Consider the following 225,577-nt stretch of genomic DNA (forward strand, 5'->3'; position numbering starts at 1 on the left):
AGCGATCAGCATCGCAGTTGCTGGCTCACACGTTGGCCGATGATTGCTTCGTCGCGACTGGTATTTCAGCAGCCTGTTAGGCGTCAGCCACAATGGATGAACAACTTCCACCTCCCCGATTTTCGCAACGGGCGCTGGGAATGCACTTTTTCCATTGCATGCGTAATAGAGAGCACTGGAAAGACAATCTTCTAAATTAGCGCCAATGAGAATTTTAGTCGCCCCAATCTCCAAAGCAGCGGCCTCCAAGACCTTTCTGACTCCGTAAACCCCTAGCACCTCAAGGTCGTCTCCCGGGAAGGTTTTCTCGAATGCAGTGACCCAGTCTTTTTCAGAATCACGAAATCCGATCGCGGACGCTGTCTCTTGAGGTGTGAAAAATCTGATGTCCAAGCCATGTGCTCCGCAGATGGCTTGAGCCCTCTCTTTGCCCCTGTCCCAATCAGGTATGCCAAGCATCATCACCGGACGGATGTTTTCGACAGGCACAACTTCAGACCTAACCAAGGCACCAAGAAGGGCGTTGCTATCTCCCCCACCGCTTACTCCTACAATCAGGATTTCGTCGGGCTGGATGCCGCAATCCAAAAGCGCTTGCTTTACGTTTGCGTCAACGATCGAAACACATTCCTCTGGAGTAAGGAAAACGCCCTTGACCTCTGCTTTACCCACTCCGTCAACCGCTTCCACCTGCATCCACGTGGATGCGCCGGCGCGGGGAGTGGGCATTGATCGGCGACCCAGCATTGCTCTGTAGTCGATGTTCCGATTGGGAACAATCATGAATTCCGCAGCACTGCCATAGCTTGATAACGGGGAAAAAGGATCAACAAACAGTTGATATTCGTCGTCATGCGCAACTTTTACATATGTGCTCACCTGGCTTATCGGCAACCCAAACCTCTTGCAGATCGAGTCCACAGAATCGCTAGTCTCAAACTCCAAATAAAAGTCGCCATGGGCACTATGAAATAATATCTTCTCCATCTTAATCAGCTCCTTCCGATTAACGCAAAGACGGCAGGCGTTAGCCTGCCGTCCGATAAATCAACCGTAGAAAGTAGCACTCGACGGATTCAAATAGCGCTCCAAGCCGTAGCAGGAGACCTTGATCGAATCCTCATTGATTGTAGCGGTCTCAGGCTTGAAGTCCGAGACGGAGAAGCTTGAAGCATCCTGCTTAGAACGAAACGCCTGGATTTCACGATTTGCTTTTTTTTCAAGAGCATTCATGATTAACTCCTTGGTTTGTCGTGCTAAATGTGCCCAAAGGCACTCAATTGCCATCCCTTTCCGGATAGCACCAAGCGCGGCGCGCTTGACTCTTTGGTGGCGGTCACCAAGCTATTTTCGGCACTTATCTAGCGTCCACTTCATGGGCGCCTCAAAGTTAGCCAAATATATGAGCAGTTGAAGGGGCACATTTCCTTTGCGCGCTCGACACAGGATCTATCACTGTTGGAGATATATCTATCACCCCCTGCCTCTTTGCGTCAATCCTACCACTCAAAACGCCCGCTTTTTTTTTAAATCTTTGATCTTTGTCACAAGTGAACCGCCCCGGGAATCCCGGAGCCCCCTTGTTTGAGTCACGCCGACATGGCGGACTCATGGGAGTGGGAATAGTAGTGGGCCTCAGCCTCGGCCGGTGGGATATTCCCGATTGGCTCCAGCAATCGACGGTTGTTGAACCAGTCGACCCAGTTGAGCGTGGCGCACTCGACCTCCTCGCGCGTGCGCCAGGACGACGTGCGATGGATCACCTTGGCCTTGTAAAGGCCGTTGATGGTCTCGGCCAGCGCGTTGTCGTAGGAGTTCCCTACGCTGCCTACCGAGGGCTCCAGGCCGGCCTCCACGAGCCGCTCTGTGTAGCGGATCGACACGTACTGAACGCCTCGGTCGCTGTGATGGATCAGGCGATCCGGGCCGACCGGCTTGCGCGCGTAGAGCGCCTGCTCGAGCGCGTCGAGCACGAAGTCCGTCTGCATCGAGGACGACGCTTTCCAGCCCACGATGCGACGGGCGAAGACGTCGATGACGAAGGCGACATAGACCCATCCTTGCCACTTCGAGACGTAGGTGAAATCGCTGACCCACAGAGCGTTAGGCCGATCGGCCTTAAATCGCCGTTTCACATGATCCAGCAGGCACGGTGCCTTCGGGTCGCTCACCGTCGTACGCACGGTCTTGCCTCGCATGACGCCGCGCAAGCCTTGCCGCTTCATCAAGCGCTGCACAGTGCAGCGCGCCACTTCGAACTGTTCACGTCGCAGTTGCCGCCAGACCTTGCGCACACCGTAGACCTTGAAGTTGTCGTCCCACACGCGCTGGACTTGCGCCGCCAACGCCTCGTCGGTCTTCGCGCGTGCACAGCGCAACTGCGGATCGGCCCTCCTGACCGCGTGCACGTGGTAGGTCGATGGGGAGATCAGCAGCACTCTGCAGATCGGCTCGACCCCATGGACATCACGCTGCTAATCGATGGACTGCTTCATCGCTTGAAGGGGCGGTCGAGCTCCGCCTGCGCAAAATAGGCCGACGCCTTGCGTAGGATCTCGTTGACCTGACGCAACTCGCGAACCTCGCGCTCAAGCGCCTTGATGCGCTCTTTCTCGGTGCTCGTCATCCCCTCGCGCTTGCCAACGTCGCGCTCGTGCTGCCTCACCCAACCCCGTAGCGTCTCGGCTGTGCAGCCCACCTTGGCCGACACCGATACCATCGCCGCCCATTGCGAGTCGTACTCGCCCTGGTGCTCCTGGACCATCTTCACCGACCGTTCCCGGATCTCCGGGGAGAACTTGCTTGCTCTGCTCATGGCTCCATCTTCTCAAGTAATGGAGCCTCCGGGATTCCCGGGGCGGTTCACAGGGGAAATCTGACGTGCGATTGCGGTACGGCCTGAGTCGCAGTGACTGCAAACCAAAGACCTATCATCAGCCGTCCGGCACCCACGAAGCAGCTACTGGATCTTGGACAAATCCAGGAACACCGTCTGTGCAGCTGGAAGATCCTTCGTCGGAGTGCAGCGAATGCGCATTGGCCGACCCGCTCTTGTCCAATGCCCAGCTCTGACTTGGTCGAGTAAAGCGCCAACGTGCAGATCTTCTATCAACGCTATCCAGAGCGCCAGCATCAACCGGTTGACATGTCACGCAGCGCGTAGCAGTCTCCTCGGCAAGGAGCGTAGAAACTCCTCGAACAGCGGTACCCACCTCCGTCAAACCGGTGGGTTTTTTGTGCCTGCAGCTTCTTGCGGGGGGCAACCGACGCGATGCCTGCGTCGGGAGGGCGGCTAATACAACACCCTCCGGGGAAATACGCCCGCCGACTGTTCGCGGTTTCTAACCTCCCGACATCCCGTCGCCACCCGGCGGCGGGGCCTGTTCGTCAAGGAGGGCTTGCCATGCGTCGATCCATGTCCCGCCCCACCTCAGCGCGCAAGCGCGCCACGGTGCCACCGCCCACCGAGATCGGCTGGCACTCGCTCGACCCCTCGATCACGCCGCGGCGCTACCTGGAGCGCACCCCTATCCCCGAGCCCCGCCACGATCCCAGCAAGCCGCGCCGCCAAGGCCACCCGCGTGCCCCGCAACGCTGCACCGTCGGCTACGGCTACTACCCCGCCAGCGACCAACGCATCCCCACGCTACGCCTACGCGGCCGCTGGCTGGAACAACTGGGCTTTGCCATCGGCAGCAAGCTGCACATCCGCATGCGCGATGGCGAGCTGGTCGTCAGCCTAGCACCCGCCGACTGAGCCGGTGTGCCGCGCACGCGCAGCATGCACGTGCGTGCCCGCATCGAGTGCAACGCGCATGTCGTACACCGTGCGCGCTCCCGCTCACCGCGCCGAGGAGGACACAGATGGACCACCCAGCCGTCGTCTTGCATCTCACGCTGGACCAACGCGACCAGCTCGACCGCCTGCTACGCAGCCTCATCGCTCATGGCGACGTGATCGCCATGAGCAAACCGGAGTGCCTGGAGGTGCAGACGCTGCCAACGTTGGGACAAGCCATCTTCGATGCCGCCCATGCCGTGCGCGAGATGTTTGAGCAGCGGGTGGAGCAAAGGCCGGGCAGGTCGTATCTGCACGCCGAAGATGGCGGTTAGGTTGGTTTGGACCTACTAATGGGTCACTTGCTTTCGCATGACGGCATCTTGAAATCTCAGCGGCTTGCTTCGTTACGCCGCACGTCGTCGAACGTAACGCGATGTCCCTGCAAAGATGCGGCATGGCACATGGCCATGGGCCGCCGCACTGCTGCGAAGGCCGTGCAATTCACAGGCTTGCAGTGATTGACGGCCGTCAACGCCTCGGCGAGGATCGTGTTACGCCGCGCTTAGGCGGCCCAATGATAGCCAGGCGGCTTGGAGGTTTCGATGGAGTTGATACTTCTATTGGGTGCGATGCTTGCTCTTGGCAATATCGTTGCATCGGTTGCAGTACTTCGCGTTTCGGTGCTCTCGCCATCACAACGCGTACTGCAACTTGCCCTCATCTGGCTTGTTCCAGTCATTGGCGCGGTCGTTTGTGCGGCGTTCGCTTCTTCTCAGACATTTGGCCCCACATCGTCCAGTACAATTGACCCGCTCTATCCATCATCCGATGGTGGCGCATCGGACGGCCAAGACATTGGGTCCTTTAGTTGCGACGGTGGTGACACTGGCGGCGCCGGGAGCAGTGACTAGTGGGGATGCCTGGCAATCCATTCAAGTCGAACCCGCTTCGCCGCGCGGTTTAATTAAAGTTTTAGGCAGCACAGAAGATTTTCATGGCAAAAAATAAGGACTATTGGTTTCCTGCCAAGACTTATGGATGGGGTTGGGGTCTTCCCACTGCTTGGCAAGGATGGCTTGCCTATGGCCTTGCAGCCGCCTTCATTGCTGCCGGCGCCTTCATCTTTTCACCAGTCGGTCGCCCGCTCGCTTTCCAAATCTACACGTGGACCGTCGTTCTGCTCCTTGTGGCCGTGTGTTGGATCAAGGGTGAGCCGCCGAGCTGGCGCTGGGGCAAGTAGGGGTGCCGCCTAACAATTCATTCAAGCCGAACCTGCCTCGCGAATCGGCTTAATTCAAGTATTAGGCCGCTTTGCACATGCCCACCCATCCGAAATCATCAAAGACATCAGTGGCGGATCGCGCTCTTCGGCTATTCGCTGTACTACTCCTCTTCTTCGGTGTTTCAGGCACCCTTACTTGGTGGCATCACACCAGAATGCTCTCGTCCTGCGCCACTTCTGCCTCCATCGCAAGAGATCCGGTCGCGTGTCATTCTGACCTTTGGCTGTTCGGCACATCCTGGGCCGGGCTTGCCACTTTTTTGTTTACGCTCTTTGGCGTCTGCTTGCTCTTTTCATGGGGATGGTCCTTGACGCGCCGCAAGCGAAGCTAAAGCCTTAAAATGTATCCAATCGCTCAGCGCTCCAATCTGCCACTCACGCATTACCGCCAAGGAAAGCATGTTCTCCATCTTCAAGAAGAAAGCCGCCCCGTTACTGATCGTTCGAGCCGATGGGCGAGAGTTGTGTCGCGTTAGCCAGAGCGATGTCCCGTGTGAGATCAAGCCAGCCGCGTGGTTGAAGGCCAATAGCGTCCTGGAGTTTGCCGACTCGGCGGGAGAGGTGCATCGGCATGAACTTGGTGCTGCGACGGGGTGGTTCCACTTTTCCGTTCGTGTGCATCCCAACCTCGGGTGCCAGGCAGACTGTGTCATTTCGAAGACCGAGCAGCTCGATCCAGACGCGTTTGCGAATGGCCAAGCATCCGGGATCAGGTTTCAGCCGTTCTTCCTGCCGGGCGCCAGCGTCAGCAGTTCCGCACTTGCAGGCAAGGGGCTTTTTGCAAGGGGTCTGCACTTCAGCGGATTAGTCACCGGCGGCAACGTGCTGCTTTCTTGTGAATGCGACCACTGCAAACGTTCGTTCCTGATCCGCTCCTATCACGCGGGTTTTAGCAACGCGGGATACTTCTACTCGGGGTCCGGCAAGTACACCATCACCGTCGATAGCCATCTGCCTGGCAGCCCTGCAGCGCTGTCCGAGCCGGATGCCGAAGCGCTTGATGTGCTGGAAGACGCATTACCGTTGGCACCGGATGGGTCCCGCTACGCCTACCTCAATCCTTTTCGCTGCCCCCATTGTTCCGAGCCTTACATCGATTTTGAGGCGAACCCGGGGCTGAGGGCGAGCGAGTACTACGGGAATTACTTCGAGGGTTCGACGCTGTTGCGCTACGTCCCTGAGCCTGTTTAGCGTCAGTGGACTGAGCGATGGCTAGAAGGTCGATTGTTGTCACTGCGACCGATCGGCGTGCCTGCTGAGATGGTGGCCTGTTGCGCTAAGATTCGGCTGATGAACGCTAAATTTTTTCTAATTGCACTCCTGCTCAGCTCCTCTGCATCGGCGCAGGGTGTTTCGCCGGCCACGACACGTGAGGTTGGTCAGCTTTTCAAAGTCCTTGCGCAATCCAACTGCGAATTTTCGCGTAATGGGTCGTGGTATGCGGCGCCGAAAGCCAGTGAACACTTGCAGCGCAAGTACGACTACTTGCAGAAGAAGGGGCTGGTGACGTCTACCGAATCCTTCATCGAGCTTGCTGCCACCAAGAGCAGCATGTCGGGCACGCCGTATCAGGTGCGTTGCGGCAACGCTGCGCCGGTATCCAGCCAATCCTGGTTCACTGGCAAGCTGCGGGAGCTGCGTAACTAATACGCCAGCGTCGATCAGGCAACGCGCAGCCTGTGCATTACATCAGCGCTGCCATCGCGCGCCTCCGCCACAAACGCACTCACTGCATCCTCTAGCTGCGCGGCATGGTCGCCCATGGCGCGTGCGGCGGCGCTGGCGTCCTGCATGCGGGTGACGCCGTCGCGCATGTCGGCGTCTACGCCGGCGAGGGTGTGATGCACCTGCGCGATGCTGCCGGCTTCCTGTTGCGAGGCGACGGCGATCCTGCTGAGCGTGCTGCTGACCTGGCCGATGGTGGCGACGATGTGCTGCATGCCTTCGCCGGCGTGGCGCACCTGCTGCACGCCGGCCTGCATATGCGTGACCGATTCGCCGATCAGCGTCTTGATCTGGCTGGCGGCGGTGGACGAGCGCAATGCCAGCGCGCGCACTTCGCCGGCGACCACGGCAAAGCCGCGGCCTTCTTCGCCGGCGCGTGCGGCTTCGACGGCGGCATTCAGGGCCAGGATATTGGTCTGGAAGGCGATGCCGTCGATGACCGAGACGATGTCCTGGATGCGGCGCGAGGCCTGTTCCATCTGCTGCATGGTGCCCATCGCCTGGTGCATGGTGTCGCCGCCGCTGCGTGCGGCCTCGGAAGCGGCGGCAGTGAGCTTGTCGGCGTCGGCCGCCTGCGCGGTGTGCTCCTGCATGGTGCCGAGCACGGCCTGCATCTGGGTGGCGGTGCGGCCCAGGGTGGCCGACTGCCGCTGCACCTGCTGCTCCAATGCATCGTTGCGGGTCAGGATGTGGCCGGCGGCGTGATTGATCGCGGTGCTGGAGCTACGAATCTGCGTGATGATGCGCGCCAACTCGTCGGCGGTGGCGTTGGCGTTGCGCTTCATCTGCTCGAACACGCCTTCGCAGTGGCGGTCGATGCGCTGGGTCAGATCGCCACGTGACATCGCCGCCAGCATGCGGCGCATGTCCTGCAGACTGTCGTCGGTGATGGCCAGGAACTGGTTGACGCCCTCGGCCAGCTGGCCGAGTGTGCCGCTCCTAGCATTTCCCCGCAGACGGGCACTGAGCTCGCCACGCGCAGCCTGCGCAATGACCGTGGCAAGTTGCTCCTCCAGCGCCAGGTCCTGGGTGCGGTCCTGCCACTCCACCACCACGCCCAGCGAGGCGCCGTCGTCATCGCGGACCGGGGTGATGTTTTCCTGCAGTTGCAACGCCGCCAGCGCGCGCGTTTTGCTGCTGCCTGCGTCATGCCCCAGCTGCACCGCATCGGCCAGTGCGGTGTGCAGCACATGCGCATCGACCTGCGCGCTCAGTTGCTGGAACGACTGATTGCGATAGATGGCAGCGCCCTGCCCGTCGACGATGGCCACCGCCATTGCCGATGCATCCAGCGCCAGGCGGATACGGCGATTTTCCAGCAGCAGCTGCTGCTGTTGGGCGAGGCGCTCTTCCACCTGCACGCTCATGCGCACCAGCGCCTGCGCCAGCGAGCCGCTGCGGAAGGGCTGCTGCAGGATGGCCGGCGGCAAGGTGGCGCCGGTGGCCAGGGTGTCGGCCAGTTCGGCCAGCGCTTCGGCCTCGTGGTCGAGGGCATCGACCTGACGGCGCAGCTGGATGGCCATCACACAGACGAAGGCGGTTTCGACGATCACGTAGCCGGCATGCAGCACCACGATGCCGAAGCCGCTGCCGACGGTGAACGCCTGCACCGGCAGGCCGCGCGATTGCAGCCAGTAGAACGCCAGGTGATGCACGGCGATGGCGCCTGCGGCGACCACCACCGGCAGCCAGTCGCGGTAGTACAGCAGCAGCGCCAGGATCACGAACACGCCAAAGTGCATTTCCACCAGGCCATGCGCCTGCTGGATGGTGGCCGCGACCAGGGCCATCAGCACCAGCGCGTTGGTGATGCGGGTCAGGCGCGTGCCGGGGTTGGCCTGCACTTGCCAGGCCATCAGCAACAGGCTGGGCAGCGTGACCGCCAGAGACGTGGTCCATTGACCCTGGTACCAGGCCAGGCCCAGCGAGCCGACGCTCTGCAGCACGGCCAGCCACAGAAACAGCCGGTCGGCCTTGATCGCCAGGCGGCTGGCGTAGGTGGAGGTCGGCGGTGCCGATGCGAGCAGTTCCATCATGACAGCGACTCCACGGCACAGGGACAAGGGGACACCAGCGCGGCACCCGGGGTGCGCGCCAGGACATCGGGTAACCAGCGCGACCAATCCGCCGCGCCGGCCGTGCCGCACACCGCGCCGCCGTCTGCGGGGCCGGCGTAGCGCGGTTGGCCGTCGGCGCCGAGCAGCCACACGGCATAGCCGCTGCCACGCAGCGCAGGGGTGTCGAGCATGCGCACCTGGCCGCCACGCGCACGTACCGCGTTGCTGAGCACGGCCCAGGCGCGATCGGCGGCCGGGTCGGTGCAGGCGCAGGCACCTGCGACGCCGATCAGCATCGGCGCCCGCTGCGCGGCCGGCAGGCTGGCCTGGACCTGCGCCCATGCACTGGCGACGTCATTGGCTTGCGCGTGGGGCGTGGTCCAGGCCACGGCGATCCAGCCGCACCACAGCGCGAGCAGGGCAGCGCCCAGGGTGCGTCGCGTTGAGGCGGACAGGGTGCCGAAGACGGGCATGGCGCAGCGGATTCGCGAGATAAGGTGAGCCCCTTATCGGATACCGGTGCATACGCTTGAGCCGGCTTGCGATTGAAATTAGCGATGGCAGCGATAGCATGCGTCAGGCCCGTTACGCCGCAAGGGTTTGCAGGCGACACGCGTCGTGCTTGCGCTGGCGGACGTTTATCCGGCGAGGGATTTTGTGAGTACGCGTTCACAGATCGACGGCGTGTCTGCCGCGTTCGTGGCAGGCCGTGGTGGCTGTGATGTCGTCACTCTGGAGTCGGGTCCAGGTGCCAGGGCGTGCCCTCGACAGCGGCGATGCATGGCGAGTCCGCCACTGAGCCGCCTACGCTTCCGGGCCCGAGTATCGATGCCTCGACAGAGCACGCCTGGCAGACGTGGAATCCATCCACCCGCTGCGCCTAGTGCAAGCGCGTAGGCGGTCAACCAACGCGCCGAGGCGCCCACCTGGCAGGTCAGCGCCGTCAGCTCGCTTGCCGATGCTGCAGGCCGGCGCTTACGCCATTGCTTCGTCGGCATCCAGCGCAACCGCCGGCTGCTGGGCATGATCGAAGCGTTCGCGTGCGGAGCGGATGGCCGCATGGTTCTCGCCTGCCCAGTTGAGCAGCTGCGAGATCGGGCCGAGCAGCGCCACGCCGAGCTTGGACAAGGCATATTCCACGCTGGGCGGCTTGGTCGCGTAGACCTTGCGGGTGATCATGCCGTTGCGCTCGAGGTTGCGCAGGGTCTGGGTCAGCATGCGCTTGGAGATGTCCGGCACGGCGCGCTGGATGGCGCTGAAGCGGGAGGGGCCGGGGATCAGCGTCAGCAGGATCAGCATGGTCCATTTGTCGCCGATCTGATCGAGCACGTCGCGCACCGGGCACTTGGTGGCGTCGAACGGCATGCCTTGCAGGGACGGCGGCGGCGGAAACAGAGCAATCGCGTTCACTGGGATATCTCACGGTAACCAGGGGGTGGAAAACTGCCTCCTTGCGGAGGTTCGAACGGCCCTGACAATAGGTGCGCGGACCAAGAGTCTAGATAGTAGACCACACCTCTTATCAATACCTACTGGAGTTCACCATGGCACACACCTCTCCCCTGATCCTCGTCACCGGCGCCAGCGGGCAGCTGGGCGCATTGGTGGTCGAAGCACTGCTGGCGCGTGTCCCGGCCGCTCGGATCGTAGCAACGGCCCGCGATACTGCGTCACTCGCACAGTTCGCAAAACGCGACATCACCGTGCGTCGCGCCGACTACGCGGACCCGCAGAGCCTGGATCAGGCCTTCGCAGGCGTGGGCCGGGTGCTGCTGGTGTCGTCCAATGCGGTGGGCGAACGCGTGCCGCAGCACCGCAACGTGATCGAAGCCGCCAAGCGTGCCGGCGTGGAGTTACTGGCCTATACGAGCGTGCTGCATGCCGATACCAGCACGCTGGCACTGGCACCCGAGCATGTGGCTACCGAGGCGCTGCTGCGCGAGAGCGGCGTGCCGCACGTGCTGCTGCGCAATGGCTGGTACACCGAGAACTACACCGGCTCGATCGCGGCCGAGGTGGCGCATGGCGCGGTGATCGGCAGCGCCGGCGAGGGCAGGATCAGTGCGGCCACGCGTGCCGACTATGCCGAGGCCGCCGCAGCGGTGCTGGCCGCCGACACGCCGCAGGCCGGCAAGGTCTACGAACTTGCCGGCGATACTGCCTTCACGATGGCCGAGTATGCCGCCGAGGTGGCGCAGCAGTCGGGCAAGCCGGTGGCCTATCACGACCTGCCCGAAGCCGACTACGCGGCGGCCTTGGTGCAGATCGGCCTGCCGGCTGCATTCGCACAGGTGCTGGCGCAGTGCTCGGCATCCTCGCGCGGCGGCAGCCTGTTCGACGACAGCCACACGCTGAGCCAGCTGATCGGCCGCCCGACCACCGCGCTGCGCGATGCGGTGGCGGCGGCCTTGCAGGCGACACCGGCCGGCTGAGCCGAGCCGAGCCCTGGCACGGTGCTGCTCGACAGCCCGCAGCAGCATCGGCCCGGCGCTACGCCGCGCGGTGCGTGACCCGGCAAAGGCGGGCATGACCCCGCCTTTGCCATGTTTCTGAGTCATCGTCCCTTGCCCACGCGTTGGCGACGACGACAGCACGCCATGGCCGTGCCAAGCACGCGCTTCGGCCTTTGCGTTGGCAGCTGCTCCTGGCGGCACCATCTGCCCATGGCACCGCAGGTCCGATGGCCGGCGGCAGCAACCAAAGCGTCACATCCGCGCCTGATGCCCGCGCCGCGCACCGCTGGGCCCGCCTTCTGCACGTCGCACAACTGACACGCGCCAGACACGCAGCTGACACAGCGTTGCGCTGTGCGGGGCCGCCGATGTCACCAAACTGACATCAAATCTAAATATAACTGCACGCATTGCCGCACCGTCAGGACGACCGGGCGCCTGGTGGGCGTGCCGGCGCCGTGTTCGCCGCCCGCCGGGCAGCGCCGGCCTGACGCTGCCGCCGACCCGTTTCCCTTGCACGAGCCGGACCAATGAAAAAACGCAATCTCGCCACTGTCCTGTGCGCCCTCAGCGCGACCGCCAGCGGCAGCACGCTGGCCGCCGAGCTGGAGCTGTACGTCGACCGCAAGACCAAGCAGATCTTCGCCGAGCCGGCCCCAGGCCGCGACAAGCTGGGCAAGTTCGTGCAGGTGGACGAGAACGGCAAGCTGCCGGCGTCGGCAATGCCTGCCGCACCGGCCTTGCCGCCCGCCCCTGCGGCAGCGGCGCCTGCCGACACCGCCATCGCCCAGGCCGCACCTGCACCGGTACCGGCTGCGGCACCGGCCAAGGCTAGCGAGGCCGGCAAGAAGTGGTACGACAAGCTGAGCCTGCGCGGCTACACGCAGATCCGCTACAACCAGGGCATCGGCGGCGACGCGCAGGATCTGCGCGCACCCGGCGACCGCTTTATCGGCAACGACCAGAGCCTGGGCATCCGGCGTGCGCGCCTGGTGCTGAGCGGCGATCTCAACGAGCACGTGTCGCTGTACTTCCAGCCGGACTTTGCGAGCACGCCGACCGGTTCGACCACCTCCAACTTCGCGCAGCTGCGCGATGCGTATGCCGACATCTACTTCGACAAGAAGCGCGAGTACCGCGTGCGCGTGGGCCAGTCGAAGATGCCGTACGGCTGGGAGAACCTGCAATCCAGCCAGAACCGTCTCACCCTGGACCGCGCCGACGCGCTCAACTCTGGCCTGCGCGACGAACGCGATATCGGTGCGGTGTTCTACTACAGCCCCACCGTGGCCAAGGGCCGCTTCCAGGATCTGGTCAAGTCGGGCCTGAAGGGCTCGGGCGACTACGGCGTGATCGGTGCCGGCGTGTACAACGGCCAGGGCGCCAACCGCGCCGAGCGCAACGACAGCATGCATGCGGTGGTGCACGCCACCTACCCGTTCAAGTTCGCCAACGGCCAGTACCTGGAAGTGGGTGCCGATGCCTACAGCGGCCGCTTCGTGCCGACCGCGGCGGCAGTCAACATCGGTGGCCGCAGCTTCACCCCGGCCATCACCGACCCGAACGGCTACACCGACCAACGCGTGGCCGCGCACATCATTTATTACCCGCAGCCGTTCGGCCTGCAGGCCGAGTGGACGGTGGGCCGCGGCCCGGAGCTGGATGTCGCACAGCGGCGCATCCGCACCCGTTCGCTGAGCGGCGGCTACGTGCAGGCGATGTACAAGCACGATGGCAGCTACGGCACCTTGCTGCCGTACCTGAAGTGGCAGACCTACCGCGGCGGCTCCAAGTTCGACACCAATGCACCGCGCATGCGCCTGGACGAGGTGGAAGCCGGCGTCGAGTGGCAGCCGATGGATGCGCTGGAACTGGTGTTCGCCTATTCGAAGATGAAGCGCACCGACGTCACCACCGCGCCGTATCCGGTGGTGGAAGGCGACTTGCTGCGGCTGCAGTTGCAGGTCAATTACTGAGCCCTGCACCGTGATGGAAGACCAACAAGCCCCCGCATGCGGGGGCTTGTTGGTGGTTGCGTCGCTAGCCTTGGTGGCCGCTTGCGTCGGCAGGATGGCGCTAGCCGCGGCCCTGTTGCTTTGGCCGCCGACCCAGCGCCGGCACCGGCGCGCTAGCGGGCTGCCAGTTCTGCGCGAATGATGTCTGCGCCTGCGCTGAGGGCCTTGAGCTTGCCTCTTGCAACATCCCGGGCCAGAGGCGCCATTCCGCAGTTGGTGGACGGGTAGAGCTTGTCGGCATCGACGAAGCGCAACGCCTTGCGCAGCGTATCGGCCACTTCTTCCGGTGTTTCGATCGTATTGCTCGCCACATCGATGGCCCCGACCATCACCTTCTTGCCGCGTACCAGTTCGATCAGGTCGATCGGCACGTGCGAGTTGTGGCACTCCAGCGAGATGATGTCGAGCGTGGATGTCTGCAGCTTGGGAAACGACTCTTCGTACTGACGCCACTCCGACCCCAGGGTCTGCTTCCAGTCGGTATTGGCCTTGATGCCGTAGCCGTAGCAGATGTGGACGGCGGTCTCGCACTTGAGCCCTTCGACCGCACGCTCGAGGGTGGCAACACCCCAGTCGTTGACCTCGTCGAAGAAGACATTGAAGGCCGGCTCGTCGAACTGGATGATGTCCACGCCGGCCGCTTCAAGCTCCCTGGCTTCCTGGTTGAGGATGACGGCAAATTCCCACGCCAGCTTTTCGCGGCTTTTGTAGTGCGCGTCAAAGAGGGTGTCGATCATCGTCATGGGGCCGGGCAGCGCCCATTTGATCGGCTGGCGGGTCTGCTGGCGCAGGAACCTGGCATCGTCCACAAACACCGGCCTGGGGCGGCTCACCGGGCCAACGACGGTGGGGACGCTGGCGTCATAGCGATTGCGGATCCTGACAGTCTCGCGCTTTTCGAAATCCACGCCGCTGAGGTGTTCGATGAAGGTAGTGACGAAATGCTGGCGGGTCTGCTCGCCGTCGCTGACGATATCGATGCCGGCGTGCTGCTGTTCCTGCAGCGACAGGCGCAATGCATCCTGCTTGCCTTCGATCAGTTCCTCGTCCTGCAGCTTCCAGGGCGACCAGAGTTTCTCCGGCTGTGCGAGCCAGGACGGCTTGGGCAGGCTGCCGGCGGTGGAGGTAGGGAGCAGCTTTTTCATGATGAGTGGTGTCTTGCGTTCTTGTTGATCAGACAGCGTGGTGAGAAACCCACTGCGCGAGAATCTTGCCGTAGGGCCTGATGAAGTGCTCCTCGGTGAATTTGCCCTGTGTCACCGCGAGCTGGCTGCGCTCTTCCCGGTCGTAGACGATCTGGGTAGAGGAATAATCCTGATGCTTCAGGCTCGGCTGGTAGACGGCCCCCGCCGCGGAATTGGCGTTGTAGATTTCCGGGCGGTAAATCTTCTGGAACGTCTCCATGGTGCTGATGGTGCCGATCAGCTCCAGATTGGTGTAGTCGTTGAGCAGGTCGCCGAAGAAGTAAAAAGCCAGCGGGGCGACACTGTTGGGAGGCATGAAATAGCGCACCTGCAGGCCCATCTTTTCGAAGTAGCGATCGGTCAGGGAAAACTCGTCCTGCCGGTATTCGATGCCGAGCACGGGGTGCCGGTTGCCGGTTCGGTGATAGACCCTGCTGCTGGAGACGCTGATGCAGATGACCGGCGGCTTGGCAAAACGCGCCGTATAGGCGTCCGAGTCCACGAAGTGCTTGAACAGCTTTCCGTGCAGGCTGCCGAAATCATTCGGGATGCTGAAGCCGGATGCGTCCTGATTGTGCGCCGGCAGCAGCACGCTGAAATCGTAGTCGCGCACGTAGGAGGAAAAATTGTTCCCTGCAATGCCATCGATGCGCGCGCCACTCGTCTTGTCGAGGATGCTGGGTTTCAATATCTCGATCAGCGGAAATGCATCGCCGCTTTCGTTCTCGCCGATGTTCATCTCGACAGAGATGATGTCCAGCTCCACCGCGTAGCGGTCGCGGGTGGGGTTATCCCAATGCGCCAGGTCGTTGCAGCGGTTGTTGATCATCGCAAGCGTGTTGCGCAGGTTTTCCTGCCGACGCTGCCCCCTGGCCAGGTTGGCAAAGTTCGTCGTGTTGCGCGTATTGGCCGCGGGACGATAGTCCTCGTCAAACCGCTGACGTTTGATGCTGAAGGTGAATTCTTGAGTCATTGCAAGCTGACGCCTTGTTTCCGAAATTGATTACGAGCGCAGGTCTGGGCGCAGGGGTGGATTCCTGCTGGATGGATGCCGGGACTTTGGATCTGCGGACAGTTGCCAACCGATCCTGTAGCCGGCGCGCCGTGTTGACCCGCCGAGCAACCGTGACCGGGTGGCCTCAGGCCGCGGCCACGTTTTCTGCGGCGATGGCACCTGCCTGCCGCGTCAATCCGATCAGCGGCAATGCCCGTTGCACCGCCAGCCTGGCCCGCTCGGCCAGGGCTTCGTTGTGCACGCGGTAGTCCAGGAAGTCGCGGTCGGTGGCATAGACGCCCAGCGGCAACGTGCGTGCCTGGAAGAAGCTGAAAAGTGGCCGCAACTGATGGTCGATCACCAGCGCATGGCGCTCGCTGCCGCCGGTGGCCGCCAACAGCACCGGGGTGTCGATCAAGGCATCCTGGTGGATGAAGTCAAAGAAGTGCTTGAACAGCCCGGTGTAGGAGCCGCGATAGACCGGCGTGGTCACCACCACCACGTCCGCCTGCTCCACGGCGGCGAGTTCCTGCTCCACCGTCGCCGGCAGCTGCGAGCGCCAGACCGCACCGGCGAACTGTGGCGCCAACGCCCCGAGTTCGACCAGATGTTGCTCGCACGGCACGGCAGCGGCGATCAGCGCCAGCAGGTGTTCGGCCAGGGCGACGGCCTTGGAGGGGCGCTGCAGCCCGCCGGAGACCGCGACGACGCGGAGGGGGTGTGGCACGTTGACAGTCATGCGGGTTGACCTGAAACGACGAACCCCGATGCTAGGGCTCGCATTCAATGAAGTAAAATGGTGTTATTTCAACAATCCATGAATTCGGATCATCTGAATGCTTGAGCGCATCCATCTCACCATCGTCCAGCAGGTCGAGCAGCAGGGCTCGCTGACCGCCGCCGCCGGCGTGCTGAACCTGACCCAGTCGGCGCTGAGCCACAGCATGAAGAAGCTGGAGCAACAGCTGGGCACCGACGTGTGGCTGCGCGAGGGACGCAACCTGCGCCTGACCCAGGCCGGCCAGTACCTGCTGGCGGTGGCGAACCGGGTACTGCCGCAGCTGGACCTGGCCGAGGAGCGCCTGGGCCAGTTCGCGCAGGGCGAACGCGGTGCGCTGCGTATCGGCATGGAATGCCATCCCTGCTACCAGTGGCTGCTCAAGCTGGTGGCGCCCTATCTGGCCACCTGGCCGGATGTGGATGTGGACGTCAAGCAGAAGTTCCAGTTCGGCGGTATCGGCGCGCTGTTCGGCTACGAGATCGATCTGCTGGTCACGCCCGACCCGCTGTACAAGCCCGGGCTGCGGTTCGAGCCGGTGTTCGACTACGAGCAGGTGCTGGTCGTGGCCAAGGGCCATGCGCTGGCGTCGGCCGCCTACGTCAAGCCCCAGCAGCTCACACGCGAGGTGCTCATCAGCTATCCGGTGGACCTCGAGCGCCTGGACATCTACAGCCAGTTCCTGCTGCCGGCCGGTGTCACGCCCAGGCGCCACAAGGCCATCGAAACCACCGACATCATGATGCAGATGGTGGCCAGTGGCCGCGGCGTGGCCGCCATGCCACGCTGGCTGGTGGAGGAATACGCCGCCAGGATGGACGTGGTGCCGGTGCGGCTGGGTGCGCGCGGCATCGCCAAGCAGATCTTCCTGGGCGCACGCGAGGCCGATATCGCCGTCGACTACCTGCGTGCCTTCATCGAACTGGCCCGCCAGCCTGCCAATGGCACCGCCACGACATCCGGAGCCCACTGATGGATACCACCGCAACCCGCACGCCACTCCCACTGCCTGCCGGCCACGACAAGGTGTTGCTGCATTCCTGCTGCGCGCCGTGCTCCGGCGAGGTGATGGAGGCCATGCTGGCGTCCGGCGTCGACTACACCATCTTCTTCTACAACCCCAACATTCATCCGCGCAAGGAATACGAGCTGCGCAAGGACGAGAACATCCGCTTTGCCGAGCAGTGCGGCGTGCCCTTCGTCGATGCCGACTACGATCGGGACAACTGGTTCGAGCGGGCCCGCGGGATGGAGAACGAACCCGAGCGCGGCGTGCGTTGCACCATGTGCTTTGACATGCGCTTTGAACGCACCGCGCTGTATGCGCACGAGCACGGCTTTCCGGTGATCACCAGCTCCCTGGGCATCTCGCGCTGGAAGAACATGCAGCAGATCAACGACTGCGGCGTGCGCGCTGCGGCCAGGTATCCGGGCTTGATGTACTGGGACTACAACTGGCGCAAGGGCGGCGGTTCCTCGCGCATGGTCGAGATCAGCAAGCGCGAGAACTTCTATCAGCAGGAATACTGCGGCTGCGTCTACTCGCTGCGCGACACCAATCGGCACCGCGTGGAAAGCGGGCGCAGTCGCATACAACTGGGCGTGAAATTCTACGGCGATGCGGAACAGGACGATTGAGCGCAAGCGGGTCTTGGGGCGCGGCCGGGATCTCGATGTGCTCTTGGCCCCTGCCCGCTCGATCGGGGCTGACGCAGCGGCGCAGCCACTCACCACCACAGGACGGCAACACCCTTGATCGATCCGGACACGCCCAGCCTCGCCGGCACCCTCACCGAGGCCTATTCGCTGGAGGTCAGCGCAAAGCACATTGCCGGGCTGGCTGCAGCGGCGCCCCGGATCACGCGTGGCGCAACCATTGCCATCCCCTACTTGCCCAACCAGGACGACGATGCGCGGCTAGCGGCAGCACGGATGGTGCGCGCACTCGACTTTCAGCCGATGCCGCACCTGTCCGCGCGCCGTATCGCCTCGCGCGAGCAGCTGCACGCCTTCGTCAGCCGCGCCGTCGATGACGCCGGCGTCGAGTGCTGCCTGGTGATTGCGGGCGATCCGCCTGCTCCGCTCGGGCCGTTTCCGGACAGCTTGTCGCTGATCGATACCGGGATCTTTGAGCGCTCCGGCATCCGGACCATCGCTGTGGCGGGGCATCCGGAAGGGCATCCAAGCATGCCTGCAGCCGATCGATGGGAGGTGCTGCAGCGCAAGTGTCGCAGCATCGCCGAGCGCGGCATGGCGCCGCTGATCGTCACCCAGTTCGCGTTCGATGCCGACATCGTGCTGACGTGGTTGCAGGCGCTGCGCGCGCGCGGCATTGCACATCCCGTGCGTGTGGGCGTACCCGGTCCTGCCGGCGTGGCGGTGCTCGCACGCTATGCCGCCAGCTGCGGTGTCGGCGCATGCGCATCGATGCTGTCAAAGTACGGCATCTCGCTCGGCAAGCTGTTGGGCACCGCCGGGCCGGATCGTTTTGTGGAACGGCTGGCCACTGGCCTGACTGATGCGCACGGCGAGGTCCGCATGCACTTCTATCCCTTCGGTGGCATCGCCCAGACTGTCGCCTGGGTAGAGCAATACCGCACCCTTACCGCGCGCGTTCAGGCGGACTGACACTCGCCGAACCCTGCGCTGCACAGCGACCGCAGACCTTTGGCTTTCATCAAGCAATGCGTCGTGGACCTCGACATATCCACGACCGCGATCACAGTCTCTACTTCTTACTTCTGGCGTTTTGTTCGCTGCGCGTGAGGTGCTGCAGCGCACAGCAGACCTGTCACACGTGCGCGGTATAACCATCGGCGAATCGCGGCGAGGGGGCGCTGCATCCGATGCCGTTGCCATGCGCGGCGGCATCGCTTCTGCAACGTTCAAGGAGAGATGTCGCCATGCCGAAGCCGTCGCTGTTGTCCCTGCTGTGCACCCTGTCGCTGGTCTCCACGCCGCTTGCCGCGGCCGAGCTGCAGCCCAAACAACTGGCTGGCCCACCGGAGGAGTTCGCGCAGATGCGCGCGCCCGATCCGGCCGAGTCGGCGATCCTGTCCAAGAGCGCCTTGCTGCCGGTGGAGTTGACGCCGGCCGGCAAGTCCGCACGCTGGCAAGGCACCTTGCCGGTGGAAAACGGCCATCTGCGTTTCATGGTGCTGGCCGGCGACCAGCCGTGGGAGGCGGCGGTGACTGCACCACGTGTTGCCGGCGCACGTGCCGCTGCTGTTACACCGCAACTGCAGGCACAACGCACACTGCTGGGCAGCGCCGAGAGCGGCAGCAGCGGCATGCGTTACGCGGTGGAATCCGCGCAGAACGGCAACTGGGCGCTGACGCTGCAATCGGCGGCACCGGTGGCGCAACGCGGGTATGTGCTGATGGAAGGCGATGCGCGCACGCAGCTGGCCTCGTACCCGCGCCATCGTCGGCAGCAGGTCGGCCAGTCGCTGACGCTCAACGCCTTGCTCAGCGGCAACGATGCAGCCGGCGCGAGCTTGCTGGCCGCGCAGGCGGGGCAGATCGAGACAGCGAGCCTGCGTGTGATCGACCCGCAAGGCGGCATCCGCACACTGCCGATGGCCGATGACGGGCAGCACGACGATGGTGCTGCCGGCGATGGCGTGTATGGCGGCACGTTCCAACCGACGGCCGAAGGCACCTGGATCGCACAGGTGATCGTGCATGGTCGCGACCAGGCCGGGCAGCCGTTCGTGCGCACCAGCGAGCATGTGTTGCCGGTGCTGGATACCTCCCTGCGTCTGCTCGGCAACGCGCTCAGCGCACGCGCTGCCGACGGCACCCGGCTCAGCATTGCCTTGCCGGTCGCCGCGCGCGGCAAGGCACCATCGCATTACCGCGTGTTAGGCCAGGTCTGGGGCACCGATGCCAAGGGCAAGGACGTGCCGGTGGCGTGGATCGGCGGCATGCTGACGCCGCAGCAAGGCCAGCTGCCGTTGAGCCTGGACGAACGCTGGGTCGCGCGTGCCGGCGCGCGTGCGCCGTTCACGCTGCGCGGGCTGCGCATCGAAGACCCGGACCATTACATCCCGCTGGTACAGTCCGACACGCTGCCGTTGCAGCTGCCCGCGTTGCGCCGCGCCAGCATCGCGCGCTCTGCCGCTGCGATTGACGAAAGCATGCGCATGGGGCCACGTCCGACGACGCTGGCCCGTGCCACTGCGATGGCGCAACCGCAGGCCGCGGGGTCACAACTGGTGCTGGTGCATGGTTATTGCTCCAACGGCGTGTGGCCGCAGGCGCAGTTCACCAATGCATCCTCTTTCCTTGATGCCAAACAGAACCGCAGCAACGACCAGTTCGCACAGCGGTTGGCGCAGTTCGCCAGTCAGTGGTCCTCGTTCGCGACGGTGGCGCACAGCCAGGGCGGCATGGCCGCGCTGCATCTGTACACCTACTACTGGAGCGGGCTGGATAACGCCACAGGTGGGCGGGTGATGCAGTCGGTCGGCACGCCGTACCAGGGCACCAATCTGTCCGGCATTCTGGCGGCGGTGGGCTCGTGGTTCGGCGTGGGTTGCGGCACCAATACCGACATGACCTACGACGGCGCCAAAGCCTGGTTGGCCGGTATTCCAGCCGATGCGCGCGCCAAGGTCAATTACTACACGACCTCGTTCGCCAAGACCAACTGGTACACCAACGACTACTGCAACGCGGCCTCGGACCTGGTACTGAACGACCCGGAAGATGGCACCGTGGAGCAGGTCAACGCGCAGCTGCCGGGCGGCGTCAATCGCGGCCACACCACCGGGCAATGCCACACCACCGGCATGCGCGACCCGGCGCAGTATCTGGATGCCAGCCGCAATGCGGTGATGAACGCCAACGCGGCGAAGTGATGCGGTTTCAGCAATGTGCAATGCGATGGCCGGCGTCTGCGTCGGCCATCGCAGCATGCGTGGGAACACCGATCTATGGGTTGTAGTCAACGCGGCGAAAAACTGCTGCGTTCACCGATAGGTGGTGCAGCGCGATGTCCTTATCGCTTGCGGGACACTTGGCGGCATGAAGGTGGTCGAACGTGCGTACACGTCGGTCGCAGAGCGGATGACCTGTGGCTTGGCTGCAAGGTCCTTGCCCGCCCGCCATCACAGGACACGCCGACGTACGTCTTTGTACGACATCGAGGCTCGGATCGCGCCTTAGCGACGCTGCGGTTCGAAGTCTTGGTTGCCCTATGGGTCGTGTCTCAATGCATTTGGACAGCGCGGATAGATCAGGTGTAGAGCTGCTGATCTGCGGCTTGGCTGCAAGGTCCTTGCCCGCCCACTATCGCAGGACACGCCGCAAGTACGTCCGTGTAGGCTCTGGCGCGGCATCCATGCCGCTCAAGGTCCCGCGACGGTGAGCGGACAAGCACCCGTCGAGATGGTCGGTGTGCATGGTTGCGAGCGGCGCATGACGGGCGCTGGTCGGATCACCGTGTGTTCGATTAACCCCTCACCATTTTCCCGTCGCAAGGCGAGCAGCAGACGGGCTTTCAACACGCAAGCTACAAACGTCTCATCTGCTACGGCAAGCCGAGTAGCAAGCTCTCAAGAAAGCCGCCGACCAACTCTCTGGTGCAGTGTCCTCGCCGCTTGCGGGACCCTTGGCGGCATGGATGCCGCCAAGGAGCCTCCACGGACGGATTCACGGCGTGTCCCGCAAGCGGTGAGGGCATCGCACGCTCGACTCACCTAGCTTTTGATTCAAGACTCGGAGCGCGCCTTAACGACGCTAAGGCTCGAAGACTTGGTTGCTTTATGCGTGGTGTCGCGATGCACGCGGACCATGCGGATAGATCAGGCGCAGAGCAGACGATCCACGGCTTGGCTGCAAGGCCCTTGCCCGCCCACCATCGCAGGACACGCCGCAAGTACGTCCGTGTAGGCTCTGGCGCGGCATCCATGCCGCTCAAGGTCCCGCGACGGTGGGCGGGCAAGGTCCCGTCAGGATGGTCGGTGTGCATGGTTGCGAGCTGTGCGCACCGCGTGGCTGTCTGATGAGATGCGATCTGGTCCGCTCCTTTGACCTTGGCAGTTTCACTGCCGTTGCGGATATGGCGGATGCCCTTGCGCATCCGTGCAGGGCTACTGTTGCGCAAGCGGTTGCGATTGCGCATCGGCGCCGCCGCCGAGCACCTTGTACAAGGTCACCCGGTTGCTCGCTTCGGTCAGCCGCAGGCTGATCAAGGTCTGCTGTGCGCTGTAGAGCGAGCGCTGCGCGTCCAGCGCCACCAGATAGCTGTCCACGCCATTGCGGTAGCGCGCATCCGACAGGGTGAAACCGCGTTGTGCCGCGTCCACCAGGGCGCGCTGCGCGTCCATGCGTTCGTCCAGCTGGGTGCGTTCGGCCAGCGCGTCGGCCACTTCGCTGAAGGCGGTCTGGATGGCCAGTTCGTATTGGGCGATGGTGATGTCCTTCTGCAGCTTGGCCACGTCCAGTTCGGCCTTCAGGGCGCCGGCGCGGAAGATCGGCAGGCTCACGCTGGGGGTGAACGACCAGGTGTGGTCGCCATCGAACAGGCTGGACAAGGCATCGCTGCCGCGCCCGACATTGCCGGTCAGCGAGATGGTGGGGAAGAACGCCGCACGCGCCGCGCCGATGTCGGCATTGGCGGCCTTGAGCGTGTGCTCGGCCGACAATACGTCCGGGCGCTGCAACAGCACGCGCGATTCCAGCTGCGCCGGCAACGGCGCCAGCGCCACGCCGGTCTCGATCGCATCGGCAGCCGGCAATAACGCCGCCGGTACCGGCGCGCCCACGACCAGATTCAAGGCATTGCGCGACTGCGCCAGCTGGGTGGTGAAGCTGGCCACGTCGGCGCGCGCGCTTTCCACACTGGTCTGGATCTGCGCCAGATCCAGACCGGAGACGATGCCATTGTCGTGCTGCAATTCGGTCAGGCGCAGCGTCTTGCGCTGGCTCTCCAGGGTCTGCTGGGCAAGTGCCAGCCGCTGCTGATCGGCGGCCACGGTGAGCCAGTCGCTGGCCACTTCGGCCACCAGGCTCAGGCGGGTGCTGCGCTGGGTCTGCTCGCTGGCCAGATAGGTCTCCAGCGCTTCATCCTTGAGGCTGTGGATGCGCCCGAACAGGTCCAACTCCCAACTGCTGATCCCCACCTGCCCGGTGGCGCTGCGGATGATCTGCGGCGCACCGGTGAAACTGGTCGCGGCCGCAGCACGTTGCGCGGTGTGCGACACGGTGGCGTCCACTGCGGGAAACAGGTCCGCACGCTGGATGCGGTACTGCGCGCGTGCCTGCTCGATGGTGAGCACGGCCACGCGCAGGTCGCGGTTGTTGTCCAGCGCCAGTGCGACCACCTGTTGCAGACGCGCATCGACCAGCACCTGCCGCCAGTCCAGTCCAGCCGCAGCGATAGTGCTGCCATCGGCACTGCCGCCGTGGGGCGCGCTGCCGGTGTCGCCGACCACGCCGGGCACCGGTGCGTCCGGGCGCGCATACCGCGGCGCCATGCTGACGCAGCCGCTCAATGCGATGGCGCAGGCCACTGCCAGACCAAGGGTTGTCGTGCGCATCATGGAGTCACCTCGGAGGTGGAAACGGCGGTGGGGTGCGCGGCAGCCTTGCCGGGAAACAGGCTGCGCACCATCACGTAGAACAACGGCACGAAGAAGATGCCCAGCACGGTGGAGGCCAGCGTGCCGCCCAACACGCCGGTGCCCAGCGAATGGCGTCCGCCGGAGCCGGCGCCGCTGCTGATCACCATCGGCAGCACGCCGAGCATGAAGGCCAGCGAGGTCATCAGGATCGGGCGCAGGCGCATGCGTGCGGCATGCAGGGTGGCCTCGATCAAGGGCTGGCCCTTCTCTTCCAGCTCCTTGGCAAATTCCACGATCAGGATGCCGTTCTTGGCAGCCAGGCCCATCGTTGCCAGCAGGCCGACCTGGAAGTAGATGTCGTTGGACAGCCCGCGCATCCAGGTCGCCAGCAGCGCGCCGACGATGCCCACCGGCACCGCCAGCATCACCGAGATCGGAATCGACCAGCTCTCGTACAACGCGGCCAGGCACAGGAACACGAACACCAGCGACACCGCATACAACATCCAGGTCTGGGTGCCGGCCGCCTGTTCCTGATACGACATGCCCGACCAGGCGTAGCCCACGCCCTTGCCCATGCTGTCCACTTCGCCGGCGACCGCGGTCATCGCATCGCCCGAGCTGATGCCGGATGCAGCGCTGCCGGTGATCTCCATCGATTCGCTGCCGTTGAAGCGGGTCAACACCTGCGGTGCATAGGCCCAGGCGCTGCTGGCGAATGCCGAGAACGGCACCATGGCGGCGTCGCTGTTGCGCACGTACCAGCGGTCGATATCGCCGGGCAGCATGCGCGCGGACGCTTCGCCCTGCACGTATACGCGCTTGACCCGGTTGTTGTTGAGGAAGTCGTTGACGTAACGCCCGCCCATCACCGTGGAGAGCGTGGTGTTGATGTCGGCTGCGGCAACGCCCAGGGCGCCGGCCTTGGCATCGTTGATCTGCACGCGATAGGTCGGCGCATCGTCCAGGCCATTGAAGCGCACTGCCGTCAGGCTCTGATTGCCGTTGGCCAGCTGCAGCAACTGCTTGCGCGCTTCCACCAGCGCCTCGTGGCCGTTGCCGGCAGCATCCTGCAGCTGCAGGGTGAAACCGGAACTGGTGCCCAAGCCATTGATTGCCGGCGGCGTCAATGCGAACACCTGTGCGTCGGGCAGCGTCATCATCATCGCGCCGGTGATGCGCTGGGCCACCTCCTGCGCCGAGCCCTCGCGGTCGGCCCAATCCTTCAGGCGGATAAAGCCCATGCCCGAGTTCTGGCTGCTGCCGGCCAGGCTGAAACCGGAGATGGTCATGATGCCCTGCACTTCCGGCTGCTTGAGGATGAACGCGGTGGCCTGGTCGATCGACTGCTGGGTGCGTTGCTGGGTGGCACCGGCCGGCGCGCTGAACATCACCATCAGCATGCCCTGGTCTTCTTCGGGCAGGAACGCACTGGGCAGACGCCAGAACAGCAGGCCAAGTACCACCAGCAGCAGCGCATAGACCAGCGAGCCGAGCTTGCGATGGCCGACGATGCGCTCCACGCCACGCCCGTAGCCCTCGGTGCCGCGATCGAAACGCGTGTTGAACCAGCCGAAGAACCTGCCCAGCACGCCCTTGCGCGAGACATGGCCGCCCTTGTCGATGGGCTTGAGCAAGGTGGCGCACAGCGCCGGGCTCAGGGTCAACGCGACCACCAGCGACAGGATCATCGCCGCGGCAATGGTCACCGAGAACTGCCGATAGATCTCGCCGGTAGCACCACCGAAGAAAGCCATCGGCAGAAACACCGCCGTGAGCACCAGCGCGATGCCGACCAGGGCACCGGTGATCTGGCCCATCGAGGTATGCGTGGCCTCGCGCGGCGACATGCCCTGCTCGGCCATCAGCCGCTCGACGTTTTCCACCACCACGATCGCATCGTCCACCAGCAGGCCGATCGCCAGCACCATGGCGAACATGGTCAGCGTGTTGATCGAAAAGCCCAGCAGCGACAACACCCCGAAGGTGCCCATCAGCACCACCGGCACCGCGATCACCGGTACCAGCGTGGCACGCCAGTTCTGCAGGAACAGGTACATCACCACGACCACCAGCACGATCGCTTCGATCAGGGTCTTGACCACTTCCTCGATGGAGATACGCACGAACGGCGTGGTGTCGTAGGCGACCTCGTACTTCAGGCCAGCCGGAAAATACGGCTTGAGCGCATCCAGCTTGGCTTCCACCAGCTTGGCCGCGTCCAGCGCATTGGCGCCGGTCGCCAGCTGCAGGCCCATGCCCGAGGCGGCCTTGCCGTTGAACTTGGAACTGGAGCCGTAGGATTCCGAGCCCAGCTCCACCCGCGCGACATCGCGCAGGTACACGGTGGCGCCGCCGGCGTCGGACTTGAGCACGATGTTCTCGAACTGCGCCGGTGTGCGCAGCTTGCTGCGCGAGGTCACCGTGGCATTCAACTGCTGGCCCTGCAGCGCCGGCAATGCACCCAGCGCGCCCGACGAGACATCGGCGTTCTGCGCGGCGATCGCGCTGCTGACATCCGAGGGCATCAATGCGTAGGTGTGCAGTTTCTCCGGATCCAGCCACACCCGCATCGCGTACTCGGCACCGAACACGTTGACGCTGCCGATGCCGTTGAGGCGGCTGATCGGGTCCTGCAACGAGGACACCATGTAGTCGCCGATGTCGGTGCTGTCCATGCTGCCGTCTTCGGAAGTGAAGGCCAGCACCATGAACATGCTGCCGCTGGCCGACTTGGTGACGGTCACGCCGTTGGTCTTGACCTCGTCGGGCAGCAGCGCCTCGCCTTGCGACACCTTGTTCTGCACCTGCACCTGCGCGGTATCCGGGTCGGTGCCGGACTCGAAGGTCAGCGTGAGTTGCGCAGTGCCCGCCGAGCTGCTGCTGGAGGACATGTAGAGCAGATTGTCCAGGCCTGTCATCTGCTGTTCGAGGATCTGGGTGACCGAGTTCTGCACGGTCTCTGCGGAGGCGCCGGTATAGGTCGCACTGACCGTCACCGAGGGCGGTGCGATGTCCGGGTATTGCTCCAGCGGCAGCGAGAAGATCGAGATCGCGCCGGCCAGCGTGATGACGATGGCGATGACCCACGCAAAGATGGGGCGGTCGATGAAGAAACGAGCCATGGGAGTTCCTCAGTCGGCCTTGGGCGTGGCGCTGGCCGGCGCTGCAGGCGTCGACGTGGCCGCACGCGCAGCGGCAGCGGGTGCGCCCGGTGCGACTGCAGCAGCTGCATTCGGCGCTGCCGCTGGGGTAGCTGTGGTGGCGCTCACCTCGTGCGCCTTCACCGGCATGCCGACCTGGATCTTCTGCAGGCCCTGCACGATCACGCTCTCGCCCGCAGACAGGCCTTCGCTGACCACCCAGCGATCGCCTACCGCATCGCCGGTCTTGAGCACGCGCTGCGCCACCTTGCCATCGGCGCCGACCACCATCGCCACCGCCTCGCCCTTGCTGTTGCGGGTGACGGCCTGTTGCGGCACCAGGATCGCCTGCTCGTTGACCGCCATCGACAGCACCGCCTTGACGTACATGCCGGGCAGCAGCAGATGGTCAGGGTTCGGAATCACCGCACGCAGTTTCACCGTGCCGGTGGTGGCATCCACCGCGGTATCCACCACTTCCAGCGTGCCGGTGCGCGCGTAGGCAGTGCCGTCTTCCAGCAACAGTTTGACCTCGGCCTTGCCATCGACGGCCTTGAGCTGGCCGGCATCGAGCTTGCGCCGCAGCTGCAGCAGCTGCGCGCTGGACTGGCTGACATCCACATAGATCGGATCGAGCTGATTGATGGTGGTGAGCACATCGGTCTGGTCGGCGGTGACCAGCGCACCCGGGGTGAAGCTCGAAGTGCCGATACGGCCGCTGATCGGCGCGGTGATGCGGGTGAAATCCAGATTGAGCTTTGCGGTCTGCAACGCCGCCCTGGCCGCGGTGACTGCGGCTTCGTTCTGGCGCAAGGTGGCGGTGGCGTCGTCGCCGTCCTGCTGGCTGACCGCATCCAGCTTGACCAGCGTCTGATACCGCTGCGCCTTGGGCCTGGCCGACAGCACCGCCGCTTCGGCCTGCGCCAGTTCGCCTTGCGCGGACGCGTAGGCGGCCTGGAACGGCGCCGGCTCGATCTGGTACAGCACCTGCCCGGCCTGCACCTGCTCGCCTTCGGTAAACAGCCGCTTGCGCAGGATGCCGCCCACTTGCGGGCGCACCTGCGCGCTTTGATAGGCCACGGTGCGCCCGGGCAGCGTCTGGTCCAGCGCCAGGCGCTGCACGTCCACGCGTTGCACGCCCACTTCCACTTGCCGCTGCTGCGGCGCTTGCGCAGGCGAACACGCCGCCAGCGCGACGGAGATCATGGCGGCCAGCAGCCACTGACGCGGCACCACGGCAGAACGGAAGGAAGCAACGCAACGCATACGGCGCACTCGGGAGTGATCGGAGGATGCGCACGCTACGCTGCGAATATGGAGCAAATTTGAAGATTTGCATCGGCAGACAGCAGGCGCTTGCTTTCGGGGTTTAATGAAGTCCCAATACGGTTGTGCACGACACGCACTGCATCGGCAGCTGCAGTCGCCGCTGCTGCAACCTGCCATGCCTGCAGCAAGCGCACCTGCGTGCCTGACCTCATTCGCAACAAGGTTGTCCCAGCCTCGATGAAACTCGGAATCACCGCCAAACTCTTCCTCGCCATCCTCACCGCCTGCATTGCAGTGCTGCTGATCAATGGCCTGGCCGGGCAGCTGTTGCTCAGGAAGCAGTTTCTCGACTATCTCAGCGAGCAGGGCATCGAGCGGATGCTGGAAGTATTGCCGCGCGTGCAGGCCGACTACGCCAAGCACGGCGACTGGAACTTCATCCGCGACAATCCCGATGCCTGGTTCGTGCTGATGCGCCCGGAGCTGCCGCAGAACCTGCCGCCACGCGCACCACCGATCTCCGATCAGACCGGCGCGGTGTTTCGTTTCGCGCTGCTGGATCGCGACTACCGGGTGATCATCGGCAACCCCGACGTCAGCCGCACCGACACGCTGCGCCCAGTGGTGGTGAACGGGCAGACGGTGGGCTGGATGGGCATGCTGCCCTTCGAGAAGGTGCTGACCGCCAACGACGCGCGCTTCTACCAGGCCCAGCAACGTCTGTGGTGGACTGTCGGCGCGGCGTCCATCGTGGTGGCCGCGCTGTTCGGCTGGCTGCTGTCGCGCACCTTGCTGCGGCGCGTGCGCAGCCTGACCGCGGCAATCCATCGCCTGGCGGCCGGCGACTACGGCACGCGACTGGAGGCGCGTATGCGCGATGAGCTCGACCAGCTCGCGCGCGACTTCAACCAGTTGGCGCAGGCACTGGACAACAACGAACGCGCGCGTCGCGATTTCATGGCCGATGTCTCGCACGAGTTGCGCACGCCGCTGGCGGTGCTGCGCGCCGAGCTGGAAGCGCTGCAGGACGGCATCCGGCCGATGACGCGCGAATCGCTGACCTCGTTGCACCAGGAAGTCGGCCAGCTCGGCAAGCTGATCGAGGATCTCTACGACCTGTCGCTCACCGATGTCGGCGCGCTGGCCTACCGGCGCGCGCCGATCGATCTGAGCGTGGTGCTGCAGTCCACGTTGGCCGGCATGCACACGCGCATTGCCGCAGCCGGGCTTACGCTGCAGGCCCACGGCATCACTGCGCCGCTGCATGTCGACGGCGACGAGCGTCGGCTGCAGCAGCTGCTGTCCAACCTGCTGGAAAATGCCTTGCGCTACACCGATGCCGGCGGCCAGTTGCGGGTGCAGTGCGCACGGCGCGCGCACCTGGTGGAGATCGTGATCGAAGACAGCGCGCCCGGCGTGCCGGCAGACAAGCTCGATCGCCTGTTCGAGCGCTTCTATCGCGTGGAAGGCTCGCGCAATCGCGCCAGCGGCGGCAGCGGGCTGGGCCTGGCGATCTGCCGCAATATCGTCGGCGCGCACGACGGCGAGATCCACGCCACCGCTTCGCCCCTGGGCGGCCTGCGCGTGACGCTGCGGCTGCCGACCCTGGAGGCCTGATGGACGACACCGCCACCACCGCAGCACCGCACGCGCACGTGCTGATCGTCGAAGACGAACCGCGCCTGGCCGCGGTGCTGGGCGAGTATCTGCATGCGGCCGGCTATTCGCATCATTGGGTGGCCGATGGTGCGCAGGCGATTGCCGCGTTTCGCGCGCAGTCGCCGGATCTGGTCCTGCTGGACCTGATGCTGCCCAATCGCGATGGCATGGAGATCTGCCGCGAGCTGCGCAGCCTCGGCGCGGTGCCGGTGATCATGGTGACGGCGCGCGCCGAAGAGATCGACCGCCTGCTCGGGCTGGAGATCGGTGCCGACGACTACATCTGCAAGCCGTTCAGCCCGCGCGAGGTGATTGCACGGGTGCGTGCGGTGCTGCGCCGCCACCGGCACGATCCCAACGCGGTGCCCACGCATGGATTGCTGATCGATGAGGCCGCCTGCCGCGCCAGCGTGGCCGGGCGCGACCTGGACCTGACCCAGGTCGAATTCCGCCTGCTGCGCACGCTGTGCGCAGCGCCGGGGCGCGTCTATTCGCGCGAACAGTTGATGGACCACGTGTATGTGGACCACCGCATCGTCACCGACCGCACCGTGGACAGCCACATCAAGAACCTGCGCCGCAAGCTGGCCGAGGTGGGCGGCGAAGAATGGGTGCGCTCGGTGTACGGCGTGGGCTATCGCTTCGAGTATCTAGCCACCGAAGCGTAATCAATATCCTCCCCTCGTAGGAGCGTGCCTGCGCGCAACGCACTCCCGACACTCCAGCAACCACAGGCGCGATCCCCAACACTCACACCTTCAACCAACGCGTCGACATCGCCACGCCCACCATCAGCACCGCAACAGCGAGCAAGGCGCCGACCAGGCCGATGCCATGCGCGGCGAAACCGATCAGCGCCGGCCCGGCCAGGATGCCGGCATAGCCCAGTGTGGTGACCGCAGTGATGGCAATGCTTTCCGGCATGCGCGTCTGGTTGCCGGCCAACGAGAACAGGGCCGGCACGATATTGGCGCAGCCCAGGCCGACCAATACGTAACCGGCCAACGAGGCCTGCCATGGGCTCACCAGCGTGAGCACGCAGAAGCCCGCGCTGGCCAGCAGCGCGCCCACCACGATCGAGCGGATGCGCCCCAGGCGCTCCACCACCGCATCGCCCAGCAGGCGCGTCACCGTCATGGTCAATGCAAACACCACATAGCCCACGCCGGCGGTGCTCGGGGCGACCTGGTGCACATCGGCCAGGAACACCGAGCTCCAGTCCAGAATGGTGCCTTCGGCCAGGAAGACCACAAACGCCAGGATGCCGATGAACAACACGATGCCCCTGGGCAGCGCGAGCAACGGCCCCTGTTGCGCCACGCGCTCGGTCCGCCAGTGGCGTACCGCCAGCGCGGCGACAAGCAGCATGGCGATCACTCCGGCAACTGCCGCGCTCGACGGGGAGAGCTGCGCCGACAGCAGCAAGGTCATCGCGCCGGCACCGACGAAACCGCCGATGCTGAAAAACGCATGGAATCCCGACATCATCGCGCGCCCGGCATCGCGCTCGACCACCACCGCCTGCATGTTCATCGCGCAATCCATGGCGCCCACGCCGGCGCCGAACACGAACAGCACCGCGCCCAGCAACCACGGATCGGCGACCACCGCCAGCAACGGCAGGCTGAGGCAGATCAGCGCCGACGTCACCGCCATGACCGCACGGAAACCGAAGCGCGCCGAGACGGCGCCGGCCAGCGGCATCGCCAGGAACGAGCCTGCTCCCAGGCACAGCAGGATCAGGCCAAGCGCGCCATCGTCCACGCCGGTCCTGGCCTTGGCGAATGGCACCAGCACCGCCCAGACCGCGGCAGCAAAGCCGGGAATGAAGAACGCCGCGCGGGTGGCGTGCTGTTGCGCGCGAGCGCTGGAGCCGGGGATTAGCGACATGCAAACAATTCCAGAAGGAAGCGGCAAGGAGAGTGCAACGGTGGCACCAGTCCCGCGCGCTCGCTGGCCGGACCTGGCCCGACCACGACTCCATTGCGCGTGCTGCAACCGTCCGTGGGGATATGCAACGGTGCTAGCGAAACACCACCGTGCGATGGCCATTGAGCACGATGCGGTGCTCGACATGGCGACGCACCGCACGCGCAAGCACCAGCGATTCGGTATCGCTGCCCAGCCGCACCAGATCGCGCGGCGTCATCGCGTGATCCACGCGCGCCACGTCCTGTTCGATGATCGGGCCTTCGTCCAGATCTTCGGTGACGTAATGCGCAGTGGCACCGATGATCTTGACCCCGCGTGCGTGCGCCTGGTGATACGGCTGCGCGCCCTTGAAGCTGGGCAGGAAGCTGTGATGGATATTGATCGCCCGCCCCGCCAATGCGCGGCACAACGCGGGCGAAAGAATCTGCATGTAGCGCGCCAGCACCACCAGATCGATCTGCAGCGCCTCGACCAGCGCAAGCAACTGCGCTTCCTGCGCGGCGCGCGTGTCGGCGCTCACCGGCAGATGGTGGAAGGCGATGCCATAGGAGGCGGCCAGCGGCGCGAAGTCGGCGTGGTTGGACACCACCGCCGCGATATCCACCGGCAATTGCCGGCTATGCATGCGGAACAGCAGATCGTTGAGGCAATGCCCCTGCTTGCTCACCAGCACCAGCAGCCGCGCGCGGCGGCGCGCATCGTGCAGCTGCCAGTCCATCTGGAATTCATCGGCCAGCTGCGCAAAGCGGCGTTCCAGCCCGGCAATGTCGGTGCCCGGCGGTTTGTCGAAGTGCACGCGCAGGAAGAAGCGGCCACTTTCGTCGTCGCCGAACTGCTGTGCGTCGAGGATGTTGCAGGCCAGATCGAACAGCAGCCCGGTCACGCGATAGACGATGCCGGTGCGGTCGGGGCAGGACAGGGTGAGGATGTAGTCGGAGCGCATCGGCACAATGATAGCCAATGCGCCCGGCTGCGGGCGCAGTGCTTGCGCCCGTAACTTTCCGCTGCGACTCAGCGCGGCGGCAGGCGCAGCATCAGCCGCCGATTGATCTCGTCCAGTTGCGCCATCGATGCCTCCACCGAGGTCTCCATCGCTTCCTGGGTGGTGATGTGCGCACGCAGATGCGCCGGGTCGGCCAGCTCGCCACGCACCAGAAACACGTTCTCGCCCACCTCGCCGACATGCCGGCTGAGCACCACGTAATCCACCTGGTCGAAGCCATGTTGCTTGGCCAGCGGCAGCAGGCGCGCGGCCATGCGGACACTGGCCTCGTCGGTGGGTTTGTTCAACTCGGCATCGAGCGCGGCCACCGCTTCGCGGATCTGCGCGAACAGATAGTGGTCCGGATGCTCGGGGTGGTCCGGGCCCACCGGGCCCTGGTCGACGACCGGTACGGCGGTCATCGTGTACCACCGGCGCAGGTCAGTGCGCGCGGTGTGCGCTCGATCGAACCGAGCGTGATATGCAGGTGTCGCATCGCATCCTCCCTGGAGCGGCGGCTGTCACGAGCCGGCATTTTAGAAGGTCTGCTGCATGTTGAGGTGAGCAAGAGGTGGACCGTGTTGCTATGAAGCGAAGCGGCCTGAGAGTGGGGAGCAGATGGAGCCGACGGCGTGCGAAATCTGCTGCACGTGGCGTCGCCTCGCCCCCTCACCCCAACCCCTGCTCCGCGCCCCGGCCCGCGCCAGCCGCGCGGGCACTCCGAGGCACGCGCGCCAGTGACGCGCAAGCCGTGCCGCCCCGCCGGGACGGGAGAGCGGCTAGCTCCGCTTTGCGGAGGCGGCGATCAGGCCTGCCCGGCCCGCCGCGCCGATACCTCTGCCAGCACCGCCCAGTCGGCGTTGCCGTCGCCATGCGCGATGGCCTCGTCCAGCCCGGCGCGCAACAACTCGCCCAGCGGCATCGGTACCTGCTTGTCGGCGCCGGCCTGGATCGCCAGATCCACATCCTTGCGGCCCAGGGTGGCGGTGAAGCCGGCGGGCAGGTATTCGCGCTGCATGATCAGGCGGCCGTAGCCCTGGTACGCGGGCGCGGCGAACAAGGTGCTGGTGAGCATGCCCAGGAACTGGGTGGCGTCCACGCCGTGGCCGCGTGCCAGCGTGCTGGCTTCGGCCATGGCGCCGATCGCGCTGGCCAGGCAGAAGTTGGCCGCCAGCTTGACCGCATTGGCCTGCTCGGGGGTGTGGCCGATCTCCCAGGTGCGTTGACCGAGCACATCGAACATTGGCTGCACGCGCGCCAGCGCCGCCTCGTCGCCGGCGGCCAGAATGTTGAGCTTGCCGGCTTCGGCCACATCGACCCGGCCGAGTACCGGTGCGGCCACGTAGGCCACGCCGCGCTCGGCATGCAGGGCGGTCAGCTCGTGCGCCAGTGCCACCGAGATGGTGGCCATGTTGACGTGCACGCTGCCGGCCGGCAGCGCGTCCAGCACGCCTTGCTCCAGCACGGTGGCACGCACCGCGTTGTCGTCGGCCAGCATCGAAAACAGCAACGGGCCGTGCGCGGCGTCGCGCGGTGCATCCACCACCGTGGCACCTGTATCGCGCAGCGACTGCGCGCGCTCCGGCGAGCGATTCCACACACGCAGTTCGAAACCGCCGCGCAGCAGGTTGTGCGCCATCGGCAGGCCCATCGTCCCCAAGCCCAGAAATCCTATCGGCATGCGTTGTCCTTGTTCGTTATGACGTCTATCGGATGGATCAGCTGGCGAATACGCCACGCGCATCGCGTGGCTCGCAGCGCAGGTATTGCGGCGAGGGCGTGACCGATGCGCCCAGTGCGGCAGCGGCATGCCACGGCCAGCGCGGGTCGTACAGGATGCCGCGCGCCAGCGCGATCGCGTCGGCCTGGCCGTCCTGCAGGATCGCCTCGGCCTGCGCCGGCTCGGTGATCAGGCCCACACCGATCACCGGCGTGTTGACCTGCACCTTGATCTGCTGCGCAAACGGGATCTGATAGCCCGCCTGCACCGGAATCTGCTGGCGCGGATCCAGCCCGCCGCTGGAGACATGGATGTAGTGCGCACCGCGCGCATCCAGCGCCTTGGACAAGGCGATGCTCTGCTCGAGATCCCAGCCGCCCTCCACCCAATCGGTGGCAGAGATGCGCACGCCGATGGCGAGCTTGTCCGACACCGCCGCGCGCACTGCGTCGAAGATGCGCAGCGTCAGCCGCATGCGGTTTTCCAGCGAACCGCCATACGCATCGCTGCGCTGATTGCTCAGCGGCGACAGGAACTGATGCATCAGATAGCCATGCGCGGCATGCAGCTCGATCAGCGCCAGGCCCAGGCGTTCGGCGCGCCGTGCTGCATCGACAAAGGCCTGCACCACCGCATCGATGCCGGCCTGGTCCAGTGCCTGCGGCAACGGCTGACCGTCACGGAACGCCAGCGCCGATGCGGACACGGTCTGCCAGCCATGCGCGTGATCCGGCGCGATGGCCTCGCCGCCGTTCCACGGCAGATCGGTGGAGGCCTTGCGCCCGGCGTGCGCCAGTTGGATGCCGATCGGCATCGGCGACCACCGCCGGACCGAGTCCAGCACCTCGCCCAGCGCCTGCTCGGTGGCATCGTCGTACAAGCCGAGGTCGGCGTAGGAGATGCGCCCCTGTTGCTGCACCGCGGCCGCTTCCAGGATCAGCAGGCCGGCACCGGATTGCGACAAGGTGCCCAGATGGATGCGGTGCCAATCGCTGGCGCGGCCGTCCTGTGCGGAGTACTGGCACATCGGGGCGATGACGATCCGGTTGGCGAGCGCAAGCGGACCGAAGCGGATGGGGGAGAACAGCTGGCTCAAGGGGGCATCCACAGATGACACGGGGATGCCCATTGCACTGCGCCACGCGCGTGGGCACAACCGCTGCGATGGATCACTGCGTCATGCCGAACGCGCACTGGCGTCGTTGACGCTGCGTGCACGCAGTGGATCGAACGGGGTGTGCAGGAACGCCAGCGCCTGCGCGCACGACTGTTCGACCTTCAGGCTGAGCAGCTCGTCCGCGCGGGTGCGCCCGAAGTTGAGCGCGGCGATCGGCAGGCCGTTGCGTGCAGCGGTCTGCACGAAACGAAAACCCGAATACACCATCAGCGACGAGCCCACCACCAGCACCGCATCGGCCGCCTGCAGATGCGCAAATGCGCGCTCCACGCGCTCGCGCGGCACGTTCTCGCCAAAGAACACCACATCCGGCTTCAGCACACCGCCGCACACCGGGCACGGCGGCACCACAAAACTGTCGAAGGCCACATCGTCCAGGTCCGCATCGCCATCGGGCGCCTGCGCGGCGTCCAGGTCGGCCCAGCCGGGGTTGGCGTGCTCGAGCAGCAGCTGGAATTCGGTACGGGGCATGCGCCGCTCGCAACCCATGCAGCGCACCACATCGAGCCGGCCATGCAGATCGATCACCGCCTCACTGCCGGCGGCCTGATGCAGGCGGTCCACGTTTTGCGTCAGCAGCAGTTCCAGCTGGCCGCGCGCTTCCAGTGTGGCCAATGCGTGATGGGTGGCATTGGGTTGCGCCAGCCCGAAGCGCGGCCAGCCGACCAGGCTGCGCGCCCAATACCGCTGCCGCGTGGACAGCTCGCCCATGAAGGCCTGGAACGTCACCGGTTGCGGACGCTTCCAGCCGCCTTGCAGATCGCGGTAATCGGGAATGCCCGAATCGGTGCTGCAACCGGCGCCGGTGAGCACGAACAGGCGGCGATGGCGTTGCACGAAATCGCTGAGCATCGAATCGGACATGCATGTACCACCTTGACCTTGGCAACGCGGCGGATCATCGCATGCATGCCGGCATCGCACTGCGTGCTGCGGACTGGACCGCATTGAAAGCGCCCGGGAAACTGGCTACTGTCGGGCTGCCGCGCAAACGAAACCGTGTCGCGCGCGGCGCAGCATGCGCACCACCTGCGCGACGCACCGCACCGGGACTCCGACATTCATCTGTTCTTCGCATTGTGAGCAACGCCCGCCGCCCGGACGCTCCGCCGCCTGTCGCGTATGCGCCCTTGCGCGTGGCGTTGCTGGAAGACGACGACGTGCTGCGCGAGCGGGTGTTGTTGCCAGGATTGCAACGCCACGGTTTCGAAGTGATTGCGTTACGCACCATCCGGGCATTGCTTGCGCTATTGCGCAGCGCAAGCGTGGAGTTAATCGTGCTCGACATTGGCCTGCCCGATGGCGACGGTTTTGGCTTGACCCGGCAGTTGCAGGCGATGCGCCCGGCATTGGGCATCGTGATCCTGAGCGGGCGCGGCGATCAACCCGACCGGCTACGCGGGCTGAGCCAGGGCGCCGATGCGTACCTGGTCAAGCCGGTGGAGATCGAGATGCTGGCTGCCACGCTGTTCAGCGTGGCGCGGCGTCTGCCGCGAGGGGCGGCAGACGCACCGAGCGTACCCGCGACTGCCGCGCCCGATGCCTGGCAGCTGCAGGACGACGGCTGGTGCCTGTTCGCGCCAGATGGCAGCGCCGTGCCGTTGACCGGCTCGGAACGATTGGTGCTGCAGTGCCTGTGGCAGTCGTCCGGGCGGCTGGTGAGCCGCAGCGCGCTGCTGACCGCGCTGGGCGGCAGCCTGGGCATCGAGATCGATCCGCACCGGCTGGATGCATTGCTGCATCGGCTGCGCCACAAGGTGCTGGAGCGCAGCGGCACCGCATTGCCGCTGACCTCCGTGCGCGGCGCCGGCTACCTGCTCATGCCGCAGGTGCGGGCACCAACGGCAGGCTCATGACGAACTGCGTGCCTGCGCCCGGCACACTGTCCACACTCAGCAAGCCGCCGGCCTGCAGCACAAGTTCGTGCGCCACTGCCAGGCCCAGACCGGTGCCCTTGCCGACCGGCTTGGTGGTGAAGAACGGCTCGAATACCTGCGCCAATACCTCGGCCGGCATGCCGTGGCCGGTATCGACCAAGGCAATGCGGACCATCGTGTGCTGCCGCGACACCCGTACGCTGAAATTGCCGCCATCGGGCATCGCATCACGTGCATTGGCGGCGAAGTTGAGCATGACCAGGTCGAACTGGCTGCGGTCCAGACAGACCGGCACCGGCGCTGCGCAGGTGTCCACCTGCAGTCGCACGTGCGCGCCGAGCAGGTGCGCCAGCATGGGGGCGATCGCCTGCACCGCCTGCGCCGCATCGAAGTGCGTTGGCACTGCCAGATCGCGTCGGCTGAAGCTGAGCAGCTTGCCGCTGATGGTGCTGCCGCGCTGCGCGGCCAGGGCAATGCCTTCCAGCGCCTCGGCCATCGCCACGGCATCGCGCGGCGGGTCGAAGTCCAGTTCGTGCAGGCGATGGCGCTGCTCGGCGTATCCCAGGATCGCGCCGAGGATGTTGTTGAAGTCGTGCGACACGCCACTGGCCAGCTGGCCCACCGATTCGATTTTCTGCAGATGCAGCACGCGCTGCTGCGCCTGCTCGCGCTCGCGGATTTCCACCTGTAGGCGCGCCGCGGTACGCCGCGCACGGTGCAGGCTTTCGCGCAGCGCCGCCACGCTGCGATCCAGCACCAGGGTGACCATCAGATAGCTCATCGCCAGCGACGGCAGATTCTGGAACGGGCTGCGCCCGTCCTGCGGATTGCGTCCCCACGGGCTGGCCATGCCCAGCAGAAACACCAGGGCGATGCACGCATAGACGCTCCACAGCGCGCGCCGCCCGATCACCAATGCCGCCAGGGTCAGCAGCAGCAGCGGGAACGGGTCGAAGGCCTGCAATTGATAACCGAATGCCACATTGGCGATTACCGCCGAGCACAGCACCACCGTGATGAACATGCCGATCGCCGGTTTCACTGCGCCCTGGCGGATGCGCCAGATGCCGTACCAGGCCGCGAGGGCGATCGCCGCGTCGGTGCCCAGGTCCACCGCCAACTGCACGGTCGTCATCTGCAGTCTGGCGTTGAGCAGGATGTACAGCTTGTTGAGCGGGATCTCCAGGCCCAGATACAACAGCAACAGTTGCAGCGCAGGTGCATTGCGGCGATCCACCGGGTCGCGTACCGGCACCCGGCGCAACCAAACCGCTGCGCTACGCCAGCAGCGTTGCAGCCAACTCAGTGACCGCATTTGTGAAAGGCATCGCACCGGCACTGGCATGGCGGTGAGTCTAGCGTGAAACGGGCGTGAGTCTTCGCGCATTGATCGGCGAAAACCCGGCTGACTTAATCGCGGGTAAATTCCCCACCGCCGTCACCGACGGCACCAGCCCAGGTGTTTCGCATGTCTACGCTCCGTCCGTTACCGGCACCATGTCTGTCCGGCGCCGCCCCCATCGTTGCGCAATTGTCTTACAGCCTGTTGACCGCCGGCCTGTTGCTGGCGCTGGCCAGTTCGGCGGCGTTTGCGCAGACGACGCCGACCGCCGCAACAGCGGCAGTGTCCGCAGCGCCGACCGATGCCAGCACCGTGAGCGAACCGGTCGAATCGAATGACGCCACTGACCCCAACGACAATGTGACGCCGCTGTCCGCGCAGGCGGCCGAGTATTACTTCCAGGCCGAAGGGCTCAACGATGGCAGCGACAGCGCCGTGGCCGCCGGAACGCGCGCAGTGGCGGTCGGTCCGCGTGCGGACGCCAGCGGCGGTTGGGCGGTGGCCGTCGGCCATCACAGCACCGCCTCGGCGGACGCGGCCATCGCCATGGGCGACGGTGCGCTGGCAAGCGGTACCTCGTCGATCGCGATCGGCGGCAGTTTCTTCGGCAGCGGCTTCGGCGATGCGCAGGGCGCCACCAGCACCGGCTTCGGCTCGCTGGCGGTGGGCACCTTTGCCCAATCCAGCGGAGCTTCCGCCGCCGCGCTTGGCTGGGCCTCCAGTGCCGGCGGCGACAGTGCCGTGGCGGTCGGGGCTTCGGCCGATGCCAATGCCCAATACGCCACCGCGCTGGGCAGCTCCTCGCGCGCCGAGGCCGAGCAATCGCTGGCCGCCGGTTACGCCGCCACCGCCAGCGGCGTCGGTGCAATCAGCCAGGGCGGTTTCAGCACCGCGTCCGGCTTCTTCGGCATCGCCATCGGTTACGGCGCCGGCGCTACCGGCGATGGCGGGATCGCCATCGGCGATGCTGCGTCGGCGGCCGGCCAGCAGAGCGTGGCCATCGGCGCCAGCAATGCCAACATCCCCGCGCAGGCCAATGGCATCGGCAGCACCACCGTTGGCGCGGGCGCCTGGTCGCTGGCCGACTACGGCACCGCGTTGGGCTTCGACAGCCATGCCGATGCCGAACTGAGTATCGCCATCGGTGCCCACGCCATCGCCACCAGCCTGAGTAGCGTGTCGATCGGCGACAGCGCGTTTGCCGACGGCGACTACGCGCTGGCGCTGGGCTCGATCGCCAGCGCCAACGGCAGCGGTGCGGTCGCACTGGGCAGCGGCGCCACCGCGTTGGGTGAAAACACACTGGCTGTGGGCTTCAACGCCTCGGCGCCGGCATCCAACAGTGTTGCGCTGGGTGCGGGTTCCTCGGCCGAGCGCGCCGACAGCGTGGCGTTCGGCAGTGAAGGCGCCGAGCGTCAGTTGACCCATGTGGCGGCCGGCACCGCTGCCACCGATGCGGTCAACGTTTCGCAACTGCAGAGCATCGCCACTGCGCTTGGCGCCGGCTCGGTACTCGACAACGGCGTCCTGGTCGGCGGCACGTATCTGATTCAGGGCACCAGCTACGCCAGCGTCGGTGCGGCGATGACCGCCCTGGATCAGGCACTGAACGGCCTGGACAGCGGCGGCGCCAACAGCGGCACGGTCGCGGTGGGCGGCAGCGGCAGCGATGCGCAGATCGGCGCCGGTACCAACGCGGTGGCGATCGGCTCCAATGCGGTTGCCAATGGGGAAAACGGCATGGCCGTGGGCACCAGCGCACTGGCCTACGGCCCCAACGACACCGCGCTGGGCGCCAATGCCCGCGTCAATGCCGACGGCAGCACCGCCGTTGGCGCCAATACCAGCATCGCCGCCACCGCCACCAATGCGGTGGCGGTGGGCGAAAGTGCCAGCGTCGGCGCCGCCTCCGGCACCGCGATCGGCCAGGGTGCGGCGGTGAGCGCCGACAACGCCGTGGCGCTGGGCCGCAATGCGGTGGCCAACCGCGCCAACACGGTATCGGTGGGCAGTGCCGGTGCAGAGCGCCAGGTGGTCAATGTCGCCGCCGGCACGGCCGCCACCGACGCGGTCAACCTGCAACAGCTGCAGGCCGGCGACGCAGCGTCGGTGGCCACGGCCAACGCCTATACCGACAACCGCATCGACAGCTGGGACACCAACCTCGCCTCGTTGCGCAGCGACACCGACCGCCGCTTCCACAGCCTGGACCAGCGCATCGATCGCATGGGCGCGATCAGCGGTGCCTACGCGGGGATGGCAATGAACACCGCTGGCCTGTCCGGTGCCAACCGGGTGGGCGTCGGCGTCGGCTCGCAGGGCGGCGAAAGCGCGCTGGCGGTCGGTTATCAGCGTGCGCTGGGCAATCGCGCCAGCGTGTCCATCGGCGGAGCCTTCGCCGGCAACGAGAAGAGCGTGTCGGCCGGCGCCGGCTTCAGCTGGTAAGCCGCCTGCCCCCCTCGCCCGCCTGCTCCCCCCGCGTTTCTTCCAGAGACTTCTTCATGTCGAACCGTATCCCGCTCCTCGCACCGGCGCTGCTGTCCCTGTCGCTGGGCCTTGCGCTTCCCGCCGCCCACGCGCAATCGGCCTCCACGCCATTGTCGGTACTCTCCAGCGGCAGCCAATCGCGCTTTTACGATGGCCTGATCGTCACCTACCGCAACGGCAGCACCGAACGCCGCGATCCCCATGCTGCAGCCGCCAGACTGAGTATGGTCATGGCCGCGCCGGCCACCCGTACGCAGTGGTCCAGCCATTACCGCCAGAGCGCGCCCAGTTTGCAGCGGGTACGTCGGCTTGCCATCGGCGCCGATCTGGTGCGCCCCAACCGCCGCCTCAGCGATGCCCAGCTCGACAGCGTGATGCAGGCGCTGAAAGCCGATCCGTCGGTGGCGCACGTGGAACCGAACCTGCTGCTGCAGCCGATCCGCAGCACCGCCATGGCCACCGTTGCCGCAATCGCCACGCCGCCGAACGATCCGGGCTTCGAGGTGCAATGGCACCTGCGCGCGCCGGATGGTCATCTGGAAACGCTCGCACCGGACACCGCCAGCTACGCCAACCGCGGCGGCATCGATCTGCTGCCGGCCTGGCAGTACGGCGATGGCAGCGGCGTGGTGGTGGCGGTGATCGACACCGGCATCACCCAGCACCCGGATCTGGACCTGTCGCTGGCCGATGCCGGTTACGACTTCATCAGCAACGCCTTCATTTCCGGCCGTGCCAGCGATGGCCGCGTCGCCGGCGGCTGGGATACCGGCGACTGGACCAGCGACGACAAGTATCTGGAGAGCAACGGCGGTTGCGCACCGCCGGGGCAGCAGAGCGACAGCTCCTGGCACGGCACCCACGTGGCCGGCACCATCGCAATGCTGACCAACAACGCCCTGGGCATGGTGGGCATCGCGCCCCAGGCCAGGATCCTGCCGGTGCGCGCACTGGGTCATTGCGGCGGAACCACCGCCGATATCGCCGACGCCATCGTCTGGGCTTCCGGCGGCAGTGTGGCAGGCGTGCCGGACAATCCCAATCCGGCCGAAGTGATCAACATGAGCCTGGGCGGCCCTGGCATCTGCAGCAACGACACCATCACCGCGCAGGCGATCGCGGCCGCCATCGCGCGTGGCACCACCGTGGTGGTGGCCGCCGGCAACGACGGCATCGATGCCGGCGGCTCCACGCCGGCCAGTTGCCCCGGCGTGATCAACGTGGCGGCCACCGGCATCACCGGCAAGCGGGCGTTCTACTCCAGCTACGGCAACAGCGTGACCCTGGCCGGCCCGGGCGGCGGCGTGTACCCGGACGACGGCTCCAGCGGCACCGCCGTGCGCGCCGGGCTGATCTGGTCCAGCCTCAATCGCGGCACCCACGCGCCGGGCGAGCCTTCCTATGCCGGCTACTCCGGCACGTCGATGGCGGCACCGCACGTGGCCGGTGTCGCGGCATTGGCCATCAGCGCAGCGGTCGCCAACAACCAGCCGGTCCCGACACCGGCCAGGCTGCGCGAGATCCTGACCCAGACCTCGATCCCGTTCCCGGTCAAGCCAACGCTGCGCATCGGCGCCGGCATTCTCAATGCCAATGCCGCGGTCGCCCGCGCGGCCGGCGTCACCAGCGGTGGTGGCGAGCAACAGGCGGTGTTGCTCAGCCGCGGCGCGACCATCAGCGCCGTGAGCGCCACCGCTGGCGAAGGCCCGCTGTATCGCCTGGATGTGCCGGTCAATGCGCGCAATCTGCAGATCCGCACGCTCTCCGGCCGTGGTCAGGTCAAATTGTATGTGCGCACCACACGCGCACCCGGTGCCGACGGCAGCAATGCCGACTACAGCTCCACGCGACCTGGCACTACCCAGAGCGTCCAGCTGGCATTGCCGGCTACCGACAGCTACTTCATCCGCGTGGTCGGCGGCACCGGCGGTTACAGCAACCTGAGCATCATGGCGAACTACGCACTGTAGGCAGCGATGCTTGGTGTCGTTGTGTCGTTAGTCGCTTTGTCGTGTCGTACCAGATGCGACATGCGGCATGCTTTGCACAGCGGCGCGCCTGGATGCGGCGGTTTGCGGCACCCAGGCGCGCCGGCCCGATCGAGCGCCAACTGGCCGAGTTGGAGCGACGTGCGCGCTGCTGGCAACGTGGCGCGAGGGGCGGCGGAGACGACGCCTGCGCCCTCCCCTGCAATGCGGCGCAAGCACCGCAATCACGCTGCTCAGCCCGCATCGCCGCGCTCGCTCGGCGTGGTTTTGGCAGGCGGCGCGGCCACTCATCCCAGGCGACTCACACCTCTCACGCCTTTCTACCGCTCGCACCGCAGGCGCTGCCGTCGGCAACCTGCGCGAACCGGACTTTACGAATCCCGAATCCCGAATTCGCCAACCTGCCTGCCGAGCAGACGCGCATGCAACGCGCGGGGGTGTCCACGTCGGCCACGGTCACTACCCGATGATCGCGTCGGCCGCTCTGCATCACTCGCCGCGTGCAGGATGCGGCGCAAAGCGCCCGTACGGCCGCGTGTCGTCGGCGCGCTGGCGCAGCACGTAGGCCGCGGCGAAGGCGAGCGCCAGCAAGGTCAGGCACATGCCGACCAGCGCGCCCCAGCCACCGTGTTGCCAGAACCAGCCGCCAAGCGCGCCGATCACGCTGGAGCCGGCGTAATACGCCAGCAGATACAGCGATGCGGCGTGACTGCGGTGCGCACCGCCGAGCCGGCTCACCCACGCGCTGGCCGCCGAATGCGCAATGAAGAAGCCGATCGTCAGCAACACGATGCCGCCCACCACCAGCGCCAGCACATGCGCCAGGGTCAGCGCCACGCCGAGGACGCATAGCACGATGCCGGTGGTGACCACCGGGCCGCGCCCGAAACGGTCCGACGCCGCACCGGCCACCGACGAACTGACGATGCCGAACACATAGGCGCTGAAGATCATGCCGATCTGGCTCTGGCTCAGGCCGAATTCCGGCCCGCCCAGCCGGAAGCCGGCGTAGTTGTAGAGGCAGACGAACACGCCCATCAACAGGAACGGCAGCGCGAACAGGAACGGCAGGTTGCGGTCGCGCAGATGCCCGGCCCAGGCGCGCAGATGGAAGCGCAGGTTGATGCCGTGCCGGCGCACGAAGTTGCGCGACGGCGGCAGCAACCAGAAGAACGCCAGCGCGCACAGCAGGTCGAACACGCTCAACACCGCCAGTGCGGTGCGCCAGTCGTAGTGGTCGGTCAGCACGCTCATCACGATGCGCCCGCTCATGCCGCCGAAGGCATTGCCGGCCACATACAGGCCGGTGGCCGCGCCCATCTTGTTGGCCGGCAGTTCCTCGCCCAGGTACACCATCGCCACCGCCGGCACCCCGCCCAGCGCGATACCGGACAAGGTGCGCACCAGCACCAGCGCGCCCCAGTGCGGCAGGAAGGCGGCGATCAGGTTGAGCACCGCGGCCAGCGCGATCGACACGAACATCAACCCGCGCCGGCCCAGGTTCTCCGACACTGCGCCGGCGCAGAAGATCGCCAGGGCCAGCGCGCCGGTGGCCAGCGACAACGGCAGCGAGGCGGTGGCCGCATCCACGCCGAAGGCGCGCGCAAACTCCGGCAGCACCGGCTGCACGCTGTACAGCAGCGAGAAGGTGGCAAAGCCGGCCAGGAACAAGGCCAGGCGGATGCGGCCGCTGGCGGGCGCACCGGCGGCGGCTGCGTTGTCGGCAAGGCCGGTGGTGGCGCCCGGCAGGCTGCCGGTGCGGCGATCGGGAGAGGACACGGGCGCAGCATCGAGACGTGGGACGGCGAGTATTCGCCTGCGCCGACCCCCTGTCCAATATATGATTCTGGCAGTTGCCATATGCAGAACAGATAGCATGGAACTTCGCCACCTGCGCTACTTCCTGGCTGTCGCCGAGAAGGGCAACTTCACCCGCGCCGCAGCGCGGGTCGGCATCGGCCAGCCGCCGTTGAGCCAGCAGATCCAGGCGCTGGAGCGCGATCTGGGCACGCCGCTGTTTCGGCGCACCCATAGCGGCGCCGAGCTGACCCCGGCCGGCGAGGCCTTCCTGGTCGAGGTGCGCCGCGTGCTCGCCGATGTGGAGCGCGCCGCGGAAACCGCACGGCGGGTGGCGCGCGGCGAATCCGGCCGGCTGCGGCTGGGCTTCACCGCCTCGGCCGCGTTCAACCCGGTGGTGCCGCACCTGATCCGCGACTTTCGCCGGCAATGGCCGCAGGTCGAGCTGTTGCTGGAAGAAACCAACACTGCCGGACTGCTGCTGGCCCTGGCCGATGGCCGCCTGGACGCGGCCTTCGTGCGCTACGGCCTGAGCACGCCGCCCGACCTGCAACTGCTGCGCTTTGCCGACGAACCGATGAAGATCGCCGTACCCACCGCGCATCGCCTGGCCGCCCGCAACAGCGCACCACTGGCGGCGCTGGCGGGCGAGCCGTTCATCCTGTTCCCGCGCAGCTTCGGGTCCAGCCTGTACGACGAGATCCTCGCCGCCTGCCGGCAATCCGGGGTGACCCTGCGCATCACCCAGGAGGCGCCGCAGATGTCGTCCATCGTCAATCTGGTCGCCGCCGAACTGGGCGTGTCGGTCGTGCCCGCCTCCACCGCGCAGCTGCAGCTGCCCGGCGTGCGCTATCTGGATATCGAAGGCCAGATGCCGCTGGCCCGGCTGGCCCTGGCAGTCGCGCCCGGCGCCCTGGACACCGCGCCGCTGGTCCGGCATCTGTGGGCGCTGGCGGAAGTGCTGTGAGCCAGGCTGATCCTGAGCCGAGAACACCACGGTTGTTGTAGGAGCGCACTCGTGCGCGATGTGGCTCTCCCGGTAACGCCCTCGCGCACAAGTGCGCTCCTACCTGCCAACAGAAGGCCAGATGCCGCTGGCCCTGGCAGTTGCGCCGGGCGCCCTGTACATCGCGCCGCTGGTAAGGCTTCTGTGGTGCTGGCGGAAGTGCTGTGAGCCAGGCTGATCTCGAGCCGACAACACCACGGTTTTTGTAGGAGCGCACCCGTGCGCGATGTGGCTCTCCCGGTAACGCCCTCGCGCACAAGTGCGCTCCTACACCTGCCCAGGCGGAAAGATGTTGGATTGGGTTGCCTGCCACCAGCGATGGCGCTGGTTCTCTTGGGCCGAGATCTGATCAACACACCCTCAGCCACACCCGAAGCCATTGATCCTGTAGAAGCGCACATGCCCGCAATGCTGCTTGGGTGACGACATCATCGCGGCCAGGGCCTTCGCTGCAGACAGCATGCACGTTGCCGACGCGCGCAGGTGCCCTGCCGAATCCGGGCACACCATCCAGGCACACCGCTTGACCTCAACCGCGATTGAGGTCGTTCAATGCCTGCACCTTCCATCACCTGCGCCCGCCATGCATCTTCGCCATCTGTTGCTGCCCTGCCTGGACCCCGACCTCAGCCTGCGCTTCTATCGCGAGGTACTGCAGCTGCCGCAGCACGGCAACAGCATCCGCATCGGCTGGAGCAGCCTGGAATGCGTGCGGGCCAGCAGCCGGTGGGCAGCGTGCATCTGGCGTTCAACGTGGCGCCGTCGCGCTTCGACGCCGCTGCGCAATGGATCGGCGCACGCAGCAAGCTGCTTGCCGATCCACATGGCCGTCGGCAGTTTCAACTGGACGGCGTATGGCAGTCGCAATCGGTGTATTTCGCCGGCCCCGATGGCGCGGTACTCGAGTTGATCGCGCGTCGGGCGGTGCAGGATGTGGCCACCGGCGACGGCGCGTTCCACGGCGACGAGTTGCTGTGCGTGAGCGAGATCGGCTTACCCAGCAACGATGTCGCGGTGGTGACCAGCAGTGTCGCCCATCACTTCGGCGTGCGGCCGTTTGCGCCGGCGCTCGAGGGTTTTGCCGCGCTGGGCGACGATGATGGCCTATTGATCGTGGTCGATCAGGCGCGGCGCTGGTTTCCGCAGCAGCGGCAGCTGCCGTGGGCCAGCGGCGTGCGGGTCAGCGTGGATGCACCGCAACCGGGGCTGCGCTTGCGCGATGCGCAGGGCTGGGAGTTGCTGGCGGCGTGATCGCCCACGCCGCGCAGGTCATGCCGCCGCTGCAGGCGCGGGCAGACGGAAGAACGCGCGCGCCGCCGCGGTGCTGTTGGCCGCGGTCAGCGCCACGTCCTCGCCACGATCGCGCGCGAGTTCGTCGACGATATGCGACAGGAACATCGGCTCGTTGCGGCGGTCCTTGGGCATCGGCTTGAGCGTGCGCGGCAGCAGGTACGGCGCGTCGGTTTCGATCATCAAGCGGTTGGCCGGGATGTTGCGCACCAGCTCGCGCAGATGCAGGCCGCGGCGTTCGTCGCACAGCCAGCCGGTGATGCCGATGTAGTAATCGCGGTCCAGGTAGTCGAACAGTTCTTCGCGGCTGCCGGTGAAGCAATGCACCACCGCCGGGCCGAGGCGGCCATCGAAGCTGCGCATGATCGACAGGAAATCGTCGTGCGCCTCGCGCTGATGCAGGAACAGCGGCTTGCCGTTGTCGGCAGCCAGTTGCAGCTGGCGCTCGAAGGCCTTGTGCTGGGCCGGACGCGGGGCGAAATCGCGGAAATAATCCAGCCCGCATTCGCCCACCGCCACCACCTGCGGGTGCGCCTGCAGCGTGCGCATTTCGGCCTCGCATTCGGCGGTGAACTCCACTGCGTGGTGCGGGTGCACGCCGGCGGTGGCGTAGAGGAATCCGGGATGCTGCTGGGCCAGCTGCAAGGCCAGCGGCGAATGCTCGCGGCTGGCACCGGTGATCACCAATTGCGCAACGCCTGCCTCGCGTGCGCGTTGCAGCACGGCGTCGCGGTCGCGGTCGAAGGAGTCGTGGGTGAGGTTGGCGCCGATATCGATCAACTGCATGCTGCGGTGTCGTGTGGGGAGAGCCGGGCAAGTGTAACGAGTGGGGGTTGTGTGCGCTTCGCGCTTCGCGCTTCGCGTCCTTCTCCCGCCGGGAGAAGCTGGCGCGCAGCGCCGGATGCGGGTGCGAGCGGAGCCTCGCATGACCCACCACCCAATGTGGCGTCGCCCGGTCCCCTCACCCCAACCGCTCTCCCGCAGGAGAGGGGCTTTGCTCCCTTCTTCCAGGAGAGAGAGCGGTTCAACCCACCACCGGCACCACCATCGCATCGATCTTCGCCGCCAGCGCCTGGATCGTCAGCAGCGCCGAGCGCGACAGCTGCCGCTGCGGGGCCACGCACAGCGCCAGCGTCATCGGCTTGGTCAGGTGGCGGCGGAACGGCACGAACGCCAGACGGCCATCGGCCACATCCGGCGCGGCGTCCAGCCACGACATCAGGCCCACGCCGGCACCGGCGCGCACCAACCCGCGCAGCGTGCGCACATCGTTGCAGTGGGTCAGCCGCTTCACGTCGATGTGCTGGCGTTGGTACAGCACCTTGGCATGCTCGCCGACGATCAGCGGGGCGGCCGGCAGCAGCAGGCGGTGTTCCAGCGTTTCGCTCAGCTGCAGCTCGGTGCGGGTGCTGAGCGGGTGGCCGACCGGCATCGCAATCCCCAACGGGATGTCGGCAAAGGCGCGCACCTCCAGGTCCACACTGCTCACCGGGTCCAGCAGCAGGCCGATGTCCACATCGGCCGAGGTCACCATTTCCATCACCCGCTGGTTGCGCGCGGTGGACAGGTTGAAGGTGATGCCGGGGTACTCCTGCACCAGCGCCGCCACCGCCTCCGGCACCACGCCCTCGCTGAGCGCGTCGATCATGGCGATCTCCACATGCCCGCGGCGCAGCCCCTTGAGCTCGTCAAAGCGCTCCAGCGTGCGGGCGTAGGCTTTCTCCCAGCCGCGCACGTCCACCAGCAGCAGCTCGCCGGCGGCGGTCAGCCGCAGCCGGCCGGGCAGGCGCTCGAACAGCTGCGCACCCAGCTCTTCCTCGGCCTTGAGGATCTGCCGGTCGATCGCCGAGGCCGACACGTGCAGCACGTCGGAGGCCTTGCGGATGCTGCCGCAGCGGGCCACTTCGATGAAGTAACGGGTGAAGCGGGAAAAGGTCAGCATGCGGCGGGGCTCGGTTGGCGTTGCATTTTTTGCAATGGCTTGGCTGAAAATCGATGTTTGATAACACACCCCCGGCTTCCTAGAGTCAATCCGGCACCGCTCCCGCCCTACGCCAGAGACTGGACCCATGGATGTCGCCGTCCCCGCCCTGCCGCTGCACTGCACCTTCGAGGCCGCCGACTGGCAGCTCCTGGCCCAGCACTGGCACGCGGTGGCGCTGAGCAGCGAGGTCGGGCAGGCACCGTTCAAGGCCACCCTGCTGGACGAGCCGCTGGTGCTGTACCGGCTGGGCGAGGAACTGGTGGCCGCGCGCGACGTCTGCCCGCACCGCGGCGTGCCGCTGAGCATGGGCACCGCCGATGGCGGCGGCGTGGTCTGCGCCTACCACGGGCTGCGCTTCGGCTCGGGCGGGCGCTGCAACCACATCCCCGCCAGTCCCAGCCAGAACATCCCGGCCAAGATGCGCCTGCACACCTACGCGGTGGCCGAGCGCTACGGGTTGATCTGGGTGTGCCTGGCCAAACCGGCCGGCGTCAGCGCGGCCGAGGTGCAGATTCCGCCGATGCCCGGCTGGGACGAGGATGGCTTCCAGCAGATCGTCTGCCCGGCCTTCGACATCGGCGGCAGTGCCGCGCGCCAGTTGGAGGGCTTCATCGACGTGGCGCATTTCGCCTTCGTGCACACCGCCACCTTTGCCCAGCCGGACAAGCGCGAGGTGCCGGCCTACACCACCACCGAGACGCCGACCGGCTTCAATGCCGACTACCTGAGCTCGGTGGCCAATTATTCGGTGGACATGCCGCTGCCGGACGTGGACCCGGATTTCCAGTGGCTGCGCCATTTCGAGGTGCATCTGCCGTTCACCGCCACCCTCACCATCCACTTCCCGGTGCCGGGCAAGCGGCTGGTGATCATGAACGCGGCCAGCCCGGTGTCCAAGCACAAGACGCGCCTGCTGGTGCCGATCGCACGCAACTTCGATACCCATCTGCCGGTGGAGGACGTGCACGCCTTCAACCTGCGCGTGTTCGAGGAAGACCGCGCCATGGTCGAGGCGCAGCGCCCGGAATACCTGCCGCTGGACCCGCTGCTGGAAGTGCATATCCCGGCCGACCGCAGCTCCATCGCCTATCGCCGTGGCCTGCGCAGCCAGGGCTATAGCGACTTCTTCCTGCGCTGACCGCCGAGGAGCACGCCATGCAGTTGCACGAGGTCCGCGTCGCCGAGGTCTTCGACCAGGGCCATCGCCAGCGCGCGATCCGGCTGGAGCCGGTCGGCGCGGAATTGCCGGCCTTTGAGGCCGGCGCGCATGTGGACCTGCATCTGCCCGACGGCATGATCCGCCAGTACTCGATCGCCAGCGCACCGCATGTGCGCGACCACTACCTGCTGTGCGTGAAGCTGGCCGACGCCTCGCGCGGCGGCTCGCGGCATCTGTGCGAGCAACTGAGCACCGGCGACCGCCTGCGCATCTCCGCACCGCGCAACCTGTTTCCGCTGCATCCGGGCGACCGCCACGTGCTGCTGGCCGCCGGCATCGGCATCACCCCGCTGCTGTCGATGGCCGAAGCGCTGGAAGCGCGCGGCGAACCCTTCGTGCTGCACTACTACGCGCGCCGGCACGCCGACGTGGCGTTCGGGCAGCGCCTGCAGCAGGGCTTCGCGCATGGCCAGGTGCAGGTGCATCTGAGCGATGGCGGCGAGAGCCCGCGCGTGCATGTGCCCGAGGAATTGGGCCAGGCGCGTGCGCGCGACCAGCTGTACCTGTGCGGGCCGGCCGCCTTCATGGACCACTTCACGCTGCTTGCCAGGGCGCACGGCTGGACGGCGGAGCAGCTGCACCGCGAACACTTCGCCGCCGCCGAGCCCGGCATCGCCCACGCTGCCGACAGCGCCTTCGAAGTGGAGCTGGCCGCCAGCGGCCGCGTGGTGCAGGTGCCGGCCGACTGCAGCATCGCCAGTGCCCTGCTGGACGCCGGCATCGAGGTGCCGCTGTCCTGCGAGCAGGGCATGTGCGGCGCCTGCCTGACCGGCGTCCTGGCGGGCACCCCCGATCACCGCGACAGTGTGCTCAGCGATAGCGAACACGCGCAGAACCGGCAGATCACGCTGTGCTGTTCGCGTAGCCGCTCGCCGCGGCTGGTGCTGGATCTTTGAGGCGGCCTGGGTGTGGCGGATGCCTGTGCAGCGCTGCCGCGAGTGCGGCTATTCACCCATGCCGACGTTCCCGCCGATGCGATCGCTAGGCACCGCAGATGACGACGCGTTGTGCCGCCGATCGTCATGACCTGCACGCAGCCGCAGCACCTCACCCGTACATCGCGTACACGCTGCCGGAAGCGGCTTGGCCGCTGCAACGCGCTTGTTTGCGCTGCGCTGGTGTGCAGCGTCAGGCTTGGCATGCCGATGTGCGGGACGCTGCGGGAGATCCACAAGCGACGAAGAAAACCAGGTGCAGCGCTTGTCGATCCGCAGGCATTGCTGGTGGCGCGTCGCCTCATGCAGCACTAAGCCGCCTTGCAACCTCACCCAGGCGTCCACTCACCAACACGAGCTTCAGCACCAGCAAAAAACCACTCCAGTGCTGGCCGTCCACCACGCATGCAAGGCATGCTTCGCATCTACCGGCGTGATTGCGCCATTGCCGTTCTTTCCGAGCTTTCCATCGCATGTCCATCGTTCATCGCAGTCTGGTTGTGGCGCTATGCCTGCTGTTGCCCACCGCCGCCCAGGCACGCAGCCAAGCCACCCCTGCACAGCAACGCGAGCAGCAGGTGGCGCAGCTGCTGCGCACCGCCGCCGATCAGCCTGCGCAGCTGCGTGCCTGGCTGCAGGCGATGCCCAAGGGCGGCGACCTGCATAACCATCTGTCCGGCTCGGTGTATGCCGAGGACTACCTGCAGTGGGCCAGCGAGGATGGCGCCTGCGTGCAACTGGACGACCTGAGCCTGCGCGCGCCGCCGTGTGGCAACGGCCAGGAGCCGGCACGCGGCCTGGCAACGCGCAATGCCGCGCTGTATGGCCGGGTGGTGGATGCCTTGTCGATGCGCAAGTTCCTGCCCAGCCCGTCGCAACCCACCGGACACGGTCAGTTCTTCGGCACCTTCGGCAAGTTCGACGCGGTGGTACGCGCGCGCGTTGCCGACACCGTGGCCGCGGTGCTGGAGCAGGCCGCACGCGACCGTGTGCCCTATGTGGAAATCATCGCCAATCCGCCGCAGATGGACGAGGCGGCCAGACAGATGCAGTCCTTGCCCTGGAAGGGCGACGACGACGCGGCCAACCTGCGCGCCTTGCAGGATGCCTTGCCGCCGCTGGTGCAGGACGCACAACGCGCGCTTGCCGACACCGATGCCCAGGTGCGCCGCGTGCTGCACTGCGACCAGCCCGATGCGCGTCCCGGCTGCCAGGTCACCTACCGCTACGTGCCTTACGTGCTGCGCGTGTTGCCGCAGCCGATGGTGTTCGGGCAGATGGCGCTGGCGCATGCACTGATCGCCGCCGGCGGCAGCCGCGCGGTGGCGTTGAACATCGTCGCGCCCGAAGACAACCCGGTGGCGCTGGCCGATTACGCGCGGCACATGGCGATGTTCCGCTTCTTCGCCGCGCACTACCCCGACGTGCCGCTGTCCCTGCATGCCGGCGAGCTGGCCCTGGGCCTGGTGCCGCCGGCGCAACTGCGCTCGCATATCCGCCAGGCGGTGGACGCCGGTGCGCGCCGCATCGGTCATGGCGTGGATCTGCCTTATGAAGACGACGCCGACGGCCTGCTGCAGCGCATGCGCCGCCAGCAGGTCGCGGTGGAGATCAACCTCACCAGCAACGATGTGATCCTCGGCGTCAAAGGCGCCGCTCATCCGCTGGCGATGTATCTGCGCGCCGGTGTGCCGGTGGTGCTGTCCACCGACGATGCCGGCGTGTCGCGCGCGGACATGACCCACGAATATCAACGCGCGATGCAGGAACAAGGCATCGATTACCCCACGCTCAAGCAGCTCGCCCGCAATGGCCTCACCTATAGCTTCCTGCCGGGCATCAGCCTGTGGGATGCCGACGGTAACGCTGCGCAGGCCTGCGCCACCGCGTTGCAGCGCGAAACCGATGATGCTGCCTGTCGCGCATTCCGCCAGGGCAGCGAGAAGGCCCGGCTGCAATGGCAGCTGGAAACCGACCTGGCCCAGTACGAGCGCACGCTGCTGCAGGCAGGAGCGCGCCAGAGCGCGAACGGGCTTTACCGGTAACCCGCCGTCGCGCGCAGGCACGCTCCTACCAACGCCCTCGATCCATCGCCGCTGCAATGCCTTCAACCTTCCACGACAAAAGCGCAATGACCGACCCGCACGCCACCACATCCAGACGCCGCGTCATTCTCGAAGACGACATCGACGGCTTTACACCCGCGCAGCTGCTGCTGTTGCAGTCGCCCGAGGTCGAGGTGCTGGGCATCAGCGCGGTCAGCGGCAACATCTGGCGCGACGAAGTGCTGGCGCATAGCTGCCGCCTGCTGGAATTGGCCGGTCACCCCGACATCCCCGTGCTGCCCGGCCCGGTGCATCCGCTGCTCAACAGCGAACTGGCCACCGAGCGTTGGGAAGCGCTCTACGGCAAGCTGGTCTGGAAAGGTGCCTGGACCAGGCACTGGGTGGATGGCGACACCGTGCAAAGCGCGCCGCGTTATCACGCCCACGACGTGGTGCCCGACCTGCCGTTGGGCAATCCCAGCGTGGTGCGCGCGTCCGACGAGCCGGCCGCATTGTTCATGCTGCGCATGGTGCGCCAGTATCCGGGCGAGGTGAGCATCATTGCCACCGGCCCGTTGACCAATCTGGCGCTTGCGCAATCGCTGGATCCGGCCTTCGCCACGCTGGCACGCGAGCTGGTCTACATGGGCGGCAGCCTCAACCCGCGGCAGCAACGCAACAGCGTCAGCGCGCAGCAATTCGCACGCGAGTTCGTCAACTCGCCACGCCGCGAATTCAATATCCGCTGGGATCCGGAAGCGGCCAGCATCGTCATGCGCGCCCCCTGGCGCAAGATCACCATGGTGCCGGTGGACCCATCGACCGCGACCGAACTCACGCCCGACCTGCTGACGCGCATGAGCGCGGCCGACACCGGCATCGGCCATGCCTTGCGCCGCCGCGAACCGGGCTTTCCGATGTGGGACGAACTGGCCACCGCGGTGTGGCTGCGGCCCGAGCTGGCGACACGGACCGAGACGCTCTACGTCGACACCAACACCGCCTTCGATGCCGGCTACGGCGACATCCTGTCGTGGGCACCGGGGTACCAGCCGGGCCTGGGCGAGCAGGCACAGACCGTGGTGCACGCAGTGGATATCGAAGCATTCGAACAATTGCTGGTAGACCACCTCACCGCGCCGCAACCACCAGCAGTCGGCTTGCCGCTCCCCCTTCTCCCCTCGGGAGATGCTGCCCGAGGCGCGGATGAGGCTGCGGCATCCCAATCCCGACTCCCAACTAGCGAATCCCCGCTCCCAACCAGGTGACCCCATGCAACTCCCAGCGCAGTGGCAGGCCGGCATCGATCGCAATACCGAGGTCCTGCGTGGCCACGCGCAGCTGCTCGCCAGCTTCAACGCACCGCGCCCGGCCGCGCCGGACACCACCACGCCGCGCGGGCTGATCGCCTCCATCGTCAGCACCACCCGCAGCCAGCCCACCCTGGCCGCACGCCTTGCCACCCAGACGCTCACGCGCATCAACCAGGCCAACGACAGCCTGCGTGCGATCACCCGCCTGCTGCCCGCACGCGCCGCCGCCGATGCCGCGCGCGTGCAGGCCGCGCTGGCCGGAGGCAGCGACGGCGGTGCGTTGGCCGGCGTGCCGTTCGTGGTCAAGGATCTGTTCGACGTCGCCGGCCAGGTCACCACCGCTGGCGCCGTCATGCGCGCGCAGTGCGCGCCCGCCAGCCGCGATGCGGCCGTGGTGCAACGGCTGAGCGATGCCGGCGCGGTGCTGGTCGGCAACGCCAACATGGACGAATTCGCCTACGGCTTCGCCACCGTCAACGCGCACTACGGCACCACCGCCAACCCGCACGATCACCGCCATCTGGCCGGTGGCTCGTCGGGCGGCTCGGCCGCCGCGGTGGCCGCCGGGCTGGTGCCGTTCGCGCTGGGCTCGGACACCAACGGCTCCATCCGCGTCCCGGCCGCGCTATGCGGCGTGTATGGCCTGCGCCCCACGCACGGCGCGTTGCCGCTGGATGGCGTGTTCGGCTTCGTCGATGCGCTGGATGTGGTCGGCCCGTTCGCCAGCTCCATCGCCGACCTGCGCCGCGTCCATGAAGTCATGCTCGGTCGCCCATTGGCATCGTGCAATGCCGGCAGCCTGCGCATCGCCCGCCTGGGTGGCTGGTTCCAGCGCAACCTCGACCCCGAGCTGGATGCCGGCCTCGGCACATTGCTGACCGCCTGCAACAGCAGCACCCTCATCGAATTACCCGAAGCAGAACGCGCCCGCGCCGCCGCCTTCGTGCTCACCGCCGCCGAGGGCGGCCACCGCCATCGCGCCGGCCTGAGTACGCAGCCCGAGCGGTTCGACCCGGCCACCCGCGACCGCCTGCTCGCTGGCCTGCAGCTGCCCGCCAGCGCGGTGGCCGATGCGCACCGCTTCGCGCAGTGGTTTGGCGCCGCCATGCAGCGCCTCTGGGACGAGGTGGATGTGTTGATCGCCCCGGCCACACCCTGCGTGGCACCGCGCATCGACCAGGACACCATCCAGATCGACGGCCTGCCGGTGTCCGCGCGCGCCAACCTGGGGATCTTCACCCAGCCGCTCGGCCTGGCCGCCTGCCCGGTGCTGGCCGCGCCGTTGCCGCGCCCCGGTCGCTTGCCGTTGGGCGTGCAGCTGATTGCCGCACCCGGCCGCGAAGACCGCCTGTTCGCGCTCGCCGCGCAACTCGAACGCGACGGCCTGCTGGCCTTCAGCCCACCGGCGGAGGAGACACGCTGATGCTGCACACCTTGCGCGCACGCCGCGGCATGGTCGTGGCCCCGCACCATCTGGCCGCACAGACCGGGCACGATGTGCTGCGCGACGGCGGCAATGCCATTGAAGCCGCCGTCGCCACCGCCGCCTGCCTGGCCGTGGTCTACCCGCACATGACTGGTATCGGGGGCGACGGCTTCTGGCTGATCCACGACCCCGACGGCCGCGTGCACGCCATCGACGCCTGCGGCCGTGCCGCACAGGCTGCAACACTGGAGTTCTATCGCGGCCACAGCAGCATTCCGTGGCGCGGCCCGGGCGCGGCCAATACCGTCGCCGGCACCGTCTCCGGCTGGGCGCTTGCCCTGCAGCACGCAGGCGGCGGCCTGTCGCTGCAGCGCCTGTTGCAGGACGCCATCCACCACGCCAGCGCCGGCGTGCCGTTGACACTGGGCGGTGCACACATCGCCGCCAGCAAGGGGGCCGAACTGCGCGTGCAACCCGGTGCCTACGCGGACATCTTCGAACCCCACGGCACGCCGCTGCACGAAGGCGCACTGCTGTATCAGACGCAGCTCGCACATACCCTGCAACGGCTGGCCGACCACGGCCTGGACAGTTTCTATCGCGGCGCATTGGCCGACGACATCGCCGCCGACCTGCAGGCGCTCGGCAGCCCGCTGCGCGCGCACGATCTTGCTAGCCATCACGCCGACGCCAGCGTACCGCTCTCGGTCGCCATCCACGGTGCACGCCTCTACAACCACGCACCGCCCACGCAAGGCCTGGCTTCGCTGCTGATCCTTGCCTTGTTCGATCGCCTGCAGGTCGCACAGCCCGACAGCTATGCGCACCTCCACGGCCTGATCGAAGCCAGCAAACAGGCCTTCCTGATCCGCGACGCACACCTCGGCGACCCCGACTGGATGACGCTGGATGCACAGACGCTTCTCGATGACAGTGCCGCACTGGATGCGCTCGCCGCACGCATCGACATGCACAGCGCACTGCCCTGGCCGCAGCCCTCGCAGGCCGGCGACACCGTCTGGTTCGGCGCCATCGACGCGCACGGCCGCGCGGTCAGCTGCATCCAGTCCACCTATTTCGAATTCGGCTCCGGCCTGGTGCTGCCGCGCACCGGCATCACCTGGCAAAACCGCGGCTGCAGTTTCCGCGTCGCCCCCGACGGCTGGAACGCGCTCGCCCCGGGCCGTAAACCCTTCCACACCCTCAACCCGGCGCTGGCCACCTTCGACGATGGCCGCGTCATGGCCTACGGCACCATGGGTGGCGAAGGCCAGCCACAGACCCAGGCGGCGATCTTCTCCCGCTACGCGCGTTTCGGCGTGCCGCTGCAACAGGCCATCACCGCGCCACGCTGGCTGCTTGGCCGCACCTGGGGCGAAGACAGCACGTCACTCAAGCTGGAAGACCGCTTCGATCCGGCACTGGTGCAGGCACTGCGCGATGCCGGGCATGCGGTGGACCTGTTGCCCGCCTACAGCTCGGTGATGGGACACGCAGGCGCGCTGGTGCGCGAGGCCGATGGCGTGATCAGCGGAGCAAGCGATCCGCGATCCGATGGTGCGGTCGCTGGGTGGTGATGGTTGGGGCGTGATGATGCTTGCTGCGCCTGGGTGGTGACGGGCAGACATCCCTGCCCGCTAATCAAGCGATCGGGTCAGAGCGTGCTTGCACCCCAGTACCGGCTAGCGCGCAGGACCGAGACTCCAGCCAGTTGCAGGCCGACAAGGTGAACATGTCATAGACTCTGGGCATGCTCTCCAAGGCGACGATGGCGGACTCAACCACGCCGTTCACCGGACAGGACGTACCTGCTTTCTTGGGCATGCATGGCGATGGGTAAGCTACGTCGCCGTGCTTATTTCGACAGACGCATCAACCCTTCCACCAAGGAGAGCCACATGACAGAGCAAGAAGACAACCAACCCAGCCTGGAAGACGTCAAGCTGGCGTTCGACGGCCAGAGCCTGGACTGGTATCTGCAGAAGCTGGTCGCAACCGTCAACAGCTCGAACGTGCAGTTCGGCATCACGCTGTTTGTCGAGGGCATCATCGTGTCCGGCCATCTGGTCAGCGGCAAGCAGTACTTCGAGGCGTTTGCGCAGGAATTCTCTGCCGCCTATCCCGGCGATGCCGAGGAAAAAGAGGATATCCGTCGTGCGTTTGCCAGCCACGCCAGCATCTACGACACCGAGGACGATGCGCAAAGCAGCCGGCCGCCGCAGTTCATTCACCTGATCGACTCGCGTTGCTTCTCGCCCGGCGGCCAGCCCCTGCCCAGCAACCGTGGTGTGCTCTGGCGCGGCAAGGTCAATGCCGTGTCCGGCTTCACCCTTGGCTTGCTGTCGGCGGATTGAGCCTGACAAGTTCCGCGTTGGTGTGAGGTGCTCGTCATCTCACATCGGGTCAACGCGCTAGCGCAGCTGCGTCGCTGGAACATTGCCTCCGATAGCACGGCGGGCAATCCTAACGGGCAGAGTAATGCCGATATGGTGCGTAGCAGGTTTGCGTAAAGCGTGCACCGCAGTGTGGCGGCCAATGCAGCCACCTGCCAAGCAAGGCCGGAGCGCGTTTTACCAAGCATCATCTGCTTGCAAAGAACACTCCAACCCCAAGCTGATGCCAATGCCAATGCCAATGCCAATGCCAATGCCAGCGTGAACTAACACGCTGCATTGGCACACCACTTACTGCTTTGGCTTGTTGTCCGCATCGCGCGGCGGCGCGTTTTTCACGTAGCGGTCGAACCACTCCAGCATCTCGGCCACCACGTCTTCAGTGGATTCGAGCGCGGTATACCAATGCGGTTCGAACGGCAGCAGCACCAGCCGCGCGGTGCCGCCGTTGCCGCGGATCGCCTGGAACAACCGCGGTGCCTGTGTGGTTTCGGTACCGGGGTTGGCGTCGTCCATGCCATGCACGATCAACAACGGTTCGTTGATCTTGTCGGCGTGGAAGAACGCGGACGCCTGTGCGTAGACCTCCGGTGCGGCCCAGAACGAGCGGCGCTCGTTCTGGAAGCCGAAGGGCGTCAGCGTCTTGTTGTAGCTGCCGCTGGTGGCAGCGCCGGCGCGGAACAGATCGGTCTGTGCGAGCAGGTTGGCCGTCATCAGTGCCCCATGGCTATGCCCGGTGACACCAATCCGCTGGCGATCGACCACGCCCAGTTCCACCGCCTTGTCCACCGCAGCGGTGGCGTCGTCCACCAGTTGCTGCAGGTAGGTGTCGTAAGCGGTCTTGGGGTCGCCCACGATGGGGAAGGCGGCATCGTCGATGATCGCGTAGCCGGCAAGCAACAGCAGTTGGTAGTAGCGCAGGCGAGTGAAATCGCGCTCGCTGGCGCCGCTGACCTGGCCGGCCTTGGAGGGGTCGGCATAGTCGAGCGGGTAGGCATACAGGATCGCCGGCACACGCGTGCCGTCCTTGTAGCCGGGCGGCATGTACAGGGTGAACGACAGCTCCACGCCGTCCTTGCGCTTGTAGGTCACTAAGCGCTTCTTGATCTGCCGCACCAGCGGGGTCGGATCCGGGAAATGTGTGACCGGTGTGGCGGTGGAAGCAAGGACCGCCTCACCCGTCGCCGCCGTCGGCAGTGGCTGGCCCAGCGTGCGCAGATACACATTGGGCGGGTCGGTCAGCGACTGGTGCCAGGTCAGCAGGCGCGCCACATCGTCGCCGGCAAAACCGAAGAACACCTCGTCCACACTGGCATCGCTGCGGAACAGCCGCCGGGTCTTGCCACTGGCCAACTCGTAGCGATCCAGAAACGGTCGGTCGCCCGCCGGCGAAGCGCCCTGCCCGCTCAGGAACAACGCACCCTGCTCCTCGCGCAGTATGGCTTGGCCGTTGGATAGCGTACGCGTCTCCGGCACGCCGGGATCTGCGTACAGGTCGTCGGTGGACAGGTCGAACAACACCCGTCCGGCAGCGCCGGGGCGGTCGGCGTCCAACAAGGTAGTGCGACGCCAGTGGCGGTTTTCGTCGTACTCGTCCAACAGCGCTTGGCCGCCTGCGGCAAACCACGACAGGCCGGCATAACGCTGCTGCACCCGCGTCACTTCACGCGGCTTGGCGGCGAACGGTGCCGCCAGCGTCATCAACTTGTCGCGTGCCGGCACGCTGGTTTTCCAGTCGCCGCCATCCAGCGCCTCGGCCCAGACCAGCGTGGCCGGTTGGTTGGCACGCCAGGAATAGGCACGTGGGCCGACAGGCACACCTTGCACCGGCACCCGGTCGGCAACCGGCAGATCGGCCAGCACGCGCGCATTGCCATTGGCCAGATCCAGCACCGCCACGTCGTGGGCGAAACGCGCATAGGTGGTGACGTAGGAATACGGCTGCTTCAACCGCTCCACCAGCACGTGGCGACCATCGGGCGCACCATCCACATTGCTGTAGACCGCAGGCGAACCAAGCTTGCGCTGACTGCCGGTGGCCGCATCCACCGTGAGCAGCTGTGAGGTGGCGTAGTAGCTAAACAGGGCCTCGTCTTCAGGGCTGGAGAGCGTGTCGCGCGCCTCGTAGGTGCTGCTTTCGCCTTTGCCCTGAATGGTTTCCTTGACCTCGGGGCCGGGCGGCACCGCAGCCTTGCGCGGGGCGGCACCCAGGTCTTGCGGCACAGTCTTCAGCAGCAGCGTGTCGCTGCCGCCCAGCCATTGGATCTCGCCGCCCAGCACCGGGTTGAGTTGCACACCATCGATCTTTCGCACGTTGCCGGTGGCCACCTCGCCCACCCATAGCTCGACGCGGTCGGCTGCAGTGTTGTTGAAGGCAAAGCGGCGCCCGTCCGGCGACCAAACCGGCGACGCTGGACAGGCGCCGGCAGGCAAGCTCACGGCGGTCTGCTTGCCGCTTGCAAGATCCACCAGGCTGAAGCCTTGCAGACAGGAACGAATGCCATAGCCATTGGACATGTCGTGGCGGCTATGCGTACGCGGCTCCACACGCACGCCGGCCAGCTTCAGATACGGCTCGGCCACGCGCGCGATCGGCGGGTACTGCGTGCGCTGCACCAGCAACAAGGTCTTGCCGGTTGGGTCCAAACGCGGCGACGGATTGAGCGGCGCGCGTAACACGCTCAACAATGGTTCCGGTGGCTGCCGGTAACCGCCATCGGGCGTGCCGGCCATGGCAGACACCGGCAAAAGGCTGGCAAGCACCAGCAACCCGCTCCATCGGTACGCGGTCAGCATCTCGGCATTTCTCTGGGGGAATGACCGCGGCAACCTAGCACGTTCATGCACTCCCACTCCCACGCTCGCACGCAGCCCTGTCGCCGCGCCCGCAGTGTGGCCGTGCAGAGGCGCGAGTCACGCCGCTGGCTTGAGCGTACGCGACAGGAAATCGCGGATGTACTGCGCAATCTCGACCGCATGCGTTTCCAGCGCGAAGTGTCCGGCATCCAGCAGATGCACTTCGGCGTTCGGCAGGTCCTTGCGATAGGCCTGCGCACCGGGCGGGATGAAGGCGGGATCGTGCCTGCCCCACACCGCCAGCAGTGGCGGCTGATGGGTGCGGAAATACGCGTGGAAGCTGGGATAGGCTGCCACATTGCTGCGGTAGTCGAGAATCAGATCCAGCTGGATCTCTTCGGCATCCGGGCGGGCCATGTACGCGATGTCCAGGGTGTAGCCATCGGGCGACAGCCTGCTCGGGTCGGCACCGGTAGCGTACTGCCAGTCGCGAATGGTCTGCGGCGACAGCGAGTCACGGCAGGTGTCGCGGTTGGCTGCAGTTGGCTCACGCCAGTACGCCTGCCACGGACCCCACTGGTCGCTGAAACCCTCCAGATAGGCGTTGCCGTTCTGGCTGATGATGGCGCTCACCTTGTGCGGGTTTGCCGCAGCCAGGCGAAAGCCCACCGGCGCGCCGTAATCGAACACGTACACGCTGTAGCTGGCCAGTCCCAGTGCCTCGGTGAAGCCTTCGATGACTTTGTAAAGATTGTCGAACGTGTAGTAGAACTGCCCGCGCTTCGGCGCCTTGGTGTTGCCGAAGCCGGGCAGATCAGGCGCGATCAGGTGGTACTGGCTTGCCAGCAGCGGCATCAGATCGCGGAACATATGGCTGGCACTGGGGAAGCCGTGCAGCAGCAACAGCACCGGCGCATCTTTGCGCCCGGCCTGGCGATAGAACACCTCGATATCGCCGACCTGTTGCGTGTGGAAGCTGACGCGGAATGCGTCATCGTTCGGCATGGTGTCCTCTTTGAGTGCAATCGTGGTGCTGGAAAGGTCGGCAGCGTCGAGCGCACCGGCGCCCAGTGCGAATGCGGTGCCTATACACGATGCCCGCAGCAGGTTGCGGCGGCTGATATCTGTGCTGGCGTGAGCGATGTTGTCCGCGATGGGCACATCGGAATGCTCCATGGAAATCCCGGATCGACGAAGTGGCGGCCATGCTAGGTGCGCAGGCAGATGCCGGGAACCACCAGGGAGATCAATTCACCATTGCCGTTGCTGCAATGCTGCGCGCAGGTGCGCAACCGCATGCGATTGCCAGGCCGTGGTGTGTCGCGCAAGGTGCATCGGGAGGCTGTTACGCTGCTGCCACATCCATCTCTGAGACGCGCGTGGACCGCATTCAGGAAATGACGCTGTTTGCCGCATTGGCAGGGCAGGCAAACTTTGCCGGCGTTGCGCGGCGTCTTGGCATTTCCACCGCAACGGTCACCCGCACCGTCGCGCAGCTGGAAAGCCGCCTGGGCGTGCTGCTGGTCATGCGCAGCACGCGCAAGATGCGGCTTACCGTGGCCGGGCAGCAGTACGCCATCGACTGCCGGCGCCTGCTTGCCGATTTGGAGGATGTCGAAAACAGGGCGGCCGGCTTGCACGCACTTCCCAGCGGCTTGCTGACGGTGACGGCGCCGCAGATGTTCGGCGCACTGCATGTCACCCCGGTGGTGACGCGCTTTCTCAGCGAATATCCGTCGATGACCGCGCGCGCCATCCTGGTCGACCGCGTGCTGCCGCTACTGGACGAGGGCATCGATGTCGCCGTGCGCATTGGCGCGCTGCCGGACTCATCGCTGACCGCGATCCCGGTCGGCAGCGTGCGTCGCATGGTCTGCGCCTCGCCCGGCTACCTGGCAGCACACGGCACTCCGCAGCATCCGGACGATCTGCCGCAGCACGCCACCATCTCCACCGCACCGTCCGAGCGCCCACCCAAGTGGCCGTTCCGCATCGATGGGCGCGAGCATCTGGTCGATGTCGCCTCGCGGCTGAGCGTGACCTTGTTCAATGCCGCCATCATCGCCGCAGTACAGGGTTGGGGACTGACGCAGGTACCGGCTTACCAGATCCGCGAACACCTTCAGAGCGGCAAGCTCACCTGCATCCTCGACACGTTCGAAATTGCACCGGAGCCGGTGCACGTGGTCTACGTGGAAGGCCGTCGCAGCTCATCCAAGGTACGCACGTTTGTCGACTACTGCGTGGATGCCCTGCGCCAGGATCTGGATTTTCATCACCATCCCTCGCGGCTGTAAACGATCGCCCCGCCCTGCAACCAGTGACGAGGCCAGCAGCAACACGCTGGCACCGACAAAGGTGGCACCGATCGACACATGATCCAGCAGCACGCCGCCTGCGGCACCGCCCAGCATGATGGAAAGCTGGATTGCGGCAACCATCAGGCCGCCACCGCTTTCCGGTGCGTCCTTGACGCAACGGCTCAACCAGGTGGACCAGGCTACCGGCATCGCCGAGTTGAGCGTGCCCCAGGCAATCATCGCCACGGCCACGGCCCACACCAGGTGACCAGCCAGCAGCATGCTGATGGTCGCCACACCCAGCGCGACCGGCAGCACGCTGAGCAGGGTGAACAAGCGCTTCGGCACCAACGCGGTGGCGGCATAGGTACCGACGAATCCGGCCAGGCCCAGGCCGAGCAGCAGCAACGACAGTTGCGACACATCCACCTGCGCAACGGTTTCCAGAAACGGGCGAAAGTAGGTGAACGCAGAAAACGCACCGGCAAATCCGAGCATCACCGCCAGCATGGCGCGCGCCACATAGCGACGCTTCAACAAGGTGACGATGCCGCTCAGCGAAGTTGTGCCTTGCGCAGGCATCGATGGCAGGCTGCGCCATTGCCAGGCGATGGTCAGCGCAACCAACGGCAACATGCCCCAGAACACCCCGCGCCAGCCGACAACACATGGCGCCGGTTGAAGCGCGACGACAGCGGTGCGATCAGCAGGCTGGCGACCACCGCGAACAGGCCGGAGATCGAGATCGCCTGGCCGGCCATGCCGGCACTGGCGTGCAGATCGGCGGCGATCGGCGGCGATCGGCGTGAGCAGGCTGACCGGCATGAATTCGGAGGCGATCAGCAGCGCAACGCAGAGCGACATCGAGCCGACCGCGCTCCAGGTCTGGCGGGTTGCGACGGCTGCGGCGCGCGAGGATGGATCGGTAGCGAGCGAACTGGCTTGCATGTGGGGTCCTTGTGCGAAGTGGAATGCGAGACGAACGCCACGCCGCAAGCGCGCTGACGCCGCGCTCGATCGCGAACCTGGTGTTCGGAAGGGATGCGCTGCAGGCAGCGACGCACTGCATCGACCTGCCAGCGCAGCGACGCACGACGGGCGCAATGCAGCAACGGATGCTGCGGCTCGGGCGTGCGCGTGTCTGGATGTGCTGCAGCTTACGCAGGCCGTGAACAGCGATAAAGATGGCGGATGCGCACGGGCTTATGAAGCCCTCTCATCAACCACTTGCCTGCGTCGAGCGCCTCTGCCTGGCGCGGATCCTCAACCCTTGTAGCGCAACGCATCCACGACGAGGTTGAAGGCGGACGAGGAATGGCGGCGGCTGGGATAGAACGCGTGCAAGCCCGGCCAGGTCGGCGACCAGTCCTTCATCACCCAGCGCAGCCGTCCGGCCTTGATATGCGGGCGCGCCAGATCCTCCTGCACGAACGCAATACCGAAGCCGTCCACCGCCGCATCCAACGCTTCATAGGTGCCGTTGAAGGTCAGCTGGCCATCCACGCGCACGATGACTTCGCGGCCATCCTTTTCCAGCTCCCAGGCGTAGATGCCGCCGGCGGTTTTCATGCGCAGGTTGATGCAGCTGTGCGCGGTGAGATCCTGCGGCGTCTTGGGGATGGGCCGACCCGCGAAATAGGACGGCGCGGCGACGATGGCCATGCGCATGTCCGGTGCGATGCGCGCGGCGATCATGTCCTTTTCCACCTGGTCGCCCAGCCGCACACCCAGGTCGTAACGGTCGGCAACGATGTCGGTCAGGCCGTTGTCGACCACGATCTCGACCTTGATCTCCGGGTAGTCGCGCAGCAGCCTGGACAGCTTGGGCCACAGGATCGCGCGCGCAGCGTAGTCGGTGGCGGTGATGCGCACGGTGCCTGCGGGCGTGTCGCGCATTTCGCCAAGCGCAGACAGCGCCTCCTCGATTTCGGCAAAGCGCGGTGCCACCGTCTGGATCAGCCGCTCGCCGGCTTCGGTGGGGGCCACGCTGCGCGTGGTGCGGGTCAGCAGGCGCAGACCCAGCGTCGCTTCCAGCCCGCGAATGGTATGACTCAGCGCCGACTGCGAAACGCCCAGCTTGGCGGCAGCGCGGGTAAAGCTGCCCTCGCGAACGATGGCGATCAGCGCCAGCAGGTCCTTGAAGTTGTCGCGCGCCATTGGTGAATCTCTTTCATGGAATCCACATGACTGTAGCAGCCGGTGAAAAAGGAATCCCAAAGCCCCGCTCCTGCGGGAGAGGGGTTGGGTGAGGGTACGGCTGCTCAGCTATCTCGACGCTGCCGCACCCGCATCCGCCCTTCGGGCACCTTCTCCCGGAAGGAGAAGGAACGCCGGCCACAAGCTGCCCGTCGCATTTTTTGCAACGCTCGACCCTAAAAAAACCGCTTTGGGGTGACGGGACCGGTTCGTATAGTCGATTCGACGGCCGCCGCCTGCCGCGCAAGCACCTGATGCCATTGCTGCGGGGCGACCAACGTTGGCGATACCCGCCCCCTTTCCACACCGCCTGCGGAGGCTCCATGCATCAGTCCCTGTCGCATCGCGGTCCTGGCAGCTGCATTAAAACAACACCCCCGCACGGCACCCCATGCTGAGCGCGCAACCCAGCTCACCCGTCCACAGCTCGGGCGCACGCGCGGTCGCCCGCTGCGACGCATTGGGCCTGCCGCCCTACAGCGACACACCCGGCGGGCTGTTCCGCGCCTGGCTCAGCCCGGCGCATCGCGCCGCCGTCGCACAGGTGGGCGAATGGATGCGCCAGGCCGGCATGCAGGTGCGTCTGGACGCCGCGGCCAACCTGATCGGGCGCTACGAAGGCGCGCGTGCCGACGCACCGGCGCTGCTGATCGGCAGCCATCTGGACAGCGTGCGCGATGCCGGGCGCTATGACGGCCCGCTCGGCATCCTGCTCGGCATCGAATGCGTCGCCACGCTGCATGCCCAGGGCCGGCGCCTGCCGTTCGCGATCGAGGTGATCGCCTTCGGCGACGAGGAAGGGTCGCGCTTTCCTGCCTCGATGTTCTGCAGCCGCGCAGTCGCCGGCACGCTCGACCCCGCCACGCTGGCGGTCACCGACGCGGCCGGCACCGACGTGGCAAGCGCGCTGGCCGACTGGGATCTGGACATCGCGCACCTACAGCAAGCCGCACGCGCGCCCGGCAGCGTGCTGGCCTATCTGGAAACGCATATCGAACAAGGCCCGGTGCTGGAAGCCGAAGGCCTGCCGGTCGGCATCGTCACCGCGATCGCCGCGCAGCGGCGCTTTGCCCTGCGCTTCGACGGCCGCGCCGGCCACGCCGGCACCACCACCATGGCCTTGCGTCGCGATGCATTGAGCGCCGCTGCCGAGGCCTTGCTGGCCATCGAAGGGATTGCACGCGCCGGCAGCGACGACCTGGTCGCCACGGTCGGCAAGCTGCAGGTCGCACCCGGTGCCACCAACGTGGTGCCCGGCCGGGTGGACTGCACGCTGGACGTGCGCGCCGGCGACGATGCAACGCGCGATGCGGCAGTGCTGGAGATCGAACGCGCTCTGGCCTGTATCGGCAAAACCCGCAACATCGCCATCGCCATCGACCCGTTGCAGACGCTGGCCGCCAGCCCCTGCGCACCGGCACTGATGACCCGTCTGCAACACGCAGTCACCGCACAAGGCATCGTGCCGCGCCAGTTGGTGTCCGGCGCCGGCCACGATGCGATGGTGATGGCCGCGCTCTGCCCCACCGCGATGCTGTTCGTGCGTTGCGCCGGCGGCATCAGCCATCATCCGGACGAACACGTGGCCTCGGCCGATGCCGAGCTCGCACTGGCGGTCATGCGCCACTTCATCGAACACCTGGGAGATCCCCTTGTCACCTGATCTGCGTCACCTGCACACCTTCGGCGAGCTCGATCCCCCGCAACGGCTGTTGATGGGCCCGGGTCCGGTCAATGCGCATCCGCGCGTGCTGCGTGCGATGGCCGCCGATCTGCTCGGCCAGTTCGATCCGGAAATGACCACCTACATGAACGAGGTGATGGCGCTGTACCGGCCGCTGTTCGGCACCGAGAATCGCTGGACGTTTCTGGTCGACGGCACCGCACGCGCCGGCATCGAGGCGGCGCTGGTGTCGCTGGTCAGCCCGGGCGACCGCGTGCTGGTGATCAACTTCGGCCGCTTCGGCCTGCTGCTCACCGAGATCCTGGGCCGGCTCGGTGCCGACGTGCACACCGTGGATGCGCCCTGGGGCGAGGTGGTGCCGCTTGCTGCAATCGCCGAGGCGATCGAACGCGTGGCACCCAAATTGGTCGCTACCGTGCACGGCGACACCTCCACCACCATGGCCCAGCCGCTGGATGGCCTCGGCGCGCTGTGCCGCGCGGCCGGCGCGCTGAGTTACGTGGATGCCACCGCCACCATCGGCGGCATGCCCATCGCCAGCGATCGCTGGGACGTGGACGTGGTCACCGGCGGCCTGCAGAAATGCCTGGGCGGGCCGTCCGGCTCGGCGCCGATCACCGTCTCCGACGCGGCGGCCGAGGCGATCTTCGCGCGTCGCCATGTCGAGCGCGGCATCGTGCGCGAGGACATCGTCAACGGCAGCGGGCCGCGTATCGCTTCGAATTATTTCGATCTGGCGATGATCATGGATTACTGGTCGGACAAGCGCCTCAATCACCACACCGAAGCCACCACCATGTTGTACGGCGCCCGCGAATGCGCACGCGTGGCGCTGCAGGAAGGCCTGGACGCCCGCTTCGCCCGCCACGCCGCCGCAGGGCGTGCGGTCAGCGCCGGCATCCGCGCCTTGGGGCTGGAGGTGTTCGGCGACGATGCGCACCGCATGACCAATGTCACCGGCGTGGTGATTCCGCACGGCATCGACAGCGATGCGGTGCGCCGGCGCATGCGCGAGGATTTCGAGATCGAGATCGGCACCGCGTTCGGGCCGCTGCAGTGCAGGATCTGGCGCATCGGCGCGATGGGCTACAACGCGATGAAGCACAAGGTGCTGATCACCCTGGCCGCGCTGGAAGCGGTGCTGCGCGCCGAAGGCTACGCCTGCACACCAGGGCTGGCGGTGGAAGCCGCACTGGCGGCCTGGCACGCGGAGCCGCATGCATGAGCACAGCGCGCGACCTGGTCGGCTATGGCGCCACCCCGCCTGCGGCGCAGTGGCCCGGTGGCGCGCGCATCGCGGTGCAGTTCGTCATCAATTACGAAGAGGGCGCGGAAAACTGCGTGCTCAACGGCGATGCCGGCTCGGAGGCCTTCCTGTCGGAGATGGTCGGCACGCAAGCGCAGCCCGGCGCGCGCGCCATGGCGATGGAAAGCCTGTACGAATACGGCAGCCGTGCCGGCTTCTGGCGGCTGCATCGGTTGTTCACTGCGCGCAATGTGCCGGTGACCGTATTCGGCGTGGCGCAGGCACTGGCCTCCAATCCCGAAGCGGTCGCCGCGATGCAGGCCGCCGACTGGGAGATCGCCAGCCACGGCCTGCGCTGGATCGATTACCAGCATGTGGATGAAGCCACCGAGCGTGCGCATATCGCCGAAGCCATCGCCGTGCACACCCGCGCCACCGGCAGCCGCCCGCTGGGCTGGTACCAGGGCCGCACCAGCCCCAACACCGCGCGGCTGGTCGCCGAGGAAGGCGGCTTTGTCTACGACGCCGACAGCTACGCCGACGATGTGCCGTACTACGACCACCGGCACGGCCGTGCGCAGTTGATCGTGCCGTACACGCTGGACGCCAACGACATGAAATTCGTCGCCTACAACGGCTTTGCCGACGGCGAGCCGTTCTTCCGCTATCTGCGTGATGGCTTCGAGCAACTGCGCAGCGAAGGCGGGCGCATGCTGTCGGTCGGCCTGCACGGGCGCATCGTCGGCAAGCCGGCGCGCGCGGCGGCCCTGGCACGTTTCGTCGATCACGTGCTGGCCAGCGGCGATGCCTGGATTGCGCGCCGCATCGATATTGCGCGGCATTGGCTGCAGGTCCATCCGGCATGAGCATCGACACCGCCGACATCGACCTACCCGAGGTGATCACGCAAGTGACCGCCGCCTTCCATGCCTACGAACAGGCCCTGATGGACGACGACATCGCCGCAATGGATGCGTTGTTCCACCCCGCACCCAGCACGGTGCGCTACGGCGTGGGCGAGGTGCTGTACGGCATCGAGGCGATCCGCGCCTTCCGCATCGGCCGCGGCGGCTCGCCGCAACGCCAGCTTGTGCAGGTGCAGGTGCATGGCTTCGGCCACGACTTCGCCACCACACATGCGGAATTCGTTCGCGCCGGCAGCAGCGCGCGCGGCCGCCAGAGCCAGAGCTGGGTACGCTTTGCCGACGGCTGGAAAGTGGTGGCCGCGCATGTCTCGCTGCAGGGGACCCATGCATGAGCGTGATCGACGACGGCGTGCTGGACGATGCCGCCTTCGTGGCGCGCTATCGCGAGCTGTTCGAGCATTCGCCGTGGGTGGTGGAACGCGCTGCACGGCGGCGCCCGCTCGCCGATGTGTATCGCGGACTGATGCAGGTGGTGTTCGACGCGGCGCAGGAGGACCAGATTGCGTTGATCCGCGCCCATCCGGAGCTGGCCGGCAAGGCGGCGATCGACCGCACGCTCACCGCCGCGTCGGCGGCCGAGCAGGCCGCGGCCGGATTGGACAGGCTCAGCGAAGCCGAGTTCAAGCGTTTCCACGCGCTCAATCAGGCCTATCGCCACCGGTTCGGATTTCCGTTCGTGATCTGCGTGCGGCTGCACGACAAGGCCGGCATCCTGGCCGCACTGGAACGCCGGCTGGATGCATCGCGCAGCGAAGAACTGTCCACCGCCCTCGCCGAGATCGGCAAGATCGTTCACCTGCGCCTGGAGGCACTGCCATGAGCCTGGCCCAACTCGAACGCGAGCTCCACCACGACCTGCAACGCCTGGCCCACGGCGGCGATGCATGGACGCAGCCGCACGTGCATCCGGCCGGGCACGTGTATGACGTGGTGATCGTCGGCGCCGGCCAGAGCGGCCTGGGCGCGGCGTTCGCACTGCAACGCGAGCGCGTGCACAACGTGCTGGTCATCGATGAAAACGCCGCGGGGCAGGAAGGTCCGTGGGTGACCTATGCGCGCATGCAGACCCTGCGCACGCCCAAGCAGATCACCTCGATCGACCTGGGCGTGCCCTCGTTGACCTTCCGCGCCTGGTGGGAAGCCCAGCACGGCAGCGCCGGCTGGGACGCGCTGGACAAGATTCCACGCGGCGGCTGGATGGACTATCTGCGCTGGTACCGCGCGGTGCTGCGCCTGCCGGTGCGCAACGCCACCCAGCTGGCGCGCGTGGAGCCGGACGTGGCGCCGGGCATCCACCGCCTGCATCTGGCCATGGGCGCGCCGCTGCTCACGCGCAAGCTGATCCTGGCCACCGGCATCCAGGGCGGCGGCCAATGGATGGTGCCGGACTGGATCAGCCGCGCCCTGCCCGCAGAGCGCTACGCGCACACCTCCGGCCACATCGACTTCGCCGCGCTGGCCGGCAAGCGCGTGGGCATCCTGGGCGGCGGCGCCTCGGCATTCGACAATGCCTGTTTCGCGCTGGAGCAAGGCGTCGCCAGTGCGGAGGTGTTCGTGCGCCGCAGCGCATTGCCGCGCATCAATCCGTTCCGCCACATGGAACAGGCCGGCATCATTCCGCGCTTTCTCACGCTGCCGGATGCGGACAAATACCGGATGATGGCCAGCTTCTTCGCACACAACCAGCCGCCGACCAACGACACCTTCCAACGCGCCTGCGCGCATGCCGGCTTTGCGCTGCACCTGGGCGCGCCGTGGCTGGAGGTGGCCGAGCGCGATGGCCAAGTAGTGGTCCGTACGCCGCAGGGCGAGCATCGCTTCGACTTCCTCGCCGTTGCCACCGGCCTGGTCACCGACCCGCAGCTGCGCCCGGAACTGGCCGCGCTGTCCGGGCGCATCGCCTGCTGGGCCGACCGCTACCAGCCGCCGCCGGGCCAGGCCAATCCGGTATTGGATGCACATCCCTACCTGGGGCCGGGCTTCGAACTGCTGCCGCGCACGCCCGAGGATGCCGCGCTGCTGCATGGGGTGTTCGCCTTCAACTATTCGGCGCTGATCAACCACGGCCCGTCGGCGGCAGCGCTGTCCGGGCTCAAGGTCGCGCTGCCGCGGCTGGCCCGCGCGGTGGCCGATCAGCTGTTCCTGGACGACCGCCAGGCCATCGTCGACAGCTACCTGGCCTACGACCAGCCCGAATTCGTCGGCCAATGGCCGCAACCGACCCAGGCGGTGGCATGAGCACGCTGTCCACCCATGTGCTGGATACCGCCACCGGCCGCCCCGCCGCCGGCATCGCCTTGCGTCTGTTCGCCGACGCCGGCCTGCACTTTGCCGGGGTCACCAACCAGGACGGGCGTTGCCCCGAACTGGCCGCGCTCACGCTGCAACCCGGCCGCTACCGGCTGGAGTTCGAGGTGGCCGGCTATTGGCGTGCCACCGGCACCGCACTGCCGGACCCGCCATTCCTGGAGCAGATCCCGATCGCGTTCGGCATCGCCGACGACGGCCATTACCACGTGCCGCTGCTGCTCTCGCCGTACGGGTATTCCACCTACCGCGGCAGCTGAGCGGCAGCCGCTTCGGCAACGGACCGGCGGGGCATACGCCGCGTTGCGCATCGGCCCCGTAGAATGGCGCCTTTCCGGCGACAGGCCGGGGCCCCGGAATTGTCATGATCCACAACGATGTACTGCGCAGCATCCGCTACATGCTCGACCTCAGCGACGACAAGGTAGTGGAGATCACCCACCTGGCCGACCCGGAGTTCGCGCTCGACAAGCCGCAGGTACAGGCCTGGCTGAAGAAGGAGGACGAGCCCGGCTTCGAGCCCTGCACCGACGCGATGCTGGCGCGCTTCCTCGACGGCCTGGTGCTGCGTTTTCGCGGCCGTGACGAAAGCCAGCCGGTACGTCCGCTGGAAACCCGCGTCGGCAACAACCTGGTGCTGAAGAAACTGCGCGTGGCCTTCGAGCTGAAAGACGTGGACATGCACGCCATCTTCGCCAGCGCCGGCTTCCCGCTGTCCAAACCGGAACTGTCTGCGCTATTCCGCCAGCCCGGCCACAAGAATTTCCGCCCCTGCGGCGACCAGCTGCTGCGCGCTTTCCTCAAGGGCCTGACCGCCCGGATGCGCGAAGCGGGGTGACGACCTGATACCGAGGTCGGCCTGGTTTGGCCTGATCGTGCGACGACGCCGCGACTTGAATTCGCAGGTTTTTAGCGCAGTTTTCGTGTATCTCGAAGTGGCTGGATGGTGTCGATGGATCGATCGTGGAGCGGTCGATCTGTTGCTTGGCTGCAGGGCCCTTGCCCGCCCACCATCGCAGGACACGCCGTGAATCCGTCCATGGAGGCTCTTACGCGGCATCCATGCCGCGTAAGGTCCCGCGACGGTAGGCGGGCAAGGACCAAGCGCGATGGTCGGTGTGCTTGGTGCAAGCAATGCACGACGTGCGTTGTTCGGATTGTGGGAGCCCAGTGAGCCCCTCAATCGAAGCCGAGCAACAGGCAAGCGTTGAACAAGGCGATCTCAAACTCCTCGGCGTTCCAAAGCAAAAACGGGTTTTGACCCGGCCACCGACCAACGCTCTGGTGCGGTGTCCTCGTCGATTGCGGGACCGTGTGGCGGCATGGATGCCGCCACCAAGCCTCCACGGATGAATTCACGGCGTGTCCCGCGAGCGGTGAGGGCACCGCATGCTCGACCGACCAGGCGTTTGACCTAGCTGTTGACTGCAGCTAGGCGTGTGCCTGGCATCTTTGCTCGTGGTCTTGTATCACGCCGCAGCCGCCAGGCGCGGCCGGCGTGCATCCAGACGGAACACCGCTACCGCTTCGCTCAGTTCCACCGCCTGCTCTTCCATCGCTCGTGCTGCGGCGGAGGCCTCTTCCACCAGTGCGGCATTGCGCTGGGTGGTTTCGTCCATGTCGTTGACCGTGCGGGCGACCTGCTCGATGCCGGACGACTGCTCGCGCGATGCCGCGGAAATTTCCGCGATCAAGGTGGTGACCTGCTGCACCGACTGCACGATCTGCTGCATCGTCTGCCCGGCCTGATCCACGCGCGCGCTGCCACGCTCCACGCTGTCCACCGAGGCATCGATCAGGTGCTTGATCTCCTTGGCCGCGCCGGCCGAACGCTGCGCCAGCGCGCGCACTTCCGAGGCGACCACGGCGAAACCACGGCCCTGTTCGCCCGCCCGTGCGGCTTCCACCGCCGCGTTCAAGGCCAGGATGTTGGTCTGGAACGCGATGCCGTCGATGACGCTGATGATCTCGGCGATCTTCTTCGACGAGACCTCGATCTCGCCCATGGTGTCGACCACGCTGGCCACCATCTCGCCGCCGCGGCCGGCGATCTCCGCGGCCGCCTGCGCGCCGCGGCTGGCCTGCTGCGCGGTGTCGGCGTTCTGGCGCACGGTGGAGGTGAGTTCTTCCATCGAGGCGGCGGTTTCTTCCAGGTTGGCGGCCTGCTGTTCGGTGCGCTGCGCCAGGTCGTTGTTGCCGGCGGCAATCTCCGCCGAGGCGGTGCGGATGGTCTGCGCGGCCAGGGTGATGTCGCCGACGATATCGGTCAGGCGCTGCACGGTGGCGTTGGCATCGTCGCGCATGCGCGCGAACACGCCTTGCTGGTTGCCGTGCATGCGCGCGGTCAGGTCGCCATCGGCAATCGCCTTGAGCAGTTGCGACAGCTCGGCCAGGTTCTGGTCCACGTTCTGCATCAGGCCGTTGACGCCGCTGACCATGGCGCGGAATTCGAACTGGTAGGCCTCTGCATTTCCGCGCGTGGCGAAGTCGCCGGCCGCAGCTGCGTCGACCAGGCCACGGATTTCGCCGTTGATCGCCGCCAGGTTGCGCTTGGTGGTGTCCATCGCCTCGGTGATCTGCGCCTTCTCGCCCGGCAGGCGCGGCATGTCCACCGACATGTCGCCCACCGCGTAATGCTGCATCACCTGCAGCATGTTGCCGATCAGACCGACCTGTGCGCCGATCAGGCCATTGGTGTCGTCGACCATGCGGCCGTACGCGCCCGGGAAGGCCTGCGCATCCATGCGGTAACTCATCTGCCCGGCTTCGTGGCGCTGCGCCATGTCGGCCTGCGCGGTAGAGACATCGCTGAGCGTGTTGACCACCTGGCCCATGGCCTGGCCGAGCAGACCGATTTCATCGCGATTGCTGACCGCCGCACGCGCCGACAGATCGCCGGCTGCCACCTGGCGCGCCGCGCGTGCGACGTGTTCGATCGGGCGCACGATCGAGCGACGGATCCACCAGCCCAGCACCGCCACCAGGCACAACGCCGCCACGATGGTGGCCACCGCCGACAGCACCAGCTTGTGCTGCGCCGATTGCGAGCCTGCCAGCACCGCCGCATCGACCAGGGTCTTGCTGCGCGTCACCAGCGCTTCCAGCGTCTGGCTGGGCGCGCGGTCCTGGCCCTTGACCAGCTGATCGCCCACCTGGGTGTCGTAGCCGGCCTCGGCAAACTTGTCCAGCGCCGCTTCGTAATTGCTCTGCAAGATCAGATGCGCCTTGGCAAAGTCCTGCGCCAGGGTGCGCGCCTGCGGGTCCTGGGTTGCCGTGGCCAGCGCCTCGGTGCTGGCCTGCACCTTCTTGCCCTGCTCGCGGAAGGCAGTCAGATGCATGTCCAACTGCGCCGGATCGCGCCCGCGGATCAGCACGTTCTTCCATTCCTGCACCTGCAAGCGGAAATCGCGGGTGATCTCTTCGCTGCTGGAGGCCTGCGCCACCTCCGGCGGCACCTTGCCCGACAGACTCAGCCACGCCGTGCCCAGACCGCCGAGGGCGCACAGCAGGATGACCGACAGACCCAGCGCGAGCGCGCCGAGCAGCTTGCTTTGCAGGCTGACGAATTTCGGGGTGACAGCAGACATGGTGCATCCAGATCGTGGATTACATCGGTTGTCGACATGTGTCTTACCGATCTGAAGCAGCGCCGGCCGCCGGAATCATCGCTTGAATGCCCGAAGAGGTGAGCACTTCCGGATTCCCTGACAGGCTTCACCCGACGGCCAACCATCGCGCCATCTGTGGCGGCCCCGTATCCTTCCCGCGCATGACCGAGCCTGCTTTTCCGATCGCCCCACTGCTGCCGCAGCTCCGCGACAGCCTGGCCGCCCATCCGCGGCTGGTGCTGGAAGCCCCGCCCGGGGCCGGCAAGACCACCCAGGTACCGCTGGCCTTGCTGGACGCATCCTGGCTGGCCGGTCGCAAGATCGTGATGCTCGAGCCGCGTCGCGTCGCCGCCCGCAGCGCCGCGGTGTTCATGGCGCGCCAGCTGGGCGAGCCGGTCGGCGAGACCGTGGGCTACCGCATCCGCTTCGAGAACAGGACCTCCGCACGTACCCGCATCGAGGTCGTCACCGAGGGCATCCTGACCCGGCTGATCCAGGACGACCCGATGCTGGAGCACGTCGGCGCGCTGCTGTTCGACGAATTCCACGAGCGCCATCTGGCCGGCGACCTCGGCCTGGCGCTGGCGCTGGACGTGCAGGCGCAGGTGCGCGAGGACCTGCGCATCGTGGCGATGTCGGCCACGCTGGATGGCGAGCGCCTGGCCGGCTTTCTCGACGCACCGCGCCTGAGCAGCGCCGGGCGCAGTTTCCCGGTGGAGATCGCGCATTTTCCCGCGCGCCGCGACGAAGCGCTGGAGCCGCAGACCCGGCGCGCGGTGGAACACGCCTTGGCCACACATCCGGGCGATGTGCTGGTGTTCCTGCCCGGCCAACGCGAGATCGCACGCGTGCACGGCGCGCTGCAGGACGTGCTGGACCCGGCCGTGCAGGTGCTGCCGCTGCATGGCGAGCTGTCGGTGGAAGCGCAAAGCCGGGTGCTGCAGCCCGACCCGTCAGGGCACCGCCGCGTGGTGCTGGCGACCAACGTCGCCGAGTCTTCGGTGACCCTGCCCGGCGTGCGCGTGGTCATCGACAGCGGGCTGGCGCGCGAGCCGCATTACGATCCCAACAGCGGTTTCTCGCGGCTGGACATCGCCACCATTGCGCAGGCCTCGGCCGACCAGCGTGCCGGCCGCGCCGGGCGTGTGGCCAGTGGCTGGGCATACCGGCTATGGCCGCAATCGCAACGGCTGGAACCCCAGCGGCGCGCCGAGATCACCCACGTGGAGCTGGCCGGTCTGGCGCTGGAACTGGCGGCCTGGGGCAGCGCCGCACTGCGTTTCGTCGATGCCCCGCCGGCCGGCGCGCTGGCTGCCGCGCACGAGTTGCTGCAGCGACTGGGCGCGCTCACCGACGGCGGCGGCATCACCGCGCTGGGTCGGCGCATGCTCGCGCTGGGTACGCATCCGCGCCTGGCCGCGATGCTGGCGCAGGCCGGCGATGCGGCCCGCGTGGCGCTGGCCTGCGACCTGGCCGCCTTGCTGGAAGCGCGCGACCCGCTGCGTCAGGGCGGCGATGGACTGGCCGCGCGCTGGCGCGCACTGGCCGCCTTCCGGCAAGGCCGCAGCGCGCACGATGCCAACCGCGGCGGCCTGGCCGCGATCGACAGCGCCGCCAAGCAATGGCGACGCCGGCTGCGCTGCGACAGCGCCCCGCCCGCCAGCGTGGAAGCGCATGCACTCGGCGACCTGCTCTCGCACGCCTTCCCCGACCGCATTGCCGCGCGCCATACCAACGACCCGCTGCGCTACCTGCTTGCCAACGGCCGCAGCGCGCGCCTGTTCGACCACAGCGACCTGCGCGGCGAACCCTGGCTGGTCGCCAGCGAACTGCGTTACGAAGCCAAGGACGCGTTATTGCTACGCGCCGCGCCGGTGGACGAAGGCTATCTGCGCCACAGCGTGCCGGAGCGCTTCGTGCAGCAGGATCTGGTGCAGTGGGATGCGGACAAGCGCGCCCTGGTGGCGCGCCGGCAATCCAGCTTCGACCGCATCGTGCTCGACAGCCGCCCGGCCGGCCGCGTCGATCCGGCGCAGGCCGCCGACGCATTGACCGAGGCAGTGCGTCAATTGGGCCTGGATGCCTTGCCCTGGACCGACGGCCTGCGCCAATGGCGCGCACGCCTGCAGTCGTTACGCGCCTGGATGCCCGAGCTTGCGCTGCCCGACCTGTCAGACACCGCGTTGCTGGAGACACTGGACACTTGGCTGCGCCCGGCCTTCGCCGGCAAGACCCGCCTGGATGCGCTGGACGAGGCCACACTGGGCGAAGCGCTCAAGGCCGCCCTGCCGTGGGACCGCCGCCAGCTGATCGATCGCCACGCGCCCACCCGCATCGGCGTGCCCTCGGGCATGGAACGGCAGATCGTCTACGCCCTCGACCACGCCGAGCAGCCGTTGCCGCCGGTGCTGGCGGTCAAGTTGCAGGAACTGTTCGGCCTGGCCGACACCCCGCGCGTCGCCGACGGTCGCATCCCGCTGACCCTGCATCTGCTCTCGCCAGGTGGGCGCCCGTTGCAGGTCACGCAGGATTTGAAAAGCTTCTGGGTCACCACATACCCGGATGTCAGGAAGGAGATGAAGGGACGGTATCCCAGACATCCGTGGCCGGAAGATCCATGGTCCGCAACTGCAACCCATCGGGCAAAACCGCGCGGCACCTGATATGAGCCCCTCTCCCCTCGGGAGAGGGGTTGGGGTTAGGGTACGGGGAGAAGCCCATGCGCTGCTCAAGCGCACGTGGCTTCGGCCGTACCCTCATCCGCCCCTGTGGGGTACCTTCTCCCGGCCTGAGAAGGGAGTCGACGTCGACACCGGCCAGGTCGGGCTTCTGCCGCATCCAGTTAACTACCGAATCCAGGTAAGCACCGATCACAGCATCGCCCCGCATCGTTACTTAACCGCAACCCAAACAAGCCCTAGCACCGCTAACACCGTCTATACGCAGCAGCCCACACACTGCGGCCCACGTACTCAGAAAGGAAACGCCTCCAATGAGCAAGCTGACTGTGATCACCGAACGCGCCCTGGAGCGTGCCCTGGAACTGGCTGGCAATGCTGGCGACCACCTGCGTCATGCCGCGTCCAACGCTGGTGACCAGGCCCGTAATGCAGGCAGCAGCCTGCGTCATTTCGGCCCCGGCGCCAGCGAGTGGCTGAAGACCGGCGCTGCATTGGGTGCCGTGCGCACCGGCGGCAAGGTCGTCGGCAAAGTGGTCAAGCGCAATCCGGCCGTCACCGTGGCTGCTGCCGTCGCCGGCCTGGGCCTGATCGGCTATGCCGTCTATCGCAAGCGCCAGCGTGACCAGCAGGTCCTCGGCGGTAACGTGCACCGCCTGGATCGCGAAAACGCCAGCAATGCCAGCGCACGTCGCGCGGCCTACCAGCGCCGCGGTGCAGTGACGCCGAGCGACGGCATCGAATAAGCCGCCCTTCCAGGCACGAACAAAAACGCCACGGCCCTGCGCCGTGGCGTTTTTGTTTGTGGATGACATCGGCGTGACCATCACATCGCTAAGTCATCGACACTCACGTGGTCGAAGAATGCGACACACCATGTGCGGGTCAGGACCATCACCGACCACGTGAATCGCGTTGCCTGTCCGCACTCGCGCCCCTCTCATCACGCATGTCCTGAAGCATCGCGGGTCGACCCATCGTTGAAGTGGATCGGCCATCCAGACACGCAACCGTTGCATCCTTCCTGCGTTACCAATCCAGTGGGTAATGCTGCATGGGCGGTGCAGTAAAGCGACCGGTATACCGAATGCGTCAACTCAGCGTCGCGTACGGTGAAGCGACCGTCGTACCGGATGCATCACGCTCAGCGTCGCGTCCTGCTCGGACGCGCGGCCTGCGTCTGTTCGAGGCGCCACTGGCCGGGCGCAAGCGCATCCAATGTCCAGTCGCCGATTGCCACGCGGATCAGACGCAAGGTCGGCAGACCCACCGCGGCGGTCATGCGCCGCACCTGCCGATTGCGGCCTTCGGTGATCTGCAGTTCCAGCCAGGCATCGGGCACGGTCTTGCGCACGCGCACCGGCGGATCGCGCGGCCACAGTGCCGGTACGGGATCGAGCCTGCGCAGCTTGGCCGGACGGGTCGGACCGTCGTTGAGCAGCACGCCATCGCGCAAGGCCTGCAGCTGCGCAGGTGCAGGCTCGCCTTCCACCTGCACCCAGTAGGTCTTGGGTTGCTTGTGGCGCGGGTCGGTCAAACGATGCGCCAATGCGCCATCGTCGGTCAGCAGCAACAGACCTTCGCTGTCGTGATCCAGACGGCCGGCTGCGTAGACGTCGGCCGGCAGGCCGAATTCGGCCAGCGTGCGTTTGGGCGGCTGCGAGCGGTCGCTGAATTGCGACAGCACGCCATAGGGTTTGTTCAACAACACCAACATGCCAGTCCTGTTGCGCAAGATCGTTGCAGGACACGCAGGTGGCGCGCGGTGTCATGCAGTGAATTGAAGAGGTCGCGCCACGAGCGACGGGGGATGCGCTGCATCTGCCTTTGACGGCGTCGAACGTCAGTGCCGCGAGCATCGCTTCACCCGCGGTCCTGCATCGCTGGCGTGTTTGGGGCAAATATCCCGGCGCCGGTGTGGCCGGCCGTCATGGCATTGCCCGCCCCTGTCCGTGCGGCCACGCGCCCGGTCGCGTCGTCATTGCACGCCGCGCGTCATCCCGGCAGCGACGCGATGCGGCCAGCTGCCAACGACCCGCATGCCGCCGCCCGATGCGTCGGCATGCAGGCGACGCCTCACTGCTTGACGAACTTCAAGGTCATGCGGTCGCTCTCGCCGATCGCCTTGTACTTGGCATCGTCGGCCTTGTCGTGGCTGTTGCTCGGCGGCAAGGTCCACACGCCACCGGGATAGTCCTTGGTGTCGCGCGGATTGGCGTTGACCTCGCTCTTGCCGGCCAGCTTGAACCCGGCCGCTTCGGCCATGGCAATCAACTGCGCCTGGCCGACATAGCCGCTCTTGTCGTCGGCCGGCACGTCGGCCTTGGCACGGTGCTCGACCACGCCAAGCACACCGCCGGGCTTGAGCACCTTGTAGAAGCCGGCAAACATCGCCTCGGCATTGCCGGCCATGCGCCAGTTGTGCACGTTGCGGAAGGTCAGCACCAGATCGGCCGAATTGTCCACGCCGAACGAGGGCGTCTTGGGCACATAGGAGACGAACGACGGCTTGCCGTACACCTGCGGCTTGGCGGCAAACTTCTTCTCCAGCTCGTCGCGCCCGCGCTGCGCCGAATCGCGGCCACGGCCTTCCGGCACCGCCGCCGGGTCGACCACTGCCGCCACGTACTTGCCCTTGTCGCGCAGGTAGGGCGCCAGGATCTCCGAGTACCAGCCGCCGCCCGGCGTGATTTCGATGACGGTCTGGGTCGGCTTGATGCCGAAGAACGCCAGCGTCTGGCCCGGATGACGGTAGACATCGCGCTGCACGTAGACACGATCGCGCCAGTTGCCGTCGATGGCTTTCTGCAGCGCCGCGTCGGGCGCCGGCAGGCTGGCGCTATCGGCCGGTTTCATTGCCATTGCCAGTGGCGCGCTCATCGCCACTGCCATCCCCACCACACATGCACACACCAGCTTGTTGCGGATCATCGCAGCGCCCTTTGCGGGAAAAAGTAGCGCGAGCCTAGCATGCGGCCGGAAGCCTGCCATGTGCATGGATCCAGGCGCCGCATGACGCGCCGCACCAGGCTGGAAGCGACATGTTCAAATGATGTGAGTCGATGAGGGCGATCGGCGGAACGCAGAATCCACGCAGGTGTCACACGCAACATCGACACGCATGACTATGCTGTCGGCAGTTCGAATCAGGAGCATCCGTGATGACCCATTCCCGCGCGTTAGGCCGCTCCGGCCTGCAGGTTCAACCGATCGTGTTCGGTGGCAATGTGTTTGGCTGGAGCGCCGACGAGGCGACCTCGTTTGCGTTGCTCGATGCCTTCGTCGATGCCGGTTTCAATCTGGTCGACACCGCCGATGCGTACTCCGGCTGGGTGCCGGGCAACCGCGGTGGCGAGTCGGAAACCATCATCGGGCGCTGGCTCGCACGCAGCGGCAAACGCGACAAGGTGTTGATCGCCACCAAGGTGGCCAAATGGAGCGAGCATCCGGGCCTGTCGCCGGAGAATATCGCCGCTGCCGTGGACGATTCGCTGCGCCGTCTGCAGACTGATGTGATCGATCTGTACCAGGCGCACGAAGACGACGCATCGATTCCGCTGGAAGCCACGCTGGCCGCGTTCGGCCGCTTGATCGAACAGGGCAAGGTGCGCGCGATCGGCGCGTCCAACTACAGCGCCGCACGCCTGCGCGATGCCCTGGATGTTTCCGAGCAGTACAAGCTGCCACGTTACGAAAGCCTGCAACCGGAATACAACCTCTACGATCGCGCCGGCTACGAAGCCGAGCTGGAGCCGCTGGTACGCGAACGCGAGCTCGGTGTGATCAGCTATTACTCGCTGGCCAGCGGCTTTCTGACCGGCAAATACCGCAGCAGCGACGACGCCGGCAAGAGCAGCGCACGCGGCGCCTCGGTGGTCAAGCAATACGTCAATCCGCGCGGTCTGCGCATCCTGCAGGCACTGGACGATCTGGCGGTCACCCACAGCGCGACGCCGGCCCAGATCGCATTGGCCTGGTTGATCGCACGCCCGGGCCTGACTGCACCGATCGTCAGTGCCACCAGCGTGGCCCAGTTGCACGATGTGCTGGCCGCCGCGCAGCTGTCGCTGAGCGCCGATCAGATTGCACAGCTCGATGCCGCAAGCGCCCCCGAGCCGGCCGACGCAGCCTGACGCATCGGCTTGCAGCACGCACGCAGTCAACCACGCGCGTCTTTCCGCGCGCAGCCGCCATCGCGGCTGCGCTCCCCCGGTCGCGTACGCGCGGCCCTTTCCGCAAGGAATCCCCCATGACATCGATCACCAATCGCCGCATCGTGCTGGCCTCGCGCCCGCACGGAGAGCCGAGCGCCGACAATTTCCGTATTGAAGAAGTCGCCTTGCCGCCCACCGGGCACGAGCAGATCCTGGTGCGCAACCGCTTCCTGTCGCTGGACCCGTACATGCGCGGGCGCATGGACGAAGGCCCGTCCTATGCCGCACCGGTGGAGATCGACGCGGTGATGGAAGGCGGCACCGTCGGCGAAGTGCTCGAATCGCACCATACCGGCTATCAGCCTGGCGACCTGCTGGTGCTGCCCGGCGGCTGGCAGAGCCATAGCCTGCTCACGCCCACCACGCCGCTGCGCAAGCTGCCCAAGGACGATGCCCTGCCGCTCAGCACCGCGCTCGGCGTGTACGGCATGCCCGGCTTCACCGCCTATGCCGGCCTGCACGAAATCGGCAAGCCGCAGGCCGGCGAGACCCTGGTCGTGGCGGCAGCCAGCGGGCCGGTCGGCGCCACCGTGGCCCAGCTGGCGCGTCTGCAGGGCTTGCGCGTGGTGGCCATCGCCGGTGGCGAGGAAAAGGTGCGGTACCTGCGCGAGGTATTGCGCGTTGATGTGGCACTGGACCACCGCGCCGACGACTTTGCCGAGCAACTGCGCGCTGCCACGCCGGACGGGATCGACATCTATTTCGAGAACGTCGGCGGCAAGGTCTTCGACGCGGTACTGCCGCAATTGAACGACTTCGCGCGCATCCCGGTATGTGGCGTGATCGCCACCTACAACAGTCGCGGCCAGGCCTCGCCGGGGCCGGATCGGCTGCCGGAGTTCATGGGCCAGGTGCTGCGCAAGCGGCTGACCGTGCGCGGTTTCATCCAGCACGACTTCATCCGCCTGATGCCCGCCTTCCTGCGTGAGATGGGCCAGTGGCTGCGCGAGGGCCAGATCCAGTACCGCGAGCACGTCCTGCACGGCCTGGACAGCGCCCCACAGGGCCTGATCAGCCTGCTGCGCGGCGAAAACTTCGGCAAGGCGGTCGTCGCCCTCGACTAGCTCGACTCGCAGCGCCGAATACGCTCCCCGCTTTTACGATTCCCCATTCCCCATTCCCAATTACCAAAGGAACACAATGACAGTCCCCGCATTCGGCCTCGGTACCTTCCGTCTCAAGGACCAGGTCGTCATCGACTCGGTGCGCAACGCGCTGGAGTTGGGTTACCGCGCCATCGATACCGCACAGATCTACGACAACGAACAGCAGGTCGGCCAGGCCATTGCCGCATCCGGGCTGCCGCGCGACCAGCTGTATCTGACCACCAAGATCTGGGTCGACAAGTTCGAGCGCAGCGCCTTGCTGCCCAGCCTGCAGGAAAGCCTGCGCAAACTGGGCACCGACGATGTCGATCTGACCCTGATCCACTGGCCCTCGCCAAAGGATCAGGTGCCGATGCGCGAGTATCTGGAAGCCTTGAACGAGGCCCGTCAGCAGGGCCTGACGCGTGCGATCGGTGTATCCAACTTCACCATCGCGCTGACCAGGCAGGCCATCGAGATCCTGGGCGCCGATGCCATCGCCACCAATCAGATCGAGGTGCATCCGTACCTGCAGAACCGCAGCCTGATCGCGTTCCTGCGTGAGCAAGGCATCCATGTCACCTCGTACATGACGCTGGCGGTGGGCGAGGTGCTGAAGGACCCGGTGATCCAGGCGATCGCCGCACGCCACGACGCCACCCCGGCGCAGGTCACCCTGGCCTGGGCACTGCAGCAGGGGTATTCGGTGATTCCGTCCTCGACCAAGCGGGACAATCTGGAGAGCAATCTCAAGGCGCAGACGCTGCGGCTGAGCGAGCAGGACATGGCCGAAATCGCCGCACTGGACCGCGGGCAGCGGCTGGCCAACCCGAAGGCCATCGCACCCGACTGGGATTGAGGTCCCGGCTGCCACGGGTCGGCACTGTCCGGCCCGTGGCGCAATCACCGCGACGACCGCTCGTCGTCGCGTGCTGGTTGCACGCGGCAGGCGCTGCTACGGTGCCGGACACAGGGGGTAGTCTCGGCAACGGAGTCCTACCCATGCACAGCGCATCCGTCTTGACCCGCCGCAGCGTCGATCTCGACACGGAGATCGCCTACTGGCGCGATGTCCACGCCGAAGGCCATCTGGGTGGTTACGCCTTCGCCGATTACGCCCGGCTACTCACGCTTGGCTACGACATCTATCTGTCCTATCCGCGCGCGACCGAGGCGCAGCTGTATCGCGTGCTGCAGGACGGCTATTACCACTATCAACCGCTGCTGTCGGTGCCCTGGGACCAGGCGCGCTGGATCGTGCGGCATGCGTGGCGGCATTTGGAAGAGGCCGCCGTTCGGCATTGAAACAAGCATTCTGAAAAAGAATTGGCCACTCGGACGACCGCGCAGCCCTTGCGGCTGCCCGGTACTGTCAGCTCACTGTCCCAGCGCCATCGCCTGGCGGTCGATGCGGTGCTTGTCGGCCAGTGCCTGCATGCCCTGCAGGGTGGCGGCGATCAGGCTGGCATAGCGCAGCCGCCACAGCGTGGCGCGGTCGTTGTCGTCGTGCGCATTGCCCAGGCCATCGAGCACCTGCGGCAGGCGGCGGTCGGCCAGCGCGGAGGCGGCCAGATAGGGCTTCTCGGGTGCGATCACATCCACCGGCGCGCGCCAGTCGTTGGCGACCTGCTGGGAAATACCCGCCAGGTGCGAGAGCTGGTGCATGCCGATCAGCGTCTCGTGCAGCATCTCGCGGCACGCCCACTGCCACAGGGCCACCTTCTCCGATGGGTCCTTGGCAATCTCGGTGAGTGCCAGATCAACCTTTTCGATGCGTGAGTCGAGCATTGCTGAGCTCCGATGCTGCTGCGCAACATAATTCACACCATACACCGTGAGAATCAAGTGAGCCAAACGTTTGCAGGATGTCGGCGCGCCGATGCTCGACCCGGTTCACGCTTTGCACCGTCGAGGCCAGGACGCCGCTACGGCACCCTGACTTCCTGCCCATGGCCAGGCGTGCAGCCGCGCGCCATGCTGCCGCATCACCACTCCCGAGCATCCGCCATGCGCGTCCGCACCTTCCTGGCCCCGCTCCTGCTGCTGGCGGCCTGTAGCGCACAGGCCGCGACCGCCAGGCCGCAGGTGTCCGCACAGCAATGCGACGTCAGCACCTCCTACGATGTGCTGGCCGACAGCGGCGGCATCTGGCTGCGTCGCAAGCAAGGCGTGCCGCGCGAGATTTTCTTCCACGGTGGCGAACTCAACATCGATCGCCAACCGCAAGCGGTCAGCGCTGCCGACGCGCAACGCCTGCGCGAACTCGAGCAGGGCGCCCGCGCACTGATGCCGGCCGTGACCGCCATTGCCCGCTCGGTGGTCGACATCAGCTTCGACGCACTGGCCGGCGTGGTGCAGATGCTGACCGACAGCACGCGCCAGGAGCGCAAGGTGGAGCGACTGCGCGGCACCGCACTCGCGCAGGTCGATGCCACGCTGGGGCGCGGGCGCTGGGAACAGGCGCTGTTCGACGAACGTTTCGAAGCCAGTGTCGAACGCGCTGCCGACGACCTGGCCGGCAGCCTGACCCGCAGCGTGATGTGGACGGTGATGACCGGACGCGCTGCGCAGCTGGAGCGACGCGGCGAGCAACTGGATGCGCGCATGGAGGAGCAGATGCAGGCACGCAGCCAGGCGCTGGAAGCACAGGCACAGACGCTGTGCACGCAGGCGCAGGCGCTGTATGGGGTGCAGCAGGCGCTGGAATATCGCTTCCAGGGCCAGCCGCTGCAGATGCTGGAACTCCACACGCATCAGCAGAAAGACGACGCCGATGCGCCGGTATCCAACAGCGTTGTGGCGACGGCCACGCGGTGACGGCGCCGATGCAGCGCAGGCGAACTTGCACGCTTTACGGCAGTCCAACGAGTCGCTTCGGCCGGATGGCTGCCGCGACTGCGTACGACACCCATGCATGCATGAATGCAGGCATTGCGTAGCAGCCGATGGCGCACTGATCACCTTTCCAAGACCGCTGGTTCAGAGCCCCTCATCGCGCACTGGTTGATGCCATCTCGCCGCATGGGATCGCACGGCGGCAGGCCTGGCTGTGTCGGCTCGGTCGTCGCCGTATCAGGCGAGCAGCCATTGCCGCAGTGCATCCGACACCGCCTGCGGCTGTTCCAGCGGCGACAGATGGCCACACGCAGGCACTTGCACCAAGCGCGCCTGCACTGCGAGTGCGGCCATTTCCTCGTGCAATGCCGGCGGGGTGATCGCATCGTCCTTGCCGCACAGCACCAGCAGCGGGCCGGCATAGGCGCGCAGCAGCGCGCGGCCGTCTTCCCGCTCCAGCCGGTTCTGCCGCAGGAACACCTCCACGCCCAGGCGCTGGGTCATGCCACGTACCCGCTCCAGCAAGGCCTCGTCCTGCCAGCGCGAGGGATGCACGTAGTGCCGCAGCAGCCGTTCGCCGAATCCGTGGAAGGCACTGGCGCCACGCACGCTCGCTTCCTGCGCGCGCCGTTGCGCCGCACGCTCGGGCGAATCGGCACGTGCGGAGGTATCCAGCAAGGCCAGCCGCGCCACGCGCTCCGGCGCGATACGCAGGATTTCCTGCGCGACATAGCCACCCAAGGAAAACCCTGCCAGTGCAAACCGCGGCGGCATCTGCGCCAGCAGCTGTGTCGCCAGCGCGCGCATGCTCTCGCCCTGGGTGATGTCGCCGACCACGCAGTCGGCAAGCTCGGCCAGGGCCACGCGCTGCGCCTGCCACAACTGCGCATCGTTGAGCAGACCGGGGAGCAGCAACAAGGTGGGACGCGTTGCGCTCATGCGCAGCAAAGTCCGATCGGGATCGCAGAAGCAGGCACTGTCATCGCAACAGTGTGCCGCGCGGTGACGCGCATCGCCAGCGCGTGCATGTGCGCCTGGACGCGGGTGCATCGACTCGTTGGCGTGTCTTGCGTCCATGCCAGGTCGCGCTGGCACCGCGACGCCGGCTGCCTGTGTTCTTCAGGGCAGCGCTGCTGCAACAAGAAACGGCCCGACGCAGGCGCCGGGCCGTTCCTGACTCCACCACGTGTGACGCATGGTGGTGCTGGCGTGGATCAGGCCAGGGTCAGGGTGACATCGATGTTGCCGCGGGTCGCGTTGGAGTACGGGCAGACCTGGTGGGCCTTGTCGACCAACGTCTGCAGTTCGGCCTGGTCCATGCCCGGCACTGCGATGCGCAGCTCCACGGCAATGCCGAAGCCGCCCGGAATCTGGCCGATGCCGACGCTGCTGTCGATGCTCACTTCGCCCGGCAGCTTCAGCTTGTCCTGCGCCGCGACAGCCTTCATCGCGCCGATGAAGCAGGCTGCGTAGCCGGCAGCGAACAGCTGCTCCGGGTTGGTACCGTCGCCGCCGGCGCCGCCCAGCTCGCGCGGGGTGGACAGCTTGGCGTCCAGCGCCTTGTCGGAAGACACGGCGCGGCCTTCGCGGCCACCGGTGGCAGTGGCGTGGGCGGTGTAGAGGACTTTTTCAGGTGAGGCCATTGTGGTTCTCCAGAATGAGCGCTGTCAGCGCGTGATGTAGCTGAGTAGTTGACGATTAAATCGTGTACGACATGTTAGAAAGTGTGGGTGATGCAAAACCCGCTCACCCCGTGCCGAGGTTTGAGCGCAGCGTTTCAAGCTGCTGCTTGAATCGACGCAATTCGTCCAACGAACACGCCGAGGCGCACAACACCTGCTCCGGCACCGCCCCGGCCTTGGCGCGCAGTGCGCGGCCGGTATCGGTCAGCGCAATGATCACCTGACGCTCGTCGCTGGCGGCGCGCGTGCGGGTGACCAGCCTGGCAGCCTGCAGCCGCTTGAGCAGCGGGGTCAGCGTGGCCGAGTCCAGGTACAGGCGCTCGCCGATTTCCGACACGCTGCGGCCATCGGTTTCCCACAGCACCAGCAGCACCAGATATTGCGGATAGGTCAGGTCCAGCGTCTTCAGCAGCCCGCGGTAGAGCTTGTGCATCGCCAGGTTGGCCGAATACAGCGCAAAGCACAGCTGGTTGTCGAGCTGCAGCAGCGCGTTGGTCCGGGCGTCAGTGGCTGTGGCGGTGTCCATGGCCGCAAATTACATAGCGCACGATTTAATTGCAAGCGATTTATTGATCTGTTGTGCAACCAGGCACCACCGCCAAACTGGCCCAGGCCGCCGTCCTGATCGGTCACAACGATCTTGTGCAATCCGGGGCCGGGCCGCGTCTGCATGTCTAGGCCCGATGTGCGGTCGCCAGATACTCGGCGCTCTGCATCTCGATCAGGCGCGAGGCGGTGCGCTCGAAGGCGCCGGCCAGGCGCTGGCCGCTATACAACGCGGGCGGGGCGTCCTGTGCGGTGCAGACCAGGTTGACGTGGCGGTCGTACAGCTCGTCGATCAGATTGACGAAGCGACGTGCGGCGTCCTCGTTCATGCGATCGAAGTGCGGGATGCCGCCCAGCAACACGGTGGTGAATTCGCGCGCGATCTCGATGTAATCGCCCGGGCCACGCGGGCCCTCGCACAGCGCGGCGAAATCGAACCAGGCGATGCTCTTGCCGCGCGCGCGCACGGCAATCTTGCGCGCCTCGATTTCGATGTTGCCACTGCGCGGCTCGGAATTTCCGCTCAGCTCGCCCCAGCGCTGCGTCAGCCACGCATCGGCCTGCGCATCCAGGGGCGCGCGATACACCGGTGAGCGCGTCAGCGCGCGCATGCGGTAATCCTCGGTGCCTTCGGCATAGAGTTCCACGCAGAATTTCTGCAGCAGACCGATCGCCGGCATGAAGCTGTCGCGCTGCAGGCCATTGGCGTAGAGGTTTTCCGGTGCGGTGTTGGAGGTGGTCACCAGGGTCACGCCTTCGGCGAACAGGCGTTCCAGCAGACGCGCCAGCAACATCGCATCGCCGATGTCGGTGACGAAGAATTCGTCCAGCACCAGCACGCGCAAATTTTCGCGCCACTGCTGCGCGATCTTGGCCAACGGATCGCTTTGCCCGGCATGCTCGCGCAGTTGCTCGTGCACCCCGCGCATGAAGCGATGGAAGTGCGTGCGGTACTTCTGCTTGATCGGCAACCCGTCGTAGAACAGGTCGACCAGGAAGGTCTTGCCGCGCCCCACTCCACCCCAGAAATACAGGCCGCGCACCGGCTCGGGCTTTTTCCAGAACGCCGACAGCCGGTCCAGCCAGCCGTCCTGCGCGCTGTCCACCAATGCCTCGTGGATACGATCCAGCTCGGCCAGGGCCGCTTGCTGCGCGGGGTCGGCGCGCCAGTCGCCGCGTTGTACGCCGGCGGCGTAGCGCTGCGACGGGGTCATCTCACTCATCGTGTTCTCCGCGGGCCGGCTGCTGCCTTGCCCGCTCAACGGCGCATCGCCGGCCGATACGCATGGGCCCTGCCGCGGTCAGACGGCCGCCGGCAACCAGCGCCGGACACCATGCTGGATCGCACCGCGCAGGTCGATCAATTTGCGGTGGAAGAAGTGGCTGGTGTCGGGCATGCGTACCAGCTCGGGCTGCTGCTCCAGGGTCTCCAGCCAGTCATACACCGCCTGCGGGTCGACGATTTCGTCGGCATCGCCCTGCACCACCAGCCACTGTGCCGGCGGCTGCACATCGCTGAAATCCCAGCGCCCGGCCGGCGGCGCGATCGAGATCAGCACCTGCGGTTCGAGCGAGCCGGCGGCGCGCAGCGATACATACGCCCCGAAGCTGAAACCGGCCAGCCACAGCGTGTCGCCCGGGCGCTGGCTGCGCACCCATGCGGCGACCGCACGCAGATCGTCCTGCTCGCCTTCGCCATGATCGAACGCACCGGCCGAGTTGCCGACACTGCGGAAATTGAAGCGCACCACGGTGATCCCCAACTCGCGCAGCGCGCGCGCAGCCATGGTGACGACCTTGTTGTGCATGCTGCCGCCCTCGGTGGAGAGCGGGTGGCAGACGATGGCGGTGACCGGTTGCACGGCAACGTCCGGCTCGGGAAGATCGACCGCGACATCGAGCGGGCCGACCCGCCCATCCAACGTCAGTGCAGCCGATTCGGTGGGGAATAAGGGATTGGACATACCGTCATAATAGCCGCCCCGCCGGCCGCGTTCATCGCCCTGCCTGCACACTTCGTTGCGTTGCCCATGCATTTTCTGCTGTTTGCCGTCGTTTGCAGTGTCCTGGTGTCGGTGGTTCTCAAGTTGCTGCCGCGCTATCGCCTGGACGCTGCGCAGGCGATCACCTGGAACTACGCCACCGCCGCGCTGCTGGCGTGGCTGACCCTGCATCCGTCACTGGACACGCTGCGCGCGCCGACCACGCCCTGGCTGGCACTGTTTGCATTGGCGGTGGCGCTGCCGTCGATCTTCATGCTGCTGGCACGCGCGGTCGCCACCGCAGGCATCGTCCGTACCGATATTGCCCAACGCCTGTCGCTCCTGCTCTCGCTGGCGGCGGCGTTCACGCTCTTTGGTGAACCGGTCAATGGCTGGAAGCTGGCGGGACTGGGTCTGGGTCTGCTGGCCATCGTCTGCATCCTGCAACGGCCACGTCAGGCCGCCGGTGCGGATTCAGCGCCGGCCTCGATCGGCTGGCCATGGCTGGCAGGCGTGTGGCTGGGCTTTGCCCTGATCGATCTGTTGCTCAAGCACATCGCACAGGCCGGTACGCCGTCGCTGACGTCGTTGACGCTGTGCTTTGCGCTGGCAGGTGTGCTGATGCTTGGCCTGCAAGTCGTTCGCCGGGGCGGTGTCGCGCGCCTGAGCTTTCGCAACCTGCTCGCCGGCGTGCTCCTGGGCGCGCTCAATTTCGGCAACATCCTGTGTTACGTGCGCGCCCATCAGCTGCTGCCGCATAGCCCGGCCACCGTCTTTGCCAGCATGAACCTGGGCGTGGTCATCCTGGGAGCACTCGTCGGCAAGCTGGCATTTGGCGAGCGCATCGGCCGACGCGGCTGGGTGGGGCTGTTGCTGGCGGCGCCGGCAATCGCAGCGATCGCCTGGGGCATGCGCTCGGGCTGATGGAGGCATTCGGCCGGCGCGACGCCGGTTCGCAACTCGCCTTGAGGGGGATGCAGCGCTGGCTATCATGCGTGCAGACGACCCACGGGAGTGTGTGATGCGCCTGAGTCAGTTGTTTAACAGCCGTCATCGCGTCGCCCCGGAACCGCACGGCGCCAATCCGACCAAGACGACGCCGTTGATTCCAGGCGCATCGTCGCAGCACCCGCTCTCTCAGGCTCCAAAGTCAACAACAGCACAGGGCGCGTCGAAATCCCATCGCGGCATGCTCGCCTCGGCGCGTAAATCGCTGGCATCGTTACGCAAGCAGTTGCCGTTGACGTGCATGGGCTCTTCTCCAACGCTTGAAACAGTGGAAAGCCCACCGCCGGCAGCCGTGACGCCCGATCGCACGCAGCCACTGCACGGAACGCAGGCCCGCGTCGATCAGCGTCGGCAGCCACCGGTGCCCAATGCAACGGATCATGAGCGGGCGCAGCGACCGCAACCGCAACCGCAACAGACCCCGCCCACAAGACAGTCGATGTCGGTTCCGCCCAAGCCAGCGCGTGCGCAGCAACTGCACGGCCCGCAACGCCCCGTCGATCGGAGAATGCAACCGCCCGTTCCCGAAAGAATGCGCCGTGACGAGGGCCAGCCGCCGCAGCACGGCAAGCCGGCATCGCCCTCGGCGCCGATCACGCCCGCGCAATCGTCGCTGCCCTTCCCACGTCCCCAGCCCGGACGGCAGCCCTCGTTGCGCCGCCTGGATCTGCAACTGGAAGAGATCACCAGGCAGTGCAGCGATATTCAAAAGCAGCTGTTCATGGAGGACCGCGAGGCAACTCCGCAGGAGCAACACCTGCTCAAGACACGTGCAGCCCTGATCGCATGGCGCAAAGAGGTCCGCGATAGTCAGCTCGAGGCACTGCTGGTCGCACTGGCACCGATGGAAGACATCTGCGCACCGCGCACCACGAGCAGCGGCCTGGCCATGGTGCAGATGGACGCCATGCAGCACAACCGGCGCGAAGTGCTCAAGGCACGGCGTAAATCCGTCGACAGAGCCGCCCTGGCCAGAAACTACGCACGCGCGCAGCGGCGCCTGGAGTCATTGAAGCAAGGCGACGCACCCAAGGACCAGATACGGCGCCTGCAACGCATGATGCAGGGCTACCAGAACATGCTTGCGTTGGAACAGATCGTCAGAAGCACCGACGACCAGCTGGAAAGGTTGGGAGCGCCGCGCCTGATGTCCGGCATCCCCACCACCGCCGAACAGCGTCGACAGTCTTTCGAAAAAGAAAGGGATGCCCATCAAGAGGCAATCGACAACGGCTACTATTGAAGATCCTGGCCGCGCAGCTTGCAGGTGCACGCCGCGCGGCAGCCACTGGGAAGCATGCGACGCCGCCCAGTGCGGCGCATCCGCACGCCGCACTGAAGGATACAAGCCTGCTTCCGATTGCATCCGGAACCAAGGGCGAACGGATGTCGACAGCGTGATGCAGTCCGCGATCAACGCTGCCAGTGCGGAAACGGATCGTCCAGCAGTTGCCATTGCGCCGGGCCCTGGCGCAGTTCGTGATCGCTGAGCAGGCAGGCATCCAGCGCAGCGCGCGTGCGCGGCGCATCCATGTCCACGCCGATCACCGCCAGCTCCTGGCGACGGTCGCCCCACAGTGGGTGCCACAGCCGCTGCATCGCGGCGTATTCGCTGGCATCGCCAACCTCGTGCAGTTGCGGCAGCGGCGCGGTCCAGCATTGCGTCTGCTGACGCTGCCAGCCGATATCGGTATACGGCAATGGCGTGATGCTGGTCTGCAGCGGCTCGCCGATGGCATGCGCATCCACGCGGTGGCGTGCGGCAAACCAGAAGCCCGCTGCGTTTGTCTGGGTCGCGCCACCCACGCTGGACAATTCGCCGACCCAATCCATGCGGCTGGCCAACCAGAAAAATCCCTTGCTGCGAATCACCTGCGGCAGCCCGCCTTGCACCATCCGCGCAAAACGCTGCGGATGAAACGGCCGGCGTGCACGATAGACGAAGCTGCTGATGCCGTATTCCTCGGTTTCCGGCGTGTGCTGGCCGCGCAGTTCCTGCATCCAGCCCGGCGCCAGCTGCGCACGGGTGAAGTCGAAGCGGCCGGTGTCGAGCACCTGGCGCAGCGGCACCTCGCCATGCACCGCGTCCACGATCGCCGCCTCGCGGTTGAGCGCACGCAGCACCGCGCGCAGGCGTTGCAGCTGCTGTGCATCGATCTGATCGCACTTGCTGATCACCAGCACGTCGGCGAATTCCACCTGTTCGCCCAGCAACTGCACCAGCCCGCGGCTATCGTCCGGGCCGGCCTGCTGGCCGAGTTCGGCCAGCGTGGCGGCCGAGCCGAAGTCCTGCAGGAAGCGGCTGCCGTCCACCACCGTCACCATGGTGTCGAGACGGGCGATATCGGCCAGGCTGAAGCCGTCGGTATCGCGCACCGCGAAGGTGGCCGCCACCGGCATCGGCTCGGCGATGCCGGTCGATTCGATCAGCAAATAGTCGTAGCGCTTCTGTTCGGCCAGCTTGCGTACCTCCTGCAGCAGATCGTCGCGCAGCGTGCAGCAGATGCAGCCGTTGCTGAATTCCACCAGCGTCTCTTCGGTGCGCCGCAAAGCCGCGCCGCCCTCGCGCAGCAGCTGCGCGTCGATGTTGACCTCGCTCATGTCGTTGACGATCACCGCCACGCGCAGGCCATCGCGGTTATGCAGGATGCGGTTGAGCAGGGTGGTCTTGCCGGCGCCGAGAAAGCCGGACAACACGGTGACGGGCAGGCGTGAATCGCGCTTGGGGGACAGGGACATCCTGAGGGCCTGGCTGGAATGGAAGTGTTACTATATAACACCAGCTCGACAGAACACCCCCGATGCGCGTTACCGCTTCCGTGCTGGACAACTCGGCCATCGCCTTATCCAGCCTGTGCCTGCTGCACTGTCTGGCGCTGCCATTGCTGGCCGCTGCACTGCCGCTGCTGGGTGCCTGGAGCCGGGCCGAATGGGTGCATGTGGTGTTCGCCACGGCTGCCGTGCCGCTGAGCGGCTACGCGCTGTGGAGCAGCCATCGCCGGCATGCGCTGCCCGCGCCGGTGTGGGGGCTGGCGGTCTTCGGCCTGGCCGGCCTGGTGCTGGGCGCCAGCGGGGTTGCCGGCGGCAGTTGGGAAACCCCGATCACGGTGACCGGCAGCCTGCTGCTGGCCAGCACGCACCTGCTCAACCTGCGGCTGCGCCGCCGTGGCGGGACGTGCGCCAGCTAGCGCGCTATAGCGAAAAGCCCAGCAGCACCGGGTCGTGGTCGGAACTGCGCCACGGGCCGGGCAGGTTGCGCTTGGCATAGCCGGCATCGTCCATGACATCGGCGTTGATATGCCATTCCACCGCGCCGCGCAGTTGCTTGGCCATCGCCGGGCTGAGCAGGGCGTGGTCCAGCCGCCCGCTCATGCCATCGTAGACGTAGCTGTAGGGCTGCTTCACGCCGGCCACCGCAAAGGCGTCCTGCCAGCCGCTGGCGCGCAGGCTGCGCATCGGCGTTTCCATCGCGTAGGCGTTGAAATCGCCCAGCAATACGGCCAGCTTGGTCTGCGCGCCGGTGGGGTCGGTCTGCAGCCACTGGTGCAGGCGCTTGGCCGATTCGGTGCGGGTGGCGTTCCAGCAGGCCTGGCCGTCGCGCTGGTCGGCATCGGCGCCGCTGGCGCTGCCGCAACCCTTGGACTTGAAGTGATTGGCGACCACCACGAAGGTTGCCCCGCGGGTGCTGCGAAACGCCTGCGCCAGCGGCACCCGGCTGTGGCTGTCGAACGGCCCGCCGGTCAGCGTGGCCGGCTTGCCGACCGGCGTGACCTGCGAACTGCGGTACACGATGCCGACCCGGATCGCGTCATCGCCCGGGCCGCTGCCGGTGTCGATGAACTGCCAGTCCTTGTCCTTGTCGGCCGCGTTGAGCGCGGCGACCAGTTGCGCCACCGCCGCATCGGCGCCATTGCCGTCGTTTTCCAGCTCCATCAACGCGGCCACATCGGCGCGCAACGGCACGATGGTGGACACCAGCTTGGTCAGCTGCGCCTGGAACTGCTCCTGCGTGCGCGCACCGCGCTTGGTCGGAAAGCCACCGCCGCGGCCATTGCCGTTGAAGAAGTTCTCCAGATTGAACGAGGCGATACGCAGATCGCCGCCCACCTGCGGCGCCACCGCGGTCGGCATGGCCGGCAGCGTCAACGGACTCAGCACCTGGATGCGGTAGTTGCCGTCGTAGCGCTGGTCGACGATGCCGTCGACCGACTTGAGCAGGCTGCCACTGCGCAGTACCGGATCGGCTGGCAGATAGGCCACCGTCTTGGGGCTGCGGCCGTTGCGCGCGTCGTCCAGCAACACCTGACGACGGGCATTGTCGGCCTGCACCTGCGCGAAGGCCGGGGTGCCGGCGGCGGCCACTTCGCTGGGCTGCCACAAGCGCCCGCCGAACGCGGCGATCAACTCGCCATAGGTGTCCAGACGATCGCTGCCGTTGAGCGTCAGCGCAGCGATGCGCACGTGCTCGCCCTCCAGCGCTTCCCAGTTGGCCGGCGGCCCGCTGAGCATGCGCACCGGCACCGGCTGGCCGCTGGCCAGTCGCTCGGTGCTGCTGGCATCCACCGTGGTCAGGCTCGCCTCGCCGCCTGCCGACACCTCGCGCACGGTGCCGACGATGCGCACGCGGTCGCCCACCGCCACCTCGGCATTGCCGGCACCGGTGACGAACAGACCATGCGAGCGCCGCGGCTCGAAGCCGGGTTGCTGCACGAACAGCCCGGCCAGACCGGCACGCGTATCGGCGGTGACGATGCCCTCCACGTCGACCACACGGCCGTCGTAGGGGCTACGGGTGTCTTCGCCCTGCACGTCGGCGATCGACAGACGTTGCGGCGCGCCCTCGGCGGCACTGCCCAGCAGTGGCGCCAACAGACCGATCACACCGAGCACAACCAGCGAGCAACGCGACATCGACGCACTCCAGACAGACGTAGACCACATGCAAGCGCCGCTCCGAAGGCGGCGCGTGAGAACCGCGACAGGCTAGCAAAACGTTGCGAGTGGCGACCAGCTGCTGCGTGGGTTGAGTGGTCGATCTACAGGTGCCGGCAGTTGCGGGCATCCCCAAAACAATTGCGCTGGCGTGGGTGACCAAGGCTGACGTTGTCGTGCAAGCACGTCGTGCAGCGAGTGCAAATGCTCGCGCAATGGCTGCCGCCCTACAAAAGCAAAGCGTGCTCCAGCGCGCGCAAGCCTCGCGATTGACCAGTCGACGCACCCGCGCACGGCAGGCGCTGCAACTTGGCCGCACCACGACCGCTTGTGTCAGTCGCTTGTTGCGAACGCTTGCTGCTGCTTCAGGCGCTTACTTCAGATTGCTCAGCATCCAGTCGACCGTGGCCCGCACCTGCTCTTCGGTCAACGCCGGGTTGCCGCCCTTGGGCGGCATGATGCCGCCATCCGGGCCGGTGTAGCCCTCGATCGCGTGCTTGTACAAGGTGTCCTTGCCCTGGGCGATGCGCGCGTCCCAATGCGCATGGTCCAGCGTCGGCGCCTTGCCGACGCCGGTGGTGTGGCAGGCGGTGCACAGGTTGTCGAAGATGGTCTTGCCATCGGTGCTGCCGCCGTAGGCAGACTGCGAGGCGGCCTTGGCCAGCGCAGCCGCCTGGGCTGCGGCCTGTGCGGACGCGCCGGTGGTGCCGGCATAGACCGCACCGGCCGGGGCAATGCGTTGCTGCACGCGTTTGGCCGCGGTAGGCGAGACTTCGTCGGGAATGGCGCGTTGCAAATAGGCTGCCAGGGCAATCAGGCCCAGGGTGATCACCACCAGTAGTCCGATCACCATCGAGAATTTCTTCAGGAACTCGAGGTCGTAATTCCGCACGCGCTCACCCCTGGCTGTTGGTCGAAGACCTCTGCTAGCGCCGGAGTATAGAGCACAGTTCGCGCCCGTCTGGCCACTGTGCATGACAGTGATTGCAGCGGTGTGCGCTGCGCCCTGGCGCGCTATGGGTCTTGCAGGCACGCCGGTCTGCACAGCCCGATGAATTGCCGCAATGCCGCATGAGACGTTGGTCTCGCTTGAGGGAATTGCGTATCATTCCCATCAATCCACGGTGACGCGGTTCTCGCCTCGCCCGGTCCCGCTTACGAGGAGTCGCCGCGATGAAGTCCTTCCTGCTGTCCTGCCTGGCCTTGGCCAGCATCAGTCTGTCTGCCCAGGCCCACGAGATCTGGATCGAACGCGACGGCAGCGGCCCGGTGCGCATCTACTTCGGCGAGCCGGCGCAGGAGGCCCTGGATCACGGCGAGGACGAGATCAAGCGTGTGGTCAAGCCGACCGTGTTCGGCAATGCCGGCAAGGCCGGCGCCCTGCAGCGCGGCAGCGAATTCCTCACCGCGCCGTTGTCCGGCACCGGCGATGCCTGGCTGAGCGACGACAGCGTGTTCGAGCCGTGGAAGGGCGAGGCCGGCGGCTTCGAGACCGTGAGCTACTACGCACGTGCCGGGCGCGCCACGCCCTCGGCCAAGCTCTATTTCGAACTGGTGCCCACCGCCGCCGACAGCAGCACGCTGACCGTGCTCTATCGCAACAAGCCGCTGCCCAAGGTCGAGGTGACGGTGATCGACCCGCAGAAGTGGCAGAAGACGCTGACCTCCGACGCCAAGGGCCAGGTGACCCTGCCCAAGCTGCGCGCCGGCCGGCACATCCTGGTCGCCACCAACAAGGAGCCGGTGCAGCGTGAGATCGCCGGCAAGCAGGTGTCGATGATCCATCACATCAGCACGTTGACCTTCCTGGCCGAGTAAGTCGGCCGCACGCCTGGCCGATCCGATGTCTACAGTACCGTCCCTGCCGCTTCCCTGGTTCAGGCGTCCCTGGCTGGGCGTGCTTGGGCGCACGCTGGCGGCGATGTTTGGCGGCTATGCGCTCGCCAGCGCCACCAATCTGTTGCTGGCGCTGGTCCTGCCGATGCCACGCAGCGAGGCGGTGTTGACCAGCATGCTGGTCGGCATCGTGGTGTGCGCATGCGCGCCGCTATGGGCTTTCGCCACCGCCAGCGTGTGGCGCGCCTGGGCCGGCATCGCGGTGCCGGCGGCGCTGATGTTCGCACTGGCCGCATGGCTGCAACGGGGCGTGGCATGAAGCAGGGATTCCGCCAGTCGATGGCGTGGCTGCACACCTGGACCGGGCTGCTGGTCGGCTGGGTGCTGCTGTTGATCTTCATGGGCGGCACGGCGAGTTATTACCGCGACGAAATCAGCCGCTGGATGCGCCCGGAATTGCCTACCACCACGGTGAGCAACGCAACCGCGCTGCGTAGTGCCGAGCAGTATCTGCAGACGCATGCAGCCGATGCGCAGAGCTGGAACATCACCTTGCCGGACACGCGCAATCCGGTAGTCAGCATGTACTGGCAAAACCCTGCGCCAGCCGATGGTAAACCGGCCAGCCGCCGGCAGATGTACGGCAACGCCATCATCGACCCGGCCACCGGCAAGGAGATCGCCGCACGCGACACCCTGGGCGGCGAATTCTTCTACCGGCTGCATTTCGATCTGCATTATCTGCCGGTGATGTGGTCGCGCTATATCGTCGGTTTCTGCGCGATGTTCATGCTGGTGGCGATCATCAGCGGCGTGATCACCCACAAGAAGATCTTCAAGGATTTCTTCACCTTTCGCCCGGGCAAGGGCCTGCGCTCGTGGCTGGATTTCCACAATGTCAGCGCGGTGACCGCGTTGCCGTACCACGCGATGATCACCTACACCGGCATCGTGACCTTGATGTTCATGTACCTGCCGTGGGGCATCAAGGCGCAGTACTCCGACAACGAAATGCGTTTCTACGAAGAATCCGCCAACCGGGTCGCCGATACGCGAAGCGCCTCCGGCACGCCGGCGCGCATGCTGCCGCTGGAACAATTCGTGGCGCGTGCGCGCAGCGACTGGCGCGGCGGTGAGGTGGGCAATGTGGCGGTGTCGCTTCCCAACGACGCGCATGCGGCGGTCGGCGTCACCCAGCGCGCTGGCAATCTCTCCACCGATGCGCCATCCATCCTGTTCGATGCAATCAATGGGCAGCGCCTGCAGCGCAGCGGGCCGCCGGGCGGTGCCAGCCAGACGCGTGGGGTGATGGTGGGCCTGCATATCGCCCACTTCGCCGGGCCGTGGATGCGCGCGCTGTTCTTCGGCTCCGGCTTGCTCGGTTGCCTGATGGTGGCCAGCGGCGTGGTGATGTGGGCAGTGAAGGAACGCCCCAAACACCTGAAGGCCGGGCGCATCGGCTTTGGGCTGCGGTTGGTGGATGCGCTCAACATCGGCACGGTCGCCGGCCTGCCGATCGCCTTTGCCAGTTTCTTCTGGGCCAACCGCTTGTTGCCGGTGAGCCTGGAGGGGCGCGCGGCGATGGAGGCCAATCTGTTCTTCGTCGCATGGGCCACTGCATTGCTGGCCGCATTCGTGTGGCCTCGGCGCGCGATGTGGAGCTGGCAGCTGTATCTGGGTGCGGCCTTGTTCGCGTTGGTGCCGGTGGTCAATGCAATCACCACCGATGTGCATCTGGGCGTGACGTTGCCGGCCGGGCAATGGACGCTGGCCGGGGTCGATCTGGTCTGCCTGTTCCTTGGCGTATCCCTCGGGATCGCGGGATGGCGCCTGCAACACTGGAAGGCGCCGCAACCGGCATCGGCACGACGCGCGCGCGCCACTGCCGCCGCGCCTGCGCAAGGTAGTGTGCCAATGCAGGAGAGCGCATGAGCGTGTGGCTGTTGCTGGCGCTGAATTTTTCCGGATTCGCCGCGCTGTGCCTGGCGATGGACAAGCATCAGCAGGAAGTGCGTGGCCGCACGCTGGGCGCCGCACGTTCGCGGCAACTGCGCGTGCTGGGTTGGCTGCTGTTGCTGCTCACCTTCGGCCTGGCGGTACACGCGCAAGGCTGGGGCATCGGCCCGGTGTTGTGGCTGGGCACATTGACCGGCGCTGCCGCGCTGCTGTCGCTGTGGCTGCTGCCGTATCGGCGTGGGTTGATTCTGCCCACGGCCGTGGCCGCGCCGGTGCTGGCAGGTGCGCTGCAGCTGTTGCTGGGTTGAAGGGCCTCGCTACGCCTCGATCGGCGGATCGCCCCAGCTACGCCCGTCGCGCGGCAGGCGGCCATCGTCGAGCACGTGCAGCACGTGTTCGGGCTGCAGCATGTCCACAAACAGCACCACGTTGATGCCCTCCGGCAACGCCATGCTGGGAAAGATTACGCCCGGTATCTCCGCCTCGCGCAGCATGTCGCCGAGCACCCAGCTCACCGGTTCGATCTTGTTGACCAGGGCCTTGCGCCAATCCTCGGTCCAATCGGCCCAGAGCGGATCCGAGCTTGCATCGAGCAGGCGCAGATCGGCCAACGCCGGCAGCTCGGCGGCGTAACTGACCAGGGTCAATGGCGGCAGGAACAGCGCGGCCTGCGCGTATTCGGCGGCAGCGGTTTCCAGCTGCAGCGATAGATACAGCGCCGGCTGCCCGAAACGATTGAAACGCCCGCCCGAGCGTGCCGCACCGGCGCCGCTCAGCGGTTCGGCGGCCCAGCGCGGGGTGAAGGCGCGATACAGCGTGCAGTGCGCCGGGGCGCTCAGCTTCAACCGGCGGCCCCCGAGGCCACGGTGCGCAGATAGGTCAGCGCATCGTCGGTACGGCCCTGTTTGACCACTTCCAGCAAGGTGGCGAATTCGAACGCGGGGATCGGGGTGTTCTTGAGGTGAAACACCACCTGGCGTTCGTCCGGCTGGACCTGCGTCATCGCCACCAGCAGGCGCGACAGGTTGCGTAGCAAGTCCTGCACGCGCGGGCTTTCCGGATGCACGCGCAGGCTGTTGCGATGCACGCCGGCCAGCTCGGCCAGCTCCTGCTGCGACAGATCCAGCAGGCCGGCCATGGCCGTGGGCGACAGGATGGTGCGATCGGGCACGCGCAGGCGTTCGGTCAGGGCCAGGGGATTGAGAACGGCGACCATCGCACGACTCCAGCAGGACGAGTGCACAGTATATGCACAGTCATGACCAATCATACAGCCCAGTTAGACGCTCAGTCAGTGCACTGTCAGCCGGTCGGCTGGTGCGCTCCCACCGCGCGCAGGCAGAACCCGCAGATCGCCTCGACCAGTTGCTCGCCCTGCTGCGGGTCGCCACGACTGGGGGCGATCGGCCCCACCAGCGCCTCGGTGAAGGCGCCGACGATGCAGGCCGCCGCCGCGTCCAGCGACTGCTGCGGGAACTCGCCGGCCGCCACGCCTTCGGCAAGCAGCTGGCGGAACACTTCGCCGAACAAGCGTCGGCCACGGATGCGCTCGGCATCCACTTCGCTTTCCACCGGCTCGGCGATGAAGGCATATGCCAACGCCGGGCCGGCCAACGCGCGCCGCACAAAGGTGGCGATCGCATTGCGCAGGCGCTCGGCAGCGCTGGCCTGGGTGGTGGTGATGGCGCGCAGGATGGTCATCTCGCGCTGCACTGCCGCGTTGAGAACTTCCACGAAAAGCTCGGCCTTGGACGGGAAGTGGCGGTAAATCTGCCCGGTGGACACGCCGGCGGCAGCGGCGACGGCGGTCACCGGCGCATTGCGGTAGCCGCCTTCGGCGATCAGGGCGCGGGCCGCGTGCAGGATGCGTTCGCGATTGCCGGCCAGGCGTTCTTCCATCAGGGCGGAGCGTCGATAAGCCATGGTGTGATTCTGGGTTCAATAGTTGAATTTTAGTTCACTTTTTCACTGCGGACCGCTAGGCTGCGTACAAACGCCGTGCGGCCTGCCCGCTCCCACCCGGCACATCCCGATCCCTGCGGAGTCGCTCCATGCACGTGCCGTCCCTGAATTTTGCGCTTGGCGAAGACATCGATCTGCTGCGCGAAAGCGTGGCGGCCTTCGCCAGCCACCATATTGCCCCGCTCGCCGCTACGGCCGACCAGGACAATGTCTTCCCTGCCCAGCTGTGGCGCCTGTTCGGTGAGCAAGGCCTGCTCGGGCTGACCGTGGAAGAAGAGTACGGCGGCAGCGGCATGGGCTACCTGGCGCATGTGGTGGCGATGGAAGAGATCTCGCGGGCCGGCGGGGCCATCGGCCTGTCGTACGGCGCGCATTCCAACCTGTGCCTCAACCAGCTGCGCAAGAACGCAACACCGGAACAGAAGCAGCGTTACCTGCCCAGACTGTGCACCGGCGAGCATGTCGGCGCGCTGGCGATGAGCGAGGCCGGCTCCGGCTCGGATGTGGTGTCGATGAAGCTGCGTGCCGATGCGCGCGGCGATCGCTATGTGCTCAACGGCAGCAAGATGTGGATCACCAACGGCCCGGACGCCGATGTGCTGGTGGTGTACGCCAAGACCGACCCGGATGCCGGCGCACGCGGCATCACCGCCTTCATCGTCGAGAAGGGCATGCCGGGATTCTCCACTGCGCAGAAACTCGACAAGCTGGGCATGCGCGGCTCCAACACCTGCGAGCTGGTGTTCACCGATTGCGAAGTGCCGGCCGAGAACGTGCTGGGCACGCTCAACGGCGGCGTGCGCGTGCTGATGTCCGGGCTGGATTTCGAACGTGTGGTGCTGGCCGGCGGCCCGTTGGGCTTGATGGCCGCGGCGATGGACGTGGTGCTGCCGTACGTGCACGAGCGCAAGCAGTTCGGCGCGCCGATCGGCACCTTCCAGTTGATGCAGGCCAAGCTGGCCGACATGTACGTGGGGCTCAACGCCTGCCGCGCGTACGTCTATGCGGTGGCGCGCGCCTGCGATGCCGGGCTGACCACGCGCCAGGATGCGGCCGGCGCGATTCTCTACGCGGCCGAAAAAGCCACCTGGCTCACCGGCCAGGCGATCCAGGTGCTGGGCGGCAACGGCTACATCAACGACTACCCCACCGGGCGCCTGTGGCGCGATGCCAAGCTGTACGAAATCGGCGCGGGTACCTCGGAGATCCGACGCATGTTGATCGGCCGCGAGCTGTTCGAACGCACCGCCTGACGGAGCCACCATGAGCGCGATCACCAGCCAGCTGCAGGTCAGCGGCGAGAGCTTCCAACAAAACGCTGCAGCGATGCGCACCGTGGTCGAGGATCTGCGCCGCACGCTGGCGCAGACCGCGCTGGGCGGCAGTGAGGCTGCGCGTGCCAAGCACAGCGCACGCGGCAAGCTGCTGGTACGCGAGCGCATCGATGCCTTGCTGGATCCGGGCAGCGCCTTGCTGGAAATCGCGCCGTTGGCCGCGCACGGCATGTACGACAATCAGGTGCCATGCGCCGGTGTGGTGGCCGGCATCGGACGCGTGTCCGGGGTGGAATGCGTGATCGTGGCCAACGATGCCACCGTCAAGGGCGGCACCTATTACCCGATGACGGTGAAGAAGCATCTGCGCGCGCAGGAAATCGCGCAGCAGAACCGCTTGCCGTGCATCTACCTGGTCGATTCCGGCGGCGCGTTCCTGCCGCTGCAGGATGAAGTGTTTCCCGACCGCGATCACTTCGGGCGCATCTTCTACAACCAGGCCAACCTCTCGGCCAACGGCATCCCGCAGATCGCCTGCGTCATGGGCTCGTGCACCGCCGGCGGTGCCTACGTGCCGGCGATGAGCGATGAAACGGTGATCGTGCGCGAGCAGGGCACGATCTTTCTCGGTGGCCCACCCCTGGTCAAGGCGGCCACCGGCGAAGAGGTCAGTGCCGAAGAACTCGGCGGTGCGGATGTGCATACGCGCATCTCCGGCGTGGCCGACCACTTTGCCGACAACGACCTGCAGGCCCTGGCACGCGTGCGCGCCATCATCGCGCAGCTCAACTGGCGCAAGCCGGCTGCATCGCTGGCGCTGCAGGCACCGCTGCCGCCGCGTTACGCCGCCGACGAACTATATGGCGTGATTCCCGCCGATACGCGCAAGCCCTTCGATGTGCGCGAGGTGATCGCCCGCATCGTCGACGACTCGCAGCTGGACGAATTCAAGCCGCGCTACGGCAGCACCCTGGTCACCGGCTTTGCGCATGTGCATGGCTATCCGGTGGGCATCATCGCCAACAACGGCATCCTGTTTTCCGAGTCCGCGCTCAAGGGCGCGCACTTCATCGAGCTGTGCACGCAACGTGGCATTCCGCTGGTGTTCCTGCAGAACATCACCGGCTTCATGGTCGGGCGCAAGTACGAACATGGCGGCATCGCCAAGGACGGTGCCAAGCTGGTGATGGCGGTGGCCTGCGCCAAGGTGCCCAAGTTCACCGTGGTGGTCGGCGGCTCGTTCGGTGCCGGTAACTACGGCATGTGCGGCCGCGCCTACTCGCCGAACTTCCTGTGGATGTGGCCGAATGCGCGCATCGGCGTGATGGGCGGCGAGCAGGCTGCCAGCGTCTTGGCCACGGTGCGCCGCGACGGTATCGAAGCCAAGGGTGGCGCCTGGTCGGACGAAGAGGAAGCTGCGTTCAAGGCGCCGATCCGTGCGCAGTTCGAGCAGCAGGGGCATCCGTATTACGCCAGCGCACGCCTGTGGGACGACGGCATCATCGACCCGGCCGATACCCGTCGCGTGCTGGGGCTGGGACTGTCGGCCGCATTGAATGCACCAATCGAGACGACACGCTTTGGCGTGTTCCGGATGTGAGGTGGTGATGCCCGTTTGCACGTGCTGCGCTTCACTGTCTTGCAGTGCACACGCACCTGCAAGCAGGCTGTTGCGTGTTGTCTGGAGCATTGCATGAGGACGCTCGCGTTGCCTGCTTCGAGCAGCGAATCGCATCGGGGCACAGTGGTGTCAGCTGCCATCGCACCGTGTACCGCGCAATCCATGCATCCGTATCTTCATCGCAGTGCCCGCCACCATGGCGGCATGCAGAGAACTTCGTCATGACCCAGCGCGAACTCACCACCACAGCAAGGCCGCCCTACTTCGACAAGATCCTGATCGCCAATCGCGGCGAGATCGCCTGTCGCGTCATCGCCACCTGTCGCAAGCTCGGCATCGCGACCGTGGCGGTGTATTCCGATGCCGACCGCGGCGCGCGGCATGTGCGGCTGGCCGATGAAGCGATCCATATCGGCGCCGCACCGGCGCAGCAGAGTTATCTGCGTGGCGATGCGATCCTGGAAGCGGCACGCGCAAGCGGGGCGCAGGCGATCCACCCCGGCTATGGCTTCCTGTCCGAAAACGCCACGTTTGCCGATGCCTGCGCGCAGGCCGGCATCGTGTTCATCGGCCCACCGGCGGCAGCCATCCGCGCGATGGGCGACAAGAGTGCAGCCAAGGCGCTGATGCAGCGCGCCGGCGTGCCACTGACACCTGGCTACCACGGCAACGACCAGGCACCGGCCTTCCTACGTGCGCAGGCCGATGCGATCGGCTATCCGGTGCTGATCAAGGCCAGCGCCGGCGGCGGCGGCAAGGGCATGCGCCGGGTGGATGCCAGCGCGGCATTCGAAGAGGCATTGGCCAGCTGCCAGCGCGAGGCGCAGTCGGCCTTCGGCAATGCGCAGGTGCTGGTGGAAAAGTACGTCGAGCGCCCGCGCCATATCGAGATTCAGGTATTTGGCGATACCCGGGGCGAGGTCGTCCATCTGTTCGAGCGCGATTGTTCGGTGCAGCGCCGGCATCAGAAAGTGCTGGAGGAAGCGCCTGCTCCCGGCATGAGCGAACAACGCCGCGCCGCAATGGGCAAGGCCGCCGTGGATGCCGCGCGCGCCGTGGGTTATGTCGGCGCCGGCACGGTGGAATTCATCGCCGGCCCGGATGGCGATTTCTATTTCATGGAAATGAACACCCGCCTGCAGGTCGAGCACCCGGTGACCGAGTTGATCACCGGCACCGATCTGGTCGAGTGGCAATTGCGTGTCGCAGCGGGCGAGCCGTTGCCGCTGCGTCAGCAGGACCTGCGCATCCATGGCCACGCGCTGGAAGCGCGCCTGTACGCCGAAGATGCCGAACGCGGCTTTCTGCCGTCGACCGGCACGCTGCGGCAGCTGCAGTTTCCCGCACCCGGCGCGCATGTGCGGATCGATGCCGGCGTGGAGCAGGGCGACAGCATCAGTCCGTACTACGACCCGATGATTGCCAAGCTGATCGTGTGGGATGTGGATCGCCCCGCTGCGCTGGCACGCATGCGCGAGGCGCTGGCGCAATTCCATGCGGTGGGTGTCATCACCAACAGCGCGTTTCTCGCGCGCCTGATCGGCACGGTGTCGTTTGCGTCTGCCGATCTGGATACCGCGCTGATCGAACGCGAGCAGGCCGTGTTGTTTGCCGAGGCGGTCAGTCCGGCCAACGCCTGGTGGTGCCTGGCGGCGGCGTTGATCGCCGCAACATTGCCGAAGGCGGCCGCCGATCCGGCCGACCCGTTTTCGCCATGGCAACACACCGATGGCTGGCGCATCGGCGCGCATGCGGCGCACACCCTGACGCTGGAGGCCGCAGGCGAACGCCGCCAGTTCGGCGTGCGCCCGCTTGGCGATGGCTGGCAGGTCACGGTTGCGGGCGACACCCGCACACTGCGCTACCACCTGCAGGACGATGCACTGCGCGTGGAAATGGATGGCCGGCAGTGGCGCATGCAGGTCCTGCGCGACGGCGATACCCTGACATTGCGCGATGCCACGCAGCGCGCGACATTCCGCCACCATGATGCGCTGATCGAAGCCGATCAGCCGGCGCACGACACTGGTGGCCTGACCGCACCGATGCCGGGCCGCATCGTGTCGCTGGTCGTCCCGGTGGGGCAGTCCGTCACTCGCGGGCAGGCCCTGGTGGTGCTCGAAGCGATGAAGATGGAGCACACCTTGCATGCACCCAGCGACGGCACCGTAGCGGCGTATCTGGTGACCGAAGGCGAGCTGGTCGCCGAGGGTGCCGCGCTGGTGGAATTTGTGTCCGCGTCTGCGTAGCGGCGCCTGGCCGCTGACCAACGGCACGTCCGCAGCGGCCGGCCTTGGCCCTAGCGTGGGGAAAGCGGCTGGAGTGGCCGCACCCCAGACCGGAGACGTCCATGCAACGCCTGCTTCTTGTTTCGAGCATGCTGCTCGCGCTGTCCGCCTGCAGCGACAACGCCGCGCCCACCACCGACAAGGCCGACAAGCCGGTGCCGCTGCCGCTGTTTGTACATGGTGGCCCGTGGGCGCGCGGCAGCTACGGCGGCTAAGGCCAAGAACATTCCGGTCACCTACCTGCTGTTCCCGGACGAAGGCCACGGCTTCCGCCGCCCGGAAAACAGCACGGCCTTCAACGCGGTGACCGAGGGTTTCCTGGACCAATGCCTGGGCGGCCGCGTGCAACCGATCGGCAACGACCTGACCGGCTCCAGCATCACGTGCCGGAAGGCGCCGACAAGGTGAACGGTCTACGCGATGCGTTGAAGACCCATGCGCAGGCGATTCGGCGGTAACGCTATTTGCGAAGTGCTTGCTTTGGATCTACGTCAGCGCTCGCCTACAACGAAGAGCGCTGACGGTTGGACCGAGGTGCTTTAACGAACCGGTACGCTTGATTCCCCTCGCCAAGCGGTCCAGATCGAGAGATGTGTGATGGTCTCTCGCTAATGGGGTCCGATGTCCTTGCCCGCCGCTGGGTCACGACCAGACGACCACACTGCGCCACCGGGATCCAGCTCGGTATTGTTCATCTCCTCGCCACGCCAACCGAATCCGCAGATGGCCAGTGGTCCGTCCTGGAGGCCGTCCAGGCCAAGCGCCTGTTCGATATCCACCTCGTTGATTGCCGAGGTGACAAACGCTCCCAGCCCCAGATCGGTTGCGCTCAGATAAAGCGTCTGCGCGATATGGCCGACATCCAGAATCATCGCGCGGTAGGCCTTGGCATGGTTCCGATACTTCCAGAAACTGCGTAGAAACCGCGGTACCAGGATCACCAGCACCGGCGCATCGGCAAACCAGTACTGCCCGGACACAGCACGACGCGCAAAGTCCACCAGCGGCTGCGGTGGCGACTGCAATGGCTGCAATGGCTGCAATGCATGATCGACAGGGCGATAGTGATAGAGACCGCTCGTCATCCCCTCGACACGCTGGACCAGCAGATAGGTTTCGGTGGGATGGAGACTGCCCCCCGACGGTACCGGCTTCTTCAAGAATGCGGTGTCGTGCCCCACTTCGATGCGCGCGCTTGCCATGACGCTGCGCTCAAGCATCTGGCCGAGCAAGATGGGTGACAGCAGACGCTGCGTATCGAAATTGCGACAGGTGACGCGACGCGACAGCAGCTCATCGAATGTGCCCGGGGTTGATCGCGGCAAGGCAATGCGCGCCTCCACGCCGCCCTTGCCTCGGTCTACGATCTCTGCCGGGGGTGCGCCCAGCCGGCCTACCATGCCTTCTGCAGTTGTCAGGCCATGCGCTTCCATGGTGGCCACGCTGTCTTCGCCGCTCCAGCGCGCCGATCGGTGCCATAACGCGGCCAATGGCCACCAGCGCTGCTGCTGCACGCACTCGTCGTTGCGGCGGTGCTGAACATGTTGTGGTTGATCGCTGATCACAAGACCTTGCTCGATTAGACGCTCCGCCCAGATTGGCAACGGATGCACCTGATCGATGGAATGCCAGCGCGAGGAACTCAACTCGCCCAGCCATTCGCGCTCGTCCTTTGAAACCTCCACGTCTGCATCAAGATGAGGCGCGAGCGCCAGCCAGCGTGTGCGGCGACGCAGGCCATCGCCACCGGCAAGCAATCGTGCAAGATCAAATACCGAATCGTCGCGCAGTTCAAAAAATAGCGTGGTACAGCGACGAATTTGCATAGGAACATCTCAAGGACGCATGAATACGGTCGATATTGTGTCAGGTCCCACGTCATACGACAGCACATTCCCTCACTCTCCAGGCAAGCCACACCATGACAGACGCAGCCAATAACACCCATCTTCCGTTTGATGCATCCACAGCAGACAAGCTGCTGGAGCTACTGGCAACCGACGACGATTTCCGCGACTGCTTTCAATGCAATCCGGCGCAGGCGCTTGCCCAGATCGGTGCACCTGGCGTGAGTGCGGACAACGCCGTCCCCAGCGCAGGAGAGGCTTATTACTGCATGAACACCAATCAGCTCGCATCCAAGCAGGACATTGCAGCGGCTCGCGCCGAGCTGCGGATCTACCTGACCGAAAAGGCCAATCACACCGTGATCTTCGCCTTCGAGTCGGACAGCATGCGCTCCACCCTGCTGCGTAAATAAGCAGGCAGTCTCGGTAGAGGCCAGGCGCGCGCAAACGCCTGCGCCTGTTCGCGCGCCTCCTGGGTACGGCCGAGTGCGTGCAGCGATTCGGCCATCCAGAGCTGGGCCAGACGCGCATCGGCAACATTGAGCGGCTGCAGCGTTTGCGACGCATTTGCTTCGATGTAAGCACGCCCGCGATGGAGAAGCAGCCAACGTGCCTGTTGCAACGCCTCAGCGTGCCGACCGCTCTCGTGCAGTAGCGTGTAGAGCGTCACGCGTGCCAGAAAAAGATCGCCGTCGCTGACCGGCAGGCGTGCGATGGCTGCCTCACGGTCGCCCGACAGCGCCAGCTGCTGGGCTTCGACAATGGCGCGCAGGTCGGCAAGCACCGGCGTTTCATGCACAAGCGCCGGCTTGATCGCCGCAAGTGCGCGGGCGGTGAGGCTGTCATCGCCGCTCCGCTGCGCCTGGCTTGCGAGGATCAGCACCATCGCGGCATTGTCCTGCAGGTTTACCGTTGCCGATCCATCGTCAATGACCGCAGACACCAGCCGATCGAACGTTGGCTTGAGCGCTGCCGCCGTCGCCATGGATGGATCGACCAACGCATCGGTCGTCACCGCAATGACCGAGAATTGCCGATGGTTGAAATCGTCGCCTTGCTTGCTGCGCGCCAAACCTTGGGCGATCGCTGCGCGCGCAGCGGTCCAGTCGGCCTGATCAATTGCGATGCTGGTGCGATCGATCAATGGCACCACATCGTCGTTGGCGTAGCCTTGCTCGACGATCCTGTCGAGCGTTTGCTTCGCTTCGACATGGCGATTCAACACCGCCAGCGCGTTCGCCTGGCGCCGCAGCGGGCCGGCGCGATCGGCATCACCGGGAATGGAAAAGCGCTGCAGCGCCGCTTCGGCCTTTCCCTGAGCCAGCAGAATGCGTCCAACCCGATCGGTCGCGATCGCGCGCAGCGGGTCTTGCGGGACATCGGCCGCCTGCGCGTATGGCAACGCGTCGGCAAAACGATTGGCAACGAACAGGTGCCACGATGCGTTCGCGGTGCCGGCAAAATTGTCCGGGTAGAGCGAGGCCAGCGTTCTCCACAACGTCAATGCCTTGTCGGGTGCTAGCAGCTCCGCTGCCCATGCATCCATATACAACTGATCACGCTCAGGCAGACGCTGACGGAAACGAATTGCCTTCTCCAGGTACGGAAGTGCACCACGGCGATCAGAGACCGCCACCTTGATGCGTGCCGCCCCCAGATACGCGAGCGCAAATTCCGGATCGATGGCCACCGCGCGCTCGAATAGTTCCAGCCCTTCTTTCCATTGGCCTTTCGCCGTTGCGTCGACCCCCAGGGCATAAGCCCGCAGCGCATCCAGGCTGGACGTGGTCACGGCGGGTAACGGCACAGAATTCTTGTCGATCGAGGCCACCACCTCACCCAGGCCCTTCCTGAGCTTGCGGGCAACCTGATCCACCGAGGACAGTGCCGATGGCAAGCCATCGCCTTGCACAAACTCCGAGTAGACAGTGGTCTGGGTCCGCGGATCCACCAATTCAACGCCGAACCGGAGCTTGCCGCCAATCTCCGCGACGGTCGGCAGCAGCACAGCGCTTGCACCATCGCGCAGCGCCACCTCCGAGGCGATGGCGCGATCGACGATCACGCGATCCGGATCGCGCTTCATCCGGGCCATGGTTTCGCGCACTTTCATATCACTCAGGACATTGACGTAGCGCGACTGCTCCAGACTGATGCGCAGCGCCTGGTCGAGCGAACTGTCGAGCAATGTATTGCCGGTGAGATTACGTAGATCCCCGACCACCACCCACCCACGTTCGGAGAACGCAATGGCTGGCTCGGAACGGGTGAAAAACCACACCGACACGCACACCGCGACGACCAAGGCGGTTTCCGCCAACAGTGCCGCAGGCCGTCGCCACAGCGGAACATCGCGCCAGGCCTTTGCCGAATTCTTCGGCGTGCGCAACGGCGTCAGGCCGACTTCGCCAACCTCATAGATCTCCATCGGCGTGGGCACGCCCTTGAAGCGCCAGCGGCCGTGGGATTTCCACAGGATGCGATCGCCGCGGTCGCCCAGTTCGCGTGCGGCGCGGTGGGTCAACGACTCGGCCACTGCCGACAACAGGATCTGCCCGGGCCGTGCCATCGACATCAGGCGTGCGGCGGTGGGCTTGGCCAAGCCTTCGACTTCCAGCGGTTTGGCGCCGATGCTGACCGCTTCGTCGCTGTTGCGCCAGGTCAGCACTTCGCCGACGTGCAGCCCCTGGCGCGCGCACAGCGTCAGCGCGCGGGCATCGCCCATCGCCTTGAGGCCGCGGGCGTAATCCAGTGCAAAGCCCAGACCGTCGATGGGGCGATCGAACAGCAACAGCAATCCATCCGAGCGGTCGATCAGGCGGCCACGCCACTGCTGCTGCAGTTTGACGACCAGCCGATCGTGCTCGCGAAACAGCGCGGCGGCGGCGTTGTCACCAATGCGTTCGACCAGCGCGGTCGAATCGCACAGGTCGGTCAGCAGCAAGGTACGCAAGCGCGGCGCCTGGATCGCTTCCAACGACGCATCCTTGCGTGCGTGGGCGCGAGCGCTCATTGCTCAGCGATTGTCCGACGTGGTTGGGTTGCCGGATGGCTGTGTGATGCCCGACACCAGCGTTTCATGCATGCACAGCACGTTGCCGCCCTGTCGCTTTGCCTCGTACAGTGCGCTGTCGGCCAGCGTGTACCAATCGTTCCATGCCGCGTCGGCGTCGATCATGCACAGACCCACGCTGACCGAGCAGCCCTGCTCGCCCTGGCCATTGCCCAGGCGCGCCTCCACCGCGCGTACGATGCATTCGCCGATGTGATGCAGCAGCTCCTGGGTGCCCAGTGCGACCAGCACGCAGAATTCGTCGCCGCCGAGCCGGCAGGCGAGGTCGCCGTCGGCTATGACCGAACGCAGTGCATGGGCGACGTTCTGCAACACGCGGTCGCCAGCCAGATGACCGAATTCGTCGTTGATGCGCTTGAAGCGGTCGCAGTCGATCAGGATCAGGCCCACCCCGGGCACGCGGCCGGCGCGTCGGCATTCCTGCAGATGCAGGGCGAGGCCGCGACGGTTGTGCAGGCCGGTGAGCTCGTCGGTGCGGCTGAGTTCTTCGGTGTGGTTGAGCTGGTGCGAGGTGACGTAGAGGTTGTCCAGCGCCGCTTCCAGGTCGTGATTGCGCCGGCGCAACTGGCGGATCAGCAACTGCTCGTTGTTGACCACGCGCACGATGGAGCGGCGCAGAAAATGCGCCACCATCGACGGATTGTGGTCGACCAGGCGCTGGAAGTCTTCATGCGCCAGTTCGATCAGACGGGTGTCGGCGGATGCGCTGGCGCCGGCACTGCGCGCATGGTCGCCGATCAGCAGGCCAAGTTCGCCGAAGAATTCGCCCGGGCCCAGGTGCTTGAGCATCAGGTCTTCGCCGAAATCCAGATCGACCTGGCCACTGACCACGATGAACATCTGCGTGCCCACCGCCCCGCGCTCGAACAGCGCCTGGCCGGCAGCCAATTCGCGAGCACGGCCAAAGCGGGCGAAAAACGCCAGCTCTTCGGCAGTCATCAGCGCATGCAGCCCGTCCGACAGCGTCTTTGCAACGCTCCCCGTCGGCTCCACTGCGCCGGCAGTGTTATGGCACGTCATCCAAATTCCCTTAGACCGACCTGCAGCGCCGGCCTGCCCTAGCATCGTACAGGAGCGTTTTGTTCAGCACCAGGTCACACTCTATCTCATTTAACTTGAGACGAAATGACGGGTATTTGCAAAAAAGTGAGGGCTCGGTTGCCCAAGCCCTTCGCTCCCTTCCTGCAGTAGCGCATAGCGCCGCGCGCGAGGCCGGCGCTGTTCTACGGTGCTGGCGCAGACTTGCCGGCGGGCAAAACCACATGCTCCGATCCATCCCGCAGCCAGCTGGCGAGCGTTCGCGACGCAGCGTTACGCCGCCTTTTCGCCGTGAAACTGCTCTTCCTCGGTCGAGCCACGCAGCGCGGTGGTGGATGACTGGCCCTGCTGGATGGCCTGCGTCACCGCGTCGAAATAGCCGGTGCCCACCTCGCGTTGATGCTTGACCGCGGTAAAGCCCATCTCGGCCGCCGCGAACTCGGCCTGCTGCAACTCGACGAAGGCACTCATCTGGCGGCGTGCGTAGCCATGCGCCAGGTTGAACATGCCGTAGTTCAGAGCATGGAAGCCGGCCAGGGTGATGAACTGGAATTTATAGCCATAGCTCGCCAACTCGGTCTGGAATCTGGCGATGGTGGCGTCGTCCAGGTTCTTCTTCCAGTTGAAGCTCGGCGAGCAGTTGTAGGCCAGCAATTTGCCCGGGAGTTTCGCATGCATGGCTTGCGCGAAGGCACGCGCAAATTCCAGATCCGGCTTGCCGGTCTCGCACCAGATCAGATCCGCATATGGGGCGTAGGCCAGCCCGCGGCTGATCGCCTGATCCAGCCCGTTGCGGGTCTTGAAGAAGCCTTCGACGGTACGCTGCCCGGTGGTGAACGGCTGGTCGTTGGCATCCACATCGCTGGTGATCAGATCGGCCGCCTCGGCGTCGGTGCGTGCGATCAGCAGCGTGGGCACGCCCAGCACATCGGCAGCCAGACGCGCGGCATTCAACTTTTCGATCGCCTCGCGGGTGGGCACCAGCACCTTGCCGCCCATGTGTCCGCACTTTTTCACCGATGCCAGCTGATCTTCGAAGTGCACGCCGGCGGCGCCGGCTTCGATCATCGCCTTCATCAACTCGAAGGCGTTGAGCACGCCGCCGAACCCGGCCTCGGCATCGGCCACGATCGGCTGCAGGAAGTCGATGTCGTCGTTGCCTTCGGCGTGATGCAGTTGATCAGCGCGCAACAAGGTGTTGTTGATGCGCTTGACCACCGCCGGCACCGAGTCGGCCGGATACAGCGATTGGTCCGGATACATCTGCCCGGCCAGGTTCGCATCGGCGGCGACCTGCCAGCCGGACAAGTAGATCGCCTTCAAACCAGCCTTGACCTGCTGCATCGCCTGGTTGCCGGTCAACGCGCCCAGCGCATTGACGAACGGCGTGGCGTGCAACGCGTTCCACAACTTGTCCGCGCCCAGCCGCGCCAGCGAATGCTCGACATGCACGGTGCCGCGCAAGCGCACCACCTCGGCGGCGGTGTAGTTGCGGGTGATGCCGGCCCAGCGCGGATTGCTGGCCCAGTCTTGCTGGATCTGTTCGGCGGTCTGCAGTGTGCTGCTCATGGTGCGTTCTCCTGGCAGGGATACGACGGATGCAACGAGGAAGGAATGGCGCATCAGAGGCGCGCCGGGCATGGCAAGGCCGTCGTTGCGCGCGTGGGCGCAACGGGCGGTGTGGTGCATGACGTTGATGGATTGCAGCGGCAGCGGGCATGCGCTGGCGTGTCGCTGCAGCGTTGGCTCAATCGATCAGGCGATACGCCGGCACGGTGAGGAAGTCGGCCAGCACATCGGCACGGCTGAGTGTGTCCAGCAGTGCAATGGCGTCGTCGATGCGCGCGGCGCCCGGCAGTGCATCGGTCGCGCCCAGGCGTGCCGGCAGCGCACGCAACGTGGCCTGCAACAGGGGCTGATCGATCGCAGTGCCGTCGTCCAGGTGCTGGCCGTGATGCAACCACTGCCACAGCTGCGCGCGGCTGATCTCGGCAGTGGCGGCGTCTTCCATCAGGTTGTGGATGGGCACGCATCCATTGCCGTCCAGCCAGGCGGCCAGATAACGCACGCAGACTTCGACATTGCCCTCGAACCCGGCGCGGGTGACGGTGCCCGGCGAAGGCGCGATCAGCATGTCGCGCGTCACCTGCACGTCGTTGCGCAAGACATGCTGCTGATGCGCGGTGGGCATGTGTTCGTCGAAAATCTTCATCGCCACCGGGATCAGGGCCGGATGCGCCACCCAGGTGCCATCGTGCCCGGCGCTGACTTCGCGCAGCTTGTCGGCACGCACGCGCGCCATCGCCTGCTCGTTGGCGGCCTCGTCGTGATTGATCGGAATCTGCGCGGCCATGCCGCCCATCGCATGCGCGCCGCGGCGATGGCAGGTCTTGATCAACAGTTCCGAATACGCCTTGAGGAAGGGCTGGCTCATGGTGACCTGGCCACGTTCGGGCAACACGCGGTCGCGATGCGCGCGGAAGGTTTTCAGATACGAAAAGATGTAGTCCCAACGCCCGCAATTGAGCCCAACGATGCGCTCGCGCAGCGCATGCAGGATCTCGTCCATCTCGAACACCGCCGGCAGCGTTTCGATCAGCACGGTCACCTTGATCTGCCCATGCGGCAGGCCGAGCATCGCTTCGATATGCGCCAGCGCGGTTTCCCACAGCGCGGCTTCTTCCATGCTCTGCAACTTGGGCAGATACAGATACGGGCCACGGTCCTTGGCCAGCAGGGCGCGGCCGTTATGGAAGGCGAACACCGCCGCGTCGAACAGTCCGCCGGCCAGCGGCTGGCCATCGATGAGCACGTGCTTCTCATCCAGATGCCAGCCGCGCGGGCGCACGATCAACACCGCCCGTTCGGCCTCTGGGCGCAACGCGTAATGCTTGCCGTTGGGCGCATCGAAGCTGAGGTCGCCGCGCACCGCAGCGGCCAACGTGCGCTGCCCGGCCAGCAGATTGCGCCAGGTCGGCGCGGTGGAATCCTCGAAGTCGGCCATGAACACCTTGGCGCCGGAGTTCAGCGCGTTGATGACCATCTTCGGATCGGTGGGGCCGGTGATCTCCACCCGGCGGTCCTGCAGCGCCGACGGCAGCGCGGCGACGCGCCACTCGCCATCGCGGATGGCGCGGGTGTCTGGGCGGAAGTCCGGCAACTGACCGGCATCGTAGTCGGCCTGGCGCGTGCGCCGCTGTGCCAGACGCTGCTGGCGACCGGGCTCGATCGCGCGATGCAGCGACACCAGCAAGGCCAGCGCGGCGGCAGGAAGGAGTTCCACCTGACCTGCGACCTGCGTGGTCAGCGACAGACCGGGAGTGGCGCGTTCGGTAGGACGTGGGGCAAAAGCGGTAGAAGACATGTCGGGGAGTCCTTCTGCATCCGGACTTGCACCGTGCGCCGAACGCGAATATTTGACAAAGCAGTTTTATCAATGCTGTAAATAAGCCAGGCTTATATTGCATGCCGGAACGCACTGAGATGGCGCCAACCCCTCGATTTTCCTACAAATCCGATCGACTCAAACCGCTGCGCGCGTTCTGTCAGACGGTGCGTTTGGGTTCTGTCTCACGGGCGGCTGAGGCGCTGTATGTGAGCCAGCCGGCAGTGACCCTGCAGCTGCAGGCGCTGGAACGCGACCTGGGCGTGGTCCTGTTCGAGCGGTCGGGGCGACGCATGGCGCCCAGCCGCGAGGGCCAGCTGCTCTACGACATGGCGCTGCCGCTGGTGGAGAGCCTGGACGGGTTGGAGACGAGCTTCCGCGAGAAGGTGCACGGGCTGGATGCGGGCGAGCTCAATATCGCCGCCAACAGCTCCACCATCCTGTACCTGCTGCCGCGCATCGTGGCGAACTTCCGCGCGCGTCACCCGGACGTGCGCCTGACCCTGCACAACGCCATCAGCGCCGACGGCACCGACCTGCTGCGCGAAGACGCAGTGGACCTGGCGATCGGCTCGATGCTGGACGTGCCGGCCGACCTCAACTACGCGCCGGTGTATCGCTTCGAACAGCTGCTGATCACCCCGCCCGATCATCCGTTGGCCAGCAAGTCCACCGTCACGTTGCAGGATCTGTCGCCGTATCCGCTGATCCTGCCGCCGCGCCGGCAGGTCACCTATCGGCTGGTCGATCTGATCTTCCAGCAGGCACGCGTGCCCTACACCGTGGCGTTGGAAGTGGGCGGCTGGGAAGTGATCAAGCAATACGTGGCGATGGACATGGGCATCTCCATCGTCACCGCGATCTGCGTTACCGAGGCCGATCGCGACAAACTTGCCACCCGCTCGCTGAAGGATTACTTCCCCACCCGCAGTTATGGCGTGGTGGTGCGCAAGGGCAAATATCTCTCGCCGCAGGCACGCGCATTTATCGAGCTGATCCAGCCGGATCTGTTTACCCCGCGCGGGTATGACGAAAGTGGCGATTCGGAGCGGTGAGCCTCCTGCCTGCTTGTGCGCGTGAGTCCCAGTAGCCCCCGAGCGTGCTCGCCGGGCACTGCGCATGAGATCGCCATGCGTTCTCCATCGGCGATGCCGTGCGCGGCGTGCGGGTCGCCATCCGAAGGCGTCGCTCGATCAAGCCGTGCAAGCGACACGGGGTCGCCCCGACGATCGACGCCGCATCATCTCGGCTCGATGCGACTGCACGGCGGTTGGTGTCATAGACTAATAACGGGCAACAAAACGCGGCGAGCGGTCGTCAGGTGGGGGCGGACGGCGCGCTCAGAGCCGGAGTGTACGAGTGGGACATGCCGATTCCGAACACCGGCCGCGCCCGCCTGACGGCGGCGCCGTCGTTTTGATAGCCGCTCTCGGCCGATGCTGTGGGTACTGCATGTCATCAACAGCTGGTCAGTCCTGGGACCATTGACCAGATGCGCAGCCGCCCCGTACTGCGGGGCGAGCCGACTCAACCAACGCGAAGGGCTGACGCAATGAATCCGACAATGGTGTTGCTGGTGCAGTTGGCGGTGATCCTGGGCGCGGCGCGTGCGTGCGGCGCGCTGTTGCAACGCTTCGGGCAGCCGCCGGTGATCGGCGAGATGGCCGCCGGCCTGCTGCTGGGGCCGATCGCATTCGGCGCGTGGCTGCCGGAGTTGCATGGCGTGTTGTTCGCCTCCAGCAGCTTGCCGCCGCTGTCGGGCCTGGCCAACATCGGCGTGGTGCTTTTCATGTTCATCGTCGGCGTGGAGTTGCGCGCGCCGGAGGGCACCGCCGCGCAGGTGCGCTCGTCGGTGCTGGTGGGGCTGTCCGGTATCGTGCTGCCGTTGCTGCTGGGGCTGGTTGCCGCGCCCTGGTTGTTTACGCGCTTTGCACCGCAGGGCATCGGCTTCTGGCCATTCGCCTTGTTCATTGCCGCGGCGATGTCGGTGACCGCGTTCCCGGTGCTGGCGCGCATCCTCAAGGACCGCAACATGACCCGCACCCCCGCCGGCCGCCTGGCCCTGGGCGCGGCGGTGATCGACGATGCCACGGTGTGGATGTTCCTGGCGATCGTGCTCACCCTGACCGGCGGCAACACCCATGGCGGTGTTGCGTTCACTGCGACCGGTGCTGTGGTGTTGATTGCGGTGGTGTTCGGCGTGTTGAAGCCGGTGTATGCGCGTGTGCTCACGCCGCGCGCAAGCGATGGAGACTATCCGTCGACTGCGCTGGTGTGGGTGCTGATCGGTGTGCTGGCCTGCGCCGCGGTGGCCGAATGGATCGGCCTGCATGCGATCTTCGGCGCATTCCTGTTCGGCATCTGCGTGCCGCGCGATGACCGCCTGCTGGTACACCTGGCCGGGCGCATCGAACCCCTGGCGATCACCTTGCTGATGCCGGTGCTGTTTGCGGTCGCCGGCCAGGCCACCAGCCCGGGCGTGTTCGTCGGTGCAGGCGCCGCCGGCTTTGCGCTGGTGGTCGGCGTGGCGGTGACCGGCAAGCTGGTCGGCTGCACCTTGGGCGCGCGCCTGAGCGGGCACGATTGGCGCGATAGCCTGAGCGTGGGTTCGCTGATGAACGCACGTGGCCTGATGGAACTGGTGGTGATCGAGATCGGCCTGGACAGCGGTGTGATCGGGCCGGATCTGTTCACCCTGTTGTTCGGCATGACGCTGGTGACCACGGTGATGGCCTCGCCGATGGTGGCCTGGTTCCAACGCGGCCGGCCGGCCGTCACTGCCGGCGGGTTGGGTGCGGGTCGGTCGCCGCATTGACGAGGCAGCACAGGTCATCTGCGTGCGGCCTCGATGGACGCGTCTGCGTCGGCCTGCGATGTCCAAGGCATCAGTCGGCGCCACGCACCCTCACCGCTGCGGTCGCCGAGCAGCACCGCATCCACTTCTTGGCACAACGCACTGATGTCCGACCTTTCCGAGTCCTGTTATGCCGAAAGCCCGGCACCGCCGGCATTACGCACGCAGCTGCAGTGCAGTTGGCGCTTTCGCCAGGGCACGGCCACGATGGACCCCGTGCTGGTATTGCCCGATGGCAGCGTGGATCTGATCTGGGATGGCACGCTGCTCCTGGTTGCCGGGCCCGATCGCACGGCCGCCATGGCAACGCTGGCACCGGGCAGCGCGCTGAGCGGGGTGCGCCTGGCGGCGGGTGCGGCGGCCGGCCTGTTGAAGCTCCCGCTGCACGCCATCGCCGGCCAACGGGTCGCACTGGAATCGCTGTGGGGCGTGCGAGGCCGCACCTGGCAACACCGCCTGGAAGACGGCGCCGACCCGCTGCACACCTTGCAGGCGCTCTGCCGACAGCACGGCACATCGCAAGACCGGCAGATGGCGTGGCTGTTCGATCGATTGACCGCCGGCAACCCTGCGCGGCTGAGCGACTTGACCCAGGTGATGGGTCTGAGCGAACGCTCGCTGCGCCGCCGCTGCCAGGATGCCTTCGGCTATGGCAGCAAGACACTGGAGCGGGTGCTGCGTCTGCAGCGCTTCTTGCGTATCGCTGGCCAGCACCGCAGCCTGACCGACGCCGCGCTGCATGCCGGTTACGGCGATGCGCCGCATCTGGTCCGCGATGCGCGCCAGCTCACCGGCCTGAGCCCGCGCGTGTTGGTACAGCGCCACGCACGCTGAGTTGGCCGTTTTCGCCAAGCCAGGCGCGCGCGCCGATTGCATGCTGTGCCTCCACTTCCGCAGGACGCCACGCCATGATCGACAACGCGCCGCAGCACCGCATCGATTACCTCGAATTCGCCGTTGACTCGATCGCCATCGCCAAGGCGTTTTACGGGCAAGCCTTCGACTGGACGTTTCAGGATTACGGCCCGGATTACTGCGAATTCCGCGACGGCCGCCTGACCGGCGGCTTCTTCCACGGCCCCGCCCAGCCCGGTGGTGCGCTGGTGGTGCTGGCCTCCGACGACCTCGCCCATAGCCAGGCACGCATCGAAGCGGCGGGCGGGCAGATCACGCAACCGGTCTTCGCGTTTCCCGGCGGGCGACGTTTTCATTTCACCGATCCGCACGGCTATGCGCTGGCGGTGTGGTCGAAGGACTGAGCACCCAGCACGCGCAGGCTGCAACGGCATGGGTTGCGCAGGCAGCGCGACGCAGAACGTTTCGGTTGCAGCTGCAGTGCTGCGGCAGACATGCACCTGGCACGCGCATGGCGTGCCATCACTCGCGCCCGTACCGACCCAGGAACATCGCCACCGCCGATTCGGCCACCTGGGTGCGTTGCTGCGGCGACAACGGCGGCTGGCCCATGGCGATCTGCGGCCAGAACGCGAAACCCTTGATCAATGCCTGCAGTTGCTGCGCACCGACGTCCGGCTCCACGCCCGCCAGCCGACCGTCGGCCAGTGCGGCGCGCACCCAGGTAGTGGTGCCTTCTTCCTTGCTGCCCAACTGCGCGATCAGCGCGCGCGCGCGCTCGGGCGAATGGATGCCTTCGGCGATGGCGACACGCGACAGGTCGATAAATGCCGGGTCGTCGAACAGGTGCAGCTTCTGCTGCAGCAGCTGGATCAGCTGCGCGCGCAGCGGCTGGTCGGGCCGGTAGACCAGATTCACCGCATCGGCGCTGCGTTGCCACAGCCCGCGCAGGATCTCGCCGAACAGCGCGTCCTTGCTGGGGAAATGGTTGTAGACGGTGCGCTTGGACACGCCCGCGGTGGCGGCCACGCGGTCCATGCTGGTGGCCTCGAAGCCATGCTGGCGGAACTGGGCAATGGCCGCCTCGACGATGGCGTGGCGCTTGCGGTCGGTCAGCCGCAGCGGCGCAGCCAGGGGAATTGATGCAGTCGACATCGGGCCATTTTACACCGGACAGTTTACTTTTCGCGGAATAAAACTACACTGCCCAGTGTAATTTACTCCTGCTGTCATTCCCTGCCTCAGTCGGACTTTCCATGGCTACCTCTCGCCCTTCCCCTTATGCCGATTCGCCGCAGTTTCGCGGTGGCCGGTTCCGCAATGCATTGCCGCTGCCGACCACCGTGCTCAGCCTGAGCAAGCAGATCGGTCTGATGTGGACGTTCCTCTTCGACAAGCCCAGCACCACGGTGCCGTCCGCACCGCTGCCGGTCCAGCCGCTGACACGCGCGCAGCTGCTTGCCGCGCCGGATCGCAGCCTGTATCGCCTGGGCCATTCCACCGTACTGATGAAGCTGGCGGGTGGCCTGTGGCTGACCGACCCGGTGTTCTCCAGGCGCGCCTCGCCGGTGCCGTTCGCCGGGCCCAAGCGCTTTCATGCGCCGCCGATCGCGCTGGACGAGCTGCCGCCGCTGGCCGGGGTGATCCTCTCTCACAACCATTACGACCATCTCGACCGCGCCAGCATCCGTGCCCTGGCCGACCGCGTCGGCGTGTTCGTCGCGCCCCTGGGCGTGGGCGATTTGCTGGTGCGCTGGGGCGTGGACCCGGCCAAGGTGCGTCAGCTGGACTGGTGGGACACGATCACCGTCGATGGCCTGCGACTCACCGCCACCCCGTCGCAGCATTTTTCCGGACGCGGCTTGTTCGATAGCGGGCGGTCGCTGTGGTGTTCCTGGGCGATCCAGGACCGCGAGTTGCGCGTGTTCTTCAGCGGCGACGGCGGTTACGGCCCGCACTTCAAGACCATCGGCCAACAGCTCGGGCCGTTCGACGTGGCGCTGATCGAAAACGGCGCCTACGACCAGCAATGGCCGCATGTGCACATGCAGCCGGAGCAGAGCCTGCAGGCCTACCTGGACATTGGCGGGCAGACCCTGCTGCCGATCCACAACGGCACCTTCGACCTGGCCATGCATGCGTGGCAGGAACCGCTGGACCGGATCGTGGCATTGGCCGACAGCGCCGGCGTTGCACTGGCGACGCCGCGCATGGGCGAGCGGGTGGATTTGAATGCGCCCGGCAATCGCCTGCGCTGGTGGCGGCAGGATGCTGCCACGCAGGCGTCCGATGGCTTGGTGGCGACGCGCTAGCCTGATACATGGCGGCGCTGGCGCATGCGCGGCGGCGTTCGCGTTGCCCTGCGTCATTGCCGTCGCAGCAAAGTGCGCGATAACCGCCGGGAAAACCCTGCTTTGCTTCGCTAGCGTAGGGCGCTAACGCCGTCGCCCCTGCTGGCGTGTAAGCGCAGACCACGCATCACAGGCGTTGCCACTCCAGCCCTTGGCCGCGCCGGTAATACACCGCCACCGCCTTGCCGTAGACGGCCGGCGCATCGACCAATCCGAAGTAACGTCCATCCAGGCTGTTGCCGCGGTGATCGCCCAGCATCAGCAGCTTGCCGGGCGGCACAGTCAGCCCGACGATGTTCGGGCCGCCGCCATTGCCGAGATTCAACTGCGCCAGGTGCGCCCCAAAACGTTCGGCATCGCCGCCCTCCGCTCCCAGCGGCTTGTCGTTGATCTGCAGATGGCCGTCGATCAACCCGACCCGGTCGCCTGCCACCGCCACCACACGCTTGATCAGGCGTGTGCCATCGCGCGGCGAATCGAACACCACCACCTCGCCACGCTGCGGTCGATCGCCATCGACGAGGATGCGGTTGCTCAACGGCAGTCGCCAGCCGTAGGCATGCATGTCCACCACCACGCGATCGCCCGGCTCCAGGGTGGGCTGCATCGAGCCGCTCGGCACCTGGTAGTGATTGGCGAACGAGGAACGCGCCGCGGTCATCAGCACCAGCAGCACCAACAACGGCAGCAGTTCCCTGCGCGACCAGTGCGCGGCGCGTTGCAGACGTGAGGCCGCCGGAGGGACTTGGCTCATGAGGCACCTGTTGGTTTGAAGGGTGACGGGCGATACCCGATGAAGATGCGCCTACGCGCCGGGCGGGCGGAAGTGACGAAAGGCATGGCACCAGCTGGGTCGTTACTTCGGATGCTGCCTGGGTGGCTGCCCTGCTGTCGCCAGTGCCGCTGCCGGGTGGCGGTTCAAAGGCAACAGCAAAGCACCATCGCCAAGGGCAGTCGCAACACCATCACCTGACCCGCCATCAAAAAAAAACGGGATGACGCGAGGCCATCCCGTTCGATTGCTGAGTGCGGCGATTACACGTGCATGCGCCAACGACGCAGGCGCGTCACCCAGTCGCTCACTCCGTCAGGCCGCGATTTTCCAGCAGCGCCTTGACGCTGGGATCCTTGCCGCGGAAATCGCGATACAACGTGGCCAGATCGACGGTGTTGCCGCGCGACAGGATCTTGGCGCGGAAGATGTCACCGTTCTTGCGGTTCAAACCGCCGTTTTCCTTGAACCATTCGAACGCATCGTCGTCGAGCACTTCCGACCAGAAATACGCGTAATACCCGGCCGAATAACCGCCGCCCCAGATGTGGTCGAAATAGCTGCTGCGATAACGCGGCGGCACTTCGGCCAGGTCCACCTTGAAGCGCTTCAAGGCATCGGCTTCGAACTTGCTCACGTCCTGCAGCGGCGCGCTGGCCGGCTGGGTGTGCCAGGCCAGATCGAGCAGCGCGGCCGACAGGTACTCGGTGGTGGCGTAGCCGCTGTTGAAGGTCTTGGCCTTCTTGATCTTCTCCACCAGCTCGGCCGGCATCGCCGCGCCGGTCTGGTAATGCTTGGCGTAGTTGGCGAAGACCTTGGGATCGGAGGCCCAGTGCTCGTTGAACTGCGAGGGGAACTCGACGAAGTCGCGCGAGGTGCTGGTGCCGGCGATCGAGGGGTACTTCACCTTGGAGAACATGCCGTGCAGCGCGTGGCCGAATTCATGGAACAAGGTGGTGACATCGTCAAAACTCAGCAGCGCCGGCTGGCCGGCGGCCGGCTTGGTGAAGTTGCAGACGTTGTAGACCACCGGCTTGGCGCCGCTGAGGCCGTCCTGCTCGACAAACACATCCATCCAGGCGCCGCCGGACTTGCTGTCACGCTTGAAGTAGTCGGTGTAGAACAGCGCCATCGAGGTGCCGTCCGCGTCGAACACTTCATACACCTTCATGTCCGCGTGATAGGTCGGGATGTCGGTGCGCTGCTTGAAGGTGATTCCGTACAGCTGCGTGGCCGCGTAGAAAACGCCATTCTGCAGCACGTTGTCCAGTTCGAAATACGGCTTGATCTGTGCCTCGTCCAGGTCGTACTTGGCCTTGCGCACCTGCTCGGCGTAGAAGTCCCAATCGGAAGCGGCGAGCTTGAAATCGCCGGTCTTCGAATCAGCGCGCTGCGCGTCGATCACCTTCTGCATCTCGGCCACCTCGCGGCGTGCCTTGGCGGTGGCGGCCGGCACGGTGTCGGTCAGCAGCTTGAGCGCGGCGTCCGGGGTCTTGGCCATCTGGTCGCCCAGGCTGTAGGCGGCGTAGGTGTCGAAGCCGAGCAGCTTGGCCTTTTGCGCGCGCAGCTGCGCTAGGCGCTGGATGGTCTGGCGGGTGTCGTTGGCATCGCCCTTTTCCGCGCGCGTTTCCGACGCCTTGAGCACCTCGGCGCGCAGCTGGCGGTCCTTCAGCGAGGCCAGCACCGGCTGCTGCGTGGTGTTCTGCAGGGTCAGCAGATACTTGCCGTCGAGCTTGCGCGCCTTGGCCGCATCGGCGGCGGCGGCGATGTCGCCCTCGCTCAGGCCGTCGAGCCTGGCCTTGTCGTCCACCACCACCGCACCGGCAGCCGAGGCGGCAACCAGACGGGTGTGGAACTGGGTGGAGAGCGTGGTTTCTTCGATATTGAGCTTGCGCAGGCTGGCCTTGTCGGCATCGGACAGCTGCGCACCGGCGCGTACCAGCTCTTCGTAGTCGCGCTCGACCAGACGCTTCTGCTCCGGCTCCAGGTTCAGCGTGTCGCGTTGGTCGTAGATCGTCTTGACGCGTGCGAACAGCTTGGGGTCGAGATTGATCTCGTCCTGGTGCGCAGCCAGCTTGGGCGCGATCTCTTCCTGGATCTTCTGGCGTGCGTCGCTGGTGTCGGCCTGCACCAGGCCGAAGAAGATGCGCGACACGCGCGTGAGCGTTTCGCCGCTGCGTTCCATCGCCTCGATGGTGTTGTCGAAGCTGGCCGGCTCGGGGTTGTCGGCGATCTTGCGGATGTCGGCCAGGTGCAGGCGCATGCCTTCTTCGAAGGCCGGCAGGTAATCGGCGTCCTTGATCCTGTCGAACGGCGGGGCCTGGAACGGCAGCGTGCTGGCGCTCAGCAGCGGGTTCGGCGCGGCATCCGCGGCCGGGGTGGTGGCGGTCTTTTCGGGCACGGTGGTGGACTCCTTACCGGACGAATCTTTTCCAGAACAAGCAGCCAGTGCCAGGGTGATGGCAGCGGCCAGAACGACGGTACGCGACATGGCGTGTGATTCCTGAGTGGGTAGCGCAGCCGGTCACGCTAGCGGGTTTTCGCAGCGTCGGCATGTGCCGTTGGATTGGGGGGCTGGGTGCGCTTGAGGAGGCGTGTGCTACAGCGTCTCGTCCTTGAAGATCGCCACGTGCGGGGTACCGTCTGCGCCGATCCAGCCGCGGTACATGCCTTCGGTATTGAACGGGAATGCGGCGTTGCCCTGCGCATCCAGCGCGATGGCGCCACCGTCGCCGCCGGCCTTGGGAATCTCCTGGTCGATCACCGTGTCGGCGGCCTGTTGCAACGACTGCCCGGCGTATTTCATGCGTGCGCAGATGTCGTAGGCGGCCACCGCACGGATGTAGAACTCGCCCCAGCCGGTGCCGGACACCGCGCACTGGCTGTTGGCATAGGTGCCGGCGCCGATGATCGGCGCATCGCCGACGCGGCCGTAGCGCTTGTTGGTCATGCCGCCGGTGGAGGTGCCGGCGGCCAGGTGGCCGGCGCGATCCAGCGCCAGCGCGCCCACGGTGCCGAAATGCTTGGCGGTTTCCAGATCCAGTTCGGCCTGCGCCTGACGGTCGCCGGCTTCGGCCTTGCGCGCTTTCTGCAGCTGTTGCCAGCGCTTGTCGGTGCGGAAATAATCCGGGTCGACCAACGTGACGCCCTGCTCGCGCGCGAACTGTTCGGCGCCGTCACCGACCAGCATCACGTGTTTGGAATGGTCCATGACGCTGCGCGCCAGCTGGATCGGGTTCCTGACCGTGTGCGCACCGGCAATCGCGCCGGCCTTGCCGGTGGCGCCGTCCATGATTGCGGCATCCAGTTCGTTCTTGCCGTCGTGGGTGAACACCGCACCGCGCCCGGCGTTGAACTGCGGCGCATCCTCCAGCACGGTGATGGTGGCCGCCACCGCATCCACCGCACTGCCGCCACCTTGCAGCACCGCGTGCCCTGCGCGCAGCGCGCGTTGCATCGCCTCGCGCGCCTGCGCCTGTTCCTCGCTGGAAAGGCTGGATTTCTCCACCCCGGCGCCGCCGTGGATCACCAGCATCGGCGTGGCCGCCAGCACAGGACCGGCAGCGAGCAGGAGGGAGAGCGACAAACACAGTGCGCGTGCGGACAAGCCAATCATGGTGTTTCCTCGATGGAGGTAGCGAGGTGCCCGGCGGCGCCAGTCATGAATGCAGTGGACCAGCAGCGACACAACCTTTCAGCCGCGCGGCAGCATCTTCACAGCGTGTCGCGATGCTTGCCGCGCCACGGCCGGTACCAGGTGCGGATGGCGGCGATATCGGCGGCCATGTCGGTACCGGTCCAGAACGGCTCGCCGATGCCTACGGTCTTGCTCGGGTAGTCGAAATACACCGGCAGGATCGGCACCTTGGAATCGGAAGCGATCTTCCAGAAGCCGGCCTTCCAGTGCTCCACCCGCTTGCGGGTGCCCTCGGGGGTGATCACGTACCACATCTGTTCGGAATTGCGGATCAGCCGCACCGCCTGGCCGATGGTGCCCTGCGGCGAGCTGCGGTCCAGCGGGATGGCGCCGAGTTTGCGCAGCAGCGGACCCAACGGCCACCAGAACAGTTGCGCCTTGCCCAGCACGCGCACATCGAAGCCCAGCGCGAACTTGGCCGCAAAACCCACAAAGCCGTCCCAGTTGGACGAATGCGGGGCGACGATCATCACCAGCTTGGGTTCGTCGGGCAGCCGCCCGAGCAGGCGCCAGCCGGTCAGACGCAGTGCCGTGCGCCCCAGCCAGCGGCCGAAGCGGCCGTGCGCGCGTGGCATTTGGGGTGGAGAGGGCTGCAGCAGGATGTTGGCCTGTGTTACCGGTGGCAACGACGGGGCGGTGTGACTCACGCTTACTCCCAGTGGGACGCAGAGCGTCCACGCTTGATATGGCTGCGCTCACGCTTGGCATCCAGCCGCCGCAGCTTGGCACCATGACTCGGTTTGGTGGCGACCCGGCGCTTGGGCACCGACAGGCAGGCACTGATGATCTCGACCAGCCGCTCGCGCGCATCCTCGCGATTGCGGTCCTGGGTGCGGAAGCGCTGCGCGTCGATCACCAGCACGCCATCGGCGGTCATGCGCCGGTCGCGCCGCGACAGCAGCCGCGCGCGCAGGGGTTCGGGCAACGACGGCGACCCGGCCACGTCGAACCGCAGCTCCACCGCGGTGGAGACCTTGTTGACGTTCTGCCCGCCCGCGCCGCTGGCGCGCACGAAGCGCTCGACGATCTCGCTGGGCGGGAGCGTCAGGCTGGGGGTGATCTGGATCGGGTCGCTGGCCATCGGGCCGATTGTATCGGCACCGGCATGGACGCGCGCGCGAACGCCGGCTTCCCGTATGCTGCGGCCGGTTCCCCGACTGTGCAGGATGCTCCGATGACACCGCCCCGTTCCGTTGCCGCCGCCCGCGCCTTCGCGCGCCGCCTGATCGTGCTGGCCGCGCTGGCGCTGGCCACGCCTGCCGCGTTTGCGCAGGCGCCCAGCGATGCCGACATCAACCGCCTGCTGGCCGCCTCACGCGCGCAGACCATGCTGGACACGATGCTGCCGCAGATCGAGGCGATGCAGCAGCAACAGTTCGCCCAGCTCACCGCCCAGCGTCAGCTCGACGCCGACCAGCAGGCGCAGCTGCAGCGCATCCAGGAGCGCACCCGCCAGACCGTACGCAAGGCGCTGTCGTGGTCGGAACTGCGGCCGATGTATGTGGATATCTACAAGCGCTCGTTCTCGCGCGAGGACGTGCTGGCCATGGCCGAGTTCTACGAGAGCTCGGCCGGCCAGAGCCTGCTGGACAAGACCCCGGCACTGACCCAGAACCTGATGGGCGCGATCCAGCAGAAGATGCTGCCGCTGTTTGCCGACCTGCAGAAGGATCTGGAGAAGATCGTCAATGAGCCGGCAGCGGCACCGCAGAAACCCTGAAGGGCGGGGATGCGGGAATCGGGAATCGGGATTGGGGAATCGGACAGCGTGCCTGCTGCGGCGGTTGCTACTTGCGACGGTGGCGTTGATGGCGTTGACGATGATTGCGCCAACCCGCTTCTCCCACTCGCTGAGGGAGCGCTTGGCCCCTCTCCTGCGGGAGAGGGGTTGGGGTGAGGGTACGGTTGTGCGGATTTCCAGCAGATCGTGTGGGCTTGTTGACCGTTAGCCGCGCGCACCGCATCAAGCCGTCTGCACCACTCCCAGCGCGGCCATCTCCCACCCGAGCAACGCGCAGGCCTTGGAAAATTCCACATCCAGTGGTGCAGTGACGCTGATGCGCCGCCCATCGGCCGGATGCGGAAACCCCAACCGCTCGGCGTGCAGCAGCATGCGGTGGATGCCGAGCATGCGGAAGCTGCGGTTGTGCCGGCCATCGCCATGGCTGGTGTCGCCGAGCATGTGGTGCGACAGGTGTTTCATGTGCCGGCGGATCTGCCGGAACCGCCCGGTCTGCGGCTGGCAACGCAGCAACGCATAGCGCGAGGTGGCGAAGCCGGTGGACGGGATCTCCAGCTCGCCGGTGGCCAGCCGCTGGAAGTGCGTCACCGCCGGCTTCTTGACCGGCTTGCCGGGGCCGCCGTCCAGATCGTGGTCGACGATGAAGCGCTCTTCGGCCGGCCAGCCGCGGCACACGGTCAGATAGTCCTTCTCCAATTCGCCGGCCATCAGGGCCTTGCCCAGCGCGCTGGCGGCCTCGCGGTCGAACGCCAGCAGCAGGCAGCCGCTGGTCGCGCGGTCGAGCCGGTGCACCAGAAAGATCGGCCGGCCCAGCTGTTCGCGCAGGCGGTCGGCCAGAAAGTCGTCCTCCCCGCGCGCCAGCTTGCTGTCGTGGACCATCAGCCCGGCGGGTTTGTCGACGACGGCCAGGAGCTCGTCCTGGTAGAGAATCTGCAAATGCTTGGGGGATGTGCTCACCGGCGCATTATCCGCGTCGTCGACACCGCATGCCACTGCGTCGCCACGCCGTATGGCGCATGCCGATCACGCGCCTTGAGACCTAAGGGCGTGGCAGCTCGGCGACGCACGCTCAGGCCGCGCCGCACACCGCCAGCAATTCGCCCTTGCCCACCGGCACCACGCTGCAGGTGACTGCCGGATCGTCAGCCAGCAGCGCGGTGAACGGCGCCAGGTCGTCGGCATGCGACAGCGCATTGTCGACCACCAGCAGGCCACCGCCGCGCAGCACGCGGCGCAGTGCCGGCCACCAGCGCGCATACTCGCCGCGCGCCGAATCCAGGAAAACCAGATCGATGCTGGCGCTGGCCGCCTGAGTCAGCCACGCACCACCGTCGTCATGCACCACATCCACCGACGCCGCCAGGCCGCTGCGCGCAAGCGTGGCCTGCGCCAGGACCACCTTGTCGGCCGCAAGCTCCACCGTGGTGACGTGCCCACCGATTGCGGCGGCCGCTTCGGCCAGCCACAGCGTCGAATAACCGTTGGAGGTGCCGATTTCCAGCACGCGCCGCGCGGCGGTGGCACGTACCAGCACGGCCAGCAATTGCCCGGTGTCGGGCGTGATATTGAGCATGCGCCGGCCACGCGCCAGCTGCTGCGCATCGTTGTCGCTACCGAACCGTACCAGTTCGTCCTTCAGTGCCTGCAGATCGATCATCACCACCTCGCTCAGTACGGCGTGCCGTCCTTGTGCCGATAGGACCACTGCCCGTCTGCAGCGGTGACCAACATCAGATCGTCGTCCGGATAAGTGACGCAATCGCCGGCGCTGCGGTCGCCCACTTCCAGATACGTCACCGCCGCTTCGCTGCGATTGATAAGGCAATGCGCATCGCCGTCGCCCGCACGGAATCCGGCGCACATGCCCGGTTGCAGCAGCTGCTCGCCGGCATTGGTCACCAGGCTCGGCGTGCCGCTGACGATGTAGACGAACTCGTCCTGCAACGAATGCCCGTGCCGCAACGCCGAGCGCGCGCCCGGCGCCAAGGTGGTCAAATTGACGCCGAAGTTGCGCAACCCGAACAGCGCACCCAGCGCGCGTTTCTGACGGCCGTCCATCTGCGCAGCGAACGCCGGCGGATAGCTGGAATTTTGCGTGCGCGGCGGCGCATTGAGCGCGACGATCGGTGCGCCGGGTATGACTGCGTGGAATGCCCGGGGCATGGCGGCGCCTTAACGCCGCAGCCAGGCGACCAGCAGGGCCACCGAGCCGGCCGCGCCGCTGACCCAGCTCCATACCGGCACCGTACCCAGGTACCAGCCATCCGGGTGCAGGCCATACAGCACGGCAGCGACCACCAGCAGGCCGCTGCCGGTGATGGCGGTGACCACGCGTGTCTGCAGCTTGCGCAGGCTCATGTCCAGCGCGCGCAACTCAGCCGAGCGGATGTCGACTTGGTGGCGGCCTTCCACCTGCTGCTTCAACCAGCTGTGCACCAGGCGCGGCATGTCCGGCGCATGCGTCATGATTTCCGGCAGGCGCTTGCGCAACTCGCCGAGCACGCGGCGCGGGCTGTAACGCTCGCGCAGGATGCGTTCGAGCACCGGCCGCGCCACTGCCCAGATGTCCAGCCTGGGGTCGAGCTGGCGGCCGACGCCTTCGATGTTGAGCAAGGTCTTCTGCAACAGGATCAGCTGCGGCTGCAGCGTCAATTCGTAACGCTGCGCGACGCGGAACAGCTTGATCAGCACTTCGGCCAGCGAAATCTCCGACAACGGCCGGGTGAAGTACGGCTCGCACACCGAGCGCGCGGCCGCTTCCAGTTCGTCGATGCGCACGTTGTCGGGCATCCAGCCCGCCTCCACGTGCAGCTCGGCCATGCGGCGATAATCCTTGTGGAAGATCGCCATGAAGTTCTCGGCCAGGTAGTACTGATCTTCCTGCGAGAGCTGGCCCATGATGCCGAAATCCAGCGCGATGAAACGCGGATTGAGCCGGCGCTCCGGATCACTGTCGACCCAGATGTTGCCGGCATGCGCGTCGGCATGGAAGAAGTTGTCGCGGAACACCTGCGTGTAGAACACGCGCACGCCCTTGGCCGCCAGCGCCTTGCGGTCAATACCGGCCGCGTCGAGCTTGGCGATGTCGTCGGACGGAATGCCGTACACGCGCTCCAGGGTGAGCGCACGCTCGGCGGTGTGCGACCAGATCACCTCGGGCACGTACAGATCGTCCGAGCCTTCCCAGAACCGGCGCAGCACGCTGGCGTTGGCGCCTTCGCGCTGCAGATCGAGTTCGGCCGACAAGGTGCCTTCGATCTCGGCCACTACTTCGCGCGGCCGGATCTTGTCCGCGCGCGGGTGGGTGCGTTCGACCAACGTGGCCAGCGACTGCAGCAAGGCGATATCGGCATCGATCTGACGCTCGATCTCCGGGCGCAAGACCTTGACCACCACCTCGCGGCGCACGCCGTTGGCATCCGGCGGCAAGGTGGCCGCGTGTACCTGCGCGATCGAGGCCGAGGCCAGCGGCACGGTGTCGAATGCGGCAAACGCCACGCTCACCGGCAGGCCCAGCGCCCGCTCCACGATCAGCCGCGCCGCTTCGCCATCGAAGGGTTTGACGCGGTCCTGCAGCAGGGTCAGTTCATCGGCCACGTCGGCCGGAATCAGGTCGCGCCGGGTCGACAGGATCTGCCCGAACTTGACGAAGATCGGCCCCAGTTCCTGTAACGCCAGCCGCAGGCGTGCACCGCGCGATTGCGCGGCGATCTCCGCACTGGCGCGTGGCACGAACGGCTGGGCCAGGCGCAACCAGCGCTCGGCCGGCGTGTCCTGCAGCAGGTCGTCCAGGCGATAACGCAGGATCACCCGGCCGATGCGGCTGGCCCGCAGCAGCGCCTTCATGCCGCACCTCCGGCCGCGCCCAGGCGCGCGGCGCGCGCGGCCAGCCGTTCGACGTCGTCGCGCAGCTCGTCGACATCGTCGTGGAAGGCGTCCAGTTCGGCACGCGGCACCACGTCGCGCGATTCTTCGGTCACGAACTCGGCCGCGCTATGCGCCAGATTCACCGCGCTGCGGCGCGCCTGCTGCAGCGCTGCGCGCACCGCATTGGCGATCTGCACGCCGAGGATCTCGCCAAACACCGCCACGAACGGCAGTTGCCAATCCGGATCGAAGCGGCCGGCCAGTTGCTGCAGCTGGCGTGCCAGCTCGGCGTCGCCGGAAACCTTGAGCCGCCCAGCCGGTGCGCCGCTGCGACGCGCGTTGGCCAGGAATGGCAGCTGCCCGAGCAAGCCGGCCAGGCTGCTGCGCACGGCCAGATCGGGCTCCTGCGCCTGGTCCACCGGGCCGACCAGCAAGCGGCGCTCGTGCACACGGATCTGCAGGGCCAGCGCGGGCGCCTCCAGGGTCAGTGCGATGCGTTGGCCTTCCAGTGGCAGCAGGGCGTCGCGGGTATCGGGGTCCAGTGCCAGCGCGCGGTTGAGCGCGGCTTGCAGGGCCTGGCCGGCGAGCGGCTTGAGTGAGTTCAACAGGGATCCGGGCATGGGCGCATTCTACCGTCCCCGCAGGTCGCCACTGCTTGACGGCGATGTGGCCAGTGCAAGCCGGAGGCCGGGGTGGCGATCATGGCAGGGCGCCTCGGTGGCCCGGCCGCGTGTCTTGGTCATGCAGGGCTTCCTTCGGCGCGCCTGCCGCGGGCATGCTGGCGACCTCATCACGCAGGTGGCAGGAGCAGGCAATGCGCAAGATCCGGGTCGGTCTCATCTTCGGCGGCAAATCGGCCGAGCACGAGGTCTCGCTGCAATCGGCGCGCAACATTCTCGATACGCTGGATCCACAGCGCTTCGAGCCGGTGCTGATCGGCATCGACAAGCAGGGCCAGTGGCACGTCAACGACCCCGACAGTTTCCTGCTCAATGCCGACGACCCGGCCCGCATCGCCCTGCATCGCAGCGGTCGCGGCGTGGCCCTGCTGCCGGGCGCGCAGCAACAGCAGCTGCGCCCGACCCAGCCGGAGCAGGCGCTGGCGCAGATCGATGTGGCGTTGCAACGGCATGCAGATGATCGACTGCTGCGCAGCGCGGTCGAGCCAGGCGCATGAGCCAGGCCCATGTGCGCGCAGTGCAACGGCACGACCACAGCGCACTGCTTGCGCTCAACAATGCGCATGCCACCGAGCTGTCGTTGCTGGATGCCGAAGGGCTGGCTGCATTGCTGCAACTGGCGTGGCATGCACGGCTGGTCGCGCCGGCGGATGGTTTGCTGATCGCGCTGGATCAAAGCGCCGCATACGCCAATCCGAACTTTGCATGGATGGCGCAACGCTTCGCGCGCTTTGTCTACATCGACCGCATCGTGATCGCTGCGCATGCGCAGGGGCGCGGGCTTGCCAGGCAGTTATATGACGGACTCATCCACGCCGCAGGTGCAGCGGGGCAACCGCGCCTGGTCTGCGAGGTCAACCTGGTCCCACCCAATCCGGCATCGCTGGCGATGCATCTGCAGCTGGGTTTCCTGCCGGTCGGCGATGCGCTGCTGGGCCACGGCAAGCACGTGCAATATCTCGAAAAACGGCTGTGAGACAGATGCCGCCCGGCTGCAGAGCGTCCATAACGCACATGGCCCACCTCCTTGCGGAAGCGGGCCATGTGAGCGCCGACCGGCAGCGCCGCTGCCGTGGCGTATCGCAACTAGGCGTTATACCTTGCCGCGACGGAACATCGAGATCACTGCCAGGATCAGGAACACCACGAACAGGATCCAGGCGATGTTGGTCGCCGCACCGGCGATGCCACTGAAGCCCAGCACGGCGGCGATGATGGCGATGACGAAGAAGATGATGGCGTAATGCAGCATGGCAATGATTCCAGAAGTTGTCGTGCCGAATCGGCGCAGACGTATCCTGAAGACGTGGCGGTCTTTATCGGGTGATGGCGATGTCGTTGGAAGATGAGGATCGCAGCCGTTGCAGCCCTTCCTCGATGCTGATGTGCGGCACATAGCCGAAGTCACGATATGCCGGCTCCATGCTGTACCAGTGCGGCGTGCACAGCTGTTCCACCAGAAAACGCGTCAACGGCACTTCGCCAGGCAGACGCAACATTGGCCATATGGTCTCGCATACCGCACCGATTCTGTATGCGGTCTTGAACGACAGCGAACGTGTCACTGCAGGCGCATCCACCGCGGCCAGCAGGCGATTGAGCAACTCGCGCATCGGCAACGGCTCGCCGTTGGAGATGAAGTACGCCTTGCCCGCACACGCAGCATCTGGAGCAAGATGCGCGAACGCATCGAAATGCGCCTGCGCGGCGTTGTCGATATAGGTGCTGTCCACCAGGTTGCTGCCATCGCCGACCATGCGCAAGCGGCCAGCGCGCGCACGTGCAGCTAGGCGCGGCAACAGATGATTGTCGCCCGGGCCCCAGATCAGGCGCGGACGCAAGGCCACCGTCGCCAGTTGCGCATCGTTGGCCGCCAGTACCGCGCGCTCGGCGATCGCCTTGGTCGCCGCGTATGCCGCGCGCAGGTTTTCGCCGTACGGCACGTCGTCGGCGCCCAGGCCCTCCACCGGATTGGTGGCGCGATGGGTCACGCTGGGCGTGGAGGTATAGATCAGGCGCGACACACCATTGGCCCGACACGCGTCGAGCACGTTCTGCGTGCCCACCACATTGGCCTGGTGATAGCTGTCGTAGCTGCCCCACGCGCCGGCCTTGGCGGCGTTGTGGAAGACCGCGTCGATACCGGCGAAAGCATGCCGCACCGCTTGCGGGTCGGCCAGGTCGCCACGGATCTGGCCCACGCCCAAGCGCTGCAGGACCGGATAATCGCCGCGCTGGAAACTCACCACCTCGTGCCCGCGCGCGCGCAAGCCGCGACACAACGCCTGGCCAAGAAAGCCACCACCACCGGTTACCAGGATGCGCACGCACCACCTCCATCGCAAGGACGCACACGATAACGGGCGCGGCCGGAATTGGCGATGCGGCCGGGTGCCTGCGCGCTACGCATCGACAGGTCAGCCACGTTGCTGCGCCGCCCAGATCGCCAGCGTTTCGCGGCCGATCTTGGCATTGTGGCGGATGTCCACCGGAAACCCGGAATGGCGCAGGAAACGTGTGATTCCAGCCGTATGCGGGTGCGCAGCGCCCAGCGCGCGCAATGCGGTTTCCACTTGCGCAAACGCCGACGCCGCAACGCCTGGCTGCAATTCCACGCACAGCACCGGCTGCTGCTGTCCGGGCGCGCCGATACCGACCAAGGCGGTGCGCCGCACCTGCGGATGCACGTTGAAGACCGGTTCCACCTGCTCGGTATAGAGCGGGCCGCTGGCGGTTTCCACGCGATGGGTCTTGCGCCCGCAGAACCACAGGCGTCCTTCGGCATCGAAGTAGCCCACATCGCCCATGCGATGCACGATGCGTTCGCTGCCATCCGCGTTGCGCTCGCGGATCTTGGCAATCCGCGTGGCCGCGTCGCGGTTGAAGTAGGTGTCGGTGGTGGTGGGGCCGGCGACGGTGATCTCGCCGACCTCGCCCACCGCCAGCACGCGCGCGCCGCTCCACTCGGGAATGGCCGCATCGTCGATGGCGATGATGCGGACCTCGTTCGGCGCCACGACCTGGCCGACGCAGGTGCCCGCACCGGCTTCGGTGGCCGCGCGCGTGGCGTCCAGCGTGCGCCCTTCGATCGCCGCCACCGGCAGACATTCGGTGGCGCCATACGGCGTCCAGAATTGCGCATCTGCCGGCAGCAGCGCGCGGATCTTGGCCACCACGTCCGGCGGCACCGGCGCACCGGCCGAGGTGGCCAGGCGCACGTTGGGCAATGGCTGGCCATGGTCGGCCAACACGCGCATCAATGCCGGCGAGCCGAACAACTGCGTCACTCCGAAGCGGTCGATCGCATCGTGCAGCTTGCGCGGATCGGCAGTGGCCGGGCGGGTGGGGTCCATGTCCGGAATCACCGAGGTCAGCCCCAGTGCCGGATCGAACAAGGCAAACGGCGGAAACGTCGGCAGATCCACGCCGCCGGGCCGCATGCCGAAGGCATTGCGCAGCAACTCGATCTGGCCGACGAAATGGCGGTGTCGGTACACCACGCCCTTGGGCACACCGGTCGAGCCGCTGGTGAACAAGATGGCGGCCACATCGTCCGCCCCGGTGTCGGCCAGCTGACTGCCGGCGCCGGCGCCATCGCGCTCCACGCGCGCCAAGGTCACCCCGCCCCAGCTGTAACGGCCACCGACGCTGACGATCTGCTTGGCAGAGCGCGCCCACCGCAGCAGGCGACGCGCCAGCTGCGCAAGCGGAATGCCGATAAACGCCTGCGGCTGCGCTTCGTCCAGGCATTGCTTGAGCGCGCGCTTGTCGATGCCCGGATCCACCAGCACCGGCACCGCACCGGCCTTGAACAAGGCAAACATCAGCAGGAAGAATTCCGGCGACGGACGCACCATCACCACCGCGCGCGCACCGCGTCCGATGCCGTGCAGGGCCAGTCCGGCAGCAATCGCATCGCTGCGCGCGTCCAGCTCGGCGTAGCTCAAGGTCACATCGTAGGCGGCAAATCCATTGGCGGCGCGGCGGCCCGGGCAACGGATGGCGATCTGCTCGGGGCGCTCGCGCGCAAGTTCCGGCAGGGTGGCGGCGATATTGCAGAGAGTCGTCGTAGTCATTGCCGCATTATCACCCACGCGACGACGGTACCGGCCGCTTGTTCGCGCTCAAGTCAGCTGCGCTGCGCGTACCCGCATTGCAGCTGCGCCTGACGCGGTGATTGCGCGTCATCTGGCCGGATCGATGCGGCGCCGTGTTCGCACGACATGTCCTGCTCTGCGCGGGGTGCTCCGCATTGCGCGCGCACGCGCTGCTTCGAGGTGCACAGATGAACCGCTAACCGGCGCGCGGTGGTGCCACTTGTATCGTAGCGCGGTTCGGTCAGAATGCCGCGCTCTCCACGTTGTTTCGCCGCGCAAGGCCCGGCATTCCATGGCACATCCCTGCCTTACCTGCGGCGCCTGCTGCGCCTACTTCCGCGTCAGTTTCCACTGGAGCGAAGCCGACCCCGCATTGGGCGGCAGGGTGCCGATCGAGCTGACCGATGCGCTGCGCACGCACGAGCGCGTCATGCGCGGCACCTCGCAATCGCAGCCGCGCTGCATTGCGCTGGACGCGGACATCGGCCGCTACAGCCGCTGCAGCATCCATGATCGCCGGCCCTCCTCCTGCGCTGCCGTGCCGGCCTCGCTGGAATTCGGCCAGCGCAGCGCGCAATGCGACAAATCCCGGCTGGCACACGGCCTGCACGCGCTGACCGAAGCCGATTGGCTGGGCGTGGACGAGGCCCAACGCAATCCGCTGCCGCCGTTGTAACGGCTTTCGCTGCGAGTGAGCGCAGCATCCATTCGCAACGGCCAACAGAACGACGACATGCCCGGTCGCATCCCTTGGTGCATCCGATTTCTGCGCGCCGCTTGCATTCACCTGCCGAGCGCCTGCGCGGCAACGCCAGCAGTGCTTACAGCCGATTGCGCTCCAGAAACGCACGGATCGCCGGCACCAGCACTTCATGCTTGTCTTCCAGCACGTAGTGGTTGGCATCGTCGAACGCGGTGACTTCGGCATTCGGCAATGCCTTGCGAAAGCCGGCCAGGAAGTGCTTGTCGAAGCAGATATCGCGCAGGCCCCAGGCGATGAACGCCGGGCGATCGGCGAACGAGGGCAGCGCCTGCGCCGAGCGCTCCAGCAGCGACCAGGCCTGGTCGGCGGGCGACAGCGGAATATCCTGCATGAAGCGAATGGTGGAGATGCGGTTACGCCAGTTGTCGTAGGGCGCCACATAGGCACCACGCACATCCGCCGGCATCCGCCGCGACACCCCGAACCAGGACGCGCCGGAGGAAAACGCATTGAACGTACGGATGAACCACTCGCCCGGGCCCCAATGCCGGCCCATTGCGATCTGCCACGGCATCGGTTTTTCCGCCGGCAACGGGAATGCAGCGGTGTTGGTGATCACCAGCCGCTTGACCTGCGCATGATGCGACAACGCCCAGCCGAACCCGATCATGCCGCCCCAGTCGTGCACCGCCAGCGTGACCGGGCCGGTGATGCCCAGATGCCGCAACAGCGTGTCCAGATCATCCACGCGCGACTGCAGCGTGTAGTCGTAACGCGGCTGCGCGTCGGGCGCATCGTCCGGCTTGTCGGACAGCCCCATGCCGATATGGTCCGGCACGATGCAGCGGTAACGATCCGACAGGCCACTGACCAGGTGCCGCCACAGATAACTCCACGACGGATTGCCGTGCAGCATCACGACCACCTCGCCATCGCGCGGACCTTCGTCCAGGTACGACATCGCAATGCCGGGACGCACTTCAAGGCGCTGGGGAGTGAAGGGATAGCCGGGGTAGTTCATGCCAAACGCATCCGATTCGGTTCGAGAGAGCGCACATGGCGCAAGCGTTGGCCTGCAGTGCGTAGAGATAGGACATCATAGTGGTCGCCACGCTGCGACATGCTCAACCCACTGCGCGCAAGACGGCTACCTGGATCAATTACAGGCTTCATCGCGCTTCCGGCGAAGGCATTGGATAAGGCGGTAGTGGATGACCATCACCGGACAGAAGTTGCAGGAATGCAGGGTGCAGGAACAGTTTTTCCTTGCCCAGCCGCTGCTCTTGCAGCACACCGATGGTTACCAGTTCCTTTAGATGGCGTGCAGCGGTCTGCCGAGTCACGCCCATCACGTCCACGACATTCTGGATGCGGCAATACGGCTGATTGAAGACCACTTCGACAAGTTCGCGGCTGTAGGCCTTGGGGGCGTATTCGCGCACATGATCACGCGCCTGCGTCTCCAATCCTCGGATCGCCTGGATCTTCGCCATCGTCCACGCAGCTGTCTCTGCAACGGCGGCAAGCATGTACTGAATCCATTCGGCCCAGCGACCGTGCCGGGTGACATCCAGCAGCAGTCGATAGTAGTCGCTGCGATGGCGAATGATGTAGCGCGACAAGTACAGTACTGGAACATCGAGCAAGCCTTGCTCGATCAGCATCAGCAGATTCAACACACGTCCGGTACGCCCGTTGCCATCGGTGAACGGGTGGATCGCTTCGAATTGATAGTGCGCGACCGCCATCCGGATCAATGGATCGACATCGGTGCATTCATGAATAAAACGCTCCCAATTGGCCAGCTTGTCGCGCAGCAATGCCTCGCCGACGGGCGGGGTATAGATGATCTGCTGGATCTGATCGTTGGCCAGCGCAGTCCCGGGCACGCGACGGATCTGCATTTGCACAGCTTTAATGCGGCTGCACACCACCACGGCGGTATCCGTACATAGCGGTCGCCGCTGCAGCGACTGGAACCCTTCGTAGAGCGCGCTACGGCAACGCAAGGCTTCCTTGGTTGCCGGATTCTGAGCGCGCTCCTGATCGTGTGCATAACGGAACAAGTCGTCCGTGGTGGTGACGATGTTTTCGATCTCCGAACTCGCCTGTGCTTCCAGGATCGGGATCGTATTGATCAGCACTGCCGGATTTGGCAGCAATGCGGTGGCCTGCTTCAGCTCGGCCAACGCAGTGCGCGCCACGATGCAGGCCTTGAGCAAGGCGCGCGTTTCGATATCTCCCGCCGGAGGAAGCGGCGGGAGCGCGTTGTAGGGCTGCTCGGGATTGAACACCAGCGCGTCGTCCATGCCTACACCGGTCATGTTGCGAGAGCGAACATGATGCAATGACGTGTACTAAAAATCCATTTTTCTTAACACGTCACATGTTGCAACTTACCAGACCACTTCCGCCATCGAGCAGTTCAGGCCAGAACCAATCCCCATCAGCGCAATGCGGTCGCCCTTCTTCAAGCGGCCGAGCTCCTTGAGCTTGCTCAGCACGATCGGCACCGAAGCCGGGCCGATGTTGCCGTGTTCGCCGAAGATGGTCATGACCTTTGCCGGGTCGATACCGAACGACTTCACGAACGAAGCGGTATGCGGGCGGCTGACCTGGTGGATGACGAACTGGTCCAGCTCGTCCACCGCCCAGCCCATTGCCTGCTTGGCGGCCAGGAAAGTCTTCTGCGCCAGCTTGATGCCTTCGATCAGCAGCAGGCGGGTGTCGGTGACCATGCGGTCCAGGTTACCGCGGCACAGCCTGTTCCACTCGGTGGCCGAGCGGGTCACGCCACCCTTGTAGCGCGGGGCGTCGGGCACCAGCTCGGTGCGCGCCATCACCATCGCCGCGGCACCGCAGCCCAGGGTCAGCGCAGCGAGTTCGTTGCGGAACTCTTCTTCGGTGACGTCGGGCGAGGTCATGCGCTCGAGGGTCTTCTCGTAGACCAGGTTGGCGGTTTCGCCATCGACGACCAGCGCGTAGTCGATCTCGCCGCGCTCGAGCATGCGGGCGGCGATGTCCATGCCGTTGATGAAGGCAAGGCAGGCATTGGCGACATCGAAGGTGACGCAGTGGTCGCCGACCCCGAGGTTGCCGGACACGATGGACGCCGTGGACGGCTCCAGGTAGTCGCGGCTCACCGAGGTGTTGACCAGCAGGCCGATCTTCTCGATGCCGATGCCGGCGTCGAGCAGTGCCTTGCGCGCAGCCTGGGTGGCGGCGTCCGAGGCCTGGACATCCTGGTCCCACAAGCGCCGTGCATGGATACCGGCAACGTCGCCCAGCACGTCGGTCCTAATCCCGAGGCGGTCGTAGGTCGGTTGCAGGCGCTCGTTGATTTCCTTGGAAGTCAGCGTGTGCGGCGCATCAATATGCGCCAGTCCCGCGATGGAGACATTCTGGAAGAGCATCGAAGTAGCGCCATGGCGTCAGGCGAGGGGGCGCTAGTCTAGCCGCTGGCTGGTTTTACCGCATCTTTACAATTGCAGCGGCCGCGCCCCAGCCCAACGGTTCAGCGCGGCGGGCAGCGGAAGGCGTTGAAACGCTGGCTGCCATCGGCCGGCTGGCCCTGCGCCTGGACCGCATTGGCATTGGCGCCCGGCGCCTCGTTGCGTGCCAGCGTTTCCAGCTCTTCCTGCACCCGCAACGGGTTGCGGTTGTAGAAGCCGACCTTGCTCTTGACCGACACCACCACCTCGCCCTGCTGCTGACAGCCAGCCGGCACAGGGCCTGCGGGCAGCACTTGCACGCCTTTGCCGCTTTGTTCGATCGGCACCCAGGTGCAGGCCGTGGCGGTGGTGGCAACCAGAACAGACAGCATCAGCACGCGCATAAGTCTTAGACACCCGAGGACAAAGCCGGATTGTGCCGCAGTTACCGGCCGGCGATCGGCCTGTGCTGCCTGGCCACAGGCCGCGCATTCAGCGCACTGAACATCGTGTGGATCGTCGTGTTCTCTGGCCTGCAGCAGTGTCCGGCGCCTGCCATCGCGTCCGGGTGTCCGGACACGGACACCGCTGCGGCGCATAAATCCCTTTAAAAACAATCTTCTAAAACTGGCACGCCGTTTGCTGCATGGGATGGGCAAGCAGCGGGCAGCAACCTCGATCAGGAAAAATGACTGCCAGCTGAATAAATAAACCCGCGCCGCGAAAGTTGTTGCACTTACGGAACTGGTGTACTACCTTACTACCACACCACTGATCACCCACACCAAGAGACCTCGCCATGACGACCCAGACCCTGCGCCTCGCCCTCTCCGTCGGCCTGCTTGCCGGTACCGCCCTGGCCGGTTTCGCCCAGGCCGCCAGCCTGACCACGCTGGACACCGTGCAGGTCCGCCCGTCTGCCGACCAGATCGCCCAGCAGACGCTGGAGCGCAACAGCGACATCCGTACCCTGGCCGCCGTGCAGGTGCGTCCGTCGGCCGAGCAGCTGGCCGCCCTCGCCGCCGGACAGGCCGGCCCGCGCATCGTCACTCTCGCTGCGGTGCAGGTGCGTCCGTCCGCCGACCAGCGCGCCGACCTGGTGACCCGCAGCACCGCTGCCACCGCGCAAAGCACCGCCGGCCAGGCAGCTGCTGCCATCGGCGCGCTGATGGGCCAGGTCATCGTCAACCTGCCGGTGCCGCAGCTGCAGCCGTCGCCGGTCGAACTGGAAGCGCTGGTCAACGCCGCCATCAGCCTTTGAGCACGCGCGCAGCTACACTGCGCGCATGTCAGCTCCCGTCCTCGATGTCATCCTGTTTCAGCCGGAAATTCCGCCCAATACGGGCAATGTGATTCGCCTGTGCGCCAACACCGGCGCGCGCCTGCACCTGATCGAGCCACTCGGCTTCGACCTCAGCGACAAGCAGCTCAAACGCGCCGGCCTGGACTATCACGAATACGCAACCCTGCAGGTGCATGCCGACCTGCCCACCGCCCTGGCCGCGATCGCGCCCAAGCGTGTGTTTGCCCTGAGTACGCGCAGCACCGTGCGTTACGACACACCTCAATTTGCCGATGGTGATGCCTTCCTGTTTGGCCCGGAAACACGCGGCTTGCCCGCCGACGTGCTGGAGTCGATCCCGCCACAGCACCGGCTGCGCCTGCCGATGCGCCCGGACAACCGCAGCCTCAATCTGTCCAACACCGTTGCGGTGATGGTGTTCGAAGCCTGGCGCCAGTGGGATTTCAGCGGCGGCCGATAACCGCGGCAATGCAGACGGCTGGCTGACTGCCAAATCCTCCGCCCCGATCCCGGCGCGCTGCATGGTTCCCGTACCGGTCTGTCGTTCAAAGCGTGCTCCGCGCGTATGCCAGTCCCGGGCACTGCCGTTTGCCTGCTGCTCCATGCTTGGCATCACTGCATCACCTGGACCTCGGCCGCTGCCTGCAACATGCCGCGGCAGCCTGCCGATAACGCCACCGCCAGCGCGGCGATGGCGCCCAGCGCCAGAAACGCGATGCGATAGCCGAAGGCGTGCGCCGGCCAGCCACCCAACGTCGGGCTCAGCGCCGCGCCCACACCTTGCATTGTCATCACTGCGTCCTGGCCGACATTGATGCGCCCGGTGCCCTAAAGCAATTGCGCCACCAGTGCCGGCACCGCCACGGCCTGCAGGCCGGCGAGTCCATCGAAGATCTGCACCAAAAACATGCCCCCAGCCATAGATCAGCGACGCTGCCACCAGTGCACCCACCAATGTCCGTGCACGCGGATCCAGCGCATCGCCAACAACGCCACCACCATCATGCCTGCACGACCATGATGGTGGTGGCCGTCAGCGCACTCGCATCGCCCGCATGCGCAGCCACGATGGCCATGCCGTAGAGCGGCATTATCGCCGCATTGCCCAGTGCAACGGCCCCCGGGGCGATGCCGGCAATGTCAGCGGACGGCAGGTCTGCAGTACCCGCCCGTCGCGACCCGCTTGCGGTCGCACTGCGCCGACACGGCAGTCGCATTGCAGGCTGCTAGTGCTTCGGCTTCGGCTTCGGCTTATGCCCACCCGGGCCATGCGGATGCTCGATCTGCTTCAGCGACGCGGCCTTGGTGCCCAGCCCATGCGCGTGGATCAGCACGCCGTGCGGGGTGGTCCTGGTATCGCCTTCGGCCACCAGCGTCTTGCCGACAACCAGCTGCCTGGCGAAGTCCGCACCGGCGTGCGGCGGGAACCGCACCGTGGCCCCGTCGTCCAGCAACACGCCATGCACCTGCCCGTGCGGACCGTGCAGCAACCGCGCAATGGTGCCGCTGTACTGGGTGATTTGCGGCTTGGGCGGCTTGTCGGCGGGCGGCTTGGGCTTGGGCTTGGCGTGCGGCCCGTGCGGGCCTTCATCGACGATGCGTTTGCCGCCTTCAGGATCGATCGCCAGGGCCACCAGCATGTCCACATCGCGCGGCTTGAGGCCGCGCACGGTCAGGGTGCTGCCTGGCTTGAGCGCCTTGAGCAAGGCGGCGGACAGATGCGGCGGCGTGTGCACCTCGGTGCCGTCGGTCAGCAGCAGGCCGTCGATATCGGCCTTGGGATTGAGCAGAAAGCGCGCCAGCGTGCCGCGGGTTTCGGGAAGGAAATCAGGGTCGACCCAATGCATGCAAAAACTCCAGAGAAGTGAGAACCGGCCGATGCCGGCAAGCCGCGCCCGCCGCCACGCATGACGCGTGGTGAACAGGCGCGTAGAGGGGAACGAAACGATGTGAGCGCCGCCGCGTGGCCGGCGGCGCCCTGGATCAACGCGGCGCCGGAGCCGGAGCCGGCGCTGGCGGTGCAGCCGGTGGGACAGGTGGCGCCGGTGGCGCGGGCGGCACCGGGCCATCCGGGCGCGGCGGGCTGAACAACGCACGCTGCGAGGCGCGATCGCGGCCCAGTCGGGTGGCTTCGATGGCGCGGCCGTTGGCGGTGGCAACTCCGAAGCCGCTCACGCTCAATGGCGCGCCGGCCCGCAGCAGATCGCCAAACTGCAGCGCCAGATGCGGCGGCATCCGCACCAGCGTGCCATCGCTCAGCAACGCGCCATTGGTCTCGCCACCCGGGCCGTAGACCAACCGCTCGATGCGTCCTTCCGCCTGCAACGGTGTCAACGCGGCAGGTGTCGGCGGCGCCGGCGGCATGGCGCCAGTGGGCGGCTGGTCGACCACTTCGCCCCCACCACGACTGGAGCGGATGCTGCTGGCGCGCAGCACCGGCAGGCTGCCCAGGCGATAGCCCTGCACGCTCACCGTATCGCCGCGGCGTACCGCGGCCTGCAACTGCGCGGACAGATGCGGTGCAAACGCCACCTGGGTGCCATCGCGCAGCCACAGGCCATCGACCTCGCCATTGGGATTGAGCATGAAGCGCTCGACCGTGCCGGTGATGCGTACCGGCGTGGCGGCCAACGGCGCAGGTGGGGCGGGTGGGGCAGGCGGCAGCGGTGGAGCCGGTGGTGGCGTGCCGACCGGCGGACGCGGCGCTACCGGTGCCGCCGACGGTGTGGGAGCCTGCGCGGCGGCGGTCGTCACGCTGCAGGCCAGTGCGAAAGCAAGTGCGGTCTGACGAATCATGCGATGTCTCCAACGCGGCAGGAGCGCCGCTCGCCCTGAAGACAAAGCAGCAATCGTGCCAACGGCGAATCCGTTGTTTTACAAGGGTTTTGTGTCTGCACGCTCACGGACAGTCGTCTTCGTTTCATACACCGCTGTCCGCTTTGCAGACACTTGCAGCTTGGTTGTGCGTCCCTGCAAGGTAAGAACGTGCCGGGCACGCTCGACGGTGGCGTGCGCGTGCGGATGTCCGGGCTGGATTTCGAGCGCGTGGTGCTGCGCTTTCCGGCTACACCGTTTGCTGGTGGAACGCCGATGGCCAATGCTGCGAGTGGCAGCGGCGGCATGCAACCAAAAGGTGCGCACGACAACAGGTGCGCGTGCTGCTATGCGCGTACTGCGTGGTGACCGAAGCGGCAGCCTGCAACCATCGCGTCCGGTCTGATCGCTGCGACTACTGCAAGCCGTACTCATCGAGCTTGCGGTACAGCAGCTGGCGATGAATCCCGAGCCGGCGCGCGGCTTCGGCGCGGTTGCCGCCACTGTGCGCCAGGGCGGCCTGGATCATCTGCTTTTCCAGCCGCGCCACGGCTTCGGGCAAGCTGCCTTCCGGTGGCGCTATCGTCATGGGTTGCTCTGCACTGTGATCAAGCGCTTCGTCCAGATCCGCGGCAACGATGCTGTGGCCGCGCACCAGCAGCTGGCTGCGTTGCATGAGGTTACGCAGCTCGCGCACGTTACCGGGCCACGGGTAGGCCAGCAGCCGCGCTTGCGCGTCCGCCGACAACGCACGCGCCGCGCCTTCGCCGGTGCGCAGAAAATACTGCGCCAGCAGCACGATGTCCTGCCCGCGTTCGCGTAGCGGCGGCAGTTCGATCGGCACCACATTCAGGCGATAGCGCAGATCGCTGCGGAACTGCCCTGCCGCCACCCACGCCGCCAGATCGCGATGCGTGGCAGCCAGCACGCGCACATCCACCTTCTGCGCGCCGCGCCCGCCCAACGGCGTCACTTCGCCTTCCTGCAAGAAGCGCAACAACTTGGCCTGCATCGGCAGCGGCATGTCGCCGATCTCGTCCAGGAACAGCGTGCCGCCATCGGCTTCGCGAATCAGGCCGATGCGGTCCCCGGTCGCCCCGGAAAACGCGCCCTTGCGATGGCCGAACAATTCGCTTTCCATCAACTCCAACGGGATCGCCGCGCAGTTGACTGCCACGAACGCCGCATTTGCGCGTGCGCTGGCGCGATGCAGGGCGCGCGCGACCAGCTCCTTGCCGGTGCCGGTTTCGCCGGTGATCAACACCGGCAGATCGGACGCCGCCGCCAGCCCGATGCGTTTATGCACGGTGCGCATCGCCGGGCTGTGACCGACCAGGCCGTCGTCGCCGTCGGGTGGTTCGCTCGCTTCGACATCGGCGTCTACATTGGCGCGACTTGCCAATGCACGCTCCACCACCTCGACGATATCCGCACGCCCCACCGGTTTGACCAGGTGATCGAACGCACCCAGCGTCATCGCCTCGATGGTGTTGCCGCTGGACGCATACGCGGTGAGCATCACCAGCGGCACCTGGCGCGCGCGGGGATCGTCCGCACGCGCACGCATCAGCTGGATCCCGTCCATGCCGGACATACGGAAGTCCACGAACGCCAGCTCGATGTCGCCTTCGTTCAAGCGCATCAGTCCCTCGGCGCCGTTATCGACCGCGACCACCGTATGGCCGAGCGAGCGCAGCGTTGCCTGCAAGGTGGCCAGAAACGCCGCATCGTCGTCGATGATCAGGATGCGCGCCATGGCAGCTCCAGAATGAAATGGGTCATGTCGTCGGTGTGTGCGTAACGCACCTGCCCGCCATGTGCACGGGCGATCTCGCGCACCAGCGCAAGCCCCAGGCCATTGCCGTCGGCGCGACCGCTGACGAACGGCTCGAACAACTGTGCTGCGATGGTTGCGGCGATGGCCGCGCCGCGATTGCCCACCTGTAGCTGCAGCAACCCATCGCGGGCGCTGGCATCCAGTGTCACCGCGCTGCCTGCCTCGGCATGTTGCAGTGCGTTGCGCAGCAGATTGTGCACGGCGCGTCCGAGCTGCTGCGGATCGAGCGTCCACTGCAGCGGCGTGTCAGGGACGCACAGCTGTGGCGTCGGCGTGCCTGGCGGCAGCAAGGCCGGATCGAGCAAGCTCGCCAACCAGTCCTGCACCACCACCGTTTCCAGCTGCAGGCGGATCGGCTGCACCATGCCGAGCAGACTTTCGACCACCCCATCCAGGCGACGGATCTGCCCCAGCATCAGCTCGCCGTGCGCGGCATCGTCCGGCGTGCCCTGGCGCGTGGCGATTTCGTTTTCCACCGCCAAGCGCATCGTGGCGATGGGGTTGCGAATCTCATGCGCCACCGTGGCGGTCAGGCGCCCGAGTGCGGCCAGCCGCTCGTGCCGTGCCAGTTCGTCGGCCAGCCGCCGCGTCTGCGCCAGGGCCTGCGCATTGCGCTGTGCGTAATCGCTCACCGCAGCGCCCAGCCGGTCCAATTCGGGCGCGCCGGTGACCGGAATCTGCGGAAGTTCGGTGTCGGCGGCCAGCGCCTGTTGGATGCGCTGCAGGCGCTGACTCCAGCGCCGCACCACCACGCCCAGGGCAATCGCGGACACCGCCACCATGGCGAAAATCAGCAACATGCCGATCACCAATGGCCGCCAGGCATCGGAGGTGCTCGCCGGCACCCGCGACATGGTCCATGCGGCGGTGCCGGCGGCCAGCGGGCAGGCGCTGATCAGTACCACTTCGCGGCTGCCATCGCGACGAAAATCCACGGCCCTGTTGCCCACCGCACTCTGCCGTGCGGTACTGACGATCGTGGTCCACTCGGCAGCCGGAATATCGGTCTTGTGATCGCTGCCGTCGTAGGTGGGATAGGCGTAGGCAACAAACCCCTTGTCAAGATTCCACACCCCGCCCTCCACGCCGGGCGCGTCGGCCAGCACCAATTGCACCACCACCGCGGCCAGCCCGGCGCCGTTGTCGCCGCTACGCGCCGCCTCGCTTGCACCGGCGTAGCGCTGCACAATGCGTGCGCATTGCGCAGTCAACTGCTGGTGCGCATCGTCCAGTCGCACGCCTTCGGTCTGTCGGTACAGGCCATACAACATGGTGGCCACGCCTATGCAGGCAGCCAGGACCACCCCCCAGATCAGCAGCAACTGGCGCAACAACGAACGAGGCATGCGAGGGTCCGAAAAAACGTGCAGTGGTGGAGCGTGGCGATGGCGTCAGCGCATATTGGTCTTGACCAGATCGATCACCTCATCGCCGCGCCCGCTCATCACTGCCTTGAGCAGATACAGGCCCATGCCCTTGGCCTGTTCCAGCTTGATGGCCGGCGGCACCGCCAGTTCCTGCGTGGCGATACGCACATCCACCAGCGCCGGACCCGAATGCGCGAAGGCCTGCCGCAACGCCCGCTCCAGTTGCGCGGACTCGTCGACCCGGATGCCCAGGATGCCCATCGCATTGCTCATCGCAGCGAAGTCCGGATTGCGCAACTCGGTGCCGGTATCCAGATAACCGGCGGCCTTCATTTCCATCGCCACAAATCCCAGCGAGGCATTGTTGAACACCACGATCTTCACCGGCAGGCGCAGCTGCGCCAGCGAGATGAAATCGCCCATCAGCATCGCAAAACCGCCATCGCCGGACAGCGCAATCACCTGACGGCCCGGATACGCCGACTGCGCACCCAGCGCCTGCGGCATCGCATTGGCCATCGAGCCGTGATTGAACGAACCGAGTAACCGGCGTTGTCCATTCATGCGCAGATAGCGCGCAGCCCACACCGTCGGCGTGCCGACATCGCAGGTGAATACCGCATCCTGGTCGGCGATCTGGCTGATCATGCGCGCCACGAATTGCGGATGCAGCGGCTCGCCTGGATCGGCCGGCACCGCCAGATCGTCCAGCCCCTCGCGCGCCTTCCGATAGTGCGCAAGCGACTTGTCCAGGAAGTCGCGTTTCTCGCGTCGCTGCAGCTGTGGCAGCAAGGCGGCGATGGTTTCACCCACATCCGCTGCGATACCCAACTGCAACGGCGTGCGCCGTCCCAGCGCGCTCGGGTCGCGATCCACCTGCACGATGGTCGCGTCCTTCGGATAGAACTGCCGATACGGGAAATCCGTGCCCAGCATGATCAAGGTGTCGCAGTTGAGCATCGCGTGGTAGCCGGAGCTGAAACCGATCAGGCCGGTCATGCCGACATCGAACGGGTTCTCCCACTCCACGTGTTCCTTGCCGCGCAAGGCGTGCACGATCGGCGCGCCCAGGGTGTCGGCCAATGCCACCACCGCATCGTGCGCACCCGCGCAACCGCTGCCGCACAACAACGTGATCGCTTCGCTTTGCTGCAGCAGCTCGGCCAGCTGCTGCACATCTTCGGGGGCCGGCAGCACGCGCGGCTGGCGCAATTGCGGCCAGGCCGTGGGGAGGTGCTTGTCCACTTCCAGCAGTGCGATATCGCCGGGGATCACCACCACCGCCACACCTTGCTGCAGGATGGCCGCGCGCATCGCCCGGTGCAGCACTTCCGGAAGCTGCGCCGGATTGGTCACCAGTTCCACAAAGTGACTGCACTCGCGGAACAGTTCCTGCGGATGCGTCTCCTGAAAATAGTTCAGCCCGATCTCAGACGAGGGAATATGCGCGGCAATCGCCAGCACCGGCTGGCGGCTGCGATGGCAATCGAACAGCCCGTTGATCAGGTGCAGGTTGCCTGGTCCGCAGCTACCCGCGCACACCGCCAGCCTGCCGGTCACCGCCGCCTCGGCGCCGGCGGCGAACGCGGCCACTTCTTCGTGGCGCACGTGCATCCACTCGATCGTCTGCATCTCGCGCAAGGCATCGGTCAAGCCGTTAAGACTGTCGCCGGTCAATCCCCAGATCCGCTCCACCCCCGCGCTCTGCAGCGTCTCGGCCAGAAACCGCGCCAATGTCTTCTTCTTCGCCACGATGCAGCTCCACGCTTGTTCGACAAGCCTGGCATGCTCCCAGTCGCGGCGTCAGCGCAATGTGCTTGCACGCTGCAAACGCGGTAAAAACCCCTGAAAAACAGCTGCTGCTATACATGCGCGTGGTAACGACCGATGTAAAGCGCCAATGCATCACGCTTTTCGTGTGCGCTACGCGCGTTGCAAGTTAGTGACAAGGAAGCGCAGCTGAACCGGGTGCGATGATTCATGCACCAGTCAGTCCAAAATTCATGTCGCGTTCCATCGAATAACGGAGAATTTACATCTCGGCAGCGAACGGCATCCGCCTCAGCGCCGGCCCAAACCATAAGTACAGGTATCGATCATGAAGACTTCACTGCTGGCCCTCGGCCTTCTCGCAGCCCTGCCGTTTGCGGCCTCCGCTGCTGAAAACCTCTCCTACAACTTCGTCGAAGGCGACTACGTGCGCACTCCGACCGAAGGCCGCGACGCCGATGGTTGGGGCGTGAAGGCGTCCTACGCCGTCGCTCCGAACTTCCACGTGTTCGGCGATTACAGCAAGCAGAACGCTGACGACAACGACAACGTGTTCGAAAGCTCCAACTCCGACTTCCAGCAGTGGGGCGTTGGCGTGGGTTACAACCACGAAATCGCCACCAGCACCGACTTCGTCGCCCGCGTTGCCTACCGCAAGCTGGACCTGGACACCCCGAACATCAGCTTCGATGGTTACAGCGTTGAAGCTGGCCTGCGCAACGCCTTCGGCGAGCACTTCGAAGTCTACGCCCTGGCTGGCTACGAGGACTTCTCCAAGAAGCGCGGCATCGACATCGGCGACAACTTCTACGGCCGCCTCGGCGCCCAGGTCAAGCTGAACCAGAATTGGGGCATCAACGGCGACATCCGTATGGATGGCGACGGCAACAAGGAATGGTCGGTCGGCCCGCGCTTCAGCTGGTAAGCCGCACGTTTGACTGCAACGCGACTCTCTCTCCCGCGTTGCATTGGAAGCCCGGTCCCCCGACCGGGCTTCTTTCTTTTGGGCGATCGGCTGGTGACGCGCACATCGCTTCATAGCGGCATGTGCGCAATGCCGCTCCTGTAGAAGCACGGTGCATCGCGCTCAGCTGCTGCGTCCTGCCGCCAGCCTTTGCGATCCGTGCCAACAAAAAGCCCGGCAATGCCGGGCTTTTTGTTGATTTCCGCACAGTGCGCCAACACGCGACGCCGCAATCAGGTGAACAGGGTCTGCGGATACTCGGGCTTGCGCTCGCGTGCCAGCAATTCCTTCAAGCCCGCTTCCGGGGTGATCTCGCCATGCAACACCGCACGCACGGCATTGGAGATCGGCAGCTCGATGCCGTGATGCTCGGCCTGACGCATGACTTCGTCGGCGGTCTGCACCGATTCCACCACCTGGCCGATCTCGCGGATCGCATCGTTCAGGCTCTGTCCGCGTCCCAGGGCCAGTCCCAGCCGTCGGTTACGCGACAGATCGCCGGTGCAGGTGAGCACCAGATCGCCCAGACCCGCCAGACCCATCAAGGTCTCCGGACGCGCACCGATCGCCGCCGCCAGACGCAGCATCTCGTTCAAGCCGCGCGTGATCAGACCGGCACGGGCGTTGAGGCCAAGCTGCATGCCATCGGCCACGCCGGTGGCCACGGCCAGCACGTTCTTCATCGCGCCACCGAGCTCGGCGCCCACCATGTCATCGCCGGTGTAGGCGCGGAAGGTCGGGCCATGCATGGCATCGGCGACGACTTGCGCAAACGCCGCATCGTCGCCGTGGACAGTGATGGCGGTCGGCAGGCCGAGCGTGACTTCCTTGGCGAAGGACGGCCCGGTCACCACGGCCAGAGGAACGCTGGAGCCGAGGATGTCGCGCGCCACTTCGTGCAGGAAACGCCCGGAACCGGGCTCGAAGCCCTTGGTCGCCCACGCGACGCCGGCACCGGCCGGACGCAACGGTGCGATCAACCGGATCGTCTCGGTGAATGCATGCGAAGGCACCACGACCAGGATCCAGCCGGCATCGGCAATGGCCAGTTGCAGGTCGGTGGTTGCGCGCAGGCTCTCGGGCAATGCGATACCCGGCAGATAGCGTGCGTTTTCGTGCGTGCGGTCGATGGCATCCACCATCGCCGCATCGCGTCCCCAGAGCACGGTCGGGTGACCGTGCCTGGCGAGCAGCGCGGCCAGGGCCGTGCCCCAGGAGCCGGCGCCGAGAACAGCGATCTTCTGTTTCGAATCGCTCATCGGCGCACGCAAGGCTTAGGCGTTGCCAGCCGGCTCGGAATCGGCCAGCGAAGTGCCTTCGCCCTGCGAACGCTGGCGCAGGGTTTCTGCGTACAGCGCTTCGAAGTTGATCGGCTGCAGGTAGAACGGCGGGAAGCCGCCGGCCTGGATCAGGTCGCTGACCAGGGTGCGCACATACGGGAACAGGATGTTCGGGCACTGGGTGCCGAGCAGCACGTCGATCGCCTGCGGCTCCAGGCCGACCAGGCCGAACACCCCGGCCTGCTGCACTTCGGCCACGTAGGCGGTCTTGCCACCGGCGGTGCAGGTCAGGGTCACGGCCAGCACGACTTCGAAGGCGTTGTCGTTGAGGCGCTGCACCTTCTGGTTGAGGTTCAGCTGCAGCTCGGGCTGGTTGGCGTCATTGAAGACGGCCGGCGCGTTCGGCGATTCGAAGGAAACGTCCTTGACGTAAATCTTCTCGATGGTGAAAGCGGGGCCAGCAGCGGCGTCGGCCGGCGCAGCCGCGCCGTTGATGATTTCGTCGGACATTCCTAACTCCAGAAACGGTTCGGTGGATGCAGCGTTGAATGATGCAGACGTGAAAGCGCGAGTCTCTCACGCCAGCAATGGGGACTTGCCTGGCGCCTCACAAGGTGCGGTCAGGCGCGGCCCTTGACCAGCGGCAGCTCGGCCATCTGCCAGGCAGCCACGCCGCCATCGAGCCAGTAGACCTGCTCGAACCCGGCTTTCTTCAGCGTCTTGGCCGCGCCTGCGGAGGCGTTGCCAGTGCGGCACACCACCACCACGGGCGAGGACTTGGCGTTGGCGAGCAGCTTGCCGGCCGGGTCGAATTTGGCCAGCGCCACGTTGCGGCTGCCGGCGATGTGGCCTTTTTCGAAATCGGCGGTCGGCGACAGATCGATCACCAGCGCGTTCTCGCTATTGATCAAACGGGTCAGCTCGGCCGGCTTGAGTGCGCGATACCCACGGAACAGGCGCGCGACCTCGGTGACGATCAGGGCGATGGTCAGGCCCACCAGGGCCAGCGACAACATGGGGTTGCGGCCGACAAAGGCCTGCAGCTCTTCGAAATTCACGGGGTCAGGGTCAGTCAAGCGGGCGGGAATTGTCGCACAGCTGGCGCACGCGACGGCCAAGCACCCCTGCGGCGGGCTATTGGCCCTGCCACAGATCGGGCAGGCCGCTGGCCAGCCACCAGCGTTTGCGCTCGGCGTCCCAGCGCCACAACTCGATGCTGCGCACCAGCCGCTCGGCCTGGGTATTGCGGTTGATCACCCGCAACTCGACCTCGCGGCGCAGGTCGCCGTTGCCGTCTTCGCCCACCCGCAGCTCGCGGTAGCCGGAGATCTGCACCTGTTCATAGCGCGAGCGTTCCAGATCGCTGAGCGGATGCGCCTGGGCGTAGGTCGGTTCGACAAAGCCCTGCGCGGCATCGAAATCGCTCCAGCGTATGGCGGCCGTGTAGGCGGCCTGGGTGGTTTCCAGCGCGCGTGCCTGGGCGCGGCTGCCGGCAGATACCACCCCGCTGACCATTGTCAGCCCGAGCAACAGCATTGCCCCGATCACTGCACGCATGCGCATTCCCCCAAGTCCAGCGCGCATCCTACCGTTTTGGAAACGCCACGAAACGCCCGCTCAAGGTGGCCGCCGCCGCGCCGGAACCCAGCGCGATCTGCGCACGCATGCCGATACGCGCCTTGCCGCGCTGCCGGAAGGTCGCCAGGAACGCCTCCCAGCCACCGAGTTCGGACGGCTCGGCATTGGCCACCAGGTCTTCGTAGACCGGGGCGACGTAGCGCAGCTGGCTGTCGGCCACATAGACATCGGCGCTGTGCCCGGCCAGTTGCAACTGCAGCGTCAGCCAGCCCCAACTGGCCAGCGTCATCAACGAAGCCAGGCTGCCGCCGAATGCATTGGCTTTGTCGTTGACGTTGGCCTGCAGCGGCGCACGCAAACGTAACGCGCCGTCATGCAAGCCGTCGACGGCAATGCCCATCGACAGGACCGGCGGCATGGCGATGAACTGTTGCTGCAGCGACTGCAGGGCGGATGCGAGCGTGCACGAAGGAGTCATCGGCGAAGGCTGGAAGACGGCGAAGGGCGGCATCATGCCGCAATGTTCCGCGAGCGTCTTGTGCACTGGAATGACATGCGGTACCGCATGGTGAGACGCGTGTGGCGCCGCGGCGCCACACGCCTCGATTCTGCCCTGCTCAGTGTGCGAACACGACCTCGCGATAGCGTTGCGCCACCATGCAGTAATGCGGCGGCCCTGGCCTTCCAATGCGCGCGGCGGCGCTTCTGCGCATGCGTCAACGGCACATCGGTGTAGTGCCGGTGAACACGCTCTGCTCCGGCGCGGCGTGGAAGCACTTGTCCAGGAAGCAGACGGCCGGCGACAGACGACAGGTGGACTGCGCAGGCGTCCAGGTGGCGCCATCGACCGCAGGCATCCGCTCGGGCGGATGCCCAGCGCCTGCCACCGCGCCGACATCGCCTGCAGGCAGTCGCGCTGCGCTGCATGTCGATGGGATGGACCTTGATCGCGGTGTCACTCCAGCTCGATTGTCGTGGCCAATCGTGGGCGGAAGCAGTCATCGGTACGGACCCCATCACCAGATTCTGGCCGCAGAAGCGCAGGCGTCACGCTGATGCAGGCACGCAAGGCCAGACCATGCGCAGGAATCTGATCGTCGTCAGCCTCATCGCAGCGCGCGACGCCCGCCCCGATACGTCACGGCTCTCGCATAATCACCCGATGACACGTCCCGCCCCAGCTGCCGCCGCCTGGACCTTGATCTCGCTCCGGCCCAGCGGTGAACACGCGCCATTGCGGCGGGCCGCCGCGCGACACGGCGGACGGCTGCTGGCGCTGTCGCCGTGGCGGCTGCAGACCAACGACACCGCACAGGCACTGGCCGCATTGCGGCAGGCCTTGCAAGCGCCGATCGCGGTGTTCACCAGCCCGGCCGCGGTGCACGCTGCGCATCGCCTGGCACCACTGCAGCGGCCGGCGCAGGCGCAATGGGTGAGCGTGGGAGACGGCACTGCGCGCGCGCTGCAGGCCTGTGGCATCGACACGGTGATACGCCCGGCACGCATGGACAGCGAGGGCCTGCTCGCGCTGCCGCTGTTACGGCAGCCGCTGCAGGCCGTGGGGCTGATCACCGCCCCGGGTGGGCGCGGCATGCTGGCGCCGGCCCTGGAGCAGCGTGGCGCCCGCATCCTGCGCGCCGATGTCTATCAGCGCGTGGCGCTGCGCCTGCGCGCATCGGCAGTCCGCGCGCTGGCGGATGCGCTTCCTGCTAGCGTGTTGGCGCTGAGCAGCGCCGAAGCGCTGACGCTGGTGCTGCAGCAGTTGCCCGGACCGCTGGTCGACACCTTGCGGCAACGGCCAGTGGTGACCTCCAGCGAGCGCATGCTGCAATCCGCACACCTCGCCGGCTTCCGTCATGTGGTGCGCGCCGCAGGCCCCTTGCCCGAGCAGTTGGCCGCTGCTGCCGCGGCGATCGTGACGCCATTGCGACCTTGCTGAACTCCAAACGCAAGCACCGCTTGCGAGTGTCTGCCGCTGCACGCCATGCTGTGCCGGATGACTGCAGCACCTGCACCCGTCGTGACCGCGCGAGGATGGACGAATGACCGAAATGCCCGCTACCACGCGACGCTTTCCCCTGGCATGGCTGCTGCTCGTCGTCGCGCTGGTCGCCGTGGGCGTGGCGCTGCTCCTCGGCTGGCGCGCATGGCAGGACTATCAAGGCGCGCAGCTGCAGGCGGCCGAGGCGCAGCAGCAGCGCTGGGACGGCACGCAGCAGATGCTGGAGACGCTGCGCCGCGACCAACGCCTGGCCAACGAACGCCTGGCGGACGCGGCAGCCACCAACCGCGTGCTGCGCGACGAGATGCTTGGTCTGAGCCAGCGCAGTGCCTTGCTCGAAGACACCGTACAAAGGCTCGCCGACACCAATCGCCACGGTGCGCAGGCGCTGCGGCTCGATGAGGTGGAGCTGATGCTGCGGCTTGGCCAGCAGCGGCTGAGCATTGCCGGCGACGCCGACGGTGCCCGCCGCGCCTACGCACTGGCCAATGCCGCACTCAATGGCATCGACGATCCCGGCTATCTCAATCTGCGCCAGGCGCTGGTGCAGGAACGCGACGCACTGGATCGCCTCGGTGCCGGTCCGCAGGCGCAGGCCGGTCAAGCCCTGGATCAGTTGGCCGGCGACCTGCTGCGCCTGCCCGAACAGACCGCAAAAGACAGCGAAGCGGCGCAGCCGTGGTGGCAGAAAGCACTCGCACCGCTGGTGGACATCCGTCCCAGCCGTGGCGATGCGCTGCTGACCGGCGGCGACCGCCACGCCGCGCGCGACGCCTTGCAGATCGAAGTCAGCCTGGCCCGCGCTGCGGCCGAGCGCGGCGATGTCGCCGGCTTTGTGCAATCGCTGCGGCGCGTGGACACCTGGACCAGCCGGCTGTGGCCGGATTCGCCACAACGTCGCCAGGCACGCACGCGCCTGCGCACGCTGCAACAAGCGCCACTGCGTCCGCGCCTGCCGGAACTGGGCACCACCCTGCTGCAACTGCAGGCCATGCGTGAAGGGAGATCCATCCAATGAAAGTGTTGCGTACCGTCTTGATCCTGTTGGTTGCCGTGGCGCTGGGCGTGCTCGGTGCGCAATGGCTGTCGCATCAGACCAGTTACGACCTGGGCAATGTGGTGGTCAGCGTCGGCGGCAACGACTATCGCGCCGCCATGCCGCAGGCGCTGCTGATTCTGGTCATCGCGCTGTTGGTGCTGTGGCTGGTTTGGACGCTGGTCAGCCTGCCGTTCCGGGTCTGGGGCAAGTACCGCCGCAAGAAGGGCCGCGCCCGCCTGATCGAAGGCCTGCGCGCAGCCGATCACGGCCAATGGCAGCGTGCCGAGCGCCTGTTGGTCAACGCCAGCGAGGATGCGGACGTCAGCGGCATCGCCCTGGCCAGTGCGGTGCGGGTCGCCGATGCACGCGGCGATGAGGTGGCGGCGAACGCGCTGGCCCAGCAATTGGCCGAGCGCGATCCCACCGCGCATGCGTTGCTGCAAGGCGAGCGGCATCTGGCGCGGCAACGCCCGGTCGAGGCGATCAATGCGCTCGACAGTGCCGATGCGCAACCGCTGCCGGCGCGCGGCTTGCTGCTGCGCACGCATGCTTTGGCGCAGATCGGTCGCGCCGACGAGGCCTACGGTCAGCTGGGGGCATTGCGCCAGCAGGCGGTACTGGCACCGGAGGCCTACAGCGCACTGGAAGCCACGCTGGCCGAGCAGACGCTGTTGCAGGCAGGCGATGCCAATGCCCTGGCCGAACGCTGGGAAGCGCTGCCCAAACCGCTGCGTACCTATCCCGCGGTGGTGGGTGCCTACGCACAGCGCGCGGCAGTGCTGCACTGGGACGATGCAGCGGTGCATAGCCTGGAACAGGCGCTGGATACGCAGTGGGACGAGTCGCTGGTGCGCCTGTATGGCGTGCTGCCGCTGGAAAAATACGATTCGCGCCGCGCCAGTGCGCAGCGTTGGCTGACCCAGTACCCGGACAGCCCGGGCCTGTTGCTGACTCTGGCACGCCTGGCACGTCACCAGCAGCAGTGGTCGCAGGCCGAAGAGTTTCTGCATCGCGCGGTGGCCAATGGTGCGGGCAGCGAAGCCTGGGAAGAACTCGGCCACGGCTTTGCTGCCGCGGGCGATCTGCTGTCCGCGCAGCACTGCTATGCCAACGCCCTGCGCGCCGCGCGGGGCGAGCCGGTGCACGAGGGCTTGCCGCATCAGTCGCTGCGCGGGCCGATCGTGTCGGCGTATGCAACGCCGCCGGCCGATCCGCTCGCACCGGACGATCGCGTGCTTTGATCTGACCTCTGATCGCTCCTGGAGCGATGCGCGGATTCACCAAGGGCCCCGGCATGTCCGGGGCTCTTGGTTTTCTAGATCCGAGCAAAAGCGCTACCGGCAACGCTTGCCGGCCTGTCATCACGCCTGCAGGGACGGCACCGCGCGGACGTTACGACAGCATCTGCAAACACAGCAGCGCAAATCACCAATCGCGCGATCGCCGGGGCGGCGCCGGCAATGCGCGCAAAAACGCCTCACAGGCACCGAGATAACGCGCCTGCTCGTGATCGACCGATTGCGCCGACAACACGCGCGAACAGCGCCTGCCGATCAACAGCATCGCCGCCATCGCACCGGCACCGGTCAGCAAGCCGGTCGCGCCATCGATCCACAGCACCCCCACCAGCAACGGCACGATCGACGCCATCGCGATGGCGACACAACGCACGCGGCGGCGCTCATGCCGCGCGCACAGGCTCAGCACGTGCGCACTGCGCTTGCGCAGCACGATGGCCAGGATCAGATACGGCAGCACCCCCATCAATAGGGCCAGATAGATCGCCGGGTGATGCCAATGAAAGATGTAGCGGCGCGGCGAGATGTCCGCCGGCGCATTGCACTTGACGCAACGTGGCGGCAGATCGGCGCCTGGCGTGCACACCAGCACGTCGCCCTCGCGCCACACGGCGCCGTGCGCCGGAGGCAGATAAAGCGTAGGGGGTTGGCGTGAATCAACGTTCGACATCCATGCGTCCTTGCAGGTTGGGGATTCGGGATTCGGGATTCGGGATTTGTAAAAACCAGGGGTCCGCTTCCGCCTTGCGAATGCCCAATCCCACGCTGCGCAGCAGCGTCAGCGCTCGACGATGGCCACCACGCCCATGCCGCCGGCGGTGCAGATGGAAATCAACGCACGCCCGCCGCCGCGTTCTTCCAGTTGCTTGGCGGCGGTGGCCACCACGCGCGCGCCGGTGGCGGCGAAGGGGTGACCGGTGGCCAGCGACGAGCCCAGCGGGTTGATCTTGTCCGGGTCGATACGGCCGAGCGGCGCCTCCAGCCCCAGGCGATTGCGGCAGTAATCCTCGCTCTCCCAGGCGCGCAGCGTGCACAGCACCTGGGCGGCGAAGGCCTCGTGGATTTCGTAGATGTCGAAGTCCTGCAGGGTCAGGCCCTGGCGCGCCAGCATCTGCGGCACCGCAATGGTCGGCGCCATCAACAGGCCTTCGCCATGCACGAAATCCACCGCAGACACCTGCGCATCGCGCAGGTAGGCCATCGGCGTGTGGCCATGCGCCAGCGCCCAGGCCTCGCTGGACAGCAGCACCGCGGCCGCACCATCGGTGAGCGGGGTGGAATTGGCCGCAGTCAGCGTGCCGCGGCCGGAGGTCTTGTCGAAAGCAGGGCGCAGCGTGGCCAGCTTTTCCAGCGAGGTGTCGGCGCGCAGGATGTTGTCGCGCGAGACGCCGCGGAACGGCGCGATCAGCGTGTCGAAGAAGCCGCGCTCATAGGCGGCGGCCAGCTTGTGATGCGAGGACACCGCCCATTCGTCCTGCGAATCGCGCGAGATGTTCCATTCCTTGGCCATGTCTTCGCAGTGGTCGCCCATGCTCTTGCCGGTGCGCGGCTCGGCCACGCCTGGGAACTCGGGTTTGAGCTCGCTGAGCTTGAAGCCGCGCAGCAGGGCCTTGAGCTTGTCGCCGGTGGCCTTAGCGCGGTTGGCGGCCATCAACCGCGCGCGCAGCTTCTTGCCGTAGACGATGGGTACTTCCGAAGTGGTGTCCGAGCCGCCGCCGATGCCCGAATCGATCTGGCCCAGCGCAATCTTGTTGGCGATGGTGATCACCGAGTCCAGGCTGGTGCCGCAGGCGCGCTGCAAGGTGATGCCCGGCGTCAGCGGCGACAGCCCGGACGACAGCGCCGCTTCGCGGGCCAGGTTCCAGTCCGAGGAGTGCTTGATCACCGCTCCCATCGCCACTTCGCCCAGTTGCTGCCCGTGCAGCCCGAAGCGCTCGACCAGCGCGCCCAGCGTGCGCACCGACATGCCCAGGTTGCCCACGTCCGCGTAAGCGGTGTTCTGACGACAGAACGGAATACGAACGCCGCCCAGAATGGCGACGGGACGGGCTGCGGGCATTGGTTGACCTGGCATGGAGGACTCGGGGACATGGCCTGCACAGGGCCGGCAGGCATAATGGCCGCAGTGTAGCTTCGACCCCGTGATGGGCCAACCGCGAATCATGAGCAAGACCGAACACGGCGTGACCGCCATGGGTGTGATGGCGCTGGAATTGACGGGCGGCACCGTCCCCGAGCGCGGCGCCCTGGCGCCGGAACAGGCCGGCATGCTGGCCGAACGCATCGGCCGCGACCTGGCGCAGTGGATCCCCGAGGTCCGCGAGCTCGAGCTCAGCGTGGCGATGGCGCACTTCGACCCGGCCGAAGCGCTGCGGCCCGGCTGGCCGCTGCATCGCCGGCTGGAGGAGCTGCATGCGCGCGCACCCGGGCGCGATCAGGGCCCGCGCGTGCTGGCGTTCGGCGCCGATGCGCAGGGCGAGATTCCCCTGCCCTTCCAGGCCGACCCGCAGCTGACCGGTGGCGGCCTGCGCGTGCTGCCGTTCCTGCTCTCCGGCGATCCGCAGATCGTGACGACGGTGGCCGATGCGATGGAAGACGTGCTGCTGGCCCAGGGCATGGCGCAGGCCGATACCGCGCTGCTGGCGCAGGAAAGCTTCGGCGCACGCATCGAACATGCGCGGTATCTCACCGCGAACGATCTGGCCGCAATGATTTCGATGCAGTACGACAACCAGGGCCTGGCCCCGTTGTGGCCGCTGATCGAAGCCGCCCTGCTGGCGCCGCAGTCCGAAGAGTGGCTGGAACAGCCGCCCGAGCCGGTGCTGCGCTACGTCGATGGCGAAGTGCGCATCGCGCTGTTCGACCCGGCCGGATGGTGCGATTACTACGCGCACGACCGCGACAATTGCGAGCGCCTGCGCGGGGTATACGAGCAGTATCTGTCGCGTCAGCGGCAGATGGCCGCAGTGCTGGAAGCGCATGGCCTGCCCGTGCTGTACGTGCACGTGGAACCGGGCCAGGATCCGCGCCAGGCGTTGGCCGCGTGAGTCAGGCGCCGGCTTCCACGGCGCCGGCGTTGCAGGGCGTCTTGGAAACCGGCGTGTATGTGGCAGATCTGGAACGCGCCTGCGCGTTCTATGCCCGCGTGCTGGGACTGGCAGCCATGTACCGCGACGCGCGCATGGCCGCGTATGCAATCGCCCCCGGGCAGGTGCTGCTGCTGTTCCTGCAAGGCAGCACCGCCACCACCGTCACGCTGCCGGGCGGCACGATTCCGCCGCACGATGGCAGCGGGCGGGCACATTACGCACTGGCCATCGCCGCCAATGCGTTGGCCGGATGGGAGGCACATCTACAGGCCTGCGATGTGCCCATCGAAGGCCGCACCCAGTGGCCGGGCGGCGGGCAGAGCCTGTACTTCCGCGATCCGGATGCGCATCTGCTGGAGTTGGCAACGCCGGGGCTGTGGCCGAATTACTGAGTCGCTGATGACGCGGTGCGCACGGCGCCCGGCACTTTGATGCGTGCGAACAGGAAGCATTGAGCATGCCGCACCGCATGACCGGATCGCTCCCACCGCAGCACAGGAACAACAACGCCGCGGTGATCGATCACCGCGGCGTTTGGCCTGGCCGCTGACTTGCCCTGCTTACCTGGCTGCAGCCGGCGCGTTGTCGGTGGTGATCACGCCGCAGGCCAGACGGCCGCCGGCGTTGCCGGTGGGCTGGGTCTTGTAGTCGTCCGCATCGGCATGCACGATCACCGCGTGGCCGGCGATATCGAACTGGTCGGCCTTGCCGAGATTGACGTTGCTCGACACCGGGCCGTCGATGCTGGCATTGCCCTGCGCATCGGCCTTGATGTTGGGCATGTCGCCGCCGTGGTGCGGGTCGGCACTGACGGCGCCGTGATCGGATTGGGCCGGATTGAAGTGGCCGCCGGCGCTGCTGCCGTCCGGTGCGCTGCAATCGCCCTTCTCGTGGATATGGAAGCCGTGTTCGCTGCCGGGCTTGAGGCCACTGAGCTGGCCGGTGACACGCAGCGCGCCGTCGACGATCTTGAAGCTCACCGTGCCTTTGACATCGCTGCCCTTGGTCGGCTTGAGCTCGGCGGTTGCGGTGGTGGTGGCCGCCGCTTCGGTGACCATGGACGCGGCGTGCTCGCCGCCATGCGCCGCTTCGGCCGCTGCACCGGCCTGCGGTGCGGGTGCAGGGTCGGCCGGTGCGGGTTCGTCGCGCTTGCACGCGGTCAGCACCAGCGCGGTGGCCAGGAACAACGTCGTTGGAAGAATGCGCATGAGAAAACTCCTGTAGAAAGGCCGCAGCTGCAGCCAGGGGTGCCCCGACTCAGGGCTGCGAAGGGGGTGTGCGCCACTGGGTGACGCGGATGACGCCGCAGGCCAGGCGTGCGCCGGCATTGCCGCTGGGTTGGCTGCGGTAATCGTCGGCATCGGCATGCACGACCAGCGACTTGCCGACCACGTCGGTGGGTGCGGCATCGCCGAGGGTGATACCGGCAACGATCATGTCCAGATGCGCGACACCTTCGGCATCGGCACGCAGATTGTCCATGTCGCCGGCGTGGTGGGGAGCACTGCCGGCACGTCCGTGCGCCGCACCGGCCGGATTGAAATGCGCACCGGCGCTGCTGGCATCGGCGGCGCTGCAGTCGCCCCGTTCGTGCACATGGAAGCCGGCCACGCCGCCCGGACGCAGGCCACCGACTGTGCCGGTGATGCGGATGCCCTGCAGCGCGGGGACCAGCACCACCCGACCGCTGACCAGACTGCCCGACGCCGATGCCAGCGCCGCCTCGGCCTGCTGGACTGGACGCACGGGCACCACCCGCGCCGCCGGGGGTGGAGGCGGGGGCGGCGGGGGCGTGCTGCTGCAGGCGGCCAGCGCCAGTGCGGTAAGGGCAACGATCGTGGACGATCGGTAACGCATCGAGCTGTTCTCCTGATCAGGCTGAAAACCTATGCGGGCGCATGTTCACATGTCATGAAATGCAACCGCCGGCAGCACAGGAGTTTACGGGGTTGGTGTGGTGGGTCGGGTTGTTAGATGTTGTGCGAGGTTCCAGCCACGGTGCGCGAGCTGCCTGGACGATGGCGTCGGCATGTCAGGGCTGCGCTGGCGTCATCGACGGCACGGGATGCGGCGGCGTGCCACGCATCAACGCTTGCCGCGGGCAATGTCAGGCAGCCTCGGCGCGATCAAGGCATCGTTGGAATAGCTGCGCGTGCAGTAGCGCTTTCATCGGCACAGGGACCCTCACCCCCCTCTCCCATAGGAGAGGGGCTTGGACCCAGATCAGCGGCGCTTGCGCCCCGGGCCGAGTTTGCGGGTGACGGTGTTGCGGCCCAGCCCCAATCGGGCGGCGGCTTCGGCACGGCGGCCCTGGGTGAGTTGCAGGGCGGCTTCGAGCAGGGTCTTGTCCAGGCGTTCGCGGGCTTCGGCGTGCAGGCCCTGGGCGCCTTCGCTCAGGCGTTGCGCGGCCCAGCTGGAGAGCATCTCGTCCCATTGCCCGTCGCCGCGGCCGGCACGCTGGCGGCGGCCGCCGCGCGCCAGTGCCAATTCGACGTCGACCACGTCGATGATGTCGGCAGTGGCCAGGGCCGCCAGGCGCCAGCAGACGTTTTCCAGTTCGCGCACGTTGCCGGGCCAATCGTATTGGCGGAGTTGTTCCAGTGCGGCCGAGGACAGCCGCTTGGGCAGCATGTCGAGCTTGCGCCCGGCCATGGCCAGGAAATTCTCGGCCAGTTGCGCGATATCGCCACGGCGTTCGCGCAGCGGCGGCAATTGCAGGCGCACCACGTCCAGGCGATGCAACAGGTCGGCACGGAAGCGGCCTTGCTCGACCAGCGCCTCCAGGTCCTGGTGGGTGGCGGCGATCACGCGTACATCGACGCGGATCAGCTCGCGCCCGCCGACCCGGAAGAATTCGTTCTCGGCCAGCACGCGCAGCAGGCGGGTCTGCAGCGGCAGCGGCATGTCGCCGATTTCGTCCAGAAACAGCGTGCCGCCGTCGGCCTGTTCGAAGCGGCCGATATGGCGTTTGGTGGCGCCGGTGAAGGCGCCGGTTTCGTGGCCGAACAATTCGCTTTCCAGCAGTTCCGCCGGAATGGCGGCGGTGTTGAGCGCGACGAAGGGTTTGCGCGCGCGCGGCGATTCGTTATGCAGCGCGCGCGCGACCAGTTCCTTGCCGGTGCCGGTCTCGCCGTTGATCAGCACCGACAGCGGTGCCTGGGCCAGCCGGCCGATCGCGCGGAACAGCGCCTGCATCGCTGGGGTGTCGCCGATCAGCGCCGCCGAGCCTTCTGCCAACGGTGTCCCGACGATCTCCTCGACACCGGCATCGGCATCCGGCAGCGCCCGTGCGGCCAAGGCCACCGCATCGTCCAGATCGAAGGGCTTGGACAGGAACTCGTGCGCGCCGCCACGGAAGGCGCCGGCGGTACTGGCGACATCGGTATAGGCCGACATCACGATCACCGGCAATTGCGGGTGCCTGGACTTGAGCTTGTCGAGCAGGCTCAGGCCGTCTTCGCCGGGCATGCGCACGTCGGTGAACAACAGATCCGGCGTAGGCCGCATGGCCAGTGCCTGCAATGCGGCAGCGGCACTCTCGAAGCCATCCACGGCATAGCCGGCATCGCGCAAGGCGGTGGACAGCACGAAACGGACCGAACGGTCGTCGTCGACCACCCAGATGTGGTGGGATGCGGCGGCGGCCTCAGCCATGCGGATGGTCCTTGTCGTGATTGCCGGCCAGCTCGGGCAACAGCAGGGTGAAAACGGTATGCCCCGGCCGCGAGCGGTAGGTCAGCGTGCCGTGGTGTTCGCGCGAGACCTGCTGGGCCAGCGCCAGACCCAGCCCGCTGCCTTCGGCACGTCCGCTGACCAGCGGCAGGAACAGGTGCTCGGCCAGTTCCTCCGGCACGCCGCCGCCGTCGTCGATGATCTCCAGCCGCAGCGACATCGCATGCACGCGGTCGCGGATGCGCTGGCCGTGCTCGACGCGGGTGCGCAGGGTCACCCGCGTGGCGCCGGCCTGGAACGCATTGCGCACCAGATTCCACACCGCCTGGGTCAGGCGGTCGCCATCGCCGAGGATCTCGGGAATGCTGGGGTCGTAATCGCGCTGCACCTGCACCGACCAGCCGCCCTCGGCTTCGGCCAGGCGCAGCACGCGTTCGAGCACGACGTGGATGTTGAGATGGTCGTGCGGGCGCGCCGGCGTGGGCGAGAGCAGGCGTTCGAGCAAGGTGTTGAGGCGTTCGATCTCGGTGCCGATCAACTCGATCAGCTCGCGCTCGTCTTCGTCGCGCCCGGCCGAGCGCCGCGCCAGCAGCTGCGCCGCGCCCTTGAGCCCGGCCAACGGATTGCGCAGTTCGTGCGCCAGGCCCTTGAGCGCGGCGCTCAAGGCGTTGGGCAGCGCATGGGTGGGATCCAGCGCGGGGAATTCGTCGACCGGATGGGTTTCCAGCAGCCAGCCGCCGTCGTCCAGCCGCGACAGCCAGCCTTCGGCAAAGCGCGGTGCGTCATTGGGCAGGCCCAGTGCCAGCCGATGCAGGCGCAGCACGTCCCGCTCGTCGTTGAGCAGGAAACGGGCGAGCGCATCGCCCTGTACTTCCAGCGCGGCCAGCGGTTGATCGACCAGGCGCCGCGCACTGACCCCAAGCCAGCGCGCGAAGGCGGGATTGACGCCCAGCACGCGACCTTCGCGGTCGGTCCAGGCCACCGGCGTGCCCAGGCTGTCCAGCGACGGGAGTAGGGACGACATCAGCATTGCACCAATTTAGTGCAAACACGATCGGCCTGCGCATGTGGCGCGCAGAATCGAGCATGCAGGAAAGAATTCGGGGCCGGACGGCGGCAGGTCGCACCGATCCAGCGGGCATCCGCGCCGACAGTCACGGGCGTGGGGCTGGTCATGCAGACACCTCGGCAGTTGGTCCGCGGCCGGCGGGGCAGCGGGGAAAACGGACCCGGCAAGGCGCTCCCGGCCGGGTCGTTGCGCCACCCGCGGCAGCGTGGCCGCGGGTGTGCATGCTCAGGACTCGTATGCCGCTTCGCCGTGCGAGGTGATATCCAGGCCCTCGCGTTCGGCTTCTTCGGTGACGCGCAGGCCGAACACCAGCTTGGCCGCCAGGAAGCCCACCACCGACACCACGCCGATCCACACCAGGGTGATACCCACGCCCAACGCCTGGATGCCGACCTGATGCACGATGTCGTAATCGCCGCCCTTCTGGCCACCCAGCGACGCCGCCGAGAACACGCCGGTCAGGATCGCGCCGATGATGCCGCCCAGGCCATGCACGCCGAACACGTCCAGGCTGTCGTCGGCGCCCAGCAGGCGCTTGAGGCCAGTGACGCCCCACACGCACAGCACGCCGGCGGCCAGGCCGATGACGATCGCGCCGAACGGACCCACCGTGCCGCAGGCCGGGGTGATGCCGACCAGGCCGGCAACCATGCCCGACGCCACGCCCAGCGCGGACGACTTGCCCTTGATGATCTTCTCGGTCAGCGACCAGCCCAGGATGGCGGCGGCGGTGGCGAGCAAGGTGTTGAGGAAGGCCAGCGCCGCACCGGCATTGGCTTCCAGGTTGGAGCCGGCGTTGAAGCCGAACCAGCCCACCCACAGCAACGAGGCGCCGACGAAGGTCAGGGTCACGTTGTGCGGCTTGATCGCCTCGCGGCCCAGGCCGGCCCGCTTGCCGACGAAGTAGGCGCCGACCAGGCCGGCGATACCGGCGTTGATGTGGACCACCGTGCCGCCGGCAAAATCCAGCGCGCCCAAGCCGAACAGGTAGCCACCGGTGGCCCAGACCATGTGCGCCAGCGGCAGATAGCCGAAGGTGAACCAGATCACCGAGAACAGCAGCACCGCGGCGAACTTGGCGCGTTCGGCGAAGGCGCCGACGATCAGTGCACCGGTGATGCCGGCAAAGGTCGCCTGGAACGCCACGAACACGTATTCCGGCAGGCTGACGCCCTTGGTGAAGGTGGCCGCCAGCGTTTCGATGGTCACGCCCTTGAGCAGCGCCTTGTCCAGGTTGCCGATCCATGGGCCTTCGCCGGAGAACGCCAGGCTGTAGCCATACACCACCCACAGGATGGTGAGCAGCGAGAACACCACGGCGACCTGGATCAGCACCGACAACACGTTCTTGGCGCGCACCATGCCGCCGTAGAACAACGCCAGGCCCGGTACCACCATCAGCAGCACCAGCAGCGTGGAGGTCAGCATCCAGGCGACATCGCCCTTCTCCACCACCGGGGCGGACTCGGCCGCGGCCACCGGTGCGGCGGGCGGCTGCGCCGACGGCAGCGGTTCGGTGGTGACCGGCTCGGTCGGTAGCGGGGTGACCTGCGGGGTCGACTGCGCGTGCGCGCTGCCCATGCCGCCCGCCACCAGCGCGCTGAACAGCATCAACATGCAGACACTGTAGAACCGGGCTTTCCACCCGGCAAAAAGGGCTGTCTTCATAAGAACTCCGGGGATGGGGAACTCAGAGCGCATCGGCGCCGATCTCGCCGGTGCGGATGCGCACGACTTGCTCGATCGCGGTCACGAAGATCTTGCCGTCGCCGATCTTGCCGGTGCCGGCGGCGTTCTGGATCGCCTCGACTACTGCGTCCAGCCGGTCGTCGGTCACCACCGTCTCGATCTTGATCTTGGGCAGGAAATCGACGACGTACTCGGCGCCGCGATACAGCTCGGTGTGGCCCTTCTGGCGCCCGAAACCCTTGACCTCGGTCACGGTGATGCCCGACACGCCTGCTGCGGACAAGGCCTCGCGGACCTCGTCGAGCTTGAACGGCCGGATGATGGCGGTGATCAATTTCATGCGCATACCCCGAATGGTGGAAAAGACCGGCCGGCATTGCGCCGCCCGGCGGTGTCATTCACCTGGATGCCAACCCCGGCATCCGCGCGTTCGCGATGACGCAGACCTCGGCCGATGCCGATGCATCCGCCTCGTGGGAGAGGTCTGGCCCGCGCCCCGCGAACTGTGTGCGCTCTCAATACCCCTTCAATCCACGGCCGATGCCGTGGACCGATCGAACATGTGCGGCGATGGCGGAGGTGGGAGGGGGGGCCTCCGCCATCACCGCGGTGGAACTCAGTTGCCGTAGTACAGCTGGTACTCCAACGGGTGGGTCGCAGCACGGAACTTGGTGACTTCCTGCATCTTCAGCGCGATGTAGCCGTCGATGAAGTCGTCGCTCATCACGCCGCCGGCCTTGAGGAACTCGCGGTCCTTGTCCAGCGCTTCCAGCGCCTGATCCAGGCTGGAGCAGACCTGCGGGATCAGCTTCTCTTCTTCCGGCGGCAGGTCGTACAGGTCCTTGTCGCTCGGCGCGCCCGGGTCGATCTGGTTCTTGATGCCGTCCAGGCCGGCCATCATCAATGCGGTGAAGGTCAGGTAGCCGGACTGCAACGGATCGGGGAAGCGCATTTCGATACGGCGCGCCTTCGGGTTGGTGACCCACGGAATACGGCACGAGGCCGAACGGTTGCGGGCCGAATAGGCCAGCATCACCGGCGCCTCGAAGCCCGGGACCAGACGCTTGTAGCTGTTGGTGCCGGAGTTGGAGAAGGCGTTGATCGCACGCGCGTGTTTGAAGATGCCGCCGATGTACCACAGCGCCATCTGCGACAGGCCGCCGTAACCGTCGCCGGAGAACAGGTTGACGCCGCCCTTGGTCAGCGACTGGTGCACGTGCATGCCCGAGCCGTTGTCGCCCACGATGGGCTTGGGCATGAAGGTCGCGGTCTTGCCGTTGCGGTAGGCGACGTTCTTGATGATGTACTTCATCGTCAGCAGTTCGTCGGCCTTCTGCACCAGCGAGCTGAACTTGGTGCCGATCTCGCACTGGCCGGCGGTGGCCACTTCGTGGTGGTGCACTTCGGTCTCGATGCCGACCTGTTCCAGCGTCTTGATCATCTCCGCGCGCAGGTCGTGCAGCGTGTCGGTCGGCGGAACCGGGAAGTAGCCACCCTTCACGCCAGGACGGTAGCCGCTGTTGCCGCCGTCGTACTTGGCGCCGGTGTTCCAGGCAGCCTCTTCCGAGCCGACCTGGAAGAAGGTGTGGCCCATGTCGTTGGCAAAGCGCACCGAATCGAAGATGAAGAATTCCGGCTCCGGGCCGAAGAACGCCTGGTCGGCGGTGCCGGAGGACTTCAGGTAGGCCTCGGCGCGCTTGGCGATGCCGCGCGGGTCGCGCTCATAGCTCTGCATGGTGGCCGGATCGAGGATGTCGCAGGTCAGCACGATGGTCGGATCGGCGAAGAACGGATCCAGATACGCAGTGCCGGCGTCCGGGAGCAGGACCATGTCCGACTCGTTGATGCCCTTCCAACCCGCGATTGAGCTGCCGTCGAACATCTTGCCTTCTTCGAACAGCGCCGGCTCGATGATGTTGGCCGGAAAGGTGATGTGCTGCTGTACACCACGCATATCGACGAAGCGCAGGTCGACAAACTCGACCTTGTTGTCCTTGATCAGCTTTTCAACATTTTCCACGGACATCGGAAGAAACCTCTGCAGGAGTTAAGTGGCTCGTGGGCGGAACTACAGCAGGGACCATGCCAAGCGCCGCATCTTCACAAGTTGTTGATTTTGCTCGCATCGCTTGAGGCCGCTCACGGCTAATTAGCACCCTTAATGTGCTAACCAATTTCATACTGCACCAATATGGTGCATGCCGCTATGCACTATCCTGACGCCTCCCCCATCCCCCTCTCCAGTCCGATGTCCGATCTGATTTCCGCCCTGCTGTTGGGCATTCTCGAAGGCCTCACCGAATTCCTGCCGATCTCCAGCACCGGCCATCTGCTGATCGCCGAACAATGGCTCGGACGCCGTTCTGACTTCTTCAACATCGTCATCCAGGCCGGCGCGATCCTGGCGATCTGCCTGGCGCTGCGGCAGAAGCTGTGGACCCTGGCCACCGGCCTGGGCCAACGCGACAACCGCGACTACGTGCTCAAGATCGGCGTGGCCTTCCTGGTTACCGCAGTGGTCGGGCTGATCGTGCGCAAGGCCGGCTGGCAGCTGCCGGAAACCGTGCAGCCGGTGGCCTGGGCGTTGCTGATCGGCGGGCTGTGGATGCTGGTGGCCGAGCACTTTGCCGGCAAATTGCCCGAGCGCGATGTGGTGACCTGGAAGGTCGCCATCGCGGTAGGCCTGGCGCAGGTGGTGGCCGGTGTGTTCCCCGGCACCTCGCGCTCGGCCTCGGCGATCTTCCTGGCCATGCTGCTGGGCCTGAGCAAGCGCTCGGCGGCGGCGGATTTCGTGTTCATGGTGGGCATCCCGACCATGTTCGCGGCCAGCGCCTATGCCCTGCTGGAAATGTACAAGGAAGGCGGCGTCGGCAGCGAGAACTGGGCCGATGTGGCGGTGGCCTTCGTGGCGGCGACCATCACCGGCTTTGTGGTGGTGAAGTGGCTGCTGGGCTACATCAAGAAGCACCGCTTCACGGTGTTTGCGGTCTACCGCATCGTGCTGGGCGCTGCCCTGCTGTTGTGGCTGCCGGCGCTGGCCTGAGACCGCCATGCGGTCGCGTGCCTTGCAGGTTGAGCCGGCGCGACATGCAGGGCACGTGGCCGGGCAGTGACGTGCGTCATTGCCCTGGCCGCGCGGTGGCGGTATCACTGACATATCGATCACCGGGAGCCGCCGCATGCGTGCCGTGTTGTTTGCCCCTGCACTGCTGGCAGCGGGCGTGACGGCCTGCGGGTCGAACACGCCGCCGCAGGCGCCCGGATCCAGCGCCGACCCCGCTGCCGCCGAGCCGGCCGCGAGCACCCCAACCGCCGCCGACAATGCGCCGTTACAGGCCGCCTTGCAGGCGCAACACTGGCAGCTGCAACAGGCCAGCGATGCGCACGGCACCGCCTTGCGCAGTCTGTTCGTCGCCGGCACCCCGCCCTTGCAGCTGGATTTCAGCGATCACCGCATCCAGGTCAGCCAGACCTGCAACGCATTGGGCGCCGACTACAGCGTGGCGCAGGCGCATTTGCAGATCGGCCGGGTGGTGTCGAGCAAACGCCTGTGCGCGCAACCGCGGCGGATGGCCCAGGAACGCGCCGCCAGCGCGTTGCTGTCCGGGCGCTTCGCGGTGGCATTGAACGCCGCACAAAACGGTCGGCAGCTGACCCTGACCCGCAGCGACGGCACCCGGCTGGTGTTCGGCGGTGTCGCCACGGCCGCCACCCGCTATGGCGGCCCCGGTCAGACGCTGCTGATCGAAGTGGCGGCCGACACCGTGCCATGCGGGTCCGACCCGGCACGCCAATGCCTGCAACTGCGCGAACACACCGCCGATGGACAGCCTGCGAGCCGCAACTGGCAGCCCTTCGATGGCAGGATCGAAGGCTTCGAACACGAAGCAGGCATCCGCACCCTGCTGCGCGTCACCCGCTACCCGGCTGCCGCAGGCACGGACGGTGCGCCGGTGTACGTGCTCGAGCAGATGATCGAAGCCAACGGTTAGCGGGTGTGGCGGCACCAGGGGCACCGTTGGCCGCACCGGCCCCGGGCACCCTATCCGGTGTGGCGCAGGACCGTTCGTTGCCGTCAGCGCAGCGCCGGATTCAGCGTGTAGGTGCCGTGCAACGCCGCCTCGGCCAGCACATGGCCCTGGATCGCCGCCAGCACATCGGCCGCGGTGAAGGTCTCGGGCAGGCCGAGTTGCGCCACGTCCAGCGCAAACACGCGGAAGAAGTAGCGGTGCACACGCAGGTCGTTGAACGGCGGGTACGGGCCGTCGTAGCCCAGATAGTTGCCGGCCATGTCGGCATTGCCGGCGAACCATTCGGTATACGAATTCAGGCCCTGGCGCGCACCGGCCGGGCCGGCCGGCTGCTGCTTGCCCTTGGGCACGAAGCCGTCGCTGCAGCTGCCTGCGGCGATCGCATGCACGTCCGCAGGGATATCGGCCATCGCCCAATGCACAAAGTCGGTGCGTGGCTGATCGACCGGAATCTGCACGTCGTCGCGGCCCACGGTCTCCGGCACGGTCGGTACATCCGGGTCCAGGCACAGCAGCGCGAACGAGCGCGTGCCGGCCGGTACCTCGCTCCAGGCCAGATGCGGGTTGCGGTTGGGCGCAAAGCCCTCGGGCGTTCCGGCGGCAAATTCCGCCGCGATGGGCTTGCCGTTTTCGATGCTGTTGCTGGTCAGGCGCATGCGGGGGTCTCCGAGGGAATGAGGCCGACCAGGGTGCCTGGGCCCGCGCCGCAGAGGAAGCCATCGCCATGGAACCCTCTGGTGCGCCCGGCCGGGTTTATCGCTGCCGTTCATCACGCCAGCGGACACCGTGGCCGCGTGATCGTGCATCGGTAACGTGGACGCTGCAGCGCCCGCGTGCCGCATCGCGCGCCGTCCGCGTGCGCTCGGCAGGCAGCACCATAGTCAGTCAGTGCTGGCGCCGACCAATCTGCCCCGATCCGTAGGAGCGGCCCTGGCCGCGACGGGGCGTTCTCGGTAACGCCACATCATTCGGTGGCGACGCATCGTCAGCAACGCCTCGTCGCGGCCGGGGCCGCTCCTATGAGGCGGTGCGAGCTGCGCCGCCGATGGCATGCCGCACCCGCGCAGCCGTGCTGGGCGGCGCTCAGTCCTGCGGGTAGCCAAAGCGCACAGCAATCAACGTGAGCAGATCGAATTGCGCGCCCAGTACGTTGCGGTAGTTGCGCCAGCGACCCGCGGCCAGGCGGGCCGGGCCGCGCGGTTCGACCAGCGGAAAGCGCAGGCCGAACGCCTGTTCCAGCGCGGTGGAGATGCCTTGCGGGTCGCTCTCGATGCCGTCCAGGCGGATGATCCGGTGCGGATACAGATCGCGCTCATGCAGCACCGCGAGCTGTTCCAGCGCCGTCAGCAGCCAGTCGGCGGCCTGCTGCGGCGATTGCACGGCCAGCGGTGCCGGCGCGCCGGCCGACAGCCAGTCCAGCAGCATGTCGCGCGGGTCGCGTAGCGCAATCGCCAGCCGGCCTTCGGGCAGGTGCGGGCGCAGCGCGGTCAGCAAGGTGTTGTCCCACCACAGCAGCCAGTCGATGACGTTGCCGTCGTCGATGCCGCGCCGCGGCAGCTGCGCCTTCCAGCCTTCCACCAGCGCCATCGGCGCCAGCTCGCCCGACGCCAGCTGCTCGACGGTGCGGTAGCTCTGCAGCGCATCGGACGGCGGCGTGCTGCCATAGCGGTCGTCGCGCACCAGCGGGGTGGCCGCGCCCATCACCGCGACCAGGCGTTCGACATGCGAGCCGGGCGTGCCCCATACGAACAGCGGCCGTGCCGTCACCGTTTCAGGAATGGTCCCCAGCTCCGGCCACTGCATCGGCTGCTTGGCGGCCTGCGGCGGCAACGGCAGGCGGTGCTGGGCCTGTTCGCGCTGGAACTGCATCCAGGTCGCCACGGCGGCGTCGGGCTGGCCGGCGCGGTCCTGCACATTGCCCAGCCACGGCCGCAGCACGGTCTGCTGGGGCTCGGGCAACGAATCGATCAGCGATTGCACGCAGGCGATCGCCGCCGGCGGGTCGCGCTCCAGCAGCGCTTCGACGATGCGCTGCTCGCCGCTGATGCGGCCCGGCTCCACCGCCACGATCTGGCGCGCCACCATTTCCGCCTGTTCGGCATGGCCCTGCATGTCGTGCACGCGCATCAGCGCTTCCAGCGCCGGCAGATGCTCGGGCATGCCCAGCAGCCAGCGCTCGATCACCGCCTGCGCCTGCGGCCCGCCGACCGGCTCCACCGCCAGCCGCGCCAGCCACAGGTCGTGCGCATTGGCCGAGGTGGCCAGCGCCGCGTCCAGGGTGTCGCGCGCATCGTCCACCGCGCCCAGCCGCTCCCAGGCGGTCAGCAAGGCATGCAGGGTGCGGCGGTCGGCCGGCCAGTGGGCCAGCGCCAGGCGCAGGTGCGCGGCGGCCTGGTCGGGGCGGCCGGCCTGCAATTCCATCTCGCCGGCAAGCCGGCGCATGGCCGGGAGATCGCCGCCGGGCTGGGCGAACACGCCCTGCATCGCGGCCAGCGCGTCGTCCAGGCGGCCCTGGCGCTGGGCGAGCTGGGCGATGAAGGCGCGCAGCGCGGTACCCGGCGGATTGAGCTCCACCACGCGCTCGAAGGCGCGCTCGGCAAACGCGAAGTGCTCCTTCTGCAGATACGCAAAGCCCAGCGCGAACATCACCCGCGGGTCGTCGGGCAGTTGCTCGGCGGCACGGGTCAGCAGCGACAGCGCGCGCTCGCCCTGGCCGCGACGCAGCTCCACCACGCCATCGACGGCCAACAGCTGCGGGTGCTCGGGCGCCAGACGTGCGGCGGTGCGGCTCAGCCGCTGCGCCTCGTCCAGATCGCCGCGCGCCACCGCCAGATGCGCCTGCATCACGTAGGCGTTGAACTGGTTGGGGTCGAGCGCGGTGGTGCGCGACAGCGCATCGTCCGCCGCGGACAGCTCGCGCATCGCCAACAGCAAGCCGGCGCGCAGCAGGTGCAGGTCGGCATCTTCCGGCGTCAGCGTCAGCGCGGTTTCGATGCTGGCCAGCGCCAGCGCCGGTTGACCCTGCTGCTGCAGGGCCAAACCCAGCCAACGATGCGTGGCGGCGGTCTCGGGCGCGCTGAGGACCCACTCGCGGGCCAGCGCCACCGCATCGTCGGCCGCATTGCGGCGCAGGGCTTGAAGAATGGCGTCTTGCATGGCGGAGGGCGTGTCCAGGACAAACGCCTATTGTAACGATGCGCGAGGTGGCGCCGACTTACGCCTGCACCGCCAGCCGTTCGGCCACCCAGCGTTCGGCGAATCCATCGCCGCGGGCGTTTTCCAGAAAGCCGCAGTGGCCGCCCCAGCGCGCGATTTCCAGCTGTGCGTGCGCCGGCAGCTGCCAGCCGGCGAAATCCTCGAACGGAATGACCGGATCGTCTTCGGCCATCAGGATGTCGACCGGCACCTGCAGACCGGCCAGGCGCTCGCCGGCGATCGAATAACTCTCGAAATACGCTTCCAGCGTGCCATGCCCGGTGTGCTGCTCGGCCAGCCAGGCCATCAACCCGCGCATGTCCAGCGCCAGGGTGGCGTCGTCGTAGCCGTGCTGATCGGGGAACAGCTTGCGCTTGCGCAGCAGCGAGTCGCGCCACTTGCGGCGGAAATACCAATCGTAGAACTGCGGGCCTTTTTCCAGCTGCAGCATCGTCGCCGCCGGGTCCAGCAGCGGGCACACCGCCGCCACGCGCGCCAGCGGCAGACCGGCCGCCGGTGCACGCAGTGCCAGCCGCAACGCGAAATTGCCACCCAGCGAATAGCCCGCCGCCAGCAGCTGCGGCGCGGGGAACCGTCGCCACAGATCGCCCGCCGCATTGACCACTTCCCCGATCCGATCGGAGTGGAACAGGTCCACGTTGAGGTGGTGCGTGCCGCCGTGGTCGCGGAAGTTCAGCCGGAACACCTGATAGCCCAGGCCGAGCAGGCGCGCGGCGGTCAGCCGCATGTAGTTCGAGTCGGCACTGCCTTCCCAGCCGTGCAGCAGCAGCACCGTGCCGCGTACCGGCGCATCGCCGGGCGGGATGCTCATCCAGCCCTGCAGGCGCACGCCGTCGCCGCCGTCGAGAATGTGTTCGCTGGTCACCGCGCCGCTGGCGGCCAGCACCTGGCGGCTGCGGATCCGGCGCAAGGCACTGCTGCCCAGCACCGATTGCACATGCGGGTTGCGCAGCCAGCGCGGCGGCAGATAGTCGGAGGCGTTCATGCGCTCATCGGGCCAGACAAGATGGTGCTGGCCGCAGGGAGGATGAGCGTTTGCATCGTCGGCTCAGGACTCCATCGCCGCGATGATGCGTTGCCGCGAGGTATCGGCCAGGCGGCGACGGCCTTCGATATCCAGCGCGCGGATCGGCTCGAGAAAATGCACCTCGGCCAGTCGCGACGGCTCGCCGAGCAGACGCACGATATTGGCGAAGAAACTCTCGCGCTCGCCGAACGCCACCACCGCCTGCGCATTGCCGCGCTCGCCGTAACGCAGCGCCACCGGCTGCACCGGCACGCCGGCCTCGACCGCGGCCTGGAAGATGCGCGCATGGAACGGGCCGACTTCGGTACCGCCACGGGTGCGGCCTTCGGGAAACACGCCCACCGGCTTGCCGCTGCGCAGGCGCAACAGCATTTCCTGCAGCACCCCGCCCAGCGATTCGGTATTGCCGCGCTGATGGAAGATGGTCTGGCCCTTGGTCGCCAGCCAGCCGACCAGCGGCCAGCCGGCGATTTCGCGCTTGGCCACAAAACCCATCACGCGCTGGCTGTGCAGCATCGAGATGTCGACCCAGCTGACATGGTTGGCCACGAACAGGGTCGCGCCCGGCAGCGGGGTGCCGAAGCGACGCAGGCGAAACCCGAAGATGCGCATCAGGTTGCCCTGCCACCAACGGATCATCAGCTCGTCCAGGGTGTCGTCGCGCCCGGTACGGATGCGCGCCAGCGGCGGTGCCACCACGCACAGCATGGTGATCGGCAGGCAGATGCTCAGATGCATCAGCAACAACGGCACCCGATACAGGTACCGGAACCAACGCAACACGCTGCCAGCATCGCGCGTGGCGTCCAGGGATGACTCGCTCATTGACGGAACGGGACCGGTACCAGGGGAAGGAAGCGCAACTATTGTGACAGCAGCGTGGCCTGCGCGCAGTGCCCGCCGCGGGTGGCGCTGTTCCACCCATGCACTTGCACGGCGTGCTCAGCCATTGCTGCGCGGGACCACGGCCAGGGTCAGCCGCGAGACGCAGACGCGCTTGCCGGCCGGATTCTCGATGGTGATGTCCCACACCTGGGTGCTGCGTCCCACATGCACCGCACGCGCAGTGCCGGTGACCAGGCCGTCGGTGGCGGCGCGCAGGTGATTGGCATTGATCTCCAGCCCCACGCACATCTGGGCGGTCATATCCACGCACAGGTTGCCGGCGCTGCTGCCCAGGGTTTCAGCCAATACCACCGACGCACCGCCGTGCAGCAGGCCATACGGCTGCTTGGTGCGCGCATCCACCGGCATGGTGGCGCTCAACCAGTCGTCGCCGGCGGCGGTGAACACGATGCCCAGATGGTCGATCAAGGTATCGCGGCTGGAGGCGTTGAGGGCGGCCAGGTCGACGGGTTCGCGGAAGGTCATAGGCTGGGGATTGGGGATTGGGGATTGGGGATTGGGGATTGGGAATCGGGAATCGGGAATCGGGAATCGGGAAGCATCTGCGGCGCTGGGGTTGGATGCAACTGCCTTTGGCTGTCGCTGCAAGCCAAGCCATGGTGGTGACTTCAGCTGGTTGGCGGTGTGCGGCGCGCCGCCCATCTACTGCAGCGCACCGCGCCATTGCAGCGGTACGTCACTCCACGATGCACCAGTTACCACGCGTCGCTCGATGCAGGCCCCGGACCGGCGCGGCGATCAAAGGATCGGCACCAATCCTGCACCGAAGGCGGTCAGCATCCGCACCAGCAGCCACTTCGGGCCGACGTTGACCTCGGGGAAATCGCCTACCGCCACATAGCACTGCCGGAACTGCGGGTCCTGGCGCTTGAGCGGAAACGGGCAACCCGGCCCCGGCTGGAACTCGTAATTGGTGGCGTAGCGCCAGGGCCAGAAATCCAGCACCGGCAAGGCTTCGGACACCTTGCCCACGCTGTAGTTCAATCCGCTCAGCACCGGCGGCTTTTCGCGCGGGGCCACGGTCCAGGCGTTTTCCGGCGCCATGTCGCGTTCGATGCTGGCCGCCAGTGCCTGCGCAAAGCGCGCATCGTCGATCACCACCGCTGCTTCGGTGTTGTAGTTTTCGCTACGCGGATCGAAGTTGTGCGTGCCGATCACGCCGATGCGGCGATCCACCACCAACGACTTGGCATGCAGGCCCATGCGCGCACCGGCACGGGTCACCGGCAGCGGCTTGTTGACCGCCCGCGTGCCCAGGAACGAGGGCCGTGTCTCGGTGCGCAGCACGCGCCGATCGACCTCGCTGCCGCCGGGCGTGCGGCCTGCGCCGCCACCGCTGCCGCGGACCGCATTGCCGGCTGTGCCACCGCCACCACTGCCACGCATGGCGTTGCCGGCCGCACTGCCGCCGATCACGCGGTTGACCCGACCATCGTCTTCGGCCGGCTCGGCCGCTTCGGGGTTGAGCGGATCGGGCACCAGGTTGGCGTACTGCACCGGCGCATCCAACGGGAACGGCTTGAACTCGTACAGATTGAAGCCCAGCTCGCGCATGTTGCGGCGTTTGAACTTGTACGACAGCGCATACACGATCGGGTTGTCGGTGGCGGCCAGGCTATTGGTCGACACCACGATCCGCGGCGGCTGCGGGCGCTGGCGCAATGCGCGGAAGATCGCCTGGGCCTCGTCCGACAGCACCAGATACGGGGTCTGCAGCAGCACTTCCTGCTGCGCGCCGGCAATCAGGCCGTCCAGCTCGGGCGCGGTGGATACCGCCTTGGCAGCGTGCTCCTTGCGATGCTTCTGCGGCAGGTCGGCCACATACAGCACGCGCTGCACCGGCATGGCCGGGGTCACGAACGCATCGCGCACGAACTGCGGATCGCGCGCCTCGTCATCGACCCGCTCCACCCGATCGGGGCGGCGGAACGTGGCCGGCGGCATCTTGGGCGCGCCCTGTTCCAGCAGCAGGCGACCGACATCGTTCAGACGCTCGGCCGGTACGCTGCGGCGCGCGCGCCAGAATGCATCGAAATTGGCCGCCATCGCGCGCACTTCCGGCCCGGCCAGGATCACGTCGCGGTCGCGGAAGTTGTACTCGCTGTCCCAGTCGTAATAGTCGTCCTGGTAATTGCGCCCGCCGACCACGCCGAGCACGTCGTCCACCACCAGCAGCTTGTTGTGCATGCGCTGGTTGAAGCGACGGAAGCAGCACACCACGCTGCCGGCATAGTCGAAGTAATTGAGCTTGACCTTGCCGAAGGTCGGGTTGTAGATGCGTAGCTGCAGGTTTTCGTGGGTGCTGGCCAGCGCACCGAGAATCTGCAGATCGGCAATCGCCGAGAGCTGATCGATCAGGATGCGGACCTTGACCCCACGCTGCGCCGCATCGATCAGCGCATCCAGCACCATGCGCGCGCTGTCGTCCTTGTCGAAGATGTAGGTCTGCAGGTCGATGCTGCGGGTGGCACTACGGATCAGGTTGAGCCGCGCCACCAGCGATTCTTCGCCGTGATCGACGATGGTGGCGTAATGCCGTGGCGCGGCCGGTGTGGAGGCGGTGATCGCCTCGCCCCCCAGCGCGCGCAGCGGCGAGAGCTGGGCGCAGCGATTGGCCTGCGTGCAGCTGACCACGGTGCTGCGCGCCGCCGCCGCCACCCCTGCGGCACGGTTGCGCTCGATTTGCGACAAGCCGGCGCATCCGGTGCCGAGCAACAGCGTTGCCAGCACAAGCACCCTCAACAGGAACCTCACGGGTGCCGCGCCTCCTGCAACCGCCCACGCAGAATGAACGTCACCCTGTCGCCCAGGGCCATCTGCCACGCATTCATTCCGTAACGTCCACGCAGGACCGTACCTCGACTGATCACATCGCAATCATAGCCCGGCCGCGCACAGTCAGCCGGCACCACATGCAGGGTCTCGACATGGGTGATTCCGCGAATGGTCAGGTTGCCGGTGATGTCGCCGCCCTTTCTCACCACCTCTGCAGGGTAGGGAAACGACTCGAATTCCACTACCGGATACCGCGCGACGTCGAAAAAATCCTCGCCGCGCATCCATGACGTGTAGCGATCCTTGGCGGGAATTTCCACCTGGGTGGCATCCAGGCGGAACCGCACCTGCTGGCGCCCGTTGGGCAATTCCGCCAGTTCACCCCGAAATCGCGGAAAAAACCCCTCGATCTTCATGCCAAAGCGCGTCCTGATCTCGAACCCGAAGCGCGATTGCACCGGATCGATGGAATGCAGCGTCTGCTGCGCCAGGCAGGGAAACGCGACCCAGAGCGCGAGCCAGGTGAACCAGCGCAGCGACAATGGCACGGATCAAGGCCACCAGAAGGCGGTCAGGCGGGCGATGCCCGGTTCGATGGCTGCGTCCAGCGGCAGTGCCAGCAAGGCGATCGCGGCGGTCGGCATGCCGCGGTAGTCGCCGGTCTGGCCGCTGTGCATCAGGGCGGCCAGCCGTTCCAGGCCCGGATTGTGGCCGACCAGCAGCAGGCGCTCGGCATCGCGGTGTTCGTCCACCAGGCTGGCCAGTGTGCCGGGCGTCGCGTCGTAGATTCGCTCATCCAGGCGTTGTTCGACATAGCCGGTGAGTTCCAGCACCGCTTCCAGCGTCTCACGGGCACGCCGCGCCGGCGAGCACAGCACGCGGTCGGGCACCAGGCGCTGCTCGCGCAGCCAGCGGCCGGCCGATTCGGCCTCGGCGATGCCGTGCGGGGACAGCGGGCGATCCAGATCGGCCTGGCCGGTATCGGCCGGCTCGGCGTGGGCATGTCGCAGCAGTATCAGTTCGCGCATGAAAACACTCCGGTCTAGGATTTCTTGAGCCACTTGAACAGTGGCTCCCAGTCCTGTTGATGGTCGCGCACCTGCGCCGAGCGGTAATCGAACAGGCTGCGCCCCAAGCCGGCCATCACCACATAGGCCTGGGTATCGCGCAGCTGGGCCACCAGGGGATAAGGCCAGCTGCCAATCATCTCGGCAGCCTGCTGCGAGGTCTGGGTCCAGGGACGGGCGCGGTTGAGCACCAGGCCCACCGGCAATTTGCGCTGATGCACGCGCGGCACCTTGGCCAGCGTGTTGAGGAAGCCGACCACCGCTTCGATATCCAGCGCCGAGGACAGCACCGGCACCACGATGGCATCGACGTGGTCGAGAAAGCCGCTCAGGTCATCGGCCATCGCACCGGCCGGGGCATCGATGATCAGCTGGTCGGTGCCGTCCGGCACCGCGGCCTGCCAGGTGCGTCGACGGGTGGCATCGATCGGCAATACCGCACTTTCCAGGCTGGCGCGACGCTGCGCCCAACGCGTGGACGAGCCTTGCGGATCGGCATCTGCCAGCACGGTGCGCTGGCCCTGCAAGGCCGCATGTGCGGCCAGATTGGTGGCGATCGTGGTCTTGCCGACGCCGCCTTTGGAGCCGGCCACCAGGACTGTCTTCATGCACGCCTCGCTTCCGGGAGCAGGCAGGCAGCGTACACCGCGGCGAAGTGAGGAGGTAGTCGAAAGGCGTTAAACCTCCGACAGCGGCGGCCATCGCACCGCAGCATCTGCACTGGCACGTGGCCGATGCGGCATGCGCTGGACTAGCGGATCTGGCGGCTCGGCGTGCCCGGCTGCCAATCCGCAGGCGGTCGCGCTGCGAGGCCTTGGCGCTGTAACCGCGCACGCAACGCCGGCACTTCGCCCTGCGTCAGGACGGCATCCAGCTCGACGGCCAGGCCATCGGCCGTGGGCGCGCGGCGCTGCGCTTGCTGCTGCAGCCACTCCAGCTCGCGCATGCGCGCCTGCCAACGCGCGGCGTCGGCGCCGCTGCTCAGTGCGACCATGCCTCTGGTGCCGATCATGGCGGTGGCCAAGGCGGACTCGTCATTGGCCACGTTGTTCAGCACGGCCATGCATTCGTCGCGTAGCGCGGGCGTAGCGGCGGTGGGGCTGCAGCGCCGCATCAGATCGCCCAGCGCAGGGAGTGCATGCGCAGACCAGGCAACCGTCACGAACATCGCGGCCATGCCCGCGCCTGTGGAAGGCATGTCTTGTGCGTCGAGTTGCGCGCGCAAGCTCACCGAGGCCAGCGATGGCCATTGCACGCCGTCGTAGCTGGCATGCAGGGCCTTGCCGAGTTCCCGCGTACCGTTGTCGAAATGATCGGACTGCACGGCCGCCTGCCAGGCGCGTTCGGCAGCGGCCTGGTCGCCGCGGCGCTGTGCAGCCGCATAGGCACGCAGATGCACAGCGGCATTGCCCGCATCGGCCTGCTCCAGGAAAGCCAGCGCAGCGCCCGGATCGCAGCGCAATGCGGGTGCGCAACCGGCTGCTTCCATCTGCGCCACCAACGGGTCGCGCGGCCGCGCGTCCAGGGCACGCTGCAGCCAGACGCGCTGGATGGGGGCATAACCTCCATCTGCGGTCGACGCCGCGTCGTCCTCGGCATCGGCCCACAACAGCCCGGCCAGATACACCTGCCTGGGCTCGCCGCTGGCCGCCATGCTGCGCAGGCGTGCCTGCATGACCTGGCCGACCTGGCGTGCCCATTGATCCACCAGCGGATCGTCGGCCGGAGCCGGTGCGTGCGCAGGCGATGCCGCCATGGCCGAATGTGCCATGCAAACGCTGCCAAGCCACAGCAGCGCAGTGGTGATCAAGCGATATCCGTGCATGTGTTGCTCCTGTTCGTAGTGCGCGCAGCGCTGCGGGCCAGCATTTCATACGGCGTCAGCCGCATCAAGCCACCAGACGTACCAGCAACCAGGCCCATGCAGGCAGGGTCAGCAGCGACAGCAGAATGCTGTAGCCGACCATCGCTGCGGCCAGGCGCGGTGCCAGCCGGTGCGAGATGGCCAGCGCGGCGGCGGTGATCATGGTGGGCATGGCCGATTCGAGCACGTTGGTCTGCAGCATCGCGCCCTGCAGGCCGAGCGCCAACGACAGCGGCAACGCCAGGATCGGCATCACGGCCAGCTTGAAGGCCAAACCCACGGCCAAGGGTTTGAGTTCGTCCGCAGGCAGGCGCAGCTGCAGCGAAAAGCCCACCGCCAGCATCACCAGCGGCAGCATCGCGTCGGACAGGCTCTTCAAGCCCGCGCCGATCCAGGTCGGCGGCTGTTCCGGCATCACGGTCAATGCAAACAGCAATGCCCACAGCGGTGGGAAGCGCAGCACGCGCAACAGGATCAGCCTCGCGGTCGGCGGAGTGTCGCCGCTGTAGCGGGCCAGCACATACAGCCCAAAGGTAGACAACAGCACGAAGGTGCCGAACTGGTCGTAGACCACCGCATACGGCAGGGCGTGATCGCCGATCAACGCGCGCACCATCGGAAAGCCGATGAAGCTGGAGTTGGTGAACACCACGCACATCAGCAGCGCGGCGTATTCCTCGCGCTTGAACCGGAACAGGCGGCTGCAGCCCCACAGCAGCGGCACGATGATCGCGGTCAGCAGCCACGGCGTGGCGATCACGCCACCCAGCGAGGCATCCAGATGCAACCGCGGCACATAGGTCAGCACCGAGGCTGGCAGGCAGATGTACAACACGATGCGATTGAGCACGTCGGCGCTGTTGTCCGGCAGCACCCGCAAGCGCGCGAACAGCAGGCCGAGCCCCAGCATCGCCAGAATCAACGCAAATGCATCCACCGCCATGGCGTGGTCAGGTCCGTGGGAAAGCGGCACTCAGCATCGCATAGTGGGCGTGTCGTGCCTGGATCGGCGACGGGCTAAATCGGCAAGCATGCCTGGCCTACGCGTGGCGCGGATCGGTCGCTCAACGCCTGGCGACAGGCATGTCGAGGCTTGCCGCTTCTGGAATGTTGCCAAAGCTAGTCAGTCGAGGGCTCGGTTGTCGAATGAAAAGCTGCTTGCTAGACATGCATCGGCCACTGAGCCACTGAGCCACTGAGCCACTGAGCCAGTCCATCATTCTCCAGCGATGCACATCGCGCACCGCTCTTAACCGTGCACACCGACCATCTCAACTGGTCCTTGCCCGCTCACCGTCGCGGACCTTACGCGGCATGGATGCCGCGTAAGAGCCTACAAGGACGTACTTGCGGCGTGTCCTGCGATGGTGAGCGGGCAAGGGCCCTGCAACAAAGCCGCAGATCATCCGCTCTGTAACTGATCCATCCGCGCTGACCAGCGCTCTTTGAGCACGGCACCCAAAGCAATCGAGACTTGGAGCGATGGCTTCGTTTCGTCGCGATCAGATGCTTAAGTCAAAAGCTCGGTCCGTGGCGTGCGCGGTGCCCTCACCGCTTGCGGGACACGCCGTGAATCCGTCCATGGAGGCTCCTTGGCGGCATCCATGCCGCCAAGGGTCCCGCAACCGGCAAGGACACCGCACCAGAGAGTTGGTCGGTAGTCGAATGAAAAGCTGCTTGCTCGATGCATCGACCACTGAGCCAGCCCATCATTCTCCCACGATGCACATCACGCACCGCTCTTGACCGTGCGCACCGACCATCTCAACTGGTCCTTGCCCGCTCACCGTCGCGGGACCTTACGCGGCATGGATGCCGCGTAAGAGCCTACACGGACGTCCTTGCGGCGTGTCCTGCGATGGTGAGCGGGCAAGGGCCCTGCAACAAAGCCGCAGATCATCCGCTCTACAACTGATCCATCAGCGCTGACCAATCCTCCGAAGCACGACACCCGAAGCAATCGACTTGGAGCGGTGGCTGCGTTGCCCGCTGGCGCCGGCCGCAAAACGACGTGCGACGTGATGCACAGCGACGCGCTGCGGGGCTTTCTGCAGCGCGCCGCCGCCGAGTTACGGAAACGCCGGCGGGTTGGCCTGCCATGCCGCAAAGACCTCGGCCAGGCTGGCGCGTTCGGCCTCGCGCCAATCCGGCAGCAAGGTGGCGTAGCTGGCGGTGCTGCTCCAGCGATCCGGCCAGGTGCGCACTGCGGCGGCATACCACTCGACCGCTTCCTGCTTACGCCCGCTGCGCCATAGCGCAAGGGCCGCAGTGGTCGGCAGCCAGGCCGGCGCGGCCGGGCGGCCGTTGGCCAGGCTGGCCCACTGCTGCAAGGCCTTGTCGGGCTGGTCGGCGCGCAACAGATCCCAGCCATAGTTCCAGGTGATGGCACGGTACTGCTGGCTGCCGTTGGAGACCAGCCCCAGTGCGCCCTGGTAGAGCTCGTCGCCCAACTGCGTGCGGCCACCGGCATAGGCCAGCGATGCCAGCTGCGCGCGCGGTTCGGCCGCGCGGGCGTCACGCTGCACCATCGCCGCCAAGCGGTCCACCACCGCATCGCCCTGCCCCTGTACAGCGACCACGGCCTTGGTGGTGCCGCGATCTTCGTCGAAATAGAACTCCTTGGGCTTGGGCAGGTTCTGCGCCTGCGCCATCGACCACACGCCCCCGAGCAAGGCCACCATCGCGGCCCATGCGTATTTCCTTTTCACTGGCTTTATCCCCTGACAGCAAACGACCCTTCCCGTCCCCATCCTAACCGCAGCGCGCCTGCTGCGCATCCGCATGCGCAACGGGCGCGTGAAGGGCGACTGTTACACTTTGCCCCGCCGTTTTGGAATCCGTCGGGCGGGTCATCTGGTTTCAGATGACATGCACCGGGTCCCAGCCACCCTTTCCGGGCACGCCATGACCAGTACTGCTGCACTCTCTTCTCCCGACTCTGCCAACACGCCGGAGCTCGGCCGGGTGGATGCGGATTACACGCTGGAGCACAAGTACACGCGCGCCGATGGGCGCATCTACCTGTCCGGCGTGCAGGCGCTGGTGCGGCTGCCGTTGATGCAACGCCTGCGCGATGACGCCGCGGGCCTTGCGACTGCCGGCTTCATCAGCGGCTATCGCGGCAGCCCGCTGGGCGGTTTCGATCTGGAACTGTGGCGTGCGCGCAAGCATCTGGACGCGGCCGGGGTGACCTTCACCCCCGGCCTCAACGAAGACCTGGCCGCCACCATGGTCTGGGGCACCCAGCAGACCAACCTGTTCCCCGGTGCCAAGGTGCAGGGCGTCTACGGCATGTGGTACGGCAAGGGCCCGGGCGTGGACCGCAGCGGCGATGTGTTCAAGCACGGTAACGCCGCCGGCACCTCGCCGTATGGCGGCGTGCTGGCATTGGCCGCCGACGACCATGCCTGCCGCAGCTCGACCCTGCCGCACGGCTCGGAAGAGGAATTCGTCAGCGCGATGATGCCGATCCTCAACCCGGCCGGGGTGCAGGACATCCTGGACATGGGCCTGCTCGGTTGGGCGATGAGCCGCTATACCGGGCGCTGGGTCGGCTTCAAGACCATCGCCGAAACGGTGGAATCGTCGGCCTCGGTGGATGTGGATCCGTTCGCACGCAGCATCGTGCTGCCGGAGGACTTTGCGCTGCCGCCGGGCGGCCTGAGCATCCGCTGGCCGGATCCGCCGGTGGATCAGGAAATGCGCCTGCACCGCTATGCGATCGCCGCCGCGCAGGCCTTCGCACGCGCCAACCAGATCGACAAAGTGGTGCTGGATTCGCCGCATGCGCGGCTGGGCATCGTCACCACCGGCAAGAGCTATCTGGACGTGCTGCAGGCACTGGAATATCTCGGCCTGGATGCGCAGGCCTGCGCGCAGATCGGCATCCGCGTGTACAAGGTCGGCATGACCTGGCCGCTGGAGCCGGTGGGCATCAGCGCGTTCGCGCGCGGGCTCGACGACATTGTGGTGGTGGAAGAGAAAAAGGCCTTCATCGAGCGCCAGATGAAGGAACTGTTCTACAACTGGCCGGCCAGCGCCGGTGCGCGGCCGAGCATCGTCGGCAAGTACGACGAGCAGGGCGCATGGATCCTGCCGTCCACCGGCGAGCTGACACCGGCCACGATCGCGGCGGTGATCGGCAAACGCATCCAGCGCTTTGCGCTGCCGTCCAGCGCGATGACCGAGTCGATCGAACACCGGCTGCGCTGGATGGACAGCAAGGAGGCCGAAATGGCCTTGCCGCGCGCGCTGTTTCCGCGCGTGCCGCATTACTGCTCCGGCTGCCCGCACAACACCTCCACGGCGGTGCCGGAAGGATCGCGTGCGCTGGGCGGCATCGGTTGCCATTACATGGTGACCTGGATGAACCGCTCCACCGACACCTTCACCCATATGGGCGGCGAGGGCGTGACCTGGTCGGGGCAGGCGCCGTTCACCGAGACGCCGCACGTGTTCCAGAACCTGGGCGACGGCACCTATTTCCACAGCGGCTCGCTGGCGATCCGGCAGTCGGTCGCCACCGGCGTCAACATCACCTACAAGATCCTCTACAACGATGCGGTGGCGATGACCGGCGGGCAGCCGGTGGACGGCACGCTCACCGTGCCGGATATCGCGCACCAGCTGCGCGCCGAAGGCATCCACACCATTGCGGTGGTCAGCGACGACATCGGCAAATGGACGCGCCGGCGCGAGCGCTTCCCCGGCGAGGTGGCGTTCCACGATCGCAGCGAACTGGATGCGGTGCAGCAGCAGCTGCGCACGGTCAAGGGCGTGTCGATCCTGATCTACGACCAGACCTGCGCCACCGAAAAGCGCCGCCGTCGCAAGCGCGGCAAGCTGATCGACCCGCCCAAACGCGTCATGATCAATTCGCTGGTATGCGAAGGCTGCGGCGATTGCGGCGAAAAGAGTTTCTGCGTGTCAGTGCTGCCCAAGGACACCGAATTCGGCCGCAAGCGGCAGATCGACCAATCCAATTGCAACAAGGATTATTCCTGTGTGTCCGGCTTTTGCCCGAGCTTTGTGACCGTGCATGGCGGTGCGCCGCGCAAGGGCAAACAGCGCGGTGCCAGCACCTTGCTGGGCAACCTGCCCGCGCCGCCGCAACGCACCACGCTACAACAGCCCTGGAACATCCTGATCACCGGCGTCGGCGGTACCGGCGTGGTGACCATCGGCGCATTGCTCGGCATGGCCGGGCACCTGGAAGGCAAGGGTGCCACGGTGCTGGACCAGACCGGCCTGGCGCAGAAGGGCGGCGCGGTGACCACGCATATCCGCATCGCACGCCGGCCGGCCGATATCCACGCGGTGCGCATCGCGGCCGGCGAAGCAGATCTGGTGCTGGGCTGCGACATGGTGGTGGTCAACGATTACTGGGCCCTGTCCAAGGTGCGCGACGGCCGCACCCAGGTGGTGCTCAACACCTACGAAGCGATGCCGGGCAACTTCACCACCCAGCCGGATCTGCAGTTCCCCGCCGCCGAGATCATCGCCGGCGTGCGCACTGCATTGGGCGGCCAGGAGCCGCTGTTGCTGGATGCCACGCAACTGGCCACCGCACTGCTGGGCGATGCAATCGCCAGCAACCTGTTCGTGCTTGGCTATGCCTGGCAACACGGGCTGGTGCCGTTGTCGCACGCCGCGCTGATGCGCGCGATCGAGCTCAATGGCGCGGCGGTAGCGATGAACCAGCAGGCATTTGCGTGGGGGCGCCTGGCCGCGATCGACCTGCCGGCGGTGCAGCAGGCAGCGGGGTTGGGCAAGGGTGGCGAGCGTGCGCATGCACAGGGCGATACGCCGCCAGCGCGCGCACCGGGCAGCTGGGAAGAACATGATCTTGGCGGGCAGACCGCACCGCATGCGCTGGCGCAGAGCGACGGCAACACGCTGCATGGCGATGTCGATGCGCCCACGCATCCGCTCGACGACGAGCAGCTGGCGCAGTCGCTGGACGAAGCCATCGCGCGGCGCGCGGCGTTTCTGACCGACTACCAGGATGCCGCCTACGCACAGCGCTATCGCAGCCTGGTCGAGCGCGTGCGCACGCACGAAGCGCAACAGGCGCCCGGCAGCAGCGCGTTGAGCGAGGCAGTGGCGCGTTACTTCTTCAAGCTGATGGCCTACAAGGACGAATACGAAGTGGCGCGGCTGTATACGCGCGGTGACTTCCAGCGCCGGCTGCAGCAGCAGTTCGACGGCGACTACACCTTGCGCTTCCATCTGGCACCGCCGCTGCTGGCCAGGAAGGATGCGCATGGCCACGCGATCAAGCGCGAATACGGGCCGTGGATGTTCACTGCCTTCAAGCTGCTGGCGCGGCTGAAGTTCCTGCGCGGCGGCAAGCTGGATGTGTTCGGCTACAGCGCCGAACGGCGCGGCGAACGTCAGCTGATTGCTGACTACGTAGCGACAGTGGACACGCTGCTGCAACGGCTGGATGCCGACAACGTCGGCCTGGCCGCGCAAATCGCCAGCATTCCCGAACATATCCGCGGCTACGGCCATATCAAGCACGCGCATCTGGAAGAAGCCAAGGCACGCGAAGCGGCGCTGCTGGTGCAGTGGCGCAATCCCAAGGCCTTGCATGTGGTGCAGGCGGCGTAGGGCAGACGGATTGGCGCTGCGGTGTGAACCTTGCGCGCTGATCCGCTGGCGCGTTGTCGGTAATGCTGCAGCGACCAGCTGGTGCGTTGTGAATCAGATCTCGCGCACTGGGCGCTGCTGCGGCAAGTGATCGCGTTCGCGCATGACATCGGCCAGCGCATGCTGCGTTGATGCGCTGCCGGCGCCATGATCGGCGTTGCAACCTGTCCCTGCCGCGTACGAGCGGCGCTGCGGATGCAGCGCCCCACCCGTCATTCGAAATGCTGCCCGCGTCTCAGGCGGACCGGGCCACGCACCGTGCTCAGGTCGACCACTTGGCCGCGCTGAGTAATCTGCACCACGTCCTCGCCCGCCAGATCCGCGGCAACAGTGCGTATTTGCGGCATCAGGGCGCGCCAGCGCGCTTCGTCATCGCCGAGCGCGCGGGCGACCTCGGACGGGCAGATCGATTGCTCCGGCAGCCGGCGCGCCAGCAGCGCGCGGATGGTCGCGACGATCTGCGTGTCGTCGATCCGTTGCACGCCAGACGCCGGAGCTCAGAGCGGGCGCAGCACGCGCAGGCCGAACCAATCCTTGGCATCGTTCCAGCCGTGGGTGACCTTCAGCCCGGCGGCGGCGGCAAGTTCGGCAAAGCGCGCGTCGGTGTACTTGTAGCTGTATTCCACCTGCATCGCCTCGCCCTCGGCAAATTCGAATGTCTTGCCGCCCACACGCACGCGCTGTGCGCGCTGGCTGATCAGGAAGGTTTCGATCCGGCCGCGCTCGCGCGCATACACCGCGTGGTGGCGGAAGCCTTCCAGATCGAAGTCACTGCCGATCTCGCGGTTGAGCCGCGCCAGCAGATTCAAGGTGAACTCGGCAGTGACGCCGGCCGCATCGTTGTAGGCGGCCTCGATCAGGCCGGCATCCTTGTCCAGATCGATGCCGATCAGGGCGCACCCGTCGCTGCCCATGGTCTGGCGCATCGCATCAAGCAAGTCGATGGCGGCATCATCGGTGAAATTGCCCAGCGTCGAGCCGGGGAAAAACACCAGATGCCGGCGCGCCGGGCGTTGCGCCTGCGGCAGCTGCAGCGGCTTGGTGAAGTCGGTGCACACCGGCAGCATCTGGATCTGCGGGAACTGCTGTGCCAGCCGCGCGGTGCTGTCGAGCAAGGCGGTACGCGAAATTTCCAGCGGCGTATAGGCCACCACATCGCGCAGTCCCTGCAGCAGCAATTCGGTCTTGCGCCCGCTGCCGCTGCCGTATTCGACCACGTGCACGCCAGCGCCGATCGCCTGCGCGATCGAGGCCATGCTGGCCTCCAGCAAGGCCAGTTCGGTGCCGGTGAGGTAATACTCGGGCTGTCGGGTGATCGTTTCGAACAACTGCGAGCCGTGCGCATCGTAGAAATACTTCGACGGCAGCGTCTTGGGCGTTTGCGACAGGCCGGCCAGCGCGTCGGCCGTGATGTCGTCCGGTTGCGGGCGCAGGTCGGTCAGCGCGGCGTGCGCGCGTTGCATGGCATGGGCGGCGGCGTTCAAGGCAGATCCTTGGCAAGGCGCACGCCGGCAAACTGCCAACGCGCATCGGAGGGAAAAAAGTTGCGGTAACTGGCGCGGATATGGCTGGCCGGCGTGGCACAGCTGCCACCGCGCAGCACCCACTGCGCATTCATGAATTTGCCGTTGTACTCGCCCAGCGATCCGGGCCATGGCGCAAAGCCGGGATACGGCAGGTACGCGCTGCCCGTCCATTCCCAGACGTCGCCGAACAGCTGCTGCAGGCCGGTATCCACCGCGTCGGCACCGCGCGGATGCAACGCGTTGGTATCGACGAAATTGCCCTGCACGGCCACACCGGTGGCGGCCTGTTCCCACTCGGCTTCGGTGGGCAGGCGCGCGCCGGCCCAGCGCGCGAAGGCGTCGGCTTCGAACAGGCTCAGATGGCATACCGGCGCATGCGCATCGCGCGGGCGCCAGCCATCCAGGGTGAACTCGCGTCCGTCCGCGTCCCAATACAGCGGCTGCTGCCAGCCTTGCGCCTGCACCATCGCCCAGCCGTCGCTGAGCCAGGCGCCGGCATTGCGGTAGCCACCGGCATCGATGAACTGCTGAAACTCGGCGTTGCTGACCACCCGATGCGCCAACGCATGCGCGCCCACCAGCACGCGGTGACGCGGCGACTCGTTGTCGTAGGCGAAGGTGTCGGCCTGCGGCCATGCCGCCGCACCGATCTCCACGATCTGTTCGTCGCGCGCCTGCCAGCGCAGCGTGCTGGCGACGGCAGCAGGCGGTGCGGGCGCGTCGCGGTACGCTGGCTGCAGCGGGTTGCTCCACAGTGCATGCTTGATGTCGGTCAACAGCAATTCCTGGTGCTGCTGCTCGTGCTGGATGCCGAGTTGCACGATGGTGCAGGCCTGCGCGTCCAACACCCCATCGCGCAGGCGCTGCTGCATCTGCGTATCGACCGCGGCCCGGTAGTCGCGCACCTGCTGCAACGATGGCCGCGACAGCACTCCGCGACGCGCGCGCGCGTGCATCGGGCCTACGCTTTGGTAGTAGCTGTTGAACAGAAAATCCCAGGCCGGATCGAACACGCGGTAGGCGGGATCGGCCTGCAGCACGAAGCGTTCAAAAAACCAGGTGGTATGTGCCAGATGCCATTTGCCGGGGCTGGCGTCGGGCATGCTCTGCACCATTGCGTCTTCAGCGCTCAGGGGTGCGGCGAGGCGGTCGCTCAGCGCGCGGGTCTGCGCGTAGCGTTCCAGCAGCGTCAACTGCTGTTGCTGGTGGCGGCCCAGCAGAGGTGAGAGTGCAGACATCGCCATATGCTTGAGGAGCGCCTGTGAACGCGCCGTGTCGGCAACGTGGCAGCCAGCAGTAAGCTGGTGCCATGTCTTCTTTTTCTCTGTCCAGCCTGCTCCACGCGCCCGTCGAATGGGAACGCCGCCAGCAGGCATTTGCGTTGCCTGGCGACATCATCTATCTGGATGCCGCCTCGCGCGGCCCGCTGCTGCGCGCGGTGCAAGCGGTCGCGCATCAGGCGGTGGATGCGTTGGCCACCCCGTGGCGGCTGCCGTTCGATGCCTGGCTGCAGGACATCGAGCGTTTGCGCACGCTCGCTGCAGGTCTGTTCGACGACGATGCCGACGGCGTGGCGATGCTGCCCTCGGCCGCGCACGGCCTGGCCACGGCCGCACGCAATCTGCCGTTGCAACGCGGCGAGGCGGTGCTGCTGCTGGAAGGCCAGTTCCCATCGAACCTGCTGATCTGGCAACGCCGCTGTGCCGAGGTGGGCGCGCACCTCGTGGCGGTGGCCACTGCCAGTGGCGATGCCTTGACCGCGGCGGTGCTGCAGGCCATCGCCGACACGGCTGCGTTGCGCATCGTGACGTTGCCGCATGCGTACTGGCTGGATGGACGACAGCTCGATCTGGAGCGCATCAGCGCCGCGGTGCACGCACGCGGTGCGGCGCTGGTGCTGGATCTGAGCCAGAGCCTGGGCGTGCTGCCAACCGACCTGCCGCGCTGGCGGCCGGATTTCGTGGTCAGCGTCGGCCACAAATGGCTGCTCGGGCCAATGGGGCTGGCCTGGCTGTGGGTGGCCCCGCAATGGCGAGCGCATGGGGTGCCGATCGAGGAACACTGGATCGGCCGCGATGCCGGCAGCAGCTGGGAGTTTCCGGTCGCCAGAGCGCCGTCCTATCGCAGCGGCGCGCGGCGGTTCGATGCCGGCGGCGTCGCCGATCCGTTGCGGATTGCGATGGCGACCGTGGCCTTGCAGCAGGTCGCTGCCTGGCAGCCGGCGCGCATCGGGGCGGCGCTTGCTGCGCTCACCGCGCAGTGGGATGCGGCGCTGCAGGGGCGTGGCCTGGGCAGCTGGTGCACGCCCGCTCACACGCCGCATCTGACCGCATTGCAACCGCCGGCAAACCGACTGGATGCGGTGGCGACGACGTTTGGCGAATGCGGGGCGATCTGCACACGGCGGCACGGACGTTTGCGAATCGCACCGCACGTCAATGTCACCGAGGATGCGCTCTCAGCCCTGATCGCAGCGCTGCCAACCGAGTAACCGTAGGAGCGGACCTGGCCGCGACGGGGCGTTACCGGCTAAGCCCGGTCGCGGCCGGGTCCGCTCCTACGGACTCAGCCGCGTTGGCGGATGCGCAACCCACGCGGCGTGACCCAGCGCTCCAGGCCTTCGAATACCGCCTGCACGATCAGCGCAAGCACCGCCGCAGGAATCGCGCCTTCCAGGATCAAGCCGATGTCGTCCAGGCGGATGCCGGTGAGGATCGGTTGGCCGTAGCCGCCTGCACCGATCAACGCGCCCAGCGTGGCGGTGCCCACGTTGATCACCGCCGCGGTCTGGATGCCGGCCACGATGGTGCGACGCGCCAGCGGCAGTTCCACCCGCCACAGGCGCGTCCATGCCGGCAGCCCGATCGCCTGGGCGGTCTGACGCAACTCGCGCGGGATCGAGGTCAGCCCGGCATGCGTGTTGCGCACGATCGGCAGCAGGCTGTAGAGCAACAACGCGGCAATCGCCGGTTTTGCACCGATGCCGAACAAGGGAATCATGAAGACGAACACCGCCAGCGACGGCAAGGTCTGCAGCACGCCGGTCAACGACAGCACCACCTGCCCGAGCCGCTGCCGCCGTGCCGCCAGCACGCCCAGCGGCAACGCGATCAGCAACGCAAGCCCCAACGAGATGCCGACCAGGGCCAGATGCTCGCGCGTATGCCGCAGCAGACGCGCCACACGCGAGTCGGCTGCCGATGCGGGCGTAACGCCCAGCCACTGCGCGGCAACGGATGCCTCGGACTGACGCTCCAGCTTCACCTGTGCGTTGAGCCGCTGCATGGTCGCCTCGTCGATGCGCCCCTGCAGCCCCTGCAACGCCTTGAGCATCGCCGGTGAGCGCTGCGCCAGCTCCTTGCGATACAGGAACACCGCCTGGTAATCGGGAAAGTAATGGCGGTCGTCGCGCAGCACCTGCAACCGGTAATACGGAATTTCCGCATCGGTGCTGTACAGATCGGTGACCTCGATCGCCCGGCTCTGCAGCGCGCGATAGGCCAGATCGTGATCCAGCCCGGTCGCGGTCTGCGGCAGTGCATAGGCGGCGCGTACCCCCGGCCAGCCATCGGCGCGCTGCATGAATTCGTTGCTCAGGCCGATCTTGAGCGCCGGATGCCGTGCCAGATCCGACATCGATGCGATGCCAAGCGCCTGCGCGCGCTCGACGCGCATGCCGAAGGCATAGGTGTTCTGGAAGCCGAGCGAGTCGGTCATCGCCAGCCCGCGTGCATCCAGTGCGGCGCGCAGTTCGGCCTGGCTGGCCTTGGGCAGCTGCAGCAGTTCCTGCGCCAGCGTGCCGGTGTATTCGGCGTACGCATCGATCTGCCCGGTCTCCAGCGCGCGCCACAGGATGCGCGTGCCACCGAGCTGCGCGCGGTGGTGCACGTCCACGCCGTCGCGCTGCCCGGCGGCGGTGGCGATCTCGCCCAGCAGCACGGCCTCGGTGAAGTTCTTCGAGCCGATCGTCACCTGCGCGGCCTGCGCACCGACGCTTGCGATCAGCAGTGCAACGGCGAACAGCACGCGCGCGCTCATGCGGCGTCGCCGATGCTGCGCTGCGCGGTGAGGAAACGCTGCACGAACGGATCGGCCGGGTGTTCCAGCAGGCTGCGCGCACTGCCCTGCTGCACCACCTGGCCGGCCCGCATCAGCACCAGGGTGTCGGCCAGGTAGGCGGCTTCGGCAACGTCGTGCGTCACCAGCACCACGGTCTTGCCGAGCTGGGCGAACAGCGCGCACATCTGCGCCTGCAGGTCGTAGCGCACGATCGGGTCGAGCGCGCCCAAAGGTTCGTCCAGCAGCAAGGCCGGTGGGTCCAGCATCAGGGCACGGATCAAGCCCACGCGCTGGCGCTGACCACCGGACAGCTCGGCCGGATAACGCGCCAGCAGCTCCGGCGGCAACTGGCAGAGCGCGCACAGGGTCTGCAGGCGTTGGTCGATGCGCTGCCGCGTCCAGCCCAGCGTCTGCGCCAGCAACACCGCGTTGCTGCGTGCATCCAGATGCGGGAACAGCCCACCTTCCTGGATCACATAGCCGATGCGCTGGCGCTGCGCCTGCAGGCCGGCGCGTCGCAGCGGCGCGCCATCGAAGGCGACCGTGCCGCTGTCCGGCCACTCCAGCCCCACCAGCATCCGCAGCACGGTGGACTTGCCGGCGCCGCTGGGGCCGATCAGGGCCGTGGTGATGCCGCTGGCGAAATGCAGCGAGACGGTGTCGAGGGCAATGGCCTGGCCGTAGCGCCGGCTGACCTGGTCGAGAGTGAACATGCGCTCGAGCTTGCCGAATGCAGCGTCAGACACGCGCGAAGGTGCATCAGCGCGGCGGCGCCAGCAACTCGCGCGCGCTCAGGTAGCCGTCGCCGTTGGCATCCTGCCGCGCAAAACGCTCGATCAGCGTGGCGCGATGCGCGGCGCGGGTGATCGGCGTGCCGCGGCGGCCAGGCAGTTCGTCACCCTGCAGCACGCCGTCATGGTCCAGGTCGCGCTGGTCGAAGGCATAGCTCATCCAGGCCAGATACTCATCGCGACTGACGCGGCCATCGCCATCGGTATCCATGCGTTGCAGGTACTGCTGGCTGTCCTGCACCTGGGCATGCGCTTGCATAGAAAAAGCCGGAGCGCATACGACGCACGCCATCAGCAGTCCGCGTGCGATCGAACCATACGATCCACGCACGCGCACATCAGCACGCGTGCCACCACGATCACGGCCCACTCAGCGCATAACCCTTCAGCCGCGCCGCATAGGCCTGCAAGGCGGCATTGCCGCTGGCTTCGGCTTCGTGACACCACTGCTGCAAATGTTTGAGCCGTTCGGACGCATCGTGGCTGCGCGCTTCCAGTACGGCAGTCAGACGTGCGCGGTACTCGACCAGCGTGCGCATGCGCGGGCGCTCGGCCACCCAGCGCTGCAGTTGCGCACGCGCATCGGGGTTGAGCCAACGTCCGTCATCGACCAGGCCCCTGCGCAGGCGCCGCGGCAACAGTTGCCGCAACTTGGCGCCGGTGGCCGCAGCTTCTTCGCGCAGCGCCGGGGTGAACACATTGCGCTGGTAATCGGTCATGGCCTGGAAGCGATGCGAGAGCAAGGCCTTGAGCGTGTCGGCATCGGGCACGGCGATGTTGGGGCGGATGTCCAGCGACGGCGCCACGCGCAGCACCTTGGCCAGACCGATCGCCTGCAACCCGCGAATGGCGACCCAGCCGATATCCAGCTCCCAGCGCCGCATCGAAAACCGCGCCGAGCTCGGGAACGCATGGTGGTTGTTGTGCAGTTCCTCGCCACCGATCCACAGCGCCCATGGCGTGAGGTTGGTGGAGGTGTCGGCCGACTCGAAATTGCGATAGCCCCACCAGTGGCCCAGGCCATTGACCACGCCGGCGGCCCAGAACGGAATCCACGCCATCTGGATCGCCCACAACGCGATGCCGGGCAAACCGAACAGCACCGCGTTGATCACCAGCAGCGCGATCGGGCCGGCATTGGCATGCGGGGTGTACAGATGCCGCTCGATCCAGTCGGTGGGCGCGCCCTTGCCGTACTGCTCGATGTCGGCACGCTGCGCGCGCGCTTCGCGGTACAGCTCCACGCCGCGCCAGAACACCTGGCTGATGCCCTTGGTCTGCGGGCTGTGGGGGTCTTCCTCGGTCTCGACCTTGGCGTGATGCTTGCGATGGATCGCCACCCATTCGCGGGTGATCATCGAGGTGGTCAGCCAGGTCCAGAAGCGGAAGAAGTGCGCCACCACCGGATGGAAGTCCACACCGCGATGGGCCTGGCTGCGGTGCAGGTACAAGGTCACCGCGAAGATGGTGACCTGGGTGAACACCAGCAGCACCGCCAGCATGCCCCACACGCCCAGCCCGGCCACGCCGGAAGTCAGAACGTCGATGATCGGGTCGGACAACATCGGCATCTCCACAGCGGCGCCATTGATTTGGTTGTTAGAGACATGATGGGGGCGATGGCGGCAAACTTCACCCTTCGGATGCGTAGGGGTCGCCCTGCATTCCTAAAGCGGTTCACACGTCCCTTTCCCCACTGCGCCTGATGTCACCCGTATGACGGTTACTGCCGAGATGTCCACCGATCCTGCTGCTGTTGCGAACCCCACCCCGTTGATCGAGCTCGACCAGGCCAGCGTGATGCGCGGCCAGGTGCGCGTGCTGCATGCGCTCAGCCTGCGTATTGCGCTGGGGCAGCACACCGCCATCCTCGGCCCCAATGGCTGCGGCAAATCCTCCTTCATCAAACTGATCACCCGCGAGCTGTATCCGCTGGTGCGCGCCGATGGCCAGGCGGCGGTGAAAGTGCTCGGGCAGACACGCTGGCAGGTGGATCGCCTGCGCGCGCAGCTGGGTATCGTCACCGGCGACCTCAGCGTCAACCTGGCCGACATGCCGGGGCTGGATGTGGAAAGCGCGGTGCTGTCCGGTTTCTTCGCCAGCTATGTGGTGCCACCGCACCGCGAGATCAGCGGCGACATGCGCGCACGGGCACGAGAGGCATTGGCCCTGGCGCGCGCCTTGCCGTTGCTGGACCGGCAATTTGCCGAACTGTCGGCCGGCGAAACCCGCCGCGTGCTGATCGCACGTGCGCTGGTCAATCGCCCGCAGGCGCTGCTGCTGGACGAGCCGTCCACCGGCCTGGACCTGGTGGCGCGCCAGCACCTGCTCGACAGCATGCGTCACCTGGCCCGGCAAGGCATCACGCTGATCCTGGTGACCCACCACATCGAGGAAATCGTGCCGGAGATCGCACGGGTGATCCTGCTGCGTGCCGGCACCGTCGTGGCCGATGGCCCGCGCGATGCGCTGCTCACCGACGCCCGCCTGTCGGACGTGTTCGGGGGCCCGGTGCGGGTGCAGCGCGACGGCGAGCGCTATTGGGCGACGGTAGGCGAGTAAGGGCCACCCGCCCGCAGCGGGCCGCACGCCTTGCGCAAGCTGCGAGACGACACCCGGCATTGCGTCAGCGACGCGCGCCGGACAGGCCGCAACCGCGCCCAACCGCGCCCTCCAGGCATGACCTTGGACACGGGACGCCTTGGTGGCGGCTGCGCTTAGACTCGTCGCACGCACAGACAGGAGTCGTCCCGATGGCCCAGTGGTACTTGCATGTTCCCGGACAGGCCGATCGCATCGGCCCGCTCGACGATGCCAGCGCCCGCGCGCATGCCCAGCGCCAGCCCGACGCGCTGGCCTGGCGCGACGGACTCGATGGCTGGACGCCGGCCCGCCAGCTGGCCGAGCTGCAGGGCGGCAGCGGCCTGCCGCCGCCGCTGACCGGCGCAGCCGGGCGCGCCGACGAGATCGACTACCGCATCGTCGGCAACGACATGCAGTTCGTGGAGGTCGAGCTGGACCCGGGCGAAAGCGCCATCGCCGAGGCCGGCGCGCTGATGTACAAGGACGCCGCGGTGCAGATGGACACCGTGTTCGGCGACGGCTCGCATGCCGGCCAGAGCGGCGGCGGCGGGCTGATGGGCAAGCTGCTGTCGGCCGGCAAGCGCGTGGTCACCGGCGAGAGCATGTTCACCACGGTGTTCACCCATGCCGGCAGCGGCAAGGCCAGGGTCGCGTTCGCCGCGCCCTATCCGGGCACGGTACTGGCGCTGCGCCTGTCCGAGCATGGCGGGCAACTGATCTGCCAGAAGGACAGCTTCCTGGCCGGCGCGCGCGGCGTGTCGCTGGGGATCGCGTTCCAACGCAAGATCCTCACCGGCCTGTTCGGCGGCGAGGGCTTCATCATGCAGAAGCTCGAAGGCGACGGCTGGGTCTTCGTGCATGCCGGCGGCACCGTGGTGGAACGCGAACTCGGCCCCGGCGAACGCATCGATGTGGACACCGGATGCGTGGTCGCCTACCACGCCGGCGTGGACATGGACGTGCGCCGCGTCGCCGGCCTGAAGAGCATGTTCTTCGGCGGCGAAGGCGTGTTCCTGGCCACCCTGACCGGCCCTGGCAAGGTGTGGCTGCAATCGCTGCCGTTCTCGCGCATGGCCGGTCGCATGCTGGCCGCCGCCCCGCAGGCCGGCGACCAGCAACGCGGCGAAGGCTCGGTGCTGGGTGGCCTGGGGCGGTTGCTGGATGGCGATAACCGGTTTTGATGGGGTGAAGCGGCAGGCGGGCGTGCCGGCACCCTTGTCCCGCCGGGAGAAGGTGGCGCGTCGCGCCGGATGAGGGGACCGACGAAGCCTGCTGCGATCCCATGTGGCCTCGATCCTTACCCTCCCCCCGCTCCGCGCCCCCGGCCCGTGCAGGTGGCTGCGGTCATCGCCCGAATGAACCGGCTCGCCCTTCTTGCCGGGACAAGGCAGTGCAACGCCTGCAAACGATGCCGTTCTGAACAATCTCCACGCACGCCAACCATCAGCGCCACCGTGACGGCACGCGTGTATTCTCCCTCGCCTTTCCCATCGACGTTTTCGCCATGACCGCGCTCCGCCGCCCCCGCTCTCTCGCCTTGATGTCGTTGCTCGGTCTGCTCTGCGCCTGCGGTGGCGAACCGCGACCGGCGGCACCGGCGCCGGTCGTGCAGGCACCGTCTGCCGGCACGGTCAAGCCGGTGAAGATCGGCGTGGCGCTCGGTGGCGGCGCGGCCAAGGGCTTTGCGCATATCGGCGTGATCAAGATGCTCGAGGCCAACGGCTTTGCGCCGGTGGTGGTGTCGGGCACCAGCGCCGGCAGCGTGGTCGGGGCGTTGTATGCCAGCGGCATGGACGCGTTCCAGATGCAGGAAAAGGCCGTTGCGCTCGACCAGACCAGCATCCGCGACGTGCGGATCTTCTCCGGCGGCCTGGTGCAGGGCCAGAAGCTGCAGGACTACGTCAACGAGCAGCTCGGCGGCAAGCCGATCGACAAGTTGCGCAAGCCGTTCGCGGCGGTCGCCACGCGGCTGGAAGACGGCGAGCGCACCGTGTTCGTGCGCGGCAATGCCGGCCAGGCGGTGCGTGCGTCCAGCAGCATCCCCGGCGTGTTCGAGCCGGTGACCATCGGCCAATACCACTATGTGGACGGTGGCGTGGTCAGCCCGGTGCCGGTGGATGCGGCGCGCCAGCTCGGTGCGGAATTCGTGGTGGCAGTGGATATTTCCAGCAAGGCCAGCGGCAGGAATCCCGGCGATCTGCTCGGCACCGTCAACCAGTCGATCTCGATCATGGGCCAGCGCCTGGGCGAGGCCGAACTCAAGCGTGCCGACGTGGTGATCCGCCCCAAGGTCAACGACATCGGCTCGGCCGATTTCAACCAGCGTGGCGCGGCCATCCTGGAAGGCGAGCGTGCCGCGATGGCGGCGATGCCGCAGATCCGCGCCAAGATCGCGCAGTTGCAGGCGCAGCGCAGCAGTGCCACCCGCACCGCCGCCGAGCAGGCTGCCGCCGCCAAGGCGGAAGCGTATCGCCGCTGTCTGCAAGAGCGCTCGCGCTGGCAGAAACTGCGCGGCAAGGACGAGGCCTGCGTGGCGCCGTGAGGCGGATGCAGTGCGAGGTCATGCGGAGCTGATGCGGGTGTCGCGCGAGGTCATGCAGAGCTGAGCGGGCGCGGGGTGCCTGTTTCGAGACGCGCGCTGTTAGGGCCGACGCGTGGGGCGACTGCGTTGTTGGATGCCTTGTGTTGATGCACCGAGCGTGTGCCGGACAAGGGTGCGGCGGTTCTTTTCGGTGCGCTGGGGCGTGTGGGGATGGGGTCGCGGCCGGGGCCGCTCCTACGAGGGTGCGGCGGTCTTTGGGTGTATCGGCGCGACGTCGGCACGGCCAGCGCCGCTCTTGTAGGAGCGGCCCTGGCCGCGAGGCCTTACCCGTAGTAACCCCTGGACTTCACCGGCAACGCATCAACCCCGGACGTCATCGGCGACGCCTCAATAGCGCCAACGCAACGACACGCTGACAAACCGCGGCTCGCCGTAGTTCTGGTAATCCAGGTTGGCCCAGTAGGTCTTGTCGAAGGCATTGCGTACCGCCAGCGTGGCGGTCCATTGCTCGCTGATGCGGTAGTTGGCGTTGAAATGCACCAGCGCGTAGGGGTTCTGCACCACGGTCACCGGCGTGGTGGCGCCGGTGCCGTCGCCGGTGGGGCGCGCGATGTTGAAGCCGCGCACCGCGCTCTGCCAGCTGACCCCGCCGCCGATGCTCAGGCGCTCCCAGGCCCCGGGCAGGCGCAGCTGCGTGGACAGCTGCAGGTAATCCTCGGGCAGGTTGGCGTAGATCGCAGCGGTGGGCGGGCGCGTGACCTTGACATGGGTAAAGCCCGCATTGACGGTCCAGCCGGGCAGGATCTCGCCGTTGAAATCCATTTCCCAGCCACGGCTCTTGGTGCCGTTGATGCCGATGTAGGCCGAATTGCCGTCCGGCAGCGAGGATTCCGGCTGGGTCATGTCGCGCACGGCGAAGTTGTCCTGCTTGGCCTCGAACACGGCGGCGGTGGCCATCGCACGGCCGTCGAGCAGCTGCGCCTTGACGCCGGCTTCCAGGTTGGAGCCTTCCACCGGGGCGAGCAGGTTGTTGTCCTTGTCGCGGTAATTCTGCGGGTTGAAGATTTCGGTGTAGCTGGCGTAGAGCGACACCTCCGGCACGATGTCGTAGACCAGTCCCACATACGGGGTGACTTCGTCGCTCACCTCGTACCGGCCGCTGGTGCCGGTGTAGGCGCCGCTGGCATTGAAGGCCTGGGTGCGGGTTTCCCAGGAGCTCAGGCGTGCGCCGGCGATCAGCGACAGCGGGTCGGCCAGGCGCAACCGGGTGGAGGCATACACACCACGCTGCGTGGTACGCGCCTCGCTGCGGCGGCCATTGCGCGCATAGGTCACCTCGGGGATATCGCCATCCCAGTTGCGGATGTCGGGGATGAAATAGCAACGTTCGCTGCCGCAGGTGGACCAGTCGGCGGGATAGGTCTGCGCGACGCCATAGGAGGTCGACTGCAGATCCTGCCAGCTGCCGCCGACCACCACATCGTGCTGGCGGCCGAACAACGAGAAACCGCCAGACAGGTACACGTCCACGCCATCGCGCGCGTCGCTGGTTTCGCCGGCAGCGGTGCGCAGGAACATGCCGCTGCCATCGGCGGCCGGATAACCGGTGCCGTAGACGCGCAGGTTCTGCACATCGCCCTTGGTGTGCGCGTAGTTGACGCGCAGCAGCCAGTCCTCGCCGAAGCGCTGCTCCAGGTTGGCGAACGCGGTGCTGGTCTCGCGCTGCCAGCGGCTCCACTTGGGCGCCATGTTGGTCGAACGCGGCAGGTTGGCCGGCGAACCATCGGCGGCGAAGAACGGCACCGTGCCCCAGGTCGAGCCGACGGGGGTGTTGTCCTGGCGCTGATAGCCGACGGTGAGCGTGGTGCTGTCGGTCAGATCGCCTTCCAGCACCGCCATGCCCGACATCTTGTTGTCGTGGTAGCGGTCGTAGTAGTAGTCGCGGTCCTGCCAGGCGGCGACCACGCGGCTGCGCCAGCGCCCGTCTTCGGTCAGCGGCGCATTGACGTCGGCCTGCATGCGGCGGAAATCCCAGGTGCCGGCGCTCACCGCAAACGAGGCATCGAAGTCCTTGCCCGGGCGCTTGCGCAGCAGGTTGACCGTGGCCGAGGGAATGCCGGCGCCGGTGAGCAGGCCGTTGGCGCCGCGGATCACCTCGATGCGGTCGTAGAAGACCGTGTCGTATTCCTGGTTGGTCGCACCGCTGTAGGTGGGCAGGCCATCGACCTGGAAGTCGGTGATCTGGAAGCCGCGTGCGAAATACAACGGGCGCTGGGTGTCGTAGAACGACACGTTGACGCCGGTGACGTTGCGCATCACATCGTCGATGCTGAACAGCGATTGCTCTTCCAGCCGCTGCAGCCCGATCACGCTGACCGATTGCGGCGTTTCCTGCAGGGTCAGCGGCAGGCGCGTGGTGGTGGCCGGCTGTGCGCGGCTCACCGCGCCGTTGACGTTGACCTGGTCCAGCGTCTTGGCATTGCTTGCATCGGCGGCATCGGCGGCACGGGCAGCGCAGGGCGTCAGCGCCAACGCGCATAGCAAGGCAGCGGACAACGTGGCCAGGGGAGCGGAAATCGCGGGCATTGGAGGGTTTCTCATCGATCGGTGCGGGACGCGTGGCGTCACGGGGAAGAAAAGCGCAGGCATGCGCGGCGCGTCCCACTCGGGCGACGAGCTGGCTGGCCCTGCAGGGCTGGCGGATCGGCGAGAAGACATGCCGGACGCGGCCGGATGTTACGCAAATGTAAATCGTTATCGTTTGAGAGGCAAGTCACGCTGCGCGCGCCCTGCCTTGCATCCCGCCGGATCAGCCCAGATGCGAGAGCGGCAGGCCTTCCGGCGCCTTCACCGTGCGCAGGACGAAACTGGAATTGACGTCGGACACGCCGGTCGCATTGAGCAGGCGGTCGAGCAGGAAGCGCGAGAAATGCTCCAGATCGCGCACCTGCACCTGCAGCAGGTAATCCATGTCGCCGGTGAGCGCCCAGCAGGCCACCACCTCGTCCCAGCCGCGCACGCCATCGGCGAAATGTTCGATATCGGCCTGGCCGTGCTGCTCCAGCTGCACCCGCACGAAGGCCTGCAGCCCCAGCCCCAGCGCCTTGGCATCCAGGCGCGCGCCGTAGCCGGCGATGATGCCGACCGCCTCCAGCCGCTGGGTGCGGCGCAGGCAGGCCGAGGCCGACAGATTGACCTGCACCGCCAGCTCCGCATTGCTGCTGCGGCCCTGCGTCTGCAGCAGGGCGAGCAGGCGCAGATCGGTGCGGTCCAGGGCGATTGGCTGGTCCATATGTTGCGCAGCAGCAGAGGAAGACGCACGAATCTTGCGCCTGCAAACACTGGACACGCAAGATTCGCAATCCCGTTGCGCGGCCGTCGGGCTAAGGTGAGCGCTGATCATCGGGAACTGCCGCCGCATGAACATCGCACCGCAACGCGTCGAGAATCAGCTCACCGACAAGGGCTATGTGCCGGTCTACACCACCGCCGTGGTCGAGCAGCCGTGGGATGGCTACAGCGCCGACGACCACGCCACCTGGGGCACCCTGTATCGCCGCCAGCGCGCGCTGCTGGTGGGGCGCGCCTGCGACGAGTTCCTGCAGGCGCAGGATGCGATGGGCATGGGCGAGACCCACGTTCCGCGATTCGATGCGCTCAATACGGTGCTGCAGGCGGCCACCGGCTGGACCCTGGTCGGCGTGCAGGGCCTGCTGCCGGAGCTGGATTTCTTCGAGCATCTGGCCAACAGGCGCTTCCCGGTGACATGGTGGATCCGCCGCCCCGATCAGATCGACTACATCGCCGAACCGGACCTGTTCCATGACCTGTTCGGGCACGTGCCGCTGCTGATGAATCCGCTGTTTGCCGACTTCATGCAGGCCTACGGCCGTGGCGGGGTCAAGGCGCACGGCATCGGCGCGGACGCGCTGCAGAATCTCACCCGCCTGTATTGGTACACGGTCGAATTCGGCCTTATCGCCACGCCGCAGGGGCTGCGCATCTTTGGCGCCGGCATCGTGTCGTCCAAGGGCGAATCGCTGCATTCGCTGGAATCGCCGGTGCCCAACCGGATCGGCTTCGACCTGCAGCGCATCATGCGCACGCGCTACCGCATCGATAGCTTCCAGAAGACCTATTTCGTCATCGACAGCTTTGCCCAATTGATGCACGCCACCGCGCCGGATTTCACCCCGATCTATGCCGATCTTGCGCAGCAGGCGCAGGTGCCGGCCGGCGACGTGCTGGACACCGATCAGGTTCTTCAGCGCGGCAGTGGCGACGGCTGGAGTCGCGACGGCGACGTGTGAGGGGTGCGTGGGACGGCGCTGGATCGCGTCGATCCAGGATCGGCGCGCGAGCGCAGCTGCCTCACCGCCGCATCCGCTGCACCGACTCGACACCACCGCCGACGCGCACTATGGTCAAACCTCCCCACACCGCCTTCGCTCAATGGACCTGACGCAGCTTCGCATCCGGCGCTTGGAGCTGGACGACACCCGCCTGCTGTTCACCCTGGTCAACGGCATCCGCATCGACGAGCCGATCCAGGCGCATCGGTTGTTGTTGAAGGCATCGCCGCCGCTGCGCGCGCAATGGCAGCTCACCGACGACGGCTTCGGGGTGAACTGGCCGGCAGTGGCGCCGCCCACGGCAGAGGGGCTGCTCAACATGCCCGAATTGCTGTGGCGCCGTCGCAGCGCACGGGTGCAAGCCAAACTGACCGCGCTGCGCGGACGCATGGATGCCTTGTCGCCGGGCGAGCGCGAGCTGGTGGCATTGGCGCGGCTGGATGCGGACATGAGCGAGAGCGGCTATGCACGCTATTTCGACCGCTGGGATGCCGCCACCCGGCGTGACGCAGTGCAGGGACTGGGCGCGATGGGTGCGGCGCAGGCGCGCCAGGCGATCGAAGGCCTGGGCGCGGTGTTCGAACGCCTGGAAGAAGATCCCAACCTGCTCAGCATCGAAGACATCCTCGATGCGATGAGCGAGACCGACCGCCAGCGCGTGGAGGGTTGGGAAGAGGTCTACTACCGCCGCTCCGGCGAACTGACCCGGCTGGGGCTGAATCACTACGGGATCGACAAGGCGTAAGGAGGCGGGCGCCCGCTGCCGGACAGGCGCGGGCGTGCGAGATCGCGTTCGTGCACCACCAGCGAGGGATGCGCCTGCGCCGCGCGTTGGGCGGCGGTGTCGGCGGCTGCGCCGCAATCGGCATCGCGGCGCAGCTGTGGCGTGAGATCGGGTTGCAGCTGCACCCAGCCATGCACGACCAGGCACGCCACGGCGGAGGCGCCGGCGCGGCTGAAGTGGGTGCCGTCGGCCTTGCCTTGCTCGGGGACGAACAGGAAATACGGTCTGGCCGCCTGTTCGCCGAGGGCACGGATCCAGTCGCTGGAACTGGCATTGAGATCGATCAGGCCAACGTGTTCCTGCGTGGCGAGTTGCTGCATGGCCAGGGTGTAGCGGCCGTGGGTGTCGAGCAGCGCACCGAAGTCGTAGAGCAGACGTGCAGCAGGCGTGATCAGGATCGGCGTGGCGCCCTTGCCGCGCGCGGCGGCGATATAGCGGCGCAGGAACTGCTGATAGTCGCCTTGCGCATCGGTGTAGCGGCTGGGATCTTCGTGTTTGGCGTCGTTGTGGCCGAACTGGATCAGCAGGATGTCGCCGCGTTGCAGTTCGCCGGCGATGGCGTCCAGGCGCCCTTCGGCGATGAAGCTGCGGGTGCTGCGGCCGCCCTTGGCGTGATTGCGCACCTGCCATTGCGCCGGGTCGAACCACTCCTGCAGCACCTGGCCCCAGCCGGCCTGCGGGGCGCGCTCGGCGCCGTAGTCGGCGGCGGTGGAATCGCCGGCGATGAAGATGCGTTGTGGGTCGGCACGGGCATTATTTGCGCAGAGCAGCAGCAATGCGAACAGCAGCAGACGCATGGTGGGCTCCGGTAAAAATGCTGAGTGCGCGACGCTGTTTCCTTCTCCCATCGGGAGAAGGTGCCCGAAGGGCGGATGAGGGTACGGCGGCATAGAAAATGTTGGACGGCCGTACTGTCGTCTCAAGCCTTTCAAGCCTCCCCGTTTAGGCCAGCTGTCTTCCGCCGTAGCCTCACTCCAACCCCGGCCCGCGCTGGCAGCGCGGGCTCCAAGGCACGCGCGCCAGTTGCGCGCAAACAGTGACCTCTCACCCCGCGGGAGGAGGGCTTTAGGCAGTTACGCTGCTGCGGCGGCGGCTTCGGGCTTGCCCAGCACGCCGGCGACGAAGGCGCGGATCTCGGCGTCCTGGGCATTGTCGAAGAAGCACTGCTGGAAACGCTCGCCGCCCACGGCCTGCTTGATCAGCTCCGGGTCGATGGCGCGCAGGCCGTCCAGGTAGGACTTGGCGGTGGCCTGCTTGAGCTGGGTCAGGATGCCGGCGTTGGCGGCCTGCGATTCGCGACGCTCGGCCGGGTAGCCCATGCCACGCTCGCCGCTGAAGGCCTTTTCGAAGATGTAGCGCACGTTGATTTCCGCGCCCCAGCCGTAGCCCTTGGCGAACGCCAGCGACAGCGCGTTGCCGTTGTTGACCTGGGCGAACAGGTAGGCGTCGGTCGGCTCGATGCAATAGCCGCAGAACACGCCCGGATGCGCATTGAGCGACATCATCGCGCCCTGGCCGGTGCCGCAGCCGGCGACGACGAAGTCCACGGCCTTGGAGTTCAGCAGCAGGCTGGCGACGATGCCCAGGTGGATGTAGGTCAGGCGGTGGTCGTTGTCGCCGTCCATGCCGACGTTGAAGACGCTGTGGCCCTGCTCGCCGGCGACGTCGTTGAGCTGCTGCAGGATCACCGGGTTCTTGCCGGCCTGACTGAACTCATTCATGAGTGCGATTTTCATGGGGATGCTCCGATTGGTTTGGGGACGTTGTTTTGAATGTGGAATGTGGTGACTGCGCGCGTCTGGGTGCTGTCTTGATTCGCTTTTCAGGTGCCTTATCCGTGAGGGATCAAGGCTCTGTAGAAACGTTGCCGGGTATGCAGCGCACGTTTGCCTGATGCGCGTGCTCGCCGGCCCTCATCGGCCCTTCGGGCACCTTCTCCCGGAGGGAGAAGGCACCGCGTGGGTTTGACTCAGCGTGCCAGCCAGCCGCCGTCGACCGGGATGATGGCGCCGTTGACGTAATCCGAGGCGCTGCTGGCCAGGAACACCGCGGTGCCGCCCAGGTCGGCCGGCACGCCCCAGCGCGCGGCCGGGATGCGGTCCAGGATGGCCTTGTTGCGGTCCTGGTCGGCACGCAGCTGGGCGGTGTTGTCGGTGGCCATGTAGCCGGGCGCGATGGCATTGGTGGTCACGCCCTTGCTGGCCCATTCGTTGGCCAGCAGGCGGGTGATGCCGGCGATGCCGGACTTGCTGGCGGTGTAGGACGGCACGCGGATGCCGCCCTGGAACGACAGCATCGAGGCGATGTTGATGATCTTGCCGCTGCCCTGGGCGATGAAATGGCGGCCGGCGGCCTGCGCCATGAAGAAGGCCGATTTCAGATTGACGTTCATCACGTCGTCCCAATCCTGCTCGCTGAAATCCACCGCGTCTGTGCGGCGGATCAGGCCGGCGTTGTTGACCAGGATGTCCAGGCGACCCAGGCCGTCCAGCGTTTCCTTGAGGATGCGCTGCACCGGTTCGACGCTGATCAGGTTGGCCTGGATCGCGACGAAGCGGCGGCCCAGGCCCTTGACCAGTTCTTCGGTCTCGGTCGGCGCCTGGATGCCGGCAGCGGCGATGTCGGCGCCGGACTGTGCCAGTGCCAGCGCGATGCCCTGGCCCAGGCCCGTGTTGGCACCGGTGACCAGTGCGACCTTGCCTTCGAGACTGAACGGATTGCTCATTACCTTATCGCTCCTGCTGGATGTGCCACGTTGGATGAGTGCGTGCGTCCGCGCGATGCGCGGCCGCTGGCATGGGGTGGATCTGGCGCGTTGATCGGGCTGTCGCATCGACGCGGTGAGTGCGGTGCTGCCCGGCACGCATGGGGTTACTTGAGCTGGCAGATGTCCAGCACGTGCATGTCGGTGTAATCCAGGTTTTCGCCGCCCATCGCCCAGATGAAGGCGTAATTGCTGGTGCCGGCGCCCATGTGGATGGACCACGGCGGCGACACCACCGCTTCGTTGTTCTGGATCACGATGTGGCGCTGCGCGTCCGGCTCGCCCATGAAGTGATAGACGCGGTCGTTGGCGCCGAGATCGAAGTAGAAATACACCTCGCTGCGGCGGTCGTGCAGATGCGGCGGCATGGTGTTCCAGACACTGCCCGGCTTGAGCACGGTCAGGCCCAGCAGCAGCTGCGAGGACTGGCAGGTGGTCGGCACGATGTACTGGTAGATGGTGCGCTCGTTGCTGGTTTCCAGCGCGCCGCGCTCCAGCGCCACGGCGTCCTTGATCGACAGTTGCTTGGTCTCGAAGCGCGCATGCGCCGGTGTCGACGCCAGATAGAACCTGGCCGGGTTGGCGGCATTGTCCGAGGCGAAGCTGACTTCGGTACTGCCCATCGCCACGTACAGGCCGTCCTTCGGTCCGAGCGTGTAGACGGTGCCGTCCACGGTCACGCTACCGGTCCCGGCGCCGACATTGAGGATGCCCAGCTCGCGGCGCTCCAGGAACGGATGGCCGGCGGCAGAGGCGGGTTCGGTCTGCCTGGGCAGTTCCAGCGTGGTGCCGAGCGGTGCTGCGCCACCGAGCACGAAGCGCTCGTAGTGGGTGTACTTGAGCGTGACCGCATCGTCGACGAACAGGCCATCGAGCAGATAGAGCTCGCGCAGGTCGTCGTTGCTGGCGCCCTTGATGGCGTCGGGATGGGTGGCGTAGTGGGTCTTGCAGTACAGGGACATGCGCGATCTCCGGTGCCAAGCGCGGGGGGAATGGCTTGCACCAAGCCATTCTACCGGCTCTGGTTAACCGGTGTCATTGCGCAGTGCACGATAGCCGCATGGCGGCGTGGGAATTCTTTCTCCCGTCGGGAGAAGGTGGCGCGTAGCGCCGGATGAGGGTGCGCCTCAGGCGATTGCCACTGCCTGCCATGATCAACGCGTCGCCACGCGCCGTCACAAGCGACTCGCCAGCGCCTTGCCTGGCGTCCCCTTGCCCGGGCTTCGACCTCGCTCAATCTTCCGGCGGTTGGCAGGAGTCGCGCACGATCAGGTGCGGGCGCACGCTTGCGGTGGGTAGTTGCGGGGCGTTGTCGGGCTGGATCAGCATCGCCGCGGCGGTGCGGCCGGTGTCGCGGGTGTGGCGGCGCACCGAGGTCAGCGGCGGCCACAGGCGGGAGGCCAGCGAGCTGTCGTCGTAGCCGATCACCGACAGCTGGCGCGGGATGTTGATGCCGGCGCGTAGCGCGACCTTGTAGATACCGGCCGCCATTTCGTCGTTACCGGTGAAGATGGCGGTGGGGCGTTTCTTGCCCAGCAGCAGTTTTTCGGCCGCGGCCACGCCCGATTCGAAGGTGTAGCCGGCTTCGACGATGCGCTCGGGCGGCAGTTCGATGCCGCGCCGGGTCAGCGCGTCGGCAAAGCCGGAGGTGCGCTCGATCGAGGAGCGGTAGGCGCTGGGGCCGGTGACCAGGGCGATGTCGCGGTGGCCGAGCGAGAGCAGGTAGTCGGCGGCCTCGGCGGCGCCGTCGCGGTCGTGGGTGATCACCGTCTGCGAGGTGGTGTCCAGCGCGACCGAGGCGATGCGGGTGTAGCGGCAGCCGATCTCGGCCAGCATGTCGGCCAGCGCCTGGTCTTCGGAGGCGCGTGGGACCAGGATCACCCCGTGCAGCTTCTGCGCCTGGGCGAAGCGGCGCACGCCTTCAATGTAGCCGGGGCTGCGGCTGTCGCAGGGGTGTACCACCAGCTCGAAGCTGGAGCCGCGCAGCGCGTCCAGCGCGCCGTACTGCATGTCCACGATGTATTGCGCGGTGGGGTTGTCGTAGACCATGCCGATCAGGAACGAGCGCCGGAACGCCAGCCCGCGCGCGAGCGGGTCGGGGGCGTAGCCGACCTCGCGCATCAGCGCCTCGACCTTCTCGCGGGTGTCCTGCCGCACCAGCGGCGAGTTGTTGATGATCCGCGAGACGGTCTTCTTGGAGACTCCGGACATCCGGGCGATGTCGTTGATCGTGGCTACCTTGCCCTTCGGCAGGCCAGGCATTCCCTCTTCGGGCATCTTGCGGGCGGGCATAGCGGTCAACCGTTCGAGTTGAATGGATTCTACCGGCCAGCGGGCCGGCAAGCCTTCGCAGGCCTGCCGATGTCCCGCATCCGCAGCATCGAGGCAGGCAGCGTCCGGGTGTGCCGCAGCCTGCCTGGCAGTGCGGAACGGTCAGTCCAGGGCGCGGTAGCGGAAGTTGCGGAACTCCACCTGGCCCTGTCCGGCGGCATACAGCGCCGGTTTCAGTGCCAGGAACTTGCCGGCCACGTTGTGGTGATAGCCGGACACTTCCATCTGCACCGGGTACTTGGTCCAGGTGGTGCCGTCGGTGCTGCTGTGGATGGTGACGATATGGCGGTTGTTGGTGACGCGCAGCCACAGCGCACCGCCCTTGGCACTGGGCGCCAGCCTGGCCGGGCGCTCCTCGCCGTAGCGGTGCATGACGAAGTGCTCGCCATTGCTGCCCACGCCGGCGTAGAGCTTGTCGCTGTAGAACAGCAGCGCCCCGCCCTGCCCGCCCGGCGCGACGGTCATCTGCACCTCGAACTGGTAGGCCTGGTCGGGCGCGATCACCGTCAGTGGCGAGGCATCGCGCGGCGCGCTGCCCTTGCCCTGCAGGCGCAGCACGCCATCGCCGACCTGCAGGCGCTTGGCCTCGTCGGCGGCGGGGTTGAAGAACGCCCACTGCGGGCCCAGCGTGCTGGCGCGGAAGTCGTCCGACAACGCCAGCCCGTGCGGCAAGGCCTGCCCGCTGGGCTTTTTCAGCGGCGTACCCAGATCGCCGCCCTTGGCGACGAACCAGCCGTCCGCGGTCCACTCGATCGGGTCCAGCAATGCCTGCCGGCCCAGCGTCCAGTAGCCGTGCTCGTAACCGTGGTAGAGCATCCACCAGCGCTGGTCGGTGCCTTCCACCAGGGTGGCGTGGCCGCGCGACCACCACGGCTCGTCGGCGCTCTTGGTGCGGGTGATCGGGTTGTCGGGCGCGTTCTGCCAGGGGCCGTGGATCGAGCGCGAACGCGCGGTGATCACCATGTGCCCGGTCGGCGGGCCGGCGGTGCCGCCGACAGCGGTGGTCATGTAGTACCAGCCGTTGTGGCGGGTGATCTTGGGGCCTTCCTGCGCGTAGCCTTCCACGTCCCAGCTTTCCGGGTATTTCCAGCCGTCGTAGACGTGTTTGGGGGTGCCGACCACCTTGAGGCCGTCGTCGGAGAGCTGCACGTAGTCGCCGCCGCTCAGGAACAGGTAGCGCTTGCCGTCCTCGCCCACCGCATGGCCGGGGTCGATGTACTTGCCCAGGCCGATGTCGATCGGCGCGCTCCACGGGCCGGTGATGTCGTCGGCCCAGACCACGAAGTTGCTGCGCTCGCCCTGGTCGCCGCGGCGCGCCGGGAAGTAGATGTAGTAGCGCTTGCCGTGCTTGATCAGATCCGGCGCCCAGATCGCGCCGACGTTCTGGGTGATGGCATGGCCCAGCGGCTGCCAGTTGACCAGATCGCGCGAATGCCAGATCGGCAGGCCCGGATACGCATCGAACGAGGACAGCGTGAGGTAGTAGTCCTGCCCGTCCTTGAGCACCGACGGGTCGGGGTGATCGCCGGCCAGCACCGGGTTGAGGAAGGTGCCGTCGCCCTGGTCGGCGATGCGCTGGTGTTCGATGCCGCGCTTCCAGTCGGCCGCGGCAGCGAGCCCGGCACACAGCAGCAGGCCGCCGGCCAGCAGCCAACGCAAACGGGTTGAAGCGATACGCACACGCATGCTTGCTCCTAGTCCCCGCTCGGCGGGGCGATACGACGGCCAGCGCCTGGAGCGTCGGCCGCCTGGATGAGGGCGGAACTACCTTCCAGCAGCCACGCTGCGCAGCGCGCCGGTAACGTCGGCCGGCGTTTGTCGGGCGAGGCGCGGCGCGCGGACATCGCATTGCACGCGCCGTGCAGGCCGCTGCCACGCACCGACGACGCCCGCCCGACGGACGCAGTCGGGATCGCGGGCGCTTACGCGCGCAGCGCGCGTGGCAGCCACAGCGACAGTTCGGGGAAGAACGCCACGATCAGCAGCACGCACAGGGCCGCCAGCCAGAACGGCCAGATGGTGCGCATGCTCTGGGCGATGGTGATCTGCCCGATCGAGGTGCCGATGAACAGCACCGAGCCGATCGGCGGGGTGATCAGGCCGATGCCGCCGGCAAGCACCATCACCAGACCGAAGTGGATCGGGTCGATGCCGTAGGCCTTGACCACCGGCAGGAAGATCGGCGTGCAGATCAGGATCTTCGGCGCCAGGTCCATGAACATGCCCAGCAGCAACAACATCACCACGATCATCAACAGCACCGTGTTCTTGCTGTCGGCGATGGCCTGCAGGAACTTCACCGCCGCCGCCGGCACCTGCAGGTAGGCCAGCAACCAGCCGAACACCGCCGCAGTGGCGATCACGAACAGGATCACGCCGGTGGTGCGCGCCGCATGCGTCACCGCGGCGAAGAACTCGGCCCACCGCAGCTGCCGATACAGCAGCGCGGTGACGATCAAGGCATACACCACCGCGATCGCCGCGCTCTCCACCGCGGTGAAGATGCCGGCACGGATACCGATGAAGATCAACGCCACCAGGCCCAGGCCCGGCAACGCGCCGATCAGGCGCAGCGCCACTGCGCGCCAGCCGGGGAACGGCTCGGTGCCGTAGCCGCGGTGGCGGGCCACCGCATAACCGGTGACCATCATCGCCGCGGTCATCAGCAGCGCCGGGAAGATACCGGCCGCGAACAGATCGGCGATCGACAGCCCGCCACCGGCCGCGGCCGAGAACAGGATCAGGTTGTGCGAGGGCGGCACCAGCAACGCCACCAGCGCGGCGGTCATGCTCACATTGACCGCGTAATCGCGGTCGTAACCGCGCTTGATCATCTGCGGGATCATGGTGCCGCCGACCGCCGAGACGTCGGCGATCGCCGAGCCGGACACGCCGCCGAAGAACAGCGACGACAGCACGCTGACCTGGCCCAGGCCGCCACGCACCCGCCCCACCAGCGAGGAGGCCAGCGCGATCAGGCGTTCGGAGATACCGCCGCGCAGCATCAACTCGCCGGCGAAGATAAACAGCGGGATCGCGATCAACGAGGCCGAGCCGCTGCCGGCGGAAATCTGCTGCACCAGCACCACCGTGGGCAGGTCCAGATACAGCAGCGTGGCCAGTGCGGCCGCGCCCAGCGCATACGCCACCGGCACGCCGATCAGCAGCAGCACCACGAAGGTTCCCAACAACATCGCGATGCCCATCAGCGCACTCCTCCGGCCTGGATCGGGCGCAGCACACGCCACAGCTTGTATAAGGCAAAGATCACCATCAGCGCACCGCCGATCGACAGCGGCAGGTAGTTGATGCTCTGCGGCATCTGCGCGCCGGCCATCTTGATATCCAGGCCATCGAGCAGCAGCGCCGCGCTCCACCACGCCAGCACCGCACCGATGGACATGATCATCAACGGGCGGATCAGGTCGAACACCCTGCGCACCAGCGGCGGCACGTGTTCGCCCAGCAGATAGAAGCCGAAGTGGCGGTTGGTATGCACGCCGGCGGCCGCGCCCAGGCTCAGCGCGGTGCTGAGCAACAGCAGCGTCACCGGCTCGGTCCAGCTGGGCGAGTCGTTGAGCACGTAGCGGGTGAACACCTGCCAGCCCTGCACGACCACCAGGCCCAGCAGCGCGATGGACGCCACGCCAACGGCGGTATCGGAAACGCGGTCCAGCGCGCGCTGCAACGGCGCGACCGGGACGGCGACGGTCTCGGGTTCGGTCATCGGGTCACCTCTATGCAAAATCGCGGATGCGGCGGTACAGCGCTTCGATCTCCGGCTGCTTGCGGTATTCGGCCAGCAGCGGCGCGGCGGCGGCGCGGAACGCCGGCATGTCGACCTGATTGAGCTTGACGCCGTAATCGATCACCTGCTTGCGCGCGACGGTCTCCGAGGCATCCCACAGATTGCGCATCACCGGCACCGAGGCGCGTGCCAGCTCCACCACCAGGGCGCGATCGTCAGGGCGCAGCGATTCGAAACTCTGCCGCGACATCACCAGGATGTCCGGCGCATAGGAATGCTCGCTCTGCGACCAGTAATGCGCGGCTTCAAAGTGCCGGCTGGACTGGAAGCTGCGCATGTTGTTTTCCGCACCGTCGATCATGTGCGTTTCCATCGCCGAGAACGTCTCGCCCAGCGACATCGGGGTGGGGTTGGCACCCAGCATGCGCATCAGCTTGAGGAAGATGTCCGACGAGGCCACGCGCAGTTTCAGGCCCTTGAGATCCTCCGGGCGGTGCAGCGGGTGCTTGGTGTTGTAGAAGCAACGCGCGCCGGAGTCGTAGATCGCCAGGCCCACCAGGTCGCGCTGCTCGAAGCTGCGCAACACGCTGTCGCCGACATGGCCGTCGATGGCGCGGCGCAGATGCGGCACCGAGTCGAACACGTACGGCAGGCACAGCGCCTGGGTCAGCGGAAAGGTGTTGTTCAACGCGCCCGAGTACACCCGGGTGATGTCGATGGCGCCGAAGCGCGCCATGTCGATCGCCTCGGACTCGCGGCCCAGCTGGCCGGAGTGGTACTGGCGCAGCTTGAGCCGGCCGTTGCTGCGTTGCTCCAGCTGCTTGCCGAACCACCGCACCGCCTCCACGGTGGGGTAGTCGCCGACATGCACGTCGGTGGCGGTCAGCAGCTGCCCGCCGGGGATCGGCGTGGTGGCACCCGCGCCCCGCCAGGGGCCGGCCGCGGCGGCACCGAGCCCGGCACCGAGGAAATGTCTGCGTGTGATCATTGGCGCCCTCCCAAGCGTCTGGTCACTGGGTCCGGCGTTACTTGGCGGACACAGCCGTACAGGAAATGTCGCCGACGCCGGCGAAGCGAATCAGCGCATGCTGTCCCACTTCGATGTCATGGATACCGGTGGCATTGCCCGTGGCGATGAGATCACCGCGCTTGAGCGGGCGCCCGCGCCGGGCCGAACGCGTGAGCGCAAACGCGTAGGCGGCGCGCAGTCCACCCGGCAACGTGGTGGCCCCGCCGGTGCCGACGAGCTGGTCGTCGATCAGGGTTTCGGCGGTCAGCGCGGCTTCGTCGCGCGCCAGCCAATCGCTCACTTCCGGGCCCAGGATCAGGCCGTTGTTGTTGCCGAAGTCGGAGATCACCACGCGCGGGCCCAGCGTGTTGATGGTCGCCAGCGGGCTGCTGGCGATTTCCACGCCGATGAACAGCGTGGCCGGCAGCTGCGCCGCCTGCTCCGGGGTGAAGTGGGTCTGCTCGGCCGGCGCGTCGGCGTCCAGGCGCAGCACGTACTCGGCCTCGACCGCACCGAAGCCGCCTTCGTAGATCGGGAATTCGGTTGTTCCACCGGTAGCATTCCAAAGCTTGTGCGAGAAGATCGGGCCTAGCAGGCGCTCGTCGCCCGATGCGTCGCGGCGCTCGGCGGCGATATAGCCCACCTTCCAGCCGACCACCTGGTCATCCCACTGGCTGATGGCGATATCCTGGACCTGGTAGGCGGTGAGCAGATCGTCGGGGATCTGCCCTGGAAAGTCCGGCAGCGATGCCCCTGCACGGCGTGCCTCCACAAAGCGCTGGGCGATCTGCGACAGCGAGGATGTGGAGGATGGTGGGGTGGCGGCGTCGTTGCTCAAGGGTGTCTCCCTGATAGGTGTTTTTGTTGCACTGCCAATCGACAGCGGCACGGTGTGCTGTATATGGTAAACCGGTGTCATTGGCAATGTGCAGTGCGGCAAAACCGGCCGCAGCAACGCAGCAACCCTGGGAGGGGTGAATGGAACAGACAAGCCAGATGCGCGCTCTTGCCGCGTTCTCGAAGGTCATGCGCCGGTGCATGACGGTGGTGGTGATGGGATCGCTGCTGGCCGGGCCGGCACTGGCCGCCGAAGTGCCCGGCGCCGATACCGCTGCCGAGCAGGCCAGCCGGATCCCGCTGTGGCCCAAGGGAGTTGCACCGGGAGACAAGGCGCTCAAAGAGCCACAGCGCATCGTCCAACGCAGCAGCGACCCTGCCCTGCCCGATCGCTACATCCAGCAGATCAGCACGCCTTACCTGGTGGTCTACCGGCCCAGGCGGCCGAACGGCACCGCGCTGCTGGTCACCCCCGGCGGCGGCTACCAGCGCATCGTGCTCGACAACGAGGGCAGCGCATTGGTGCCGAGCTTCGTCGACCAGGCCGGCATCACCCTGTTCGTGCTGCGCTACCGCTTGCCTGACGAAGGGCACCCGAATGGCGCCGACGTGCCGCTGGCCGATGCACAGCGCGCGCTGCGGCTGATCCGCGCCAACGCCGCCCGCTACGGCATCGACCGCCAGCGGGTCGGGGTGATGGGCTTCTCGGCCGGCGGCCATGTCGCCGCCAGCCTGGGCACCCGCTACGCCGCGCAGGTCTACCCCAAGGTGGATGCGGCCGATGCACTGAGCGCGCGGCCGGATTTTGCGCTGCTGATCTACCCGGTCATCAACATGGACAGCGCCAACGCGCACCCCGGCTCGCGCGAGCGCCTGCTCGGCAGCAGTCCCAGCGATGCGCAGGTGCGCGCGTATTCGCCGCAACTGCATGTGGATGCACGCACCCCGCCCAGCTTTCTGCTGCATGCGCAGGACGACACCGTGGTATCGGTGCGCAACAGCCTGCTGATGCACGACGCGCTGCTGCGCGCCGGTGTGCCGAGCGAGCTGCACGTCTTCCCGCAGGGCGGCCATGGCTTCGGCACCGCCAGCGGCAGCGGCCTGACCGTGGCCGCCTGGCCGCAGCTGGCCCAGGCCTGGATCGCGCATGTCGCCAAGGCGCAGCCGCCGGCATCTGCATCTGCACCTGCATCGGGACCGGCGCAGGACACCGCGCGATGACAGCGCCGTCCACGCCCGACGCGCGCCGACGCACGCTGCTGCGTGGCGGCCTGCTTGTCACTGCCGCGGCAGCACTCCCCGGCTTTGCTGGCGCCGCCGCACCCCCGCCGCCGCGCGACGACAGCGCGCCGCTGGCGCGCGTGCGTGGCGGCGCCTTGCGCGGTTATCGCGACCAGGGCATCTGCGTGTTCAAGGGCATCCCCTATGGCGGCGACACTGCCACGCGGCGCTTCCAGGCAGCGCTGCCGGAAAGCCCGTGGCAGCACGTGCGCGAGGCCAGCGCCTATGCTGCGGCGGCGCCGCAGCTCAAGGCCAGCGAGCCCACCAGCGAGGACTGCCTGTTCCTCAACGTGTGGACGCCGGGCCTGCGCGATGGCGGCAAGCGCCCGATCCTGTTCTACATCCACGGCGGCGGCTACACCACCGGCTCGGGCAGCGACCCGCTGTACGACGGCGCGCGCCTGTGCAAACGCGGCGATGTGGTGGTGATCACCGTCAATCACCGGCTCAACTTGTTCGGCTACCTGTCGCTGGCGCAGCTGGGCGATGCCGGCTTTGCCGACTCCGGCAATGCCGGGCAGCTGGACCTGATCCAGGCACTGCAGTGGGTGCGCCAGCACGCCGGCGAATTCGGCGGCGATGCCGGCAATGTCACCGTGTTCGGCCAGTCCGGTGGCGGCGCCAAGATCGCCACCCTGATGGCGATGCCGGCAGCACGCGGCCTGTTCCACCGCGCCTGGACCATGAGCGGGCAACAGGTCACCGTGGCCGGCCCGCGTGCGGCCACGCAGCGTGCGCAGTTGCTGCTGGATGCATTGAAACTTGCGCCTGGCGCGCTTGCGCGCATCCGCACGCTGCCGGTTGCGCAGCTGCTGGCTGCCGCGCAGCTGCGCGACCCCTCGCGGGTGGAAAACAGCGCGCTGTACTTCGGCCCGGTACTGGATGCACGCAATGTGCCGGTGCATCCGTTCTGGCCGACCGCACCACTGCAATCGGCCAGCATTCCGCTGGTGATCGGCAACACCCGCGACGAGACCCGCGCGTTTCTCGGCAACGACGCGAAGAACTTCGCATTGAGCTGGGACGAGCTGCCGGCCAGGCTGGAAGCGCAGCAGTACGTCGACCTGCTGCCGCAGGTGGTGATTGCCGAATATCGCCGGCTGTATCCGCACTACTCGCCCTCGGACGTGTTCTTTGCCGCCACCACCGCCGGCCGCTCGTGGCGCGGTGCGGTCGAGGAGGCCGAGGCGCGTGCACGCCAGGGCGCGCCGACCTGGGTGTATCAGCTGGACTGGGGCTCGCCGCTGGAGGGCGGCAAGTTCGGCGCCTTCCACACGCTGGATATCCCGCTGGTCTTCGACACCATTGCGCAGCCCGGCTCGCGCACCGGCGACGGCGCCGATGCGCAGCGCATGGCCGAGCAGATGAGCGAGGCGCTGCTCGCCTTCGCACGCCATGGCGACCCGAATCATCGCGGCCTGCCGCGCTGGCGCCAGTACTCGCTGCAGCACCGCGACACGTTGCTGTTCGATGTGCCGAGCCGGATGGCCAACGACCCGCGCGGCGGCGAACGGCGGCTCTACCAGCAGGCGCCCTTCGTCCAACGCGGTACGTTCTGAGCGCTTTCGTTGCGGCGGGGCGATCAGCACGTGGCCTGCGGTCGCCACACCTGTACGAACGTCCCAGACCGGGAGGTCTGCGCAGGACACGCCAATTCCGCAGCGCTGGCCGCCCCCTCCGACGAGCGCGCAGCAGTGTTTCAGTCGTTTTCGAGGTGATGCATGCGTAAGGACTGTGTTGTTGCACCGATGCTGCTGACAGCGCTGGCCGCTGCCTGCCTGCCCTTTGCCGATGCTGCCGCTGCCGCGCGGGTCGACACGCCGCTCGGGTCCGGGGCATCGACCGCCAACGTCTCTGCGCCCGCCGCGCCGGCCGCTGCGGCTTCGCTTGCCGCCAGCAAGATCGTCCTGGTCGGCGACTCCACCACCGCCGTGCAGGGCGGCTGGGGGCCGAGCTTTTGCGCGCAGCATGTGACCTCGTTTCTGAGCTGCCTCAATCTGGCGCGCGGCGGCCGCAGCACGTCCAACTACCGTGCCGAAGGTTCGTGGGAGATCGCGCTGCACGAGCTGCGCAGCGGCGGGTATCGCCAGGTGTACGTGCTGATCCAGTTCGGCCACAACGATCAACCGGGCAAGCCGGGGCGCTCCACCGACCTGGCGACCGAGTTCCCCGCCAACCTGCGCCGCTATGTGGCCGAGGCGCGTGCTGCCGGTGCGATTCCGGTACTGGTCACACCGTTGACGCGGCGGCAGTTCGCGCGCGGCCAGTTGCTGGACGATCTGGCGCCCTGGGCCGAGGCCACGCGCAAACTCGCACAGGAATTGCAGGTGCCATTGATCGACCTGCATGCGCGCAGCCGCGCCCTGGTGCAAGGCATGGGCCCGGTGCTGGCAATGCGCCTGGCGCAGCGGCCGGCCGATCCGGAGCAGGTGCTTGCCGCGCAATCGGGTACCACCATGGGCAAGACACCGGCGCAGACCACATCGACGTCAGCCACGCCTGCTGTTGCCGCTGCGCGTGCACAGGACAACGCCAGCGCCGAGCCGATGGGCCAGGCCAAGCTGGCATTCGATTACACCCATCTGGGTGCCGACGGCGCCGATCTGTTAGCGGCGATTGTCGCCGACGAACTGGCCAGGCAGGTGCCTGCGTTGCGGCCGCTGCTGCTTCCGTGATGGGTGACGTGGTGCGTGGTGCGCGACGTGATGCATCGCAAGCGCAGGCGTTTGCGATGGCACCCTCACCACGCGTGAGCCTCAGCCCAGAACAGGCACCGGTGCGTCCGCTTCGATCACCTGGTCGCGCTTGAGCTCTTCCCACACCGCTGCCGGAATCGCCACGCGCATCGAGGCCGCATTCGCATGCGCCTGCTCGGCCGTGCGCGCGCCCGGAATCACCGCCGACACCACCTTGGGTGCAGCGGCAAACTGCAGCGACACCGTGCGCAGATCCACGCCGTGGCGCTCGCAGATGGCCAGCGCCTTCTGGCGCATGGCCGGCGCCCATTCCGGTACGGTGCCGTCGTAGAGATAACGCTCGCGCCCGGCCAGATAGCCCGCCAATAGCGGCGCGCCGACCACCACCGACGCGCCATGCTTTGCGATCTTCGGGAAGGTGTCGTGCAACGCGCGCGCGTGGTCGAGCAACGAATACTGGCAGGCCAGCAGGAAGATGTCCGGGTCGGCCTCCTCGATCGCACGCAGGGCCGGCTCGGGGCGATTGACGCCAAAGCCCCAGGCCTTGATCAGGCCCTCCTTGCGCATCTTGGTCAGCTCGGGCATCGCGCCTTTCACCGCTTCGGCAAAACGCTGTTCCCATGGCATGCCGAGGTCTTTCTCGTTCTCCGGCGACAGGTCGTGGATGTAGGCGATATCGATCTGCGACACGCCCAGCCGCTGCAGGCTGTCTTCGATCGAGCGACGCACCCCGGAGGCGCTGTAGTCGTAGCGATAGTCGAAGGGCGACGGCTGCTGCCACATCGTCTTCGGCGGTTTGTCGGTGGCGGTGAGCAGGCGCCCGACCTTGGTCGACAGCACATAGTCGTCTGCAGCGTGATTGTGCAGGTGGTGCCCGGTACGGCGCTCAGACAGGCCCAGGCCGTACCACGGCGAGGTATCGAAGTACCGCACGCCCGATTCCCACGCCGCAGCCAGGGTCGCTTCGCTTTGCGCATCGCTGGTGGGCGCAAAGCCATTGCCGATTGCCACGCCACCAAAACCCAGTCGACTTGAAGGCCGATAGCGTGCGCCCTTGCTTGCGGGATTGGTCGGCAACGCGGATGCGGCGGCCTTGCCGCGCGTGGGCATCACGCTGCCGGGTGCGGAGGTTTGCGCCAACAACGGGGCGGCGGCCAATGCGGCGGTGCCGACAGCGGCGGCGGAGAGGAACTGGCGACGGGTATTCATGGAGAAATCCTTGCAACGACGCGATGCACCAGGATGGTCCCGCCTGCGTGCAGACAAGGTCAGCGCAGGGGCCGGGGGCCTACACATGCAGGCAACGAACGGCTCGCGTGCAGGTTTGCACAAGCAGGCACGTCAGCGCGGGTTGTCAGCGGTCGCTGCTGGCGGTCATCGCATGCACCGCATGCTCAGGGCATGCTGAAGTGGCCTGTGTGTCGGGCCGATGCACCTCATCGCTCGGCATTGTCCAAGAGCAGCTGACACGACATCGCAAGCGGTGGTGAGGTGGGTTCTGGCGCGCACTCAGAACTGCAGTGTACGCGTGGCACATGCCGCTTCCGAGCAGCGGCGGTGCAGTCGTTTTGCTAGCCGCTCTAGATCCCGGCGCAAATCTCCGTTGCACGGATCCAACTTGCATCAGCGTATTTCTAGCAGCTGCAGCTGCGCACGCGGCGGGCCACCGCCCAGCCACAGCGTGCCCACGCTGATCGGCAGGCTGAAGCGACGGGGGCCGGCGCTGCCCGGATTGATGTACAGCACGTCGTCGCGCGTGTGTATCGATGGCTTGTGCGAATGCCCGCAGATGATCACATCTGCAGCAACACCCGCCGCCAGCGCTTTCAGATCGTGCAGCACATGGATCCGCACGCCTGCGAGCAGCAGATCCAGCGTTTCCGGAAGCTGCGCTGCCCACGGCGTGTTATCGATATTGCCGGCGATCGCATGCAGCGGTGCCAGCGCCTGCAGCGCAGTGAGGATCTCCGGCTTGCCCACATCGCCGGCATGGATGATCGCCGAGCAGCCCTGCAATGCAGCCACCGCCTCGGGCCGCAGCAGGCCATGCGTGTCGGAGATCAGGCCAATGCGTAAGGCGACAGCCGTCATCGGGTGTGGGCGAAGGTGGCGGGCGATCAGGATGCACTGCCGGGTGAGGCCGTTGCGTCAACGGGCCAGGTTGTTGGGCCAGCAGCATGGCCAGCGACCAAGCGCGACGCCGCAGGTGTTGTCCGGCACACCGTGGCGTACCGGGCATCAATCGGCGCGGTGCATCGGGCGCATGTTCCACGCCCAGACGCTGTTGGGGTCGCCCTGCAGTCCGCGCCGCCTGCTCGCACGCGCCAGTTGCCAGTACGCCCATGCCAACACCAAGGCGATCAGGTCCACGACCAGCACCGTCGCGTCCTGCCACGGCAGCACCACGCCATGTGCCGAAACACAGCTGGCCAGCGGAATCAGCGCCGTGAGGACAGCGCAGGCCAGCAAGACCTCGTACGCACCACGTGCGGTGGGGCGGACCAGCGCCCACACCAGCACGGCCGCGAAGACCGCGTAATAGACATAACGCTCCTGTCCTTGCGCAAGCAAGCGTGCGGCGATGAACAAGGCGGAGATGCCGGCGACGCTGCCCAGGCAGACGCCGATGGTCAGGCGCGCCATCGCGTGGGTGCGGCGCGGTTGATCCACCAACCGACGCTTGCGGCGTGTCTCGATCCACAACAGGTTGCCGCTGTAGAACAGGAACGCACCGCCCAACCCGAGCAGGAAATACAACCACTGCACCGGCGCATGCCCGAAGTTGCCGAAGTGCAGCCCTTGCAGCCCGCGCAAGGCAGCCGTGCCTGTCGACATCGTCGCTGGCTCGAGCACGCGCAGGACCTGGCCGGTTGCCGCGTCCAATGCCACGCCACCGAGCGTGTTGAGGCGGCGCTGATCGTGATGGCCATACACTTCCGCGCGTGCATTGGCATCGCCTGCATCGTGAAACCCGATGCTCTCCGGTACAAAGCCCGAGCTGGCCGCGCGCGCCTTGTCCAGTAGCACCTCCAGCGGCAACACCGGTGCCGCACGCCTGGCCGCTTGCACATGGGGCGTGAGTTCGAACTCCGGTGCGAGGATCTTCATCAATTTGCCGTCGAACACCAGGAACTGGAACGGCGCCAGCAGCAGCACCCCGAGGCACAACACCGCGCCGGACCAGGCAAAGATCACATGGAACGGCAGCGACAACATGCCGACCACGTTGTGGGCGTCCTGCCACAGCCGCTTGAGGTTATGGCCCGGCCGCAGCGCGAACAGGTCCTTGAAGAACACCGGCGCGTACAACACCACCCCGCTGAGCAGCGCCAGCCCGTACAGCACGCTCACCACGCCGAACAGATAGGTGCCGAACGCGCGCGGCAGGCCGGCGGTGAAGTGCAGGTCGTAGAGGAAGTCGGCAAAGCCCACGCGCTGCGGCAGTTCCAGCAGGCGGCCATCGGCGGCCTGTTGATACTGCCGCATGCCGCCACTGGCCTCGGCCTGCGGCCCATGCCAGTACAGCCGCGGAGTCGGCCCGTGCTCGCCGGGCAGCAGCACCAGGAAGGATTCGGCCACCTGCGGATGCCGTGCGATCACCGCATCCAGCAGGGTCTGCGTGGCGGCGACGGGATCTGCCGGCGCACGCTGTGTGACAGGCGGCGTGGCCTGCCAGCCGCTCAATTGGTGCGTGAACACGGTGATGGCGCCGGCATAGAAGGCAATGAACAAGGCCATGCCGGCCAACAAGCCCATCCAACTGTGGACCGACAGAAACGCGCGCAAGGTCGA

195 protein-coding genes, 2 other RNA genes, 8 pseudogenes and 1 other annotated feature (1 of these 206 cut by a window edge) are annotated in these 225,577 nt (G+C 66.6%); of the genes and pseudogenes, 84 read left to right on the forward strand and 121 right to left on the reverse strand.

Annotated elements, in window-relative coordinates; translation table 11 throughout:
• From XarjCFBP7645_RS19830 to XarjCFBP7645_RS19835, 3 genes and pseudogenes are all read right to left on the reverse strand, one after another.
• A partial coding sequence (locus tag XarjCFBP7645_RS19830; protein WP_104538883.1) for a hypothetical protein occupies positions 1 to 987 on the reverse strand: 987 nt, incomplete at its 3' end.
• 60 nt (positions 988 to 1,047) lie between these two features.
• Positions 1,048 to 1,233 (reverse strand): hypothetical protein, encoded by a 186-nt coding sequence (locus XarjCFBP7645_RS21515; protein WP_141696414.1) that lies wholly within the window; start codon positions 1,231 to 1,233, stop codon positions 1,048 to 1,050.
• 356 nt (positions 1,234 to 1,589) lie between these two features.
• Positions 1,590 to 2,815 (reverse strand): annotated as a pseudogene (locus tag XarjCFBP7645_RS19835) (IS3 family transposase).
• Positions 2,421 to 2,537 (reverse strand) — a sequence feature (AL1L pseudoknot). Its footprint overlaps the pseudogene before it by 117 nt.
• A 600-nt stretch (positions 2,816 to 3,415) precedes the next feature.
• Between XarjCFBP7645_RS19835 and XarjCFBP7645_RS19845 the strand changes: the two are divergent.
• The 5 genes from XarjCFBP7645_RS19845 (at position 3,416) to XarjCFBP7645_RS19865 (ending at position 6,710) form a co-directional block, all read left to right on the forward strand.
• Entirely contained in the window at positions 3,416 to 3,757 is a 342-nt protein-coding gene (locus XarjCFBP7645_RS19845) for a SymE family type I addiction module toxin (RefSeq protein ID WP_080959954.1), read from the forward strand.
• Between the two features lie 107 nt (positions 3,758 to 3,864).
• Positions 3,865 to 4,113, forward strand: a complete 249-nt coding sequence (locus XarjCFBP7645_RS19850) for a hypothetical protein (protein ID WP_047126282.1) — start codon at positions 3,865 to 3,867, stop codon at positions 4,111 to 4,113.
• 472 nt (positions 4,114 to 4,585) lie between these two features.
• The gene (locus XarjCFBP7645_RS21520) at positions 4,586 to 4,789 is read left to right on the forward strand and encodes a hypothetical protein (protein WP_146096399.1); all 204 of its coding nucleotides are present in this window, start codon (positions 4,586 to 4,588) and stop codon (positions 4,787 to 4,789) included.
• 673 nt (positions 4,790 to 5,462) lie between these two features.
• On the forward strand, positions 5,463 to 6,254 hold the full coding sequence (locus XarjCFBP7645_RS19860) for a hypothetical protein (protein ID WP_047126283.1): 792 nt from the start codon (positions 5,463 to 5,465) through the stop codon (positions 6,252 to 6,254).
• Between the two features lie 99 nt (positions 6,255 to 6,353).
• On the forward strand, positions 6,354 to 6,710 hold the full coding sequence (locus XarjCFBP7645_RS19865) for a DUF5329 domain-containing protein (protein ID WP_047126284.1): 357 nt from the start codon (positions 6,354 to 6,356) through the stop codon (positions 6,708 to 6,710).
• A 14-nt stretch (positions 6,711 to 6,724) separates the two neighbouring features.
• Here XarjCFBP7645_RS19865 and XarjCFBP7645_RS19870 read toward each other — a convergent pair whose 3' ends face one another.
• The 3 genes from XarjCFBP7645_RS19870 to XarjCFBP7645_RS19880 form a co-directional block, all read right to left on the reverse strand.
• The gene (locus XarjCFBP7645_RS19870) at positions 6,725 to 8,824 is read right to left on the reverse strand and encodes a methyl-accepting chemotaxis protein (RefSeq protein ID WP_258079594.1); all 2,100 of its coding nucleotides are present in this window, start codon (positions 8,822 to 8,824) and stop codon (positions 6,725 to 6,727) included.
• Complete coding sequence (locus XarjCFBP7645_RS19875; RefSeq protein ID WP_047126286.1) at positions 8,821 to 9,318, reverse strand: hypothetical protein; 498 nt, start codon at positions 9,316 to 9,318, stop codon at positions 8,821 to 8,823. Before XarjCFBP7645_RS19875 ends, XarjCFBP7645_RS19870 begins: the two co-directional genes overlap by 4 nt.
• 502 nt (positions 9,319 to 9,820) lie before the next feature.
• Positions 9,821 to 10,255, reverse strand: coding sequence for a winged helix-turn-helix transcriptional regulator (locus tag XarjCFBP7645_RS19880; RefSeq protein WP_039513244.1), 435 nt, complete (start codon positions 10,253 to 10,255; stop codon positions 9,821 to 9,823).
• 134 nt (positions 10,256 to 10,389) lie between these two features.
• On the opposite strand from XarjCFBP7645_RS19880, the gene XarjCFBP7645_RS19885 reads away from it, so the two are divergent.
• Both XarjCFBP7645_RS19885 and XarjCFBP7645_RS19890 read left to right on the forward strand, forming a co-directional pair.
• Positions 10,390 to 11,277 (forward strand): SDR family oxidoreductase, encoded by an 888-nt coding sequence (locus XarjCFBP7645_RS19885; protein ID WP_104538884.1) that lies wholly within the window; start codon positions 10,390 to 10,392, stop codon positions 11,275 to 11,277.
• Between the two features lie 551 nt (positions 11,278 to 11,828).
• Positions 11,829 to 13,274 carry an OprO/OprP family phosphate-selective porin gene (locus XarjCFBP7645_RS19890; RefSeq protein ID WP_104538885.1) on the forward strand — a complete coding sequence of 482 codons (1,446 nt, stop codon included), beginning with the start codon at positions 11,829 to 11,831 and terminating at the stop codon, positions 13,272 to 13,274.
• Positions 13,275 to 13,426: 152 nt separating this feature from the next.
• Here XarjCFBP7645_RS19890 and XarjCFBP7645_RS19895 read toward each other — a convergent pair whose 3' ends face one another.
• From XarjCFBP7645_RS19895 to msuE, 3 genes are all read right to left on the reverse strand, one after another.
• Positions 13,427 to 14,458, reverse strand: coding sequence for a methionine synthase (locus XarjCFBP7645_RS19895; protein WP_104538886.1), 1,032 nt, complete (start codon positions 14,456 to 14,458; stop codon positions 13,427 to 13,429).
• A 28-nt stretch (positions 14,459 to 14,486) separates the two neighbouring features.
• On the reverse strand, positions 14,487 to 15,470 hold the full coding sequence (locus tag XarjCFBP7645_RS19900; protein ID WP_104538887.1) for a DUF1852 domain-containing protein: 984 nt from the start codon (positions 15,468 to 15,470) through the stop codon (positions 14,487 to 14,489).
• Positions 15,471 to 15,636: 166 nt separating this feature from the next.
• Positions 15,637 to 16,230 carry an FMN reductase gene (msuE, locus tag XarjCFBP7645_RS19905; protein WP_181126426.1) on the reverse strand — a complete coding sequence of 198 codons (594 nt, stop codon included), beginning with the start codon at positions 16,228 to 16,230 and terminating at the stop codon, positions 15,637 to 15,639.
• A gap of 97 nt (positions 16,231 to 16,327) precedes the next feature.
• On the opposite strand from msuE, the gene XarjCFBP7645_RS19910 reads away from it, so the two are divergent.
• The 4 genes from XarjCFBP7645_RS19910 to XarjCFBP7645_RS19925 all read left to right on the forward strand — a co-directional run bounded on the left by XarjCFBP7645_RS19910 (position 16,328) and on the right by XarjCFBP7645_RS19925 (position 21,131).
• The gene (locus XarjCFBP7645_RS19910) at positions 16,328 to 17,242 is read left to right on the forward strand and encodes a LysR family transcriptional regulator (protein ID WP_024938835.1); all 915 of its coding nucleotides are present in this window, start codon (positions 16,328 to 16,330) and stop codon (positions 17,240 to 17,242) included.
• On the forward strand, positions 17,242 to 17,907 hold the full coding sequence (locus XarjCFBP7645_RS19915; RefSeq protein ID WP_047126291.1) for an epoxyqueuosine reductase QueH: 666 nt from the start codon (positions 17,242 to 17,244) through the stop codon (positions 17,905 to 17,907). The genes XarjCFBP7645_RS19910 and XarjCFBP7645_RS19915 overlap by 1 nt, the downstream gene beginning before the upstream one ends.
• A gap of 114 nt (positions 17,908 to 18,021) precedes the next feature.
• The gene (locus XarjCFBP7645_RS19920; protein ID WP_258079595.1) at positions 18,022 to 18,897 is read left to right on the forward strand and encodes a methylenetetrahydrofolate reductase; all 876 of its coding nucleotides are present in this window, start codon (positions 18,022 to 18,024) and stop codon (positions 18,895 to 18,897) included.
• 275 nt (positions 18,898 to 19,172) lie between these two features.
• Positions 19,173 to 21,131, forward strand: coding sequence for a choice-of-anchor X domain-containing protein (locus tag XarjCFBP7645_RS19925; protein WP_104538888.1), 1,959 nt, complete (start codon positions 19,173 to 19,175; stop codon positions 21,129 to 21,131).
• 1,233 nt (positions 21,132 to 22,364) lie between these two features.
• Here the strand turns inward: XarjCFBP7645_RS19925 and XarjCFBP7645_RS19935 are convergent.
• From XarjCFBP7645_RS19935 to XarjCFBP7645_RS19945, 3 genes are read right to left on the reverse strand one after another with little or no spacing between them, the layout of a single operon-like run.
• Complete coding sequence (locus tag XarjCFBP7645_RS19935; RefSeq protein ID WP_104538890.1) at positions 22,365 to 23,813, reverse strand: efflux transporter outer membrane subunit; 1,449 nt, start codon at positions 23,811 to 23,813, stop codon at positions 22,365 to 22,367.
• Positions 23,813 to 26,962, reverse strand: a complete 3,150-nt coding sequence (locus XarjCFBP7645_RS19940) for an efflux RND transporter permease subunit (RefSeq protein WP_104538891.1) — start codon at positions 26,960 to 26,962, stop codon at positions 23,813 to 23,815. The genes XarjCFBP7645_RS19935 and XarjCFBP7645_RS19940 overlap by 1 nt, the downstream gene beginning before the upstream one ends.
• Positions 26,963 to 26,971: 9 nt before the next feature.
• Positions 26,972 to 28,246 (reverse strand): efflux RND transporter periplasmic adaptor subunit, encoded by a 1,275-nt coding sequence (locus tag XarjCFBP7645_RS19945; RefSeq protein ID WP_047124563.1) that lies wholly within the window; start codon positions 28,244 to 28,246, stop codon positions 26,972 to 26,974.
• Between the two features lie 240 nt (positions 28,247 to 28,486).
• On the opposite strand from XarjCFBP7645_RS19945, the gene baeS reads away from it, so the two are divergent.
• Positions 28,487 to 29,866, forward strand: a complete 1,380-nt coding sequence (baeS, locus tag XarjCFBP7645_RS19950) for a sensor histidine kinase efflux regulator BaeS (protein WP_016901481.1) — start codon at positions 28,487 to 28,489, stop codon at positions 29,864 to 29,866.
• Entirely contained in the window at positions 29,866 to 30,576 is a 711-nt protein-coding gene (locus XarjCFBP7645_RS19955; RefSeq protein ID WP_047124562.1) for a response regulator, read from the forward strand. Before baeS ends, XarjCFBP7645_RS19955 begins: the two co-directional genes overlap by 1 nt.
• 82 nt (positions 30,577 to 30,658) lie before the next feature.
• On the opposite strand, the gene XarjCFBP7645_RS19960 is transcribed toward XarjCFBP7645_RS19955, so the two are convergent.
• The 6 genes from XarjCFBP7645_RS19960 to XarjCFBP7645_RS19985 form a co-directional block, all read right to left on the reverse strand.
• Positions 30,659 to 31,798, reverse strand: coding sequence for an MFS transporter (locus tag XarjCFBP7645_RS19960; protein ID WP_039813943.1), 1,140 nt, complete (start codon positions 31,796 to 31,798; stop codon positions 30,659 to 30,661).
• A gap of 133 nt (positions 31,799 to 31,931) precedes the next feature.
• Complete coding sequence (gene purU, locus XarjCFBP7645_RS19965) at positions 31,932 to 32,783, reverse strand: formyltetrahydrofolate deformylase (RefSeq protein ID WP_016901474.1); 852 nt, start codon at positions 32,781 to 32,783, stop codon at positions 31,932 to 31,934.
• Between the two features lie 68 nt (positions 32,784 to 32,851).
• The gene (locus XarjCFBP7645_RS19970; protein ID WP_016901471.1) at positions 32,852 to 33,244 is read right to left on the reverse strand and encodes an XVIPCD domain-containing protein; all 393 of its coding nucleotides are present in this window, start codon (positions 33,242 to 33,244) and stop codon (positions 32,852 to 32,854) included.
• Positions 33,245 to 33,627: 383 nt separating this feature from the next.
• Positions 33,628 to 34,503, reverse strand: a complete 876-nt coding sequence (locus XarjCFBP7645_RS19975; protein ID WP_053046042.1) for an NAD(P)-dependent oxidoreductase — start codon at positions 34,501 to 34,503, stop codon at positions 33,628 to 33,630.
• A 37-nt stretch (positions 34,504 to 34,540) separates the two neighbouring features.
• The gene (locus XarjCFBP7645_RS19980) at positions 34,541 to 35,659 is read right to left on the reverse strand and encodes an NADH:flavin oxidoreductase/NADH oxidase (RefSeq protein WP_039814051.1); all 1,119 of its coding nucleotides are present in this window, start codon (positions 35,657 to 35,659) and stop codon (positions 34,541 to 34,543) included.
• A gap of 60 nt (positions 35,660 to 35,719) precedes the next feature.
• Positions 35,720 to 36,583, reverse strand: coding sequence for an NAD-dependent protein deacetylase (locus tag XarjCFBP7645_RS19985; protein ID WP_016901465.1), 864 nt, complete (start codon positions 36,581 to 36,583; stop codon positions 35,720 to 35,722).
• Between the two features lie 215 nt (positions 36,584 to 36,798).
• On the opposite strand from XarjCFBP7645_RS19985, the gene XarjCFBP7645_RS19990 reads away from it, so the two are divergent.
• Positions 36,799 to 37,575 (forward strand): response regulator transcription factor, encoded by a 777-nt coding sequence (locus tag XarjCFBP7645_RS19990; protein ID WP_016901462.1) that lies wholly within the window; start codon positions 36,799 to 36,801, stop codon positions 37,573 to 37,575.
• Here XarjCFBP7645_RS19990 and XarjCFBP7645_RS19995 read toward each other — a convergent pair.
• Positions 37,538 to 38,911: a sensor histidine kinase gene (locus tag XarjCFBP7645_RS19995; RefSeq protein WP_047124561.1), complete on the reverse strand. Its 1,374-nt coding sequence runs from the start codon at positions 38,909 to 38,911 to the stop codon at positions 37,538 to 37,540. The genes XarjCFBP7645_RS19990 and XarjCFBP7645_RS19995 overlap by 38 nt on opposite strands.
• 153 nt (positions 38,912 to 39,064) lie before the next feature.
• Here XarjCFBP7645_RS19995 and XarjCFBP7645_RS20000 point away from each other — a divergent pair, with 153 nt between their 5' ends.
• Both XarjCFBP7645_RS20000 and XarjCFBP7645_RS20005 read left to right on the forward strand, forming a co-directional pair.
• Positions 39,065 to 41,383 (forward strand): YadA family autotransporter adhesin, encoded by a 2,319-nt coding sequence (locus XarjCFBP7645_RS20000; protein ID WP_026064094.1) that lies wholly within the window; start codon positions 39,065 to 39,067, stop codon positions 41,381 to 41,383.
• 56 nt (positions 41,384 to 41,439) lie between these two features.
• Positions 41,440 to 43,395: a S8 family serine peptidase gene (locus tag XarjCFBP7645_RS20005; protein ID WP_016901454.1), complete on the forward strand. Its 1,956-nt coding sequence runs from the start codon at positions 41,440 to 41,442 to the stop codon at positions 43,393 to 43,395.
• 507 nt (positions 43,396 to 43,902) lie between these two features.
• Here the strand turns inward: XarjCFBP7645_RS20005 and XarjCFBP7645_RS20010 are convergent.
• Entirely contained in the window at positions 43,903 to 45,192 is a 1,290-nt protein-coding gene (locus XarjCFBP7645_RS20010; RefSeq protein ID WP_039813966.1) for an MFS transporter, read from the reverse strand.
• Positions 45,193 to 45,289: 97 nt separating this feature from the next.
• Between XarjCFBP7645_RS20010 and XarjCFBP7645_RS20015 the strand changes: the two genes are divergently transcribed.
• Complete coding sequence (locus tag XarjCFBP7645_RS20015) at positions 45,290 to 46,177, forward strand: LysR family transcriptional regulator (RefSeq protein ID WP_053046043.1); 888 nt, start codon at positions 45,290 to 45,292, stop codon at positions 46,175 to 46,177.
• Positions 46,178 to 46,799: 622 nt separating this feature from the next.
• Positions 46,800 to 47,467, forward strand: a pseudogene (locus XarjCFBP7645_RS20020) (hypothetical protein).
• A gap of 18 nt (positions 47,468 to 47,485) precedes the next feature.
• Here XarjCFBP7645_RS20020 and XarjCFBP7645_RS20025 read toward each other — a convergent pair.
• Together XarjCFBP7645_RS20025 and XarjCFBP7645_RS20030 are read right to left on the reverse strand one after the other, a co-directional pair.
• Positions 47,486 to 48,292 (reverse strand): TatD family hydrolase, encoded by an 807-nt coding sequence (locus tag XarjCFBP7645_RS20025; RefSeq protein ID WP_039511160.1) that lies wholly within the window; start codon positions 48,290 to 48,292, stop codon positions 47,486 to 47,488.
• Between the two features lie 238 nt (positions 48,293 to 48,530).
• Complete coding sequence (locus tag XarjCFBP7645_RS20030) at positions 48,531 to 49,448, reverse strand: LysR family transcriptional regulator (protein WP_016901444.1); 918 nt, start codon at positions 49,446 to 49,448, stop codon at positions 48,531 to 48,533.
• Between the two features lie 127 nt (positions 49,449 to 49,575).
• Between XarjCFBP7645_RS20030 and XarjCFBP7645_RS20035 the strand changes: the two genes are divergently transcribed.
• The 7 genes from XarjCFBP7645_RS20035 (at position 49,576) to gvpU (ending at position 58,782) form a co-directional block, all read left to right on the forward strand.
• Positions 49,576 to 50,628, forward strand: coding sequence for an aromatic ring-hydroxylating oxygenase subunit alpha (locus XarjCFBP7645_RS20035; RefSeq protein WP_039814014.1), 1,053 nt, complete (start codon positions 49,576 to 49,578; stop codon positions 50,626 to 50,628).
• 17 nt (positions 50,629 to 50,645) lie between these two features.
• On the forward strand, positions 50,646 to 51,605 hold the full coding sequence (locus XarjCFBP7645_RS20040) for a PDR/VanB family oxidoreductase (protein ID WP_039511156.1): 960 nt from the start codon (positions 50,646 to 50,648) through the stop codon (positions 51,603 to 51,605).
• A gap of 512 nt (positions 51,606 to 52,117) precedes the next feature.
• Positions 52,118 to 53,689 (forward strand): adenosine deaminase family protein, encoded by a 1,572-nt coding sequence (locus XarjCFBP7645_RS20045; RefSeq protein ID WP_039814020.1) that lies wholly within the window; start codon positions 52,118 to 52,120, stop codon positions 53,687 to 53,689.
• Positions 53,690 to 53,775: 86 nt separating this feature from the next.
• Positions 53,776 to 54,957 carry a nucleoside hydrolase gene (locus tag XarjCFBP7645_RS20050; RefSeq protein ID WP_039814023.1) on the forward strand — a complete coding sequence of 394 codons (1,182 nt, stop codon included), beginning with the start codon at positions 53,776 to 53,778 and terminating at the stop codon, positions 54,955 to 54,957.
• 4 nt (positions 54,958 to 54,961) lie between these two features.
• Complete coding sequence (locus XarjCFBP7645_RS20055) at positions 54,962 to 56,425, forward strand: AtzE family amidohydrolase (RefSeq protein ID WP_039814026.1); 1,464 nt, start codon at positions 54,962 to 54,964, stop codon at positions 56,423 to 56,425.
• Entirely contained in the window at positions 56,425 to 58,005 is a 1,581-nt protein-coding gene (locus XarjCFBP7645_RS20060; RefSeq protein WP_053046044.1) for a gamma-glutamyltransferase family protein, read from the forward strand. Before XarjCFBP7645_RS20055 ends, XarjCFBP7645_RS20060 begins: the two co-directional genes overlap by 1 nt.
• A gap of 321 nt (positions 58,006 to 58,326) precedes the next feature.
• Positions 58,327 to 58,782 (forward strand): gas vesicle accessory protein GvpU, encoded by a 456-nt coding sequence (gene gvpU, locus XarjCFBP7645_RS20065; protein ID WP_039516213.1) that lies wholly within the window; start codon positions 58,327 to 58,329, stop codon positions 58,780 to 58,782.
• A 330-nt stretch (positions 58,783 to 59,112) separates the two neighbouring features.
• Here gvpU and XarjCFBP7645_RS20070 read toward each other — a convergent pair whose 3' ends face one another.
• Together XarjCFBP7645_RS20070 and XarjCFBP7645_RS20075 are read right to left on the reverse strand one after the other, a co-directional pair.
• On the reverse strand, positions 59,113 to 61,617 hold the full coding sequence (locus XarjCFBP7645_RS20070) for a S9 family peptidase (protein WP_039814032.1): 2,505 nt from the start codon (positions 61,615 to 61,617) through the stop codon (positions 59,113 to 59,115).
• A 117-nt stretch (positions 61,618 to 61,734) separates the two neighbouring features.
• Entirely contained in the window at positions 61,735 to 62,622 is an 888-nt protein-coding gene (locus XarjCFBP7645_RS20075; RefSeq protein WP_080995281.1) for an alpha/beta fold hydrolase, read from the reverse strand.
• A 392-nt stretch (positions 62,623 to 63,014) separates the two neighbouring features.
• On the opposite strand from XarjCFBP7645_RS20075, the gene XarjCFBP7645_RS20080 reads away from it, so the two are divergent.
• Positions 63,015 to 63,914, forward strand: coding sequence for a LysR family transcriptional regulator (locus XarjCFBP7645_RS20080; protein ID WP_050570465.1), 900 nt, complete (start codon positions 63,015 to 63,017; stop codon positions 63,912 to 63,914).
• On the opposite strand, the pseudogene XarjCFBP7645_RS20085 reads toward XarjCFBP7645_RS20080, so the two are convergent.
• Positions 63,906 to 64,865, reverse strand: a pseudogene (locus XarjCFBP7645_RS20085) (hypothetical protein); the annotation flags it as partial. The gene XarjCFBP7645_RS20080 and the pseudogene XarjCFBP7645_RS20085 overlap by 9 nt on opposite strands.
• Before the next feature lie 315 nt (positions 64,866 to 65,180).
• Entirely contained in the window at positions 65,181 to 66,074 is an 894-nt protein-coding gene (locus XarjCFBP7645_RS20090; protein ID WP_039516209.1) for a LysR family transcriptional regulator, read from the reverse strand.
• Between the two features lie 430 nt (positions 66,075 to 66,504).
• On the opposite strand from XarjCFBP7645_RS20090, the gene XarjCFBP7645_RS20095 reads away from it, so the two are divergent.
• The 8 genes from XarjCFBP7645_RS20095 (at position 66,505) to XarjCFBP7645_RS20130 (ending at position 73,114) form a co-directional block, all read left to right on the forward strand.
• Positions 66,505 to 67,776, forward strand: a complete 1,272-nt coding sequence (locus XarjCFBP7645_RS20095) for an allantoate amidohydrolase (protein ID WP_039814038.1) — start codon at positions 66,505 to 66,507, stop codon at positions 67,774 to 67,776.
• Positions 67,766 to 69,022, forward strand: a complete 1,257-nt coding sequence (locus XarjCFBP7645_RS20100) for a pyridoxal-phosphate-dependent aminotransferase family protein (RefSeq protein WP_053046047.1) — start codon at positions 67,766 to 67,768, stop codon at positions 69,020 to 69,022. The genes XarjCFBP7645_RS20095 and XarjCFBP7645_RS20100 overlap by 11 nt, the downstream gene beginning before the upstream one ends.
• Positions 69,019 to 69,909, forward strand: a complete 891-nt coding sequence (puuE, locus tag XarjCFBP7645_RS20105) for an allantoinase PuuE (protein ID WP_053046048.1) — start codon at positions 69,019 to 69,021, stop codon at positions 69,907 to 69,909. The genes XarjCFBP7645_RS20100 and puuE overlap by 4 nt, the downstream gene beginning before the upstream one ends.
• Positions 69,906 to 70,301 (forward strand): oxalurate catabolism protein HpxZ, encoded by a 396-nt coding sequence (gene hpxZ / locus XarjCFBP7645_RS20110; protein ID WP_053046049.1) that lies wholly within the window; start codon positions 69,906 to 69,908, stop codon positions 70,299 to 70,301. The genes puuE and hpxZ overlap by 4 nt, the downstream gene beginning before the upstream one ends.
• A complete protein-coding gene (gene uraD / locus XarjCFBP7645_RS20115; protein WP_053046050.1) occupies positions 70,298 to 70,789 on the forward strand; it encodes a 2-oxo-4-hydroxy-4-carboxy-5-ureidoimidazoline decarboxylase in 492 nt (163 codons plus the stop codon). Before hpxZ ends, uraD begins: the two co-directional genes overlap by 4 nt.
• On the forward strand, positions 70,786 to 72,207 hold the full coding sequence (gene hpyO / locus XarjCFBP7645_RS20120; RefSeq protein ID WP_053046051.1) for an FAD-dependent urate hydroxylase HpyO: 1,422 nt from the start codon (positions 70,786 to 70,788) through the stop codon (positions 72,205 to 72,207). The genes uraD and hpyO overlap by 4 nt, the downstream gene beginning before the upstream one ends.
• The gene (uraH, locus tag XarjCFBP7645_RS20125) at positions 72,177 to 72,536 is read left to right on the forward strand and encodes a hydroxyisourate hydrolase (protein ID WP_053046052.1); all 360 of its coding nucleotides are present in this window, start codon (positions 72,177 to 72,179) and stop codon (positions 72,534 to 72,536) included. Before hpyO ends, uraH begins: the two co-directional genes overlap by 31 nt.
• Before the next feature lie 104 nt (positions 72,537 to 72,640).
• Positions 72,641 to 73,114 (forward strand): DUF1456 family protein, encoded by a 474-nt coding sequence (locus tag XarjCFBP7645_RS20130; protein WP_016901421.1) that lies wholly within the window; start codon positions 72,641 to 72,643, stop codon positions 73,112 to 73,114.
• 631 nt (positions 73,115 to 73,745) lie between these two features.
• On the opposite strand, the gene XarjCFBP7645_RS20140 is transcribed toward XarjCFBP7645_RS20130, so the two are convergent.
• Positions 73,746 to 75,863, reverse strand: a complete 2,118-nt coding sequence (locus XarjCFBP7645_RS20140; RefSeq protein WP_053051123.1) for a methyl-accepting chemotaxis protein — start codon at positions 75,861 to 75,863, stop codon at positions 73,746 to 73,748.
• Positions 75,864 to 76,045: 182 nt separating this feature from the next.
• On the opposite strand from XarjCFBP7645_RS20140, the gene hrpB reads away from it, so the two are divergent.
• Both hrpB and XarjCFBP7645_RS20150 read left to right on the forward strand, forming a co-directional pair.
• The gene (gene hrpB / locus XarjCFBP7645_RS20145) at positions 76,046 to 78,547 is read left to right on the forward strand and encodes an ATP-dependent helicase HrpB (protein ID WP_053054109.1); all 2,502 of its coding nucleotides are present in this window, start codon (positions 76,046 to 76,048) and stop codon (positions 78,545 to 78,547) included.
• A gap of 329 nt (positions 78,548 to 78,876) precedes the next feature.
• Entirely contained in the window at positions 78,877 to 79,308 is a 432-nt protein-coding gene (locus tag XarjCFBP7645_RS20150) for a hypothetical protein (RefSeq protein ID WP_053046055.1), read from the forward strand.
• A 398-nt stretch (positions 79,309 to 79,706) separates the two neighbouring features.
• On the opposite strand, the gene XarjCFBP7645_RS20155 is transcribed toward XarjCFBP7645_RS20150, so the two are convergent.
• Together XarjCFBP7645_RS20155 and XarjCFBP7645_RS20160 are read right to left on the reverse strand one after the other, a co-directional pair.
• The gene (locus XarjCFBP7645_RS20155; protein ID WP_053046056.1) at positions 79,707 to 80,279 is read right to left on the reverse strand and encodes a pseudouridine synthase; all 573 of its coding nucleotides are present in this window, start codon (positions 80,277 to 80,279) and stop codon (positions 79,707 to 79,709) included.
• Positions 80,280 to 80,638: 359 nt separating this feature from the next.
• Positions 80,639 to 81,493 (reverse strand): class I SAM-dependent methyltransferase, encoded by an 855-nt coding sequence (locus tag XarjCFBP7645_RS20160; RefSeq protein WP_053046057.1) that lies wholly within the window; start codon positions 81,491 to 81,493, stop codon positions 80,639 to 80,641.
• Positions 81,494 to 81,723: 230 nt separating this feature from the next.
• On the opposite strand from XarjCFBP7645_RS20160, the gene XarjCFBP7645_RS20165 reads away from it, so the two are divergent.
• The 4 genes from XarjCFBP7645_RS20165 to XarjCFBP7645_RS20180 all read left to right on the forward strand — a co-directional run bounded on the left by XarjCFBP7645_RS20165 (position 81,724) and on the right by XarjCFBP7645_RS20180 (position 85,166).
• Positions 81,724 to 82,695, forward strand: coding sequence for an aldo/keto reductase (locus tag XarjCFBP7645_RS20165; protein WP_053046058.1), 972 nt, complete (start codon positions 81,724 to 81,726; stop codon positions 82,693 to 82,695).
• A gap of 116 nt (positions 82,696 to 82,811) precedes the next feature.
• A complete protein-coding gene (locus XarjCFBP7645_RS20170) occupies positions 82,812 to 83,840 on the forward strand; it encodes an NADP-dependent oxidoreductase (protein WP_047124557.1) in 1,029 nt (342 codons plus the stop codon).
• A gap of 76 nt (positions 83,841 to 83,916) precedes the next feature.
• Positions 83,917 to 84,720 (forward strand): 2,5-didehydrogluconate reductase DkgB, encoded by an 804-nt coding sequence (gene dkgB, locus XarjCFBP7645_RS20175; RefSeq protein WP_016903609.1) that lies wholly within the window; start codon positions 83,917 to 83,919, stop codon positions 84,718 to 84,720.
• A gap of 143 nt (positions 84,721 to 84,863) precedes the next feature.
• Positions 84,864 to 85,166 carry a hypothetical protein gene (locus tag XarjCFBP7645_RS20180; RefSeq protein ID WP_026064604.1) on the forward strand — a complete coding sequence of 101 codons (303 nt, stop codon included), beginning with the start codon at positions 84,864 to 84,866 and terminating at the stop codon, positions 85,164 to 85,166.
• Between the two features lie 72 nt (positions 85,167 to 85,238).
• Here XarjCFBP7645_RS20180 and XarjCFBP7645_RS20185 read toward each other — a convergent pair whose 3' ends face one another.
• Positions 85,239 to 85,649 (reverse strand): hypothetical protein, encoded by a 411-nt coding sequence (locus XarjCFBP7645_RS20185; RefSeq protein WP_016903611.1) that lies wholly within the window; start codon positions 85,647 to 85,649, stop codon positions 85,239 to 85,241.
• Between the two features lie 219 nt (positions 85,650 to 85,868).
• Between XarjCFBP7645_RS20185 and XarjCFBP7645_RS20190 the strand changes: the two genes are divergently transcribed.
• Complete coding sequence (locus XarjCFBP7645_RS20190) at positions 85,869 to 86,678, forward strand: DUF2884 family protein (protein WP_104538895.1); 810 nt, start codon at positions 85,869 to 85,871, stop codon at positions 86,676 to 86,678.
• Positions 86,679 to 86,933: 255 nt separating this feature from the next.
• Here the strand turns inward: XarjCFBP7645_RS20190 and XarjCFBP7645_RS20195 are convergent, their stop codons facing one another.
• From XarjCFBP7645_RS20195 to XarjCFBP7645_RS20215, 5 genes are all read right to left on the reverse strand, one after another.
• Positions 86,934 to 87,635: an alpha/beta fold hydrolase gene (locus tag XarjCFBP7645_RS20195; protein WP_039814096.1), complete on the reverse strand. Its 702-nt coding sequence runs from the start codon at positions 87,633 to 87,635 to the stop codon at positions 86,934 to 86,936.
• A 275-nt stretch (positions 87,636 to 87,910) separates the two neighbouring features.
• Complete coding sequence (locus XarjCFBP7645_RS20200; protein WP_016903614.1) at positions 87,911 to 88,339, reverse strand: organic hydroperoxide resistance protein; 429 nt, start codon at positions 88,337 to 88,339, stop codon at positions 87,911 to 87,913.
• 103 nt (positions 88,340 to 88,442) lie between these two features.
• Positions 88,443 to 88,904: a MarR family winged helix-turn-helix transcriptional regulator gene (locus XarjCFBP7645_RS20205; RefSeq protein ID WP_016903615.1), complete on the reverse strand. Its 462-nt coding sequence runs from the start codon at positions 88,902 to 88,904 to the stop codon at positions 88,443 to 88,445.
• A 148-nt stretch (positions 88,905 to 89,052) separates the two neighbouring features.
• Positions 89,053 to 90,147 carry a cell division protein ZapE gene (gene zapE / locus XarjCFBP7645_RS20210; protein WP_026064606.1) on the reverse strand — a complete coding sequence of 365 codons (1,095 nt, stop codon included), beginning with the start codon at positions 90,145 to 90,147 and terminating at the stop codon, positions 89,053 to 89,055.
• A 78-nt stretch (positions 90,148 to 90,225) separates the two neighbouring features.
• Positions 90,226 to 90,888 (reverse strand): alpha/beta hydrolase, encoded by a 663-nt coding sequence (locus tag XarjCFBP7645_RS20215; protein WP_104538896.1) that lies wholly within the window; start codon positions 90,886 to 90,888, stop codon positions 90,226 to 90,228.
• 66 nt (positions 90,889 to 90,954) lie between these two features.
• On the opposite strand from XarjCFBP7645_RS20215, the gene XarjCFBP7645_RS20220 reads away from it, so the two are divergent.
• A complete protein-coding gene (locus XarjCFBP7645_RS20220) occupies positions 90,955 to 91,830 on the forward strand; it encodes an EamA family transporter (protein WP_016903619.1) in 876 nt (291 codons plus the stop codon).
• A 97-nt stretch (positions 91,831 to 91,927) separates the two neighbouring features.
• Positions 91,928 to 93,157 carry a type III secretion system effector protein XopR gene (gene xopR, locus XarjCFBP7645_RS22040; RefSeq protein ID WP_104538897.1) on the forward strand — a complete coding sequence of 410 codons (1,230 nt, stop codon included), beginning with the start codon at positions 91,928 to 91,930 and terminating at the stop codon, positions 93,155 to 93,157.
• A 170-nt stretch (positions 93,158 to 93,327) separates the two neighbouring features.
• Here the strand turns inward: xopR and XarjCFBP7645_RS20230 are convergent, their stop codons facing one another.
• On the reverse strand, positions 93,328 to 94,653 hold the full coding sequence (locus XarjCFBP7645_RS20230; RefSeq protein WP_039515665.1) for a GTP-binding protein: 1,326 nt from the start codon (positions 94,651 to 94,653) through the stop codon (positions 93,328 to 93,330).
• Between the two features lie 62 nt (positions 94,654 to 94,715).
• On the opposite strand from XarjCFBP7645_RS20230, the gene XarjCFBP7645_RS20235 reads away from it, so the two are divergent.
• Positions 94,716 to 95,102, forward strand: coding sequence for a MerC domain-containing protein (locus XarjCFBP7645_RS20235; RefSeq protein WP_039814103.1), 387 nt, complete (start codon positions 94,716 to 94,718; stop codon positions 95,100 to 95,102).
• 4 nt (positions 95,103 to 95,106) lie between these two features.
• Here XarjCFBP7645_RS20235 and XarjCFBP7645_RS20240 read toward each other — a convergent pair whose 3' ends face one another.
• Entirely contained in the window at positions 95,107 to 96,825 is a 1,719-nt protein-coding gene (locus XarjCFBP7645_RS20240; RefSeq protein WP_104538898.1) for an ExeM/NucH family extracellular endonuclease, read from the reverse strand.
• 394 nt (positions 96,826 to 97,219) lie between these two features.
• Positions 97,220 to 97,738 (reverse strand): c-type cytochrome, encoded by a 519-nt coding sequence (locus XarjCFBP7645_RS20245; RefSeq protein ID WP_016902056.1) that lies wholly within the window; start codon positions 97,736 to 97,738, stop codon positions 97,220 to 97,222.
• Positions 97,739 to 98,019: 281 nt separating this feature from the next.
• On the opposite strand from XarjCFBP7645_RS20245, the gene XarjCFBP7645_RS20250 reads away from it, so the two are divergent.
• Genes XarjCFBP7645_RS20250 through XarjCFBP7645_RS20265 form a run of 4 tightly spaced genes read left to right on the forward strand, consistent with a single transcriptional unit; the run spans position 98,020 to position 100,946 of the window.
• Entirely contained in the window at positions 98,020 to 98,664 is a 645-nt protein-coding gene (locus tag XarjCFBP7645_RS20250; RefSeq protein ID WP_039814107.1) for a DUF4198 domain-containing protein, read from the forward strand.
• A 25-nt stretch (positions 98,665 to 98,689) separates the two neighbouring features.
• Positions 98,690 to 99,001, forward strand: coding sequence for a DUF3649 domain-containing protein (locus tag XarjCFBP7645_RS20255; protein ID WP_104538899.1), 312 nt, complete (start codon positions 98,690 to 98,692; stop codon positions 98,999 to 99,001).
• Positions 98,998 to 100,614 (forward strand): PepSY-associated TM helix domain-containing protein, encoded by a 1,617-nt coding sequence (locus tag XarjCFBP7645_RS20260; RefSeq protein ID WP_104538900.1) that lies wholly within the window; start codon positions 98,998 to 99,000, stop codon positions 100,612 to 100,614. The genes XarjCFBP7645_RS20255 and XarjCFBP7645_RS20260 overlap by 4 nt, the downstream gene beginning before the upstream one ends.
• Complete coding sequence (locus XarjCFBP7645_RS20265) at positions 100,611 to 100,946, forward strand: DUF3325 domain-containing protein (protein ID WP_016902052.1); 336 nt, start codon at positions 100,611 to 100,613, stop codon at positions 100,944 to 100,946. Before XarjCFBP7645_RS20260 ends, XarjCFBP7645_RS20265 begins: the two co-directional genes overlap by 4 nt.
• Positions 100,947 to 100,955: 9 nt before the next feature.
• Here the strand turns inward: XarjCFBP7645_RS20265 and XarjCFBP7645_RS20270 are convergent, their stop codons facing one another.
• The 3 genes from XarjCFBP7645_RS20270 to XarjCFBP7645_RS20280 form a co-directional block, all read right to left on the reverse strand.
• A complete protein-coding gene (locus XarjCFBP7645_RS20270; RefSeq protein ID WP_104538901.1) occupies positions 100,956 to 101,483 on the reverse strand; it encodes an RES family NAD+ phosphorylase in 528 nt (175 codons plus the stop codon).
• Positions 101,480 to 101,854 (reverse strand): hypothetical protein, encoded by a 375-nt coding sequence (locus XarjCFBP7645_RS20275; RefSeq protein WP_047124547.1) that lies wholly within the window; start codon positions 101,852 to 101,854, stop codon positions 101,480 to 101,482. The genes XarjCFBP7645_RS20270 and XarjCFBP7645_RS20275 overlap by 4 nt, the downstream gene beginning before the upstream one ends.
• Before the next feature lie 86 nt (positions 101,855 to 101,940).
• Positions 101,941 to 102,561, reverse strand: a complete 621-nt coding sequence (locus tag XarjCFBP7645_RS20280) for a TetR/AcrR family transcriptional regulator (protein ID WP_104538903.1) — start codon at positions 102,559 to 102,561, stop codon at positions 101,941 to 101,943.
• A gap of 128 nt (positions 102,562 to 102,689) precedes the next feature.
• Here XarjCFBP7645_RS20280 and XarjCFBP7645_RS20285 point away from each other — a divergent pair, with 128 nt between their 5' ends.
• From XarjCFBP7645_RS20285 to XarjCFBP7645_RS20300, 5 genes and pseudogenes are all read left to right on the forward strand, one after another.
• Complete coding sequence (locus XarjCFBP7645_RS20285; RefSeq protein ID WP_016902048.1) at positions 102,690 to 103,853, forward strand: isovaleryl-CoA dehydrogenase; 1,164 nt, start codon at positions 102,690 to 102,692, stop codon at positions 103,851 to 103,853.
• A gap of 10 nt (positions 103,854 to 103,863) precedes the next feature.
• Positions 103,864 to 105,474: a carboxyl transferase domain-containing protein gene (locus XarjCFBP7645_RS20290; protein WP_016902047.1), complete on the forward strand. Its 1,611-nt coding sequence runs from the start codon at positions 103,864 to 103,866 to the stop codon at positions 105,472 to 105,474.
• A gap of 242 nt (positions 105,475 to 105,716) precedes the next feature.
• Entirely contained in the window at positions 105,717 to 107,744 is a 2,028-nt protein-coding gene (locus XarjCFBP7645_RS20295; RefSeq protein WP_104538904.1) for an acetyl/propionyl/methylcrotonyl-CoA carboxylase subunit alpha, read from the forward strand.
• A 101-nt stretch (positions 107,745 to 107,845) separates the two neighbouring features.
• A complete protein-coding gene (locus tag XarjCFBP7645_RS22230) occupies positions 107,846 to 107,998 on the forward strand; it encodes a hypothetical protein (RefSeq protein WP_181126427.1) in 153 nt (50 codons plus the stop codon).
• Positions 107,991 to 108,241: pseudogene (locus XarjCFBP7645_RS20300) on the forward strand (alpha/beta hydrolase family protein); the annotation flags it as partial. The gene XarjCFBP7645_RS22230 and the pseudogene XarjCFBP7645_RS20300, both read left to right, overlap by 8 nt.
• 150 nt (positions 108,242 to 108,391) lie before the next feature.
• Here XarjCFBP7645_RS20300 and XarjCFBP7645_RS20305 read toward each other — a convergent pair.
• Positions 108,392 to 109,609 carry a putative peptide maturation dehydrogenase gene (locus XarjCFBP7645_RS20305; protein WP_104538905.1) on the reverse strand — a complete coding sequence of 406 codons (1,218 nt, stop codon included), beginning with the start codon at positions 109,607 to 109,609 and terminating at the stop codon, positions 108,392 to 108,394.
• Positions 109,610 to 109,704: 95 nt separating this feature from the next.
• On the opposite strand from XarjCFBP7645_RS20305, the gene XarjCFBP7645_RS20310 reads away from it, so the two are divergent.
• Positions 109,705 to 110,043 carry an NHLP-related RiPP peptide gene (locus tag XarjCFBP7645_RS20310; protein ID WP_104538906.1) on the forward strand — a complete coding sequence of 113 codons (339 nt, stop codon included), beginning with the start codon at positions 109,705 to 109,707 and terminating at the stop codon, positions 110,041 to 110,043.
• On the opposite strand, the gene XarjCFBP7645_RS20315 is transcribed toward XarjCFBP7645_RS20310, so the two are convergent.
• From XarjCFBP7645_RS20315 to aceB, 4 genes are all read right to left on the reverse strand, one after another.
• Positions 109,983 to 112,643, reverse strand: a complete 2,661-nt coding sequence (locus tag XarjCFBP7645_RS20315) for a putative peptide modification system cyclase (protein ID WP_104538907.1) — start codon at positions 112,641 to 112,643, stop codon at positions 109,983 to 109,985. The two genes, XarjCFBP7645_RS20310 and XarjCFBP7645_RS20315, sit on opposite strands and share 61 nt — an antisense overlap.
• A 3-nt stretch (positions 112,644 to 112,646) precedes the next feature.
• Positions 112,647 to 113,723 (reverse strand): GGDEF domain-containing protein, encoded by a 1,077-nt coding sequence (locus XarjCFBP7645_RS20320; protein ID WP_104538908.1) that lies wholly within the window; start codon positions 113,721 to 113,723, stop codon positions 112,647 to 112,649.
• 291 nt (positions 113,724 to 114,014) lie between these two features.
• On the reverse strand, positions 114,015 to 115,310 hold the full coding sequence (aceA, locus tag XarjCFBP7645_RS20325) for an isocitrate lyase (RefSeq protein WP_104538909.1): 1,296 nt from the start codon (positions 115,308 to 115,310) through the stop codon (positions 114,015 to 114,017).
• Positions 115,311 to 115,488: 178 nt separating this feature from the next.
• Positions 115,489 to 117,105: a malate synthase A gene (gene aceB, locus XarjCFBP7645_RS20330; protein WP_104538910.1), complete on the reverse strand. Its 1,617-nt coding sequence runs from the start codon at positions 117,103 to 117,105 to the stop codon at positions 115,489 to 115,491.
• Between the two features lie 119 nt (positions 117,106 to 117,224).
• Here aceB and XarjCFBP7645_RS20335 point away from each other — a divergent pair, with 119 nt between their 5' ends.
• Entirely contained in the window at positions 117,225 to 118,181 is a 957-nt protein-coding gene (locus XarjCFBP7645_RS20335) for a LysR family transcriptional regulator (protein ID WP_104539008.1), read from the forward strand.
• Between the two features lie 236 nt (positions 118,182 to 118,417).
• Here XarjCFBP7645_RS20335 and XarjCFBP7645_RS20340 read toward each other — a convergent pair.
• Positions 118,418 to 118,494: non-coding RNA, sX9 sRNA (locus XarjCFBP7645_RS20340), on the reverse strand.
• Positions 118,495 to 118,678: 184 nt separating this feature from the next.
• Here XarjCFBP7645_RS20340 and XarjCFBP7645_RS20345 point away from each other — a divergent pair.
• The 3 genes from XarjCFBP7645_RS20345 (at position 118,679) to XarjCFBP7645_RS20355 (ending at position 121,239) form a co-directional block, all read left to right on the forward strand.
• Positions 118,679 to 119,941 carry a cation:proton antiporter gene (locus XarjCFBP7645_RS20345; protein WP_104538911.1) on the forward strand — a complete coding sequence of 421 codons (1,263 nt, stop codon included), beginning with the start codon at positions 118,679 to 118,681 and terminating at the stop codon, positions 119,939 to 119,941.
• 144 nt (positions 119,942 to 120,085) lie between these two features.
• Positions 120,086 to 120,814 carry a helix-turn-helix domain-containing protein gene (locus XarjCFBP7645_RS20350; RefSeq protein WP_104538912.1) on the forward strand — a complete coding sequence of 243 codons (729 nt, stop codon included), beginning with the start codon at positions 120,086 to 120,088 and terminating at the stop codon, positions 120,812 to 120,814.
• A 74-nt stretch (positions 120,815 to 120,888) separates the two neighbouring features.
• Positions 120,889 to 121,239, forward strand: coding sequence for a VOC family protein (locus tag XarjCFBP7645_RS20355; RefSeq protein ID WP_016902032.1), 351 nt, complete (start codon positions 120,889 to 120,891; stop codon positions 121,237 to 121,239).
• A 118-nt stretch (positions 121,240 to 121,357) separates the two neighbouring features.
• Here the strand turns inward: XarjCFBP7645_RS20355 and XarjCFBP7645_RS20360 are convergent, their stop codons facing one another.
• Positions 121,358 to 121,990 (reverse strand): TetR/AcrR family transcriptional regulator, encoded by a 633-nt coding sequence (locus tag XarjCFBP7645_RS20360; RefSeq protein WP_104538913.1) that lies wholly within the window; start codon positions 121,988 to 121,990, stop codon positions 121,358 to 121,360.
• Positions 121,991 to 122,091: 101 nt separating this feature from the next.
• Here XarjCFBP7645_RS20360 and XarjCFBP7645_RS20365 point away from each other — a divergent pair, with 101 nt between their 5' ends.
• Positions 122,092 to 123,147, forward strand: coding sequence for an MBL fold metallo-hydrolase (locus tag XarjCFBP7645_RS20365; RefSeq protein WP_104538914.1), 1,056 nt, complete (start codon positions 122,092 to 122,094; stop codon positions 123,145 to 123,147).
• A 166-nt stretch (positions 123,148 to 123,313) separates the two neighbouring features.
• Here XarjCFBP7645_RS20365 and lepB read toward each other — a convergent pair whose 3' ends face one another.
• The 5 genes from lepB to arfB all read right to left on the reverse strand — a co-directional run bounded on the left by lepB (position 123,314) and on the right by arfB (position 128,736).
• The gene (lepB, locus tag XarjCFBP7645_RS20370) at positions 123,314 to 123,940 is read right to left on the reverse strand and encodes a signal peptidase I (RefSeq protein ID WP_104538915.1); all 627 of its coding nucleotides are present in this window, start codon (positions 123,938 to 123,940) and stop codon (positions 123,314 to 123,316) included.
• A gap of 325 nt (positions 123,941 to 124,265) precedes the next feature.
• Positions 124,266 to 126,449 carry a peptidyl-dipeptidase Dcp gene (gene dcp / locus XarjCFBP7645_RS20375; RefSeq protein WP_181126428.1) on the reverse strand — a complete coding sequence of 728 codons (2,184 nt, stop codon included), beginning with the start codon at positions 126,447 to 126,449 and terminating at the stop codon, positions 124,266 to 124,268.
• Positions 126,450 to 126,557: 108 nt separating this feature from the next.
• On the reverse strand, positions 126,558 to 127,574 hold the full coding sequence (locus tag XarjCFBP7645_RS20380) for an isoaspartyl peptidase/L-asparaginase family protein (protein ID WP_181126429.1): 1,017 nt from the start codon (positions 127,572 to 127,574) through the stop codon (positions 126,558 to 126,560).
• A gap of 98 nt (positions 127,575 to 127,672) precedes the next feature.
• Positions 127,673 to 128,302, reverse strand: a complete 630-nt coding sequence (locus XarjCFBP7645_RS20385) for a lysophosphatidylcholine acyltransferase (RefSeq protein ID WP_104538916.1) — start codon at positions 128,300 to 128,302, stop codon at positions 127,673 to 127,675.
• A 2-nt stretch (positions 128,303 to 128,304) separates the two neighbouring features.
• The gene (gene arfB, locus XarjCFBP7645_RS20390) at positions 128,305 to 128,736 is read right to left on the reverse strand and encodes an alternative ribosome rescue aminoacyl-tRNA hydrolase ArfB (RefSeq protein WP_104538917.1); all 432 of its coding nucleotides are present in this window, start codon (positions 128,734 to 128,736) and stop codon (positions 128,305 to 128,307) included.
• Positions 128,737 to 128,829: 93 nt separating this feature from the next.
• On the opposite strand from arfB, the gene XarjCFBP7645_RS20395 reads away from it, so the two are divergent.
• Complete coding sequence (locus XarjCFBP7645_RS20395; protein WP_104539011.1) at positions 128,830 to 129,375, forward strand: DUF2059 domain-containing protein; 546 nt, start codon at positions 128,830 to 128,832, stop codon at positions 129,373 to 129,375.
• Between the two features lie 243 nt (positions 129,376 to 129,618).
• On the opposite strand, the gene XarjCFBP7645_RS20400 is transcribed toward XarjCFBP7645_RS20395, so the two are convergent.
• From XarjCFBP7645_RS20400 to XarjCFBP7645_RS20420, 5 genes are all read right to left on the reverse strand, one after another.
• The gene (locus XarjCFBP7645_RS20400) at positions 129,619 to 130,389 is read right to left on the reverse strand and encodes a pseudouridine synthase (protein ID WP_104538918.1); all 771 of its coding nucleotides are present in this window, start codon (positions 130,387 to 130,389) and stop codon (positions 129,619 to 129,621) included.
• A 76-nt stretch (positions 130,390 to 130,465) separates the two neighbouring features.
• A complete protein-coding gene (locus tag XarjCFBP7645_RS20405) occupies positions 130,466 to 131,053 on the reverse strand; it encodes an O-methyltransferase (protein ID WP_104539012.1) in 588 nt (195 codons plus the stop codon).
• 11 nt (positions 131,054 to 131,064) lie between these two features.
• Positions 131,065 to 131,559 (reverse strand): cupin domain-containing protein, encoded by a 495-nt coding sequence (locus XarjCFBP7645_RS20410; RefSeq protein ID WP_104538919.1) that lies wholly within the window; start codon positions 131,557 to 131,559, stop codon positions 131,065 to 131,067.
• Positions 131,560 to 131,568: 9 nt separating this feature from the next.
• Positions 131,569 to 133,242 carry a ubiquinone biosynthesis regulatory protein kinase UbiB gene (gene ubiB, locus XarjCFBP7645_RS20415; RefSeq protein ID WP_104538920.1) on the reverse strand — a complete coding sequence of 558 codons (1,674 nt, stop codon included), beginning with the start codon at positions 133,240 to 133,242 and terminating at the stop codon, positions 131,569 to 131,571.
• Positions 133,239 to 133,883 carry a ubiquinone biosynthesis accessory factor UbiJ gene (locus XarjCFBP7645_RS20420; RefSeq protein ID WP_104538921.1) on the reverse strand — a complete coding sequence of 215 codons (645 nt, stop codon included), beginning with the start codon at positions 133,881 to 133,883 and terminating at the stop codon, positions 133,239 to 133,241. Before XarjCFBP7645_RS20420 ends, ubiB begins: the two co-directional genes overlap by 4 nt.
• A gap of 194 nt (positions 133,884 to 134,077) precedes the next feature.
• Here XarjCFBP7645_RS20420 and XarjCFBP7645_RS20425 point away from each other — a divergent pair.
• Positions 134,078 to 134,380 (forward strand): annotated as a pseudogene (locus XarjCFBP7645_RS20425) (D-alanine--D-alanine ligase A); the annotation flags it as partial.
• A gap of 56 nt (positions 134,381 to 134,436) precedes the next feature.
• A complete protein-coding gene (locus XarjCFBP7645_RS20430; RefSeq protein WP_104538922.1) occupies positions 134,437 to 134,919 on the forward strand; it encodes a GNAT family N-acetyltransferase in 483 nt (160 codons plus the stop codon).
• 117 nt (positions 134,920 to 135,036) lie between these two features.
• Here XarjCFBP7645_RS20430 and XarjCFBP7645_RS20435 read toward each other — a convergent pair whose 3' ends face one another.
• From XarjCFBP7645_RS20435 to oleC, 3 genes are all read right to left on the reverse strand, one after another.
• On the reverse strand, positions 135,037 to 135,195 hold the full coding sequence (locus tag XarjCFBP7645_RS20435) for a DUF1328 domain-containing protein (protein WP_003468167.1): 159 nt from the start codon (positions 135,193 to 135,195) through the stop codon (positions 135,037 to 135,039).
• A gap of 64 nt (positions 135,196 to 135,259) precedes the next feature.
• Positions 135,260 to 136,270, reverse strand: coding sequence for a 2-alkyl-3-oxoalkanoate reductase (oleD, locus tag XarjCFBP7645_RS20440; RefSeq protein ID WP_104538923.1), 1,011 nt, complete (start codon positions 136,268 to 136,270; stop codon positions 135,260 to 135,262).
• 90 nt (positions 136,271 to 136,360) lie between these two features.
• Positions 136,361 to 138,019: an olefin beta-lactone synthetase gene (oleC, locus tag XarjCFBP7645_RS20445; RefSeq protein WP_104538924.1), complete on the reverse strand. Its 1,659-nt coding sequence runs from the start codon at positions 138,017 to 138,019 to the stop codon at positions 136,361 to 136,363.
• 313 nt (positions 138,020 to 138,332) lie between these two features.
• Between oleC and XarjCFBP7645_RS20450 the strand changes: the two genes are divergently transcribed.
• Positions 138,333 to 138,716, forward strand: a complete 384-nt coding sequence (locus XarjCFBP7645_RS20450) for a YkgJ family cysteine cluster protein (RefSeq protein WP_024939040.1) — start codon at positions 138,333 to 138,335, stop codon at positions 138,714 to 138,716.
• A 145-nt stretch (positions 138,717 to 138,861) separates the two neighbouring features.
• On the opposite strand, the gene XarjCFBP7645_RS20455 is transcribed toward XarjCFBP7645_RS20450, so the two are convergent.
• The 4 genes from XarjCFBP7645_RS20455 to XarjCFBP7645_RS20470 form a co-directional block, all read right to left on the reverse strand.
• Positions 138,862 to 139,764 carry an alpha/beta fold hydrolase gene (locus XarjCFBP7645_RS20455; protein WP_104538925.1) on the reverse strand — a complete coding sequence of 301 codons (903 nt, stop codon included), beginning with the start codon at positions 139,762 to 139,764 and terminating at the stop codon, positions 138,862 to 138,864.
• A 148-nt stretch (positions 139,765 to 139,912) separates the two neighbouring features.
• Positions 139,913 to 141,052 (reverse strand): protein adenylyltransferase Fic, encoded by a 1,140-nt coding sequence (gene fic / locus XarjCFBP7645_RS20460; RefSeq protein ID WP_181126430.1) that lies wholly within the window; start codon positions 141,050 to 141,052, stop codon positions 139,913 to 139,915.
• Positions 141,053 to 141,139: 87 nt separating this feature from the next.
• The gene (locus XarjCFBP7645_RS20465) at positions 141,140 to 142,156 is read right to left on the reverse strand and encodes a 3-oxoacyl-ACP synthase III (protein WP_104538927.1); all 1,017 of its coding nucleotides are present in this window, start codon (positions 142,154 to 142,156) and stop codon (positions 141,140 to 141,142) included.
• 101 nt (positions 142,157 to 142,257) lie between these two features.
• Complete coding sequence (locus tag XarjCFBP7645_RS20470; RefSeq protein WP_104538928.1) at positions 142,258 to 142,578, reverse strand: DUF4156 domain-containing protein; 321 nt, start codon at positions 142,576 to 142,578, stop codon at positions 142,258 to 142,260.
• Positions 142,579 to 142,973: 395 nt separating this feature from the next.
• Here XarjCFBP7645_RS20470 and XarjCFBP7645_RS20475 point away from each other — a divergent pair, with 395 nt between their 5' ends.
• Together XarjCFBP7645_RS20475 and XarjCFBP7645_RS20480 are read left to right on the forward strand one after the other, a co-directional pair.
• A complete protein-coding gene (locus XarjCFBP7645_RS20475) occupies positions 142,974 to 143,435 on the forward strand; it encodes a hypothetical protein (protein WP_104538929.1) in 462 nt (153 codons plus the stop codon).
• Between the two features lie 25 nt (positions 143,436 to 143,460).
• The gene (locus XarjCFBP7645_RS20480; RefSeq protein WP_104534297.1) at positions 143,461 to 143,937 is read left to right on the forward strand and encodes a tRNA (cytidine(34)-2'-O)-methyltransferase; all 477 of its coding nucleotides are present in this window, start codon (positions 143,461 to 143,463) and stop codon (positions 143,935 to 143,937) included.
• Positions 143,938 to 144,089: 152 nt separating this feature from the next.
• Here the strand turns inward: XarjCFBP7645_RS20480 and XarjCFBP7645_RS20485 are convergent.
• From XarjCFBP7645_RS20485 to XarjCFBP7645_RS20495, 3 genes and pseudogenes are all read right to left on the reverse strand, one after another.
• Positions 144,090 to 144,645 (reverse strand): annotated as a pseudogene (locus XarjCFBP7645_RS20485) (MFS transporter); the annotation flags it as partial.
• Between the two features lie 58 nt (positions 144,646 to 144,703).
• On the reverse strand, positions 144,704 to 145,324 hold the full coding sequence (locus tag XarjCFBP7645_RS20490) for a hypothetical protein (RefSeq protein WP_104538930.1): 621 nt from the start codon (positions 145,322 to 145,324) through the stop codon (positions 144,704 to 144,706).
• 136 nt (positions 145,325 to 145,460) lie between these two features.
• Positions 145,461 to 146,273 carry a hypothetical protein gene (locus XarjCFBP7645_RS20495; protein ID WP_104538931.1) on the reverse strand — a complete coding sequence of 271 codons (813 nt, stop codon included), beginning with the start codon at positions 146,271 to 146,273 and terminating at the stop codon, positions 145,461 to 145,463.
• A gap of 136 nt (positions 146,274 to 146,409) precedes the next feature.
• Between XarjCFBP7645_RS20495 and XarjCFBP7645_RS22235 the strand changes: the two are divergent.
• Positions 146,410 to 146,531, forward strand: a pseudogene (locus tag XarjCFBP7645_RS22235) (isovaleryl-CoA dehydrogenase); the annotation flags it as partial.
• 175 nt (positions 146,532 to 146,706) lie between these two features.
• On the opposite strand, the gene XarjCFBP7645_RS20500 reads toward XarjCFBP7645_RS22235, so the two are convergent.
• From XarjCFBP7645_RS20500 to poxB, 3 genes are read right to left on the reverse strand one after another with little or no spacing between them, the layout of a single operon-like run.
• The gene (locus XarjCFBP7645_RS20500) at positions 146,707 to 148,047 is read right to left on the reverse strand and encodes a sigma-54-dependent transcriptional regulator (RefSeq protein WP_104538932.1); all 1,341 of its coding nucleotides are present in this window, start codon (positions 148,045 to 148,047) and stop codon (positions 146,707 to 146,709) included.
• Positions 148,032 to 149,474 carry a sensor histidine kinase gene (locus tag XarjCFBP7645_RS20505; protein ID WP_104538933.1) on the reverse strand — a complete coding sequence of 481 codons (1,443 nt, stop codon included), beginning with the start codon at positions 149,472 to 149,474 and terminating at the stop codon, positions 148,032 to 148,034. The genes XarjCFBP7645_RS20500 and XarjCFBP7645_RS20505 overlap by 16 nt, the downstream gene beginning before the upstream one ends.
• Positions 149,475 to 149,519: 45 nt before the next feature.
• Positions 149,520 to 151,229, reverse strand: a complete 1,710-nt coding sequence (poxB, locus tag XarjCFBP7645_RS20510; protein ID WP_181126442.1) for a ubiquinone-dependent pyruvate dehydrogenase — start codon at positions 151,227 to 151,229, stop codon at positions 149,520 to 149,522.
• Positions 151,230 to 151,593: 364 nt separating this feature from the next.
• On the opposite strand from poxB, the gene XarjCFBP7645_RS20515 reads away from it, so the two are divergent.
• Complete coding sequence (locus XarjCFBP7645_RS20515; RefSeq protein WP_042596714.1) at positions 151,594 to 152,190, forward strand: diffusible signal factor-reguated Ax21 faimly virulence factor; 597 nt, start codon at positions 151,594 to 151,596, stop codon at positions 152,188 to 152,190.
• Between the two features lie 272 nt (positions 152,191 to 152,462).
• Here the strand turns inward: XarjCFBP7645_RS20515 and XarjCFBP7645_RS20520 are convergent, their stop codons facing one another.
• From XarjCFBP7645_RS20520 to XarjCFBP7645_RS22240, 6 genes are all read right to left on the reverse strand, one after another.
• Entirely contained in the window at positions 152,463 to 153,488 is a 1,026-nt protein-coding gene (locus XarjCFBP7645_RS20520; protein ID WP_104539013.1) for an NAD(P)H-dependent glycerol-3-phosphate dehydrogenase, read from the reverse strand.
• Between the two features lie 15 nt (positions 153,489 to 153,503).
• Positions 153,504 to 154,019, reverse strand: a complete 516-nt coding sequence (gene secB / locus XarjCFBP7645_RS20525; RefSeq protein ID WP_055825569.1) for a protein-export chaperone SecB — start codon at positions 154,017 to 154,019, stop codon at positions 153,504 to 153,506.
• Positions 154,020 to 154,129: 110 nt separating this feature from the next.
• Positions 154,130 to 154,567: a rhodanese-like domain-containing protein gene (locus tag XarjCFBP7645_RS20530; RefSeq protein ID WP_104538935.1), complete on the reverse strand. Its 438-nt coding sequence runs from the start codon at positions 154,565 to 154,567 to the stop codon at positions 154,130 to 154,132.
• A 76-nt stretch (positions 154,568 to 154,643) separates the two neighbouring features.
• Positions 154,644 to 155,066: a hypothetical protein gene (locus tag XarjCFBP7645_RS20535; protein WP_104539014.1), complete on the reverse strand. Its 423-nt coding sequence runs from the start codon at positions 155,064 to 155,066 to the stop codon at positions 154,644 to 154,646.
• Between the two features lie 28 nt (positions 155,067 to 155,094).
• Positions 155,095 to 155,565: a YiiD C-terminal domain-containing protein gene (locus tag XarjCFBP7645_RS20540; protein WP_104539015.1), complete on the reverse strand. Its 471-nt coding sequence runs from the start codon at positions 155,563 to 155,565 to the stop codon at positions 155,095 to 155,097.
• A gap of 238 nt (positions 155,566 to 155,803) precedes the next feature.
• Positions 155,804 to 155,944, reverse strand: coding sequence for a hypothetical protein (locus tag XarjCFBP7645_RS22240; protein ID WP_181126431.1), 141 nt, complete (start codon positions 155,942 to 155,944; stop codon positions 155,804 to 155,806).
• Between the two features lie 251 nt (positions 155,945 to 156,195).
• On the opposite strand from XarjCFBP7645_RS22240, the gene XarjCFBP7645_RS20545 reads away from it, so the two are divergent.
• The 3 genes from XarjCFBP7645_RS20545 (at position 156,196) to XarjCFBP7645_RS20555 (ending at position 159,369) form a co-directional block, all read left to right on the forward strand.
• Positions 156,196 to 157,026 carry a uroporphyrinogen-III synthase gene (locus tag XarjCFBP7645_RS20545; RefSeq protein WP_429001479.1) on the forward strand — a complete coding sequence of 277 codons (831 nt, stop codon included), beginning with the start codon at positions 156,196 to 156,198 and terminating at the stop codon, positions 157,024 to 157,026.
• 103 nt (positions 157,027 to 157,129) lie between these two features.
• Complete coding sequence (locus XarjCFBP7645_RS20550; RefSeq protein ID WP_047124537.1) at positions 157,130 to 158,107, forward strand: uroporphyrinogen-III C-methyltransferase; 978 nt, start codon at positions 157,130 to 157,132, stop codon at positions 158,105 to 158,107.
• The gene (locus XarjCFBP7645_RS20555; protein WP_104538937.1) at positions 158,104 to 159,369 is read left to right on the forward strand and encodes a heme biosynthesis protein HemY; all 1,266 of its coding nucleotides are present in this window, start codon (positions 158,104 to 158,106) and stop codon (positions 159,367 to 159,369) included. The genes XarjCFBP7645_RS20550 and XarjCFBP7645_RS20555 overlap by 4 nt, the downstream gene beginning before the upstream one ends.
• 184 nt (positions 159,370 to 159,553) lie before the next feature.
• Here XarjCFBP7645_RS20555 and XarjCFBP7645_RS20560 read toward each other — a convergent pair whose 3' ends face one another.
• Positions 159,554 to 160,096 carry a hypothetical protein gene (locus XarjCFBP7645_RS20560; protein ID WP_104538938.1) on the reverse strand — a complete coding sequence of 181 codons (543 nt, stop codon included), beginning with the start codon at positions 160,094 to 160,096 and terminating at the stop codon, positions 159,554 to 159,556.
• Between the two features lie 108 nt (positions 160,097 to 160,204).
• Positions 160,205 to 161,500: an acetyl-CoA C-acetyltransferase gene (locus tag XarjCFBP7645_RS20565; RefSeq protein WP_104538939.1), complete on the reverse strand. Its 1,296-nt coding sequence runs from the start codon at positions 161,498 to 161,500 to the stop codon at positions 160,205 to 160,207.
• 88 nt (positions 161,501 to 161,588) lie between these two features.
• On the opposite strand from XarjCFBP7645_RS20565, the gene XarjCFBP7645_RS20570 reads away from it, so the two are divergent.
• Both XarjCFBP7645_RS20570 and XarjCFBP7645_RS20575 read left to right on the forward strand, forming a co-directional pair.
• Positions 161,589 to 162,473 (forward strand): hypothetical protein, encoded by an 885-nt coding sequence (locus XarjCFBP7645_RS20570; protein WP_181126432.1) that lies wholly within the window; start codon positions 161,589 to 161,591, stop codon positions 162,471 to 162,473.
• On the forward strand, positions 162,470 to 162,907 hold the full coding sequence (locus tag XarjCFBP7645_RS20575) for a VOC family protein (RefSeq protein ID WP_104538941.1): 438 nt from the start codon (positions 162,470 to 162,472) through the stop codon (positions 162,905 to 162,907). Before XarjCFBP7645_RS20570 ends, XarjCFBP7645_RS20575 begins: the two co-directional genes overlap by 4 nt.
• A 168-nt stretch (positions 162,908 to 163,075) precedes the next feature.
• Here XarjCFBP7645_RS20575 and XarjCFBP7645_RS20580 read toward each other — a convergent pair whose 3' ends face one another.
• From XarjCFBP7645_RS20580 to glnA, 7 genes are all read right to left on the reverse strand, one after another.
• Complete coding sequence (locus XarjCFBP7645_RS20580; protein WP_104538942.1) at positions 163,076 to 163,723, reverse strand: superoxide dismutase family protein; 648 nt, start codon at positions 163,721 to 163,723, stop codon at positions 163,076 to 163,078.
• A gap of 49 nt (positions 163,724 to 163,772) precedes the next feature.
• Positions 163,773 to 164,372, reverse strand: coding sequence for a superoxide dismutase family protein (locus tag XarjCFBP7645_RS20585; RefSeq protein WP_166775271.1), 600 nt, complete (start codon positions 164,370 to 164,372; stop codon positions 163,773 to 163,775).
• A gap of 366 nt (positions 164,373 to 164,738) precedes the next feature.
• Complete coding sequence (gene ntrC, locus XarjCFBP7645_RS20590; RefSeq protein ID WP_104538943.1) at positions 164,739 to 166,169, reverse strand: nitrogen regulation protein NR(I); 1,431 nt, start codon at positions 166,167 to 166,169, stop codon at positions 164,739 to 164,741.
• Positions 166,162 to 167,217, reverse strand: coding sequence for a two-component system sensor histidine kinase NtrB (locus XarjCFBP7645_RS20595; protein ID WP_166775272.1), 1,056 nt, complete (start codon positions 167,215 to 167,217; stop codon positions 166,162 to 166,164). Before XarjCFBP7645_RS20595 ends, ntrC begins: the two co-directional genes overlap by 8 nt.
• Positions 167,218 to 167,481: 264 nt before the next feature.
• Positions 167,482 to 168,924, reverse strand: coding sequence for an ammonium transporter (locus XarjCFBP7645_RS20600; protein WP_181126433.1), 1,443 nt, complete (start codon positions 168,922 to 168,924; stop codon positions 167,482 to 167,484).
• Positions 168,925 to 168,946: 22 nt separating this feature from the next.
• On the reverse strand, positions 168,947 to 169,285 hold the full coding sequence (locus tag XarjCFBP7645_RS20605; protein WP_002808480.1) for a P-II family nitrogen regulator: 339 nt from the start codon (positions 169,283 to 169,285) through the stop codon (positions 168,947 to 168,949).
• Between the two features lie 276 nt (positions 169,286 to 169,561).
• Positions 169,562 to 170,971 carry a type I glutamate--ammonia ligase gene (glnA, locus tag XarjCFBP7645_RS20610; RefSeq protein ID WP_016903411.1) on the reverse strand — a complete coding sequence of 470 codons (1,410 nt, stop codon included), beginning with the start codon at positions 170,969 to 170,971 and terminating at the stop codon, positions 169,562 to 169,564.
• 222 nt (positions 170,972 to 171,193) lie between these two features.
• Here glnA and XarjCFBP7645_RS20615 point away from each other — a divergent pair, with 222 nt between their 5' ends.
• Both XarjCFBP7645_RS20615 and XarjCFBP7645_RS20620 read left to right on the forward strand, forming a co-directional pair.
• Positions 171,194 to 171,988: an undecaprenyl-diphosphate phosphatase gene (locus XarjCFBP7645_RS20615; RefSeq protein ID WP_104538945.1), complete on the forward strand. Its 795-nt coding sequence runs from the start codon at positions 171,194 to 171,196 to the stop codon at positions 171,986 to 171,988.
• A gap of 136 nt (positions 171,989 to 172,124) precedes the next feature.
• Positions 172,125 to 172,937 carry an META and DUF4377 domain-containing protein gene (locus tag XarjCFBP7645_RS20620; RefSeq protein ID WP_104538946.1) on the forward strand — a complete coding sequence of 271 codons (813 nt, stop codon included), beginning with the start codon at positions 172,125 to 172,127 and terminating at the stop codon, positions 172,935 to 172,937.
• 83 nt (positions 172,938 to 173,020) lie between these two features.
• On the opposite strand, the gene XarjCFBP7645_RS20625 is transcribed toward XarjCFBP7645_RS20620, so the two are convergent.
• From XarjCFBP7645_RS20625 to XarjCFBP7645_RS20685, 12 genes are all read right to left on the reverse strand, one after another.
• Positions 173,021 to 173,632: a YbhB/YbcL family Raf kinase inhibitor-like protein gene (locus XarjCFBP7645_RS20625; RefSeq protein WP_104538947.1), complete on the reverse strand. Its 612-nt coding sequence runs from the start codon at positions 173,630 to 173,632 to the stop codon at positions 173,021 to 173,023.
• Positions 173,633 to 174,059: 427 nt separating this feature from the next.
• Positions 174,060 to 176,132 carry a tetratricopeptide repeat protein gene (locus tag XarjCFBP7645_RS20630; RefSeq protein WP_104538948.1) on the reverse strand — a complete coding sequence of 691 codons (2,073 nt, stop codon included), beginning with the start codon at positions 176,130 to 176,132 and terminating at the stop codon, positions 174,060 to 174,062.
• 58 nt (positions 176,133 to 176,190) lie between these two features.
• On the reverse strand, positions 176,191 to 177,177 hold the full coding sequence (locus XarjCFBP7645_RS20635) for a YheT family hydrolase (RefSeq protein WP_104538949.1): 987 nt from the start codon (positions 177,175 to 177,177) through the stop codon (positions 176,191 to 176,193).
• 63 nt (positions 177,178 to 177,240) lie between these two features.
• On the reverse strand, positions 177,241 to 178,140 hold the full coding sequence (locus XarjCFBP7645_RS20640; RefSeq protein ID WP_181126434.1) for a lysophospholipid acyltransferase family protein: 900 nt from the start codon (positions 178,138 to 178,140) through the stop codon (positions 177,241 to 177,243).
• Between the two features lie 21 nt (positions 178,141 to 178,161).
• Positions 178,162 to 178,590, reverse strand: a complete 429-nt coding sequence (locus tag XarjCFBP7645_RS20645) for a hotdog fold thioesterase (protein WP_104538950.1) — start codon at positions 178,588 to 178,590, stop codon at positions 178,162 to 178,164.
• Between the two features lie 273 nt (positions 178,591 to 178,863).
• Positions 178,864 to 180,879, reverse strand: coding sequence for a phospholipase D family protein (locus XarjCFBP7645_RS20655; RefSeq protein ID WP_104538952.1), 2,016 nt, complete (start codon positions 180,877 to 180,879; stop codon positions 178,864 to 178,866).
• Positions 180,876 to 181,448 (reverse strand): YceI family protein, encoded by a 573-nt coding sequence (locus XarjCFBP7645_RS20660; RefSeq protein WP_104538953.1) that lies wholly within the window; start codon positions 181,446 to 181,448, stop codon positions 180,876 to 180,878. Before XarjCFBP7645_RS20660 ends, XarjCFBP7645_RS20655 begins: the two co-directional genes overlap by 4 nt.
• A gap of 3 nt (positions 181,449 to 181,451) precedes the next feature.
• Entirely contained in the window at positions 181,452 to 181,928 is a 477-nt protein-coding gene (locus XarjCFBP7645_RS20665; protein WP_104538954.1) for a SixA phosphatase family protein, read from the reverse strand.
• A gap of 14 nt (positions 181,929 to 181,942) precedes the next feature.
• A complete protein-coding gene (locus XarjCFBP7645_RS20670; protein ID WP_104538955.1) occupies positions 181,943 to 182,575 on the reverse strand; it encodes a ParA family protein in 633 nt (210 codons plus the stop codon).
• 143 nt (positions 182,576 to 182,718) lie between these two features.
• On the reverse strand, positions 182,719 to 183,792 hold the full coding sequence (locus XarjCFBP7645_RS20675; protein WP_104538956.1) for a hypothetical protein: 1,074 nt from the start codon (positions 183,790 to 183,792) through the stop codon (positions 182,719 to 182,721).
• Positions 183,793 to 183,856: 64 nt separating this feature from the next.
• Positions 183,857 to 184,774 (reverse strand): AEC family transporter, encoded by a 918-nt coding sequence (locus XarjCFBP7645_RS20680; RefSeq protein WP_104538957.1) that lies wholly within the window; start codon positions 184,772 to 184,774, stop codon positions 183,857 to 183,859.
• A 1,126-nt stretch (positions 184,775 to 185,900) separates the two neighbouring features.
• Complete coding sequence (locus XarjCFBP7645_RS20685) at positions 185,901 to 186,539, reverse strand: tetratricopeptide repeat protein (RefSeq protein WP_104538958.1); 639 nt, start codon at positions 186,537 to 186,539, stop codon at positions 185,901 to 185,903.
• Between the two features lie 160 nt (positions 186,540 to 186,699).
• On the opposite strand from XarjCFBP7645_RS20685, the gene XarjCFBP7645_RS20690 reads away from it, so the two are divergent.
• The gene (locus XarjCFBP7645_RS20690; protein ID WP_181126435.1) at positions 186,700 to 190,443 is read left to right on the forward strand and encodes an indolepyruvate ferredoxin oxidoreductase family protein; all 3,744 of its coding nucleotides are present in this window, start codon (positions 186,700 to 186,702) and stop codon (positions 190,441 to 190,443) included.
• A 251-nt stretch (positions 190,444 to 190,694) separates the two neighbouring features.
• Here the strand turns inward: XarjCFBP7645_RS20690 and XarjCFBP7645_RS20695 are convergent, their stop codons facing one another.
• From XarjCFBP7645_RS20695 to egtB, 3 genes are read right to left on the reverse strand one after another with little or no spacing between them, the layout of a single operon-like run.
• Entirely contained in the window at positions 190,695 to 190,964 is a 270-nt protein-coding gene (locus XarjCFBP7645_RS20695) for a DUF3253 domain-containing protein (protein WP_104538960.1), read from the reverse strand.
• 15 nt (positions 190,965 to 190,979) lie between these two features.
• Entirely contained in the window at positions 190,980 to 191,966 is a 987-nt protein-coding gene (gene egtD, locus XarjCFBP7645_RS20700) for an L-histidine N(alpha)-methyltransferase (protein ID WP_104538961.1), read from the reverse strand.
• Complete coding sequence (gene egtB, locus XarjCFBP7645_RS20705; protein WP_181126436.1) at positions 191,963 to 193,252, reverse strand: ergothioneine biosynthesis protein EgtB; 1,290 nt, start codon at positions 193,250 to 193,252, stop codon at positions 191,963 to 191,965. Before egtB ends, egtD begins: the two co-directional genes overlap by 4 nt.
• Positions 193,253 to 193,317: 65 nt before the next feature.
• On the opposite strand from egtB, the gene XarjCFBP7645_RS20710 reads away from it, so the two are divergent.
• A complete protein-coding gene (locus tag XarjCFBP7645_RS20710; RefSeq protein WP_104538962.1) occupies positions 193,318 to 194,499 on the forward strand; it encodes an aminotransferase class V-fold PLP-dependent enzyme in 1,182 nt (393 codons plus the stop codon).
• A 74-nt stretch (positions 194,500 to 194,573) separates the two neighbouring features.
• Here the strand turns inward: XarjCFBP7645_RS20710 and XarjCFBP7645_RS20715 are convergent, their stop codons facing one another.
• From XarjCFBP7645_RS20715 to XarjCFBP7645_RS20730, 4 genes are read right to left on the reverse strand one after another with little or no spacing between them, the layout of a single operon-like run.
• Positions 194,574 to 196,046: a glycine betaine ABC transporter substrate-binding protein gene (locus XarjCFBP7645_RS20715; RefSeq protein ID WP_104538963.1), complete on the reverse strand. Its 1,473-nt coding sequence runs from the start codon at positions 196,044 to 196,046 to the stop codon at positions 194,574 to 194,576.
• A complete protein-coding gene (locus XarjCFBP7645_RS20720; RefSeq protein ID WP_104538964.1) occupies positions 196,043 to 196,780 on the reverse strand; it encodes an ATP-binding cassette domain-containing protein in 738 nt (245 codons plus the stop codon). Before XarjCFBP7645_RS20720 ends, XarjCFBP7645_RS20715 begins: the two co-directional genes overlap by 4 nt.
• A gap of 46 nt (positions 196,781 to 196,826) precedes the next feature.
• Entirely contained in the window at positions 196,827 to 197,228 is a 402-nt protein-coding gene (locus XarjCFBP7645_RS20725; RefSeq protein WP_181126437.1) for an EF-hand domain-containing protein, read from the reverse strand.
• The gene (locus XarjCFBP7645_RS20730) at positions 197,218 to 198,423 is read right to left on the reverse strand and encodes a DesA family fatty acid desaturase (RefSeq protein WP_104539019.1); all 1,206 of its coding nucleotides are present in this window, start codon (positions 198,421 to 198,423) and stop codon (positions 197,218 to 197,220) included. Before XarjCFBP7645_RS20730 ends, XarjCFBP7645_RS20725 begins: the two co-directional genes overlap by 11 nt.
• A 151-nt stretch (positions 198,424 to 198,574) precedes the next feature.
• Here XarjCFBP7645_RS20730 and XarjCFBP7645_RS20735 point away from each other — a divergent pair, with 151 nt between their 5' ends.
• From XarjCFBP7645_RS20735 to XarjCFBP7645_RS20745, 3 genes are all read left to right on the forward strand, one after another.
• The gene (locus XarjCFBP7645_RS20735) at positions 198,575 to 199,420 is read left to right on the forward strand and encodes an ABC transporter ATP-binding protein (RefSeq protein ID WP_104538965.1); all 846 of its coding nucleotides are present in this window, start codon (positions 198,575 to 198,577) and stop codon (positions 199,418 to 199,420) included.
• 191 nt (positions 199,421 to 199,611) lie between these two features.
• Positions 199,612 to 200,622 carry a TIGR00266 family protein gene (locus tag XarjCFBP7645_RS20740; RefSeq protein ID WP_104538966.1) on the forward strand — a complete coding sequence of 337 codons (1,011 nt, stop codon included), beginning with the start codon at positions 199,612 to 199,614 and terminating at the stop codon, positions 200,620 to 200,622.
• Positions 200,623 to 200,945: 323 nt separating this feature from the next.
• Complete coding sequence (locus XarjCFBP7645_RS20745; RefSeq protein ID WP_104538967.1) at positions 200,946 to 201,983, forward strand: patatin-like phospholipase family protein; 1,038 nt, start codon at positions 200,946 to 200,948, stop codon at positions 201,981 to 201,983.
• 387 nt (positions 201,984 to 202,370) lie between these two features.
• On the opposite strand, the gene XarjCFBP7645_RS20750 is transcribed toward XarjCFBP7645_RS20745, so the two are convergent.
• Positions 202,371 to 204,569, reverse strand: coding sequence for a TonB-dependent siderophore receptor (locus XarjCFBP7645_RS20750; protein WP_104538968.1), 2,199 nt, complete (start codon positions 204,567 to 204,569; stop codon positions 202,371 to 202,373).
• 223 nt (positions 204,570 to 204,792) lie between these two features.
• Positions 204,793 to 205,275 (reverse strand): Lrp/AsnC family transcriptional regulator, encoded by a 483-nt coding sequence (locus XarjCFBP7645_RS20755; RefSeq protein ID WP_104538969.1) that lies wholly within the window; start codon positions 205,273 to 205,275, stop codon positions 204,793 to 204,795.
• A gap of 127 nt (positions 205,276 to 205,402) precedes the next feature.
• Between XarjCFBP7645_RS20755 and phhA the strand changes: the two genes are divergently transcribed.
• Positions 205,403 to 206,293: a phenylalanine 4-monooxygenase gene (gene phhA, locus XarjCFBP7645_RS20760; protein ID WP_104538970.1), complete on the forward strand. Its 891-nt coding sequence runs from the start codon at positions 205,403 to 205,405 to the stop codon at positions 206,291 to 206,293.
• A gap of 142 nt (positions 206,294 to 206,435) precedes the next feature.
• Entirely contained in the window at positions 206,436 to 207,080 is a 645-nt protein-coding gene (locus XarjCFBP7645_RS20765; RefSeq protein ID WP_104538971.1) for a DMP19 family protein, read from the forward strand.
• Here XarjCFBP7645_RS20765 and XarjCFBP7645_RS20770 read toward each other — a convergent pair.
• The 10 genes and pseudogenes from XarjCFBP7645_RS20770 to XarjCFBP7645_RS20815 form a co-directional block, all read right to left on the reverse strand.
• Positions 207,080 to 207,916: pseudogene (locus XarjCFBP7645_RS20770) on the reverse strand (rhamnogalacturonan acetylesterase); the annotation flags it as partial. The gene XarjCFBP7645_RS20765 and the pseudogene XarjCFBP7645_RS20770 overlap by 1 nt on opposite strands.
• A gap of 276 nt (positions 207,917 to 208,192) precedes the next feature.
• Complete coding sequence (locus tag XarjCFBP7645_RS20775; protein ID WP_104538972.1) at positions 208,193 to 208,855, reverse strand: RpiB/LacA/LacB family sugar-phosphate isomerase; 663 nt, start codon at positions 208,853 to 208,855, stop codon at positions 208,193 to 208,195.
• Between the two features lie 233 nt (positions 208,856 to 209,088).
• Positions 209,089 to 209,844, reverse strand: coding sequence for a 2-dehydro-3-deoxy-D-gluconate 5-dehydrogenase KduD (gene kduD, locus XarjCFBP7645_RS20780; RefSeq protein ID WP_104538973.1), 756 nt, complete (start codon positions 209,842 to 209,844; stop codon positions 209,089 to 209,091).
• Between the two features lie 146 nt (positions 209,845 to 209,990).
• Positions 209,991 to 210,845 carry a 5-dehydro-4-deoxy-D-glucuronate isomerase gene (gene kduI, locus XarjCFBP7645_RS20785; protein ID WP_104538974.1) on the reverse strand — a complete coding sequence of 285 codons (855 nt, stop codon included), beginning with the start codon at positions 210,843 to 210,845 and terminating at the stop codon, positions 209,991 to 209,993.
• 271 nt (positions 210,846 to 211,116) lie between these two features.
• Positions 211,117 to 212,175 (reverse strand): LacI family DNA-binding transcriptional regulator, encoded by a 1,059-nt coding sequence (locus XarjCFBP7645_RS20790; RefSeq protein ID WP_181109262.1) that lies wholly within the window; start codon positions 212,173 to 212,175, stop codon positions 211,117 to 211,119.
• A 141-nt stretch (positions 212,176 to 212,316) separates the two neighbouring features.
• Positions 212,317 to 213,900, reverse strand: coding sequence for a family 43 glycosylhydrolase (locus XarjCFBP7645_RS20795; protein ID WP_104538976.1), 1,584 nt, complete (start codon positions 213,898 to 213,900; stop codon positions 212,317 to 212,319).
• 236 nt (positions 213,901 to 214,136) lie between these two features.
• A complete protein-coding gene (locus XarjCFBP7645_RS20800; RefSeq protein ID WP_104535644.1) occupies positions 214,137 to 215,420 on the reverse strand; it encodes a TRAP transporter large permease in 1,284 nt (427 codons plus the stop codon).
• Positions 215,420 to 215,941, reverse strand: coding sequence for a TRAP transporter small permease (locus XarjCFBP7645_RS20805; protein ID WP_016901233.1), 522 nt, complete (start codon positions 215,939 to 215,941; stop codon positions 215,420 to 215,422). The genes XarjCFBP7645_RS20800 and XarjCFBP7645_RS20805 overlap by 1 nt, the downstream gene beginning before the upstream one ends.
• A 10-nt stretch (positions 215,942 to 215,951) precedes the next feature.
• Positions 215,952 to 216,950: a TRAP transporter substrate-binding protein gene (locus XarjCFBP7645_RS20810; protein ID WP_104538977.1), complete on the reverse strand. Its 999-nt coding sequence runs from the start codon at positions 216,948 to 216,950 to the stop codon at positions 215,952 to 215,954.
• A 37-nt stretch (positions 216,951 to 216,987) separates the two neighbouring features.
• Entirely contained in the window at positions 216,988 to 217,809 is an 822-nt protein-coding gene (locus tag XarjCFBP7645_RS20815; protein ID WP_104538978.1) for a 2-keto-4-pentenoate hydratase, read from the reverse strand.
• 140 nt (positions 217,810 to 217,949) lie between these two features.
• Here XarjCFBP7645_RS20815 and XarjCFBP7645_RS20820 point away from each other — a divergent pair, with 140 nt between their 5' ends.
• The 3 genes from XarjCFBP7645_RS20820 (at position 217,950) to XarjCFBP7645_RS20830 (ending at position 221,764) form a co-directional block, all read left to right on the forward strand.
• Positions 217,950 to 219,029: an alpha/beta hydrolase gene (locus XarjCFBP7645_RS20820; RefSeq protein ID WP_104538979.1), complete on the forward strand. Its 1,080-nt coding sequence runs from the start codon at positions 217,950 to 217,952 to the stop codon at positions 219,027 to 219,029.
• Positions 219,026 to 220,648 (forward strand): carboxylesterase/lipase family protein, encoded by a 1,623-nt coding sequence (locus XarjCFBP7645_RS20825; RefSeq protein ID WP_104538980.1) that lies wholly within the window; start codon positions 219,026 to 219,028, stop codon positions 220,646 to 220,648. Before XarjCFBP7645_RS20820 ends, XarjCFBP7645_RS20825 begins: the two co-directional genes overlap by 4 nt.
• 189 nt (positions 220,649 to 220,837) lie before the next feature.
• A complete protein-coding gene (locus XarjCFBP7645_RS20830; RefSeq protein ID WP_425512817.1) occupies positions 220,838 to 221,764 on the forward strand; it encodes a rhamnogalacturonan acetylesterase in 927 nt (308 codons plus the stop codon).
• 81 nt (positions 221,765 to 221,845) lie between these two features.
• Here XarjCFBP7645_RS20830 and XarjCFBP7645_RS20835 read toward each other — a convergent pair whose 3' ends face one another.
• The 4 genes from XarjCFBP7645_RS20835 to XarjCFBP7645_RS20850 all read right to left on the reverse strand — a co-directional run.
• Entirely contained in the window at positions 221,846 to 222,994 is a 1,149-nt protein-coding gene (locus XarjCFBP7645_RS20835) for an aldo/keto reductase (protein ID WP_104538981.1), read from the reverse strand.
• A 252-nt stretch (positions 222,995 to 223,246) separates the two neighbouring features.
• Positions 223,247 to 223,322: non-coding RNA, sX9 sRNA (locus XarjCFBP7645_RS20840), on the reverse strand.
• Positions 223,323 to 223,408: 86 nt separating this feature from the next.
• Complete coding sequence (locus XarjCFBP7645_RS20845) at positions 223,409 to 223,876, reverse strand: metallophosphoesterase family protein (protein ID WP_104538982.1); 468 nt, start codon at positions 223,874 to 223,876, stop codon at positions 223,409 to 223,411.
• A 147-nt stretch (positions 223,877 to 224,023) separates the two neighbouring features.
• Positions 224,024 to 225,577: the 3' portion of a PepSY-associated TM helix domain-containing protein gene (locus XarjCFBP7645_RS20850; protein WP_104538983.1), read on the reverse strand. It continues 9 nt past the right edge of the window; the window shows 1,554 of its 1,563 coding nt (coding positions 10–1,563); the start codon falls outside the window, past its right edge; it ends in the stop codon at positions 224,024 to 224,026.

This window comes from Xanthomonas arboricola (assembly GCF_002940665.1).
Taxonomy (GTDB): domain Bacteria; phylum Pseudomonadota; class Gammaproteobacteria; order Xanthomonadales; family Xanthomonadaceae; genus Xanthomonas; species Xanthomonas arboricola_B.

Excerpts from the sequence above, each read along its gene's own strand:
- XarjCFBP7645_RS20480 (WP_104534297.1), top strand. The coding sequence starts at position 143,461 with ATGTCAGCTCCCGTCCTCGATGTCATCCTGTTTCAGCCGGAAATTCCG.
- XarjCFBP7645_RS20035 (WP_039814014.1), top strand. The coding sequence starts at position 49,576 with ATGGATGTCGCCGTCCCCGCCCTGCCGCTGCACTGCACCTTCGAGGCC.
- glnA (WP_016903411.1), bottom strand. The coding sequence starts at position 170,971 with ATGTCCGTGGAAAATGTTGAAAAGCTGATCAAGGACAACAAGGTCGAG.
- XarjCFBP7645_RS19885 (WP_104538884.1), top strand. The coding sequence starts at position 10,390 with ATGGCACACACCTCTCCCCTGATCCTCGTCACCGGCGCCAGCGGGCAG.
- XarjCFBP7645_RS19850 (WP_047126282.1), top strand. The coding sequence starts at position 3,865 with ATGGACCACCCAGCCGTCGTCTTGCATCTCACGCTGGACCAACGCGAC.
- XarjCFBP7645_RS20365 (WP_104538914.1), top strand. The coding sequence starts at position 122,092 with ATGGCTACCTCTCGCCCTTCCCCTTATGCCGATTCGCCGCAGTTTCGC.
- XarjCFBP7645_RS20775 (WP_104538972.1), bottom strand. The coding sequence starts at position 208,855 with ATGAAAATCGCACTCATGAATGAGTTCAGTCAGGCCGGCAAGAACCCG.
- XarjCFBP7645_RS20080 (WP_050570465.1), top strand. The coding sequence starts at position 63,015 with ATGACGCTGTTTGCCGCATTGGCAGGGCAGGCAAACTTTGCCGGCGTT.
- XarjCFBP7645_RS20820 (WP_104538979.1), top strand. The coding sequence starts at position 217,950 with ATGGAACAGACAAGCCAGATGCGCGCTCTTGCCGCGTTCTCGAAGGTC.
- XarjCFBP7645_RS20170 (WP_047124557.1), top strand. The coding sequence starts at position 82,812 with ATGACATCGATCACCAATCGCCGCATCGTGCTGGCCTCGCGCCCGCAC.
- XarjCFBP7645_RS20410 (WP_104538919.1), bottom strand. The coding sequence starts at position 131,559 with ATGCCCCGGGCATTCCACGCAGTCATACCCGGCGCACCGATCGTCGCG.
- XarjCFBP7645_RS20285 (WP_016902048.1), top strand. The coding sequence starts at position 102,690 with ATGCACGTGCCGTCCCTGAATTTTGCGCTTGGCGAAGACATCGATCTG.
- XarjCFBP7645_RS20810 (WP_104538977.1), bottom strand. The coding sequence starts at position 216,950 with ATGATCACACGCAGACATTTCCTCGGTGCCGGGCTCGGTGCCGCCGCG.
- XarjCFBP7645_RS20240 (WP_104538898.1), bottom strand. The coding sequence starts at position 96,825 with ATGTCGCGTTGCTCGCTGGTTGTGCTCGGTGTGATCGGTCTGTTGGCG.
- XarjCFBP7645_RS20605 (WP_002808480.1), bottom strand. The coding sequence starts at position 169,285 with ATGAAATTGATCACCGCCATCATCCGGCCGTTCAAGCTCGACGAGGTC.
- XarjCFBP7645_RS19870 (WP_258079594.1), bottom strand. The coding sequence starts at position 8,824 with ATGATGGAACTGCTCGCATCGGCACCGCCGACCTCCACCTACGCCAGC.
- ntrC (WP_104538943.1), bottom strand. The coding sequence starts at position 166,169 with ATGGCTGAGGCCGCCGCCGCATCCCACCACATCTGGGTGGTCGACGAC.
- ubiB (WP_104538920.1), bottom strand. The coding sequence starts at position 133,242 with ATGAAGGCGCTGCTGCGGGCCAGCCGCATCGGCCGGGTGATCCTGCGT.
- XarjCFBP7645_RS20150 (WP_053046055.1), top strand. The coding sequence starts at position 78,877 with ATGAGCAAGCTGACTGTGATCACCGAACGCGCCCTGGAGCGTGCCCTG.
- XarjCFBP7645_RS20255 (WP_104538899.1), top strand. The coding sequence starts at position 98,690 with ATGTCTACAGTACCGTCCCTGCCGCTTCCCTGGTTCAGGCGTCCCTGG.
- XarjCFBP7645_RS20710 (WP_104538962.1), top strand. The coding sequence starts at position 193,318 with ATGTCTTCTTTTTCTCTGTCCAGCCTGCTCCACGCGCCCGTCGAATGG.
- XarjCFBP7645_RS20615 (WP_104538945.1), top strand. The coding sequence starts at position 171,194 with ATGTCCGATCTGATTTCCGCCCTGCTGTTGGGCATTCTCGAAGGCCTC.
- XarjCFBP7645_RS20490 (WP_104538930.1), bottom strand. The coding sequence starts at position 145,324 with ATGCATTGGGTCGACCCTGATTTCCTTCCCGAAACCCGCGGCACGCTG.
- XarjCFBP7645_RS20805 (WP_016901233.1), bottom strand. The coding sequence starts at position 215,941 with ATGACCGAACCCGAGACCGTCGCCGTCCCGGTCGCGCCGTTGCAGCGC.
- XarjCFBP7645_RS20055 (WP_039814026.1), top strand. The coding sequence starts at position 54,962 with ATGCAACTCCCAGCGCAGTGGCAGGCCGGCATCGATCGCAATACCGAG.
- XarjCFBP7645_RS20025 (WP_039511160.1), bottom strand. The coding sequence starts at position 48,292 with ATGCAGTTGATCGATATCGGCGCCAACCTCACCCACGACTCCTTCGAC.
- XarjCFBP7645_RS20825 (WP_104538980.1), top strand. The coding sequence starts at position 219,026 with ATGACAGCGCCGTCCACGCCCGACGCGCGCCGACGCACGCTGCTGCGT.
- XarjCFBP7645_RS20090 (WP_039516209.1), bottom strand. The coding sequence starts at position 66,074 with ATGGCGCGCGACAACTTCAAGGACCTGCTGGCGCTGATCGCCATCGTT.
- XarjCFBP7645_RS20205 (WP_016903615.1), bottom strand. The coding sequence starts at position 88,904 with ATGGACACCGCCACAGCCACTGACGCCCGGACCAACGCGCTGCTGCAG.
- lepB (WP_104538915.1), bottom strand. The coding sequence starts at position 123,940 with ATGAGCCAAGTCCCTCCGGCGGCCTCACGTCTGCAACGCGCCGCGCAC.
- XarjCFBP7645_RS20540 (WP_104539015.1), bottom strand. The coding sequence starts at position 155,565 with ATGACTCCTTCGTGCACGCTCGCATCCGCCCTGCAGTCGCTGCAGCAA.
- XarjCFBP7645_RS20260 (WP_104538900.1), top strand. The coding sequence starts at position 98,998 with ATGAAGCAGGGATTCCGCCAGTCGATGGCGTGGCTGCACACCTGGACC.
- XarjCFBP7645_RS19845 (WP_080959954.1), top strand. The coding sequence starts at position 3,416 with ATGTCCCGCCCCACCTCAGCGCGCAAGCGCGCCACGGTGCCACCGCCC.
- XarjCFBP7645_RS20060 (WP_053046044.1), top strand. The coding sequence starts at position 56,425 with ATGCTGCACACCTTGCGCGCACGCCGCGGCATGGTCGTGGCCCCGCAC.
- XarjCFBP7645_RS20290 (WP_016902047.1), top strand. The coding sequence starts at position 103,864 with ATGAGCGCGATCACCAGCCAGCTGCAGGTCAGCGGCGAGAGCTTCCAA.
- hrpB (WP_053054109.1), top strand. The coding sequence starts at position 76,046 with ATGACCGAGCCTGCTTTTCCGATCGCCCCACTGCTGCCGCAGCTCCGC.
- XarjCFBP7645_RS20435 (WP_003468167.1), bottom strand. The coding sequence starts at position 135,195 with ATGCTGCATTACGCCATCATCTTCTTCGTCATCGCCATCATCGCCGCC.
- XarjCFBP7645_RS20075 (WP_080995281.1), bottom strand. The coding sequence starts at position 62,622 with ATGCCGAACGATGACGCATTCCGCGTCAGCTTCCACACGCAACAGGTC.
- XarjCFBP7645_RS20715 (WP_104538963.1), bottom strand. The coding sequence starts at position 196,046 with ATGAGCGCGCGCGTGCTGTTCGCCGTTGCACTGCTGATCGCAAGCGTC.
- XarjCFBP7645_RS19960 (WP_039813943.1), bottom strand. The coding sequence starts at position 31,798 with ATGTCGCTAATCCCCGGCTCCAGCGCTCGCGCGCAACAGCACGCCACC.
- kduD (WP_104538973.1), bottom strand. The coding sequence starts at position 209,844 with ATGAGCAATCCGTTCAGTCTCGAAGGCAAGGTCGCACTGGTCACCGGT.
- XarjCFBP7645_RS19985 (WP_016901465.1), bottom strand. The coding sequence starts at position 36,583 with ATGTCCGATTCGATGCTCAGCGATTTCGTGCAACGCCATCGCCGCCTG.
- XarjCFBP7645_RS20280 (WP_104538903.1), bottom strand. The coding sequence starts at position 102,561 with ATGGCTTATCGACGCTCCGCCCTGATGGAAGAACGCCTGGCCGGCAAT.
- XarjCFBP7645_RS19995 (WP_047124561.1), bottom strand. The coding sequence starts at position 38,911 with ATGCGGTCACTGAGTTGGCTGCAACGCTGCTGGCGTAGCGCAGCGGTT.
- XarjCFBP7645_RS20450 (WP_024939040.1), top strand. The coding sequence starts at position 138,333 with ATGGCACATCCCTGCCTTACCTGCGGCGCCTGCTGCGCCTACTTCCGC.
- phhA (WP_104538970.1), top strand. The coding sequence starts at position 205,403 with ATGAACATCGCACCGCAACGCGTCGAGAATCAGCTCACCGACAAGGGC.
- msuE (WP_181126426.1), bottom strand. The coding sequence starts at position 16,230 with ATGACTGTCAACGTGCCACACCCCCTCCGCGTCGTCGCGGTCTCCGGC.
- XarjCFBP7645_RS20335 (WP_104539008.1), top strand. The coding sequence starts at position 117,225 with ATGGCGCCAACCCCTCGATTTTCCTACAAATCCGATCGACTCAAACCG.
- XarjCFBP7645_RS20595 (WP_166775272.1), bottom strand. The coding sequence starts at position 167,217 with ATGCTGATGTCGTCCCTACTCCCGTCGCTGGACAGCCTGGGCACGCCG.
- aceA (WP_104538909.1), bottom strand. The coding sequence starts at position 115,310 with ATGAGCAGCACACTGCAGACCGCCGAACAGATCCAGCAAGACTGGGCC.
- uraH (WP_053046052.1), top strand. The coding sequence starts at position 72,177 with ATGGCCGCAACCGACCCAGGCGGTGGCATGAGCACGCTGTCCACCCAT.
- XarjCFBP7645_RS20505 (WP_104538933.1), bottom strand. The coding sequence starts at position 149,474 with ATGCCTCGTTCGTTGTTGCGCCAGTTGCTGCTGATCTGGGGGGTGGTC.
- XarjCFBP7645_RS20570 (WP_181126432.1), top strand. The coding sequence starts at position 161,589 with ATGAGCAAGACCGAACACGGCGTGACCGCCATGGGTGTGATGGCGCTG.
- XarjCFBP7645_RS20555 (WP_104538937.1), top strand. The coding sequence starts at position 158,104 with ATGAAAGTGTTGCGTACCGTCTTGATCCTGTTGGTTGCCGTGGCGCTG.
- XarjCFBP7645_RS20320 (WP_104538908.1), bottom strand. The coding sequence starts at position 113,723 with ATGACGTGCCATAACACTGCCGGCGCAGTGGAGCCGACGGGGAGCGTT.
- XarjCFBP7645_RS20535 (WP_104539014.1), bottom strand. The coding sequence starts at position 155,066 with ATGCGTGCAGTGATCGGGGCAATGCTGTTGCTCGGGCTGACAATGGTC.
- XarjCFBP7645_RS20735 (WP_104538965.1), top strand. The coding sequence starts at position 198,575 with ATGACGGTTACTGCCGAGATGTCCACCGATCCTGCTGCTGTTGCGAAC.
- XarjCFBP7645_RS20620 (WP_104538946.1), top strand. The coding sequence starts at position 172,125 with ATGCGTGCCGTGTTGTTTGCCCCTGCACTGCTGGCAGCGGGCGTGACG.
- XarjCFBP7645_RS20395 (WP_104539011.1), top strand. The coding sequence starts at position 128,830 with ATGACACCGCCCCGTTCCGTTGCCGCCGCCCGCGCCTTCGCGCGCCGC.
- XarjCFBP7645_RS20670 (WP_104538955.1), bottom strand. The coding sequence starts at position 182,575 with ATGAAGACAGTCCTGGTGGCCGGCTCCAAAGGCGGCGTCGGCAAGACC.
- egtB (WP_181126436.1), bottom strand. The coding sequence starts at position 193,252 with ATGGCGATGTCTGCACTCTCACCTCTGCTGGGCCGCCACCAGCAACAG.
- XarjCFBP7645_RS20250 (WP_039814107.1), top strand. The coding sequence starts at position 98,020 with ATGAAGTCCTTCCTGCTGTCCTGCCTGGCCTTGGCCAGCATCAGTCTG.
- aceB (WP_104538910.1), bottom strand. The coding sequence starts at position 117,105 with ATGTCTTCTACCGCTTTTGCCCCACGTCCTACCGAACGCGCCACTCCC.
- secB (WP_055825569.1), bottom strand. The coding sequence starts at position 154,019 with ATGTCCGACGAAATCATCAACGGCGCGGCTGCGCCGGCCGACGCCGCT.
- XarjCFBP7645_RS20520 (WP_104539013.1), bottom strand. The coding sequence starts at position 153,488 with ATGAGCGATTCGAAACAGAAGATCGCTGTTCTCGGCGCCGGCTCCTGG.
- XarjCFBP7645_RS20050 (WP_039814023.1), top strand. The coding sequence starts at position 53,776 with ATGACCGACCCGCACGCCACCACATCCAGACGCCGCGTCATTCTCGAA.
- XarjCFBP7645_RS22230 (WP_181126427.1), top strand. The coding sequence starts at position 107,846 with ATGCAACGCCTGCTTCTTGTTTCGAGCATGCTGCTCGCGCTGTCCGCC.
- XarjCFBP7645_RS20000 (WP_026064094.1), top strand. The coding sequence starts at position 39,065 with ATGTCTACGCTCCGTCCGTTACCGGCACCATGTCTGTCCGGCGCCGCC.
- XarjCFBP7645_RS20070 (WP_039814032.1), bottom strand. The coding sequence starts at position 61,617 with ATGCTGACCGCGTACCGATGGAGCGGGTTGCTGGTGCTTGCCAGCCTT.
- XarjCFBP7645_RS20430 (WP_104538922.1), top strand. The coding sequence starts at position 134,437 with ATGAGCCAGGCCCATGTGCGCGCAGTGCAACGGCACGACCACAGCGCA.
- XarjCFBP7645_RS19900 (WP_104538887.1), bottom strand. The coding sequence starts at position 15,470 with ATGACTCAAGAATTCACCTTCAGCATCAAACGTCAGCGGTTTGACGAG.
- XarjCFBP7645_RS19910 (WP_024938835.1), top strand. The coding sequence starts at position 16,328 with ATGCTTGAGCGCATCCATCTCACCATCGTCCAGCAGGTCGAGCAGCAG.
- XarjCFBP7645_RS20625 (WP_104538947.1), bottom strand. The coding sequence starts at position 173,632 with ATGCGCCTGACCAGCAACAGCATCGAAAACGGCAAGCCCATCGCGGCG.
- fic (WP_181126430.1), bottom strand. The coding sequence starts at position 141,052 with ATGGACGACGCGCTGGTGTTCAATCCCGAGCAGCCCTACAACGCGCTC.
- XarjCFBP7645_RS19890 (WP_104538885.1), top strand. The coding sequence starts at position 11,829 with ATGAAAAAACGCAATCTCGCCACTGTCCTGTGCGCCCTCAGCGCGACC.
- dcp (WP_181126428.1), bottom strand. The coding sequence starts at position 126,449 with ATGTCGCGTACCGTCGTTCTGGCCGCTGCCATCACCCTGGCACTGGCT.
- XarjCFBP7645_RS20630 (WP_104538948.1), bottom strand. The coding sequence starts at position 176,132 with ATGCAAGACGCCATTCTTCAAGCCCTGCGCCGCAATGCGGCCGACGAT.
- uraD (WP_053046050.1), top strand. The coding sequence starts at position 70,298 with ATGAGCGTGATCGACGACGGCGTGCTGGACGATGCCGCCTTCGTGGCG.
- XarjCFBP7645_RS20465 (WP_104538927.1), bottom strand. The coding sequence starts at position 142,156 with ATGCTCTTCCAGAATGTCTCCATCGCGGGACTGGCGCATATTGATGCG.
- XarjCFBP7645_RS20190 (WP_104538895.1), top strand. The coding sequence starts at position 85,869 with ATGCGCGTCCGCACCTTCCTGGCCCCGCTCCTGCTGCTGGCGGCCTGT.
- XarjCFBP7645_RS20040 (WP_039511156.1), top strand. The coding sequence starts at position 50,646 with ATGCAGTTGCACGAGGTCCGCGTCGCCGAGGTCTTCGACCAGGGCCAT.
- XarjCFBP7645_RS19875 (WP_047126286.1), bottom strand. The coding sequence starts at position 9,318 with ATGCCCGTCTTCGGCACCCTGTCCGCCTCAACGCGACGCACCCTGGGC.
- XarjCFBP7645_RS21515 (WP_141696414.1), bottom strand. The coding sequence starts at position 1,233 with ATGAATGCTCTTGAAAAAAAAGCAAATCGTGAAATCCAGGCGTTTCGT.
- puuE (WP_053046048.1), top strand. The coding sequence starts at position 69,019 with ATGAGCACAGCGCGCGACCTGGTCGGCTATGGCGCCACCCCGCCTGCG.
- XarjCFBP7645_RS20045 (WP_039814020.1), top strand. The coding sequence starts at position 52,118 with ATGTCCATCGTTCATCGCAGTCTGGTTGTGGCGCTATGCCTGCTGTTG.
- XarjCFBP7645_RS20795 (WP_104538976.1), bottom strand. The coding sequence starts at position 213,900 with ATGCGTGTGCGTATCGCTTCAACCCGTTTGCGTTGGCTGCTGGCCGGC.
- XarjCFBP7645_RS20560 (WP_104538938.1), bottom strand. The coding sequence starts at position 160,096 with ATGTCGAACGTTGATTCACGCCAACCCCCTACGCTTTATCTGCCTCCG.
- XarjCFBP7645_RS20030 (WP_016901444.1), bottom strand. The coding sequence starts at position 49,448 with ATGCTGACCTTTTCCCGCTTCACCCGTTACTTCATCGAAGTGGCCCGC.
- XarjCFBP7645_RS19945 (WP_047124563.1), bottom strand. The coding sequence starts at position 28,246 with ATGCGTTGCGTTGCTTCCTTCCGTTCTGCCGTGGTGCCGCGTCAGTGG.
- XarjCFBP7645_RS20740 (WP_104538966.1), top strand. The coding sequence starts at position 199,612 with ATGGCCCAGTGGTACTTGCATGTTCCCGGACAGGCCGATCGCATCGGC.
- XarjCFBP7645_RS20275 (WP_047124547.1), bottom strand. The coding sequence starts at position 101,854 with ATGGTCGCCGTTCTCAATCCCCTGGCCCTGACCGAACGCCTGCGCGTG.
- XarjCFBP7645_RS20005 (WP_016901454.1), top strand. The coding sequence starts at position 41,440 with ATGTCGAACCGTATCCCGCTCCTCGCACCGGCGCTGCTGTCCCTGTCG.
- XarjCFBP7645_RS20645 (WP_104538950.1), bottom strand. The coding sequence starts at position 178,590 with ATGACCTTCCGCGAACCCGTCGACCTGGCCGCCCTCAACGCCTCCAGC.
- XarjCFBP7645_RS20470 (WP_104538928.1), bottom strand. The coding sequence starts at position 142,578 with ATGCGCGTGCTGATGCTGTCTGTTCTGGTTGCCACCACCGCCACGGCC.
- XarjCFBP7645_RS19970 (WP_016901471.1), bottom strand. The coding sequence starts at position 33,244 with ATGACCGCCGTACCGGTCGTCGACCAGGGCCCGGTGGGCCCGGACCAC.
- XarjCFBP7645_RS20455 (WP_104538925.1), bottom strand. The coding sequence starts at position 139,764 with ATGAACTACCCCGGCTATCCCTTCACTCCCCAGCGCCTTGAAGTGCGT.
- XarjCFBP7645_RS20600 (WP_181126433.1), bottom strand. The coding sequence starts at position 168,924 with ATGAAGACAGCCCTTTTTGCCGGGTGGAAAGCCCGGTTCTACAGTGTC.
- baeS (WP_016901481.1), top strand. The coding sequence starts at position 28,487 with ATGAAACTCGGAATCACCGCCAAACTCTTCCTCGCCATCCTCACCGCC.
- XarjCFBP7645_RS20730 (WP_104539019.1), bottom strand. The coding sequence starts at position 198,423 with ATGTTGTCCGACCCGATCATCGACGTTCTGACTTCCGGCGTGGCCGGG.
- XarjCFBP7645_RS20200 (WP_016903614.1), bottom strand. The coding sequence starts at position 88,339 with ATGGCCTCACCTGAAAAAGTCCTCTACACCGCCCACGCCACTGCCACC.
- XarjCFBP7645_RS20835 (WP_104538981.1), bottom strand. The coding sequence starts at position 222,994 with ATGAATACCCGTCGCCAGTTCCTCTCCGCCGCCGCTGTCGGCACCGCC.
- XarjCFBP7645_RS19975 (WP_053046042.1), bottom strand. The coding sequence starts at position 34,503 with ATGCCGATAGGATTTCTGGGCTTGGGGACGATGGGCCTGCCGATGGCG.
- XarjCFBP7645_RS20830 (WP_425512817.1), top strand. The coding sequence starts at position 220,838 with ATGCTGCTGACAGCGCTGGCCGCTGCCTGCCTGCCCTTTGCCGATGCT.
- XarjCFBP7645_RS22240 (WP_181126431.1), bottom strand. The coding sequence starts at position 155,944 with ATGCCTGCGGTCGATGGCGCCACCTGGACGCCTGCGCAGTCCACCTGT.
- XarjCFBP7645_RS20355 (WP_016902032.1), top strand. The coding sequence starts at position 120,889 with ATGATCGACAACGCGCCGCAGCACCGCATCGATTACCTCGAATTCGCC.
- XarjCFBP7645_RS20230 (WP_039515665.1), bottom strand. The coding sequence starts at position 94,653 with ATGTCCCTGTCCCCCAAGCGCGATTCACGCCTGCCCGTCACCGTGTTG.
- XarjCFBP7645_RS20550 (WP_047124537.1), top strand. The coding sequence starts at position 157,130 with ATGACCGAAATGCCCGCTACCACGCGACGCTTTCCCCTGGCATGGCTG.
- XarjCFBP7645_RS20235 (WP_039814103.1), top strand. The coding sequence starts at position 94,716 with ATGCGCGTTACCGCTTCCGTGCTGGACAACTCGGCCATCGCCTTATCC.
- dkgB (WP_016903609.1), top strand. The coding sequence starts at position 83,917 with ATGACAGTCCCCGCATTCGGCCTCGGTACCTTCCGTCTCAAGGACCAG.
- zapE (WP_026064606.1), bottom strand. The coding sequence starts at position 90,147 with ATGAGTGAGATGACCCCGTCGCAGCGCTACGCCGCCGGCGTACAACGC.
- XarjCFBP7645_RS20635 (WP_104538949.1), bottom strand. The coding sequence starts at position 177,177 with ATGAACGCCTCCGACTATCTGCCGCCGCGCTGGCTGCGCAACCCGCAT.
- XarjCFBP7645_RS20215 (WP_104538896.1), bottom strand. The coding sequence starts at position 90,888 with ATGTCCAATCCCTTATTCCCCACCGAATCGGCTGCACTGACGTTGGAT.
- XarjCFBP7645_RS20380 (WP_181126429.1), bottom strand. The coding sequence starts at position 127,574 with ATGATTGGCTTGTCCGCACGCGCACTGTGTTTGTCGCTCTCCCTCCTG.
- XarjCFBP7645_RS20310 (WP_104538906.1), top strand. The coding sequence starts at position 109,705 with ATGACAGACGCAGCCAATAACACCCATCTTCCGTTTGATGCATCCACA.
- XarjCFBP7645_RS20315 (WP_104538907.1), bottom strand. The coding sequence starts at position 112,643 with ATGAGCGCTCGCGCCCACGCACGCAAGGATGCGTCGTTGGAAGCGATC.
- XarjCFBP7645_RS20665 (WP_104538954.1), bottom strand. The coding sequence starts at position 181,928 with ATGCGCGAACTGATACTGCTGCGACATGCCCACGCCGAGCCGGCCGAT.
- XarjCFBP7645_RS20565 (WP_104538939.1), bottom strand. The coding sequence starts at position 161,500 with ATGCCAGGTCAACCAATGCCCGCAGCCCGTCCCGTCGCCATTCTGGGC.
- XarjCFBP7645_RS20580 (WP_104538942.1), bottom strand. The coding sequence starts at position 163,723 with ATGCGCATTCTTCCAACGACGTTGTTCCTGGCCACCGCGCTGGTGCTG.
- xopR (WP_104538897.1), top strand. The coding sequence starts at position 91,928 with ATGCGCCTGAGTCAGTTGTTTAACAGCCGTCATCGCGTCGCCCCGGAA.
- XarjCFBP7645_RS20420 (WP_104538921.1), bottom strand. The coding sequence starts at position 133,883 with ATGCCCGGATCCCTGTTGAACTCACTCAAGCCGCTCGCCGGCCAGGCC.
- XarjCFBP7645_RS20405 (WP_104539012.1), bottom strand. The coding sequence starts at position 131,053 with ATGATCGATCTGCAGGCACTGAAGGACGAACTGGTACGGTTCGGTAGC.
- XarjCFBP7645_RS20720 (WP_104538964.1), bottom strand. The coding sequence starts at position 196,780 with ATGTTCACTCTCGACCAGGTCAGCCGGCGCTACGGCCAGGCCATTGCC.
- XarjCFBP7645_RS20295 (WP_104538904.1), top strand. The coding sequence starts at position 105,717 with ATGACCCAGCGCGAACTCACCACCACAGCAAGGCCGCCCTACTTCGAC.
- XarjCFBP7645_RS20015 (WP_053046043.1), top strand. The coding sequence starts at position 45,290 with ATGGAACTTCGCCACCTGCGCTACTTCCTGGCTGTCGCCGAGAAGGGC.
- XarjCFBP7645_RS20765 (WP_104538971.1), top strand. The coding sequence starts at position 206,436 with ATGGACCTGACGCAGCTTCGCATCCGGCGCTTGGAGCTGGACGACACC.
- XarjCFBP7645_RS20675 (WP_104538956.1), bottom strand. The coding sequence starts at position 183,792 with ATGCACGGATATCGCTTGATCACCACTGCGCTGCTGTGGCTTGGCAGC.
- XarjCFBP7645_RS20790 (WP_181109262.1), bottom strand. The coding sequence starts at position 212,175 with ATGCCCGCCCGCAAGATGCCCGAAGAGGGAATGCCTGGCCTGCCGAAG.
- XarjCFBP7645_RS19895 (WP_104538886.1), bottom strand. The coding sequence starts at position 14,458 with ATGAAAAAGCTGCTCCCTACCTCCACCGCCGGCAGCCTGCCCAAGCCG.
- XarjCFBP7645_RS20140 (WP_053051123.1), bottom strand. The coding sequence starts at position 75,863 with ATGTCTGCTGTCACCCCGAAATTCGTCAGCCTGCAAAGCAAGCTGCTC.
- XarjCFBP7645_RS20180 (WP_026064604.1), top strand. The coding sequence starts at position 84,864 with ATGCACAGCGCATCCGTCTTGACCCGCCGCAGCGTCGATCTCGACACG.
- oleC (WP_104538924.1), bottom strand. The coding sequence starts at position 138,019 with ATGACTACGACGACTCTCTGCAATATCGCCGCCACCCTGCCGGAACTT.
- XarjCFBP7645_RS19915 (WP_047126291.1), top strand. The coding sequence starts at position 17,242 with ATGGATACCACCGCAACCCGCACGCCACTCCCACTGCCTGCCGGCCAC.
- hpyO (WP_053046051.1), top strand. The coding sequence starts at position 70,786 with ATGAGCCTGGCCCAACTCGAACGCGAGCTCCACCACGACCTGCAACGC.
- XarjCFBP7645_RS20220 (WP_016903619.1), top strand. The coding sequence starts at position 90,955 with ATGCATTTTCTGCTGTTTGCCGTCGTTTGCAGTGTCCTGGTGTCGGTG.
- XarjCFBP7645_RS20185 (WP_016903611.1), bottom strand. The coding sequence starts at position 85,649 with ATGCTCGACTCACGCATCGAAAAGGTTGATCTGGCACTCACCGAGATT.
- XarjCFBP7645_RS20350 (WP_104538912.1), top strand. The coding sequence starts at position 120,086 with ATGTCCGACCTTTCCGAGTCCTGTTATGCCGAAAGCCCGGCACCGCCG.
- XarjCFBP7645_RS20155 (WP_053046056.1), bottom strand. The coding sequence starts at position 80,279 with ATGTTGGTGTTGTTGAACAAACCCTATGGCGTGCTGTCGCAATTCAGC.
- XarjCFBP7645_RS20845 (WP_104538982.1), bottom strand. The coding sequence starts at position 223,876 with ATGACGGCTGTCGCCTTACGCATTGGCCTGATCTCCGACACGCATGGC.
- purU (WP_016901474.1), bottom strand. The coding sequence starts at position 32,783 with ATGCGCTCCGACTACATCCTCACCCTGTCCTGCCCCGACCGCACCGGC.
- XarjCFBP7645_RS19860 (WP_047126283.1), top strand. The coding sequence starts at position 5,463 with ATGTTCTCCATCTTCAAGAAGAAAGCCGCCCCGTTACTGATCGTTCGA.
- XarjCFBP7645_RS20305 (WP_104538905.1), bottom strand. The coding sequence starts at position 109,609 with ATGCAAATTCGTCGCTGTACCACGCTATTTTTTGAACTGCGCGACGAT.
- XarjCFBP7645_RS20515 (WP_042596714.1), top strand. The coding sequence starts at position 151,594 with ATGAAGACTTCACTGCTGGCCCTCGGCCTTCTCGCAGCCCTGCCGTTT.
- hpxZ (WP_053046049.1), top strand. The coding sequence starts at position 69,906 with ATGAGCATCGACACCGCCGACATCGACCTACCCGAGGTGATCACGCAA.
- XarjCFBP7645_RS19865 (WP_047126284.1), top strand. The coding sequence starts at position 6,354 with ATGAACGCTAAATTTTTTCTAATTGCACTCCTGCTCAGCTCCTCTGCA.
- XarjCFBP7645_RS20195 (WP_039814096.1), bottom strand. The coding sequence starts at position 87,635 with ATGAGCGCAACGCGTCCCACCTTGTTGCTGCTCCCCGGTCTGCTCAAC.
- XarjCFBP7645_RS20500 (WP_104538932.1), bottom strand. The coding sequence starts at position 148,047 with ATGGCGCGCATCCTGATCATCGACGACGATGCGGCGTTTCTGGCCACC.
- XarjCFBP7645_RS20360 (WP_104538913.1), bottom strand. The coding sequence starts at position 121,990 with ATGTCGACTGCATCAATTCCCCTGGCTGCGCCGCTGCGGCTGACCGAC.
- XarjCFBP7645_RS20690 (WP_181126435.1), top strand. The coding sequence starts at position 186,700 with ATGCACCGGGTCCCAGCCACCCTTTCCGGGCACGCCATGACCAGTACT.
- XarjCFBP7645_RS20345 (WP_104538911.1), top strand. The coding sequence starts at position 118,679 with ATGAATCCGACAATGGTGTTGCTGGTGCAGTTGGCGGTGATCCTGGGC.
- XarjCFBP7645_RS20165 (WP_053046058.1), top strand. The coding sequence starts at position 81,724 with ATGACCCATTCCCGCGCGTTAGGCCGCTCCGGCCTGCAGGTTCAACCG.
- XarjCFBP7645_RS20495 (WP_104538931.1), bottom strand. The coding sequence starts at position 146,273 with ATGATTCGTCAGACCGCACTTGCTTTCGCACTGGCCTGCAGCGTGACG.
- gvpU (WP_039516213.1), top strand. The coding sequence starts at position 58,327 with ATGACAGAGCAAGAAGACAACCAACCCAGCCTGGAAGACGTCAAGCTG.
- XarjCFBP7645_RS20750 (WP_104538968.1), bottom strand. The coding sequence starts at position 204,569 with ATGCCCGCGATTTCCGCTCCCCTGGCCACGTTGTCCGCTGCCTTGCTA.
- XarjCFBP7645_RS20160 (WP_053046057.1), bottom strand. The coding sequence starts at position 81,493 with ATGATCCGCAACAAGCTGGTGTGTGCATGTGTGGTGGGGATGGCAGTG.
- XarjCFBP7645_RS19940 (WP_104538891.1), bottom strand. The coding sequence starts at position 26,962 with ATGGCTCGTTTCTTCATCGACCGCCCCATCTTTGCGTGGGTCATCGCC.
- XarjCFBP7645_RS20680 (WP_104538957.1), bottom strand. The coding sequence starts at position 184,774 with ATGGCGGTGGATGCATTTGCGTTGATTCTGGCGATGCTGGGGCTCGGC.
- XarjCFBP7645_RS20130 (WP_016901421.1), top strand. The coding sequence starts at position 72,641 with ATGATCCACAACGATGTACTGCGCAGCATCCGCTACATGCTCGACCTC.
- XarjCFBP7645_RS20755 (WP_104538969.1), bottom strand. The coding sequence starts at position 205,275 with ATGGACCAGCCAATCGCCCTGGACCGCACCGATCTGCGCCTGCTCGCC.
- XarjCFBP7645_RS20800 (WP_104535644.1), bottom strand. The coding sequence starts at position 215,420 with ATGGGCATCGCGATGTTGTTGGGAACCTTCGTGGTGCTGCTGCTGATC.
- XarjCFBP7645_RS20265 (WP_016902052.1), top strand. The coding sequence starts at position 100,611 with ATGAGCGTGTGGCTGTTGCTGGCGCTGAATTTTTCCGGATTCGCCGCG.
- XarjCFBP7645_RS20585 (WP_166775271.1), bottom strand. The coding sequence starts at position 164,372 with ATGCGTTACCGATCGTCCACGATCGTTGCCCTTACCGCACTGGCGCTG.
- XarjCFBP7645_RS20745 (WP_104538967.1), top strand. The coding sequence starts at position 200,946 with ATGACCGCGCTCCGCCGCCCCCGCTCTCTCGCCTTGATGTCGTTGCTC.
- XarjCFBP7645_RS19955 (WP_047124562.1), top strand. The coding sequence starts at position 29,866 with ATGGACGACACCGCCACCACCGCAGCACCGCACGCGCACGTGCTGATC.
- XarjCFBP7645_RS19925 (WP_104538888.1), top strand. The coding sequence starts at position 19,173 with ATGCCGAAGCCGTCGCTGTTGTCCCTGCTGTGCACCCTGTCGCTGGTC.
- arfB (WP_104538917.1), bottom strand. The coding sequence starts at position 128,736 with ATGGCCAGCGACCCGATCCAGATCACCCCCAGCCTGACGCTCCCGCCC.
- XarjCFBP7645_RS20475 (WP_104538929.1), top strand. The coding sequence starts at position 142,974 with ATGACGACCCAGACCCTGCGCCTCGCCCTCTCCGTCGGCCTGCTTGCC.
- XarjCFBP7645_RS19935 (WP_104538890.1), bottom strand. The coding sequence starts at position 23,813 with ATGCGCACGACAACCCTTGGTCTGGCAGTGGCCTGCGCCATCGCATTG.
- kduI (WP_104538974.1), bottom strand. The coding sequence starts at position 210,845 with ATGTCCCTGTACTGCAAGACCCACTACGCCACCCATCCCGACGCCATC.
- XarjCFBP7645_RS20095 (WP_039814038.1), top strand. The coding sequence starts at position 66,505 with ATGCTGAGCGCGCAACCCAGCTCACCCGTCCACAGCTCGGGCGCACGC.